Below are 224,098 nucleotides of genomic sequence, written 5' to 3'. Positions count from 1 at the left end.
CACGGCACGCTGAACGGTGAATGGGCCTGGTTCATCCGCACCAACCGCGACGGCATCAACTTTGCCCTGTACACCGCCGTGGATGCCGGTGTTGCGCCCACCGAGGCCGACTGGCAGAACCTGATCCCCCACAGCGACAGCACGATGATCGAGGGCATGAGCCTGAACGTCGGCGCGATGACTTTGAGCCTGCGGGTCGGCGGTCTGCCGGTCATTGAAGTCCACCCGCAGGACCTGCCGAGCTACCGCGTGCAACTGCCGGATGCGGCGTACAGCCTGCATGTGCAGAACAGCCTGGAATTTGTCAGCGAGCGGATCCGCCTGCGTTACGAAGCCTTGAACCGTCCGGCGCAAATCCGCCAGCTGGAGCTGGACAGCGGCGAGCAGAAAGTGCTCAAGGAAACCCCGGTGCTCGGCGCGTTCGACGCCGACGCCTACGTCAGCCAGCGCCTGTGGGCGACGGCACCCGATGGCACGCAAGTGCCGATCAGCCTGGTGGTCAAACGCGAAGCTCTCGGTCAGCCGACGCCCCTGTATCTCTACGGCTACGGCGCGTATGGCGAAAGCCTCGACCCGTGGTTCTCACACGCCCGCCTGAGTTTGCTGGATCGTGGCGTGGCGTTTGCCATCGCCCACGTGCGCGGCGGCGGAGAGCTGGGCGAGGCCTGGTATCGCGCCGGCAAGCAGGAACACAAGCACAACACTTTCAGCGACTTTATCGCCTGTGCCGAACACCTGATCGACAACGGCTTCACCACCTCAGCGCAATTGGCGATCAGCGGCGGCAGTGCCGGCGGTTTGCTGATCGGCGCGGTGCTCAATCAGCGACCAGAGCTGTTTGGCGCGGCCATTGCCGAAGTGCCGTTCGTCGACGTGCTCAACACCATGCTCGACCCGGACCTGCCTCTGACCGTTACCGAATACGACGAGTGGGGCAATCCTGAAGAGCCGGACGTCTATGATCGGATCAAGGCTTACGCCCCGTACGAAAACGTCACCGCGCAAGCCTATCCGGCGACCCTGGTGATCGCCGGCTACAACGACAGCCGCGTGCAGTACTGGGAAGCCGCGAAGTGGGTAGCGAAATTGCGTGCGACCAAAACCGACACCAATCCCCTGCTGCTCAAGACTGAACTGGGCGCCGGGCATGGCGGGATGAGCGGTCGTTATCAGGGATTGCGTGACGTAGCACTCGAATACGCATTTGTTTTCAAGGTTTTGGGGATTGCCTGAGGAACTTGGCCCGATGATCCGGTCTTAAGACCTGTACACCGGGCCTCGGTCACACCTTTCCCCTGTGGGAGCGGGCTTGCCCGCGATGAGGCCTCCACATTCAACATTTATGTTGGCTGTTACATCGTCATCGCGGGCAAGCCCGCTCCCACAGGGATATGTAGTGAAGCCAGATCCCGGAACAGACCAGACACAAAAAAAAGACCGTGCCAACATGTCAGAACCGACCTTACTGAACAACGAAATCCGCGACTGGCTGATGGACTGCGGCCTGTTCGATCAACTCCTGCCGGCAGACTTCGCCGCCGCTTCCGGCTACTTCAGCATCAGCACCATCCCCGAAGGCGAAGAGATTTTCCATGAGGGTGATGCCGGCAGCTTCATGTGCATCATCCACACCGGCCAAGTGTCGGTGCAGAAGACCAGCGGCGACGGGCAGTTGGTGACCATGGCTACCCTGCGCAGCGGTCGCTCGTTCGGCGAAATGGCTGTGCTTGATGGCGAACGCCGCTCGGCCAGTTGCGTGGCCGCCAGCAACTGCCAGCTGCTGAACCTGGGCAAGGACTCTCTGGAAAAGATGATCAACGACGCGCCGAAAATCGCCGCCAAAATCATCCGCGCCCTCGCCGTTGCCCTGTCCAAACGCTTGCGCATGGCCGACGGGCAACTGCTCTTGCAGCAGGTTTAACCGCCTGGGGATTTGGTTTTCGTGTTGTTCGGCTCAATCCCCGGCACCGGTTGATCCTTGGTCGGAGGGCTGGGCATCTCGATCGGCACCAGTGGCGGGCCGCCGCTGCCCGGCCCGGTCCTGGGCGCGGTGGAGGGGGTAATTTGCGGATAGGGCGTCGGGGTCGCGGTGCCGGGCGAACCGGGCATCGGCGCCGGGCTGATCGGAAGAGGTTGCAACTGCTGGGCCTGCACTGCAGTTATCGAGAGCGCGGCCAAGGCAATGACCGTTAGAATGGTGCGCTTCATCAATGGCTCCGTTGGCCTTGTTGTCATTGGCAGGCTACTCCCAACTGCCTCTGTTTGCCTTCCCCCAATTTGAGATTTCCATGAAACGTTTCGTTCTCCTCGACACCGCCCCTATCCCTGAAAACGGCGGCGCCTTGTGCCTGTTCGAGTATGGCGAGGATTTCGTCATCAAGATCCAGGGCGGCGACGGCGGGCAGTTGATGAACACCCGCATGCACGGTTCCGAAGATGCCCTGGCCGAGATCCCGTGCCGCAAGGTGGCCGGCCGGCCGAACTCACGGGTGCTGATCGGCGGCCTCGGCATGGGCTTCACTCTCGCCTCCGCCCTCAAGCATTTGGGCAAGACCGCTGAAGTGGTGGTCGCCGAACTGGTGCCTGGCGTGGTGGAATGGAATCGCGGGCCGTTAGGCGAGAAAGCCGGGAATCCGCTACTCGATCCGCGCACCGTGATTCGCATGGAAGACGTGGCCAAAGTCCTGCAAGCCGAGCCGCAAGGCTTCGACGCGATCATGCTCGACGTCGACAACGGCCCCGAAGGCCTGACCCAAAGGGCCAACAGCTGGCTCTACTCCGCCGGGGGCCTGAGTGCCTGCGCCAAGGCCCTGCGGCCCAAAGGCGTACTGGCGGTGTGGTCGGCCAGCGCCGACAAGCAGTTTTCCGAAAAACTGAAGAAGGCCGGTTTCAAGGCCGAAGAGGTCCAGGTCTTCGCCCATGGCAACAAAGGCACGCGCCACACCATCTGGATTGCCGAGAAGCTCAAGGGCTGAGCTAAACTCACGTCATAACCGTCATCAGTCTTTTACAAAGGTGAACCCATGAGTTCGTCAACGCCGACCAATACCTCGAAGCTGGATCGCATCCTCGCCGACAACCAGCGCGACAAGGAAATGGGTTACCGCGACAAGGCCCTGAAAATGTACCCGCACGTGTGCGGCCGCTGTGCCCGTGAGTTCTCCGGCAAGCGCCTGAGCGAACTGACCGTGCACCACCGCGACCACAACCACGACAACAACCCGCAGGATGGCTCGAACTGGGAATTGTTGTGCCTGTATTGCCACGACAACGAACACTCCCGGTATACCGACCAGCAGTATTTTCACGAAGGCTCGCTGAGCACGCCGAAGATTGCCAAGGCGACGCATAACCCGTTTGCGGCGTTGGCGGGGTTGATGAAGAAGGACGACTGAAGATTTTCATTGGCTGGACTGGCCTCTTCGCGGGCAAGCCTCGCTCCTACGGATATATGTCGTTCACCAGATTGTGATCGGCTCTGTACCTGTAGGAGCGAGTCTTGCCCGCCAAGACAATCTCCCAGGCACCACCAATCTCCAAACTGAACACCCCTCCCCCAATCCCCGTATAATCGCCGTTTTTTCCCGAAGGCACCCCGCTCGTGGCAGACAAACGGTACAGCTGCATTGGTTTGTATAACCCCAAATCACCGGAAAACGTCGGCTCGGTCATGCGCGCCGCCGGCTGCTATGGCGTGGCGTCCGTGTTCTACACCGGCAAGCGTTACGAACGTGCCGCCGACTTCGTCACCGACACCAAGCGCGTCCACTACGACATCCCGCTGATCGGCATCGACGATTTGAAGAAAATCCTGCCATTGGGCTGCGTCCCGGTCGCTGTGGAACTGGTCGAAGGCGCCCGTTCGCTGCCGGAATACACCCACCCGGACCGCGCCCTGTACATCTTCGGTCCGGAAGACGGTTCACTGGATAAAGAGATTCGCGACTGGTGCGAAGACGTGGTCTACATCCCGACCACTGGTTGCATGAACCTGGCAGCCACCGTCAACGTCGTGCTCTACGACCGCATGTCCAAGGGTCTCAACACCCGCTCCGGGGCAAAATTCCGCTGAATCACCGCACATTCGATGGAACGAGCCGACCGCCCCGGCAGTCAGCTTAACTATCTATTGTTGAAGCAGTCATTCCTGCCTGGAGACAGATCATGAGCGAACTCAAACGCGTAGAACGCATTGAATCCACCCCGTTCCAGACTCATTCCGAACAGAACGTACACGGCTGGGAGCGCGTCGGCTCCCTGGCTGGCGGCGTGGTGATGATGAGCAAGGGCCTGCGTCGCGGCGGTATTTTCGGGTTGATCCAGGTGGCCATCGGCGGAGTCGCGCTGGCTCGCGGAATTACCGGGCACAGCTCGGCGAAAAGCCTGCTGGAGAAAAGCCGTCAGGACATGAACAACGTTCGGGCGAAGATCGAGCGGGCCGGGGAAGAATTGAGCAAGTTGAAGGCGAATGCCGAGGCGGCGACCCATACCGCGACGGTGACGGGCAATGATTCGTTGAAGTCGCCGAAAACCGGGGTTTGATCTGGATGTTGCGGTGAGGTTGACGGCCTCTTCGCGGGCAATCCTCGCTCCTACAGGAATGGCGTGATAACACCAAAACCCTGTAGGAGCGAGGCTTGCCCGCGAAGGCGGTTTTACTGAAGTAACTCGGTATCAAGGACCTTGGAAGACTCGCCAATCACGCTTTGCGCGAGCTGAATAAATTCCTTGGTATCCACACTCCCCAGATGCATCGCCCCGCGCAACACATCATCGAGCGAGCGCTTGTTGCGCGTTTTCAAACGGATCTCGCGATCCAGCTCCTGTAGCAACACCACCGCTTTCGAGACCTGCGCCGGGTTCACCTGTTCGCCACGCAACGTGGTGACTTTCTGGCTGTCCTTGACCAACCTGCGGTGCAAACTCTCATACCGCTCATCACTCATACCGCCGGCGCGGCGCACCAGTTCGATGGCGTAATACTCGGCAAATCCTTCGCTGATCCAGTCGCTGCGCTGTTTGTCGTTGATCCGCCCGAACACCTGCGCCAATTCACGCACCACCGCGCTGGTGCCGCTTTCGCTGACCAGCGGCAGACGGGTATTCAGATAGATCGATTCGTGCGCGGCCAGGCTGCCGCGCCACATCGGATCGTTGGCACCGACGATCAGCAATTTGACGGGATGACGGGGGAACACGGCTTGAACCTGCGGCCAGACAAAGGTCAGCAGCGTCAGCACGTCCATGCGGCGCATGCCCTGGCCTTGGGGCGAGGCGACGGTGACTTCGGTTTCCCCCAGCCGTGTGCGACGGCTGCCGAGGTGGCCGGCGAGCATCCAGCCCGTCGGCCGGTCGAACAGTCGAGAGACGTTATCGATGCGGAATTTGTTCTTGCCGATGCGCGGCCAGGCGGTCTCGACGCTTTTCCAGCCGCTGGGCAGTTCGAATTCAAGGCGTGAAACCAGCTCGATGCCGTCCTGCTGATCGAGTCTGGCCGGTGGCACGAGATCGTCACCGCGCATCAGCGCCCAGGTGGGCGTCATGCGCGTATCGAAGCTGCCGCTCTTGCGTCCATGGCTGATGCGCACGCGGTAGGTCAGGCTCGCCTTGTCAGTGGTCGGACGCCAAACCCCACGCGCCTGCTTGCCCGGCGTGAGCTGCCATTGGCCGTCGGCCTTGAAATCGCTGTAGTGGCTGCCGTCGCCCAGATCGAAATCAAGACTGCGCACCGCCGAGCCCTGGGCCAGGGTCAGCCGCACTTCGGCCTGGTCGCTTTGCGGCAACAGGCGCACGTGATAATCCAGATCGACCTTCTTCGCCGCCCACACGGACGAACTCAGGGCCCATAGCCCAACAACCAACGCCCGCCGCAATCCCACAGCCATAGACACTCCTGTTGTGGCGAGCGAGCTTGCTCGCGCCGGGCTGCGTAGCGGCCCCGATTTTAGTAGTTATCGCCTGTTTGGTGAGTGCTGCGCACTCAGGCGGGAGCAAGCTCCCTCGCCACATTAACCCGCGCGGAAAATCAGATGATCTTCCCAATCGTCTTCGGCCACGCTGCCTTCGGCGAGCATGCGCCCGGACTGGGAAATGCGTTCGTGGTGCACCGCATCACGATCACCGCACACCAGGTGATGCCACAGGGGCAAGTCCTTGCCTTCACTGACCAGTCGATAACCGCAGGTCGGCGGCAACCAGCGGAACTCTTCGGCCTTGCCCGGCGTGAGCTGGATGCAGTCCGGCACAAAGTCACGACGGTTCGGGTAATCACTGCACTGGCAGGTTTTCAGGTCCAGCAGTTTGCAGGCGATGCGCGTGTAATAGACGGAATTGTCTTCTTCATCTTCGAGCTTTTGCAGGCAGCACAGACCGCAACCGTCGCACAGCGATTCCCACTCCTGCGGATCGAGTTGATCGAGGGTTTTGCGTATCCAGAACGGTTCGACTTTGGCGGCCATGGTTCGAGCATCAACATCAGGTGGTGAAAAGGCCGCCAGTCTAGTGCCAAGGCCCTTGCGGGCCAAGCATTGGCGACTGCCGGTAGAACGGGGCTTGTCAGTTTTTGCGCCGCCACGTAGCTTTGCCAGTCGCAAGGAGCCATGCCCAAATGCCATTAACGCTCAACCGCGTTGCATTCAGGTGAACTGCCAGGCTCTGGAAAAACCTTAGCGCTCAGCCCAACTGCGCCCGCAGGTTTTCGCCGACCCTCACTTTCAAACGAAGCAAGGAATCTCTGATGAGTGCCAATCCACGCGTTGCCGATTATGCGATCCACCCTCAGTTCACCGATCGCTGGTCGCCCCGCGCCTTCACCGGCGAAACCATTCCCGAAGAAACCTTGCTGAGCTTCTTCGAAGCCGCACGCTGGGCGCCATCGGCCTACAACTCGCAACCTTGGCGGTTTCTCTACGCGCGTCGCGATACGCCGAACTGGGAGCGTTTTCTGGGCCTGCTGAATGAATTCAACCGCGGCTGGGCGCAACACGCCTCGGCATTGGTGATCGTGGTTTCGAAAACCACCTTCGCGGTACCCGGCGCCACCGAAGAAACCCCGGCCCTGTGGCACACCTTCGACACCGGTTCTGCCTGGGGCCACTTGGCGCTGCAAGCGAGCATCAGCGGCTGGCACACCCACGGCATGGCCGGTTTCGACCAGGACCTGACCCGCAAAGAGCTGAACATTCCTGAAGGTTACGCACTGCACGCGGCGGTGGCCGTGGGCAAACTGGGCGATAAAGCGACGCTGGCCGATTACCTGCAAGCGCGCGAAGAGCCAAGCCCGCGCCGCCCGCTGAGCGAACTGGCGGCCGAAGGCAACTTCACCCTCTAAGCGACACCGCAAAAACAATGTGGGAGCGAGCCTGCTCGCGATGACGGTGTATCAGTCTCCGTAAATATTGACTGACAGACCGCTATCGCGAGCAGGCTCGCTCCCACAGGTTTTGCACACTATTCGAGTGAGCGGTGGGTTCAGTAGCCGCGGTTGAAGTCGACTTCCCCGCGCAACGCTTCACCCGCCTCGTACGCCCGCAGGTTTTCGACAAACAGGTTGACCATCATCGATGGCGAGGTCGGTGCCGAACTGTGGCCGGTCAGCAGCAAGCCCCAGGCGGTCCAGAATGGATGACGCTGCGGCAGCGGCTCCTGACGGCAAACGTCGATGACCGCGCCCGCCAGATGCCCTTCTTTCAGGGCTTCGACCAGGTCCGCGTCCACCACGGCCACACCACGCCCGACGTTGATGAACAACCCGGTCGGCTTGAACTGCTTGAACAGCGCCGCGTCGTACAAGTCGTGGGTATTGGGGGTGTTGGGCAGCAGATTGATGACGAAATCCACTTCACCGACCAGCCGTGGCAAGTCCGCCAGCGCGCCGACTTCAACAAACGGCGCCTGCTCGCGGGCTTCGCTGGCGATGCCGTACAACTCGACGCCAAACGGCACGAGGAACTGCGCCACGGTCAGACCGATGTCACCGGTGCCGACGATCAACACCTTGCGTCCCGCCAGGCTCTGGCCCTGACGACTGTCCCACTTGCGCTCGACCTGGCTGACCAACCGCGCCAGCACTTCGCGCTCGTGGCCGAGCATGTAGGTCAGGACGTATTCGGCCATGACCTGACCAAAAATCCCCACCGCTCGCGTCAGCCGATAATCGCGGCGCAAACCGTCGGCCAGCAGCGGCGTGATGCCGGCCCATGTCGATTGCAGCCATTGTGGCTGGTGGCCCTGGCGCAACAGGTTCGCCAACAGGTCCGGCTGGCCCAGCCAGATCGGGCAGTCGGCCGCCTGGCTGGCCAGTTCGGCGGAGTCGCCGCTGGTCAGCACTTCCAGATCAGGCGCAGCCTGACGCAACAGTTGGGCGTACACGGGGTGGTCGTGTTCAGCAATCAGAACGCGCATGGTTCAAACCTTTCGAAAACAGTGCAAACGGCCGCCGACGGAGTTTCGCTCCGTCGCCCTGGCCATCGCCAAAATCATTCCAGTGTTTCACACAGACTCTGAACTGAGCCTGTCTGCCGATCACATCGGGTCGTTGCGTCGCAGCAATTCTTCCGGCAAGTGTTCGATGTATTCGTCTTCGGCCGGCGGCATTTGCAGGTGGTAGCCCTGCTTCTCAAGGTTTTCCAGGACCACGGTGATGTCCTCGCGCGACAGCTTGCGCTCGGGGGTCAGCACCAGGTCGAAAGCGTGATGAGGTTTGCCGAAGGCGGCCATCAAACTTTCCGGGACACGCTCCAGTGCATCGCTTTTGAGCACATAGAGGTACATCTCGTTTTTCTTCAGGCTTCGATAGATGGAGCAAATACGTTTCAAGGCTGTTCTCCGGCGGTGGCCAAGCTGTCGAGCAGCGCCTGGCCCATCAATTCGCGGCGCCAGCCACGCAGCGAATCAGGCAATTGGTAAGGACCGTTGGGGTAACCGCTCTTCAGCAGCGCTTCCAGGGTTTTCTTGCGCAGCATCAGTTCCGGCGCAATGTTCAGGCGCTCGGCTTCGGCCTGGCCGATCGCACGCAGCTGTTTGACCAGGTTGGCGGCGTCCACCGGCAAAGGCTCTGGCACGGCGAGCGGCCATTGATCTGGCGACACACTGCCAGAGCGCTTGATCAGATCAAGCAGAAATTCGCCGTCCTGACGCACGGTACGCGGGTGCATGTCTTCGATTTTCGCCAGGGCGCCGAGGTTGTCCGGTTGCGTGCGCGCCAATGGCCACAGGGAGTGCTCACGCACAATGCGATTGCGCGGCAGGTCGCGGGCGCGTGCTTCGCGCTCACGCCAGGCGCAGAGCTCGCGCAACACGGCGAGTTGGGCGCGGGAGAGCTTCCAGGCCAGTTTGGCTTCGCGATAGACCTCGTAGGGATCGATCTCGCGGCGCAGGTTGGCTACCAGCTCGGCGCCGTCTTCCAGGACCCAGGCGTACTTGTCGTCAGACAGCTTCGGACGCAGCTGTACGAAAACTTCCGCCAGGTGCAAGGCATCTTCGGCGGCGTAGCTGATTTGGGTGTCGGACAGCGGACGTTGCAGCCAGTCGGAACGGGTTTCGCCCTTGGGCAGGTCGATGCCGAGCACTTCCTGCACCAACCGCGAATAACCCATCGAGAAACCGAGGTTCAGGTAAGCGGCGGCCAGTTGCGTATCGAACAGCGGCGCCGGCAGGCTGCCGGTCAGACGCAGCAACACTTCGAGGTCTTCGCTGCACGCATGGACGACTTTGACCACGGCCGGGTTTTCCAGCAACGCGGCCAGCGGCTGCCAGTTGTCGATGGTCAGTGGGTCAATCAGGTAAGCGCGTACGCCATCGCCGATCTGCAGCAGGCCTGCGATCGGGTAAAAGGTGTCGACCCGCATGAATTCGGTGTCGAGGGCAACGAATGGCAGCTGCTGCCACTCGGCGCAAAACTGACCGAGGCTATCGTTGTCGCGAATCCAGTGAATATCGATGGCCACACGGCTCTCCCTTGAAGAATGGCGCGCAGTATATATCGCCCCCGGCGATTTCCGCGCATCCACTGAACAAGAGCTTTAGCGAAAAGACCTGCCAGACGGCAAGAAATGTCTGACAAGCGGAGGTTAACTGGCCTTGCGCAGCACGTAGACCCGCATCCGTGCACAACCGGGCAGGAAGTCCTGGTGACTGAGCAAGCTGAAACCCGCGAGCCTGAATTCGGCTTCGACCTCGGCCTTGCCGGCCAGCTGCCGGGCATTAGCGCCCGATTGGCTGAGTTTGAAATGGGCATCGACCCGTACCGCCAAAATCACCGTATCGCGACTCACACGGTGGAACTCCGACAGCAGTGCTAGCCGATGCACCGGGCTGTCGATGTGCTGAAACAGTTGCATGCAAAAAATGCTGTCGACCGCGTTCGCCGACAAGCCAAGGGTGAAGGCTGAACTCTGGAACGTCTTGATCCGCTTGAGCAAGCTTGGCGAATGGTGAGTCTGGGCGTGGTTGAGCATGTCCTGCGAAGGGTCGGACGCGAGGATCACGCGGTTCATATGCTCGGCCAACACCGGCCAGAAACGCCCGGCACCACAGGCCACATCAAGAATCAAGCCCGGCTCACCGGCGACCTTTAACGCGTTGCGCACCAGTTGCTCGTCGCGCCAGAACGTCAAGCGCCCCACCAAGCCACGCGGCCGCGACTGAAGACAGACGCGGGCGTGTTCCTGATCGTAGCGCCGGGCGAACTCAAGCTCGATGGCGGAAGGGGGCTGCGCGGACATGTGCAATGACTCTTGTCGGAATATGTACCGGTCGCAGGCTAGCGACCGGTACGTGAAAAAAAGGTCGAAACGCTTACTCTTTGGCCAACACACCGTCGATCACGGCGCCGCGGCAACCGGCAAACATGTCCAGATCCTGGTTGTAGACCTTGCTGTTGACCTCCAGCAGACCGAGCATCGAATGGAACAGGTTGTCCTGGCTCAGGGGCTTGTCGCGGCTAAGTTGCAGGCAATGGGTGTCCACCGAGAACGACTTTTGGTAGCTGTCGGAGAACCACGCCAGCATGGCCACGTGTTTCTGTTGTTCCGGTGCCAGCATGTAAGGCGTGCCATGGAGGAACAGGTTGTATTCGCCCAGGGATTCGCCGTGGTCCGACAGGTAAACCATCGCGGTATCGACTTTGTCCTGGTTGCTGCGCAACGTATCAATCAACGTCGACAGAACGTGGTCGGTGTACACCAGCGTGTTGTCGTAGCCATTGACGATACTTTCGCGACTGCAATTGTTCAGCGCATTACTTTCACAGACTGGAGTAAAGCGTTCGTACTCTTTCGGGTAGCGCTTGAAGTATTCCGGGCCATGGCTGCCCATCTGGTGCAGGACCAGCACGGTGTCTTTATCCAGGGTGTCGATAAAGTGCTGCAGGCCTTGCAGGAGAATTTCGTCGCGGCATTCACTGTTGGCGCACAGCACCGGGTCCTTGAGGTTGCTGACGTCATCGAGGGTGACCCGGTCGCACGTGCCTTTACAGCCCGATTGATTGTCACGCCAGATCACGTCCAGACCGGCACGCTTGAGCACGTCCAGCAGGCCCTCTTCATTCTTCGCCGTGCTGGCGTTGTAATTCTTGCGGCCCATGTTCGAGAACATGCACGGCACCGACACGGCCGTTTCCGTGCCGCAGGAATGCACATCGGTGAACGCGATCAGGCCGGCTTCCTTATCCAGTTTTGGGGTGGTGTCGCGGTTGTAACCCAGAACGCCGAAGTTCTCGGCCCGGGCACTTTCGCCGACGACCAACACCGTCAGGGATTTACGCCCATGAGTCTGCCAGGCGGGATTGCGCTGGGCATCCTCACCGACTCTGACGAACGGCTGCCGGGCGGAAACGACTTGCTCGCGCATAAAACCGAGCGAAGCACCGATGTAGTTACTCGGCACCACCATCAGACGCAATTCATGGTGATTGCGAAACAACGAGGACAGCCCCTGATAGTTCACCAGAGCGACACCACCGATGACCGCGACTGAAGCGACACTCACCAGTGCCTTACTTAACAACTCACGGTGCCAGCGGCGGTAATTAACCGGAACTTTCCACAATAACCACGAAGGCAAAATACCGAGCAGAAGAATATAGACCAGCAACTTCAACGAGAGTAAATCACGCACTTCCGTCGCGTTGGTTTGCGCAAAGTTGCGCAACATGCCGGTGTCGATTAGCACACCGTATTGGCTCATGAAGTAAGCCACTCCAGCACTGATCATGAAGATCAGCATCAACACCGGTTTCATCACCCGCCGGAACGCCAGGAAGGTCAGCACAATATTGAACGCCGCGAGAATCATCACGCCGAACGCGACGCGCAGGACGATGCCCTTGCCGTCGGACGCGGTGATATCAAACAGGTGCTGCCAGAGCACTAAATTAAAGCCAGTCAAAAGAAAGGCGCTGGCAATCAGTGTCACCCACTCCGGGCGCACGGGCTTGAACTTCAACATAATGATTGGCTGTTCCTGAAAAGAAGGGCCCTCGGCAAATGTGAAAATTTCATTTACCGTGACAGCACTAACTTTAGGCAGCCAACCATCAATTTTTTGTGAAAAAGAAGCCAACGATTAGTTGGCTCCTGTTATGAGATCGACACTTTTAACTTATTTGAGAATGGTTCAGCTTTTGTTCAGGCCTGATGTAAATACCAACGCCAGTCCTGCTCCCCGACTTCGCCCATGAACTGCCGATACTCGGCGCGCTTCACCGCCAGGTACACGCCAAGGAATTCTCCGCCGAACGCTTCACGCGCCCAGCTCGAACCTTCCAGCGCCCGCAAGGTGGTCAGCCAATCGGTTGGCAACAATTCCGCGGCCTGAGCGTAACCATTGCCTTCCACGGGTGCACCCGGGTCGAGCTGTTCGCGAATACCGCGATGGATGCCGGCCAGAATCGCCGCTGCCGCCAGATATGGGTTGGCGTCGGCGCCGCAGATGCGGTGCTCGATGTGCCGGGAGAACGCCGGGCCACCGGGCACGCGCAAACTCACGGTGCGGTTGTCCACTCCCCAGGTCGCTGCCAGCGGCGCATAGCTGTTGGTCTGGAATCGACGGTAGGAGTTGGCGTTCGGGCAGAACAGCAGCAACGAATCGAGCAAGGTACTGAGCATGCCGCCGACCGCGTGTTTGAGCAGTGGCGTGCCGTCCGGGGACTCGCTGGCGAACAGGTTGTTGCCGTCCTTGTCCGCCAGGCTGACGTGCATGTGCATGCCGGTGCCCGCCAGGTCATCGAACGGTTTGGCCATAAAGCAGGCGGCCATCCCGTGTTTATGCGCGACACCTTTGACCAGCCGTTTGTAGCGCACCGCTTCGTCCATCGCCTGCAGCGCGTAGGTGCGGTGTTCGAGGGTGATTTCCACCTGCCCCGGCGCGTATTCGGAAATCGCCGTGCGTGCCGGAATACCCTGCAGTTTGCAGGCACTGTAGAGATCCGCCAGAAACGGCTCGATTTGCTCCAGCTCACGCAAACCGTAGACCTGCGTCGAGCGCGGTCGTCCGCCATCGACGTCCCGCGCCGGTTGTGGCCGACCGTTGCCGTCGCGCTGCTGATCCAGCAAATAGAACTCCAGCTCCGCCGCCATCACCGGGTAATAACCGTCGGCCTGCAAGCCTTCGATCACCTTCGCCAGCAGATGCCGAGGATCGGCAATCGTCGCCGGCATGCCTTCCTTTGGATGCATGCTGACCTGCACCGCCGCCGTCGGAATCAACCGCCACGGCATGCGCGTCAAACTGCCGCTGATCGGGTAGGCCCTGCAATCGATGTCGCCGACGTCCCAGACCAACCCGGAGTTTTCCACGTCATCGCCGTTGATGGTCAGGCCGAGAATGGTGCTGGGCAAAGGCCGCCCGCTTTCGTACACCGCCAGCAGTTCATCACGATGCAGCAACTTGCCCCGAGGCACGCCGTTGTTGTCGAGGATGAACAACTCGAACATCTCGATATCCGGGTTCTGTTCGAGAAAGGTCAAAGCTTCTTGCTTCGTGGCGAAGGAGGTCGTGGCACAACTCATGGGAATTCTCTTATTTCCGCGTCAGGCAACGCGCGGGCGCTGCCGGTTTGATCCCGGCGCACAGCGCAGGACCTGTCAGAAGAATCAACGGGAAAGGCAGGAATCCGGTGGGCGCGCGTGACGGCAGTGCCAGAGCGCCCAGAAGGCTAATTCGGAGGGAAGTGCGACGGGGCAACCGTCCATAGAAATAACCGCATAAAACAGATGAGCAGCAGCGTCACACGGGCGGTCAGGTCGTTAAATCGGGATTTGAAGAACTTTGGGTGTGGACGGACTAAACAATCCATCTCCCAAACACCAATAGCCCCTGTGGGAGCGAGCCTGCTCGCGATTGCGCAATGTCAGCCAACACATGCATCGACTGACACTCCGCAATCGCGAGCAGGCTCGCTCCCACAGGGGAACCGTGTTGAGGCGAAGGTATTTGATTTTTAAATACCGCTACGGACTATCTGATTTGCGGCCTCCCGCCCTCGCGCGCCTAATCGGCTCCTGATTATTCAAGGTCCGATTGATGGAAAACGTTCGCGCAACTTCCCGCCCTGCCCTCTGGCTGATGGTCAGCATCCTCCTCGTCGCCCTGAACCTGCGGCCGTCTATGGCGGCCGTCGGGCCCTTGCTGTCGGCGATTCGCGGGGACATCCCGTTGAGTTTCAGCCTGGCCTCGCTGCTGACCATGTTGCCGGTCATGGCCATGGGGCTGGCGATGTACTTCGGCTTGAGCGTCAGCCAACGCCTCGGCGAACAGCGCACGGTGGTGATTTCGCTGCTGATCATTGGCCTGGCCACGGTCACGCGGCTGTTCGTGGACTCGGCCACCGAACTGATCCTCAGCGCCATGTTGGCCGGCATTGGTATTGCGCTGATCCAGGCATTGATGCCGGCGCTGATCAAATCCCGATTCAGCGACAACGTTCCCGTCTGCATGGGGCTCTATGTGACGTCGATCATGGGCGGTGCGGCAATAGCGGCCTCGTTTGCGCCCCTGGTGATGGCCCATACCGGCAGTTGGCGCGTGGGGCTGGCTATCTGGGCCGCGCTGGCCCTGGTAGCATTGCTGTTCTGGACGGCCGGACGCCACGTGGCACCAAAGCCCGAGGAACAAGTCCCACGAAAGGCATCCTACTTCACCAATTCCCGCGCCTGGTTACTCGCCATCTTCTTCGGTTTGGGCACTGCGTCCTACACCTGTGTGCTGGCCTGGCTGGCGCCGTACTACGTGGAAAAGGGCTGGAGCGAACAAAATGCCGGTTTGCTGCTGGGCTTCTTGACGGCCATGGAAGTGGTGTCCGGGCTGGTGACCCCCGCCATCGCCAACCGCAGCCGTGACCGACGTCTGGTGCTGGTGGTGTTGCTGGCGCTGATCATGGCCGGTTTCTGCGGGCTGATCCTCAGCCCGCAACACTTCAGCCTGCTCTGGCCGTGCCTGTTGGGGCTGGGCATCGGCGGCCTGTTCCCGATGAGCCTTATTGTGTCGCTGGATCACCTCGACAACCCGCAACGCGCTGGCGGGCTGACGGCTTTCGTACAGGGCATTGGCTACTTGATCGCCGGCCTCTCGCCGCTGATGGCCGGGAGCGTGCGCGATCAGTCGGGCAGCTTCGAATGGGCCTGGTGGTGCCTGATCGGTGTCATGGCGCTGATGATCCTGATGGCCCTGCGTTTCAATCCACAGTATTACGCCCAACAATTTCCTGAAGAGACCTAAGCCGCCTTCATCACCTTGCCATGCAATGCCTGCCACCGTTCGGGATAGAGGCTTCTGGCCATGTTTTGTGGGATCAGATTCAGGCGTCGTGTTCGCAACATTTTCTGTCCCACAACCGACAGCGAAACTTCTTACAGGGCATTCTCCTGGCACCATCGTTCCGTTAGGATCGTTCGCACACGTTTGCGCACAGTCAGCGCAAGGAGCACAGCGAGACAGAACGGATGCTGAACAGTAACTTGCTTAGAAAGCTCGATATGCAGGACCTCATGGTGTTTGTCGCCGTGTATGAGCAAAGCAGCGTCACCGGTGTGTCGGAGGCGCTTTGCGTCAGCCAGTCCACCGTGAGTTACTGCCTGAAGAAACTGCGCACCAGTTTTGAAGACGAGTTATTCATCAATACCCGCACGGGTATGCGCCCCACCTACAAAGCCAGCACCATGTACACCCATGTGCTGAAGATCCTCGAAAGCATCAACCTCTGCCACGCCGGCGCCCAGGCGTTCGACCCGACCTTGCAACCGGTCACGTTCAATATCTGCGCACCGGAATACTTCGAGCAGTTGATCCTGCCGCGCCTGTTGAAAAGCTTTGATTTCGCCGACCTGCCGGTGATGGTCAACATGCACAAGTTCGAAACCGACATCCCCGCCGAAGACCTGCGCGATGGCAGCCTCGACCTGGTGATTTGTTTCGGCCCCCATCTTCATCGCAGCCACAGCGACTTCAAATCCCGGTTGTTGCTGGAAGATGATCTGGTCTGCGTCTTTGACAAACGCGCCACGCCACTGGAACCACGTTTAAGCCTGAAGGCGTTTGTCGAACGCCGGCATGTGTTTCCGACGCCGTGGACGTCCACCACTAACATGGTCGATGGCTGGCTGGCGCGACAGGCGCACAAACGGCAGATTATCGCGCGCTCCAACAGCTACAGCGCGGCGCTGAAAATGATCACCGGCACCGACTTCATCCTGACGTTGCCCCGCCGTATCCAGCAATTGCTGGCCAACGAGGCGGTCTTCAATCACTGCGAAGCGCCCAACGGCTTGCCGGGTTTCACCCTGGAGATGCAGTGGAATCAAAGCGTCGATCAGGACAGCGCCCACACGTGGTTGCGCGAGCAAGTGATCAAAGCCTGCGCCGAGCAGGAAATGGCCTGAAAATCAGTGGCCGATGGCGGTCTTGGTGTAGGACTCACGGTCGATATCGAGGATCTCCACGCACAACTGGACTTCAACCCCCGTCGGCCATTCACACAGTTCCTGCACCACGGCCAGCAGGCTATCGGACAACTGCTTTTTGATCTGCGGCGGGCGACCGCTCAGCAGCGCCAGCTTCACATGCACAAACGCCCTTTCCCCCATCGCCGTGCCGACCTTGAACGTCTCGACCTTCACCGCACGGCTCTTGATATCGAACTCCGCAGCAAACTGACCGGAAGCCACCAAGGCATTATTGAGCCGAATCAACGCCACGTCGGCGTTCAGGCCGGGCAGGTTGGCGGTGTATTCCATGTGCAGGTGGGGCATGGTTTGGCTCCTGGTAGTGTGCAGAAAGGACTTACATATAACACAGCGTCGCCTGACTCATTTGGGCAGCGGCAACTCCGGGCGCTCACTCATGAACGCCTCCAGCCGCGCGCGCAACCAGCGTTCGGCCGGGTCGGTATCGACATGGCTGAGCCAGACCATGGACAGGTCCAGCGTCGGGGTCTTGAACGGAAAGGGTTCCTTGAACAGTTGCCCTGAGGCGGCCATCGCCTCGGCCGTGTAATCCGGCAGGCTGGCGATCAGGTCGGTGCCGGCGAGCAAGGCCGGCAACGAACTGTATTGCGGCACCGACAGCACGACCTGGCGCGTACGGCCGATTTCTGCCAGCCATTCATCGGCGTAGCCACTGACGTTGGCCGTGTGCGACACCAACACATGTGGGCGCGCGCAATATTCGTCGAGGGTCAGCGGGGTGTCCGAAGCATCGGCGCGCAAAATGCTCGGCTGGATGTGCCGCAGTAACTTGCGTTTAGCGTTGGCCGGCAGGCCGCGGGTCTGGCTGATGCCGACCGTGATATCGCCGGAGGCCAACAAGTCGGGAATGCGCCAGTAATCGACATGCTGAACCACGAACACCACCTTCGGCGCTTCCTGGCGCAAGGCGCGTAGCAGCGGCGGCAGCAGGCCGAACTCGACATCATCCGACAGCCCGATGCGAAAGGTCATGGTGCTGCTGGTCGGGTCGAAATCGTGGGTCAGGCTCAGGGCTACCGACAACGAATCCAGCGCCGGCGACAGATGCAGGATGATTTCTTCGGCCCGCGCGGTCGGTTCCATGCGATGGCCTACCCGAATGAACAGCGGATCGTTGAACATCGTCCGCAGGCGGTTGAGCGCGGCACTGATGGTCGGTTGGCCGAGAAACAGCTTCTCTGCCACCCGCGTGACGTTGCGCTCGAGCATCAACGTTTCGAACACCACCATCAGGTTGATGTCAGCCTTGCGCAGTTCGTTGCGATTCATTCCTTGCCCCCGGGCCCCAACACAGCAGGCAGTGTAGAAAGGCACGACGGGAGCGTCTACGTGCACCCGTCCTCAATTGACCGTCAAGGTCTTCAACCCGAGCGCGAGTTTTCGCTCGTCCTGTCCTATCCCGAATTGTTTCGGGCTGACGGCGTCGGCAAACTGCAATTGCAAACTCAACACGCCCTGACGCGACACCCGTTGTTGCATCTCGGCGGTGAGGCGCACATCGATAATGTTGCCATCGGCCTGCTCAAGCCGGGCATTCATGACCGGCATGCCGTTGATGCGGATGTCGACACTCTGGCGGGCATGTCCAGGCGGCAGGAACGCCGTGGTCTCCAGACGCAAGGAATGCACGGTCGTCGGGACCCGGAACATGACTTCAGCTTCGGTGCCTTCGGACCAGGTGCCCCAGAGCTCGGAATCGGACCAGCCCTTTGCCAGCAGCGCCCTTCCCTTGCTGCCATAGTTAAACAGCGTTTTTTGTCCGGGTTCGACGGAGGGAACCAGCGTCAGCGGGTTGACTTGCGAGGTCGCCTGCAAGCAAGCGCTGCATTGTTTCCAGCCCGGAGCAAGCACCGTGAACCCGTCAATCCTGGTAAAAAGATCCGTTTGGGTGTCAACGTTCCTTACAGACTGGAGCAACGCCCGTTCATCAAGCAGGTACAAAGTGTCAGCGTCATATTTGCCCGAAGCCATTGCACGACCAGTCTCCTGATCGGCGCGTTTCCAGTTGGCAGTATCCATCCGCCCCAGATAAACGGCATTCGTTGCCATGCCATGGGCACCGGCAAAATCAGCAACCGCCATCCAGTGCAGGGAGAGGTTCTGCGGAACAATCCAGCGAATGTTTTTGTAATGGGCAGCTGCGTTTTTCCAGAACGGATCAACCATGGGCGTCGCCCACTTCGAAGCCGATTCAACCATCAATTGCTTGCGAACCCCCATCCAGCCGGCGTGAGTGTCCAGAATCTGTATCAGCAACGCCAAAGACAGCAAACTCAAAGCTGTGCGCGGCGAATTGGCGCGAATCACCAGGAAAATGATGGCGAAGATAATCGCGTAGTACACCGGCCAGAACATTCGTCCTGATGCACGGAAAACGTTGGCGACAGAAATCACCACCGGTGGCAGTGGATAGGTAAATTCGAGCGAGCCCAGAGCCACATGGTTTGAAATCGAGAAGATACACAGCCCCACCAGCGCGAACAGCAAAACTGGTCGCCGGCCCAATCGCTGACCAAAACCGGTGTTGCCCTGCAGTAGACCGACCAGAGCACAGACACTCAGCGTTATCAGCCCAAGTCCCAGAAAAAGAAACCCTTCGCCATCACCGAACCCCTGAACACCGGGTAAATCCTTCAGTACATAGGACCACTGCCCCGGATCGATCAGTGACAACAGGTTCATGGCGTACATGCCAAAACCGTCCGATATCGCGCCGTCGCCGCCCACCGAAAAATAGCCCGCCTGCCAGCAGCAAAAACTGACCAGTGAAAACAGCACGACAAATTCGATTGCCGCCGCCCGTAGCATCAGTTTTTTCCTGAAATAGCCAGCAGCGAGATCGGCGATCCAGATCAGTGCAACCATCGCCAGAAAGTACGCATGGATCAACGCGGCCGCCCCGAGCAATGCGCCCCAGGCCAGGCGTCGACGACGCAATTGCGGATGCAGGCTCAGGTACAACGAGGCCAGAACCAGAAAATGCCCGCCCAGCGACAAATGGAAGGGCATACGCATGATCATAGGGGGAACGAACAGAAACAGCGCCGTACTTACGGCACGCACGCCCACATGCGACGAAATCAGCCCAACCAGTTTCCACGCGAACCACGCCTGCAAAACGAAGCAGGCCAGGAACCACAGACCGAAATACTGGAAAGGCGCAGGCAGCAGTGATGCGAACGGTTTGAACAAGAAGGCCAGCAGTGGATTGGAGTCAGAAAAAATGATGCCATTGCTTAACTCCAACCCGTAGGAAGGATTGAGCCCTATGGGAAAAGTCCACGGCGACTGCCGGAAAAAAGCCCATCCCAGGTAATGCGTCGCCGGATCGCCATTGCCCAGCCACGCGATGTTTTGCGGGTTCAGCGCCCGTGGCCCGATGATGAGGAAAAAGGCCACAACACCGATCAACAGCGGCAAGAGGTTGAGCGGCAGGCGTTTAGCGAAATCCTTCATCGATACGTCCAGAAGTTATGCAATACAAAAGTGAAGGCCGGAATGGTCAGCGCCACCGCGCAGATGCCCAACAAATAATGCAGTCCGGCCATTTGCGCGACCCAGGCCACCAGCATCGCCAGCAGAAAACCGGCAGCGGAAACCATCATGAAGCGCAGCAGCGTTCGGCCGTGCAAACGGGCGGAAAAGCTCCAGGTGGTATTGATCAGGTAAGACACCACAGTCGCCACGGCGAATGCCGCGCCATTGGCCAAAGGCGGCAGAGGCAGCACGTAATGGATGAACAACACGGCCACCAGCGCATGCAGGGCCGTGACGAACAGCCCGGTCACGGCAAAGCGCAGGCCACGCTTGATCAAGGCGGATTTTTCGGCTGACGTCACGGCTTCTGCGCCAGGACAAACACCGTCAACCCGGCCAGACGATTCGCACCCATGAACGGCAGTTCGAGGCTGCACAGCGTCTTCAACAGCGTATTCACCAGCGGATGGTGCTGCTTGAGTTGCGAGCGTGGTGGCGACGGTTGTGCACCCTTGGGCAACAAACGCAGGGTGGCGGCAATCGGGAACACCAGGCCGAAGTAGTAAGCCCCTTGCTTCACGGTCAAGCCGGCCTCCCGCGCCACCTTCTCCAACTGCGGCAAGGTATAGCGGCGCTTGTGTTCCAGGAACTCATCGTGCCCGCTCCAGAGAAACTGGAACGCCGGCACCGTCATCAGGAAACGGCTGCCGGAGGGGACTTTATCGACGTAAGCCTTGAGCAACCCGACGTCGTCGTCGACATGCTCCAGCACGTCCATCAGCAGCACCAGATCGGCGTCCACCGAGTCGATGCCGCGACGGTAATGCACCGGTTTACCGGCGGTGGTGGCGTCCGAATCATCGTCGTAACTGATGTCGACGCACCAGGCTTCACGGGCCGCCGAATGCGTCAGCAAATGGTGGGAAAAGAACCCGGAGCCTGCGCCCACGTCGAGAATCCTTGTGAACGGCGTGTCGCCCAGCATTCGCGTGGTGGCCGCCGCTTTGGAGGCGTAATACCAATGCTGATCGATGCTTGAACCGAGGATGTCGGTTTCCTTGAGATCCATGGTTCAGTCCTTGGGGTCGTAGACACGCCGCACCAGATACACCGGGCGGCGTTTTGACTCGATGTACGTCCGGCCCAGGTATTCACCCAGTACGCCGATGCCGATCAATTGCAGGCCGCCCAGAAACGTGACGGCAACCATGAGCGAGGCATAACCCGGCAGATCGACACCGGAAACCAGGGTGCGCAAGATGATGAAAATGGCGAACGAGAAAGAGATCAGCGAAACGAGCAGCCCCAGATATGTCCAGATGCGCAGCGGTTCGGTGCTGAAACTGGTGATGCCTTCCAGCGCGAAATTCCACAAGCGCCAACCGTTGAACTTGCTCGCCCCGGCTACCCGCTCGAGACGTTCGTAGTTCACGTAGGTGGTGCGAAACCCGACCCAGGCAAACAGGCCTTTCATGAAGCGCCGGGACTCGGGCAGGGTTTGCAGGGCATCCACCACACAACGGTCCATCAGCCGAAAATCGCCGACGTTTTCCGGCAGGTGTTGCTCAGCAATTTTGTTGTGCAGGCGGTAGAACCAGTTGGCCGAGGTTTGCTTGGCCCAGGAGTCGGTCTTGCGACTCACACGATGGCCCAGCACCACTTCATAGCCTTCACGCCAAAGGGCGATCATCTCGAGGATGACTTCGGGCGGGTCCTGCAAATCGACATCGATCGGCACCACGACCTGGCCAGTGGCGGTCTGCAAGCCGGCGGTCAGGGCCGCTTCCTTGCCGAAATTGCGGCTCAGATCGACGATGCGCAGGCGCGAATCGGTCTGTTGACGCTCCAGCAGCAGGTCGAGCGTGGTGTCGGTGCTGCCGTCGTTGACGAACACCATTTCCAGACCGATCAGCGTTTCATCCTTGAAGACGTCAGTGATCCGCGCGATGAACAAATCAATGGTCGCCGCTTCATTGAACACCGGGATCACGAGTGAAAGCTGCACATGCCCGGTCAGTTGCGTTCCGTGCTGATGAGTCAATTGATTGCTCTTTTTTATAGTGATTTTTCTACAATCCGAGGTCGCCGACAGCTGCTCGACGCCATGAGCCGTTTCGTATTAAGCAGGACCGCGGGAGGTGATGCAAGGGCGAAACTGCGGGGGTTTTGGCCATTGGTGCCGGCCCGGTTGCGCTGGCTGAAATATTTTCAAATGCCTGGAAACAAATGCCTGATGGCCAAAAAACCCAGCTCCGCTAGGCTTGCCCCCGATGCGGCACACAGGTTGTCGCAATGACCCATCGCATGGAGCGAGCAGAATGTATTTCGAGATTTACAGGCAATCCAAAGGCACGCCGAGCACCGGAAAAGGACAATGGCGCTGGCGCTTGAGGGCGGGGAACCACGAGACGATCGCCAGTGGCGAGTCGTATGTGAACAAGGCGGATTGCCTGCATGCCATCGGGTTGATCAAAGGGGTTGAGGGTGAAACGCCGGTGAAGGAGATTTAAACCCGATCACCTCTGCCGAACCTGTTCAGTGACCGGGAACAGCTTCGGCATAGTTCGTTTTTTGGGTTGAACTCACTGGCCCCATCGCGAGCAAGCCCGCTCCCACAGGAGACCTGTGAACGCCACAGATCCAATGTGGGAGCGGGCTTGCTCGCGAAGAGGCCCGAAAGAACACCTCATGCCCCAGCCAAAAGCCCCTTTCAACCAGGCAACGGATACAACGCCTCATCAAACTGCGACAACCGCGGAAACTGCATCGGCCGGTCATCATTCAGATGCTCCAGACGCTGCTGATAACTCTGCAGGAAATCCTTGCGCGCTTCGTCACTGATGTACGGCACATGCCACGCCACGAACGGCTCCAGCACGTCAAACCCGACATAGGCCAGCGTGCCGCGCAGGATCGGCCGCAGCATGTCCTCCAGCGGACCGTGAATCGCGCCATCACCGAACATATGCTCACGGCCGCCCAAGGTGACGGTAACCAGCGCCTTCTTGCCGCTCAATCCACCCTGATCGTAAAAACGCTTGCCGCCGTAGCAGATACCCGACACCAGCACCCGATCAATCCAGCCCTTGAGCATGGCCGGGGCCGAGAACCAGAAAATCGGGAAGTTCAGGATCAGCAAGTCAGCCCACAACAGCTTGTCGAGTTCCTGCTGGATGTCCGGCGCCAGCGACTGGCTTTTCACCCCCAGTCGTTGCTCCAGTGCATACACCAGGTACTCGGGGTTCTCCCGCGAGGAAAAGTCATCGGCGCTGGCCACCGGGTTCCAGTTCATCGCGTACAGGTCGCTGACCCGGACCTCATGCCCCTGGGCCTCAAGGGTCGCCACCGCCTGGTCACGCAGGGCAGCGGTAAAGGATTTCGGCTCCGGGTGAGCGTGGACAATCAAAACTTTCATGGCAATTCCCTAAACGTTTACAGGTTTTATGGGTGGGCGATAACGGTGCGCAGATCGTCGGTGTCGTCAAAGCTCACACCTGGATCGCCTTCACTTCCACAAATTCGTTGAGCCCTTCTTCTCCCCATTCCCGGCCATTGCCCGACTGTTTGTAGCCCCCGAACGGCGCCTGATAATTGAACGCCGCGCCGTTGAGAAAGCACTGCCCGGCACGCAACTGCCGCCCAAGGTGCAAGGCGCGCTCAGTGCTGCCGGCCCAGACACCGCTGGACAAGCCGAACGGCGAATCGTTGGCGATCTGAATCGCTTGCGCTTCATCGGTGTAAGGAATCAGGCACAGCACCGGACCGAAGATTTCTTCCTGGGCGATACGCATGCGGTTATCGACATCGGCGAACAGCGTCGGGCTGACGTAGTAGCCGCGCTCGAACGCTTGCGTTGCATCGCCGCCATACACCAGCCGCGCGCCTTCCTGCTGACCGACCTGAAGGTAGTCCCGCACGGTGCGACGCTGCGCCGCCGAGCACATAGGCCCGAGGAAACTCTGCGGGTCCAGCGGATCGCCCATGCGCAGGCTTTGGGTTTCGGCAATCGCCAGTTCCACGGCCTCGGCGTAACGGTTGGCGGGCAGCAACATGCGGGTCAACGCGGTGCAGGTCTGCCCGGAGTTGATCATCACGTCCTGCACGCCGTAGCGCACGGCGGCGGCCAGGTCCGCGTCTTCGGCAATCAACAGCGCCGACTTGCCGCCCAGTTCCAGGCACACGCGCTTCACCGAAGGCGCCGCCGCTTGTGCTACGCGAACTCCGGCGCCGGTGGAGCCGGTGAACGAAACCATGTCCACGTCCGGGTGCTTGGCCAGTGCTTCACCGACCTTCGAACCCGGACCGCTGACCAGGTTGAACACCCCCGCCGGCAAGCCGATCGCTTCGATCATCTGCGCCAGCAAAAACGCGTGCAGCGGGGTTTCCTGGCTCGGCTTGACCACCACGGTGCAACCGGCGGCCAACGCCGGCGCGAGCTTGCCAATCAGTTGATGCAGCGGGTAGTTCCACGGGTTGATGAAGGCGCACACACCGACCGCCTCGCGGATGACCAGCGAATTGCCGACCTCGCGCACTTCATCCATCAAGCCGGCGAGTTCGACGTATTGCTCCAGGCCGATGATGGGCCCGTCGACCTGCACCGAGCGGCACCATTGCACCGGCATCCCCAACTCAGTGGTGATGACCGCTGCCATCTCGTCGGCCCGCGCACGTAACTGCTCGGCGAGCGCACGCAGGTAACCGGCGCGAACACTCGACGGCGTCCGCGACCATGGACCGAAGGCCCGGCGCGCCGCAGCCACCGCGTTGTTGACATCGCGCTCATCGCCCAGCGGCACCGAGCCTGCGACTTCTTCAGTGGCCGGGTTGATGACCTCGGCGATGTCCTGCCCCGACGGGGTTTGCCAGCGTCCATCGATAAACAGCGTCTTGTGGTTATGCATAGACGTGGGCTTCCATCAGTTCAGTGGCGCAACGAGTAATTCGCTGGCAGGCGTCACGCAACGGCGCCGCCCCCAGCACCAGTCCCAGGCGAATGTGCCCAGCAGCGCTCGGGCCGAACGCTTCGCCGGCCAACACCGAGACGCCGTAGCGATCAAGCAAGCGGTCGGCGAACGCCTGGGCGCTGAGCCCGGTGTCGCGGATATCGACCATCACGAACATCCCGCCATCGGGTTTCAAGGCGTGCACGCCGGGGCAATCGGCCAGGCAGTCGCAGACCAGATCGCGGCGTTGGCGATAGGCTTCGCGCATCGCCTCCAGCTCCGGCAAATGGCTTTCGAGTGCGACGACGGCGGCGTCCTGCACGAAATCCGGCAAACCGTAGAGCATGCACAGCGCGAGGTTTTCCAGGTGCTCGGCCAGGGCGGGCGGCGCGATCGACCAGCCGATGCGCCAGCCGGTCATGGCATGGGATTTCGACAAACTGTTAAGCGTCGCGGTGCGCTCGGCCATGCCCGGCAAACTCGCCGGGCTGATGTGTTCGCCGTCGAACAGCAACTCGCTGTAGACCTCATCGGAAATCAGCCACAGGTCGTGGGTGATGCACAGCTGCGCCAGCGCCTGCCACGTACCGCGGGACAAACTGGCACCCGACGGGTTATGCGGACTGTTGAGCGCGAGCGCCCGAGTGCGCGGGGTGATGCGTGCGGCGACGTCTTCAGGCAACACCCGAAAGCCGTTTTCAGAACGCACCGGCACCGGAATCACCACCGCGCCGCAGGCACCGAAAACGGCTTCATAGGTCACGTACATCGGTTCGGCGACGATCACTTCATCGCCCGGATTCAGTACGCACTGCGCAACGCAAAACAACGCGCATTGCGCCCCGGCGAGTACGGTGACCTGCTCCGCCGAGACCTGCTGGCCACTGCGTTTGGCGTAATGCCGGGCGATGCTTTCACGCAGTGCGCGTTTGCCACGCACGTCGGCGTAGTGGGTGTTGCCGGACAACAGGCTGTCGATGGCCGCCTGCACAATCGGCACCGGGGTGTCGAAATCCGGGTCGCCGACTGACAGCAGCAGGATGTCTTCGCCCTGCTCTTGCAGCGCCAAAGCGCGGTAATGAATGCCCCAGGCGGCAGCGCCGTCACCAGCAATGCGTTGAGTCAGATCGGAAAAGCGCATGGTCCCATCCCCTAAAAAAGCCTTTTAAAAAAATGGAGTCAGAGCGCGCACGCATGCTTGAGTTCGATCAGGGTCACGCCGTTGCGCTTGAAGCCGTGGCGCAAGTCGGTTTGCAACTCGGCCAGGCTTTGCGGCTCGGTCACTGTGCAACCGAACGCGCGGCCAAGGGAGGCAAAGTCCGGGTTGCGCGGCAGCACGCCAATCGGCTCGATATCCAGCCCGAGCATGTCGTCTCGGATCTGCCCCAGCGCATCGTTGTTCCAGAGCAACACCACCAGCGGGCTGTCCAGTTCTTCGACGGCGGTGGCCAGTTCTTGCGCGGTGTAGAGAAAACCGCCGTCGCCAACCAGCACCAGCCCCGGCCGCTGCGGCGCGCCGAACTTGGCGCCAATGCCCGCCGGCAAGCCATAACCCAGCGTGCCGTAGCCGGTCGGATGCAACCAGCTGCGTGGCGCCAGGCTGTTGAAGGCGTAGTTGCCGGTGTAGGCCAGTTGGGTCATGTCGGTGCTGATGAAGGCATCGTCCGGCAGCTCCGCAGCGATACGTTCGAGAATCGCTTGATGGATCGACTGCAATGGACCGTGGCTGTTTTGCACCGCCTCACGCAGTGCTGCGACGGACGCGATCGCTGCACTGGCATCGCGGTTGGCGGGAGACAGACGTTCCAGCAACGCGGCGAGGGTGTGTTGCGCATCGCCTTGCAGCGCCACCGCGCACGGGTAGAAATCGTTGAACTTGCGCGAGTCGATGTCCACGCGCAGCAGTTCGGCATTCAGCGGCAGACGCTCGCACCAGAAATCGGTGTCGGCCATTTCGGTGCCGACGGCCAGCACCACGTCCGCCTCGGCGATCAACTGCCAGCCGGGTTCCACACACAGGGTCGAGCCGGCGTTGAGCGGTGCATCCGGCGGCAACAGGCCTTTGCCGGCAACGCTGGTGAACAGTGGCGCGGCGAGTCGGGTGCTGATGGCTTGCAGTTCTTGCTGCGCATTCAGCGCACCGCCACCGGCAATGATCATCGGACGTTCGGCGCTTTGCAGTTTGGCGACGGCTTCATCCAACGCAGTAGTTGAAGCGGCGCCACGGCTTGGACGACGCACCACGTCATTGCTCCAGTCGCGGCTGACTTTTGCCGACAACACGTCGAGCGGCACGGAGATGTGCACCGGGCGCGGGCGTTCACTGTCAAACACCGCATAGGCACGAGCGATCAACTCGGGCAGGTCTTCGGCGCTGAGCGCCACCGCCGAGAACGCGGTGATCGGCGCGGTGATTGCGCGCTGGTCCTGGGTTTCGTGCAGGCAACCCCAACCTTTGCCGAGACTGGCGGTGTGGTTGACGCTGGAAATCACCAGCATCGGAATTGAGTCGGCGTAGGCCTGGCCGATACCGGTCGCGGCATTGGTCACGCCCGGCCCGGTGATGATGAAGCACACGCCCGGTTTGCCGCTGACCCGCGCGTAGCCGTCGGCCATGAAACTGGCGCCTTGCTCGTGGCGCGTCAGCACATGGCGAATGCCGCTGCCGGGCAGGCCACGGTACAACTCCAGCGTGTGTACGCCGGGGATTCCGAACACGGTGTCGACGCCGTAGTTGGCCAGCAGACGTACCAGGGCCTGGCCGCCGGTCAATGTTGTGCTTTGCATGTTTACTTCCTCACTCGTGGCCGAGGCGAATCAACGCATCGACCGCAGTCGTGCCATCGGCACCGACCAACAATGGGTTCACATCGAGTTCCAGCAACTGCCCGGCGTTCTCGCAGGCGTAATCCGCCACTGCACGAATCGCCGCCACCAGGGCGTCCAGATCCGCCGCTTCGCGACCGCGAAAACCTTGCAGCAACGCCGCGCTGCGCAGGCTCAACAACGCTTGGCGAATCGCGCCATTGGTGGTCGGCAGCAACAGGCTGCGACTGTCCTTGAGCAACTCCACCAGAATCCCGCCCGCGCCGATGACCAAGGCCAGGCCGAAGTCGTTTTCGCGTTTGATGCCGACGATCAATTCGGCCAACGGCGGTTTGGCCATCGGTTCCAGCAGCACCTGATCGAATGGCACCTGCGGCGCGTAATCGGCAATGCTCGCGCGCATTTTTTCCAGTGCTGCGCTCAGGGCGGCGGCATCCTTGAGGTTCAACGCCACGGCGCCGGCTTCGGTTTTGTGCGGCAGTTGGGCACTGACCGCTTTCAATACCAACGGATAACCCAGCGCGTTGGCGTCGCTCAACGCCTTGTCCGGGGTGCTCAACACGCCGTTGGGCGTCTGCAGGCCGAAGGCGCGCAACGCTTTTTTGGAATCCCATTCATTGAGCAAGCGACCTTCGCCTTCCAGCGCCTGCGGGCAGTGCGGCACCAGCGCCGACTCACCGAGCGCCAGCAACGCCTGACGGTTGCGTTGATAGCCCGCGATTCGGCCCCACGCCGCCAGCCCGTCTTCCACCCCTTGCAACGCCGCCACGCCTTGGGCGTGCAGACGTTCGCGAGCGTGGGGCGGCAGCAATTCAGGGAAGGCCGAAGTGACAAAACCGGTCTTGCCGTGGCGGATCAGGGCAGCGCAGTACAGCTCCAGCAGCAGGTCGCATTCCTTGCGTTCGCCGGTAAATTCCGCCGGGAAATCGAGCACCAGCATCGCCGCATCGGCTTCGGTGCGCAGGGCGCTGTCGAGCATGCGGTTCAAGGCTTCGCCGTCGCCCCAGATCGCCGTGGTGAAATCCAGCGGATTGACCAGGTTGGCGTAGGTTGGCAGCACCTGCGCCAGTTCTCCGATCTGGCCTTCATCGAGTTTGGGCAGATTCAAGTCGTTGCGCTCGGCGTAGTCGGCAATCAGCCCGGCGTCGCCTCCCGAACAGGCCAGCGCAATCAGGCTGTTGCCCGCCGGCAACTTGCCGCACGCCGCCGCTTTCAGGGTTTCGACAAAACTCACCGGGCCACTGACGCGGATCACGCCGAGGCGCTCAAACAGACTGTCGTACAGCGCATCGGAACCGGATAGCGAGCTGGTGTGACTCAGCGCCAGTTCGGCACCGATCTGCGACACGCCGGTTTTCAGGGCGATGATCGGAATGCCCTTCTCCAGTGCCTTGTGCGCGGCGCGGGCGAAACCCGGGACGTTTTTCAGGCCTTCGAGGTGCAAGCCGATGGCTGTGACGCGCGGCTCATCGAGCAACACGTCCATCAATTCAGCGACGCCCAGTTGCGCCTGATTGCCGACCGACGCCATGTAGGCGATGGGCAGCGAGCGGTCGCTCATGGACACGTTGTAGGCAAAGTTGCCGCTTTGGGTCAGGACGGCGACGCCCTTCTCCACCGGTTTGCCGCCATGCGCCACCGGCCACAGCGCGGAGCTGTGCAGGTAGTCGAGCAGGCCGTAGCAGTTGGGGCCGAGCAAGGCCATGTTGCCGGCGGCTTTCAGCAATTGTTGCTGCAAGGCCTGGCCCTCGGCACCGGTTTCGGCGAACCCGGAGGCGTAGCAGATCGCACCGCCTGCGCCCTTGTCGGCCAGTTCGGCAACGCAGGTCAGGGTCAGCTCACGGTTGGTCGCGATGAACACCGCGTCCGGGCCGCACGGCAGTTCGGCAATGCTGCGCACACACGGCACGCCTTCAAGGCTATCGTGCTGCGGATTGACCAGCCACATCTCGCCAAGGTAACCGCCGTCGGCGCAGCGCTTGAGCGCGCGGGCCATGCTGCGGCCACCGATAAACGCCAGGTGGCGCGGTGCGAGCAAGCGTTTGAGGTTGTCACGAATCGTTTGCGACATAGCAATTCTCCGGGCCGGTCAGCGCAACAGTGGCCGCAGCAATTCGCGGGAAATGATGTGGCGCTGGATCTCCGAGGTGCCTTCCCAGACGCGCTCGATCCGCGCGTTGCGCCAGATGCGTTCCACCGGGCATTCGTCCATCAGGCCCATGCCGCCAAAGATCTGCACCGCCTCATCGGCGACCTTGCCGAGCACTTCACTGGCGAACAGCTTGGCCATGCCGGCCTCGCCGTCGGTCATGGTGCCCTGGTCCATTTTCCAGGCGGTGTGCAAGGTCAGCAGCTCGGCGGCGCGGATCTGCGTGACCATGTCGGCGAGCTTGAACGAGATGCCCTGATAGGTGCCGATCGGCTGGCCGAATTGCTTGCGGTCCGCGGCCCATTGCAGCGACACATCGAGCGCGCGTTGCGCCTGGCCGACGCAGTTGGCGGCGACCATCACCCGCCCGGCGGTGAGCCAGGCGTTGGCCACGTCCCAACCCTTGCCGACTTCGCCCAACACTTTGTTGGCGGGGACGCGGCAGTCGTCGAAGAACATTTCAAAGGTGTGGTAACCGCGGTTGCTCACGCACTTGGGACCACGGCGAATGGTCATGCCCGGCGTGTCGCGGTCGACTAGGAACGAGGTCACGGCGTTGCGCTGTTTGCCGTTGTGTTCGTAGGTGTCGGTGACGGCGAAAACGATGGCGAAATCGGCGTGGCCGGCGTGGCTGATGAAGTGCTTGCTGCCATTGAGAATGAAGTCATCGCCATCGCGCACGGCGCGGGTCTTGATCGCGTTGGCGTCAGAACCGGCACCCGGCTCGGTCAGCGCGAAGCAATCGATCTTCTCGCCCTGGATGCACGGCAGCAGGTAGTCGTTTATCTGCTCGCCGGTGCAGGCCATGAGGATTTTCGAAGGCCGCGCGACGAACACATGCAGCGCCCATGAAACCTTGGACAGTTCACGCTCGATCAGCGCCTGGGACAAGTAATCGAGGCCGCCACCGCCCACTTCTTCCGGCATGTTGAAGGCATAGAAACCCGCCGCAATCGCCTTGCCACGGATCTGTGCCGCCAGCTCCGGGGAGACTTCGTCGGCGCGGTCGACCGCTTCCTCATGAGGCAGCAGTTCCTTGGCGACAAAGCTGCGTACCGCGTCCACCAACATGTCTTGTTCTTGGGTCAGTTGGAAATTCATGGGGCTACCTGTTGTTCATGTGCTGAGTAGGTGTACGAGGCCAGTCATCGGGCCTATTGGCCGCTGAAGTGTGCCGGGCGTTTTTCGATGGCGGCGCGCAAGGCTTCGGCGCCGTCTTTGCTGCGACCGCAAAGCAGGCCGGCGGCGAGCTCGGCTTGCAGTTGCTCCGGCAGGCTGCGCTGGGCGCCTTCGCGCATGAGTTTTTTGGTCTGGGCGAAAGCGAACGTCGGACCGTTGGCCAGGCGCGTGGCCAATTCAGTGGTCACATCGTGCAGTTGATCATCGGCGCAAACTTCACCAACGAGACCGGCGGCCAAGGCACGATCAGCCCCCCACAACTCGTCGAGGAACAGCAGGCGCTTGGCTTGTTCAGTGCCGATCAGGCGCGGCAGATGCCAGCTGGCACCGGCATCCGGCGAGTAGGCCATGCTGGTGTAGCCAGCCTTGAAGCGCGCCGATTGCGCGGCGATGCGCAGATCGCAACACAGCGTCAGGTCCATCCCGGCGCCGACGGCCGTGCCGTTGATGGCGGCGATGGTCGGTTTTTCCAGGCTGTACAAACGGCTCATCAGTGCGTGGGCGGTTTCGGTCCAGCCGTAGCTTTCGAGGGCGCCACGGGCTTCGGCTTCGGCCCACTCGGCGAGGTCCGCGCCGGAGCAGAAACTGCGGCCGCTACCGGTCAGCACCACGACTCGAACGGCGGGATCGGCGTTGTACTCGTCGAGCAAGGCGTGCAGGTTTTTCAGGGTCGGAATGTCCAGCGCATTGCGCTGAGCGGGGCGATCGAGGGTGATCCAGGCCACGCCTGCTTTTACCTGGCAGAGCAGAGAAATGTGAGTAGTCATGCGAATCCTCGAATTATTGTGTTTGGCGTGAGGTGATGCGACTTGAGGCCATACTAAACGAGTGTTCAGTAAGACGGCAATTGGCAAGAAAATAGGCTGTAACAACGCCATTCACTTAATAAGTAGTTGATTTTATTTAATTAATTAGTGGCTACCGACCTTTCGCCGACCGCGCTGTTACAACTTTGAACAAATGCGTGCCGCATCGCCGATTTACAGCCCGCCGCAAACAACTGTGGGAGTGAGCCTGCTCGCGATGACGGAATCCGGTTCAACATCTCTGTTGACCGATCCACCGTCATCGCGAGCAGGCTCGCTCCCACATGGTTTTGTCTTGGTGTGTGCGGTTACGCCGTCGGCAAGCTCGGTGCCAGCGCCGCCTGGCGCTTGCGTTGAGTCAGGAAATACGCGGCGTAGCACACCGCGATAAACCCGAAGCCCCAATACAGCGAAGGACGTTGCGTCTCATCCAATGCCAGGAACACGAACAGCGAACAGCACAACGCGATGCACGTCAGCGGCAACAGCGGAAACCACGGCGCGCGGTATTTCAGGTCGCTGAGCTTGCCGCCATCGCGCAGGTAAGCCTTGCGGAATTTGTACTGCGCCAGTGCGATCACGATCCAGGTCACCGTGCCCGACATACCGCTCACCGCCATCAGCACCATGAACAGCGTGTCGGCCGCGACGAAACTGGTCATCAACGACACCAGCGCGAAGCACAAGGTGATGCTCAGCGCCCGCAACGGCACGCCGCGCTTGCTCAACGGCGACAGGCTTTTCGGCGCCATGCCGGTCTTGGACATCGCCCACAGAGTGCGCGTCGAGGCATACAGGCCCGAGTTGCCCACCGACAAAATCGCCGTAAGAATCACAAAGTTCATCAAGTCAGCCGCATAAGGAATGCCGACCATGTCGAACACCTGCACGAACGGACTTTCCATCAACCCGGCCTGCTGCCACGGCACGATCGCCGACAGCACCACGATCGCCAGCACATAGAAAATCAACACGCGAAACACCACGTTGCGCACGGCGCGCGGGATGCTTTTTTCCGGCTGGTCGGTTTCGCCAGCGGCCACGCCCATGATCTCGCAGCCCTGGAAGGCATAGACCACAGTCATCATCACTGCGAACACCGCCGACAAACCGTTGGGGAACAGCGAGTCGCCGATCAGGTTGGTCATCATCGGTGCCGGGGCGCCGCTGGACAGCGGGATGGCGCCGAAAATCACCAGCACGCCGACCACGATAAAGCCGAGAATCGCCGCGACCTTGATCCCGGAGAACCAGTATTCCGCTTCACCAAAAGCGCGTGTCGCCAACGCATTCAGGCCGAACAGCACCACCACGAACAGCGCCGACCAGTACCAGATTGGAATGGTTGGAAACCAGCGTTCCATCAGCATGCCTGCCGCCGTGAACTCCAGGCCCACAGTGGTCGCCCAACTCATCCAGTACACCCAGCCGATCATAAACCCGGTGGCCGGCCCGATGTATTGGGTCGCGTGGGTTTGAAAAGAGCCGGAAACCGGCATGTGCACGGACAGTTCGCCCAGGCACACCATCACCAGGTACATCAGGAAACCGGCGACCAGGTAGGCCAGAATCGCCCCCACCGGCCCGCCCTGATTGATCGTCAAGCCAGAGCCCATAAACAGCCCGGTGCCAATCACGCCGCCCAGGGACAACATGAAAATGTGCCGGCTCTTCAGGGCGCGGGTCAGATGGATGCCTTTGCGTTCGGTAGCTTCGCTCATATCGGCACCTCAATAATCAGCAAGGTGCGCGTGGCGCAAGGATGGATGAGCTTTACGGCAGTTCATTATTATTATCTCCAATAAGCTTCGAATACCGCGCTGGGGCGGTTGTCTCGATTATTGGAAGACCATGTAAGCTCGCGTTGACCTTAAAGCTCGAAGTTGTGAAAAGTCGTAACAAACTTGTACGTCAGGGGTGCAGCAGGTCGGTCAGCGTCTGTTGCGACTGCTGCAATTGCGCATGAACCTGCGGCGCCAATGCGCGCAACCTTGATTCGTCGTTGACCAGCGCGGCCTCTTCCAGCGCGCGTAAAACAGTGGCCAACGCACGGAAGCCCAATGAGTCGCTGCTGCCGGCCAGGCGATGCGCCAGGTGAGCGACTTCGGTGCAGTCGTCGGCCTCGATCGCTTCGGTAAGCGCTTCGCGATGCTGACTGATCGAGTCGCGCAACACCGCCAGCAATCCCTGGAGTTTCTGTTCGCCGAGCAAGGTGCGGTGAGTGTCCAGCAGCGGCCAATCCATCGTCTCGTCAACAGGTTGCGGCGCGGGTATTGGTGAATGCCCGGCCAGGGCCTGACGCAGATTGTCGAGCTTCAGCGGTTTGGCGAGGATGCCGTCCATCCCGGCATCCAGATAACCGCGCACCAGCGCCGGTTGCACACTGGCGGTCAGGGCGAAGATGCGGTTTTGGCGGTTCGGGCCTTCGGTGCGGCGTATCAGCGTGCACAACTCGACGCCGCTGATGCCCGGCAGGTGAACGTCGAGCAGGATCAAATCGAACGCCTGCCCGGCGCATTGCATCAGCGCTTGTTCGCCGTCTTCAGCGAGCCAGACCTGATGCCCGTCCCGTTGCAGCAAGCCGCTGACCACTTCACGGTTCAGCGCCACGTCCTCGACCACCAGAATCTTCAGCGGCCTGCCGGGTTCGCTGCTGGACGCCACATCGGTGATGCCGGTCGACGGTTGCAACGTCACTTCGAACCAGAAACAGCTGCCCTGCCCGACCTGACTGTCAACACCGATCTGCCCGCCCAACTGCTCCACCAGATGTTTGCAAATGGCCAATCCGAGACCGGTTCCGCCGAAGCGCTGCGCCACCTCCTCACTGGCCTGAGTGAAGCGCTCGAAAATCTTTTCCTGCACCGCCGGCGCAATGCCAATGCCGTTGTCCGTCACGCTCACGCGCAGCCGTTGCCCGGTCTGTTGCGGGTCGGGAGCCAGCAGCACGACCTCAACTCTGACCTCTCCACCCTCGGTGAACTTGATCGCGTTGGCCAGCAAATTGCTCAACACCTGACGCAAGAATTGTTCGGCGCCGTGGTGACGATCAGCGACCTGCGGATCCATCCGGCAGTGCAGCGTCGAGTCGTTGCTCAACGCCCGCGGTTCCAGCAGCGTCAGCACCTCATCCAGCAACTGTCGGAGCGAAAAATCGACGGGTTCCGGGTGGCTGACGCCCTCCTCCAGCCGCGCGAAATACAGCACTTCGTTAAGAATCGACAACAACCCTTCGCCCGCCTTGTACAACGCATCCAGACGTTTTCCGTTGCGCTCATCCAGGTGGGCGTCACGCAGCAATTCGGCCATGCCAAGGATGCCGTTGAGCGGCGTGCGCAGTTCGTGGCTCATGGTCGCCAGGAATCGTGATTTCGCGAGGTTGGCCGCTTCGGCTTCATCCTTGGCACGCATCAGGCTGGCGGTGCGGCGCTCGACCATTCGGAACAGTTCATCGCGGTTGTCTTGCAGGGCCAGTCGATCAGTTTCCCGGCGGTCAATGTCACTTAGGATCGCCCGACGCATGTCGTCCAGCGCATAGGCCACGGTGTCGATTTCGTCCTCATCAGCGCTACGGCGCTTGTCTAACTGCAAGGGGTCGTGCCAATCACCGGCTGCAACGCGCCGGGCGAACTCGGCCATGACTTGCAAGTGCCGCGTGACCAAGCGGTAAAACAACCCCGACAGCGCCACCGCCAGCCCGCATAAAAACACGCTCATCCATAGCAGGCTGGTCAAACCGGTGGCGTACAGACGTTGATGCACGGCGCCCAGATCGGTGCTGACTTCCAACTGCCCCAGATGCCGCAACGGCCCGGACGGCGGTTGATAGTCCAATTGAAAACGCTCAATGCGCAACGGCCCGAGCGGCTCCGCGTTGCCATGCAGCAGATCGAAATCAGGGCTGATCAGATGCACCTGCGCCACGTCGGAGAAATCCACGAGGCCGCGTAACTGCACATTCAATTGTTCCTGGTTCAAATCCCAGAGACTGCGCTCCAGACTGGCCAGATAACCGGCGCGAATCAACGCCATGCGCGAATCGATCTCGCGCATCTCGCGGCGGTATTCGAAGTACAACTGCACGGTGCTCGCCAGCACGGTGAAGCACAGGCTGAACAACAGAATGAACAGCAGCAGACGCCGCAGCAGCCCGCCGGGCCGTGCGCCGATCATTTTGAATTCGCCGGCAGGTTGATCATGTCGCGGTACGTGACTTCGCTTTCGTCGAGCAATCGCTCGACCTCTCCGGCATCGACCATGCGCTTGAGTTGCGCATCGATGTCCGGCATGCGGCTGGCCAGCGGAGAATGGCGTGATACCGCAATCCGCAGGTAGTCCACGCTCAAGGAGGTCGGCAGTGCGACGATGTCTTGCGCGCCCGGCAGATTCTCGACGTAAAGCTCGCCGGTGCGTCGCTCCGAAGTGATGAAGTCGATGCGCCCGCGAATTAATTTGCCGAAATTCTGGCGGCTGTCAGAGACCCATTCGATGTTCTGGTACCGAGCAACCAAGCGGTCGAATTCCACGCCGAAACTTTCACCGAACAACAGCCCGCCACGGTAATGGGCCAAGTCCTCCAGACGCTCGAATTTCACCGGACGCTGGCGGTTGATGAACAGTGCGACCTCTTCACGCAGCACCGGCACCGTGGAAAACATCATGCTCTGCTCGCGTTGCACGGTGTTGTAGGCCAACACCACATCGACCCGGCCTTCAGCGGCGTCGAGCAGGCAGCGTTTCCAGTTGCCGAGCACGACGATGTCGACTTCATAGCCCAGTTTTTCGAAGAGGTTTTTCACCACGCTCGGCGCCAGGCCGCGCACCTGCTTGCCGTCACTCCAGGAGATTGGCGGGTAGACCGGATAGTCGCAGTAGCGAATCTTTTCCGCCGCCATCGTGCTGTGGGCGACCACCCCCAGCAGCAGCGCAAACAGCCGCCACATAAAAGTCAGGCCGCCACGCTGGCAGTGAACAGGTACCCGGCGCCGTGGATGGTGATGATCAACTGCGGCTCGGCCGGGTCGTCGTGCAACTTGCGTCGCAGACGTCCGACGAGCACGTCGATGGAACGATCATTGGGCACCCACTCGCGGTTGCGGATGTGGTCCATCAGCTGATCGCGGCTCAAGGTATGGCCGCTGTTGCGCAGGAACACGCTGAGCAACTGGTATTCGCCGTGGGTCAGCAGGGTTTCGCTGCCAGAGGGGTCGATCAGCCGTCGGCGATCGGTGTCCAGCGCCCAGCCGGCGAATTGTTTGACCGGTTTTGCGATGGCTGCAACCGCCTGGGGCACCTGCGCGTGACGAACCCGGCGTATCAGGTTTTTCGCCCGGGACACCAGCTCGCGTGGGTTGAGGGGTTTGATCACGTAGTCATCGGCACCGCATTCGAGGCCGACGATACGATCGATTTCATCGTTGCGCCCGGTGATCAGAATGATCCCGACTTCCGAGCGGACCCGCAGCTCCCGGGTCAGGGTCAGCCCGTCCTTGCCGGGCAAGCGGATATCGAGCATTACCAGATCGACCGTCTGGGTCGCCAGAAAGGTTTCGGCCAGCTCCGCGGTCGCGGCGCAATGCACCTCATAACCTTCCTGGCTCAAGTAAGCCTGCAGCAGTTCGCGAATCAACGGATCGTCGTCGACGATCAATACTCGAGGAGTCATCGCATGGTGTCCTGCGTGTGCCCGTAGGCGTGTTTCTTATTAGAGTTTTTTCCTGCACCGACGCCTGAGAGTATCCATTGCTGAACGATCGATCAACAGCCCGTCGTCTGTAAACAGAAACGCTGACGTCCACCTGCCTGTAAACCATCAACCCAGGCTTCGCAGATCTGCATGCCCTGCTCAGGGGTAAATGTTCCGGGGTTGAGTCCAGACTCCAGCCACAACCCGTCGAGCAGAGCACTGAGGCTGATGGCCGCCAGATCGGCGTCGAAGTGTTCCCAGCCCTCTTCATGCGCCAGTTCGGTCAGCACCTTGCGCAAAATGCCGCGATACTCGCCATAGGATTGTTCGTGCGCGAGGTTGATCGCCTCCGCAGTCTTGACCGCGCCCCAGAACGCCAGCCAGGCATCGAGCAGTTGCGGGTCCAGCAGTTCAGCGGAAAACGAGCCGCGGAAGAACGCTGACAGACGCTCGCGGGCATTGGGGGCTGCCTGTTCCATGGCGGCGCGCAGCAACCCCATGACCCGACCGGTCACTGCCAGGTAGGCCTCGGCGACCAGTTCGTCCTTGCCGGAATAGTGATGACTGATCAGACCGACCGAGACACCGGCCTCGGCGGAAATCTTGCGTATTGATGCGCCCTGGAAGCCGTCGCGCTTGAGGCACACGAGCGTGGCCTCGATGAGATTGGTTTTGCGCAGCTCCGGCGTCATTCTGGAAAATCGGACTTCCTGAGTCATGGGGCGGCGTTCCTGGAGGCGAAGGTTGAGCTCTGGATGAGCCGTTCGCGAGCTGAACGACTGTACAGCAACAACCCTCGCCTACTCCAGATGTTGAAGCTTTTTACATATCGGGCAGTACATCAGGTGGAACAATCGCACCGCCCTTCATCACGATCGGTGTTTTTTCAAGGATCGAGATGTCTGCGAGCGGATCACCGTCGACAGCGATCATGTCAGCGAATCGACCCGAACTGACGGCACCGACGTCCGCCTGCCAATTGAGCAGGTCAGCGGCAACGACCGTCGCGGACTGGATGGCCTGCATCGGGGTCATGCCGTACTTCACCATGTAGGCAAACTGTTTGGCATTGGTGCCGATCGGATAAACGCCCGCATCGGTGCCGTAGGCGATTTTCACCCCAGCCTTGACCGCTTTACGAAATGCCTGGCGCTGTACGTCGGTTGTTTCAGTGTTCTTGCGCAAGTAACTTTCAGGCCAGTTTTCCTTGCGCCCCACTTCATCGATGTAGTCACCGTTGTAAATATCCATCACCAGATAAGTGCCGTTGTCTTTCGCCAACTTGATGCCCTCATCATCCAGTAGCGAGGCATGTTCAACGGATCTGACACCTGCGCGGATAGCGGTCTTGATGCCTTCTGCACCATGGGCATGAACGGTGGCATAGCTTTTATGAACCTTGGCCTCCTGTACGACGGCGCGCATTTCTTCTTCGGTCATTTCCATTTGGCCCGGCTCGGTACCTTCGGCCAGTACGGAACCGGTGCCCATCATCTTGATGGTATCGACGCCGTGCTGGAACAGATAACGGGTCTTCAACTTGGCGTCATTGGCATCACGGTAAACGCCGACGCGCATATCCGCCGGAATCTCCACGCCCGGGGCAAATCCGGTCACTTCGCCACCACCTCCCGCGACGGTGATGTAAGCCCCGACGACGTTCATCCGTGGCCCCAGCACCCGATTCGCGTTGATTGCATCACGCAGTGCGACGTCGGTGAAGGCTCGATAAGTGCCCAGGTCATGCACGGTTGTAAAACCCGCACGCAACGTTTGATAGGCGTGTTTCGCGCCCATGAGCGCAACATCCTGAGGGGAATGCAGGAGCGGCTCAGCCACGTTGTTGGTCATGTCCCAGTCGGAGATATGCGTGTGCATATCGATCAGACCCGGCAGGACCGTCTTGGCGGACCAATCAATCACTTTGCTGTCAGCCGGCGGAGCACTCCAAGGTTCCACGGCAACGATGCGTTCACCGTCAATTTTGATGCGTTGATCGGTCAGCACCTTGCCACGCTCGACATCCACCAGGCGGCCGGCATGGATGTACACCGTGCCGGCTTGTGCGGACAACGCCATCGACGACAGCGTAATAGCCAATGCAACACACTTTATTGGAAAGTTTTTCATGTAGAACCTCTTGTTTTGGACGCAGGGCAAACGACTCAGAAGAGATCGAACGGGTATTCGGTAATAATCCGCAGTTGTTTCACACTGTCACCGGTAAAGGCGTGCTCTGCGTAACGCACTCGCACGGACAGATCTTTCAGGGCGCCGCTTTCGACAACGGTTTTTATATCCACATCACGTTCGATCTGTTTATCCCCATGGGCAAAGTAAGCATACAGCCCGTCCGGATCGACTTTTTCATTGTCGATATCAAACCCATAGATATACCGAAGCCCCAGCGTTGTTCGTAAATAGCCAGTCGAGCCAAAATCATATTCGTAGCCAATTCCGACTGACTGTTCACCGGGACCGTTGAAGTCTCCATACTGCGAAGAGTTCGCCAAATAGATCGAGTCCATGTAAGTGCCGTCTGACGACATCAAATAATCAAACGGTTCACTGCCATGCACTTTTTGATAACTCAGCGTAACGGTGTGTGGGCCATTCCCATAGGCCGTCGCCAAGGACCACTCGGTGACATTTATATCACCGGCATTGGCCTGCCCTTGATCCAGCGAACGATAAAGATTGAAGTCGAAGCCGAGTGTTTGTTCATGGGGCAGAGCAAAGCTGTAGTTGGCGTTGAAGTAATACTGGCGCCACAAGTCTTCCGCACGAGACACATAAAAGCCGACACCACCCTCCTCGACGGGTTGGTAGGTCAAACCGGCATAATCGACATCGCCGCTATCTACGCCAGCGTAACCGGCCTTGAAACCACCGTCATGGTTCGTGCTTGTATAACCCCTGGAGGAATAGAAGTGCCCAATATCGATGCTGACTTTGTCGATATCATCGCTTAACAACTGAATGCCTCTGGTCGTCATCGGCATGAGGCGCAAATCGGGTGTTGCAAAAACAGGGTTATAGGGACGCAAATCGCCATACTTGATAACTGTGTTTGACCATTTCATTTTTACAGAACCATTGAGTGTCGATGACTCTGTTCTTTCACCCTCACCCTCGGCAGGAAACATTCCCGTCCCCACCGTGCCACGGCCACCATCCAGTTTGTAGGCGGTATAGGCACTTGCATCGATACCGAATCCGATTTCACCTTGTGTAAAACCGGATTGATAGTCCATCAAAAAGCCCTGCCCCCAACCTCGCGCATCGGGATAATCGGACAGTGAATTTCGATTGAAGTACATATTGCGTGCCAGTACTTTGGCTGCCCCACCCTCGACAAAGCCTTCTTGAGGATCGGCAGCCTGCGCTTCCAGCGAACTTGCTGACATTGAAACTACAAACATACCCAACAGGGAACGCTTCTTCATTGATGGCCTCAGGACTTGTTTATTATTGTTTTATGCAACGCCTGTACAACCCAATGGTAGTCAGAGCCAATCCGTAAATAACAGCATTGAAATGTATAGAATTGACGATCATTTGTAAGCCGAGTAACAGCATGTAATGTTGCCGACACATAAAAAACAAAGGCCCTGCCGTGCATTCCCAGGCTCGTCCCCCGGGAGTCATGCAGAGAGGAATCGCTTGAGGACGCCAGTAAAAAAATTATTTGATTTTTTACTAGAGGTAAATTCTTATAGAAAAATAATAATGCCGAAAACCGGCCTTTCGGCTTCAGCCTGCCTGGAGTAATCGCACCATGTCGACCGTTTCCCCTGCCTTCGCGCACCTGTTCGAACCCTTGCAACTGCGTGGCAAACGCCTGAAAAACCGCATCATGTCCAGCGGTCACGACACCTCGATGCCCACCGAAAACCTGGTCAACGAGCAACTGATCGCCTACCACACCGCACGAGCCGAAGGTGGCGTCGGGCTGATTGTGTTGCAAGTGGCCGGCGTGCACGACAGCGCGCGGTACACCTCGCACGTGCTGATGGCCACCGACGACGCTTGCATCGAGGGCTATCGAACGATCGCTGAGCGTTGCCATGCGCATGGCACCGTGGTGCTGTCGCAGATCTTCCATCCGGGTCGGGAAATCATGGAATCCAGCGATGGCTTGCTCGCTGTCGCTTACTCGCCTTCGGCGGTGCCTAACGAACGGTTTCGGGTGATGCCGCGTGCGCTGGATCAAGCGATGATCGACGAGATCGTCGCCGGTTACGGCGCCGCTGCCCGACGCCTGTATCAGGCCGGAATCGACGGTGTGGAAGTGGTCGCCAGCCATGGCTACCTGCCGGCGCAATTCATCAACCCGCGTGTCAACCGTCGCACCGATGGCTACAACGGCGAGCTGGAACAGCGCCTGCGTTTCCTGCGTGAAGTGATCGCTGCGGTGCGCGCCAACACTGATGAGCACTTCATCATCGGCCTGCGCATTTCCGCCGACGAACGCGATCCCGAAGGGCTGACCGAGGACGAATCCCTGGCCGCCGTGCAATCGCTGCAGCTGATTCTGGATTACGTGCACATCGTCGCCGGCACCTCGGCGTCTTTAGGCGGCGCTGTGCACATCGTGCCGCCGATGGCGATTGAAGCCGCTTATCTGGCCAAGGAAGCCGGAACGTTCAAGGCCGGGTTGTCGATTCCGCTGTTCGTCACCGGGCGCATCAACCAGCCACAAGAAGCTGAACTGATTCTGGCCCGCGGCCAGGCTGATGTCTGCGGCATGACCCGCGCGCTGATCTGCGACCCGCAAATGCCTAACAAAACCGGTACCGGCCACGTCGACGACGTGCGCGCCTGCATCGCCTGCAACCAGGCGTGCATCGGCCACTTCCACAAAGGCCTGCCGATTTCCTGCATCCAGCACCCGGAAACCGGGCGTGAACTGATCTTCGGCCAGCAGCAACCAGCCGCCCGACGCAAACGCATCATGATCGCCGGCGGCGGACCGGCCGGGATGAAAGCCGCCGCCGTGGCCGCCCAGCGTGGACATGACGTGACCCTCTACGAAGCCAGCTCGCAACTCGGCGGCCAGGTCTTGCTGGCGCAATTGCTACCTCGACGTGCCGAGTTCGGCGGCGCCAGCACCAACCTGCAACGTGAAATGGAACTGGCCGGGGTGCGCGTCGTGCGCAACACCCGTGTCGACCGGGCGTTGGTCGAACGCGAACGGCCGGACATGGTGATCGTCGCTACCGGCGCCGAACCGTATTGGCCGGCCTTCGAGCGCGGCGGCGAATTGCAGGTCGTAGACGCTTGGCAAGTGCTGCGCGAGGAGGTGCAAATCGGTCGTTCCGTGGTGGTCGTCGACTGGCGCGCCGACTGGATCGGCCCCGGCATCGCCGAACGACTGGTACGCGCCGGGCACCAGGTGCAACTCGCCGTCAACGGCACCCATTGCGGGGAAAACCTGCCGCTGTATGTGCGCGATCAACTGGCCGGCGAACTGCACAAACTCGGCATCCCGATCACCCCCTACGCCCGCCTGTACGGCTGCGACGACAACACCGTCTACCTGCAACACACCGCCAGCGGCGAACCGATGCTCTTCGAAAACATCGACACTCTGGTGCTCTGCCAGGGCCATCAACCCGTCGATACCCTCGGCGCCGAGCTGCAAGGCCTGGTGGAATTCCGTCGCATCGGCGATTGCCTCGCGCCTCGCACCGCCGAAGAAGCCATCTACGAGGGTTTGAAAGTCGCCTGGGAGCTTTAAGGCTGTTTATACTCCGGGGCTTTTACACACCCCGGTTTGGAGCACGCCATGAGCAACAGCAGCAAGATGCCGCCTGCCAGCAGCGCGCCCACACAGGACAGCGCCACGGCAGAACCGCATTTTCTCGGCACACGAATTCGTGGGTTGCGTAAACGTCGTGGCATGACCTTGGCGGAGCTGGCGCAGATGAGCGAGCTGACGGCGGGATATATCAGCCAGCTGGAAAGGAATCTGGCCTATCCCTCTATTCCTGCGCTGTTCAATATCGCTCGTAGTTTGGGAGTGACCATTCAATGGTTCTTTGCCAGCGAGGGCAATACGGCGCCTGAAGATAATGGCGTTGTGGTGCGCAAGAACACTCGGATGAGCGTGCATTATGAGGATGGGATTGTGGATCAGTTGCTGACGCCGCAGCCGAATCGGCAGTTGGAGATGCTGCATTCACGGTTTCCGCCCGGGACTTACAGTCAGCAGAGTTACAGCCATGAAGGGGAAGAGGCCGGGTATTTGCTGTCGGGGAATTTTGAGCTTTGGGTGGGGGAGCGGCACTTCCAGCTGAGGGAGGGGGACAGTTTCAGCTTTTCGAGCCAGGAGCCGCATCGGTATGGGAACCCTGGGAAGGTGGATGCGGTGGTGATCTGGGTGATTACGCCCCCTTCGTTTTGAGGGGCTGGCGACCTCAGAGCGGAGACAAAATCAGGGTGTCGGCAAATTGCACGAAAAAACCGGCGTTTAGCCGGTTTTTCTTTTTACTCGCTCATTTACAACCAACCGAACCCTTTTCCCATCATGGCTGCCAAGCCCAGCGCCGTGGTGATCAACGCGCCGAACAGTAAACGAAAATCCGTTCGAGCTTCTTTGCGGTGCTCCCGAAAATCCGTTCGAGCCTCTTGACGGTGCTCACGAAACTCCACGCGAAGGTCACCAATGTCACGCCGGACGTATTCGATATGCGTCTCAAGTTTGGATACTCGCGGTTCCAATGGGTTTTCTCCTGGAGGACCTGGTGGTCTTCGTCCATTCTCGTCAGTGCCACTTCTTTTGTTGCTCGGGAAGCGGTCGGGGTAATGCTCATCAAGGTTTACCAGCACGAAAGGTTCACTCATCGCAGACCTCCAGCGCTACGGTTTTGCTGCTGTCTTCGACGACGATATCTGCCAGCACATTGAGCGAATGCAGGCGAATAAATCCGCAGTACTTGCAATTAAGCATCACCGCCGGCGTGCCGGAGCGTAAATACTCTTTGCCACACGCCCAAGGCAACCCTACACCCGTCGCCCCGGCCTGGAGTGGTAACTCCCACTCATCATGCTCACAGAACGGGCACCCGGTATTCTTTATTCGCGCTTTGAAAATGTTGGCCAACCGCCCGGTATCCAGATGAAGATCCCCAGGCATTGGCTTGCCTCGTGACACCCCGGTCTGATCATCACTCTGAAAACCATCTTCACTGCCGCTGTACATCGCTACCTCCTCCTTGAGGGAATAAATCATCGATTAACCGATCAACCAGAAGATGGTGCGTAACGTCCAGCCACCTGCTCGACCACGAAGTCATTACGGATGCCTTCGCTGAAAAACGAATATACCTTCGATCAATCTCGGACGTATCCGCGTGCGAAGTAGGACGATTCTCTTGTTTGTGTCAGCCCGGAATTACACCTGTGAGATCCGTCCACGGGGCTCTTGCGAAAGCTGCCAGCGCAAGGTCACAGGTTTCTCTGATGAGTGGGGTCTTCGGTTGAAAAGGTCAGTGGCCGTTCCGGCATTGCACCGGCATCGCCTTCAGGTTCTGCTTGAGGTCTGGAAATGATCGGGGCCACCAGTCGCAACACACCCCTTTCAATCAATGAGAGAAGTCCAAAAGTAATGAAGCCAAAAATCAGCCCGACAACCAGAATGCTCAATGGGTGGATTTTCACGGCGTCGGAGCTTTCCAGCATGTAGAAAAAAGCCTGAACAGCGACGGCCACGCAGGCCGCCAGGGCTGCTATCAGCTTGATAATCAACCAAAGCCGCCGCCATCTGTTCATGCGTCCCCCCGCTATCCGGTGATTTAGCGTTTTATTGCATGATAGCTAATGACTGGGATGCGCTGTGTTTTCCAGATCCATCTGCGCGGCCCTGACCGCTCGTCGAGATAAAAACGGAGACACCAGAAACAAAAAAGCCCCGTAACTTTTCAGCTACGGGGCTTTTTCTATGTAATGGCGGAGAGATAGGGATTCGAACCCCTTCTTGCGTCCCTGCATACCGCTCAAGGCCAAAAAATACGGTGGTTCCGTACTTTGTTCGTGGCGCTCTGCGGTCTATGGCGGCCCTGAATCTGCCCTAATTTTGCCCTAAACCTCTCTCCAATGCCGCTGCTATGCTTAGGCTTTCTCGAAAGGAGTCGACCCCATGTCAGGTGATTACTCACTACCCGATGTACTGGAAAGGATCTATGACAATCAGCTCGCCTTGGAAGCGGCGGTAATGGAGCTGACGTTGTGGGCGGAACAGAGTGCTTCGCCAGAGGTAGGGGACAATATCCGTGGAGCACTGGAAGCAATTGGGGAAAACGCGGGCCACATCAAACAAGGTTTGGCCAAGCTCAAGGGGTCGTATCTTGGCTAACCCAGTGAGGCCAGCATAGTTTCTGTTCGCCCTCTCTGATCCTATTGACTCACCGGACGAGAAATGATCGCATCATGCCCATCAGTACATTAGAGCGCGCGACAATGCCTGAAGCTTTTTATAAGTACATGACTTTTAGCACCGCAAACATTGTTCTTGAAAACCGAACACTCCGCTGGAGCACTCCAGCCACTTTAAATGACCCTTACGACATCCAGTTTGATCTTCGCATTAACTTTGATCGTGAAAAAGTACTCCACCATGCACTAGACAAACTATGGAAGGCATTCACTGGCGAGCTCACCGGCCATCCAGATAGCCAAATGTCAGTCCAAATGAATCTCCTGAGACCACTTCTCCGAGGAATGCCTAAAAATCACTTCACGAAAAAAATGAAAGAAGGCATAAAAAACTCATTTGCAGCACTCGACAGAGATATCCACCAGACATACCAAACCACAAGGGCGCATCTCTCCACTACAAAAATATTATGTTTAACAGACTCGCCTACCAATCAACTTATGTGGGCGTACTATGCCGACAGCAGTAAAGGCGTGGTGTTACGATTCCAAGATGAACCAGGGGCAGACAGCCCATATCAAATGGCGAAGCTAATGTCCTACACGCCTGATATTCCGATGTTATTTGAGGAAAACGAACTTTCTGACTTCTTGGCTGGATTAGTGATCTTTGATCCTTCCAAGCGAATAAACACATTAATTTATACAAAGTCGGATGCATGGAAGCATGAGAATGAATGGAGAATTTTCGCTGGGGACGGGCGCAACAAATTTGCTCCTTATGAAGATTGCAGGTTTGGCGCTAGAGAGCTCACAGGTGCAGTATTTGGCTGCCGGATGCCACCTGAACAGAAAACTGCATTATCATTAACTATCAAGCGCCTCTATCCACATGCAGAAATCTTTCAAGCAGTCCCAGCCAATCATTCCTTCCAGCTGGAACTTCTCCCCTTCACCGAAGTTTGAGGATGTACTACTATCCCTCTCAATCGTTATCAGCTTCCCAAGCTGATAACGAGGGTTCGATTCCCTTCACCCGCTCCACTGTTTTCAAGGCCTCCAGCCTTACCCGCTTCAACTAGGTGTCTGTTCAGGTGTCTGTTTCTATTTTTCTAAGATTCCGACCGAACCGAAACAGACACCAGTGCTTCGACGAGACTCACCCCTCTCTGCAACAAACCTGAACAACGGTCAGCCACATAAGAACAGCCTTCGCAACGTTGAGGCTTCCCAGGTCCTGATCACCAATCCCCCCTTGCCCGGCCCGTGATGACGATTGCAATCAGCCAGATGCCAACGTTCGTAACGATGGCAGCGAGTGCGCAAAAGGCCACCATTCAATCCTTCACACTTGTGCGGTTACTATCCGCCCTCTGCAATGACATGGAACAGGGAAATCAGCACGGCTAACAGGAGCTGTCCTACAGCCAGCGCGTGAACTTCCCAGTAACGTCATTCTGCCCCCGCCTCAGGACGGGAACCTCCAAGGACGAACAAGGACGCTGCATGAGCGGTTACGTACCCAATCCACCGAAAGGCTATAGCTATAGCGGCGGCGAGCCTGCCGATACCCACGCCCAGCGTTGGGCGGAATACAAAGACTTAGCACCGAAGCCGGAAGACAAGCCCGACACCATGGGCTGTGTGTTCGCAAAGAGCTGCAACCTTCCTGACGGTGTAATCAATCACAAGAACCCAGCCGGGTTTATCCCTGTTGAGAAACTGGCCGACTATGGACTGTGGGCCGTGCTTGGCACCGGGGCAGCGATCACAGCACAAGGTACTCCACTACAACTGGTGGGCGGGTCTGCTACTGGCAGTGCAATTGCTCAACGTCTTGGTGGGAAGCTATCACTGGGGCTGCTGGAAGGATCAGGCGTTGTTGGTGCTGGCTTCGTGATGGGCACTATCGGAATGCTGATACCGAACACCAGCATTTCGCCCGACAGCGCCTTCTACACCAACGATCAATACGCGACCCTTGAAGCTGGCCGCACACGTGTACGCGTCAACGTAAAGACATTGCCGGATGGCTCCGTTGACGCTTACGGCTTCTACACGGGCGGTAAAACGGACTGGGAAAAGGTCCCTGTCATCAAGGGCGAGAAAGACGGTGAGAAATTTGTCGCTAACCTTGGCAACGGGATTGGCCTCACCTGGACGCCAGCGGCAAGCGGTGATGGTGTACTGGGTATTCCAGCACTGGAAGGCGCCCCACCGTTACCACCGGTGTGGGTGTATCCGCCGACGGCACAATCTGACACGGTGTTGGCGAACCCTGCGCATCCCCCTGAGTTCCAAGATGCAATTATCTGGTTCCCTGACTCGGGCATTGAGCCAATCTACATTGTGCTCAGTACGCAGCTTGAGAAGAACAAGGAGAAGGGCAAGGCCTTTGAGGACTACAAGGAACGCGAGCTACGTGAATCAACACCCGAAGTGGGCAAAGAAGTGACGGCCGAGACCAAAAGCGGAGTACGCACGAGGTTTGATTTTCTAGGGCGGGATGCAGACGGCAAGATTTCCTGCGTCGAATGCAAATCGTCGGATACAGCACCACTGACTCGCAACCAAAAACTTGCGTATCCAGAGATCGAAGAAAGCGGTGCAATCGTTGTAGGCAAAGGGAAACCCGGCTTTCCCGGGGGCACCGTAATCCCACCAACTAAAGTCGAAATTGTTCGACCAACCCCCTGAGGGAGCAGACATGTCCATTACAAATCCACAGGTGATTGATATCTGGGCGATCCCAGTTTGGGAACCTGACAACGTGGTGTTGTATATCTCTGACCACCTCGAATGGGGTGGGGAAACTGAGCAAGGTGAACACCTGCAACTGCTTCAAGACAAGCTCAATACCTACGTTGCATTCATCGAGAGCGGCGAGATCTACACCAAGATCCCCAATGCACTTGGGAAGCACCCCATCATTCGCATCAACGGCTTGTATGAGCTGCCAGAGCAAGGCGAGTTTTTCTTAGACCGCGTTGCACAGACACTAAAGGAAGTGGGTATCGGGTTTGAGTTCGTGCTTGACGCGAATGAGGACATTCGCAACTTGTGATCAGCAATATAGCCAGTACGAGCCCCGTTTTCTGCATGCTGCAGAGTATGTAGCCGGACCCTGTCATCGTACAGGGTCCGCAGTTAGAGGAACGGTCTCCGTCACGACCTGGATATAGATAGGGACTCGAACCCCTTTGCCTATTCACAAGGGCCGCTTCAGGCCGCGTTTTTCGGTGCTTCCCGCAGTTCGAGCTAGCTTGCAGCGGCATACAGCGGCCTCTGTTTTGCCCTAAATCTGCCCTAAATCTGCCCTAAGATTTGAGGGGGGGGCAGCGTTTTCATCACCGCCTCGTTGCAATGCCAGATAATCCTCATACAGATCATCTAAACCCTGCTCGTGATCAAGATCCTGGTCAGTCTTGAACTCGGTTATGAGCAGTGCTTCATCCTCCACCAAGCTCCAACCATCTCGATAAATCAACTGAATCTGACCATGGATATAGAATGCTGAGCCATGCCAAACACGGTCTTCATCTTGTTCACCGTGATATTCGAAGTAGACGTCGAGTGTGGCAATGCCGGTTGAGTCATCGTAATCCGCAGACGAGACTTCCAGATTTTCGACAAGGAACCCTCCTGCATTTGTTTCCGCAATAGGTCCACTCAACGCGTCTTCTACTAAGAAATCCAAAGCACCCCATATAGGATCTTCAAACAAAACTTCATCAAAGTTTTTAAGACCCACTGCTCGAAGCATAAGACGTTCGTCGTTGGGATTCGATTTCGAGACAGCGATCATTTCATGAAAGTGTTCAAACCCGGAATCCCGAGCGATACGTTCCTGAGCCAAGGCTAAGGCTATACCGTTAGATTTACCGAATGCTTTTGCTTCGCGCTTTATGAGGTTGAGATAGCTGAACTGACTCATAGCTCTACTCCAGAACGGCGCTAGAATTACGATCGCTTGCTAACCGCGGCGCCTGGGTAGGTGCTACGTATGTGAGAGGGTGTGCGCTACAGCTAGATGGTGTTCGACTTCGCCAGTGCAAGCGGCAGGCGCCCATCAGCACCTGTGCTTATATATCCCACAAAGCTCGCCGCCGTTCAAGCGCCTTCGTCAGGATTTAAATTGCGCCGGAAACCGATTGCCAAAAGCCCACATCTGCGGAGGTGACGTGGTTTTTGGCTAATGATCAGACGCTGGCGATAGCCGCCCGCAATAAAAGATTGAGTCATGCTATCGAGCGGTCGTCACAGCCCTACTTGCACGACACCTCCCAGAGCTGATCAAGCTTGGTCGTGAAACTCTGACTCATCATCTCCCGACGCATGCCCCAATCCGGATTGCGCGGCACACTCGCAGCGCGAAGCGTCCCCCTGCCCCACCGTCCGTTGATCTCGTCCAGCACCGCCATCACCCTTGTCGCCTCAGTCGGCTGGGAAGTCGCGAACAGATCGTCCGTGTATTCACCCGGCTGACACAGATTCAGCAGCATGACTTCTGCTTTGCTGTAACTGTACCCAGGACGAAACACTCGATCCAGCGCGTCCACGGCCGCTGTGGTCAGCAGCCTAACGTCATCCGTAGGGTATGGCAGATCCACCACTACCCCATTTGCGTACTTAGCCTCATCGGGATTGAACATCCCGGTGCGTATGCTGACCCGGATCTTCTTGCACAATGACTTCTGCGCCCGGAGCTTTTCCGATGCCCGCATCATGTAGGTGGCCACGGCCTCCTTGATCGGCGGCAGCTCCTTCAGCCGTTTGCCGAACATCCGGCTGCAACAGATCTCCTGTTTTGGCGGGTTAGGCTCATCCAGCTCCAGGCACGAAGTGCCGGCAAGCTCACGGGCAGTCTTCTCGATCACTACACTAAAGTTCTTGCGCAGCGACCAGGCGTCAGCCTTGGCCAGGTCCATGGCCGTCTTGATGCCCATGGCATCCAAGTGTATTTTCATGCGGCGACCCACGCCCCATACTTCGGCCACGTCCGTGTTGCGTAGCACCCAGTCGCGCTTCACCGGGTCGCAGATATTCACGACTCCGCCGGTCTCGGCCTGCAGACGTTTTGCCGTGTGGTTTGCGAGCTTGGCCAAGGTCTTGGTCGGAGCGATACCCACGCCGACCGGGATACCGGTGCAACGCAGCACCTGGCTGCGGATCTGCCGACCGAGCAGGTCTAGCCCCTCTATACCGGTGAGATCGGCAAACGCCTCATCGATGCTGTACACCTCGACCGCTGGCACCATCGACTCGATGATGGTCATCACACGCTCACTGATATCGCCATACAGCGCATAGTTCGACGAGAACGCGACGATGCCGTGCTGTCGGAGTTTTTGCTTGATCTGGAAATATGGCTCCCCCATCTTCACAAAGGGCTTGGCGTCGTAGCTTCGAGCGATGACGCAGCCGTCATTATTCGAAAGCACCACAATCGGCACTTTGCCCAGATCCGGACGGAAGACGCGCTCGCAACTGGCGTAGAAACTGTTGCAATCGATTAGGCCGAATACCGGCGCCACTTTAGACATGGCTGCGCACACTGCCGATGATGACGCCCCAGATGGCCAGCTCATCACCTTCCAGTACATATCGAGGCGGGTATTTGGGGTTTTCTGACAAAAGGATCACGTCCTTTCCCCGAATGCACAGGCGCTTGCACAGAGGATCGTTGTTCAACAGCGCCACGACGATGTGACCATGGGCCGGCTCCAGCGAGCGATCTACCACAGCCAGGTCGCCGTCAAAGATTCCTGCCCCTTGCATGCTTTCCCCGGTGATTTTCACCAGGTAGACATGCGGGGCGCGGATGTTCAGCACCTCATCCAGGGAGATGTGTGCCTCAATGTGATCCGCCGCCGGCGAAGGAAAACCAGCCGGCACTTGGAACAGACATAGAGGCAGCTTCCGGCCGACCTCTGCAATACGGCCTAGAATTGAATAGCTCATGACGCACGACTTCCGATACTGTACGAATGTACAGTTAACTTTCAGAAGCGCTTGCGGTCAATTTTTGTAGGAGATATCTGATAGGCGGGCGAGCTATGTGCGGACGACTTTCACAATACGACGGCATCCACGACTTTGTGGCGGCGCTGAGCATGCCCAACGCGTTGGGCAATAACACCGGCGACCAACCCTTCGAGCGCTACAACGCAGCTCCCACCACCCAGCTGGCGATTTTCCATCAGGAAGGTCAGTACCTGCACGCTGACATGGTCCGTTGGGGATGGCGTCCACACTGGGCGAAGGATCGAGCCGCACCGATCAACGCCCGGGTAGAGAAAGTCGCCAGTGGCCCCTTCTTCCGCGCAATCTGGCCGCACCGGGGGATCATTGCGATCAACAACTGGTTTGAATGGGTGGATGAAGGCGGACCCAAGAAGCAGCCGTACTTGATTCGCCGGCGGGATCGATCTCCGATTCTGTGCGCTGCCATCGGCCAATACCCCAATGCGCAACACCCACCAGGCGAGCACGACGGTTTTGTAATCATCACAGCCGACAGTGCGGGCGGAATGGTGGACATTCACGACCGCCGCCCGGTGACGTTTTCGCCGGAGTTGGCCCGAGAGTGGCTATATCCGGACACGCCAAAAGAACGAGCCGAGCAGATGGTGCTGAACCAAGGTGAGCAGACAGATGCTTTTGAGTGGTTCAAGGTTGACACTGCAGTTGGCAGTACGCGAAACCAGCGAGCGGGACTGATCGACCCAATATAAAAATTTACAGGAATTCGCAGCGTTAACTGGAACTCCATTTCTATTTGAACACTAGTCATCAAAGGATGACTTTAGGGAATCAGCACCAACAAGTTTTGCTGTGTGTTTTTGTTGATAACTCCATGCAGCCACTCCGTCGAGTCAATAGAGAAGCCACCAACCACCACAGGAGCAAATGGGTCAGTTTTTATTGAAATTTCATACTGCCTCAATTGATTGCCAAACTTCCCCAAAGCGACGCCTGTCACCGAGGCCGCACCCGCTTTTAAAAGGAAGGCAGCAGCCACACCAAACGAAACACCATAAGTAGTGCAATCATCAACAACAATCACGTTCTTACCCTTCAATTTCCCGCTATAGAACGGATTGAGGTGGATGGTGAGAATTTGCCCTGAAGGATCAGTTCGATCTCCCCCGCCGCCTTTCGATCTCTTGGGCGAAGGGAGATGCCTAATAAAGAGTGGTATTCCTCTTTTGGAAAAATGGACTCGTGATACTGTTGTACGCAGTCTATGCGTGAAGTCACTCAACACCTCATCATCCAAGTTGTCACTACTCGACGATGGATAGACCCCCCACACCAGACCATTAGCCTTGTTAATACCAGCCATCAATAAGGACCGTGCTGTGATTGCTAACAAGGCATTCAAACGACTACCGCCATTCTTTACGGTAGCGGTAAGTTTCTTTCCAAACAACTGCTGGTCAAATTGTTGACCATATTCAGATAGATCCGCCAATGCTAAAATTTTATAGCCATGTGCTTGTGCGGTATACCACCAATCCCCACGCCAGGCTGCAGTTAATTCGAGAACTTCACGTAACTGATTGGCATCATCTACGCAGATACCTAAGTCTTTTACTTGATTTGCGCCCGCCCAACCAGCCGCGACTAGGACGGCTCCTCCATTCTTACCCATTTGGACGTCTTCGTCCTTTACGGCTAAAACGATAACATCGTGACTATCTAATTTAAATTTTTCAGCATTTCTTTTGACAACTTCCCCAGTTTGGCGCCCTTTGATTTGCAAGAATTGTACTTTTGTCCCAGCAAACACACCAGCGAACCATGCCGGCTCGGGACTATTGGAGATGAATCCAACTGGATTATTCGCTGCCCGGGTATCGGTGATCACTTTGACTACAGCTTGATCGATCACACCGTTGCGTAAGGCCGAATTTGGCGAAGTCATCAAAATAAGCATCCCTACTACCTTTATAAGTTATTAAATTACAACCCCTACCTCGGTTAAATCTTTAGCGAGAACTGCTTTACATCCTTGCCATCAGAATCGACTTCACCAGATTTTAAAGCTTCAACACCATCTGCTAAATCTGGCTCATCTTGCGCATTTGAATCTACGGCTTCTTCAACTGACACATGCGGAGCAACAGAGGCATTCTCAGGTGAATTTTCACTGATCAATATATCATCAGGAGTAGAGATAGTAGTCTCAACGTTTGACTCTACACTACCTTCAGCGACTTCGTAAAAGGCATAGAACTCGTCATCAATATCATCATTCTTCGAGCTTTCTTGCTCAATCAAGAGATCAGCGCCAAGAAAATCGTAAGCGTGATTCATAAACGCAGAGAACTCGGCAGGCATTTCGATTGAGATAGCGCCGAGTTGATTCTCAGAAAATGCTAATTCTGGTTTTAAGTCATAAGTTAAGGGCATATAAACATTTATTATGCCCTTCCCGTACTTCGCCGCAAACCTCACGGTATGCGCCGTCCCACTTTTAGTGCTCCACTCAACAGGAATCAACAAATCGCATAGCGCCGCCTGCAACCTATTGCGACGGATAAAATTTTCAGCACTATACGATTGCTGGGGGAGATACTCGGACACAATACTCCCGCCGGAATGAAGTATTTTCTTTCGCAACACTTCAGAACCTTTTGGATAATTCTCAAGAATCCCAGTTCCAAGTACCGCTATAGTTTTTAAACCAAACCTAAGCGACCCTATATGTGCCAACTGATCTACACCCAATGCCAAGCCACTTACAGTAACGCATTTTAATTTTTCAAGTGCGGCTAACACGAGTTTTGATAAAAAGACACCATCATCGCTTGGCTGCCTAGTTCCGACCACCGCGACAGATTTATTTGAAAGATTGGACAAATCGCCCTGAACAAAAATCCAATATGGCGCATCAGGAATGCATCGAAGTTTCTCAGGAAAAGCTGCCTCATCCTTAAACACTAATTTTACATCATCAGCAAACAAGCTACGTGCGAGCTGCAAACCCTTCTGCCACAGCGCGTCTTGCTGCTCAGTTAGAGGCGCAGCAGTAGCGTCAACATCGTACAGCTTTTCTAACAGCTTGCCCTCCGGAGAGCGTAAAACCTCTTTGAAACTAACGCCGGATTTCGCCAACTTATAAAGAGTCCAAAAGCCTATTCCTTTCAGAGAAGAAAGCGCTAGAAATGCTACTTTTTCGCTTCGCCAATATTCGCGATTTTTAACTGACAATTCGCCCGCCTTCATTGACTCTACTTTTGTTTAGCCCAGCCTTGGGATTTATAACGTAGACAATATATACCGTAAGGGCAAGTAAATGCCCATTCGTCGGGGCAAAATCATCCACCAATCTCTTCAATCAGAACAGGCTACCGAGGGAGTCAGGTGCCCAGTTCATAATCACAAGTTCTCCGCTCACCTCGGCTTTGCCTTGGCGCTGGTTGGTGGAGGTGTAACGGATGTCCAAGGTCTCGAAATGGAAGCCCCCGAAAACACGTCGGATGTCCGGGTGATCGTTGATGCTCACCATCACCTTGCCTTTGCAGCGGCGCATGAAGTCGGCCATGCGCTCATAATTCTCGAACGGAAAGTCCACGCCATAGCCGGCGGTCTGCCAGTAAGGCGGGTCCATGTAATGGAAGGTATGGACGCGGTCGTAACGTTCAGCGCATTCAAGCCAAGGGAGGTTTTCGACGTAGGTGCCAGACAGGCGCTGCCACGCGGCCGAGAGGTTTTCCTCGATGCGCAGCAGGTTGATGGCCGGTGCGGTGGTCGCTGTGCCGAACGTCTGACCGGAGACCTTGCCGGCGAAGGCATGGTGCTGCAGGTAGAAAAATCGGGCAGCGCGTTGGATGTCGGTGAGGATTTCGGGGCGGGTCATCTTCTGCCATTCGAACACCTGCCGGGAACTGAGCGCCCATTTGAACTGGCGCACGAACTCCTCAAGGTGGTTCTGCACGACGCGGTAAAGCGTGACCAGGTCGCCGTTGATGTCGTTGAGGACTTCCACGGGCGATGGCTGGGGCTTCATGAAGTAGAGCGCGGCACCGCCGGCAAAGACTTCGACATAGCATTCGTGTGGCGGAAAAAGCGGGATGAGGCGGTCGGCCAGGCGGCGTTTGCCGCCCATCCAAGGGATGATGGGTGTCGACATAAATAGCAAGACCTTTACTGTATGGATAAACAGGTGCTAGGCTCTCCGCGCTTTGTGCACGGAGCAAGAGCCTTGGCTGGACTTGCAGGGACATTCTGCAGGGAAGGTGGCTGGTCCGGATGTTGACGCATCCGGACCAGCCGCTCTTTTTTCACTTCGGTGTTGAGACTTCTTTGGCGTATGCCTGACAGGCCGCGAGGGCAATCAGCCCCCGGTCGCCGTCATCGGTGACGCTGATAATTCGTTGAGCATGCGCTGGGTCAAGTTCGGCTCTTGTGGGGCCATGTACCACGCCGCCGGTGGCGGTGGTGGCTGACACTGATCCGTTGCCGGTGCCGGTGGTGGCGTCGAGTAGGACTGACAGGCGCAGATCAGCAGTGGCAAGACGGTCGCGCAGGCGACCTTGATCACGTTGGGCATCACTCAAGGCTCGGTAATGTGTTTGTTCGCTGATTGCCAAGCGCTGCTCGAGCGCAAGGCGTTTGTCTTGTTCGGCACGCTGCTGCGCAACCGTGGCCAGGGCCAACTGATTGAGGGTTTCGGTGTGGAGTCGGGCCTGCTCTGCGAGCTGTTTGCCGAAGCGCCAATCCTGGACTTGCGAGGTAATGGCCGCAGAACCAGCAACGAGGACGATCAGCAGCACGCCTTTTGCCAGCAGCCGATACGGTGTCGGGATCAGTTCGCCGAGACGCATAGCACCGCCCTCGCCCGTCCCCACAACTCCAGCCGATCCTGCAGGCCATTGAGGCCGCCGTTGATCCTGCGGGTGATCGCGTTGAATTCGTTCTGATCGGCCAGCGCGTTCAGCCCATTCACGGACCAGAACCATGCGGCCGATTCAGCGGCCCACTGCGGCAGCTCCAGCAGCTCAGGGGTGCGCAGCAATCGCTCGTCGCCGAACAGCGCCAAGCTGCAGCGCAGATAATTGTCGTGGCCGGTGACTTGGATCAGACCGCGACCGCGATAGCGCTGGCCATCACCGTCCGCCGCCGGGGTGTTGCCCAGTCGTGCGGCCAGGTTACCGGTGTCGTATTTGCTCAGGTACTGATCGCCGCCCAGCTCCCGCACGTACTGCAGTTGACCCGACTCGTGACCAACTTGCGCCAGGAACGCGGCTTGGCGTTTCGGCGTGTTGATCTGCCGATGGGCCATGGCTGCGTTGAGGGCGGATACAAAAACGCCCGCTTGGCGGCGGGCGTTGGGCATGATGCTTTGCAGCTGTTGTTCCGTGATGGTCATACAAAACTCCAGACTTAAAAAAACCGCACTCAGGCGGCGATGGGATGCGGCTACTGCTTTTCAATGCTCACAACCTTGAGCGGCGGTTTCGCTGCTTTCTTTTGCTTGTCCTTACCCTTGGATTTTCCAGCCTTGCCGGCATTGCATTCGACGGTGGTGGACCAGCCGGATTGGGTGAACACCTGTTCAACCGAGTCCGCCAGATACTCACCGTCAAGCCCCACCTTGAAGCCCTGGGCGAGAATCGGCCGCTCGGCAAAGATGTCCGTCCGGCCGGGCATCTCAAAACGCACGTCGGCGGTCGAGCGGTTGAACGCTGCCAATCGGGCCTTGGCCGCCGCTTCAGCGGCGGTTTTGTTCGGGTAGATATGGCGGTCGGTATGCACCGCCGGCAGGCCGGCCGGGGCGTTGTCGTTGTCGATAGTCACCACCGCCAGCTTGCCGCCCTTCTTGTCCTGATGCTTGGTGGCCACGGCCTTGTGCGAGTTGCGATCACCGAGGCTGAATTGCCAACGGCTGAGGTCGCTACGAGTCAGGGTGATCGCGCCGAATGCCTTGCCGCTGGCGGTCTGGCCACCTTGGCGCGGCATCACCAACAACTTGCCGTCGGCCACCTTGGCCGTGCAGTCGTATTGCTTGGCCAGCCGGGTGATGAAATTAAAATCGGACTCGTTGAGCTGGTCGACCCGGGCGACTTTGGTCGACACCGGGCACACCGTCTCCCAGCCATTACGCGCGGCAATGTCGGCCACGATCTTCGACAGCGGCACGTCTTCCCAGCTTCCACTGCGAATGGTCTTGCCACTGCCACGCATGTCGCTGGCCTTGCCTTTGATCACGATGGAATCGGGCGGGCCGGACACCTCGACCGTGTCCACCGTGTAACGGCCCATGCGCGTCAAGGACGTTTCGGCATAACCGAGATAGACCTCGATAGAACTGCCACGGCTTGGCAGTTGCACTTGGCCGTCCCGGTCGTCGATGCGCAGTTCAAACTCGTCGGACTCCATGCCGGGCTTGTCTGAGGTGCGCAGCAACAACAGTCGATCATTGATTTTGGCCGTGACGTCGGCGCCATCGGCGACGATTCGAAACATGGGGGTCATGGATTTTTCCCAAAAGAAAACCCGCACGAGGCGGGTCAGAAAAACGATATGTCGTTACGCGTAACGCAACGGCGTACTGGCGACGGCATCGCCCGAGGTCAATCCCACAAGCTGACACCCTCGCTGGTCGGGCTGGGCAGATCCGGCAGGACGATGATCACGCCCAACCGGAACGGTTGCGGCTCATCAGCCAGCCCCTGATTGGCATCCAGCACGGCCTCGACGCTGCCGCTGAGATGGCCGTAAGCGTTGTTGCAAATGACATCGAGCATGTCGCCATCAGACGTCCTGCATATCGTCGCCATAGCGCGCAAACTCCAAAGTGAATCCTTGTTTACGAGGAACTCCGCCGTGCATCAGCGTGGCCTGTTCCTCGCTGATGCTTTTCAGGCACCACGTTCCGATCACTTCGCCATAACCGGTGGTCATGGTCAGGGGCTGCAGCCTGGCACCGATGGAGCGCAGGGTGTCGAGCTGCTTCAGGCCACCCTTGAAGCCCGGGTAGATCGTGCCTTTGAGCGTCAGTTTTTCTTCGCCGATGCCCACCGCCTGCTGCGCCGGCCGGCGCGTCAGCCGCTCTTGCGACGCCCAGCGGAATTCGGTCGAACGACTCAGTTCGTCGAAAGCCGCCGTGTCCAGGTTGAAATAGTACGGCTCAATCTTCGGGTCACGCGGCTGGATGATCATCAGGTGCGGAAACGGCTTCACCGCCTCCGGCGCCGGCGTGGCGTCCACGGCAAAGGAACTGGTGGGCACGATGTTGGCCAGCGCCGGACTGACTTTGCCGGCGATGTTGTTGATTGCCGTGCCCACCTTGGCCGCCTGTTCCTTCAACGTACCCAGCCGCTCCTGCACTTCAGCGGCCGCCCGGGTGGCACGGCCGTACACCGCCGCTACCTGGCCGACCTTAGCCTGAGCGGCGTCGACGACGCGCATCACCCGCTGCAACTTGGCACCAATAGCCGGCCCCACAAACGGGATGCTTTCTAGCTCGGACGCGGCGCCGGTCAGCTCACTGATAGCACCGTTGACCGGGGCCAGCATGCCGTCAGCGCTGCGCCGGCCCGTTTCCGCCGCTTCGACCAGATACTTCAGGCCCGATTGCATGTTCTCCATATAAGCCATGAGGCCTCCTTACACATGGGGTTCGTCGTAGAGTTTCGACGCGTTCTGTTTTGCCGCGTCCGCCATCATGCGTTGCATGTGCGGCATCATTTGCTGCGCCAAGGCCTGCGGGTCTTTGACATCACCCTGCACCGTGACCGGCATATTCAGCGAATACTGAAACTGCTGATCCACCTTGGTCGGTACCGGCTTCTCAGCTTCCTTGGGCTGAATGGCCAGCGCTGCCGACTTGAGCGGCGCCGTGACTGCCATCGAGCGCGCAACATCACCCAGCATCGGGCCTTGCTGCGCCGCTGACGTCAGCATGAGCGGCGTGGTCGGAACCGCTGCCTTGGATTGTTCCTCGGGCTTGTCATCCTCGCCACCGAACAGCGATTTACCCAGGGATCCACCCAACGCTGCGCCGCCCTGACTGCCAAGGTAAGCACCGATCAAGCCGCCGATGGCCGTGCCGATGATCGGCACCACCGAACCAATGGCCGCCCCGGCGGCTGCACCGGCCATGGTGCCGGCGAGATTGCCAGCGGCCGCGCCGTAGCCCTCGGCCTTTTCATCTTTGGTCTGGGCGTTTTCGAAGGTATCGAACGCCATGGCGCCGGCTTCCATCAGCGAGCCGCCGGGAATCATCTTGGCGACTTTGCCGACCTTGCCGACGGCCTGCACAACCCCACCCAGTTTGGCCATCGCACCGGCGGGAACCGGTGGCACTGGAGGAATGTGCGGCCGTGGTACGGGTATGGGCGGACGCGGCACCGGTGGACGCGAGGAACCGGGCCGAGGCAACGGGCGCCGCCGTGAACCATTGCGCCGGGACCCGCGACCACGCCGGCGAGATTCACCCGGGCCATCCGCACCACCTCCACCGCCCATGGCATTGGCGTTGACGACGAAAACCTTCTTGACCGCGTCGTTACCGCCGCCCGCCTCACCGTCGTCATCGCCACCCGAGGCCGCTTCCTTGGCCAGCGAAACAACTTTGAGGCCGGTCGAGACCAGGTCCAATTTACCGGGCTTTTTGTCGTCGCCTTCCCCTGCGTTATCTTCGCCGCCCACCGGCGTACCCTTGAGCGCGGCAACAGCCTTGAGGCCGGTTTCTACCAGCGACAGCGCCTTGCCGGTCTTGCCCTTGGGTTCTGAATTTTTTCCATCACCGTCGCCATCCTCGGCGTTGGTCACAAAGACCTTTTGCACTTCACCCGACTTGCCCTTGCCCAAAGATCCGCGCGCCAGATTGAACAACCCTTTGCCGATCTTGAACGAGCTGAAAATCCCCTTGAGCGCGATCAACCCACCACCGACCGCAACGACGCCCGTGACTACACCGGGCGCGCTGTCCGACAGCGACGTGATGCCCTTGGTGACCTTGGTCAGCGTCTCGGCGACGGTGTCCGTCACCGGGCGCAGCGCATCCCCCACGCTGCGCATGGCGTCATCCATCGACTGGGCCACTTCGGCCCACTTCTGCGACGACGACTCGCGCCGCTCGGCGAGGTTTTTATCGAGGATGCCGGCGGCTTCGCGCGAATCATTTTTGAGCTGGTTGTACAGTGCCTTGTTCTGCATGTAAGCCGAAAGCGCAGCCTTGACCTGCATGTCAGCGAACAAGTCGCCGGTGCGCAGGGATTCTTCCAGCGAGGCCATCATGGCCTTGGCCTTGTCCGGATCGGCTTCCTTGCTGATTTTTGACGTGGCTTCGGCCATCGCCGCCGCACGCTTCGGGTCGGTCGCCTGAATGTATTTCTGAGCCAGCGCCATGCTGGTTTCAAGCGTCGACATGCCGTTCTGCAAACCGGTCTGCATCGATCCCTTGTAGTCAATGCCGGCTTTTTCGTAGGCCTTGACCGTGTCGGTCGAGCCGATTTTGCCCATCCAGTTTTTCAGGTTGTTGGCCGCTTCGTCCGAACTGCCGGCCTGTTTCATCTGCACCTGCAGCATGGCACCCAGTTGCGTCACTGCGTCCATGCCGGTGATGCCGTTGCTGGCCATGTTCGCCAGCAGCTCCGGGAACCACTTGGCCATGTCCGCCGCTTCAAAGCTGCCCGCCTGCCCTTGGTAGGCGATCGCTTCCAGCGCCTGCTGCATCTGTTTCGGATCAGTGATCTTGGCGTTTTGCCCTAGGGCGTTGATCATCTTGGCCGTGTCGACGCCGCTGGATCCCTGCCCCACGACAAACTTGGCCGCAACCGGCGCGTACTCCAGCGCCTTGCTCAGATCCATGCCGGCGCCGACCAACTGATTGACCACGTCGGCCACGTCGTTGCGCGCCATGCCGGTATCACGCGAAGTGTCGATGATCTTGCGCGACATCTCCTGTTCTTGCGGTTTGTTGGCAATGCCGGCCTTGATCGCAATGTCGCGCACAATGGCGCCGAAATCGGCGCTGACCTTGGTCGGTACGGCGAGCGCGCCCATACCGACCACCGCCGCGCCGACCGCACCTTTCATCCCGGACTTGCCGGCCTCGATCTGCTGATGCCCCTTGGCCTTGAGTTCGGCTTTGTTGGCCGTCTGCCCCATAGAGCGATAGGCCTTTTCCAAACGGCCGACTTCAACGCCCTGTTTCTTCAAGCTGTCGAGGTTCGAGTTCAGACGACTGAGTAATTTGGATGCGCCGGCAGAACCGGTGTCGTGCGCCTTTTTCCATTCTTCACGCAGGCGAATGGTGTCGCCAATCGTACGCTGCAGCACGCGCGCTTTGTTGCCTTCCGCCTCGAGGCGCTTGATGCGCCCGGTCACGTCCTTGAACGCGGCGCCGACCGTCGAACTGACGGCCCCGCCGATCACCAGCCCGAGGGCGATTTTGTTTGCCATGTCATTGGCCCCCATTTGCCCAGCACTACTGGTGGCGGCTCAATCCGTAAGCCACCACACCATTTCCGCAAACGGCATCGACTGGATCTCGGCGGCGGAAAATCCCGTCTCCGCCGCCAGACGTTTCGCGGCCCCTTTGATAACGTTGGGGTTAAAGCCCGTCGTCGTTGTCCAGGCGAAAATAGCCAGCCTGCAAGCGGTTGTAATCCACGAGCTTCAGCCCCTCCAGATCCGGGATGGACGCACCGGACAATGCGGAAAACAGCACCAGTTCGCGTTGCTCATCATCGCCAGTCACTTCACGATTGGCCTCGCGTACGTCGCGAACAGTCGGCGAGCGCAGGGCCAGCTTATCGACTGTCACGCCGTTGATTTCGCTGGGGCAAGACAGCGTCACCAGCACCTGATCGGTGGTGAGCGATAGCCACGCGGGCATAGACTTCGAATAATCGGTTTCCGGTACCAGGTGCGAATACGCCGTCTGCACACGGCGATAGTCGGTCAGCTTGAGGCCTTCCAGATCCTTCAACCCGACCTCTGCCAAGCCGGCGAACAGCATCAGCTCGCGCTGCTCGGCGTCACCATTGGAAGCGCGGTCAGCCGACCGCACCTCACGCAAGGTCGGGGCACGCAGGGTCAATGTCTCGACGTCGACGCTGTTCGCTTGGCTTGGACGGGAGAGTGTTACAACGGCGGTGAGCGCATTGAGCGAGAGCCAGACCGGCACGTTTTTAGCGGTAGCTTGAGTCATCTGAATCTATTCCTTACAGGCCGAGTGCGTTGCGCACTTCGAGCAGTTGGTCTTTGCCGTCGATCACCTGAATGCCGGCGACCATGTCGATTTCGTACATCAGGCGCCCGTCGATTTCGAGCTTGTAATAGGTGACCGCAACGGCGTGTTTGATCTCGGCGGCATCCCCTGCTTTCCAGTCACCGAGATCGACCTCTTTGAGTCGACCGCGCAGGGTGGCGACCACCGCCGTCACCGCACCCTTGTGCCCCTTGAAAGCGCCACGGAATGTTGCGTTGAACGCCGTGCCGTCGGACAAGCCGAAGTACTTCAGCGACTCGCGGCGCACGCCCTTGGTGACAAAGGACGCTTCCATTTTTTCAAGCCCTTGATCCATCTCGATGGGACCGGCCATGCCGCCCCCGCGATACTCGTCGGTCTTGGTGGTCAGCTTGGGCAGCGTCAGGCTCGGCACGTCGCCGGAGAAGTTCACGCCGTCGACGAACAGGTTGGTGTTGAACAATGTTTGAGGAATCATTTGCTACGCCCCCTTAGGCTGCTTCAAGCACTTCGGTCATCCATTGATCGGTGACTTCGAAAAGGAAATTCGGGTTTTCTGCCGGCGGCACATCGGTGAAACGAATGCGCCAATACACCTTGCCCTGGGCGATCTGGCTGGCCGTGTTCAGTTCGGTGTCGGGGAACACTTCAAAGTTGATGATCGCGCCCTGGGCTTTCAGGTCGGCCATGAACGCGTTGAGACCGTTGGTGACATCGGTCACGTAGGTCTTGGTGATTGAGCGGTCGACCGCCCACTTGTGCCCCGCCTGCACCGCGTCCATGAGGATGAACAGCGTGCGAACGCGGGTCACGAACGCCCACTTCGGATCGCTCGACAGCGTGCGGTTGCCCCACAGGCGGTAACCGTCGTCGCGAATGATCGTGGTGATATTGGCGTTGTTGAGCAGGTTTGCCCGGCAGGTTTCGTCGCCGTCCAGGTACTCGACCGCGCGGCCGGTGCCGGTGATGCCGGTCAATTCCTTGTTGGATGGCGAGGCCCAGAAACCGTATTCAGCATCCGTCCACGCAAACAGGCCCGCCGCCCAGGCCGAGCCGGGCGCATCGACCGTCTTGCTGGTGACGGTGTCCCAATACTTGACGCCTGGGTCGACCATGAACAGGTTGCGACTGCCGAAGTTATCGGCGTAGGCCATGGCGGCTTCGTCGGTCGTACCAGGGCCGTCGATGATGCCGATGGCGCGCAGCTTCTGCGCCAGGCTATCAAGCGCAGTGGCCACCGCCTGAGTAGCCGTGTGGCCCGGCGCAATCAACAGCCGAGGTTGCGCATTGAACATGCTCTTGCCATCGAGCAGCGCCTGCAGACCGGTACGCTGACCCGAGGCAAGGACGCCACCGATGATCGACGAGGTTTGCAGCGCCGCGTCCTCAAGCTTGGGCACGCCGATGGCAACGATCACCGCCTTGGCCTTGACGTAAATGGCCTGACAGGCCTTGGTGATTGCCGAGTCGGAGCCAAAGGCGGCAATGGCTTCGCGCTCGGTAGTGATCAACTTCAGTTCACCGGCCTTGGCAGCGCCGCCGCCGAGAACGCCCGGGGTGAAGGTGTCGCACAGGCCGATGATCGACGACGACGGCAGCGACATGGTGCGCGCGCCGGTGTCGATCAGCGAGGTGGTGACGCCGTGAAAAAAACTCATAAGGCTTACTCTCCAGAAACGAAAAAGCCCCGCATAAGCGAGGCTGTCAGGGATGGTCGTGTTACGCGTAACGGAAAAGAAAACGCCCCGTCAGTGCGGGGCGTTAGTTCGGCTCGGGCTCCAGCTCGGGGGCCGGCCCTGGATCAGGAAGTGGCAACGAATCGGGCCAACCTTCAGCCAGCATTTCGGCGCGATACTCGCCTGCCTCGACCGCGCTTAACAGCGTCATTTCCCGGTCAAAACAGGCTTGCACATGCGCACGAACGGCTGTCGCCGTTTCGATCAGTTGCGGCGCTGTCAACTCGACAAATCCGCCGCTGGTCTTCCAGTTGCATTTGTAGGCCGGATCGAGGATCGCCGACACTGCCGCGCTGGCAATCAAGCCCAGGCCATCACGAGTGGTCTCAATCTCAAGCCCGTTGACGGTAATGCCAACGCCTTCGCGCTTGTAGCGCTCGGCGGCGATCAAGGCGGGATAATCCACTAAGGGAGAAGACCCCGCCGCGAGCGCGAGCGCCTCAGCCTCGTTTGTTGGCAGTAGGTCCGCTGGGGCCTCCGTCTTGCTGGCAAACGCATAAACGTTTTGCCCGGCATCAATGAAGTAATGCATTCAACGAATCTCCGACCAAGTAAGCAGGGTGAAGTTGTTCGGCGGCACCTTATAGGTCGCCCCAGCGGGAACAATGGCGGTTACCGAGACACTGGAATTGGCAGTTGGAAAAGAAGATCCGTAAATAGACACCCCACCGACAATTAGCAGCGCTGTCTCGTTAGTGATGGTCGTAAGCAACCCCACGTTAACGAGAATGGGGCGGTCCAGGGTGTTGGTGTAGGTGACGTTAATCGCCCGCGACGCCCGCAGGTCAGTGACCGTCTTGAAGAGCTGGGCAAACCGGCTGTTGAACGTCTGGACCTGCGTTTCTAGCGCCGCAATGTCGATGTTTCCCTGATTGATCGGCGCGTTCCAGGCCTTGATGCACCACATCACCGCCAAGTTGCGCGGGCGCGCCTCGGCGCCACCCGATGACTGGGTTACGACGTTATTCGTTGCGTTGTATTGCTGGACAAAGAATCTTGACGTTGCTCCCGGCGCGAAGGTGTCATTCACCGTCTCGTAATCGGTGGCATGGGCATGCGCCTTGTTTTCATCGGCCTGCCAGCTACCTATCACCCGGCCAGCGTCAACGCCGCGCCCATGGTCCCAGCCCCGCAAGAACTCCCCTCGCGACTCCGGCAGTCGGAAGTTGCCGGCACCTTCATTGCCCAGGTTGAACACGCCACCCAGGAATGCCGCCAGATCGGGATAAGCCGCAATGCTTTTCACACTGCCGTCGATCTCCAGAAACCCGGGCGCGACCTTGTTCACCGGAAACGCCACCATCGCCCCCACCGGCAGCGCCGAAGCCTGGGCGATCATCGACTCGATTTGCGGCTTGGTGTAGGTGTCCGTGATGCCCATCGCAGCCAGCGTGCAGGGATTGTCACCCGACACCACCACACCACGATTATTGACCTTAACCCGGGTGAACTCACCGGCCGTTTTATTCGCCGGCAACACCTCCAGAATGGCAACATCGACGTAGGATCGTGAAGCCAGCACTACCGCCGGATCGATCTTGAGCGTGATGTTGCCGGAGTTGTTGACGATGAAATTCATCCGCACGACTTGGGTACGGCCGGAGCCTTGCGACAACAGCGGCTTGTAACTCGGTGCGCAGTTGGCCACCGCCACCAGTTCGCCGTCGGCATCGTACAGACCGATTTCGCGAATCCAGCGCCCGCCCTCATCGGCGGGAATAATCTGCTCGGCGATGATGATCGCCGGATCTGCCGCGTCGACCTTGAGCTGATTCAGCGGCCGGCGACGCCATTCGTTGATCAGACTGGTTTGCGTGGCGTTCGGAATCGGGTTGGTCAGGTTGGCATCACCCACGCCCATTTCGGTGATCTTCCAGGGAATGCCGAGCGCGTCGGCGTTCGCCTGCTTGGCCAGCCCTACGTTGGTAAGGATGGCGAAAAACTGGGAATTCGCATCAATCATGGTAAACGTCCAGAGTGTCTATGGAGTGTTCGCGACCGACCACGGCAAAGCTGCCCGTGACTTCAATGTCACGCATGACGGGCGGGTACACGTCGATTTCGTCGCCTTCGTAGAGGGACACGGCGATATTCAAATCGCCTTGGGTTTCGAGGCTGATCGCCAGACCGGTCAGGTGCCGCGTGACAGGCTTGGCGTCATCAATCAGGCGTTCCAGCTCCTGATACATTTCCTCGGTGATGCCGGTATCGAGCACGCCGACCTTCAGCGCAAAGGTGCCCGGCACGCCCTCGGGCACGGTTTGGAACCACTCGACAATCTCGATCAGATAGCCCAGCGGCTCGACCACCCGGCGCAGCGCGCCGATGGTGCCCTTGTGCTTGTGGATGTAATACGACGCCTTGATAGCGGCGCGCTTGGTGGCTTCAGTCCAGCGGTAATCCCAGCGATCCACCGACCACGCCCACGCCAGATGCGGCAGCAGATGTACCGGGCAGGTATCGGCGTTGTAGAGGTCACGCAGCGGGACAATTGTTTTATCGAAGAACGCGGCTTCCATCGCCCGTTCCAATTGCGTGCTATTGAGCGGCAGCAGGCTTTTCATATCAGCCCGCCATCGTCACGGTGTAACCCACGCAGTAAGCCGCCTGCGCCTTGGTCGGAGCCAAGTCCACCCAACCGGGCAGCTCAACCCGAGAAACACCGGCAACGTGCAACTGAGCATCAACAGCGGAACGGGCCACCTCAACGCCCAACCGTTTACGCGGGTTGATCCACGCCGCCAAACGACTTTTCGCTTCGGCCAAACTGGCATCGTTTTCCGGCCCGGCACCGCTCATGTGCAGGATGGCGTCAATTCGGTAATCAATGATCTCGGCACTCTGTACCGTGACGCGATCACCGACCGGCCGCACATCGTCGTCATTCAGCTCAGTGCGAACAGCCGCCAACAGCTCAGGGCTGGCCTCGCCGCGCCCATCCCCTTCGGAACTCAGCACCGTTACCGTAACGTAACAAGGCGCCGGGCTTTCGGCCGACGCGTCCGCGACCAGTCCCGAGGCACTGCGCGCATGCAGGATGTAACTGTTACGTGGCCCGGCCGTGGTCAGCCCTTCATAGGCCAACTGGATGCGCTCGCGAAACGGGTCGTCTTCTTCCTTGACCTCGGGCACCGGTGGCACCGCTTGCAGATCCGCCGCCTGAATCACCAGGCGCTTCAGATTGACGTTAGCCCCTAGGTGATCGAGGTCGCCGCGAATGGCGTACGCCAGCAAGAGAGCCTTGCCGGCATCGTTGACCCGGGCGCGATTGCCGACCTTGTTGTAAGCCCCGACCTCCAGCACCTTGACCACCGGATCGCTTTCCAGCGCCGCCGTCCAGTTGCCGCCCATGTAGCCGCGAAACACACTCAGCCCGTCCTGATAAACCTCTTCGAAGTCCAGAGACTCCAGCACGGTCGGCGCCGGCAACGACGACAAATCCACGATATTCATGCGGCCACCTCCAACGTGACGCTGTCGCCCAGGTACTTCCCGACGATTTGCAGATTGATTTGCCCACCAATGACGGAAAGGACGCGCACCTGATCGAGCTTCAAACGCGGTTCCCAGCGTCCAAGAGCGCGAGCGACCTCAGCCTGAACGGCGCTTTTCCAGCCTTCGTTAACGGGCAAATCGACAAACCTGCGCAGCTTGCTGCCGTACTCCATGCGGTACCGGCGACTGCCCAGCGGCGTGCCCAAGATGTCGCCAATGGATTGCCGCAAATGCTCGATGCCCGAAATGGGTTGGCCGGTGTGGCGATCCATTCCGATCATCTAAATCACTCCAGGGCTTGAAGTTCGGGATGGGATTTCAGGAAACTGACCGCTTCTTCATCGGACGCCGACACCTCGACGGTGGCCTTGACCACCGACAGCGTGCGATCCGTCCCAGGGATGCACAGGGTGCGCGAGGTGTAGAGCTTGTCGCGAAACTTCAGCAGCAGATCAGGCGTTCGCGGTTGGGCAGTAATGGGCTGGCGAGTCGGCGACGGCAATTGCTCGTCGACAGGTTGGTCATTGATCTTGGCCATTGGTTTTCTCCGGACACAAAAAAGCCCGCGCGCGGCGAGCTGGATGAATGATGGGTTAGTGCTTGTGGTGGTTGTCGCTGTTGCCGGCAGCCATGATGTTTTGGGCGCCGTCGATGTTGCCGGTTACGGATAACGCGCCGTCGATATTGACCGGCCCTTTGATATTCACGGTCGCTTCAAGATCGATCGTTCCCGACTTCACCGTGACCGCGCTATCGGTCACGACCACGTCGGTACCGCCGACCTTGATGGCCACCGTTCCGCTCGGCACGGTGATGGTGTAGGACTTGGCCTGCCAGTCGTAGACCAGCGACCCGCCATCATCAAAACGCCAGACCTCGACGTGGTCGCGGTTGTCCGGTGGTGGACCGGCATTCCCGTACAGGCCCGGCACGAACGTGCCTTGCGACACGTCACCGCTGGGACTGATCAAGCTGCCCTGCTCGCCCATGGACGGCGCACGCCAGTGTCGAGCCTTGCCGGCGGCAATGCTGTGCCAGCGCACCCAGGCGCTGACCCAGTCACTACCATCCGAGACCCGACACACTGGCGGCGATGCAGACAGATCCACGGCGACCACGTAGCAAGCCTTGACTGCCCCCGCAATCATGCGGTCATGTTGGGCGCTCGCGTAACTCATGAAACAGGCTCAGGATCGACAACCACCTCAACGGCGTAGTCATCCAATTGCAGCTGACCCGGTGGATCATCTGGCCACGGCCATTCTTCAAGACCGAGATAAACTTGCTGAGTCCACTCCACCAGCCAGACCGTGTAGCCGTCCAGGTGGGGTTGGGTCCAGTCCTGCAGTGCTTGCACGAACTCGGCCGGATCGACTGCCAAACCCCACGTCTGCGCACGCAGCAGCACCGCCAGCTGAGTCGCTAATTGCACGGCCTGTTGGTGATGGTGCGGCTTGATGGGGTCGACGATGATGCGAGCCTCAAACTTGAAGATCAGCGAAGTTTCGCCGGTGCCGATATCGGTACCCGGCTCGATCTCAGCCACTTCAAGAAACACCGCTGGCAGCAGCACGCGATCCGCGATGTTTGGCCAGGTTGTGACTGCATGCACGCCGGGAAGGTGTGCGCGCAGATGCTGTTCGACCGCCCGATAAAGTTGGTCCAGGCTGAAGGTTTCATCAGACATTACCGATCCTCTTGAGGTATTTCTGCAGCTCAAAGTTGAGTTCCTGCTTGAGGATCTCCAGCAGGCGCTGATCTGCCTTTTTGACCCAACTTTCGAACTGCGGTCGGGCTTGCTCCAGCGACACTTTGGCTTTGGCCAGCGGGAAGCGACTGCCGTTTTCGGCGACCCAACCCGAACTCGCCCCGCGACCAGGTGACACGGTGCTGTCGGGGTAGGCGCCCGCGTTGAAGTGCTTGCTGGCCGTGCGTATCCAGATGTCGGGCTTGTTGCCATAGACTTTCTTGAGGAAAGCCCCTTGGTAACGCCGCCCCGCAACAGATACGCCGCTACCTGTTTGTCGTGCCCGGCCGATCCGGCTGGACTCGATGGCGTTCAAACCAAACCACAGTTTGCCGCTCGCGGCACCGCCGGAAACCGGATAGCTGCGCAAGCGTTGACGCACCGCCGCAACAGCAATGCGCTCTGACCGGCTGACCGCTCGGGCGATGTGCGTGCGCAACCAGCCCAATGTCTTGTTGATCGCACGCCGATGCGCCGCTGCTGCAGCCTTGGGCACCACCTTGGCGAAGTCTTGGAACGCCTGAAAATCTGCGGCCGAGGACTGGATGGAGATCATCCCGCCGCCGGCCGAGGGTTTGAAATAGCTGCCGACGCTCATGGGCGTAACCTCAGAATCAAGGCGACCAGACCGTCACCGCTCGGCTCGAGCTGAATCAGGTCGTAGTCACCGCCGCCGTCCAAGGCAGGCAAGTCGACGCTGACCAGCATGCCCTGCTCAAGACCTTGCGAATCGCTGACGCGGATCTCGAACCGAGGCTCGCGCAACCCGGTGTTGAGTTTGCCGAATTTGGGTTGCAGCCAGGGCGCGGCGAACATGCCGAACACTGGTTCTTCGCGACCCTCGATCCGTGCGGTATCGCCCAGCGTTTCGAACACCACCGCGTCCACCTCGGCGATCAGATCGCGAAAGCTCACGGTCAGAGTTCCAGCGTGATCTGGGCGCGCGGTCGAGTGCACAGGTGCAGTGGGTTGGACTGGGCTTCACCGGCCATGCCTTTCCCGAACTGCATCGGCTCGATCTTGCTGTAGTAGGGAATGCCCTGGGTGTTCACCGTCTCCATGTAGTCAGCCGGTGCGAACACGGATATGTACAGATCGGGCACGCCTTCCGGAACCAGCAACGCCTGATCGTCGTGGACGAAAGATACGCCCGCCACCTTGCCACGGTAGCGCTCCCAAGTGATGCCGCCGAATTCGAAACTTTCCCGAGCATCACCTCGAAGTGCAGCAGCTTGGAGCGTACCTTCATAGGTCTTAACGACCGATTTATGGGTGATCAGCTTGCTCCAAAAGTGCTTGCCGCAAAAGGCGCGAGAACCGGTACTGGTCACACTGCCAAGCGCATCTTCTTGCATATCCAGCGCGTCGAGGCACTTGATCCGAAGTTCCGTGCTCGGATCAGCCATGCCCATGGAAAGCCTCTGACGCTCTACGCCGAAGCGCTCGTACAAGTTCAGCAGCACCGTCGAACCGTCAGCGTCGAGGATCAGTCCATTGAGGGCGCCCATGCGCTGGAACTCATGCGTGGCATCCAACTGGCGACGGGCCTTGGCCAGCCGCGCGTTGACCACGTCCTGTACCGCTTGCAGTTCGGTTCGGGTTCCAAAGGCACGAATGCCCTGGATCTCATCCGCCTTGATGGTGAAGCGCTCAGGCAGGTGCACGGTGTTGAACGGGATCAGGTTGCGTTTGCTCGCAGCAACCACCAGACCAGAACCACCGCGCTCACCTGCAGGCACCAGCGCCAGGGTGTCACCGTCCTTTTCGATCTGCACGGTCAGGGTGGTGATGCCTTCCTCGCGGAACAGGCCCAAAGCACTGATGCGCCCTGGCAGGTACGGTTGATCATTGAGTGCTGCGGTCAGCGAGGTGACGGTGAATGCTTCGTCGTCAAAAATGGCGATATCGGCCATGGGTACTCTCCAGAAACGAAAAATCCCGCACGCGGCGGGATGCATATAAAGGAAGGAAACGTCTTAGCGGACGATCAGCGAATGTGCGGCCAAGGCTTTCTCGGCAGCCAGATCAAGGCCGGTCAAATGCGCTTCACTGACCTCAGCCAAACGCACGACGGCGCGACCTCGACGCACCACGTCGGATTCGCCAAGCGGGCCGTAGAGAATGGCGACAGCGCTTTCAGTGCCGTCCTCAGCAGTTGGGTTGTACGGCGCGAATTCGCCGGTGGCGGTCACCAGCCCGAGAATTTGTCCGGGCCACAATGCTGGACCCGCTGCGACATTGATCGCTTCGCGCGAGATCGTGCCGGCGCCCTCGGACAGCAGGAATTCACCTGCGTGCATCGGTTCCCGTTTGATGGTCATGCTCGTGCTCCTTTCGCGCCGTGCGCGGTTCCAGTTTGGGCCGCTTGGCGAGCAGCCCAAATCGAGTTGGGGTCAGGTTGTTTGGCCAGCACTTTGGGCGCTGGGTCGTCCGCCAGCGGCAGACTGTTGTCGATTTCGAAGCCCTTGCCGCTGGTGACAATCTTGTCGAACAAACGTGCGCGCACCGCAGCAGCATCCAGACCTGCCGCGACATACTCGACGCTGAATTCCGGCAGTCGCGCGGCCACGCAGAGATCGTTCACTGCCTTGGCGCGTGCTAGTCCGGCGAGAACAATCTCCTCGCTTTCGAGCTGGGTCGAACTGAGCAGCGGCTCGACCAAGTTGCTGATGCCCGCCGCCGTGCAGCGCTGGGTGATCATCAGTGCCAACTTGGCCGAGTCGACTACGGGCGGCACCAGCGGCGGATCCACAGGCTCAGGCTCCGGATCTGGCTCAGGAGGTTCGTCCAACTGGGCCAGCAATTCAGCCGGTGCGTTCTGGAATCGTTGCAGCACCGCGCCTTGGCCGAGGCATGCCTTGACCTTGACGCCGTCGCCGACTTCATCGGCCAGCCCCAATGCCACCGCTTCGTTGGCGGTCAGCCAGGTTTCAGCCGCTACCAGGCGCCGCAGCTCAACCTCGTCGATGTCCGGTGCCTTGGCCTTGTACGCCGCGATGATCGCTTCCATGGTCTGGTCGAGAACATCGGCTATCTTGCGGAAGCCTTCCGCATCACCGGCGGCGTAGGTCCACGGGTTGTGGATCATCAACATCGCGTTGGAAGCGATCACCACGCGGTGGGCACCGCACACCGCCACGCTGGCCGCACTCGCGGCCAGTGCATCGATCCGTCCGGTGCAACGCTCCCCCAGCCGCGCCAGCGCGTTGTGCATGGCCAGACCATCGAACAGATCGCCGCCAATGCTGTTGAACGCGGCGACCACCGGTGACACACCATCATCCATGGCTCGCAGATCCTGCACGAACTGATTGGCAGTGATACCCCATGCGCCGATCTCACCGTAGACGAAGACTTCGATCACTCGCTCGGTCGCCTCGCCGCTGGCATGCAATGCGTACCAGGTCTTGTCCTGAACCTCGACGCGTTTGCCTGCGCGGTTGTAAATGCGCGGTCGCGCTTGATTGCTCATGCTTGCTCCTTGTCGTCGTTGTCTTCGACGGCATCAAGGGTGTTGTAGTTGAGGCCCAGTTTTGTGGCCCGTGCCAGATCGGCGGCGTTTTCCAGATCGACCGTTTCGGCGTCGTAGCCGGTGCGCAAGACCATCTCGCTGCGAGAAGAGAACCCGGCCTGTACTTCCATCCGGCGTGCCTGCACGTCCTGAACCGGCTGGATATAGGCCCAGCCTTGTGGCACCCAACGGGTACGCAGGTACTGGCGGCGCTTCTGTGCGTAATCGTCCAGCACCAGGACACCCGACAGCACCGCCATGTCCATCCACGCAGCACGTACCGGACGGCAAAGCTGATGCACGTACACGCTGAATTGCAGTTGTTCCAAGCGGCGCCGAAACTCGTTGAGCACCACCCGCAGCGCCCGGTCGTTGATCCCGCGCATGTCGCCGGTGAGGATCTCGTACGGCGTGCCCGACCCCGCTGCTGCAGCCATCAGTTGCTGCCGCATGAAGTCCGGGTAGTTGTTGCCCGCGTCCGGCGGCTTGGAGAACTCAACCTCCTCACCAGCCCCCAGCTCCTGCATGGTGCCGGGTTCGAGCGCGACCATCGGGGTGAAGCCGTCGCGGTCCAGATCCAGCAAGGCGCCGGTGACGGGATCGCGTGGCGTCTGCCCCGACTCCGGCGCCGGCCGCTTGATGAAACCGGCGAACAGGTTGGCCACCTCTTGACGGAACAACACCGCGTCGTCGTAGTTGTCGAGACTGCGCAGGCGTTTGAGCACCGGCGACAATCGCGGCACACCACGCAACTGGCCAGGCTCGACCGGTTCAAAGATGTGCAGCACCTGCGCGGCGGGCACACGCACCAGTTGGTTGTAGCCCGCATTCAGGGAGGCCGCATCGCGCGGATGCGACAAATACATCCAGTACGCCACCCGCTTGCCGCCGGGGGTGAACTCGATGCCGGCGCGGATCACGTTGCCGGTTTTGGTGCTCTCGAATTTGTCGTGCGGCACGAACTCCGGTGCGAGGATCTGCAGTTGCAGGGGAACCGCCAAACCGTCATCCAGACTGCGAGGACGCAACCGGACGAAGCATTCGCCCGAGGTTTCCACCGTGCGCGCCACCAACGCCTGCTGGCCGTAAAAGTCCGTACGGTCATCCGCATCCGACTCGTCGACCCAATCTCCCCACAGCTCCTGCAGCAGTTTGCGCAGAGCATCATCGTCAGTCGTTGGCCGAGGGGTGATGCCCGTGCCGATCAGGTTGCTGACGCGCTTGTCGATGACGTTGAAGGCGTAAGGGTCGTTGCGAACCGCTGCCCGTGAGCGCGACCGCAGATTTCGCAGGGCCGGAGTGTTGATGCTGTTGATCCCGTTGTCGGGAGCGTCCCAGCCAGTAGAGCGGCGCCCTTCCCCTGCGCCTTCGTAACTGGCCTTGATGTTCGACGGCAGCACAAATCCGTTACGGGTCAGCGTGGGAAACTGTCGGGCCATCAGATCCCCTTCCCTGCGTGGTACAGCCGGACCACGCGCGAACGCGGTCCGGCAGCGTTGACCAGCGACGAACGAATCTCTTCGCGCGCCTTAAGCAGCTCATCGACCGTGCGGTATTCCACGGTGCGGTCGGTGTAGCGCACAGTTTTTTCACCGCGAGCAATGGCCGCCTCAACCGCGTCGAGGTGCTTTTTTGTAAAGGACATATCAGCGTCTCTTCAGGTAGCCGCTGGCAGAGCTGCGGCGTTGAGGGGATGCAGCAACCGGGCGCGGAGTCGCGGCCGGTGCGGCAGGTTGCGGTGCGGGTTGCGCGGTGACGGCGACAGATGTCGGTTGTAATGCAATGGCGACACGTTCGCCTTGAACGGGTTTGATGCTTGTGGCGTCGTCAAACAAGCCTGCCTGAGCCAACGACTGCCGAACCCGCTCCCAATCGTGTTCCTGATATCGATTGATGCCCAAGTAGTGAGCCATGGCCAGGCAGTACACCATCAGGTCGAGCGCTTCGTTACGCTCTGCTTTACCCTTGATCCACTCGATGCGTTTGTGACCGCGCACGTAACGAGCAACCTTGCGCTCGGCAACACACTGAGCGAAAAACTCGTCGGGTAAGTCGTTGGCAAAGTGCAACGATCCTGGCCCATCGGGGAACGGATAGCGGTTGTAGATCCAATCTTTGGCTGTATCGGTACCCACAAACCAAAGCTCTGCGCCGTTGCGTTCGGTTTGACCCTTCCAGGTCACATCAACCATGGACGGTCGCTGAGCGATCACCGGTCTGCCCGGCTTGCTCGCGCCCTTGATAGCGAAGATATTGCGCCAGCGACGGACGCGGCAGAACTGGTAAACCTCGTCGGTGTGGTGACCGCCGGAGTCAACGCCAGTGGCGAGAATCGCTAAACCGACACCGCAGGGATGCCGATATCGGGCCTTGAGTTTCTCGTCCAACACGGCCCAGGTGCGCTCGTCGGCCGGGTCGCCCCAGATGATCTGGTGATCCACAACCCAGCGTTCCATGCCGACGCCGAAGCCCATCACCATCAGTTCCAAACGGTTGGCCTGAACGTCGACAGCGCCGGTCAGCATCAGTACACCGACCGGCATCGTACCGAGAGTGTAGGTTTCGAGACGCGCCCGAGCGATCAGTACTTCGGCCTTGGTTTGCTCTTGCGCACTGTCCCAAACCTTGGCCAATCGAGTGTTGTAGAACACTTGCATCAGGCCCATATCGCCCTTGGACTGGGCCTTTTTCGCTTCCTCAAATTCCTCAGCGAGCGTGCCCCAGGTCATCCAACCGGTCGGTGAATACAAGGCATTGAGGTGAAAGCCGACCGTCTTGCCATCGCCTTTGCCGTGGGCACGCCACTCACCCCGGGCGAGCATATCGCCCTTGTGGTGCTCCTCGATCAGCACGTCGCATTCAGACGCCGCGCACTCGTAATGCGCGGTGCTGAAATCTTTGCTGTAGTGCAGCCGCTCCCATTCCAGCACCTGCATATGACCGCAGGTGGGGCATGGCACGTAGTAGTGTCGCTGGTCGCTGGATTCGAACAGATCGGCGATCCGCGAAGCGCCCTTGATCGTCGGCGAACTGGAGAAATAGATCTTGGCGTTGCGACCGAAGTTGGTCGCACGCGTCTCCGCCAGCGCGATAGGATCACCCTCCTGACCGACATCGTTCTCCCAACGATCAACCTCATCGCCGTAGATGTAGCGAGCCGACAGCTCCGACAGGTTAGCTGCAGAGCCGGCGGTGGTGACGTACAGCGAACCGCCTTCGAATTCCTTGGTGTCCATCGTGTTGCGCGCATCCCGCGAACGGGTCGCCGCGACACGTTCACGCAGAACGGGCGTGGCCTTGATGGTCTTGCTGATCCGACCGGAGACCCGCTTCGACAATCCGAGGCTCGGCAGCAGCGCCAGAATGTTGGAAGGCGCCATGTGGATCAGGCCGCCCATCCAGTTCAGGGCGATTTGGGTTTTCATCAACTGCGAGGCCACCATCGTGACCACGCGCCTGCAGGGGTGAGCCGGCGACAGGCAGCGCATTGGCTCTCGTGCATAAGGTGTCCGCGAGGTGCGGTACTGGCCTGGCTCAGGGGCGCCGGTGTCTCGCGGGATCCGCATGTACTCATCGGCCCACTCATCAATCCAGAGGTCTGGATCCGGGCGCAGTCCACGGAAATAATTCTCACGGTACACCTTTGCACCGTCAGAAAATTCCGTGTGCATGGGTTCAATCCGGTGTCAGGGCATGTTCAAGGTCTGCTGAAGAAAGGCGCTCGGCCTCTTCCAGCGTTTTACGAAACGTGGCCGCTAGATGTTTTTCGATCAGCCAAGGATCGGTCATGGTGGCAAGGTCGTGGGACAGCTGAGGCAGCGGCCCGAACAATTGATCGCGCAGCAGTCGGCCCGCGTCGTAAGCACCAGTCTCGACTGTTTTCTTGGATACCAAAGAACCCTGAGCCTTCAGCCGCTCAATCTCGGCAAGCATGGCCATGTTGTGCTCGCGCAGTGCGCGAGCCTTTTGGAAGTCAGGGAGCTTACCGTCGCCGTTAAGCACCTGCGGCGGCGCAGCCGTGGAAGTCGGCTCAGTCTGGGTCGACAGTTGGCTGTAAACGTCGCGCTGGATCCGATCCTGTTGGTGTCGTTCGGCGACGGCGGCCTTGCTCGGGTCTGCGGTGTCGCGAATCAGCGCTTCGGTGGCATGTACATCAACCTGTTTGCCGTTGGGCGAAAGCACCAGCCGGTTGTTGTCTTTCAGCCAGGTGATGTAACTCGGCGACCTGCCGAGCCGGGCCGCGAAGGCGCTCTTCGACAGGTAGGTTGGTTCTGTCATGAGCCCTCCTTTTTCAACGTATTTCAATGAATCCTTTCAAGATTTCAATGATTGAAATTTCAGTAAGCTGGGGAGCATGCGGCTAACAGGTTCCCGCGGGTTTCCGACCCCGTACCCGCCGAATACCCCCAGGGTCCCCGGCAGTTTTCGGCGCCCCGCCGCGATTCCTCACCCCTGTTCGCCGTTGGCAGGTGGCACTTCGGAAACGCCCAGCCGCTTGGCGGCCCAGCGCTCGTAAAGACCAATGGCGACATCAGCGCCGGCCATCGCAGTCAGGCAACCCAAGCTGCCGGCCGTCCAGATCGTCATGCCCGCGCCGATCATCAGCATCATCGCCGACACCCCGCAGACAATGCAGGCACCGGACCGAAGCGCAAGACGCCGCAACAATGCCCAGCCCCTCGCCCCGTCTTTATCTGCTCGCCACATTTCACCGGATACGCCACCGACTAATGCCAGGACGATCACTAACCAAATTGGCATCTCTGCCAGCGCTTGCTGCTCATTTGTCATGTTGTGCCTCAAGTGAAAGAGCGCGCTAAACACAAAAAGAAAACCCCGCCGGAGGGCAGGGTTTTCAGTGTCGCGGCGCTTGCCAGGACGGAGTGCACAGCACGTGCTCGGGGGAAGCGCCGAGGCGCAGAACTCATATCGTGGTGACTTTTTACCCCCTGAGTACGGAACCGAAAAGAGGGCATTTTCGGTTAACCGGCTCGACGCAACTTTGACGCAACTTTGAGGAGACTTTGAGGTAAAACGCCCCGACCAGCGGTTAGCCACTTACGTGCATCTTTGCGTTCGGCCAACACCTCAAAGAGTCGCACATGAAGACTGTGCACAAGGTCGTAGTAGGTTTGCTTTGCCTTGGACACATATCCCAGTTCATGCATTTGCGAAGGCCAGGTCGGTGCAGGGTCGTAGCCGTAGCGCAAGACCGCCAACTGTTGCAGCCTTTCTCCCCGCCCATCTTGTCGAGCGATCTCGGAAAGAGCCGCACCGATTTCCTGAGCAACTGCATCAGGCCCCGCACCTGCCCCCATGATGATCCGCGACCCGGGCGTGCCGCGCGGTGCACATCCGCCCCACTCCATGATCGTTGCCATCGGGCTACCCATCCCCCCCACCTCGCCATTACTCCGAAGTTGCTCGCCCCAGTGCTTCAGCAGCACTTCCATTGCCTCGATCATTGCCCGCCCCCCCGAAAAACCGAACCCAACACAGAAAACCCGTTACCCAACACAAACCCAACACAAATAAATCCCTTTAAAATCAATACTCTTATTAACTTTGAGTTGAGTGTGTTGGGTTTGTTGGGTTTTTCTGTCCTCGCATAAGAAAAAATGCTTACCGTTGTCTTCAGTGCAAATAACGTCACGCATGCGCGCCCGCGACGCCAAACCCAACACACCCAACACAACAGCCGGAAGCCCACGCAAACAAAGGACTGAAACTGTGTTGGGTAGCCAAAACCAACCCGACACACACCCGACACACCCAACACACTTTTAGGCGTAGTCATGCGGCAGCTGCCTTAATGTGATCCCAGCTGTCCACATTCCACCCTGCTAGCTTCGCGTTTGCTCGCCAGCTGACAACCACCGCGCCAAGCACGGCCGACTTCAGTGATGGGGGCGGGGAAGCATCCTGATCAACCGGAAAGAAGAACGCACCAAACTTGCGATTATTCCCATCGGTCCAAGGTATCGATCGCGTTTTCTCCACTTCGGAATTGATGAACAGCGAGAACTTCGTCTGACTCATCACGTGTTCCTTGTTGCGCTGACACCACTCCAGGAACAACGAGTAAAGGTCCGTGGAAAGACACGGCCCCCAGAGTCCCTGACCCAGCTCGCTGTATTTCCACAGGTGTAGGAACGTCTGCCAACCAGCCCGACTCAAGGCCACCAGCCGTTCACGGGCGTCAGTGGATGGCGGACGAGTTCGCTGATTGAAGTCGCCCAAATCAACCGACAACAGCCAGCCATAAAGAGCTGCGACACCGCCTTGCTCCAGCTCGCGGCCAATGGCTTTTTGGCGCTCCACCGGCAAAGTATCCAAAGGCCAGACAACCAACATCCGACGGTCGCTGTCACTGATCGGCCACGGCATGATCTCGTTACTCAAGAACACCGCGTTCATATGGTTGGATTCCTCCCAGCCGTTGATGAACTTGGATTCCATCCGCACCGTTTTGCCCGTCACCAGGTGTTTGATTTTGCCCACCTGGTTGTATCGCTGATCGCGGCTGACCACCTCTTCGAAAACAGCCCAAAGCTTCCGGCTTTGCCAGGCGTTGAAATTGCTTTCCAACTGAGTCTGTCCGACTGTCGCGGCGTACTGGCCGTACAACTTGCCCATGGTATCGGCGAAAAACAGACTCTTACCCGAGCCCTCCATGCTGGAGTGCATCAGCACAGCGGTATCCATCTTCGCGCCCAAATGCTGCAGCGGAAACGCCAGCCAGCGAGTCAACCAGAGCGCCGCATTTTCATCGTGGTTACATAGAAATGAGATCAACCACCGCAAGTTGGCACATGCGGCATCGTCCCTTAGCGGCTCCAGCGGCAAGCCATCAAAGGTATTGATGTAGATGCTCGGGTCCTTCGTCATCGTCGGGTCAAAAACAATGTGGTCAACGTCTACCACCCGCCGCTCGCTGCTGTTCAGCCACAATGGGTACGTGTCACCGAGGGCCATTTTCACGGCACCCTCGGCAACGCGGCGTTTCTTCTCACGATCCCAAACGTCCTTGGTGCCATCGATGTACACGTAACGCTCGGTTGGCGGCATCCCGAAGGCACCGCCCTTCTTGCCCGCCATCCGCCGCGACTGCTCGATGTCGCGCACATGGTCATCGGATATCAGCTTGCGGTGCTCGGTATCTTCCGCCCATTGTTTCGCCAGCGGCTTGCCGACACGCGCTTCGAACGCAGACTTCTTCATCACCCGTGACTGGTCGAAGTCCCACACGTGAGTGGTGCCTTCCACCAGCGCATACCGCCGCAGAATCTGTTCAAGCGTGAGTGCCTCCCCCGCCCCCCCGTCAGAAGCCGGAGCGGCCTCGCCGCCTTCGTCCGGCGTACAGCTCGGCTCGCTCGGGTCACCTGATGGGGTCGGGGGAAGATCACGCGGGTCCGGTCGCGAAGAATGCTGCATACCCAGCAATCGTGCGGCGTCCTTGACGGCCCGAGACTGGTCGCCACCATGCTGCAACAAACAGAACACCTCAAACGCGTCGTTCTGGTGCCCGTTCGCGAGTGGATCAGCGCCGTGGTGCGAATAGACCTTGCCATCATCACTGACCGTCACACCCGGCAGCCCGGTGCTGCTGTGTGGATACAGCCACTTACTGCCGCGCTTAATGTAGTCGTGGGCACGCAGCAGCTCTTCAACGTCGTGACTGCGATTGAACTCGTCGATCACCGAGGGTTTACCGGCTGCCGGTGGCGCACGCTTGATGACCTTGACCGGCGGTTTTTTCGGCTTTGGCGCCCATGGACACGCCGCCTCGGCATCGCGCTTGAATATGTCCCAGTTGTTCCAGATGGACAGCAACTCCGGAGTCAGCATCGGCAAGCCATCACTCACACTCGGCGGCGTGCGCCAGGTGTAAGGTTTACCCGTGTCTGGGTGGATCGATGGTGGCAATACATCCTGCACCAACCCACCGCGCAGCTCGAACACCGTAATGCGCTGGTATTCGTCCGCCTCAGCCCGCGCCTCGGCTTCACCCGCCGCATCACCGGCTTCCTTCGCAGCTTTTGCCTTGGCGATCAGCGCCTTGTGTATCGATCCGTCAGGATCTTTCTCGTTGGGCCACGCCAGCGAATGACGGCTTAGTTCAAGACCGTCAGGGACGCGGAACATAATACGAAAGCGTGCTGGGTTGCCCACCACCGTCGGAAACACCAACGCCATCGCATCAAGATCAATTTCCAGCTGGTCATAGAGAACATGGCGCGTCCACTGCACGTCATCGACGTCCAGGGAACAGATACGGCTGGGACCAAGCACAACACCAAGGTTGTGCTCAGGTTTCTTTGTCCAGAACGCCGCAGCCTTCGCCGAATCGGTGAAGTACCCACCCGGCTTGTTCCAACCCATCCCCTTCGGGCCTTTCTGACCTGGCTCAATCGGAACCAGCGCCAAACCAAACGTATCAACGTAAAACTGAGCCCAATCAGCAGTAGGCAATCGGTTGTCGTGATCAGTCATCTGCGCCGCTCCCGCAACCCCTGGCAACTGACACAGGTCTGGCAACCCTGAATCGTCTGCTGTCGAAGCAACGGGATTGGCTCATCGCAGTCTTCGCAGAATTGAGCGCTGACGCGATTTGAAGGGATACGGCGACTACGGTGAAGAGCAATGTCGAGCAGATATTGAGCTTGGTCGTTAGCGCGATCGATATCGTCAGCCATCTTTGCGATCCTCCATCGCCTGACGGGCACCCGCCATGATGCCGAGAATTCCACGGATCACATCAGCTCCGTGCTTCTCCAACGCGAGGACCTCATGAAGCTCCCAGACGTTGTCCCGGGCAGCTTCATGCATGCTCGATACGAACTCTGCAGTCTCACCCAAAACATTTCCAACCGCCTTCAGCGCTTCCGAGGTTGCTGGCACCGGCACTGGTTTGTACCAAACCACTCCGGCAGGGCGCATCAGCGCATCCAGCAGCAATGGATTGGCCGTCAGCCGGACAACTTCTTCCAGCTCGTCCGGCGTCAGCCAGCGGCGCTCTTCGTCGAGCTTCAGTTTCTTCTGAAGCGCGTCGTTATCCATGACCATGTCGAAAGCCAGGGCTGTGATGCCACCCCGATAATCACGCCCGGCGCGGTAAAGCGCATGACGCAGAGAAAGGACCGGACCAGCGTCCGGCAAAAGATCTGTGCGACTCATAACCGTAAATCCCCTGTTTACGGTGTGGCCGTAGAGTCCAACACGCTCTATTCTACGACCACGACCGATGTGCTGTGCGAATCGTGCTGTGCAGCACGGTTCATCGTTCCAGTCGGCCCAGGTGATTCTTATGGTGAGAGGTCCTGGGCCGACGCGCTATGTAGCGACTTGCATGTACCATGTGTAGCTCGTTGCTTCCGGCCTGGAGTTTCTTTGGTGAGAGGTTTCAGGCCGGTGTTTCAAGTGGCGGTACGGTATGTGCTGCGTACCACCACCGCTGGGCTGGAGGATTCTTATGGTGAGAGGCTCCAGACCAGCACCCTTTAAAGCTGCCTAACTCAGATCAGTTGCTTCTTTTTCACGAAGGTAAAGGCGCTCAATTGCCTTCCCCGTTTCGTAAGAAATCCCCGCCCCTTTACTTGCTCGATGAATAGTTGGCTGCGTTGATCCGACCTCATCTGCTATCGCTTTTTGAGAAAATCCTCGACCCGCTAGATAGGCAAGCATCTCCTGAATTGTCATGACTCTGCCCCAATGAACATTCGCATAACAAATCATACAAAAACGTATAACTGGGCGCAATACAATTCGCATAATTCGAATACGTATGGTACGCCGGTGAATATTTCAGAGCGTCTTCGCAACAAGATGCGTGAGCTTGGATTGAACGAGAGCCAGCTAAGTCGTAGGTCGTCGGTCCCACAGCCCACGATCAACAGAATTTTATCAGGCGAAAGCTCAAGCCCTAGAAAGCCAACTGTAGAAGCACTAGCCAGACCTCTGGGTGTCACCCCTGACTGGCTTCTTTTCGGCTCCGGAACCGAGGCGGCTAATACAGGCTCGCCAAGCGCAACGGACTACGCGTTGATTCCACAATTTACGGCGAAAGGATCCTGTGGATACGGTTACCTTAATGAACACGTCGAAACCACCGAGGGACTAGCGTTTAAGCGTGACTGGCTACATCGAATGAAAGCAAAACCCGAAAATCTATTCGTGATCTATGCCCACGGCGACAGCATGGAGCCGTACATTTTTGAGGGGGATGTTGTACTTTTCGACACGTCGCAGACTGAGCCGAGAGACAAACAAGTCTATGTAATCCGCCGACCAGATGGTGGCAACAGCATAAAAAGACTGACTCAGCAGCTCTCTGGTACCTGGGTCATAAGAAGTGACAACCAGGACAAAATAGCGAATCCAGACGAACCGGTCTCCGAGGAGGCCATTCATGAAATGCCAATTTTAGGTCGAGTCATCTGGAGAGGTGGCGGCGTAGGGGGCTAGCCTATTGCTTAGCCGTGCAGCTGTGATGACCAGAGCTGCACACTCCAAATAAACCCGCCAGAGAGCGGGTTTTTCTACGCCTACAATACTGATTATGCAAATACGCATTGACTCAAATTATGAGCATTCGTATAGTTTGCGTCGTACACCTCTCACCAAGAGTACGAACCATGCAAACCACACAGCACAGCAACACCCGCTGCCCTGTCTACCTGCACCCAGCAGCATGCAGCAGCCGCGCAGCAGTAGAAGCCATCCAGCGCCGCACCGGCCTACTGGTGATCACCGCCCCCAAAGGTTGCACCGAGGCCATCCAGGCTCTCAACAATGCCGCAGCCGATGACAGCCACTCGCCGATCGGGGGTGACGCGGCATGACGACACTTCTAATCGGCCTTGCTGGGCGTGCTCGCTCGGGCAAAGACACTGCGGCACAACACCTGGTGAACAATCACGGATTCCAGTCCTACGCGTTCGCTGATCCGTTGCGTGACGGCCTGATGCACATCCTCAACCTGAGTCCGTGTGACTTCGAAGGCGAGCAAAAGGAACAAGCGTTGCTATGGTTGGGACGCTCACCCCGCGAACTAATGCAGTCCCTAGGCACAGAGTGGGGCCGCGACAACGTGCACCCTGAACTGTGGCTGCTACTGGCCGCGCAGAACCTAGACCTACTGGCACGCACCCACGACACCGCACGTGGCTTCGTAGTCAGCGACGTTCGGTTCAACAACGAAGCGGACTTCATCCGTAAGCGCGGCGGTGTAGTACTTCACATGGATCGCGTGGTGGCATCACCCGTAAAAACGCACAGCAGCGAAAACGGAATCCAGATTGCTCCAGGCGACTTGCGGCTGAAAAACGATGGCTCCTTCGATGAATTGTTCACGAACGTCAACGACATCGTGGACACGCTGCACGCCCGTGCAGCAGTCGCCTGAGGACAGCGCCATGAACCGCACCCTTGACGAAACCGCCGCAGTGCTCGGACTCAAACCCCGGAAATTCCGCGAGCAACTGCGTGCGCTCCACGTGCTGACGCAAAGCGGCGACCTTGCCAGCCACCACCGTGGTGGCGGCAATCTGTTTTCAGATCCGCGCAGCGTCCAAATCGGGACCACCAACCTTTACAAGCATTACGCCGTGGTGATGGTCACCGAGGCTGGCGTGCAATGGCTGGTCAAGAAGCTGGGTATCACCATCACGCACAAGGACGCCGCCGCATGAAAACCAACTACTTCAATGCCTACACCCAAGCTCTCGGCGCCCTGAGACTGATCCCCATCTACCTGGACAGCCCGGGCGTAGTCAGCCGCGCAACACTGATCGGCGCCGCGAGCGAAGCGATTGACCTGCTGGACAGCATGCCTTGCAGCACAGTGGAACTGGCCGAGGTCTTTCGCTGTGTCAACAACGTGATTCAAGAAGGCCAAGTTGCCTATGTCACTCCGACCAACTCGCCCGAGTATCCATTCGGCGCCGTTGTCGCTGATGCAAAAGGCAACGTCTGCGCCGCCGGAATTGGCAAAAGCAAAGAAAGCCTCGCCGAACTGATCCGCCTCAAGTTGGTGCCCCCTGCGGAGGGGTTCGGGGAGGTCGCTGCATGAGCAATACCCTCGACCAGCTTCGCAAGCAGTTCGCCACACCTTGCCCGTCTCTGACGGCAGTGCGGGAACAGTACTTCTCGCACATCCGCACGGACCGTTACCTGCTGAGTGAGATCAAGGCTGGGCGCATTGCTTTGGTCGTGACACACCTGCACAGGTCAGTCCGGACTAAACCGGTGGTGTACCTGCACAACCTGGCCGCCTTCCTCGACGCCCAAGCGGAGGAGGAAGCAGCCTGATTCAACGGTGCCCCTGCCGTCCAGGGGCAGACAACATCCACTCAATGAGGCACAGCACATGAGCAAAGCTCGCCCCTTCATCGACACGTTACGGGACATCGAGGCCGGAGGCTTACTTGATGAACTAAGCGAAACCCAACATAGCCTGGTCGATGCCATCCGCCAAACCGGCAAGAGCGGTGAACTGACCATCAAGCTCACCTACAAACCTGATGGCAGCGGCCAGATGACTATCAAGGCCGACGTCAAAGCGAAGGAACCGATTCTGTCTCGCGGCACATCGCTGTTCTTCCTGACTCCCGAGGGCAACTTGACCCGCCGCGACCCACGACAACAGGACCTCCCGTTACGAACAGTCAGCGAAGACCCGGTACCGGAAAAATTGCGCCACGTAAGCCCGTAACGCCAGATTCGAAAACCTCTCACCACAGCAGCACCCAGCGGAGCACATCCAATGCAACAAGCCATTCAACAACTGGTCACCCTCGCACAGGCGATCGGCAAACCGATTGATCATCAAGGGCTGGCAGCACCCGTTTCCCTGCTTCCTGACGGCGTGGGCGTCCACTCCCTTGAGCACTTGCTACCGAACCCTACCCGCACGCGCCAGAAACTCACCGTGCTTGATGCCGAGTCCTTCATTGCATACGTGAACCGCTTCGCCGATGCCGCGACTGCAGTGTTCTGCAACGGCCCCGAAGGCCGAACCTTCTTGGCGGTCATCGACTACCACCAGCCCTCCGCCCCCGCCTGGCGCGACCACGTGGCCACGTACCGTTGCCCTACCAGCATCGAGTGGGGTCGCTGGAAAGAGAACGACCGCAAGCGCATGGATCAAGCAACGTTCGCCGAGTTCATCGAAGAGAACGTCAGGGACATCACCCAGCGCGCAAACGAAGCGAACGACCCAAGCCCTGCCGACATGCTGGAAATCAGCCGCACCCTGGAAGCCAAGAAAAACATCACCTTCCGCCAAGGCACCCGCCTCGACAACGGCCAGGTTCAACTGACCTACAACGAAGAAATCGACGGGCGTGCCGGCGAAGCAGGCCAACTGCGGATCCCGGAACAATTCTTCATCGCCGTGAAACCGTTCCTCGGCGGTGACGCTTTCTGCGTCCCTGCCCGCTTCCGCTATCGCATTCTGGAAGGTCGCCTGCAAATGTGGTTCGAGCTGGTGCGCCCCGACAAAGTGCTCGAAGAAGCCTACAACGCGGTCCGCCAGAAGATCCAGAGCGCAATCGGCGAAGTACCGCTGTACGAAGCCACCTTGTAACTAATCCCCCAAGTAACAGCCCGCCGCCAGCCTCTCACCAAAAATCCTGACGGCGGGCCCTACCGAGGTACACAGCACATGACATCAATTCAGATTTGCGCACTGATCGTTCTGATCGTACTTGTTGGCCTTACCTATTGGGCAGGCTATCGCGGCGGCCTGAACGATGGCCGCATCGAAGGTATCGACGAAGGCAAGGCCATTCAGCAATCAGATAGCTCAGGGACGATCAAGGACCTTAATCGATCGCTTGATCAGGCGCAGGACCACCACAAGCAACTCTACTCCCACTATGAGCGCGCATTGGCTGCCTCAAAACTAGGGGAACCAGAACGCCAGACTCTGCTGGCCATCGCAGAAAAACTGCGGATCGCGGCCGAGACATTCAGCGCATTCCGCACAGGCAAGAAACTCGAACGAGACGCTATTGCGCTCCGCGAACAGGCTCTCGCCATGGCAAGCATTCTGGAACCGGTAGCGCAGGAAAGTGCCGCATGACCGCACTTCGCCGAACAGTCCGGATACGCCGAGGACAGATGCCGCCCCTCGACCTGAACACCATCTGCGACAAGTGCAACAAGTCACGAGCGCATGGCAACCACCAAAAATGCAGCAAGCAGCGCCAGGCCGAAGGCATCTCCCGGCGCGCAGGGGAGAAATCACAATGAGCGCAGCAGAGAAACTCGACTTCCACATCACACCGGGCGCCTGGTTCCGCCAGGATCTGCTGTACCCAGTCTTCGGCCTAAGCACCGAAGCGGTTCGCAAATACCGCACTCGTGGCCTGTGGCTCGAGGGCAAGCACTGGCGTTACGACCCAGCCAACGTGATCGTCTACAACCGCGCGGCCATTGAGCGTTGGATGGAAGGAAAACCATGATCGACAAGATGCCGACCGGCGTTGAGATGAATGGCAAGCAGCTACGCATCTGGTTCATCTTTAACGGACAAAGGTGCCGGGAACCCTTGGAAGGGGTCTCGAAAGTCAACAAGGCCGCAATCGCCTATGCCGACAACAAGCGCCGTACCATCCTCGCGGAAATTAAAGAGGGCCGCTTCGACTACGCGGCCCACTTTCCGAACTCGCCCAGGGCTGCCATGTTCACGGGGACCGGCGGTCCTTCACTAAAGCGTACTGTGAAGGAAGGCATTGATCGTTGGCTGGAGGTTCAGCGCGCGCTCAAAGCTTCGAGCACCGTCGTCAACTACGTCAGTAAGGCTGTGCACGTCGAGAAGAAATTCGGCAAGCGTCGGATCGTCGACATCAGCAAGAGCGACATCGAGTTGTTTCAAGCGCAACTGCTCAAGCAAGGCCTGGCCCCGAAGACAGTGAACGACATTTTCACCGTCGTCCGTGGGGTCTGGGCTGATGCCTTCGGCGACGGCATCCTGAAAGCCAACCCGCTCGACCGCATCAGTAACGTCGGATCGGACGTCGACCTGGAACATGCCGACCCCTTCAGTCGCACCGAGATCGAGTTGATCGGCAAAGCGGATCTAGACCGGCGAGCTGACACCCGGATGATTGAATTCAACTGCTGGGCCGGACTGTCCCTGTCCGAGCTCATCGGGCTCGCCGTTGAAGACGTAGATCTCGAGGCCGGCCTGGTGCACGTTCGCCGGGCATTGGTCGTCGGCGAATTCAAAGTCCCCAAAGAACGCTCCAGGGTCCGAGTGGTCGAGCTGATAGACCCCGCCCTCGAACTAATGCGCGAGATAGTTGCCTCCACCAAGGAAGCAGTAGCCGAAGAGATCACCGTTATCCAGCGCGACAACATCACGTCCAAGAAGATGAAAGTCAGGTTTCTTTTCCGCAGCTCGACCAGCGATTTGCTCTGGAGCGGCAAGACATTAAGCAACTGGTTTACCGCCCATCTGAAAAAGGCAGAGGTCCGCCACCGCGGTGCGAACCAGTGTCGCCACACCTTTGCCAGCCAGATGCTGTCGAGTTACGTTCCGGTCGAATGGGTGGCCCGGCAACTCGGGCACGCCGACACAACGATGGTGCGAAAGCATTACGGGAGATGGATACCGAAGGACACCAAAAGCATGGCGGGTATCGTGTCGAAAATGCTGGGGTTCAGGGAATGACATGAAAACATGGCCCGGCTAGCGTCCGCCGGGCTGTGTCGTCAAGAAAGAACTTCAAACTCAGTAGAACTCATCATTGCTTGCCCTGCTGGCAAGCGCCCTTTCAGCTCAACGAGAAATCGTTGATTCAATGGCGCCGGGGCTGCGTTAACCTTTTTCACAACCGCACTTAAATGTTCCTGATCGTCACTTTTCCTAATCGAATGTAAATCAGGCAGCAAATAACGTGGGACATAACCAATAATTTGTGGCTTATCAATGGTTTGCAACTGAATAGCCCAACCGGTAGCTGGATTGTTAGCCTCAAAGCAAATTCTCAGCTTCTCGCCTCCGACAAGATTATTCATGGCCAAGCTCGAGGACTCATGCATGAATCTACTGCCATGGATAAAGAACCGACAAACAAAATCACCTTCTGGAGACGTAGTCAGAAGCGGAAAGATCTCAAGGCTATCAGTCTGCCTCGCCCCACCTGAAATAGACAAGATTCGAAACGGATCTGCCTTGTCCTCCAGGTCCATACGTTCAACAATTTCCGAAAAGTCCGAGCGCCGTGGATTTGGGATCCGATTCGAAAACACTGAAAAAAGCTCCGGCGAGGTATATACCTCACTCATCTCCGGAAATGCCTCCAGCGGACTGAATCCGGCGACTGACTTTGCAACTTTTGCCCCTTTCAAATAGCGAAAGGTATAAAGCTCATGACCATCATCAGCTCGGTCGAGGCGGCCAACTGGAAACCAACTGGCTTTCGGTGGCGTAGCGGCGTCCACCGTGTACCCGGATCTCCATGCAAGAAATAAAGTGTTCATCGTCTGATTCCTGTCAGCTCACGGTAGGTATACCTAAGTAGGTCTGCGGTAAATTCCCGACATGGCTGTTCAATGTAGCCATCAGGAATCTCGTCTAACAACCTACAGAGCTCTTCAATATCAATCCTCGAAAGCCGCTCAAGCCATGGCTCGATCATTTCTGGCCATTCGCCATATGCCAACCTGAGCAGTTCTAGAGGATTAGTCCCTTTTGACCCAGAGGAATTCCAATAAATCGCTCCCCTAGCCTTATTTACGTACCATTCGCCTCGGTTAGCAAGACCGGATCGCAGCCAAGAATCAATCTTGTCCGAATTCAACTCACGTCCAAGCGAGGAAGCATGATCGAAGGATGGACCAATACAGTGCTTTACGCCATTCTGCTCCCGCGATCGAAACACGCACCAATTCTCATGATGCCTATCTACGTTCACGATCAGCGCATCCAAAATAATCATGCCGCCTATTGCGATTGCTGCCTCGACCTTTGCGTCGTGGTTCGGCATCAGCGAATCGACTGTACTCAGAATATTCTTAAGCGTGTGTGTGCTGAGCCCATAATTTTTGGCTTGGTCGTATCCCTGAATGGCACCAGCAAGCAATTCGTTACCGTGTACCAGTTCAACCCCGTCGACAAGCTCACTGAATTTCCGACTCAAGCAACCAGGCTGACCGTTAAAGCACGCTAGCTCGACATCAGCACATGGTATGCCAATAACTTTAGCTATCTCGCTTGCCAGCTTTTCAGACCAGTGCTCTCCAGCAAACACATGACCGGAAACCCTGGAGTGCTTGAACAGCCAAATGTCACCGTCTGGAGGGATGGATACCCAAAATTTGGTTTTTGTACCCATCCATTCTTCATCGACAACCCAATCTTCCTGGACCTCGATAACCTTGTACATGTATCCGCAGATTCCTTTGCGTGGGTGGTCGACAGCCACGCAATTTACATGATTGAACGCAATATAAAAGAGCTTCCCCTAATAAGCGATCAATGGCTAGACAAAGGTCTCACCTACCCGGAGTACGGCGGTCTAGGACGGTATGGGGGGCGACATTTTTGCCCTAAAAATGCCCTAAACGATATGACAGAAACGAAAAAGCCCCTGTAATCTTCAACGATTACAGGGGCTTAGTCTTGTTCAATAATGGCGGAGAGATAGGGATTCGAACCCTAGGTACCGGTGAAGGTACAACGGATTTCGAATCCGTCCCATTCGGCCACTCTGGCATCTCTCCAACGGCGCGCATCATAACAACACTTTCGCCGGAAGCGAACCCCCTAAGCGAAATTTTTCCGTGCTATCAGATGCTTGCGTCGATTAAAGCGGTACGCCCAGACGATTGGCGACTTCTTCGTAGGCTTCGATGACGTCACCGAGGCCCTGACGGAAGCGGTCTTTGTCCATTTTCTTGCCGGTGGCCTTGTCCCACAGGCGGCAGCCGTCCGGGCTGAATTCGTCGCCCAGGACGATGGAACCGTCGGAGAACACGCCGAATTCGAGTTTGAAGTCGACCAGCAGCAGGCCGGCGTCGTCAAACAGTTTGCTCAGGACCTCGTTGACCTTGAGCGACAGTTCTTTCATGCGAACCAGTTGCTCGGCGGTGCCCCAACCGAACGCCACGACGTGGGATTCGTTGATGAACGGGTCGCCCTTGGCGTCGTCCTTCAGGAACAGTTCGAAGGTGTAAGGATTGAGCTTCATGCCTTCTTCGACGCCCAGGCGCTTGACCAGGCTGCCGGCGGCGTAGTTACGCACGACGCACTCGACCGGGATCATGTCGAGTTTTTTTACCAGGCATTCGTTGTCGCCCAGCAGTTTGTCGAACTGGGTCGGCACGCCGGCGGCTTCGAGTTTCTGCATGATGAAGGCGTTGAACTTGTTGTTCACCATGCCTTTGCGGTCGAGCTGCTCGATGCGCTTGCCGTCGAACGCCGAGGTGTCGTTGCGAAACAGCAGGATCAAGCGGTCAGCGTCGTCGGTCTTGAAAACCGATTTGGCTTTGCCGCGGTAGAGTTCTTCACGTTTTTCCATGATGGGCTCCGCTTGCTAAGTAGGTGGGCTAGGCGATGTGTCGCCAGTCGAGCCCTGAATCTTGATCGGCCAGTTGCAGCCAGTCCGGGTCGCACCCGAGGGTGTCGACAAAACATTGCCGGGCCAGCTGCGGCAGGTTGTTCTTGCTGCTCAGATGGGCCAGGACCAGGTGTTGCAGGCCTTGCCAGCCCAACTCAGACACCAGGAATGCCGCCTGGTGGTTGTTCAAATGTCCCAATTCACCACCCACCCGCTGCTTCAGGAAGTACGGGTAGTGACCGCGAGCCAGCATGTCACGGCAATGGTTGGACTCGATCATCAACGCATCGAGGTCCCGATAGCCGTCCAGCACCTTGTTGCAATACGAGCCCAGGTCGGTCAGCAGGCCGAAGCGCCGCTCACCGTCGCTGAAGACGTACTGCGTCGGTTCCTGTGCATCGTGGGCCACAGCAATGACGCCGATGCTCAGTGCGCCGATCTGCAGTTGCTCGCCGCCAGCCAGAAGGCCAGCCGGTTCAATCGGTTTGCGCATCCCGCGCAGGGTCCCGCGACTGAGGTAGACAGGCAGATTGTAGCGCCGAGACAGCAAACCCACGCCATGCACGTGGTCGGCATGTTCGTGGGTCACGAGTATCGCGCTCAGCTGCGCAGGGTTCACACCCAGGCGCAGCAGGCGTTTTTCGGTTTCCCGCAGGGAAAAACCACAATCCACCAGCACATACGTGTCAGCGCTGGCTATCAGCGTGCCGTTCCCTTGGCTACCGCTGCCGAGAACGGCAAAACGCATGTGATCAGCCCAGGTTGTCCTGAATCACGCTCAACACTTTGCGCGCCACTTCTGCCGGCGCCACGGTGTTGATGTTTTTCTCGACGGTGACCTGGACGTTGTCGCCTACCTTGCTCAGGCGAACCTGATAACGCTCGGCACGGGCTTCAACTTCTTCCTTGCTCGGCGCGCTGCCGAACAGGCTGCTGAGGAAGCCAGGCTTCTCGTCTTTCTTCTCGGCTTTTTCGGAGAGGTTGATGTAGTACAGGCCCAGGCTGCGGTTGATGTCTTCAACGCGCCATTCGCCCTGTTCCAGCGCACGACCGACGCTCGACCAGGCACGATCCAGGTCATTGCCGACGTTCAGAACCGGGTTGCCGCTACCGTCTTCGCTGAGGCTGACACGACTCGGCGTATCGAAATCACGCGAAGCCAGCATGGAAACCGAACCGCCCTTCTCCGAGATGCGGCTCATGCTCGCGAGCATGTCGTCGACCAGTGCTGCGTCCAGGCCAGTGTTGACCGAACGGTTGGTGAAGGCCACGTCGGCCGTGCTGCCGGCAGGACGCTCGGCGCTGACCACGTAGATTTCGCTGGTGTTGCGCTGAACGCCTGGCTCGATACGCACTCGAACGCGGGTTTCGCTGTCGGTGCTGACGCCGGCGGCGCTCAGGCGCTTGGCCATCGCTGCCGACAGTTCGTCGGAACGCTGCCAGGTGGTGGTGAATTCACCGGTTTGCGGCTTCTGTTCGTCCAGACGGAAACCGTTGTCCTGGAAGAACTGTACAGCCACTGGCCAGGCTTCGGCGGGTGGATTCTGGGCCAGGATCGAACGCGAATCACCGCTCTTCTGCAGCGAGTAGGCGCTGGCGTCAGCCGATGCCGACAGTGGCTGCGGACGCGGCACGATGTATTCGCCTTTGGCGGTGTCATCAGCCACGTTGCGCGGGATCGGCAGCAGCGGATCCAGACGTTTGGCGGTGCTGACATCCGTTGGCAATTGCATAGGTGCAGTCTGTTGCGCTTCCAGGTAATCGCTACCACGGTCACGGAAATAACCTTCCGGGCCCCAGACCCATCCACAGCCACTGGTGCTGGAGATAATCAAGGCAAGTGCGGAAAGTCCGGCCAATCGCTTCATGCGTAGTGCTTCCTCAATTAAACCAGTACGCCGGACTGGCGCATGGCCTGCCGCAGCGGTTCGTGACAGGCAGCGCTGAGCCAGGTGAGCGGCAGACGGATACCGTCCGGCATCAAGCCCATTTCATGCAGCGCCCATTTCACGGGGATAGGGTTGGATTCGATAAACAGGGTTTTATTGAGCGGCATCAGCTTTTCGTGAATCGCGCGGGCCGTGACGGCGTCGCCTTTCAGGGCAGCGTTGCACAGGTCGCTCATGTCGCGCGGGGCGACATTGGCGGTGACCGAGATGTTGCCTTTGCCGCCGAGCAGGATCAGCTCGACTGCGGTGGCGTCGTCACCGGAAAGCACCAGAAAGTCTTTGCTGACGCCATCGATGATGGCTTTGGCACGGGCCAGGTCGCCGGTGGCTTCCTTGATGCCGATGATGTTTTTCACGGTCGACAGGCGGATCACTGTCTCGGTCAGCATGTCGCAGGCGGTACGGCCCGGCACGTTGTACAGGATCTGCGGGATGTCGACGGCTTCGGCGATGGCCTTGAAGTGCTGGTACAAGCCTTCCTGGGTCGGCTTGTTGTAGTAAGGCGTAACCAGCAGGCAAGCATCGGCGCCGGCGGTCTTCGCATTGGTGGTCAGCTCGATCGCTTCGCGTGTCGAGTTGGCGCCGGTACCGGCGATCACCGGAATGCGCCCTGCCACCTGCTTCACCACGTAACGAATCACTTCGATGTGCTCGTTCACGTCAAGGGTGGCCGATTCACCTGTAGTGCCGACGGCCACGATCGCGTGGGTGCCGTTCTGCAGGTGAAAGTCCACCAGTTTGCTCAGGCTGTCCCAGTCGAGACGACCTTGTGCATCCATGGGTGTGACCAGTGCCACCATACTGCCCGCAATCATGCAACCGCTCCTGCCGGAAAAAGAGAGCCGTAATGGTACTGGCGCCAAGATGCTTGTACAAGCGAAGTACTGCGCTGCTGCCATTCCCCTTGGCGCTGCTTTTCGCTACCCTTCAGACTTTGATCGGTACTGATAAGCTCGCACGTCGGGTTTCAGCCTCCATTTTCGGCATCACAAGCCCCGATCCAGCGTTGCCACCCCTCGCTTCTGCCTTGATGGAGCACGGTGCAACCTTCGGCCCGGGTTTTCTGAATTCGCATCCGCAGGCTCGCCCCCGGTAGTAAAAGCCCGTAAAAGTATCGACCGCTCATCGCTTTAGGAATGCTGCATGTCCACCCCCACAGTTCGCGAACAATTCCTTGTCATCAGTGCCCTCGGCGCCAACCCCATGGAGCTGACTAACGTCCTGTGCCGCGCCAGCCATGAAAACCGCTGCGCCGTGGTCACCTCTCGCCTGACCCGTCATGGCGAGTGCAGCGCGTTGGTCCTCGAGATCTCCGGCAGCTGGGACGCCCTGGCTCGCCTGGAAGGCAGCCTGTCGGGCCTCGCCAAGAAGCACGCATTCACCGTGAATGTGGTGCGCAGCGCGGCGTTGGAGAATCGTCCCCAGGCCTTGCCTTACGTCGCTTATGTCAGTTCGGCCTATCGTTCGGACATCATCAACGAGCTGTGCCAGTTCTTCATGGACCACAACGTCGAGCTGGAAAACCTGACCTGCGACACGTATCAGGCGCCGCAAACCGGCGGCACCATGCTCAACGCCACGTTTACCGTGACTTTGCCGGCCGGCGTGCAGATCAGCTGGTTGCGTGATCAGTTCCTGGATTTCGCCGACGCGCTGAACCTGGACGCACTGATCGAACCGTGGCGCCCACAAAACCCAATGTAAGGAAGCTTTCATGGCCGTTGCAATCGACCAACCGGTTGCCGACTTCGAAGCACCCGCCACCAATGGACAGACCGTCAGCCTCGCGGGCCTTAAAGGCAAGCAAGTGGTGATCTACTTCTATCCGAAGGACAGCACGCCGGGCTGCACCACTCAGGGCCAGGGTTTTCGCGATCAGCTTGATGCCTTTAAAGCGGCCAACACTGAAGTGTTTGGCGTTTCACGCGACAGCCTGAAATCCCACGAGAACTTCAAGGCCAAGCAAGCGTTCACCTTCGAGCTGATCAGCGACAAGGAAGAAGCGCTGTGCCAGTTGTTTGATGTGATCAAGCTGAAGAAGCTGTATGGCAAGGAATACATGGGCGTTGATCGCAGCACGTTCCTGATTGATAAGGATGGCGTGCTGCGTCAGGAATGGCGCGGTGTGAAGGTGCCGGGGCATGTGGATACAGTGTTGGCGGCTGCACAGGCGTTGAACAAGGCCTGAATTTATCGGCGTCCGCTCTGATGCCTTCGCGAGCAAGCCCGCTCCCACAGGATTTAGGTGATCCTGTGGGAGCGGGCTTGCTCGCGAAGAGGCCCTCAGCCTCACTGAAAAAATCAGGGTTATCCGTTAAAGCAACGGCGCCACCACCGCCTCCTTCCTCGGCCAGGCATCCAGCACAGCTTTAAATAGCGTCGCCAGCGGAATCGCAAAGAACACCCCCCAGAACCCCCACAACCCGCCAAACAACAGCACCGCACAGATAATCGCCACCGGATGCAAATTCACCGCCTCCGAAAACAGCAGCGGCACCAGCACATTCCCGTCCAGCGTCTGGATAATCCCGTAGACCGCCATCAGGTAAATGAACTGATCGCTCCAGCCCCATTGGAACAGCGCAATCAGCATGACCGGCACCGTCACCACCACTGCGCCGACGTAAGGCACCACCACCGACACCCCCACCAGCAACGCCAGCAGCGCTGCGTAGTTGAGCCCCAGCACGACAAAACCGATGTAGGTCACACCGCCACAAATGAAAATCTCAATGACCTTGCCGCGAATGTAGTTGGCAATCTGCCGGTTCATTTCATGGGCTACACGGGTGATCAATGCCCGTTCACGCGGCAGGTAGCCGCGCACCCACTGGCCGATCATTTCCCGGTCCTTGAGGAAGAAGAACACCAGGATCGGTACCAGTACGAGGTAGATCATGATGTTCACCAGCAACGGCAGGCTCGACAGCGAGAACGTCAGCGCCCACTGGCCAAACTTGCCGATCTCGCCCCGCGCCACCTCGATGGCCTGCAGCACCTGCTCGTCCGATACCAGATGCGGATAGCGTTCGGGCAGCAGCAACAGCAGCGACTGCCACTTGGCGAGCATGCCGGGTAGTTCATTGAACAGCGTGATCAACTGATGCCAGAGCAACGGCACCACGACAATAATGAACACCAGCAAAACGCCCATGAACAAGGCGAAGACCAGCCCTACCGCCACCCCACCGGGCATGCGCAGGCGTTCGAGGGTGACAACCAGGCCTTGCATCAGATACGCCAGCACCATCCCGGCCAGCACCGGCGCAAGCATGCCGCCCAACGTGAGCACGGCGGTAAAGGCCAGAAACAGCAGCACGGCCAGCACCACGGCTTCTTCATCGGAAAAGTAGCGCTGAATCCAGTCGCGTAACACCTTGAACATCAAAAATCCTTAGAAATGAACGCAGCAGGTTTCAGGCTTTTTTCAACCAGTAGCGGTAAACACCCGCCTCATCTTCTTCGCGAAGCAGCACATGACCGGCCAATCGGGCAAAGGTGCGGAAGTCGCGCTGGGAACCCGCATCGGTGGCGATGACCTTGAGCACCGCGCCACTGGCCAGTCGATTCAGCTCCAGCTTGGCCTTGAGCAACGGCAAGGGGCAATTCAGGCCACTGGCGTCCAGTTCGGCGTCATGGGCTACAGCGTCGGTCATTACATCGCTCCGGGTCAGGTGGTAGTGCTGCCTAGAATATCTGGTCCCAAGCCAAGTGTCCGGCTACAGTAAGGTCTTTGTCGACTAAGGCTTTGTGCATGACTTTTTTGCGCCCTACCCTGCTGACGCTCGCTTGCCTGCTCGCCTCACCGGGCTTCGCCGACGACCTGCCGTCACTCGGCGACGCCAGTTCTGCCATTGTCTCGCCGCAACAGGAATACCAACTGGGCCGTGCGTGGCTGGCACTGTTGCGCAGCCAGGTCTCGCAGCTCAACGATCCGCAGCTCAAGGATTACGTCGAATCCAGCGTTTACCGCCTGGTGGAAACCAGCCAGGTCAATGACCGGCGCCTGGAGTTCATCCTGATCAACAGCCCGCAGCTCAACGCCTTTGCGGCGCCGGGTGGGATTGTCGGGGTCAACGGCGGTCTGTTCCTCAATGCGCAGACTGAGGGCGAATACGCTTCAGTACTGGCGCACGAATTGGCTCACTTGTCGCAACGCCACTTTGCCCGAGGCGTTGAAGCCCAACAGCGCATGCAAGTGCCGATGATGGCAGCTCTGCTGGCCGGTATCGTCATTGCAGCTGCCGGTGCCGGTGACGCCGGGATTGCGGCGATTGCGGGCACTCAGGCGGCGGCGATTCAGGAACAACGACGTTTCTCGCGCCAGAACGAACAGGAAGCCGACCGCATCGGTATCCTCAATCTGGAAAAGGCCGGTTACGACCCGCGGTCAATGCCGACCATGTTCGAGCGGTTGATGCGTCAATACCGCTTCGACGCCAAGCCGCCAGAATTCCTGCTGACTCACCCAGTGACCGAATCGCGGATCGCCGACACACGCAACCGCGCCGAACAGGCCAAAGCGGGCGGCGTCGAAGACACCATGCGGTATCAGCTGATTCGTGCACGCGTTCAGCTGGTCTATGAAGAAACCCCAGGCTTGGGCGCCAAGCGCTTCCGCGCGCAGCTCGACGAGAACCCGAAAAACGACGTCGCCCGTTATGGCCTGGCAATCGCCCAGATCAAGGGTGGCCAGTTGAATGAAGCTCGCGAGAACCTCAAGCTGCTGCTGGCCAAATCACCGAACGAGATCATCTACAACCTGGCGCAGGTCGATCTCGATATCACCAACAATCGTCTGCCCGATGCTCAAACACGGGTTGACCGGATGCTGACTCAGTACCCTGGCAACTATCCGTTGAACCAGGTGCGTGTCGATCTGTTGCTGAAACAAAACCGCGCCGCCGATGCTGAAAAGGCGCTCGAAGGCCTGCTCAAGTCGCGCCCGGACGATCCGGACGTGTGGTATCAGGTGGCCGAGACTCGCGGCCTGTCGGGCAACATCATCGGCCTGCATCAGGCTCGCGCGGAGTACTTCGCCCTGGTTGGCGACTATCGCCAGGCCATTCAGCAACTGGACTTTGCCAAGCGCAAGGCCGGCGCCAACTTCCCGTTGTCGTCGCGTATCGACGCCCGGCAACGTGAGTTGATGGAGCAGGAACGTATGGTCAAGGACATGATGGGCTGACCTGCTTCAGGAACATAAAACGCAGACACAAAAAAACCGCCTCTTTCGAGGCGGTTTTTCATTCAACCGACAACCGGTTTATTCAGCCAGTTTGAAGGTGATGAAGCTGGCACGACCTTGACGCAGAACCCGCATGGACACCGAACGATTCTTCGGCAGTGCCTTGGCGATTTCAGCGAACTCCTTGCTATCGTTGATTGCCTGGTTGTTCAGGTGAGTGATCACATCATTTGGCTGCAAGCCGATGAGCGATGCAGGACCGTCCTGAACCTCCTTGATCACCACACCACCTTTGAGGTCGTAGGTTTTCTTCTGCTCAGCGGTCAGATCAGCGACAGCAACACCCAGTCGATTGCTGTTGGTTTCAACGCCTGACTTGAGTTTCGAGCCCAGCTCTTTACCTTCGTCAGGGATCGCACCAACCGTCAGCTCGACATTCTTGCGCTTGCCGTCGCGAATCACTTCAAGATTGGCCTTCGCGCCTTCTTTCAGAGCGCCCACCAGGTGCGGCAGATCGGCTGACATGACGATCGGTTGACCGTTCATGCTCAAGATCACGTCGCCGACTTGCAGATCACCCTTGGCAGCCGGGCCATCTTCCTGGATCTGGGCTACCAGCGCACCGGCCGGCTTCTCAAGACCGAACGACTCGGCCAGATCCTTGTTCACTTCCTGGATCACGACACCCAACCAGCCACGGCTGACTTTGCCGCCACTTTTCAGCTGATTGGATACGTCCATTGCCACATCGATAGGGATCGCGAACGACACGCCCATGAAGCCGCCAGAACGGGTGTAGATCTGTGAATTGATCCCGACCACTTCACCGGCCAGGTTGAACAGTGGACCACCTGAGTTACCCGGGTTGATGGGTACGTCGGTCTGGATGAACGGCACATAGTTTTCGTTCGGCAGGCTACGACCGACAGCGCTGACGATGCCCTGGGTCACGGTGTGGTCGAAGCCGAACGGCGAGCCGATCGCTACGACCCATTGGCCGGCCTTCAGGTTCTGGGATTTACCGAGTTTCAGGACTGGCAGATCCTTGCCTTCGATTTTCAGCAGCGCCACGTCGGAACGTGGGTCGGTGCCTATCAGCTTGGCTTTCAACTCACTGCGGTCGGAGAGACGAACGAGAATTTCGTCGGCATCGGCGATCACGTGGTTGTTGGTCAGGATGTAGCCGTCAGGCGAGATGATAAAGCCCGAGCCCAGGGACTGCGCTTCACGCTGGCGATCACCGCGAGGCGAGCGCGGTTGCGGCATGCCCCGCTCGAAAAACTCGCGCAGCGCTGGCGGCAAGCCTTCAAGGTCGGGCATCTGGTCGGACACCCTGCGGTCCGGCAACTTTTGCGTGGTGCTGATGTTCACCACCGCGGGCGAGGCCTGCTCGACCAGCTGGGTGAAGTCAGGCAATTCGACTGCTTGAGCAGTGACCGCCTGACCGAGCACCAGCACGGTGGCAAAAATGGAAAGATAAGACTTCAAGCGTGGTATCGACATACGGCTCCCGTTACAACGAGCATGGTTAAGCGATATGGAGCAAGGAACACCGGGAAAGATACGCCGGTATTTTTGTTCCGGGAACAACAAAACAAGGCCAGAGCCGTGAGGTTCTGACCTATAGAAAAATTCAGGTTTTTTTGCAAATTGAAATGCTCACCAAACATTTCGATATCAGCTCACTACTTGGTTGCAGTGGCATCGGAGCGCATGGACAGCGCAATCCGTTCAGCAGTACCTATCGGAATCTCACCGACCACGGTCACCATCATCTCGCCTTGAGGGGTCGTCAAGCGTCGAGAAACAGCAACGGTTGGGCCTAACTGGGTGCGGGTATCGGTAACGGTGGCACCGTTCAACGGTTCAAGGAATACCGAAAACCGCGCCAGACCATCGTCGTACATCAGACTGTTGACCTGGGTTTTGGTCTCTGGATCTTTGCGGGCGCTGCTGCTGGTCAACTCGAAACCGGGCGGGAGCCAGTCCGAATGCCAGACCTGGGCGGCCTTGACGGCGGAAGCCTTGTCACTGTCTAGGGTGACAACCTTGCAATCCTCGCCTGCCTGCAAGTCGCGGTCAGACGGCACATTGTCGGTATCCAGTTGGGTAAACTGGAAGCGTTCCAGCAACTGCCCTTTGTCATTCAGTAGCAATGACTTCAACGGCAAGCCGGTTTCCTTATCAAGGTGAAGCTCAAAACCGTAGCGATGCTGATCACGTGGTTTCAAAGAAACAATCACTGCCGCACGCCCAGCCACACGCGACTTGCCAATGACGGCAAGCTCGTACCAATTCTTCAGCTTTTGTGGATCGAGTGCACGAGCAGCGGAGCTGGGAGAGTCCCCAAGCCCTGCTATCAGGGTGCCGCTGACGCATTGAGTATGCCCATCAATGCGCACGACTTCCTGTGCTGAGCCGTCGAGCTGGAGTAAACGCTCACGGACCTTGCCATCCTGGACACGATGCCAGATGTTATGGGTAGAAAAACTACCGTTACGCTCGTAAACGAAAGTACCGTTAAAGCTTTGCTGTTGCTCTGCCTGACCAAGACGGGTCAACCAGTCCTGGGCTTCATCGGCGTGGGCTGGAACAATGAACCAGCCACTGAGCAGAAGCGAAAGTAGAGGTATGGCGCGCATGATCCTCCTTAACGGTTTTCCAGGCTTGCTGCACGAGCGTAAGGCAGAGCGCTCTCAGTACCTTTCAGTGCAGCCTGTTGAGCATGTTGGCGCAAGTAGCCTGGCAGACGCTGATCGTGCCAGCCTGGTTGACCTTGCAATACGCCGTTGGCCATAGGACCAGTGGCTTCCGAACTCTCATTGTAGCCTGCTAATACAGCTGGACCCTTGACCTGAGGAACGGCCAGACCCGGTTGACTGGATTGCTGAGCCAATTCGACACCCGCGATCTCGTCTTGGTTGTACAGACGCACACCGGCCAGCACGGCTACGGTCACCGAAGCAGCAACAGCCAATCGACCCAGGCTGCGCCATGGACCACGGGAGGCTTTTGCCGGTACGGCTTCGTCGGCCAAAGCAGCAGAAACTGCCGCGGCGATGTCCAGACGTGGAAGCAGAAGATCCTTGTGCATAACTGCCCGAGCGATTTGATAACGAGCCCAGGTTTCACGGGTTTCAACATCGTCAAAGGCATTTAATACCCGACGCAATTCCAGTTCGTCCGCTTCGTTATCCATCACTGCGGACAGCGATTCCTGCAGGGCTTCACGACTCATGGCGTTCCTCTCTTGGCTATCGCCGCTGTCTCAGTTTTCCTGCAACAACGGCTGCAGGGCTTTATCGATGGCCTCCCGAGCGCGGAAAATCCGGGAGCGCACGGTACCCACCGGACATTGCATGACCGCCGCAATGTCCTCGTAACTCAGACCATCGAATTCACGTAAAGTTAAAGCTGTACGCAAATCTTCTGGCAGTTGCTGAATGGTTCGATGGACGGTGCCTTCGATCTCATCCCGCAGCAATGCACGCTCTGGCGACTCGAGATCCTTGAGGCCATGATCGCCATCGTAGAACTCTGCATCTTCAGAACTGACATCGCTATCCGGCGGCCGACGGCCGCGTGAAACCAGATAATTCTTCGCCGTGTTGATGGCGATGCGGTAAAGCCACGTATAAAACGCGCTATCTCCGCGAAAGTTTCCAAGTGCGCGGTAGGCCTTGATAAAGGCTTCCTGTGCCACATCCTGGGCTTCATGGGTGTCGTGCACGAAACGCACGATCAACCCGAGAATTTTGTGCTGGTATTTCAGCACTAGCAGATCGAAAGCTCGCTTGTCGCCGCGTTGAACGCGCTCGACGAGCTGCTGATCCTCTTCCTGGGTTAGCATGAACACTCCTCGATAAGCTCGGAGGAGGCTTGCATAACTAAACGACCAGACTTGCAAACATAGACTCGGGCTTTTCGCAAAAGTTCTCCCCCTCCAAGCAAGTTTCCTGCGGGCTCTGATTTGGCACGCACGAAAAGCGCAGCTCGGCATGACCCGGCTGCGCGAATAATCTTGTCATCGGACTCACTGACCAGGACCAAACCACAAGCCCCGCCCTGAAACCGACACTGTCCTTCTTTTCAGGCACCGTCTATTGATCTTGGGCCTTTGGCAAAAGTTCCAAATATTTATAGCCGGGCGAAAGCGACATCATGCAACCCTGAACAGAAAAAGACTGTTAAATCGTTGATACAGTCGCCTTGCCGCAGAACCGCCCGAAAAACCATCCGACGAAGCGTCAGGTATTTTCTGTCACGGTAGTTTCACAATGCCATATGCGCTCGGGTATTGTGCCGCTCCCCCCCTCTATATACTAGTGGGCTGTGTGGCTGCCTTGACTCGCCGTTCCAGGAGTCTTGCGCCAACCCCGACCCGGGTCGCTTTGAGCGGAATCCTGAAATGAGCCAACAGTTTCAACACGATGTTCTGGTCATTGGCAGCGGCGCTGCCGGTTTGAGCCTTGCGCTGACCTTGCCCGGTCATTTGCGCATCGCCGTACTGAGCAAAGGCGACCTCGCCAACGGCTCGACTTTCTGGGCCCAGGGCGGCGTCGCAGCCGTTCTGGATGACACCGATACTGTCGAATCCCACGTCGATGACACCCTCAATGCCGGCGGTGGCCTTTGCCACGAAGACGCCGTGCGCTTTACCGTCGAGCACAGTAAAGAAGCCATCCAGTGGCTGATCGACCAAGGTGTACCGTTTACCCGCGATGAACAATCCGGCACTGAAGACGGTGGATTCGAGTTTCACCTGACCCGCGAAGGCGGTCACAGCCATCGGCGCATCATTCATGCGGCCGATGCCACAGGCGCGGCGATTTTCAGAACCCTGCTCGCCCAAGCCAAACTCAGACCGAATATCGAACTGCTGGAGCAGCGAGTCGCCATTGACCTGATCACCGAAAAACGCCTGGGCCTGGAAGGTGATCGCTGCCTCGGCGCCTACGTCCTCAATCGTGGCACTGGTGAAGTCGACACCTACGGCGCACGATTCGTAATCCTGGCATCCGGCGGCGCAGCCAAGGTCTACCTCTATACCAGCAACCCCGACGGAGCCTGCGGAGATGGCATCGCCATGGCGTGGCGTTCGGGCTGCCGAGTGGCAAACCTGGAGTTCAACCAGTTCCACCCGACCTGCCTTTACCACCCGCAAGCCAAGAGTTTCCTGATCACTGAAGCCCTGCGCGGCGAAGGGGCACACCTGAAGCTGCCCAACGGCGAACGTTTCATGCAGCGTTTCGACCCGCGTGCCGAACTCGCGCCCCGGGACATCGTCGCCCGCGCCATCGACCATGAGATGAAGCGCCTGGGTGTCGACTGCGTCTATCTGGACATCAGCCACAAGCCCGAAGCGTTCATCAAGACTCACTTCCCGACGGTGTATGAACGCTGCCTCGAGTTTTCCATCGACATCACCAAGCAACCGATTCCCGTGGTTCCCGCGGCGCACTACACCTGCGGCGGCGTAATGGTCGATCAGAATGGTCGCACTGACGTGCCGGGGCTGTATGCCATTGGCGAAACCAGTTTCACCGGCCTGCACGGCGCCAACCGCATGGCCAGCAACTCGCTGCTGGAGTGTTTCGTCTACGCCCGTTCGGCGGCGGCGGACATTCTGAAACAGCTGCCGCAGGTTTCGATTCCGATCACCCTGCCCGTCTGGGATGCCAGCCAGGTCACTGACTCCGACGAAGACGTGATCATTGCGCACAACTGGGATGAACTGCGGCGATTCATGTGGGACTACGTGGGCATCGTGCGCACCAACAAGCGCTTGCAACGCGCGCAGCATCGCGTGCGGCTGTTGCTGGACGAGATTGACGAGTTCTACAGCAACTATAAGGTCAGTCGGGATTTGATCGAGTTGCGCAACCTGGCCCAAGTGGCGGAGCTGATGATCCGGTCAGCCATGGAGCGCAAGGAGAGTCGTGGCCTGCATTACACCCTCGACTACCCGGACATGCTGCCGGTCGCGCTGGACACTATTCTGGTGCCGCCCACCTACGCCGACTGAATGTGAGCCTGACCCGCAGGCGTCGGTGCACATCCGCCGCCTGCGAGTCCCGGGGAACGCAGATCGATCTGACCCGCCGCTCCTCTCGCAGTCGAAAACGCAGGACCACCATCATCGGCAACGCCAGACTGTCCGGTCGTAGTTGCACGGGCTGCCAGCCTGAGCCCTGATTCCACAACTGCCAGCCATCGGCATCGCGACGCAAGCCGCGAAATGCCTGTGGATGTGTCAGCAAAATCTGACGCGGCAGCAGCCAGACGCCATGAACCACACACAGCGTCATGCCGAGCAAACTGGCCCAGAGCGGTATGGAAAGAAGAAACAACGAACCCAGCGCGAACAGCTGGGCCACAAGATACGCCGCCAGCAACTGCCGCGAGGCATGCCAGCGGCATTCGAACGCATTACTTGGGCTGGACACGATCCAGGATCATGCGGACCATGCGCTGAAGCTCCGGATCTTCTGATTCGGCGCGTTCCATGAACCAGCCGAACATGTCCTGATCTTCGCATTCGAGCAGCTTGCGGTAGCAATCGCGGTCGACGTCGTTGAGATGCGGGTAGACCTCCTTAACGAACGGCACCAGCAATACGTCAAGCTCGAGCATGCCGCGGCGGCTGTGCCAGTAGAGGCGATTCAGTTCAACATCTTCGACCATGGAGCGCTCCTCAAATAGGCGGCAAGTATACAGGCCCAAGCCCGGTCGAACACTCGGCTTTGGTCGGGCGCCATCGATCCTTTGCGAACTACCCATTTCGAGAGCGCCCCCTTATGATGTCCCCCAGATTCTTTACCCTGCGATGACCCATGGCCGATTCTGCTTTTTTCTGCACCCTGTCCCATGAAAGCGTTCTTGCAGTCCGCGGCGCGGACGCCAGCAAATTCCTGCAAGGCCAATTGACCTGCAACCTCAATTACCTGAGCGATACCCAGGCCAGTCTTGGCGCCCGCTGCACGCAGAAAGGCCGGATGCAATCGAGCTTTCGCATTGTGCTGGAAGGTGACGGCGTGCTGATGGCGATGGCCACCGAACTGCTCGAGCCACAATTGGCGGACCTGAAAAAGTACGCCGTGTTCTCCAAGTCCAAACTGACCGATGAAAGCGCCGCCTGGGTCCGCTTCGGCCTCGATCATGGCGATGCCGCACTGAGCAGCCTGGGTCTTGAGCTGCCGGCAGACACCGACAGCGTCGTGCGTCTTGAAGGTCTGATCGCCATTCGCGTCTCGCCGGACCGCGCGGAACTGTGGGTCGCTGCCAATCAGGCCGACGTCACCAAGGGCAAGCTCTCCGCCCTGTTGACCGAAGGCACTCTGAATCAATGGCTGCTGGGCCAGATCCGCGCAGGGATCGGCCAGGTCATGCCGAGCACCCGCGAGCTGTTCATCCCGCAGATGCTCAATCTGCAAGCCGTCGGTGGAGTGAGCTTCAAAAAGGGTTGCTACACCGGCCAGGAAATCGTCGCGCGCATGCAGTACCTGGGCAAACTCAAGCGTCGCTTGTATCGCCTGACACTGGATGCCAGCGAATTGCCCGAACCCGGCACGCAACTGTTTTCCCCGTCCCATGGCAGTTCTATCGGCGAAGTGGTGCTGGCCGCCAGCGCCGGGCAAAACATTGAACTCCTGGCCGTGCTGCAAGCCGAAGCAGCAGAAGGTGGCGATATTCACCTGGGGGCCCTCGAAGGGCCGGCCCTGCACCTGCTCGACCTGCCTTATCAACTGGATCGCGATCGCGAAATCCAGCGTTAACCGCAGCACTTGTTGCAACACCCTAGAGAAAAGAAATGAGCGATCTGGCGGATAAGGTCCAACAGGATTTGGTTGAGGCCATCGATAACGATGACCTGGTTCTGCCAACGTTACCGGAAGTGGCCCTGCAGATTCGCAAGGCCGCTGAAGACCCGGAAGTCAGTGTCAGCGCCCTGAGTAAAGTGATCGGCCGTGATACGGCGTTGTCGGCGCGCCTGATCAAAGTGGTCAATAGCCCGCTGCTGCGCGCGACTCAGGAAGTGACTGACCTGCACACGGCGATCACCCGGCTGGGCGTCAACTACAGCAGTAATCTGGCGATCGGCCTGGTGATGGAGCAGATTTTCCACGCCCGCTCTGAAGTGGTGGCGCAGAAAATGCGCGATGTCTGGCGTAAAAGCCTGGAAATCGCCGGGGTCAGCTATGCGCTGTGCCGCAGTTACACGCAACTCAAGCCTGATCAGGCAGCCCTTGGCGGACTGGTGCATCAGATTGGCGTACTGCCGATCCTGACCTACGCCGAAGACCATTATGAGTTGCTGTCTGACCCGGTCAGCCTCAACCATGTCATCGATCGCATTCATCCCTTGATCGGCGACAAGCTGCTCAGGGTCTGGGAATTTCCGGAAATGCTGGTGCAGTTGCCGGGGTTGTACCTGGATTTCACACGCCAGTCCGAGCGGGTCGATTATGTCGATTTGGTTCAGGTGGCCAGCCTGTATTGCCACAAGGACACCGATCACCCGCTGGCCCGTATCGATGCGTTCAGCGTGCCGGCGTTCAAGAAACTGGGGATCGACCCGGAGAATGAGGCGATGTGCCGGGATCTGGAAGAATCGCGGTCGATGTTTTATTGATCATTGTGGCGAGGGGGCTTGTCGGATTGCCACAGGTAATGTGTTTCACTCCCCCGCAATAAAACTCACCCGCACTTTCAACCCCGCCGACTCGCCATCGTGCAGGCTGATCTGCGCCAGGTGCGCGCGACAAATCTCACCGACAATCGCCAACCCCAGCCCGGACCCTGCCACTTGCTGGTTGCGCCGATAAAAGCGCTCGAACACCCGATCCCGCTCATCAAAGGGAATCCCCGGCCCGTCGTCCTCGACCTCCAGGACCGCCGGCGCCGTGACCCGCAGAATCACATTGCCCCCCGACGGCGTGTGAGCGAGGGCGTTATCCACCAGATTACTCAGCAGCTCATTCAACAGCGTCGGCTCGCCACGCAGCCACACCGGTTCGTCCGCTTCCAGCGCCAAGGCGACGCCGCGGGCATGGGCCAACGGCGCCATGGCCATGCCCAGCTCGCGCGCCAACTGACTCAAGTCCAACAACTGCGCACCGCCCTCGGCAATCGCCCGGGCCCCGTTCTCTACCCGCGCCAGCGAAAGCAATTGATTGGCCAGGTGGGTCAGGCGATCCGTGCCTTGAGCAGCGGTTTCCAGGGTGCTGCGCCAGGTTTGCGGTTCGTTTGAACGCAGGCCCAGCTCAAGTCGCGCTTTGAGCGCCGCCAACGGCGTGCGCAGTTCATGGGCGGCATCGGCGATAAACTGCGCCTGCCGCTCGAACTGCCCGCGCAGTCGCTCGGTAAAGTGATTGAGCGCGCGCACCAGCGGCCACAATTCATGCTGCACTTCCACCAGTGGCAATGGCCGCAAATCATCCGGCTGACGCTCTTCCACCGCCGTGCGCAAGCGCTCCAGCGGACGCAGCGCCGCGCTGACCGTAAACCACACCATCAGCAACGCTCCGATGGCCAACATGCCCAAACGCAGCAACGTGTCCGCCGCCAGACTGCGAGCCATCGCGACCCGAGCCTCGTCGGTTTCTGCCACACGGATTTCCGCCATGCCATTCATGTTCGGCTCGCTCACCGGCTTGAGCAGGCTCACCACGCGCACATTCTGCCCACGGTATTGGGCGTTATAGAAGCGTGCCAGTGCCGGATAGTCATCGGTACGTGGCGTTCCCGGGGGCGGCGGCGGGAGGTTTTCGTAACCGGAAATCAGCTTCTGATTGATGTCGTTGACCAGGTAAAAAATCCGCCCGGCGCTGTCGTAGGCGAACGTATCGAGGGCCACGTAAGGCACGTCGGCGCTGAGGCTGCCATCGCGCTGGGACACGCCGGCGGCGATGGTCCGCGCCGACGCCAGCAGGGTCCGGTCATAAGCCGTATCAGCGGCTTCGCGACCATTCCAGTACGCGCTCAAACCGCTGGCCAGCATCAACACCACCAACAACAGCGCGAGGTTCCACAACAACCGCCAGCGCAGGCTGCTGGGCTTATGCATCGCGGCTTTCCAGCAAATAGCCGAGGCCGCGGAAGGTCACGATGGCGACCGGTTGGCCGTCGAGCTTCTTGCGCAAGCGGTGGACATAGATTTCGATGGCATCCGGGCTGGCTTCTTCATCGAGGCCAAACACCTGAGCGGCCAGTTGCTCTTTGCTCATCACCCGACCGGGTCGGGCGATCAATGCTTCGAGGACCGCCTGCTCGCGAGAGGTCAGGGTCAGCAATTCCTCACCGAGGGTGAAGCGCCGAGTATCCAGGTCATAGGCCAACACGCCGCAGCGCTGCTGACGTTCACCGCCCAACACGCTGCGCCGCAACAAGGCTTTGACCCGCGCTTCGAGTTCGGTCAGTTCGAAAGGTTTGGCCAGGTAATCGTCGGCGCCAAGGTTGAGCCCGTGCACCCGATCCTTGACGTCGCTGCGCGCGGTCAGCATCAGCACCGGCAGGTTTTTGCCCCGGGCCCGCAGGCGCGCCAGCACTTCGAAACCATCCATGCGCGGCAGGCCGACATCGAGGATCGCCATGGCGTACTCCTCGCTGCTCAAGGCCAGGTCGGCCGCCACGCCGTCGTGCAGCACGTCCACGGTCAGCCCGGTGCTCTTGAGCGCCTGGGCGACGCTTTCGGCGAGCTGCAGATGGTCTTCGACGAGCAGAACACGCATGGATTTTTACCTCATTCAGGGATGGTCGACGCCATTCTTTGGCGCGGAGTTTACAGTCGCATTCGCCGCTGTGAAGCCTGAAAACTGTGAAAGCCAACTGAAAGGTTAGTGAAAGGTTGGCCCGTTAGAGTCGACCCACGGATGGTTTCGACTGCGGACCACCCGATCGTGCTTTGAAATGTAGCTCCCGAAAAATGCCTTGATGCATTTTCGCCAATAAGAACAATAACGAGGTACTGCACCATGCTGGCCAGACAGCTTCAGGTTTGCCCGTCCCACCCGTTTTTTCAATCCCCTTCGTTCACGCTTGTCAGCGCCCCTACCGGCTGCACGACGCGAAATCGCCGCACCTGAAACATCCCCAAAAACAAAAACTCCCGTGGAGACAAAAATGAATCAATCACTGCGCCGTTTCGCCCTCGCCGCCAGCTGCATGCTGTTCGCCGGCCAATTGATGGCCGAACCAAAACGCCCGGAATGCATTGCCCCAGCCTCGCCAGGCGGCGGTTTCGACCTGACCTGCAAACTGGCGCAAAGCGCGCTGGTGAACGAAAAACTGCTGACCAAGCCAATGCGCGTGACCTACATGCCCGGCGGTGTCGGCGCGGTGGCGTACAACGCGGTGGTTGCTCAACGTCCGGCCGATGCCGGCACCTTGGTGGCGTGGTCCAGCGGTTCGCTGCTGAACCTGGCCCAGGGCAAGTTCGGTCGCTTCGATGAAACCAATGTTCGCTGGCTCGCGGCCGTAGGCACCAGCTATGGCGCCATCGCGGTAAAAAGCGATTCGCCTTACAAGACCCTCGACGATCTCGTTCAAGCACTGAAGAAAGATCCAAGCAAAGTGGTGATCGGTTCCGGCGGCACCGTTGGCAGCCAGGACTGGATGCAAACGGCACTGATCGCCAAGGCCGCCGGGATCAACCCGCGCGACCTGCGTTACGTCGCCCTTGAAGGCGGCGGTGAAATCGCCACCGCCCTGCTCGGCGGCCATATCCAGGTCGGCAGCACCGACATCTCCGACTCCATGCCGCACATCCAGAGCGGTGACATGCGCTTGCTCGCCGTGTTCTCCGAGAAGCGTCTGGACGAGCCGGAAATGAAAGACATCCCGACCGCCAAAGAGCAAGGCTACGACATCGTCTGGCCAGTGGTTCGCGGTTTCTACCTCGGGCCAAAGGTCAGCGACGAAGACTACGCCTGGTGGAAAGAGGCCTTCGACAAACTGCTGGCGTCCGAAGACTTCGCCAAGCTGCGCGATCAGCGTGAGCTCTTCCCGTTCGCCATGACCGGCCCGGAGCTGGACACCTACGTGAAGAAGCAGGTTGCCGACTACAAAGTGCTGGCCAAAGAGTTCGGCCTGATCCAGTGATCGCCTCTGTCTAGCGGCTGCGGCCCTCGATTTGCGGGGCCGTGGCACAGGAGTTTCCCATGCTCTTACAACGCATTTTTGCTTCGGTGCTGTTGCTGGCCTGTATTGGCCTGGCGCTGATGGCCTGGCCGTACCAGGCGGCTTTTTCCTACGAACCGGTGGGGCCACGCGCCTTTCCATTGTTGATGCTCGGCCTGATGGGTCTTGGCTTGCTGTACATGGTGTTTCGCCCGACTCCGATCATCCACAGCGAAGACGACCCAAAACTGGACCGTGAAACGCTGATCAAGATCGGTATCTGTGTGGTGCTGTTGCTGGTGTTCGCCGGCACCTTCGAACCCCTTGGTTTCATCGTCGCCAGCATCCTGATCGGCGTCCCCATGGCTCGCCTGTATGGCGGCCGCTGGCTACCGAGCGCGGTGATCATCAGCCTGATGGCCATTGGTCTTTACCTGCTGTTCGACAAGTTGATGGACGTGCCACTGCCCTTGGGCGTACTCGACGTTCTGGAGAACTGATATGGATACTCTTGGCTATTTGGGTCAGGGCTTCGGCGTCGCGCTGACCCCGTACAACCTGGTGACCGCGCTCTGCGGCACACTGATCGGTACCGTTGTCGGCCTGTTACCCGGCCTGGGCCCGATCAATGGCGTGGCGTTGTTGATCCCGATCGCGTTCGCCCTCGGCCTGCCACCGGAGTCGGCCCTGATCCTGTTGGCGGCGGTCTATCTGGGCTGCGAATACGGCGGCCGGATCAGCTCGATCCTGCTGAACATCCCGGGCGAAGCTTCCACCGTCATGACCACGCTTGACGGCTACCCGATGGCCCGCAAAGGCCTGGCCGGTGTAGCGCTGTCGCTGTCGGCGTGGAGCTCGTTCATCGGTGCGTTCATCGCGACTTGCGGCATGGTGCTGTTCGCCCCGCTGCTGGCGAAATGGGCGATTGCCTTCGGACCCGCGGAATACTTCGTGCTGATGGTGTTTGCGGTTGTCTGTCTCGGCGGCATGGCCGGCGACCGACCACTTAAGACGTTTATCGCCGCGCTGATCGGTTTGTTTCTATCGACCGTCGGGATCGATGCCAACAGCGGCGTGTATCGTTTCACCGGGGATAACATCCATTTGACGGACGGCATTCAGTTCGTTGTGCTGGTACTGGGCTTGTTCTCCATCAGTGAAATCCTTCTGCTGCTGGAAAAAACTCATCGTGGCCAGGAAGCGGTAAAAGCCACCGGGCGCATGATGTTCAACTTCAAGGAAGCCTCGGCGGTGTTCGCGGTGAACATCCGTTGCGGCCTTCTGGGCTTCATCATGGGCGTGTTGCCGGGTGCGGGCGCGACCCTCGCCAGCGCCGTGGCCTACATGACCGAAAAACGCATCGCCGGCGCCAAAGGCACGTTCGGCCAGGGTGACATGCGCGGCCTCGCTGCGCCGGAAACCGCCATCGGTGGCGCGGCCTGCGGCGCGCTGGTGCCCATGCTGACTCTCGGCGTTCCAGGTTCGGGGACCACAGCGGTGATGATCGGCGCGCTGTCGCTGTATAACATCACCCCCGGCCCGCTGTTGTTCCAGCAACAACCTGACATCGTCTGGGGCCTGATCGCCTCGTTGTTCGTCGCCAACGTCATGCTGGTGATCCTCAACATCCCAATGATCCGAATCTTCACCCGCATCCTCGCCGTGCCGAACTGGGCGCTGGTGCCGGTGATCGCGATCATTACCGGGATCGGCGTCTACGCGGTACACGCCACCACCTTCGACCTGTTTCTGATGATCGGCATCGGTATCTTCGGTTACATCCTGCGCAAGCTGGACTTCCCGTTGTCGCCGGTATTGCTGGGCTTCATCCTAGGCGGTTTGATGGAGCAGAACCTGCGTCGCGCCCTGTCGATCTCCAACGGTGCGCTGGAGATCCTCTGGTCCAGTCCGATCACCTTCGGCTGCTGGGTGCTGACCGCGATCATGCTGCTGATGCCGATCCTGCGGATCTGGCGCAAACGTTCGGTCGCCCGGCGCGCAATCGCCGATGTCTGATCGAACACCCTTCAAAGCCTGGTGGGGTACGCCGCTGGTCGGTGCGCTGGGCGGTTACCTCGCCAGTTTGGTCGGCTGGCCGCTGCCGTGGATGGTCGGCTCGTTGCTGGCGATCATCCTGGTGCGCTGCCTGACACCCTGGCAGTTGGCGGAAATCCCTGGCGGGCGCAAGTGCGGCCAGTGGGTCGTCGGTATCGGTATCGGCCTGCACTTCACCCCAGTGGTGATGGAGCAGGTGTTGAGTCACTTCGGTCTGATCTTCTTCGGTGCGTTGATCACCAGCCTGTCCGCCGTCGTCGGGGTCTGGCTGATGCGGCGCACCGGGGAGGATCGCGCCACCGCGTTCTTTTCCAGCATGCCGGGCGGCTCCGGGGAGATGGTCAACCTCGGCGCGCGCAACGGTGCGGTACTCAGTCGCGTGGCGGCGGGGCAAAGTTTGCGGGTGTTGGTGGTGGTGCTGTGTGTGCCGGCGGCCTTCAAGTATTTGTTGGGTTACGGTGCACCGGTCCTGCATCCAACCGTCGTCAATTGGTGGCTGTTGGCCCTGCTGTTCCCTGCGGGCGCTTTGGCGGCCTGGATTTGGGAACATCTTCGTCAACCCAATCCATGGCTGTTCGGGCCGTTGCTGGTGAGTGCAGCGGTGAGCATTGGTTGGGATTTGCACATCGGTTTGCCCAATGGCGGCAGTCAGATCGGCCAATGGCTGATCGGCAGCGGGTTGGGCTGTCACTTCAATCGGCAGTTTTTCCGTCGGGCACCTTCATTCATGGGCCGGACTTTGATCGGGACGGTGCTGACCATGTTGATCGCCACGGCGGCGGCACTGGGATTGAGTGCGCTGACCCATCTGGACCTGCGTTCGCTGACGTTGGGCATGATGCCCGGCGGCATTGCAGAGATGAGCCTGACGGCAGAGACACTGCAATTGTCCGTGCCGCTGGTGACGGCGATGCAGGTGATGCGGTTGTTGTTTGTGCTGTTTCTGGCGGAGCCGTTGTTCAGGTATTGGAATCGGGTGCCTGAGTCAGACTGAGGACCGAGTCGCCTTCTTCGCGGGCAAGCCTCGCTCCTACAAATTCGCGCAGGACCTGTAGGAGCGAGGCTTGCCCGCGAAGCTTTTAGACTGGCGGCAACCGCCACTCGATCGGCGTTTCGCCATTCTGCTCAAGAAACTTGTTGGTCCGGCTGAAATGCCCGCATCCCAGAAAACCGCGATAGGCGGACAGCGGTGATGGGTGCACCGACGTCAGCACCAGGTGCTTGGTGGCATCGATGAGTTTCTGCTTGCTCTGTGCATGCGCGCCCCACAGCATGAACACCAGATGCGGTTGCTGCTGGCTGACCACTTCAATGATCCGATCCGTGAAAAACTGCCAGCCCTTGTCCTTGTGCGCATTGGCGTTGGCGCGCTCGACCGTCATGGTGGTATTGAGCATCAACACGCCCTGCTCGGCCCAGCTCTGCAGGTAGCCGTGATTGGGGATGTCGATGTTCAGGTCGCGTTTCAACTCTTTATAGATGTTCACCAGCGACGGCGGCGCCGGTACGCCCGGTTGCACCGAGAAGCACAACCCGTGGGCCTGTCCCGGCCCGTGATACGGGTCCTGGCCAAGGATGACGACCTTGACCTTGTCCAGCGGCGTGGAGTTAAGTGCGTTGAAAATCATCGGCCCCGGAGGATAGATTTCCTTGCCCGCCGCGCGCTCCTGTTGCAGGAAGTTGCGCAACTCTTCCATGTAGGGCTGGTCGAATTCGGCACGTAGCGCCTCCTTCCAGCTTGGTTCGAGTTTGATACGGTCGTCAGCAGTCATGGTTACATCCGGCAAAAACAATGGGGCGAACCCTAGGAAAGCCCACCACGCTTGTCAATTGATCTGACGCAGATCCGGCACTTTCCTGTACAGCGATCATACTGAACGCTCAATTTCCCGATCGAGGTCACGATGAATCTGCACTTCGAAGAACTCACCGGCACCGACGGCGCGCGCATCGGCATTGCCAGCCTGGATGCCGAAAAATCGCTCAACGCCCTCTCCCTGCCCATGATCAACGCCCTGCGCGATCAGATGGACGCCTGGGCCAAAGATCCGCAAATCGTCTGCGTTTTGCTGCGCGGTAACGGCGCCAAGGCCTTCTGCGCCGGCGGCGAAGTGCGCAGCCTGGTCGAAGCCTGTCGCGCTCATCCGGGGGAAGTACCGCCCTTGGCCGCACATTTCTTTGCAGCGGAATATCGCCTGGACTTCAATCTGCACACGTACCCCAAACCGCTGATCTGCTGGGGCCATGGTTATGTGCTGGGCGGTGGCATGGGGCTGCTGCAAGGGGCAAGCATCCGGATTGTCACGCCGAGCAGCCGCCTGGCAATGCCGGAAATCAGTATCGGTCTGTACCCGGACGTTGGCGCCAGTTGGTTCCTGTCACGCCTGCCTGGCAAGCTCGGGTTGTTCCTGGGGCTGACCGGTGCACACATGAACGGTCGTGATGCGATCGACCTGGACCTGGCCGACCGTTTCCTGCTCGATGAGCAGCAAGAAGAGCTGATCGAAGGCTTGCTGCAATTGAATTGGCAGGAACAGACGCCAATGCAGCTCAACAGTCTGCTCAAGGCCTTGCAGCAGGAAGCCGTCGCGCAAATGCCCGAAGCGCAATGGCTGCCTCGACGCCAGCAGATCGATGAGCTACTGGATGTCAGCGATGTGCGCTGCGCCTGGAAAGCCATCAGCCCTCTGCGTGACCATACGGACCTGCTGTTAAGTCGAGCGGCGAAGACCATGACCGAAGGTTCGCCCCTGACCGCTCATCTGGTGTGGGAACAGATCGCCCGCGCCCGGCACATGTCGCTGGCCGAGGTCTTTCAGATGGAATACACGATGAGCCTCAACTGCTGCCGTCATCCGGAGTTCAGCGAGGGGGTTCGGGCGCGGTTGATCGACAAGGATCAGAAACCTCATTGGCATTGGCCTGACATCAATAATGTGCCGGATGCGGTGGTGGAAGCACACTTCCACAAGGTCTGGGAAGGCCGGCATCCGTTGGCCGATCTGTCGGAATACTAAAAAAATGTGGGAGCGGGCTTGCTCGCTCCCACACTGGTATTGCATTAGCTCATATTAACGATGGCCACCTCGGCCATCGTGATCACCGCGACCGTTATGGTCCCCTCGCCCACCGTGATTGTTGCGTCCGCCATGACCACGGTAGTCGTTGTTCCAGCCGCCACGGTTACGGCCGTCCCAACCATGCGCCCGGTAGTCGCCCCGCTGCGACTGGTAATAACGAGGTGCCGGTTGATAAACCCGCGGCTGGTGGTAATACCGCGGCGTTGGCTGGTAATACCGCGCTGGTGGCGCGTAGTACCGGCGTGGCTGCGTGTAATAACCGCCGCCACCTGAATAGTAAGGTCCGCCACCGGCATAATAGGTGGGCGCTGGCGAGGTATAGACCTCGGAACTGTAGTAGCTGCCTCCTCCATCGGAATAGGGCACGCACGCACCAAGAGACAATCCCAATACTGCAATCAGAAGAATTCGGTGGGGCTGTTTTCGACAGAGCATGGCGGCCTCCTGGACCGCGAGTGAGCCATACCAGCGACGCTGGCAGGCGACAGTCAATTATTCGGTGACTGTCGAAAGATCAGACATCGTTTTCCAAATCTGGTGCGTCTCTGAAACAGATTGAAACAAGTCGCCGATGAAAGGTTTTTCATCTATTCACCCGCTGATTAATGGTGGCCATGGCGATATCCACCGCCGTAATGACGTGGCCCGTGCCCGCCCCAATAGTAGTAGCGATAGCCACCATAGAAGCGCGGGCCGTAGCAGTAACGCGGGCCGTAATAGTAGGAATAGGGTGAATAGCCGGGGTAGTAATAAGGCGCGGAATACACATCGTAACCACCGGCGTAGTAATAGCAGCCGGACAGCCCAAGACCGAGAACCATACCGAACAACAGTCGACGAAACATGGCGGCCTCCTGAAAGACCCACAGCCGGAACAGGCCGGCTGACACCCATTTGACTGGCAATGCCGGGGTGAGTGCCGAGAGGGGCGGACCTTCAGATCAGCGGCCACGACGTCCCATAGCGGTGCACCTGCGCACCATCACAAGGCAACACAGCCTCGCCTGCCCCAAGCGCTCATCGCGCAATCCCCCACCCTAGAGCCCTCAAGCTAACTTGGCACGGCTCTCGCTTTAGCAAACCCGTGCAGGAGTCATCACAAGGTTCGCGGCACCACAATTTGCAATGGCTGACTAGGGTTCCGGCTCGCTAAGGCGAGTGGCTGGTCCGAGAGTTGGCGACCTCCAGTTGAGGTTACACGGCGGGACAAAAGCCCGGGAGACAAGCCACCGTTCGCGGTGCCGCGTTGACTCCTGCCCGCCCTTGATCAACTGGAGAACCACCCATGCTCAAGCTTCGTTTACCCGCCCTGCTCGCCGCTGCTTTCGCAGCCCTCGTGAGCGTCTCATCCCAGGCTGCACAAAAAGACCACTTCAGCGTTTGCTGGACCATCTACGCCGGTTGGATGCCGTGGGAATACGCCGGCAGCCAAGGCATCGTCGACAAATGGGCGAAGAAGTACGGCATCAAGATTGATGTGGTGCAGCTCAACGACTACGTCGAATCCATCAACCAGTACACCGCCGGCCAGTTTGACGGCTGCACCATGACCAACATGGACGCACTGACCATTCCGGCAGCCGGCGGCGTCGACAGCACCGCGCTGATCGTCAGCGACTTCTCCAATGGCAACGACGGCATCGTGCTCAAGGGCGAAGGCAAGAAGGTCACCGACCTCAAGGGCATGGACGTCAATCTGGTCGAACTCTCGGTGTCCCACTACCTACTGGCCCGCGCACTGGATTCGGTCGACCTCACCGAGAAAGACCTCAAAGTGGTCAACACTTCCGATGCCGACATCTCGGCCGCCTTCAACACCGATCAGGTCAACGCAGTCACCACCTGGAACCCGATGCTTTCAGACATCAAGGCCAAGCCTGCGGTGACCGAAGTCTTCAACTCCAGCCAGATCCCCGGCGAAATCATGGACATGATGGTGGTCAACAGCGCCACCCTCAAAGACAACCCGGCCCTGGGTAAAGCGCTGACCGGTGCCTGGTTCGAAGTGGTCGAGTTGATGAACGCGAAAAATGCCGCCAGCAAGGTCGCACTCGAACACATGGCCAAAGCTTCGGGCACCGACCTGGCCGGCTTCCAGTCGCAACTCGACACCACCAAATTGTTCGCCACGCCCAAGGAAGCCCTGGACTTCTCCACCAGCAAGCAATTGCCGGAAACCATGCGCAAGGTCGCCGAGTTTTCGTTCCAGCACGGCTTGCTGGGTGAAGGCGCCAAAGACACCAGCGCCGTCGGCATGGCCTTCGCCAATGGCGTGACCAGCGGCGACAAGACCAACCTCAAGCTGCGCTTCGACCCGACCTACGTGCAGATGGCCGCTGACGCCAAGCTGTAAACCGGAGGACCTGGCCATGCGCCTGATCAATCGCCACCCGGATCGCCCGAGTCGCCTGCTGTTGGTGATCCTGCCGTTCGCCCTGGTGCTGTTCGCCTACTTCATGGGCTCAGCCGAACGGCTGACGGACAACCCCAACGACAAGCTGCTGCCGAGCGCCGTGCAGATGGCCGACGCAGTCAAACGCCTGGCTTTCACTGCCGACACCCGCACCGGTGAATACCTGTTGTGGCAAGACACCGCATCAAGCCTGCGCCGCCTGGCCATCGGCCTCGGCATCAGTGCGCTGGCCGGGCTGTGCCTGGGCATCGCCGCCGGGACGTTGCCGCTGTTCGGCGCACCGTTGTCACCGTTGCTGACGGTGCTGTCGATGGTGCCGCCACTGGCAATCCTGCCGATTCTGTTCATCGTCTTCGGGCTGGGGGAATTGTCGAAAGTGATGTTGATCGTGATCGGCATCACCCCGTGTCTGGCTCGCGATCTGGAACAGCGCGCCCGGGAAATTCCGGTCGAGCTGCTGATCAAGGCCCAGACCCTCGGCGCTTCAACCTGGACGTTGATGCTGCGCGTGGTGCTGCCGCAATTGCTGCCGCGCCTGCTGATCTCGTTGCGGTTGATGCTCGGTTCGGCGTGGTTGTTCCTGATCGCCGCCGAAGCCATCGCGTCGACCGACGGCCTCGGCTACCGGATTTTCCTGGTGCGGCGCTACCTGGCGATGGACGTGATCCTGCCCTACGTGGTGTGGATCACCCTGCTCGCCTGGCTGATGGATTGGGGCCTCAAGCGCCTGACCCAACGCGCGTTCCCCTGGTATGAAGGAGCGCGGGCATGAGTTTCATCACGGTAAAAAACGTCTGGCAGCAATATGCTGATCAGGTGGTGCTCGAAGGGCTGAACCTGACTGTCAACGAAGGTGAGTTCTGCACCTTGGTCGGTGCGTCGGGTTGCGGAAAATCGACCTTCCTTCGGCTACTGCTAGGCCAGGAACGCACCAGTCGCGGCGAGATTCTGCTCGACGGTCAGGCGCTGGCCGGCGAACCGGATGCCAGCCGTGGCGTGGTGTTCCAGCGCTACTCGGTATTCCCGCATTTAACCGTGCTGGACAACGTGGCGCTAGGCCTGGAACTGCCACGCTCGCCCTTGCTCGGGCGCCTGTTCGGCAGCGCCAAAAAAGACGCCCGCGAACAGGCCTCGGTGCTGCTACACAAAGTCGGCCTCGGCCACTCGCTGGACAAGTACCCGGCGCAGCTGTCCGGCGGCATGCAACAACGGCTGGCCATCGCCCAGGCGCTGATCATGAAACCTCGCGTGTTGCTGCTCGACGAACCGTTCGGCGCCCTCGATCCAGGCATCCGCAAGGACATGCACGCCTTGCTGCTGGAGCTGTGGCGCGAGACGCAACTGACGGTGTTCATGGTCACCCACGACTTGTCCGAAGGCTTCAGCCTCGGCACCCGCCTGCTGGTGTTCGACAAGGTCCGCGTCGACCCGCACGCCCCCGGCGCCTATGGCGCGCGCATCACTTACGACATCCCTTTGAACAGCGACCGCCGCGTCAACCGCGCCGCCGTCGATGCCTTGCCGGCTGCGCTGGCGGGCACGCTTCGTATCGCTTAGAGGAATTTTGAAATGACTGATTCGACTCAACTGTTCCCACCCTTCGCCGAAGAAATGCTCCCCGGCGGCGGGCACCGTTCGTTCGTGTTGAAACGCGGCCAATTGCTGCGCCTGACTGACCTGCGCGGGGGCGCCAACGTCAGCCTGACGCTGCTCAACGCCAATGAAAAAACCGAACGCCTGAACCTGCCCGACAGCCTCAAATGCCAACACACCGCCAAACTCACCAGCGGCCATTGCCTGTACTCGGACATGGGCCGCGTGCTGGCGGCGATCACCGCCGACACTTGCGGCTGGAGCGACAGCCTCGGCGGTGTGCTCTGCGCTGAAGAAGTCGCGGAAAAATACGGCGCCGGCCGCTATCAGGAACTGCGCAACGGCTTCTTCCGCAACGGCACCGACAACCTGTTAGTGGAACTGGGCAAGTGGGGGTTGGGCCTGTCGGATCTGCTGATGACCCTCAACCTGTTCAGCCGCGTGAACGTCGATGAGACCGGGCGTTTCCACTTTGTCGAAGGCAACTCGAAAGCCGGCGACTATATCGAGTTGTACGCGCCGATGGACACGCTGGTGGTGCTCACCGCCTTGCAACATCCGATGGACCCGTCGCCGGACTACGCACCGAAACCATTGAAGTTGAGCTGGATGAACGCCGACGCCCGCGTCGCCGAACACTGCCGCACCTCGCGCCCGGAAAACGAGCGCGGCTTCATCAACACCGACCGTTTGTTCGCCTGAGGATCGCTGCCATGTCACTCGCCGTCGCAACCACACACCAGCAGCCTGAAAACGCGGTGTATCGCGCCACCATCGCCGCCGGCGAACCCTGGTTAATGGAGGTCAAGGCCGGCCAGACCCTGCGCATCCTCGACCTGGAAGGCAATCAGGCCGTCGATACCTTGTTCTACAGCGTCGCCAACCCGAAGGAGCGCTATGACGTGCAACGCACGTTGCGTCGGCAGAACAGCGTCTACCTGAGCACCGGCAGCGTGCTCTATTCCAACCTCGGTAAACCGATGCTGACCATCGTCGCCGACACCTGCGGTCGCCACGACACCCTTGGCGGCGCCTGCGCGCAAGAGAGCAACACCGTGCGCTACGCCTTGGAAAAACGCTACATGCACAGCTGCCGCGACAACTACCTGCGGGCCTGCGTCCACGACGGGCGACTGGGCAAGGGCGACATCGGGCCGAACATCAACTTCTTCATGAACGTGCCGGTCACCGCCGACGGCGGGCTGACGTTTGAAGACGGCATTTCGGCACCGGGCAAATACGTCGACCTGCGGGCGGAGATGGACGTGATCGTGCTGATCTCCAACTGCCCACAACTGAACAACCCATGCAACGCCTACAACCCGACCCCTGCGGAGCTTTTGGTATGGAACTGAAATTCGTGCGGTTGCGTAAATGGTTGTTCGCCTTGTGCCAGGCGCGTTCAGGCCAGTGCCTCAAACCTCCGGAACACCACTAATCCCCCTGTGGGAGCGGGCTTGCTCGCGAAGAGGCCGTCACATTCAAAATTGATGTCGACTGACACGCCGCCTTCGCGAGCAAGCCCGCTCCCACAGGGGTTGTGTGGTGGGTTTGAGTGAAGTGTTTTTGCTGTCGGGGACGACCCCGGCGCCTATCGAAAAACTGCGGGACGGCCCGCATCCCAGGTCGAGGCTGATGCGCTATCGCCTCCGGGGGTTATGCCATGTTCGAAAAAGTCCTGATTGCCAACCGTGGCGCCATTGCCTGCCGCATCCTGCGCACTCTGCGTGACGTGCAGGTCAAGGGCGTTGCCGTTTACTCCGAAGCGGATGCTGCCAGTTTGCACATCTTGCAGGCCGATGAAGCCCACAGCCTCGGTGACGGCGCAGCCGCCGGTACTTATCTGGCCGTCGATAAAATCCTTGCCATCGCCAAAGCCACTGGCGCCACGGCGATCCATCCCGGCTACGGTTTTCTCTCGGAAAACGCCGCATTCGCTGAAGCCTGCGAAGCCGCCGACATCGCCTTCATCGGCCCGACGCCGGAGCAACTGCGCGTGTTCGGCCTCAAGCACACCGCGCGCGCCCTGGCCAAGCAACACGGCGTACCGATGCTCGAAGGCACCGAACTGCTCGACAGCCTCGACGCGGCTCTGATTGCCGGTGAACAGGTCGGCTACCCGGTGATGCTCAAAAGCACTGCGGGCGGCGGTGGCATTGGCATGCGCGTGTGCCGCAGCGCAGCCGAGTTGAGCGAATCCTTCGAAGCGGTTAAACGCCTCGGCCAGAACAACTTCAGCGACGCTGGGGTGTTCATCGAGAAGTACATCCAGCGCGCCCGTCATCTGGAAGTCCAGGTGTTCGGCGACGGTCGCGGCGAAGTCATCGCCCTCGGCGTGCGCGACTGCTCGGTGCAGCGCCGCAACCAGAAAGTCCTAGAAGAAACCCCGGCGCCGAACCTGCCCGACGGCATGGCCGAAGCGCTCTGCGCGGCGGCGATCAAACTGGCGAAAGCAGTCAACTACCGCAGCGCCGGTACCGTGGAATTCGTCTTCGACAGCGAAGATCAGCGCTTCTACTTCTTGGAAGTGAACACCCGATTGCAGGTGGAGCACGGTGTCACCGAACAAGTGTGGGGCGTGGACCTGGTGCGCTGGATGGTAGAACTGGCGGCCGGTGACTTGCCGCCCTTGGGTGCGTTGAGCAAGGGCTTGAACGCCAGAGGTCATGCCATTCAGGCACGGCTCTACGCCGAAGATCCGGGCCGCGATTTTCAGCCGAGCCCAGGCTTGCTGACCGCCGTGAACTTCCCTGTCGCCGATGGCAAACACCTGCGCATCGACACCTGGGTCGAGGCCGGTTGCGAGATCCCGCCGTACTTCGACCCGATGATCGCCAAGGTCATCAGGTGGGCTCCGACCCGTGAAGAAGCGCGTGCCGATTTGCATCAAGCGTTGAGTGAAAGTCTGCTCTATGGCGTGGAAACCAACCGCGATTACCTGCGGCAAATTCTGCTCGATGCGCCGTTCGCCAGCGGCCAGCCGTGGACCCGTTGCCTGGAAGGTCTGGCCTATCAGGCCAACACCTTTGAAGTGCTCAGCGCCGGGACTCAGACCAGCGTTCAGGACTATCCCGGCCGTCTCGGTTACTGGGCAGTGGGCGTGCCGCCATCAGGGCCGATGGACAGTCGCGCGTTGCGGCTGGGCAATCTTTTGCTGGGGAATGACGAAGGCGCCGCGGCGCTGGAAATCACCATGAGCGGGCCGTTGCTGCGCTTCAACTGCGATGCCGTGGTGGCGGTGACCGGCGCGGTGATTCCATTGATGCTCAACGGCGAAACAGTGCCGATGAACACGGCGCTGATGATTCCGGCTGGAGCCACGTTAAGCCTCGGCACAATTGCCGGTGCCGGCGCTCGCAGCTATCTGTGCCTGCGCGGCGGCTTGCTGGTGCCGGATTATCTGGGCAGCAAAAGTACGTTCACCCTTGGACAGTTTGGTGGGCATGGCGGTCGTGCGTTGCGGGCGGGTGATGTGTTGCACGTCCCTGCTTTGATTGATCGTAGCGTCGGTCAGCAAGTGGACCACGTCACCGAGTTACCTGTCGTGCGGCAAATTCGGGTGATCTATGGCCCGCATGGCGCTCCGGAGTATTTCACCGAAAACTACATCGGCACCTTCTTCGCGACCCAGTGGGAAGTGCATTTCAACTCCAGCCGCACCGGCGTGCGATTGATCGGGCCGAAGCCGGAATGGGTGCGTGCCGACGGGGGTGAAGCCGGGCTGCATCCGTCGAACATTCATGACAATCCGTATGCCATCGGCGCGGTGGATTTCACCGGGGACATGCCGGTGATCCTGGGGCCTGATGGTCCGAGCCTGGGCGGGTTTGTCTGCCCGGTGACGGTGATTGAAGCGGACCTTTGGCAGCTTGGGCAACTGAAGGCCGGAGACAAAGTCCAGTTTCTCCCCGTCGATCTAAAAACCGCCCGCACACTCGCCTTGAAATGGAATTCCCCCTGTAGGAGTGAGCCTGCTCGCGATGGCGACAGTACAGCCAACATTGATGTGAATGACACACCGCTATCGCGAGCAGGCTCACTCCTACAAGGGGTTGTGTCGCCTGTGGTGTTGGATTTGGGTCAGGACGATACGCGTCTGGTTGCGAGGTTATCGGGGGATACTCACCTGCTGCTGGAAATCGGAGCACCCGAGCTGGACCTGGTCCTGCGCTTCCGCGCTCACGCCCTGATGCAAGCCTTGGAAAGCAAAACCCTGCACGGTGTCATCGACCTCACCCCGGGCATCCGCTCGCTGCAAATCCACTATCAACCCGAGCAACTGCCGCTGGCCGATCTGCTCGGCATTGTCGCCGGTGAATGGGACGCCGTGTGCGCCGCCAAAGACTTGCAAGTGCCGTCGCGCATCGTGCATTTGCCGCTGTCCTGGGACGACCCGGCCTGTCAGTTGGCGATCGAGAAATACATGACCACCGTGCGCAAGGACGCACCGTGGTGCCCGAGTAATCTGGAGTTCATCCGCCGCATCAATGACCTGCCGAACCTCGACGAAGTGCAACGCACGGTGTTCGACGCCAGCTACCTGGTGATGGGCCTGGGCGACGTTTACCTCGGCGCACCCGTCGCCACCCCGCTCGATCCGCGCCATCGCCTGGTCACCACCAAGTACAACCCGGCCCGCACCTGGACTGCGGAAAACTCGGTGGGCATCGGTGGCGCCTACATGTGCGTGTACGGCATGGAAGGCCCTGGCGGTTATCAGTTTGTCGGTCGCACGTTGCAGATGTGGAACCGTTATCGCGAAGTCGCTGCGTTCGACGGCAAACCGTGGCTGCTACGCTTTTTCGACCAGATCCGCTTCTACCCGGTGAGCGCCGAGGAACTGCTGCGCATCCGCCGGGACTTCCCGCTCGGGCGCTTCGAATTGAACATCGAACACAGCCAGTTGAACCTCGCGGATTACCAGGCCTTCCTGACGAAAGAGGCCGAGACCATCGACGCGTTTCGCGATCAGCAAAAAGGCGCATTCAACGCCGAGCGCGAGCGCTGGATCGCCAGCGGCCAGGCGCATTTCGACAGCGAGGAACCGGCCCCCGAAACCACCGAAGACGCACCGCTCGCCAGCAATGAAATGAGCGTCGACAGCCACATCGCCGGCAACCTCTGGCAGGTTCAGGTGGAGACCGGCAGTCGGGTCGCCGCTGGTGATGTGCTGGTGATTCTGGAGTCGATGAAGATGGAAATTCCGCTGCTCGCGCCCATGGCCGGCGTGGTGCGCGAGGTCCGCGTGCAACCGGGTTCTGCGGTGCGCGCTGGACAGCGGGTCGTGGTGCTGGAACTCGACTGAACCCATTTGAAAAAGGATTAACGCCATGAACATCAATCTGCAACTCGATGCCCTGCGCAACGCTTATCGCATCGGCAACATCACGCCCCGTCAATTGCTGCTGGGCCTGCGTGACAAAGGCGCAGCGCTCAACCCGGATTATCACCTGTTCATCCATTTGCTCAGTGTTGAAGAACTGGAACCGTACCTCGCCGCACTCGACGGTCGCGACCTCGAGAGCCTGCCGCTGTACGGCGTGCCCTTCGCGATCAAGGACAATATCGACCTGGCCGGTATTCCGACCACGGCAGCGTGCCCGGCGTTTGCCTATGTGCCGCAGCGTTCGGCGACCATCGTCGAGCAGTTGCTGGCGCTGGGCGCGATACCGCTGGGCAAGACCAATCTTGATCAGTTCGCGACCGGGCTGAACGGTAGCCGCTCGCCCGATGGCGCGTGCCCGAACAGCGTATTGCCGGAGTATCCGTCGGGCGGTTCCAGCGCTGGATCTTCGCTGGCGGTGGCGCTGGGCGTGGCGAGTTTTTCATTGGGTACGGACACGGCGGGTTCCGGGCGCGTGCCAGCGGCACTGAACAATCTGGTCGGATTGAAAGCCACCAAAGGGCTGATCTCGACGGCGGGTGTGGTGCCGGCCTGTCGCACGCTCGATTGCGTGACGACGTTCACCGCAACGGCTCGGGAGGCCAGCCAGTTGCTGGCGCTGACGGCGCACCTCGATCCGCGAGATGAATACAGCCGCAGCAACCCGTTGTGGAATGACGGCTCGGCGTTCGGCACGCCGCGTCCTTTCCGTTTCGGCGTACCGCGTGCGCAGGACCTGGAATTCTTCGGCTGCCCTGAAGGCCCGTTGTTGTTCGGTGATGCCATCGATCGGCTCAAGGCATTGGGGGGTGAAGAGGTGGAACTGGATCTGACGCCGTTCCTCGAAGCGGCGCGTTTGCTCTATGAAGGGCCGTGGGTGGCCGAGCGATACAGCGTGGCCGGCGAGTTGATGGAGCAACATCCCGAAGCCGTGTTGCCGGTGATTCGCGCGGTACTGGCCAAGGCACCGGCGGTGACGGGCGTGCAGACATTCCGCGCCCAGTATCGGCTGCAAGCCTTGAAAGCGCTGTGCGATCAAGCGCTGGAAAATCTTGATTGTGTCGTTACCCCCACCATTGGCCGCCCCGTTACGTTGGCGGAACTGGACGCCGAACCGGTCCTGCGTAATTCGGAACTGGGTTACTACACCAACTTCATGAACCTGCTCGATTACGCGGCTGTCGCCGTGCCCAGCGGTTTCATGGGCAACGGTTTGCCGTGGGGTGTGACCGTGTTTGGCCGGGCGTTTACCGATCAGTATTTGTTGGGGGTGGCGGATGCTTTGCAGCGCTGCTCGGCTGAGCCTGCACCGACGACGGTCGCTCGCCATGATCGCGCACGACTGGTGGTGTGCGGCGCGCATCTGGACGGGTTGGCGTTGAACTGGCAATTGAGGAAGCGCGGGGCTCGGCTGGTCGAGACAACTTGCAGTTCGCCTGACTATCAGCTGTATGCGTTGGCCGGTGGCCCGCCGTTTCGTCCGGGGATGGTGCGGGTGAAGGATGGTGGCGTGGCGATCGCGGTGGAGGTTTGGGAGTTGCCGAGCACTGAGTTGGGCTCGTTTCTGACCGGGATTCCGGCGCCGCTGGGGTTGGGCAAGGTGCAACTGGCGGACGGGCGTTGGGAGAGTGGGTTTATTTGTGAGGGGTACGGGTTGGAGGGGGCCGCCAATATCAGTCATCTAGGCGGATGGCGTGCGTATTTGCAATCCCTGGTTTAACGGCAAGAACCTGTGAGAGCGAGCCTGCTCGCGATGGCGGTGCATCAGTCGACATCAATTTTGAATGTGCTGCAGCCATCGCGAGCAGGCTCACTCCCACAAGGTCTGGGTACAATCTTCGAGGGACGTGGGAGCCATCATTCGCGCTGCACATAGAGCAGTCATTTTCCCGCAGTGCCATTAGAATGCCTGCCATCGGGTCACTGCCAACGGGATCGTCATGCCGCTTCGCTCGCCGCTGTATTCGCAACGTTCGTTGGTCCTTACGCTTATTGCGTTGCTGGGCGCAGGCTTTCTCGCGACCTCCTTCCTGAGTTACTACGCCTCGCGAGCCTCCATCCGCGACAGCATCGTCAACACCGAGCTGCCGCTGACCTCGGACACGGTCTACTCGGAAATCCAGAAAGACCTCGTCAGACCGATCCTGATTTCCTCGATGATGTCCCGCGACACCTTCATGCGGGACTGGGTGGTAAACGGCGAGCAAGACCCCGAGAAAATGACCCGTTACCTCAACGAGGTCATGACCCACTACGGCGCCTACACGGCATTTTTTGTCTCCAACACCAGCCTCACCTACTACCACGCCAAGGGCGTCCTCAAACAGGTCAAGTCCACGGAACCCCGCGATGCCTGGTATTTCCGCGTCCGCGACATGGCCGATCCCTACGAGATCAATGTCGACCCCGACCTTGCCAACAAGGACAACCAGACCTTCTTCATCAACTACAAGGTCTACGACTACAACAACCGTTTCATCGGCGCCGCCGGCGTTGGGCTGACGGTCGATGCGGTGATCAAGCTGATCGACAAATACCAGCAGCGTTACCAGCGCAGCGTGTACTTCGTCGACAACTTCGGCCGCCTGGTGTTGACCGGCGCCGAGGGCGGCCCGCAAGGCGCGCGCATAGGCCAGAAACTCGGCGAACTCGACAACATGAAAGGCCTGGTCAGCCAACTGCCAAAACCCCACAGCGGCAGCTACGAATATTCCGTCCACGGCCAGGGACATTTCCTCAACGTGCGGTTCATTCCCGAGCTGAACTGGTACCTGTTTGTCGACAAGCGCGAAGACGGCGCCCTCAGCGAAATCCGCCAGTCGCTGTACCTCAACCTGCTGATCTGCCTGCTCGTCACGCTGATCGTGCTGGCCTTGCTCAACCGCGTGATCAAGCGCTACCAGGGCAAGATTCAGGCGCAAGCGACGCTCGACAGCCTGACCGAACTGCCGAATCGTCGTGGTTTCGACCTTTTGGCGGCGCAAGCCATGCTCGAAGCCGAGCGCGAGCCCAAGCCGCTGACCGCGTTATTGCTGGATCTGGACCACTTCAAGGTCTTGAACGACACCTACGGTCACCTGGCCGGCGATCAGGTGCTGATCGGCTTCGCGCGGGATCTGGAGAGTTGCCTGCGGCACTCCGACATCGTCTGCCGCTGGGGGGGTGAAGAGTTCATCGTGTTGCTCAAGGACACCGACGGTGAGACCGGTCTGATGATCGCCGAGAAAATTCGTCAACATGTCGAGCAACAGCGTTATGCCTACGACGGCAAGGAACTGCAGCTGACAGTCAGCATCGGCCTCACCACCTTGCAGGTCGATGAAACCTTGCACACCCTGCTGTCTCGGGCCGATCATGCGATGTACCGGGCCAAACAGGCCGGCCGTAACCGAACCTGCGTGGAAATGCCTCACTCCCCTTATGAATAATCCTGCATGAACAAGCCTGAACAATGCCCCGCCTGCGGCGCCTCCAACGCCTGCACCCTGGCCGACCCGCGCACCGTGGATCAGGCGTGCTGGTGCTTTGGCGTCAGTATCGACCCGGCGGTGCTCGAAGCGCTGCCGGCAGAACTGCGCGACAAATCCTGCCTGTGCCCGCGTTGCGCCGAGGTCGAGGCGCAGTTGTAAGCAACCGCCCGGCCGATCACGTAAGATACGCGGCCCTTTTCCGACTGATCCCCAGCCATGCGCGTTGACCGTTTCCTCAGCAACCTGCCGCGCTTCAACCGTAAGCAGGTGCGCCTGTTGCTGGTGGAAAAGCGCGTTCGTGTCGACGGAAAAATCGTCAGCGACCCGCATGCCGAAGTACTCGAGTTCAGCCGCGTCGAGGTCGATGACGAAGTCCTGCAGGTCGGTAAACCTGCACGCTACTTCATGCTGCACAAACCGCCCGGCTGCGTCAGCGCCACCCGCGACCCGGAGCACCCGACCGTGCTCGACCTGATCCATGAGCCGGACCGCGATGACCTGCACATCGCCGGTCGCCTGGATTTCAACACCACCGGCTTGATGCTGATCACCAACGACGGCAGCTGGTCGCGGCGCCTGACCCAACCGCAGACCAAACTGCCCAAGGTCTATTACGTCGAGACCGAGCAGGAGATTGGCCCGCAATACGCATTGAAATTTGCCGAAGGTCTGTACTTCGCGTTCGAAGACCTCACCACACAACCGGCCGAACTGATCGTGCTCGGGCCGAAAGCGGCGCGTCTGAGCATCATCGAAGGCCGGTATCACCAAGTGAAGCGGATGTTCGGCCACTTCGACAACAAAGTATTGAGCCTGCACCGCGAAAGCATGGGCCCGCTGGTGCTCGATAACGCGCTAAAACCGGGCGAGTACCGCGCATTGCGCACCGAAGAGATCCATTTGATCTAAGCAGCCTACCGCTCAGCAGAAGTTGTCGAACAATTTACGAATGACACTTGCGCGAAGACGTGACCCCTGCTTGAATCAGGACGTCGGCCGAAATGTGACCGACGAGTCACAACATTCTTCTAAGAAACTTTTTGCCGGTTAGAGAACCCTCAGGTTCCGCCTCAGACCGGCAGACTGCCCGCCAATAACAATACCCGTCGACCGGACTGCACTGGATCGACATGGGCCTCCAAATTTCAGGCGTATGCCTACCTGTCACAAAGCTCGTGCAATCTCATTTGCGCGCATACCCGCTTGCTTGGAGTCTGATGACATGAGGCCAGAAATCGCTGTGCTGGATATACAGGGTCAGTATCGGGTTTACACGGAGTTCTATCGCGCAGACGCCGCAGAGAAGACCATCATCCTGGTCAACGGCTCGATGGCCACGACTGCGTCGTTTGCACAAACCGTGAAAAATCTTCATCCGCAGTTCAATGTGGTCTGCTACGACCAGCCCTACGCGGGCAAGTCAAAAGCGCACAACCTGCATGAGAAATTGCTGACCAAGGAAGTCGAAGGGCAGATCCTCCTGGAGTTGATCGACCACTTCTCCGCCGAACACGTGCTGTCGTTTTCCTGGGGCGGCGCCGCGACCCTGGTCGCCCTGGCCCACCAGCCACGGCGCATCGAAAAAGCCGTGATCAGCTCGTTCTCCCCGGAGATCAACGCGCACATGCTCGATTACCTAGAGCGCGGCATTGATTACCTCGGCAGTCGGGATGGGGATCGGGTCGGCAACTTGGTAAACAGCACCATCGGCAAACACTTGCCAACGCTGTTCAAGCGCTTCAACTATCGCCACGTAAGCTCCTTGGCCGAGCATGAATACGGGCAGATGCACTTCCACATCAGCGACCTGCTGCACAGTGATCGCCAGTGCTTCCTCAAAGCCGCAGAAAAAATCAACGTGCCGGTGCTATTCATGAACGGCGAATGGGACGAATACACCGCCGCCGATGGCGCCCGGTTGTTCGCCAACCATGTGCAAAACGCCACGTTCAGCACCCTTCAGGCCACCGGCCACTTTCTCGACATGGAGCACAAAGCTGCCTGCCGAGACAGCCGCAACGCACTGCTGGGCTTCCTGAAACCGGCGCAACACGCCAGCCGACCGCGTTACCACTACGTCCAGGACCAACATGCATTGGCCATCTGAAACAGCGTCATCGCGAGCACGCTTCGCCCTACAGTGTTGAATGCATTCCTGTAGGCGCGAGGCTTGCCCGTGATAGACCGTTTCACCTGCGCCAAACGCATCGCACACAAAGAAAAACTTCATTTCCACGCGCACATCTGGTACAAAGTCAGCCGCTCTGAGCGGGTGTCGTATAATGGCATTACTCCAGCTTCCCAAGCTGATAACGAGGGTTCGATTCCCTTCACCCGCTCCAATCGAATTTTTTCTCACGTTGTTTTTTGACGGGGGATGCAGGTAATGACAAAACCGGCCTTGATGGCCGGTTTTTTTGTGTCTGGGGTTTTGTGTTTCAAGGCGGAATTTAGCGTTTTCGCGCAAAAGTGATGTTTTGTTAGCGTTTCTTGCCTCATTAACAGATTTCATCATTGCAAGTTGGTTTCAAACCCCTTGCGAACCATTGCGGCATGGCACAGTGACGTTGCATCTCTCTTGAGCGAAGACTACTATCTCCCAAAACGGGAGGATGTGCGGTGCGTGTGATTGCAAAAGGGACCTTGCGGGAATTCTGGGAAAGCAGTCCGGCTTACACTGACGCCGAAACACCGCTTGTTGAATGGTATCGACATATGGAAAAAGCCATTTATCGCACGCCACAAGAGGTCAAGGCGGAGCTGAGAACGGCGAGCATCCTCAAGGGCGGCAGGGTTGTATTCAACATCGGCGGCAACAAATATCGAGCGATTCTGGCAATCGACTATCTGCGACAGCTTGGTTTCATACGATTCGTCGGCACCCACGCCCAATATGATCAGATCAACGCGGAGACCGTGTAATGGACATTAAACCGATTCGCAGCCAGGAAGATCTGACCGCTGCATTTGCTCGTATAGAGCAACTGTGGGGGGCAGACATTGGTTCGCCTGAAGGTGATGAGCTGGAAATTCTGGCGCTGCTCATCGAAAAGTACGAAGACGAGCATTACCCAATGCCGCCCTCCGATCCGATTGAGGCCATTAAATTTCGTATGGAACAGCAAGGGCTGACCCCTCGCGACCTGGAACCCTTCATTGGGACGAGCGGGCGCGTATCCGAAGTGCTGAACCGCAAGCGCAAACTGAGCTTGTCGATGATCAAACGTCTACACGACGGGTTGCGGATACCTTACGAAAGTTTGCTTGCGGGTGTTGCCTGACGTGCAGCCCTGACAAAAAACCGGTCCTTGATGGCCGGTTTTTTTCTGGGTGGGATTCAGGTGATTTTTTCCTGCTGAGGATGTGGCAGAAATCTGCGTACAGGCGTAAATCATTGCCAGGACGGGACAGACTGCGCCAGCGCTCCTAGTCTTTCCGCTCTACCATCTGCTTTATTTTTACGGCCTTTTCAAAATGGTCGAGCTTGTGCTCAGCGATCCACCATTGGGCGGCTTCCATTAAAAGCACGGGATCATCATTTTTGTTTGCAAAGAAAGCGTAGAACGAGAGTCCGACAGTCGGCCCCTTCTGCTCCATTTTCTTGTTGCAAACCTCGATCATCTTTTGCCTCAAGCTTTCTCGCATCATTTCTCTCAATCCATTAATGGTCTCGGTCGCGGCCAAATTCAGTACCAATTGCCCATCTTTCGGGGCTTCTAGCGAAGCCGACTTTCAGAAAGGCAAGGTCCTACACGACGGTGGGAATTGTCCGTAGACTTGCGCATTGCTGTCCATTTGCATCGAGGCCTATAGTCGAGCCGGCGCCAAAATGGCGCTTCGGGTTTGGCGACTCGATCCAATGAACAAAAGCTTCCGAGCAGTTTTCGGATCGCTTTAAAGCACTTAGCTGCCTGCTTTTTGGTGGCTGTGCGCGGGAGACCTTCGGGTCTGCCGGGTTGTCCATTGTCCGGTTCGCCAACCTGCGTACAGCTGCCACCCTTTTCGTTTGGCGACGATTGAGTGGTAGACCTCTTAACCCAATGGAGCTCTACTCATGAACGAATACATGGCTTTAACCAGCAACGCCGACGATCTTCCCTCGCTCTACGTCAACACCACCCAACCCCTGCATTCACTGCTCAGCACCGCCAGTTACAGAATCAGGGCCGTGACGCAGATCCTCGAAAATCTCGCAATGCGAGGCGACATTACCACCGATACGGTAATCCTCAGCGACTTTGCACTGCTGTGCTGCGTGCCTTTGCGCGACGGTTGCGATGTGCTTGATGTCATTGCTCGACGCATGGATGCGGAATAGTTCTGACGTAAAATGGGGGCGCCGTTCTTGGCGCCCTTTGCGGGTCATGACCGGCTAACATTGGTCAGTAAAAGATCGCACGAGCGATGTATTACTGTGGCGAGGGAGCTTGCTCCCGCTGGGTCGCGAAGCGGCCCCAAAAAAAGGACTGCTGCGCAGCCCGACGGGAGCAAGCTCCCTCGCCACAGGTTCGGTGTCACGCTTAACTACCTGGCATTGTTATGGATCGCCGGTTTGTCATGAAATCGAGCTTACAAATCCCCAACGCTCAACCCGTTCCCCCTCCCCGCCCAACCCGCTAGCATCTCCCTATCTTCAACCACCCTCTTCCCTGCGCGGCCATCGACGAACACGCGCCATCACTCTCCGAGGGAACCCAATCGGCCGCACATCAGGTGCCGCCCGTGAACGATCTCAACCGAGCAACCCAAACATGAATCAAAACATCTACGACGACCCAGCATTTTTCCAGGGCTACAGCCAAATGCCCCGCTCCATTGGCGGCCTCGACGCAGCCCCTGAATGGCCTGCCCTAAAAGCAATGTTGCCACCCATGCAGGGCCTGAAGGTCGTAGACCTCGGCTGCGGTTACGGCTGGTTCTGCCGCTGGGCCAGTGAATCCGGCGCCGACAACGTGCTCGGTCTGGACGTCTCGGAAAAAATGCTGGAGCAGGCACGCAAGACGACGTCGACAACCAATATCCAGTACGCCCGCGCCGATCTGGAACAACTGGACCTTCCCGCAGCCAGTTTCGACCTCGTCTATAGCTCCCTGGCGCTGCACTACATCAAGGATCTCCCGGGCCTGTTCGCCAAAATCCAAACAGCCCTTAAACCCGGCTCACGCTTCGTATTTTCCATCGAACACCCGATCTTCATGGCTCCACGCAATCCTGGCTGGCTGATTGATGGCGAAGGAAACAAGCGCTGGCCGCTGGACAGTTATCAACGGGAAGGTGAGCGGGTGACGAACTGGCTGGCCGAAGGCGTGATCAAACAGCACCGCACCATCGGCACTTTGCTCAATACGCTGATTGGCGCAGGTTTCAGCATCCGGCATGTCAACGAATGGGGACCGACTGATGCTGAGGTGGCAGCACAACCGGCCCTGGCCGAAGAGCGGGAGCGACCGATGATGATGCTGGTCAGTGCCCAACGCTGAGTGTCGTGCCGGGTACTCGTATAGTTTGCGTATAGATGCCTGCAAGCCGGTAAAGAAGCCGTAGCGCTGCGGTGGGCCTGTCCGCTGATACTTTATGCTCCAGGCTCACCTACCACCTAGAGATCGACATGGACAATTCAGAGTTGGGGATCATGATCATTTCGATGATTGGGTTGTTCGGCTTTGCTTCGTTTATTTTTGAATACTTGAGTGCCAGACAAAGGGACAGATAGCGTTCGGCGTTATCCGTCCCTTTTTGCCCTAGCGTGTCGCGACGATGAACAAGCGCGGAAATGGCAACAGCACCGAACCATCGCTCAGTGCCGGATACGCTTGCTCAACTGCAGCTTGATACTGCTTGAGGTATTGCGCTTTTTCCGCCTCATCCAGCGGATCGAGAAACGGCCGCAAGCCGCTGCCCTTGAACCACTCGACCACACCCGAAGCGCCGCCCGCGAGCGGGTGATGGTAGGTGGTGCGCCACACGTCGACTCGCGCACAGTGCGGTCGCAGCATCGAGTAGTAATCGCTGGCACTCGCCATTTCCGTGCGTTGCCCGGCTGCGTCCGCCAATTTGCTGGCCCACGGCCCATCGGCAGCGACTTCACGCATCAGGCGATGGGACGGTTCGTTGAGGTTATCGGGCATCTGAATGGCCAGGCTGCCGCCATCGGTCAGTCGGGCGGCCAGCGAAGGCAGTAACGTCGCGTGGTCAGGCACCCACTGCAACACCGCGTTGGCGAAAATCACATCGAACGGCCCCGTTTCGTTCCAGGTATCGATGTCAGCCGTGTCGAATTGCACCTGAGGCAAGCGCTTGCGGGCGGCCTCGATCATATCGGTCGAACTGTCCAGGCCACGCACCGTGGCATCGGCGAAGCGCTCCACCAGCAACTCGGTCGAATTGCCGGGGCCGCAACCGATGTCGATGGCCGTGCGCGCATCCACCGGCGGAATCGCCGCGAGCAAATCACGGGCCGGGCGGGTGCGTTCATCTTCAAAAGCGACGTATTGTCTGGCGGACCAACTCATTGCGTTCTCCTGTCGGTGCGTTGTTGTGGCCAGCGGCGCACAACCGGTTCGCTACGATACCTCGACCGGCGCGCCCTGCCCTATCCGACCTATGGCGAAAGATGTCAGTTGACCCAGCCACCTCGTTGCCAACACCAGCCATTATTTCGCTGCTCCCAGTGCGGATGCACATAACGATAGCCCGGTCGTTCCGCCACCCAGTGGCCATGAACCGCGACATACCGTCCACCTTCCCAGCCCAGCGCCTGCGTGGCCCTCTGATCCTGTAACAGCTCATATCTGTCTATTGCCTGAACTCGCCGCACTTGAAGTTGGCGCAGCGAACAGGTTTTGAGTGAGCGTTTTTTTATGAGCACAGAAATGTAAGTAGAATTTTCAACCCGCCGTCGCTGTCTGAAAATCAGGCGCATCCCTATAAGGAACACGGCAATGAAATTCGCAAAAATCTCGCAGAAACTCGCCCTGTGGGCCGGCAGTCCCAAGACGTTCATGGGGGCCTTGATTCTGATTGCGCTGTGGGGGATGAGCGGGCCGATTTTTGATTTCAACGACACCTGGCAACTGATCATCAACACCTCAACCACCATCATTACATTCCTGATGGTGTTCCTGATCCAGAACACGCAGAACCGCGACACCGACATCCTGCATTTGAAAATCGATGAGTTGCTGCGGGTAAACAAGGAAGCGCAGAACGCGATGCTGGGGCTTGAGGCACTGGACCTCAAGCAACTGGAGGCGCTGCGTAAACACTATCGCGCCATGGGCGAAAAAGACGTGCATGGGCTGGCAGGGCTGGCGGCTTCGAGCAAGCGCAAACAGGATTTGAATGAGTGCTGAGCACAAACAAAACGGCGCGTGATGTGAATCACGCGCCGTTTGCGTTCAGCACCGTTAACCGCCTGGTCTAGCGACTGGCTTGCAACGCTCTGGCCATTTCCAGGTGGTTCTGCAGTTTGGGCAAGGTTTCCTCAGCAAAGGCTTTGATTTCCGGCACGTCGGTTGTCTGAGCGACCTGTTGAAGCTGCTCGATGGCTTCCTGGGTCGTCTTCACCTGACTGGCGGTATACGCCTGGTCAAAGGATGTGCCGTCTTTCACTTCCGGCATCAAGGCTTTGGCCTTGTCGACCACTTCTTCGCGAGGGGCAACCGGCAAATCCAGTTGCTTGGCGATTTTCGCCAGGTGCTGGTTGGCGGTCGTGCGGTCATTAATGACCACGATGGTGTAGTCCTTGACCTCTTTGGATTCGGTTTTCTGGTGCGCCACGCGACTGGCTTCGATGTCGGCCATGCCTTTGGCCGACGCATCGTTGATGAATTCGGCGGGCGACTGGGCGAAGGCACTGTTGGCAAACAGGCCCAGTAACGTGACAAAACTAGCGGTGCGTAATCGGGTGGCCATCCGGCTCATGGTCGCGCCCTCCTTCTATAAAAATTCAAGCGGGAGCTTTCGCCCCCGCCTCTCAATCAAAACCACCTTGCGACTACTTCGACTTCTGACCACCTTTGCGGCCCATATCGGGTTTCGCAGGGTCTTTATCGACGGTCGTAGTGGTAGTTTTCCCACCTTTGCGACCGGCTTCAGACGCCTTCGTTCGATCGTTGGCGAAGTTTCCCGAGTTCGAGTTTCTTGAGTTAGGCATGATTCTCTACCTCTTGGTGATGATCGCGGCGAGCAGGAGCCCGCATAGAATCTGAATTTCGATCACCGCAAAGGTTTAGAAAAAATGAAATCGCCGCGACGAACGGTGGCCGATTTTTCAGGCGCCGAGCCGCTGGTGATGTTGGCGCTTGGCCGCGTACATGGCCTCATCGGCATGCCGGAACAGCTGCTTTTCCTCGGTGCCGTGCTCGGGGTAATGCGCAACGCCAATACTCGGCTGGATGTTAACGCTGTTCCCGTCCAGGCGCAGGGGTTGCGCCAGTACTTGACGGATTTTTCCCGCGACGTTGTCAGCATCTTCCGACGCGTGGATGCTGTGCAACAACACTACAAACTCATCCCCACCGATGCGCGCCACCGTGTCGGTCTCGCGCACGCAGCCCTTGAGCCGATTGGCGACCGCTTGCAACAGCATGTCGCCGACCGCATGGCCGTGGGTGTCGTTGACTTCCTTAAAACGGTCGAGGTCGACGTACAGCAATGCCATCCGCCCGGAATCCGCGCGAGCCAACGTCAATGACTCGTTGAGCCGGTCACGCAGCAACTCCCGGTTGGGCAGTTGGGTCAGTTGATCGTACTGCGCCATGCGCTGCAGTCGGGCATGTAATTGTTTACGCTCGATCGCGGTCGCGACCTGGGCGCAGACGAATTGCAGCAATTCCTTGTCTTGCTCGGTGTAGCGCTCGCCACCCGGTACACTTTTGACGATGAGCGCGCCGATGGTGCCATTTTGCGAACTCAGCGGAACACCCAGCCAGCAAGGCGACTCCTGCCCGGTGACCGGCAACTCAAACCCTTCTGGTAGAGGGTCCTGGTCCAGGCTCAGCAAAATCGGCTGGCCGCTGCGAATCACTTCGGCGCAGAGGCGCCCGGTCATGGTGCCGGGCTGCTCGGGTTGCAGTTCATGGTCGTCGACGTGGTACGGGAAATTCAGCTGCGCGCAATGTTCGTCATACAGTGCCACGGAGAAATTCAGCGCCGGCAGCCATTCGCCGATGATCAAATGGATGCGCTTGAACAACGCCAGCAAATCTTCCGCCGCGTGGGCCGCCTCGGAGATCGCGTACAACGCCGCTTGCCGGGACTCGGCCTGCTTGCGCTCGGTGATGTCCCGGGCCACGGCAATGCGCAACTGATCGACTTCAGACCAGCGCGCCGACCACAGGATATGCACCACCGCGCCGTCCTTGCGCAGGTAGCGGTTTTCGAAGTTGAGCTTGGGCTCGCCGCCTATGATCTCGCGCGCGGCGTCCAGGGTGCGCTGGCGATCTGCGGGATGCACCAGGTCGATCATCGGCTGGCCGATCAACTCGTTCGGGGTATAGCCGAAAATACGCTCGCAGGCCGCGCTGACAAATACGAAGCGACCTTGTTTATCGACCGCACAGACGGCGTCCAGCAAGAGATCGATGTAGCTCGCCAACGGCGCGGAATTTCTGGTTGCCATAGTGCGATGAGCGTATCCGGACAATGCAGCAATAAAGAACCCTCCCTGACCGATCAGTACAACTGACGCATCCGTGCGCTCAACCTCAAGCCTTGTTCGTCACCAGCCCCGGCAGCGCATGAGCGAGGGCGTTGATGGCGAAACCGATAAACATCACCCCGCATAACCGGGTGATCGCCAGTTCATGGCGCTGATACAAGGTGCGAACTTGCCGCGCACCGACGATGCCAATGAGGATAGCGTAGGCCATGAGGCCACCGACAAAGCTCAAGACAATCAACCACGGCAGCATTGACCAGTGCAGCAATTCCGCACGGCTGGACAGCAGCGCAGTGAACGTCGCCACCGCCACGGGGTAGGCCTTGGGATTGGTGAGGCCAAACAGAATGCCGTGCCAAAAGGGCTGGCGAGCCGGGCCTTGAGGGGCATCGGCGCTGCTGCGCTTCGCCCGTATGGCGCGCAAACCGAGCCAAAACAGGTACAGCCCGCTGAGCACGCCCAGCACATCAAACGCCGTGCTGCCGATTTCCCGTGCACCGACGATCGCAATCAGCGCCGTGCTGCACCAGACCACGTCCCCCAGCAAATGCCCACAGAGAAACCCCGCCCCGGCCCGTCGTCCCCGCGCCGCGCCAATCCCGAACACCGCCAATACGCCCGGCCCCGGTGTGATGCCATAAATAAAACCCGAGGCGAGAACAGCCATTAGCAGCGATGGGGTCATTGAAAGTCCGTTTAACTATTTGGTGAATGGGCGCAAGTCTATATCAGGTCCTGAGAATATCGACTGACTGATCGTCGAAGAACTTCATTCCCGCGTACGGGCGTTCACGGCAGGCTGCCAGCCGAGACGCCAGGTCTCCGACGTGGGCTTCAAGCTTGTGGCCATCCGGGTCGAGGAAATAGAAGGACGCGCCTTCGCTGCGGTTGTCGCGCCATTCTTGTACGTTGGCGGATCGCAGGCGTTCGACGAATAACGGGAAATTCGATGCGCTGATGGTAAAGGCGTAATGAGTGTAATCGGCAGCGGGTTCCGAGCTGCGCAGCGGATCAACAGACAGGCACAGCCACAAACCCGGCAGCGAAAGATAGGCGCCGGTGTCCCACGAGGCTTCAAGGCGCAGTTGCAGCAGCTCTTGATAGAACGCCACGCTGCGGTTCAGTTCGGTGACGGCCAGGGTCAGGTGGTTGAGGCCGGTGAGCATGGGTCATAAACCTTTGAGAGCTTCGGGGACTACATATTGTTTACCGTCGTAACGCAAAGTGGTTATCACGGGTTTTGCTGTCGTTGATCTGGATTCACATGCCTCGCCCTCACCGTTCCCAACCATAGTGGTAGATACCGATTTGACGATTAGGTCTGTGAAACCATGTGAGCCGGTTCTGCCGATTTCGACGGTTCGAACGACTTCCGAACGCTCACCGGCACAGTTGCCATCCCATTCGCCGCTGTATTGATAGGTGATCAACCGATCCATGACCGGACGCACCATTTCACCGTCTTTCACGTAGAGCGATAGCAACGTTTGATCGAATGGATTGATGCGTGATGAGCCTTTGAACAAAACTCGCACACCAAACGCGCGCAAATCGGAAGTGAGTTTGTATCGCGCGGTGTCGAGTTGCAGGTCTTCCAACGCAATCGCATCCGACTCAAAAACGGATGCGCGATGATACGTCGCCACGGGCTTCAACCCGTCAGTAGAAACCAAGGCAAGGTTGAGATCGTAAATCCCATCGCGGCCAGAGCTATCAGACGAAGGCCGGGACTCAAGTTGCGACAACGCGGTAATCGACAATCCCGGATAGGCTGGCCAGTCCTTGCACACTGAATATCCGAACTCGCTCGAAAGCGGCGGCTTTTCACATCTCGCCAGTGCTTCGCTGGTCACCAGGAAACTGCACACGACAGCACAACCGATCAATCCAGACCTCAATGTCATTTCCTTGCTCCTTATGCACTTATAGCGAGTGATTTCAGCCACGCACTATCCCCGGCTCGATGAATTCGCTCAATCAGTTGTTATGCCAGACGAAATTGAGGCTCATGGTGCTTTCTCCTGGCGGACTTCCTTTGGGTGTCCGATTGTTTTTGTTGTCTGGTTGAGAGGGTCGATGTCGCCCTGCTGAAAAAGTCGCGCCACTTGATGTAGCTTTACGCACCCACGACGGGGACGTCGGTTTCTGAAACACAAGGAAGACTCAATGAAGAGCAGCACCACGCTCCTCGTCACCTGCAGTACGGTGTTTCTCGCCCAACTGGGCATGAGCATTTACCTGCCGGCGCTGCCAGACATCGCCCGGGATCTGTCCGCCGACGCCTCACAGGTGTCCTGGGGGTTGGCGGTGTACCTGATCGGAATGGCGCTGCCGATGTTGTTCTGGGGCAGCCTGGGTCAGCGCATTGGCCGAAAACCGGTGTTGCTCGCCGCACTCGGTATCTACGGGCTGGGTAACCTTGCCCTGCCCTTGGGCCAGACGCTTGAAACGTTCCTGTTCTGGCGACTGGTCCAGGGGATTGGCGCCAGCGGGATTTCGGTCATGGCGCGGGTACTGATCCGCGACAGTTTCCGCGGAGACCTGCTGGCCAAGGCACTGTCCTGGCTATCGATTTCTTTTGTAGTGGCGCTGGGGATCGGCCAGTACCTGGGGTCGATCATTCAGGTGGCGCTGGGCTGGCCGGCGATTTTTTATCTGTTGGGCGGCGTGAGCCTGTTGATGGCGATGGTGGTGGCGCGGGTCACGTTCACGGTGCTGAACGAGGAGCCTGTTCAGTCGTCCGCCTGGCCGAGCTACAGGCGCATTCTGCGTGATCGAGCCTTCCTGTTGCCGGCACTTGCCGGCGGCCTCGGTTATGGGGTGATCATTGCGTTCAACACCGCGGCGCCGCTGATTCTGCAAGGTCCCTTCAACTGGTCGGCCGTGGAATACGGGCTGTTGGGCTGGCCGATCAGCGCGGCGTATTTTCTGGGGGCGTTGGGGGTCAATGCTTTCGTGCTTCGCACCGGTCAACGCTGGCTGATGACCGTGGGCGTGGGCCTGGTATTGGGCGGCAGCGCGGTGATGTTGCTGGGGAGCATCGCGGGCACCTCCGTTGCGCTGCTGTTCTGGTTGCCGTACTGCTTTGCGGTGTTCGGGCAGTCTTTGAACTACCCGATCAGTCTATCCCTGGCCAACGACGGCTCACCGGTCGGTGGGGCTTATGCGATGGCGTTGAGCGGTTTCATTCACCAACTGATGGCCGCCATCATCGGCGCGATTGCCAGCCTGATCGCGAGCCAGCAAGCATGGCCACTGTCCCTGTTTTGCACCTTGCTGGCCTTGGGCGCGATGCTCTGCGTGATGCTCGCGCGCGGTCGTCAAACCGATTAAAACGCGTTGCGGAAAATCTCCTCGATCTGGCGCTGATCCGCCACCCGTGGATTGGTCAGGCCGCAGGCGTCTTTCAGCGCATTGGTGGCGAGCGTCGGGATGTCGTTGAGCTTGGCCCCAAGTTCACGTAAACCGGCGGGAATCTCCACGTCGCGGGACAGACTGCGGATCGCCATGATCGCCGCTTGAGCGCCTTCTTCCGAGCTTAAGCCGCGGATATCGGCGCCCATTGCGTGGGCGACATCGGTCAGGCGCGGGGCGCACACCAGCGCATTGAAACTCTGCACATGGGGCAGCAGCACCGCGTTGCACACGCCGTGCGGCAAGTCGTAGAAGCCGCCCAACTGGTGAGCCATCGCGTGGACATAACCCAGGGATGCGTTATTGAACGCCATGCCGGCGAGGAACTGCGCGTAGGCCATATTTTCCCGTGCGGCCATGTCGCTACCGTCGCGCACGGCCAGGCGCAGGTTGCTGCTGATCAAGGTGATGGCTTTCAGTGCGCAGGCATCGGTGATCGGATTGGCTGCGGTGGACACATAGGCTTCGATGGCGTGGGTCAGTGCGTCCATGCCGGTGGCGGCGGTCAGGCCCTTGGGCATGGCGACCATCAGCGCCGGGTCATTGACCGACAGCAGCGGCGTGACGTTGCGGTCGACGATGGCCATTTTCACGTGGCGCGATTCGTCGGTGATGATGCAAAAACGGGTCATTTCGCTGGCCGTGCCGGCGGTGGTATTGATCGCGATCAGCGGCAGTTGCGGCTGGGTCGATCGGTCGACGCCTTCGTAGTCGCGGATCTGCCCACCGTTGGTCGCACATAACGCGATGCCCTTGGCACAGTCATGGGGCGAACCGCCTCCGAGCGACACCACGAAATCACAGCGACTTTCCTTGAGCAGGCCCAGGCCGCGCTCGACGTTGGCCATGCTCGGATTCGGTTTGGCGCCGTCGAAGATCACCGAGTCAATGTCCTGCATCGCCAGTTTTTCAGCAATCATCTTCGCCACACCGGCCTTGGCCAGCCCGACGTCGGTGACGATCAGCGCCTTGCGAAAGCCGTACTTGCGAATGGCGTCCATGGCTTCGTCGAGGCATCCGTTGCCCATAATGTTTACGGAAGGGATGAAAAACGTGCTGCTCATGGGCGACTCTCCTGGCTGGGGCCGAATCGGCAGCGCCGATCCAGCGGGTACCCACAGGATCGACCTTTCGGTTACGCCGTAACTTGATCTGGCTCAAGTCCCCGTCGTGATAAAGTCGCCGCCCATCAGACCACTTGCTTTGAGACTTTGAATCGCAATGACCGATTTCCAGGATGTTGATGCCCAACTTGAAGACTGGAACGCCTTGCGCGCCACCGCCTCGTTCAGCGGCTTGCTGGTGGGCAACGGCGCCAGCCGTGCAGTGTGGGACGACTTCGGCTACGACTCGCTGTTCGAAAACGCCCGCACCGTCGAAGAAAAACCCCTGAGCCAGTCTGAGCTGAGCGTGTTTGACGCGATGCAGACGCGCAGTTTCGAACAGGTGCTGAGTGCGCTGAAAACCACCAGCCGGGTCAACAAGGCCCTGGCCGTCAGCTCCGCCGCGCCGCGCAATCGTTACTACGCGATCAAGGAAGCGCTGATCAACACGGTTCACGCGGTGCACATCCCATGGCGACTGGTGGTGCCGTCGACCCTGGCCGCCATCAGTCAGGAGCTCGGCCGCTATCGAACGGTGTTCACCACCAATTACGACTTGCTCAACTACTGGGCAATCCAGCATCAGCCTGATGCCATCACCGATCTGTTCCAGGGTGCAGAACCGGGTTTTGATCTGAGCGTCACGGCGACCGATAAAACCCGTTTGCTGTACCTGCACGGTGGCCTGCATCTGGTGCGCAATCAGGACGGCACGGCGCGCAAGCTGATGTCGACCGAAGGCACGTTGCTGGGCAGTTTCGCCATCAACAATACAATCAAGACCCTGGATGATGTGCCGCTGTTCATCAATGAGGGGCCGGCGCAGGACAAGCTCAAGACCATTCGCAGCTCGGATTATCTGTCGTTTTGCTACGACCAGTTACTGAGCCATGGCGAGGGGTTGTGCCTGTTCGGGCATGCCCTGGGCGAGCAGGACAGCCACATCATCCATGCGTTGCGCCAAGCGAAACCGAAGGTGGTGGCGATCTCGATTTACCCGCGCAGCAAGGCGTTTATTCAGCATCAGAAGCGGCATTACGCGAAGGTGTTTGAGGGGACGGGGTCAGAATTGCGGTTTTTTGATTCGAAGACCCATGCGCTCGGCAACCCGAAGCTCACAGTTCCCGTCGAGGTCTGAAGCGAACACCGAACCTGTGGCGAGGGAGCTTGCTCCCGCTGGGCTGCGAAGCGGCCCCTGCATTCTTTCAGAGAAAACGCATTGTCAGGTTTTACGACTGCTTCGCAGCCGAGCGGGAGCAAGCTCCCTCGCCACAACAGCCTGGCGACTTTATTCCTCAGCGCTATGCACCACCACCAGCAACTGCGCCTGAACCTCGCCCACTGAGCGAATCCGGTGCGGTTTCTGCGCATTGAAGTGCAGCGCATCGCCGCGATTGAGCAGCACGCGCTCGTTCATGAAGTCCACTTCTACCTGCCCTTCGTGGACAAACAGAAACTCTTCCCCCAAGTGTTCCTTGAAGGTTTTATCCGCGAATTCGCGCGGAGGATAAATCATGAACGGCAGCAGGCTGCGCTCGCTGACCTGGTGGGCCAGCACCGCGTAGCCGGGGCTTTCATCGTTGGCCGCCAGGGACTGGCGTTCGTCGCTGCGCACCAGGCTGTAACTGTCGAGGCTGATGTTGTCTTCGGAGAACAACTCCTCGACCTTCACGTTCAGCGCCTTGGCCAGTTTCAGGGCCGCCGCGATCGACGGGGTATTCAGCCCACGCTCGACTTTCGACAGATAGCTCTTGGTCATGCCGGATTTTTCGGCCAGGGCCTCCAACGTCACGCCAAGTTTTTTTCTCAGTAATTTCAAACGGATAGACATGAAGAACGATTAATCCATCAAGGAGGCGACGATTCGCCCTTGCCAATGACACAATGTGTCATATAGCCTCTTTAGTGTCATTTGCATGAACCACCCAAGGACACCGATATGGCCAAGACCTTAGCACTACCCAAAGCGCAACTGGTCAAGCAAGCGCTGACCCAGATGCAAAACACCCTGGCGGATAATACGTGGACCGACCGGCAAAAGCTGGCCCTGACCTGCCGGATTCTGTTCGAGAATGGTCACGACTCCGGCCTGGCCGGGCAAATCACCGCCCGAGGCCCTCAGCCGGGCACCTATTACACTCAACAATTGGGACTGGGTTTCGACGAGATCACCGCGAGCAATCTGCTGCTGGTCAACGAAGACCTGGAAGTGCTCGAAGGCCACGGCATGCCCAACCCGGCCAATCGGTTCCACAGTTGGGTATACCGCGCCCGGCCCGACGTGAACTGCATCATTCACACCCACCCGACTCACGTCGCGGCACTGTCGATGCTCGAGGTGCCGCTGCAGATTTCCCACATGGACCTCTGCCCGCTCTACGACGATTGCGCGTTTCTCGAAGGCTGGCCGGGTGTACCGGTGGGCAACGAAGAAGGTGATTTGATCGCCGGCGCCCTGGGCGACAAACGGGCCATCCTGCTGTCGCACCACGGCCAGTTGTCCACCGGCACGACCATCGAAGAAGCCTGTGTCATCGCTCAGTTGATCGAGCGCGCCGCAAAGCTGCAACTGCTGGCGATGAGTGCCGGGACCATCAAGCCGATCCTGCCGGAGCTGGGCCGCGAAGCCCATGACTGGATCTCGAAACCCAAGCGCCACGGCGCTGCCTTCAACTACTACGCCCGGCAGAACCTGCGTCAACACGCCGATTGCCTGAACTGAACCCGATCATTTTCTGAAGGAGACACAACATGTCGACCCCAACCATTCACGGCATCATCGGCTACACCATCACCCCGCTCACCGCCAATGGCGAAGGCGTTGACCTCGACGCGCTCGGGCGCTCCATCGACCGTTTGATCGACGGCGGCGTCCACGCCATCGCACCGTTGGGCAGCACCGGCGAAGGCGCTTACCTGAGCGACGCAGAATGGGATCAGGTCAGCGAATTCAGCATCAAGCATGTGGCCAAGCGCGTGCCGACCATCGTCAGCGTGTCCGACCTGACCACCGCCAAAGCCGTGCGCCGCGCGCGTTTCGCCGAAGCTCACGGGGCTGATGTGGTGATGGTGCTGCCGACGTCCTACTGGAAACTCAGCGAAGCGGAAATCCTCGCCCACTACCGCGCCATCGGCGAAAGCATCGGCGTCCCGATCATGCTCTATAACAACCCGGCCACCAGCGGCACCGACATGTCGGTGGACCTGATCCTGCGGATCGTCAACGCCGTGGAGAACGTGACCATGGTCAAGGAGAGCACCGGCGACATCCAGCGCATGCACAAACTGCAACTGCTCGGCGAAGGTCGGGTGCCGTTCTACAACGGCTGCAACCCGCTGGCGCTGGAAGCGTTCGCGGCGGGTGCGAAAGGTTGGTGCACAGCGGCGCCGAACCTGATCCCGCAGCTCAATCTTGATTTGTATGAGGCGGTTCTGGCTAACGATCTGGGCAAGGCGCGTGAACTGTTCTATCGCCAATTGCCGCTGCTGGACTTCATCCTCAAGGGTGGCTTGCCGGCGACGATCAAGGCGGGATTGCGTGCGACCGGGTTGGAAGTAGGCGATCCGCGGTTACCGGTGTTTCCACTCGGTGAGGCCGGGATCAGCCAGTTGCAAGACTTGTTGAAAGCCTTGCGCTGATCTCAAAGTTCACAAAAAACCAATGTGGGAGCTAGCCTGCTAGCGATAGCGGCCTGACATTCAACATCTTCGTCGAATGTTAAGCAGCCATCGCTAGCAGGCTAGCTCCCACAATGGATTTGTATTGGGTTTAAAGGTGTGTTCACAGCACCGGCAAGGTCTTGTCCTTGATCACGGTAGTCGGCCCATTGGCCTTGACGCTGGCGATGCCTTTATCCATCGCGCCAGTGGAAGAGTAGGTCTCGCTACTCCCGATGATCTCGTGGTTGCCGGCCTTGAGGTTGAAGTAAGGATGGCCATCCTTGGTGGTTTTCTTTTCGTAGCGCTCATCCAGCGGGCTGTTCTTCTGCACCGAAGCAATGCCGTTGTCGGCAGCGCCACGAGTGGTGTACAGCTCGCTGGTCAGAATGGTTTCGGCGTTGGCGGCCTTCAGTACAAACTTGAACTGACCATTGCTGCTTTTGCTCACTTCGTACCATCCGGACATGCTCTTTCTCCTTGGCAATTGAAAGGTTTCGCGCTTCAGAGTAAAGACCAGCCAGGGATATCTGTCGCCTGTACCGGCCTCTTCGCGGGCAAGCCTCGCTCCTACAATGGAAATGCGATCCACTGTGGGAGCGAGCCTGCTCGCGATTGGGTCGACGCAGTATTCGCTACTTAGCTCCCGCCCGCACCACCGACAACTCCGGCACCTGCACCCGCCGCTGAGTCAAATACCGCGTACAACTCACCCGCAAAAACGAGGCGAAATTCACTACCTCGCCGCGATAGTCCATCACCTCTTCATACAGCTTGGCGATCAACTGGTTGGTAGTCATGCCATCGACCGCGGCGATTTCGCTGAGGATGTCCCAGAACTGATTTTCCAGGCGCAGGGTGGTGACCACCCCGCAGATGCGCAGCGAGCGGGAGCGCGATTCGTAGAGAATCGGATCGGCTTTGACGTACAGCTCGCACATGAAAAAGTCCCTCGTTACAGCGTGATTTTGGTGCCCAGCAACCCGAGGAAACCGGCGAGCCAGCTCGGGTGCGCCGGCCAGGCAGGCGCAGTGGCCAGATTGCCTTGAACGTGACCTTCCGTCACTGGGATATCGATGAACGTACCGCCCGCCAGACGCACTTCCGGCGCGCAGGCAGGATAAGCGCTGCACTCGCGACCTTCGAGAATCCCAGCTGCCGCCAGCAATTGCGCTCCGTGACACACGGCGGCGATCGGCTTGCCGGCCTTGTCGAACGCGCGCACCAGTTCCAGGACTTTTTCATTCAGACGCAGATATTCCGGCGCACGACCGCCCGGGATCAGCAGCGCGTCGTAGTCGGCTTCGGCGACCTTGGCGAAATCGAAGTTCAGGGCGAACAAGTGGCCGGGTTTTTCGCTGTAGGTCTGGTCGCCTTCGAAGTCGTGAATCGCCGTGCGCACGGTCTGTCCGGCGGATTTGTCCGGGCAAACGGCATGCACTGTGTGGCCGACCATCAGCAGCGCCTGGAAAGGCACCATCACTTCATAATCTTCGACGTAATCGCCGACCAGCATCAGAATTTTCTTGGCAGCCATGGGGAGGACTCCTCTGGGAAATACGCAGGAGTATTCAAGGTAGTCCTTATCCGCGAGGTCGGGTAATAACCACCTACTACTGACAATGTAGGTTTGAGTTCGGCCTTTGTGGCGAGGGAGCTTGCTCCCGCTGGGCTGCGAAGCGGCCCCCCTGCATTCTTCCCGGAGAATCAGGTCTCCAGGTTTTACGACTGCTGCGCAGCCGAACGGGAGCAAGCTCCCTCGCCACAAGAATCGCGCTCAACTGTACGGATATTTCTGTTCCCAGCTGTAAGCGCCAAAACCATTGATTTTATGGCTAGATGAATACACCTCCAATCACTCTAGATTCTGGTCCCCCATCATGTCCTCGCGCGAAAACACCGGCATGGCCCTCGGCCTGCTCGGCGTTGTGATCTTCAGCCTCACCCTGCCCTTCACGCGGATCGTCGTGCAGGAACTTCATCCGCTGCTCAACGGCCTGGGCCGGGCGCTGTTTGCGGCGGTGCCGGCGGCGATGTTGTTGCTGTGGCGCCGGGAAAAATGGCCGACCTGGAAACAGGTCAAAGGCCTGACACTGGTGATCGCAGGCGTGATCCTTGGCTTCCCGGTGTTGTCGGCCTGGGCCATGCAAACCTTGCCGGCGTCTCACGGCGCGCTGGTCAACGGTTTGCAACCGCTGTGCGTCGCGCTGTACGCCGCGTGGTTGTCCCACGAACGACCGTCGAAAGCCTTCTGGGCCTGCGCCGCGCTGGGCAGTGCGCTGGTGCTCGGTTATGCGCTGATCAGCGGGGCCGGCAGTATTCAGGCCGGTGATTTGCTGATGCTCGGGGCGATTGCCGTGGGGGGATTGGGTTATGCCGAGGGCGGCCGGTTGGCCAAGGAGATGGGCGGCTGGCAGGTGATCTGCTGGGCGCTGGTGTTGTCGACGCCGCTGCTGATCGGACCGGTGGTGTATTTGGCGCTGCAACACCAGGGTGAGATTTCGGCCAAGACCTGGTGGGCGTTTGGTTATGTTTCGCTGTTCTCGCAGTTCATCGGGTTCTTTGCCTGGTACGCCGGGTTGGCGATGGGCGGCATTGCCCGGGTCAGTCAGATCCAGCTGTTGCAGATCTTCTTCACCATTGCGTTTTCCGCGTTGTTCTTCGGTGAACACATCGAGCCGATCACCTGGCTGTTTGCGGCCGGGGTGATCGTGACGGTGATGCTTGGACGCAAGACGGCGGTGAAACCCGCACGCATTGCCACCGCGTGACCTGTAGGAGCCAGGCTTGCCGGCGAAGGCGTCGGCACTATCGCCTTCGCCGGCAAGCCTGGCTCCTACAGGGTCATGCGATGTTTTAGAGGTAGCCGTCGGCTCGGAGCAGGGTTTCAAGGCAATGTTCGGTGATCTGGTAGAAGTCCTTCAGTTCCTGGATCTTCACCAACAGCTGGGCCGGGTCCACCGGCTCGGCGCGTTTGACCGCCAGAATCATCTTGTTCTTGTTGGTGTGGTCCAGTGAGATGAACTCGAACACCTTGGTTTCATAACCACAGGCTTCCAGGAACAACGCACGCAAACTGTCGGTGACCATTTCCGCTTGCTGACCCAGGTGCAGACCGTATTGCAGCATCGGCTTGAGCAGCGCCGGGCTCTGGATTTGCAGGCGGATCTGTTTGTGGCAGCACGGCGAGCACATGATGATCGAGGCGCCGGAGCGGATGCCGGTGTGAATCGCATAGTCGGTGGCGATGTCGCAGGCGTGCAGCGCGATCATCACGTCCAGCTCGCTCGGCGCCACGCTGCGCACGTCACCGCACTTGAAGACCAGCCCCGGATGCTCGAGCTTGGCGGCGGCGTCATTGCACAGGTTGACCATTTCTTCGCGCAACTCGACGCCGGTCACCACGCCTTCGGCCTTCAGGGTGTTGCGCAGGTAGTCGTGGATCGCGAAGGTCAGGTAACCCTTGCCCGAGCCGAAATCCGCAACCTGCACCGGTTTGTCCAGCGCCAAGGGCGAGGTGGTCAGTGCATGGCTGAAGACTTCGATGAACTTGTTGATCTGCTTCCACTTGCGCGACATCGCCGGGATCAGCTCGTGCTTGCTGTTTGTAACGCCCAGGTCGGCGAGGAACGGACGGCTCAGGTCGAGGAAGCGGTTTTTCTCGCGGTTGTGCTCGGCGGAAGGCACTTCGCGCAATTGCTGAGGTTTGCTCTTGAACAGCGAAGACTTGCCCTTTTTGCTGTATTCCAGCTGCGCTTCATCAGTGAGCGACAGTAAATGCGCATTTTTGAACGAGGCTGGCAACAGCGCGGCGAGGGTCGCCACGCCCTCGGCAAGCGGCAGGTTCTTGGTGATGTCGCGGGTCTTGTAGCGGTAGACGAAGGACAGGCAGGGCTGATCCTTGACCGTGAGCTGCTTGATGATCAGCCGCTGCAAATCGGCTTCGGTGCCGACGTACTTGGCCAGGACCAGTTTGATGAAGGCATTCTGGTCGAGGCTGGTTTGCAGCAAGTCGATGAACTGGGCATGGTGATCCGGCGCGAGGCTGGCGGGAGTGGCGGTGACAGACATGGAAAAAACGGCCTCGGGCGGAGCGAATCGGGGAATGGCGGGTATTTTAGGGGGGATGGCCGGCCGGGACACGCAGTTATTTACCGAACGGTGCGATCTGTAGCAGCTGGCGAAGCCTGCGTTCGGCTGCGAAGCAGTCGTAAAACCGGTATGCATGGTTTGCCTGAATGACCGCAGCGCCTGAATTCACGACTGCTTCGCAGCCGAACGCAGGCTGCGCCAGCTGCTACAGGGAATGAGTTGCAGCAAAGCTTTAGCCCAAAACCACCAACCGATTCGGCAACTCATTCCTCACATGCGTCACCGGCACATGCACCTTGAGCAACTCGCCGCACGCCTCGACGCACGTCACAAACCCCTGCAACGTCTGGCCCTGCTTCACTTGCTGCGTAAACGCCGCAACAATCGCGTCCCAGTTCTTGTTGTCCAGCCGTTTCGAAATCCCTTCGTCCACCAGAATCTCCACATATCGCTCGGCTTCGCAGACGAAAATCAGCATCCCGGTGCTGCCCACGGTGTGGTGCAGGTTCTGCTCCAGAAACTGCCGTCGTGCCAGGTTTGACGCTCGCCAATGGCGTACCGAGCGCGGGATCAGGTGGGTGGTGATTTTCGGAATCCGAAACACCAGGCACAACACGATGAACGTGATCCATTGCACCAGCAGCAGACTGTGCATGGTCAGCCAGCCTGTCAGGTAATGCACGACACCCGGCACCACCAGCGCCAGCAGGCTGGCCCAGAGCAGCGGGATGTACGCGTAGTCGTCGGCGCGGGCCGCAAGCACGGTCACCAGTTCGGCGTCGGTGTCGCGCTCGACCCGGGCAATCGCCTCGGCGACTTTGCGTTGTTCGTGTTCAGTCAGTAAAGCCATGTTCACCAATGCCCATTCATTATTGTTATCACCAGCCGCCCGACGAACCGCCGCCCCCGAAACTGCCGCCACCGCCGCTGAAGCCCCCGCCGCCTCCACCGCCGCCAAAACCGCCACCGCCGAAACCGCCCCCCGAACTGCCTCTGCCACCTCCACCGCTGGGCAGGATCCCGAACATCTGGCAGACGAAAATCGTCAGGATGAACAGCAACACCAGAAACACGAAGACACCCGGGTGGCGGGACACGAAATCGTCACCTTCATCGCCGCGCGGCTCATAGACCGTCGACGGTTCATCCAGCGGATTGCCGCCCAACACCACCAGCATCGCAGCGACCCCGTCGCTGATGCCCTTGCTGAAGTTGCCGGTCTTGAACGCTGGTGTGATCACTTGATTGATGATCACCGAACTCTGCGCGTCGGTCAGGCGATCTTCCAGGCCGTAACCGACTTCGATGCGCAATTTACGATCATCGCGCGCAACGATCAGCAACGCGCCGGTGTTTTTGTCCTTCTGGCCGATGCCCCAGTAGCGTCCCAGCTGATAACCGAAATCGGCAATGTCGGTGCCCTGCAAGTTCGGCAACGTCACCACGACCAACTGCTCGCCAGTGGCTTTTTCATGGGCCTGGAGTTGCTGCGTCAGTTGCTCGCGCACCGACGGCTCGATCATCTGGGCGTTATCGACCACCCGCCCGGTCAGCTGCGGAAACTTCAACTCGGCCTGGGCCGCCAGGGCAAACACCCACAGCACCAGCACCAGGCCCACTTTCAACACGCGCATTGGCAACCTCATCCGTGGTGATGCGTCAAGCCGATCAGAACTTCACTTCAGGCGCTTTTTCAGCATTGGGGCTGGTGGCCTCGAAGGTTTCGCGAATCGGCAAATCGCTGTACATCACCGTGTGCCACAGCCGACCCGGGAAGGTGCGGATTTCAGTGTTGTACTTCTGCACCGCGAGGATGAAGTCGCGACGCGCCACGGCGATGCGGTTCTCGGTGCCTTCGAGCTGCGATTGCAACGCGAGGAAATTCTGGTTGGCCTTGAGGTCCGGGTAACGCTCGGACACCACCATCAAACGGCTCAAGGCACCCGTCAGCTGATCCTGCGCCTGCTGGAACTGCTTGAGTTTTTCCGGGTTGTCCAGGGTGCTGGCATCCACCTGGATCGAGGTCGCCTTGGCCCGGGCTTCGATCACCGCGGTCAGGGTTTCTTCTTCGTGTTTGGCGTAGCCCTTGACGGTTTCCACCAGATTGGGGATCAGGTCGGCGCGGCGCTGGTACTGGTTCTGCACCTGCCCCCAGGCGGCCTTGGCCTGTTCGTCGAGGGTCGGAATGTTGTTGATGCCGCAGCCGGCCAGCAGCGTGGTGAGCAACATCAAGGCCGCAGCCTGCAGGCTCGATCGATAGTGGTGTCGTACATTCATCTGGTTGACGCTCCCTTGCACATTCCGTTTGAAAAACAACCCGCGACCTTCTGTCCGGTCTCTTGGGGCATAATCTGCCACCACCACTGGATTGCATCGAGCCAATGGGCTAAAAGATGCCCCTGCGCTAAAACACTGCGCAAGTGTGCATGCATTTACTTGAACAACAATAGTCGCTCCCTAAATTTTGGCTGACCGGCGCGTATTCACTGCCGTTTAGGCTTTTGAGAAAACTATTCATGAAGAAGCTGTGTTTGCTGGGACTGTTCGTCAGCCTGGCCAGTCATACCGTATTGGCCGCCACGACCCCTGCACCTCTGGAAAACAAGGACGCGTTCATCAGCAACCTGATGAAGCAGATGACCCTCGATGAAAAGATCGGCCAGTTGCGCCTGATCAGCATCGGCCCGGAAATGCCTCGCGAGCTGATCCGCAAGGAAATCGCGGCCGGCAACATCGGCGGCACGTTCAACTCGATCACCCGTCCGGAAAACCGTCCGATGCAGGACGCGGCCATGCGCAGCCGGTTGAAGATCCCGATGTTCTTCGCCTATGACGTGATCCACGGCCACCGTACGATTTTCCCGATCCCGCTGGCCCTGGCCTCGAGCTGGGACATGGACGCCATCGGCCTGTCCGGGCGAATCGCCGCCAAGGAAGCCGCGTCGGACAGCCTCGACATCACCTTCGCGCCAATGGTCGACATTTCCCGTGACCCACGTTGGGGCCGCACGTCCGAAGGCTTCGGCGAAGACACTTACCTGGTGTCGCGCATTGCCGGCGTCATGGTCCGGGCCTTCCAGGGCACTGGCGCAAACGCGGCCGACAGCATCATGGCCAGCGTCAAGCACTTTGCCCTGTACGGCGCGGTCGAGGGCGGTCGCGACTACAACGTCGTCGACATGAGCCCGGTCAAAATGTACCAGGACTACCTGCCACCGTACCGCGCGGCCATCGACGCCGGCGCGGGGGGTGTGATGGTTGCGCTGAACTCGATAAACGGCGTGCCGGCCACAGCCAGCACTTGGCTGATGAACGACCTGCTGCGCAAGGAATGGGGTTTCAAAGGCCTGGCGGTCAGCGACCACGGGGCGATTTTCGAGCTGATCAAGCACGGCGTTGCCGCTGACGGTCGCGAAGCCGCGAAGCTGGCGATCAAGGCCGGCATCCACATGAGCATGAACGACACGCTCTACGGCAAGGAACTGCCAGGTCTGCTGAAGGCCGGTGAGATCCAGCAGAGCGACATCGACAACGCCGTGCGTGCGGTGCTCGACGCCAAGTACGACATGGGCCTGTTCAAGGACCCTTACCTGCGCATCGGCAAGGCTGAAGATGATCCGGCCGACACTAACGCCGACAGCCGTCTGCACCGCACCGAGGCCCGTGATGTTGCGCGCCGCAGCATGGTGTTGCTGAAAAACCAGGGCGAAACCCTGCCGTTGAAGAAAACTGCAAAAATCGCCTTGGTCGGCCCGCTGGCCAAGGCACCGATCGACATGATGGGCAGTTGGGCCGCCAACGGTCGTCCGGCTCAATCGGTCACCTTGTTCGACGGCATGACCCAAGCGCTGGGGGATAAATCGACGCTGATCTACGCCCGTGGCGCCAACATCACCAGCGACAAGAAAGTGCTCGATTACCTGAACTTCCTCAACTTCGATGCCCCGGAAGTGGTCGACGATCCGCGTTCGGCCCAAGTGCTGATCGACGAAGCGGTGAAGGCGGCCAAGGACGCTGATGTCGTGGTCGCAGCCGTCGGCGAGTCCCGTGGCATGTCCCACGAGTCATCGAGCCGCACCGACATCAATATCCCGGCCAACCAGCGCGAGCTGATCAAGGCACTGAAAGCCACTGGCAAACCGCTGGTGCTGGTATTGATGAACGGCCGCCCGCTGTCGATTCTCGAAGAGAAGGAACAGGCTGACGCGATTCTGGAAACCTGGTTCAGCGGCACCGAAGGCGGCAACGCCATCGCCGATGTACTGTTCGGCGACTACAATCCGTCGGGCAAACTGCCGATCACCTTCCCGCGTTCCGTAGGCCAGATTCCGACCTACTACAACCACCTGAGCATCGGCCGGCCGTTCACGCCGGGCAAACCGGGCAACTACACCTCGCAGTATTTTGATGACACCACCGGGCCGCTGTTCCCGTTCGGCTTCGGCCTGAGCTACACCGATTTCAGCCTGACCGACATGGCGCTGTCGTCGACCACGCTGAACAAAACCGGCAAGCTCGACGCCAGCGTCATGCTGAAAAACACCGGCAAGCGCGACGGCGAAACCGTGGTGCAACTGTACATCCAGGACGTGACCGGCTCGATGATCCGCCCCGTCAAGGAACTGAAGAACTTCCAGAAAATCACGTTGAAGGCCGGCGAACAGAAAGTCGTGCACTTCACCATCACCGAAGATGACTTGAAGTTCTACAACGCCCAGCTCAAGTACGCGGCGGAGCCCGGCAAGTTCAACGTGCAGATCGGCCTGGATTCCCAGGACGTGACGCAGCAGAGCTTTGAATTGCTGTAACCCCTGACACACCGCAATAAACCTGTGGGAGTGAGCTTGCTCCGGGCGGCGTTCCGACGATGAGGCCATCACATTCAACATCTCTGTTGACTGTCACGCCGCCATCGCGAGCAGGCTCACTCCCACAAGGGATTAGCGTCGTACACACAATTTGATCGCAACTTGAAACCACTGTCGGAGTGAGCCTGCTCCTACAGTGGTTTTTTGGTGTGACGACTATCCGCGTCGATCCAGCAGATTCACCACCAATCGATCCACCCATCCCCACACCCTTTGCTTGACTCGCCGCCACAGCGGTCGGCGTTGCCATGCCTCCAGGCTCACTTCCTGGCTCAACGCAAAGTCCTTCTCGAAACTCACCACTACCGCCCGCGTCAGTCCAGGGTCCAGCGCTTCAAGGTTGGCTTCCAGGTTGAAGCGCAGGTTCCAGTGATCGAAATTGCACGAGCCGATGCTCACCCAGTCATCGATCAGCACCATTTTCAGGTGCAGGAAACACGGCTGGTATTCGAAGATCTTCACCCCGGCCTTGAGCAGTCGCGGGTAATAGCGGTGCCCGGCGTAGCGCACCGACGGGTGATCGGTGCGCGGCCCGGTCAGCAGCAGACGCACGTCGACGCCCCGGCCGGCGGCCCTGCGCAATGAGCGGCGGACTTTCCAGGTCGGCAGGAAATAAGGCGTAGCCAGCCAGATCCGCCGCTGGCCGCTGTTCAGCGCACGAATCAGCGATTGCAGGATGTCGCGGTGCTGGCGGGCGTCGGCATAGGCCACCCGGCCCATGCCCTCGCCCATGGGCGGCACCCGGGGCAAACGCGGCAAGCCGAAGTGCGATGAGGGTTTCCAGGCGCGGCGGTGGCGGTTGGCGATCCATTGCCGATCGAACAGCAACTGCCAGTCGATGACCAAGGGACCGGTGATTTCCACCATCACTTCATGCCATTCGCTGGTGTCTTCGCCCGGCGTCCAGAACTCATCGGTGACGCCCGTGCCACCGACCACCGCCATGCTCTGATCGACCAGCAACAGCTTGCGGTGATCGCGGTAGAAGTTACCGAGCCAGCGCCGCCAGCTCAGGCGATTGTAGAAACGCAGCTCCACGCCCGCGGCCGTCAGACGCTGACGCAAGGTCAGGGTGAACGCGAGGCTGCCGTAGTCATCGAACAGGCAGCGCACGCGCACGCCGCGCTCGGCCGCCTGAACCAACGCCTGGACCATGGCCTCGGCGCAGGCCCCCGCCTCCACCAGGTACAGCTCCAGTTCGACCTGTTCTTCAGCGCGGGCAATCGCGACCAACATGCGCGGGAAGAACTGCGGGCCGTCGATCAGCAGTTCGAAGTGGTTGCCTGCACGCCAGGGGAAGATTGCACCGGCCATGTCAGCGCGCCGTGAATATCAGTACCGCACCCACCGGCACCGACAGACTGATGGCCGACAATCCGGCGACCTTGCGCAAACTTTCCAGGCCCGGTGCCAGATCAAAGTCTTCGGCATTGATGATAATCGGTTCAAGGGTCACCACCTGGAAGCGCCGGTCATCGAGACGAGTTGCCAGCAGTTCGGCGTTGTATTCGTGGGTTTTACCGTGAAGGTTGACGGTCAGCGGCAAGCGCAGCTCCAGTTGGGCACCGGGTGCGAGGTCGTTGATCGGGCGCAGATCGATCTGCGCGGTGATCAGCGCTTCGGGAAAGGTCTGGATCTCGAACAACTCCTTGCGCATGCGTTCGTCACGCAACGGGATGCCGCTGTTCACCGACTCCATCTCGACTTCCACCTCGGCCAGGCCTTTGGGACTGACCTTTCCGTGCAGCACCAGAAAGCGCTGCACTTCGGAGATGTTGGCGTTTTTGGTGCTGATGAACGACAGCCGCGAGGACTCGCCGTCGAGGTACCAATTGGCTTGGGCCGACAGGGTGGTGCCGGCCAGCAGCAGGAAGGCGAGGGTTTTGGAAAGGGACCGCTTGAACATAGAGACTCGTGGGGCAAATAAACCTGCACGAACCTTAACCGCCCTGAGGCAGGTTGCAAACTCTAATGCCACCGAACTTGAACCAATGACATATCCCTGTGGTGAAGGGCTGTTGTGGCGAGGGGGTTTACCCCCGTTCGGCTGCGCAGCAGTCGTAAATTCAGCAACCTCGGTGTGTCAGATAAAACACTGTTGCAGGTTTTGGCACTGCTTCGCAGCGCAACGGGGGTAAACCCCCTCGCCACAATAGCCCTACACCACAAGAAATTTCAGCGCATTCAGGGTTGCAGGCGGCAACCCTGGCGTTCGCCGATCCATTGCGCGCTGTTGCTGCGGCCCATGCCGCTGACGGTCACGCGCTTGCTGGCGGGGTCATCGGTAAAGCCGCTGGTGGGCAGCCACTGTTTTACATAGGTGTGGCAGTACCCGGCCTGGTTGTTCATCACGTACCGGCACGAGCAATATTCCTTGGCGGTGTAGGCGCTGATGATGTCGGGGAATGCCCACAACGCCACCCGCTCCTGCCAGATCCAGCCGAGCAAGGCGACCAGCAGTACCAGCCACATCGTGCTGAACGGTCGGCGACGAATAAAGTTGTTCATGGCTGCACCTTCCCGGCAAAGGCCTTGAGCGCGAGCTTGAGCAATTCGTTGTGCAGGTAGAGGTCGTCGCGGTCATCGCCGTAGCGCACGATCACCAGGTTTTCACTGGGAATCACGTACATCGCCTGCCCCCAATGGCCTAGTGCGGCAAAGGTGTCAGCAGGGGCATCCGGCCAGGGACTGGCAGCACCCTCCCCCGCGCGATTGAGCCACCAATGGCCGCCAGGAACCGCATCGTCCTGATTGGCTTGATAGCGGGCGAAGGGTTCACGGTTAAAGGCGACCCAGTCTTTGGGCAGCAGCTGTCGATCACCCCAACGACCGTCACGCGCCATCAGCAGACCGACTCGCGCCAGGTCACGAACGGTGAGGTAGGCATAGGACGAAGCGACGAAGGTTCCCGTGGCATCGCTTTCCCAGACGGCGTGGCGAACCCCCAGAGGCTCGAACAGCGCCGTCCATGGATAGTCGGGATAACGTACCGGGCCGACGATGTTTTTCAGCGCCGCAGACAACAGATTGCTGTCACCGCTGGAGTAACGGAATGCCTCGCCGGGTTTGGCGTATTCACCGTGATCGGCGGTGAACGCGGCCATGTCCGGGGGACCCCGGGTGTAGAGCATCGCGACCACCGAGGATTTCAACGGCGCGTATTCATAGTCTTCCTGCCAGTCCAGACCCGAGGCCCAATGCAGCAGGTCGGCCATGGTCAGGGTCGGGTGTTTTTCCAGCAGTGGATAAAACTTCAGCACCGGGTCCTGGAGTTTGAACAGACCTTCGCCATAGGCGACGCCAAGGACCGTGGCCATCAGGCTTTTGCTGATCGACCAGGTCAGGTGGGGAGTTTCAGCAGTGGTTTGGCCGGCGTAGCGTTCGTAGATCAATTGGCCGTCACGGATCACCAGCAAGGCGTCGGTGCGGATGCCTTTCCGAGTTGAATCATCGCGAGGTGGGAAGGCGTAGGTTTCCAAGGCTTTAACTGCTGGCCCGGTGACCGTCGGAGCGGTCGACCATTGCTCGGCGGGCCAGGTTTCGGCGTGGGCGGTGAGGCTGATCAGCAGCGTGAAAATCAGGGGCAAGCCTTTGAACATGGCGGGGGCTCGGAGGGATGAACCTGCAGAGCCTAGTCGAGGTTGATGACAATTTAGGAATTTGTGTCGCCTATGCGGCCGCCTTCGCGGGCAAGCCTCGCTCCTACAGGAGTTCGCGATCCCATGTAGGAGCGAGCGGTGCGGCGATCCGACTTGCCCGCGAAGAGGCCAGTCAGATCGCCGCCAACGCCTTGGCCAATCGCTTAACTCTGGCTCCCGCCGCCAGATCCATCACGCTCTGATCACGCTGCCACATCGCCGCCCAGTGCTGCGGGCCATCGACCAGTGCCTGATTGACCTCAGCCTTGAGCCCCTCGAATTGCGCAAACAATCCCCCCAGCACCACATGCCCGGCCAAATTATTCGGCGCTTGCCGGCTGACTTCCGCACACCCGGCCAGCAGCGCCAGCAACCGCAATTGCAGGGCCTGAGACCAATCACTGTCCTGCCCCACCCCATACAGCCACGCGGTCATCGCGCTCAGTACATAAATGTCTTCCAGCGTGCGGAACGGTTTGACGTAGGCATCCCAGCCATCCCCCGCGAGCAATTCGCACTGGGCGTTGTCCAGAAACAACCGACCGTGGCTGATGTCCGGCATCAGCGCGATGGCCGGGAGTTTTTCCAGGCGCACGCCCGGTTCATCGGGATAGACCACCGCCAGACTCAAGCGCGCAGTTTCGCCGGGCGCTTCGCTGCGCGCGGCTATCAGCAGCCAGTCGGCCGCATCGCCAGCGGTGACAAAATCCTTGCGCCCACTCACGCGTAAATCGCTCAGGCGAGTCTGCATGTCGGCCACCCGCAGGCTGCGCTGTTCGGTGGCACACAACGCGCCAAGGCTCAGCGGTGCACTCGGCCAAAGCATGCGCAGCGCCGCCTGATAGCCCACCAGAAACGCGAGCCCCGGCGTCGCCATCAGCCGACCGCCGACCACCGCCAGCTCGAAAGGCGTGACCGTCCCCAACGTGTGCAACAAGGTCGCGAAACCCTCCGCCAGGTCCGGGTTAACGGGCAGGCGATCGCGGCGATTCAACAGGTTTTGCCAGGGCATAAGAGGCTCCTTGAGGGCTGTCATATAAGCATCACCAAAGCTTCATGGCGATGACACCGGGGCTACATAGCCTGACTTTGCACAACACGGCTGCATAAAGAAAGTCGATCGGCTCTAACCCAAGACGGGTTGACCAGCCCGCACGGAGATTCCCAATGACTCAGATCGCCCGCATCAGCGACACCGGCAATGAACGCCGCCTGCAAGCCGAACGCCTGGTGGGCGCCGAGGCATTGCAGGAAGCCCAGGCCTTGCGTTTCAACGTCTTCAGCGGCGAGTTCAACGCCAAGCTCAAGGGCGCGGAGCTGGGTCTGGACATGGACGACTATGATGTTCACTGCGCCCACATTGGCGTGCGTGACTTGAACACCGGTCGCTTGGTAGCGACCACCCGTTTGCTCGATCACACGGCCGCCAGCAGTCTGGGCAAGTTCTACAGTGAAGAAGAGTTCAGCCTGCACGGCCTGGTCCACCTGAAGGGTCCGATCCTGGAAATCGGTCGCACCTGCGTCGACCCGGCTTATCGCAACGGCGGCACCATCGCGGTGCTCTGGGGTGAATTGGCTGAAGTGCTGAATCAGGGCGGCTACAGCTATTTAATGGGTTGCGCGAGCATTCCGATGCAGGACGGCGGGATTCAGGCCCACGCGATCATGCAGCGACTGCGCGAACGTTACCTGTGCACCGAACATTTGCGGGCCGAGCCGAAAAAGCCGCTGCCGGTTTTGGACCTCCCATCCAACGTGATCGCCGAAATGCCGCCGCTGCTCAAGGCCTACATGCGCCTGGGCGCGAAGATCTGCGGCGAGCCGTGCTGGGACGAAGACTTCCAGGTCGCCGACGTGTTTATCCTGCTCAAGCGCGACGAACTCTGCCCGCGTTATGCCAAGCACTTCAAGGCGGCGGTCTGATGAGCCGGTTACGGGTGTACGCGCGGATTGCGCGAGTGCTGGTGGTGGTCGCGTTGGGGTTGAGCATGGCCAGTGTGTTCGGGCTGTTCGAGCGCTTGGGGATTGCCCATTCGATGGTACGCCGCCAACGCTGGTCGCGATTTTTCATGGCGCGGTTGAGCAACGCCCTGCCCTTTCGCGTGACGGTTCACGGTGAACTGCCGAAAGAGCCGATGCTGTGGGTCAGCAATCACGTGTCCTGGACCGACATTCCGTTGCTGGGCATGCTCACGCCGATGTCATTTCTGTCCAAAGCCGAAGTGCGCACCTGGCCGGTGGCCGGTTGGTTGGCGGCCAAGGCTGGCAGCCTGTTTATCCGTCGCGGCTCGGGTGACAGCCAACTGATTCGCAAACAGATGACGCGCCACCTGGCGCAGGCACATCCGCTGCTGATGTTCCCGGAAGGTACCACCACCAATGGACGTTCATTGCGTACCTTTCATGGCCGCTTGCTGTCAGCGGCGATTGATTCTGAAGTGAAGCTGCAGCCGGTGGCGATTCGTTATCTGCGTGACGGTGAACTTGATTCGCTGGCGCCGTTCATTGGCGATGATGATTTGCTGTCGCACCTGATGCGGTTGTTTGCCAATGATCGCGGGGAAGTGGAAATCAAAGTGCTCAAGCCGATCGCTTGCGAAGGCCGGGAGCGTGCGGCGCTGGCGTTCGAGGCACAGCAGGCGGTGCAGAAGGCGTTGTTTGGGGCGATCCCTCAGGCGCAACCGGAACCGCTGCGCCCCGCAATCGCGGCGTGATGCAGATCCCCTGAACAAACACTAATCCATGTGGGAGTGAGCCTGCTCGCGATAGCGGTTTTACATTCAACAATGATGCTGAATGACACACCGCTATCGCGAGCAGGCTCACTCCTACTAGGGGTTTAGGGTGCTGGATAGTTCTGGGCGAAATCCTGAAGCTGCGGATAGAACAACCGGAAATCCTCACTGAGCGGCTCATACAGAACGCGCAATTCCTGCATCGCCCCCGCCAGTTCCTCTGGTCGGGTCAACCGCCGGGAAATCCCCCGTAGCACCTGCTCCAGCACGTCGAATTCCTGATAAGACCCCAACCAGTCATTCGCCACCATGTGCGGCGCAATCCTCGCCAACCGTTCCGGCAATTGTGGCTCCGCCGACAGCACCCGATACACATCCGAGGTGAACCGCTCCAGCGGCTGAGCCGAATAAAGTGTCCAGTCCCGCGCCAGGCAGTGGTCGAAAAACACGTCGAGCACGATCCCGGCGTAACGCCGGCGCGTGATGGAAAACCGCGACAGCGAGGCATCCACCAACGGATGGCGGTCGGTAAACACGTCGATGCTGCGATGCAGCTGGATGGCCGCTTCAATCTCCGGGTCGAACTGCCCTTGCAGCCGTCCCTTGACGAAATCGCCATACAGACTGCCGAGCAATTGACCGGGACGCTGGCCACCGAGGTGAAGATGGGCGAGATAGTTCATGGGCGCAGCTTAGCATTGCGCCCTCGAATGTTTACACTCAGCGCATCGTTATAACCCGATATAGCGATTTATGCGGTCGCCAGACCAAAATCATATTTGTATATCGCGATCTACCGATTTAAAGTTCGCCTCATCGCGATATAGCGTTTTACTCATCACGAGCCCAAACCCATGACCATCGACCTCGACGAAATAATAAAAGCCCTGGCACACCCAGTCCGCCGAGACATCCTCATCTGGCTGAAAGACCCCAAGACCCAGTTCCCGGAACAGATCCACAACCACGAGTACGGCATTTGCGCCGGACAGATCGATCAACGCTGCGGCCTGTCGCAGTCGACCGTGTCCGCCCATTTGGCGACCTTGCAACGTGCGGGACTGATCAGCAGCCAGAAAGCCGGTCAATGGCACTTCTTCAAGCGCAACGAGGACGTGATCCAGGCGTTCCTCGCGGCCATCGTCAAGGAGCTCAGCGCTCCGACAAGGAATTAACCAATGCCCCTCTCGCTTATCATTCTGGCCTTGAGCGCCTTCGCCATCGGCACCACCGAGTTCGTCATCATGGGCCTGCTGCCCGACGTGGCGGCTGATCTCGGCGTATCGATCCCGGGCGCTGGCTGGCTGGTGACCGGTTACGCCCTGGGCGTGGCCATCGGTGCGCCGTTCATGGCACTGGCCACCTCCAGATTACCGCGCAAGGCTGCACTGGTAGCGTTGATGGGCATCTTCATCATCGGCAACCTGCTCTGTGCCATGGCGACCGATTACAACGTGCTGATGTTTGCCCGTGTGGTCACCGCCCTCTGCCACGGCGCGTTCTTCGGTATCGGTTCGGTGGTGGCGGCAGGTCTCGTTCCGGCGAACAAACGCGCGTCCGCCGTGGCCTTGATGTTCACCGGCCTGACCCTGGCCAACGTACTCGGCGTTCCGCTGGGTACCGCGCTCGGTCAGGAAGCCGGCTGGCGTTCGACCTTCTGGGCAGTGACCGTGATTGGTGTGATCGCGTTGATTGGCCTGATCCGCTTCCTGCCGGCCAAGCGCGATGAAGAGAAACTCGACATGCGCGCCGAATTGCGCGCCCTCAAAGGCGCCGGGATCTGGCTGTCGCTGAGCATGACGGCGCTGTTCGCGGCGTCGGTATTCACCCTGTTCACCTATGTCGCCCCGCTGCTCGGTGATGTCACCGGCGTCTCGCCCAAAGGCGTGACCTGGACCCTGATGCTCATCGGCCTGGGCCTGACGGTCGGCAACATCATCGGCGGCAAGCTGGCTGACAAAGGCATGGCCGCGACGCTGATCGGCGTCTTCATCTCGATGGCCGTGATCTCGACCGTACTGACCTGGACCAGCGTCGCACTGATCCCTGCCGAAATCACCCTGTTCCTCTGGGCCACCGCGTGCTTTGCCGCCGTGCCCGCCCTGCAAGTGAACGTGGTGACCTACGGCAAGGCCGCGCCGAACCTGGTGTCGACCCTCAACATCGGCGCTTTCAACATCGGCAACGCCTTGGGCGCCTGGGTCGGCGGCAGCGTCATCGCCCACGGTTTCGGCCTGACCAGTGTTCCACTCGCGGCAGCCGCACTGGCGGTACTCGCCCTGCTGGTGACCCTGATTACTTTCCGTCAGCGCGGTAATCCCGAACTGGCCCCTGCTACCAACTGATACCTCACGAGGGTTGTACTTAAATGACGACTATTTTCGATCCGATCAAACTGGGCGACATCGAGCTGGCCAACCGCATCATCATGGCGCCGCTGACCCGCTGCCGCGCCGACGAAGGCCGTGTTCCGAACGCCCTGATGGCCGAATACTACGTACAACGCGCCTCGGCCGGCCTGATCCTCAGCGAGGCCACGTCGGTCACGCCAATGGGCGTCGGCTACCCGGACACCCCGGGTATCTGGTCCAACGATCAGGTGCGCGGCTGGGCTAACGTGACCAAAGCGATCCACGGCGCCGGTGGCAAGATTTTCCTGCAACTGTGGCACGTCGGCCGGGTTTCCCACGAGTTGTACCTGAACGGTGAAGCGCCAGTCGCACCGAGCGCCATCCAGCAAAAAGGTCACGTCAGCCTGGTTCGCCCTCTGGCTGATTACCCAACTCCGCGCGCCCTGGAAACCGCTGAAATCGCCGACATCGTCGACGCTTACCGCGTGGGTGCCGAGAACGCCAAGGCCGCCGGTTTCGACGGCGTGGAAATCCACGGCGCCAACGGTTACCTGCTCGACCAGTTCCTGCAAACCAGCACCAACCAGCGCACCGACCACTACGGTGGCTCCCTGGAAAACCGTGCGCGCCTGCTGTTGGAAGTGACCGACGCTGCGATCGAAGTCTGGGGGGCAGGCCGCGTGGGTGTGCACCTGTCACCACGTGCCGACTTGCATGACATGGGCGACGACAATCTGTCCGAGACCTTCACCTATGTCGCTCAGGAGTTGGGCAAACGTGGCATCGCGTTCATCTGCTCCCGTGAGCAAGACGCAGGCGACAGCCTCGGCCCACAACTTAAAGAAGCGTTCGGCGGCCCGTACATCGTCAACGAACGCTTCACCAAGGACACCGCCAACGCCTGGCTGGCTTCCGGTAAAGCCGATGCAGTCGCCTTCGGTGTGCCGTTCATTGCCAACCCGGACCTGCCTGCACGTTTGAAGGCCGATACGCCGCTGAATGAGGCGCGTCCTGAATTGTTCTACTCCAAGGGCCCGGTCGGCTACATCGACTATCCAGTGATGTAAGCGTCCCCCTTGAAATGCAAAAGCCCCGACTCGAAAGAGTCGGGGCTTTTTGTTGCGCCATGGTTATTCACAGGGCTTCACACTGATTCACACGCTCGACACAAAATCCCTACAAAATACGTAGTTCGCTACCTTTCAACCTGACGAGCGTGCGTATATAAAAGCATCCCATTGCAATAAGGCGTGCATTGAAGGGATCAATACTCGCCTTAATGGTTGACATAACCGGATCCAATTACGCATTTTGTTTCATTTGCGCAGGCTGGGGCTCAAGCGCAGCATGTCCAACCCTGTATTGACCCAACGCTCGGCTTCAGTGTGCAGTTGAAAACTGTCGGGGGCCAATAGCCACTGGTACAGCATGCCATCAATGTAGGCGTGCAGGCTGATGGCCGCGCGGGCCGTGTCGAGGTCCTCGGGCATTTGCCCCCGATTCACCGCATTACTCAGGGCCAGGGCGATTCGCACATTGCATTCGAGACTGACCTCTCGGCGCTGCTGACGCAGGTCGCACATTTCATCGGTGAATTCGCACTTATGAAACAAAATCTCATTGATGCGTCGGGTTTTCGGGTCCAGGGCAACTTGATGAAACAAATGAATCAGCAGTTTGCGCATGCAGCCCAGCGGGTCGAGTTCATCTTCGCTCTCACTGGCCCTGGCCATTTCATCGAGCGGCTCTTTCAAGCTATCGAGCATGGCCTGCACCAGGTCCGCCTTGTTGCTGAAATGCCAGTAGATGGCTCCGCGAGTCACACCGGCCAGGGTCGCGATGTCCGCCAGCGTCGTGCGCGCCACGCCCCTTTCATAAAAGGCCTTCTCTGCCGCTTCGAGTATCTGGCTGCGGGTTTCTTGAGCTTCCTCTTTGGTACGACGGACCATGGCAGTAAAACCTCAATCAGGATGCTTCAGCGATGTCTGAACAGCCGCTGAACAAAAGTGGGGCGAGCGCTCTTGGGTCTCGTCCCCGGCTTACAATTCGAACCTTTGACGGGCGTTGGTAACAGGGTGGATACGCAGTCAAGGTGTTTACAAACAACCATGAACGTAAGTATATTCCTTAGCAAGCTACTTATCCACCCGGCACCTATTTTTACCCTTCCACATTTCTTGTGCGCTTCATGCGCGCCTGACCCGAGGATTTTCATGCAATTCAAGCCAGCTGTTACCGCTCTGGTCACTGCCGTCGCCTTGGCATCACTGCTCAGCGGATGCAAAAAGGAAGAAGCGGCACCCGCCGCGCCACCTCCTCAGGTCGGCGTTGTAACCCTGCAACCTCAAGCCTTCACCCTGACTTCCGAACTTCCGGGTCGTACCAGCGCGTTCCGCATTGCCGAAGTGCGCCCACAGGTCAACGGCATCATTCTCAAACGTCTGTTCAAGGAAGGCGGCGACGTCAAGGCCGGCCAGCAGCTGTATCAGATCGATCCGTCGGTCTATGACGCTACGCTGAAAAGCGCCGAAGCCAACCTGCAACAGACGAAGTCAATCTCGGATCGCTACAAGCAACTGGTCAACGAACAGGCTGTCAGTCGTCAGGAATACGACACGGCCGTGGCCAACCGCATGCAATCGGAAGCTGCTCTGCAAACCGCGCAGATCAATGTGCGCTACACCAAGGTCTACGCGCCGATCTCCGGCCGCATCGGTCGCTCGAACGTGACCGAAGGCGCGCTGGTGACCAGCGGCCAGGTCGATGCCATGGCTGTCATCCAACAACTGGACCCGATCTATGTCGACGTCACCCAGTCCTCCGTAGAGTTGCTTGAGCTGCGCCGCGAACTGGAAAGCGGTCGTCTGCAAAAGGCCGGTGACACCGCGGCAGCGGTCAAGCTGACCCTGGAAGACGGCAGCCAGTACAAGCAGGAAGGAAAGCTCGAGTTTTCCGAGGTCTCGGTTGACCAGACCACCGGTTCCGTGACCCTGCGTGCCGTGTTCCCGAACCCTGATCACACACTTCTGCCGGGCATGTTCGTTCACGCCCAGCTGCAGGCCGGTGTGAACAGCGCAGCGATCCTGGCGCCACAGCAAGGCGTGACCCGTGACCTCAAAGGCTCCCCGACCGCACTGGTCGTCGGTGCGGATAACAAGGTCGAACTGCGTCAGCTCAAGGCCAGCCGCACCGTCGGCAGCCAATGGCTCATCGAAGACGGCCTGAAGGCCGGCGATCGACTGATCACCGAAGGGCTGCAATACGTCAAACCTGGCATCGAAGTCAAAGCCAGTGAAGCGACTAACGTTGGCGCAAAGAACCCGGCCCCCGCACAGGCAGCTGACAAGGCTTCCAGCGGCAAAGGGGAGTAAACCATGTCGAAATTTTTTATCGACCGTCCGATTTTCGCCTGGGTAATTGCCCTGGTGATCATGCTGGTCGGGGCTCTATCGATCCTCAAGCTACCGATTAACCAGTACCCAAGTATTGCGCCACCGGCCATTGCCATCTCCGTGACCTACCCAGGCGCGTCTGCACAAACCGTGCAGGACACCGTGGTGCAAGTGATCGAGCAACAGCTCAACGGTATCGATAACCTGCGTTATGTCTCCTCGGAAAGTAACTCCGACGGCAGCATGACCATTACCGCGACCTTCGAGCAGGGCACCAACTCCGATACCGCGCAGGTCCAGGTCCAGAACAAACTGAACCTGGCCACCCCGCTGCTGCCGCAAGAAGTGCAGCAACAGGGTATCCGCGTGACCAAGGCAGTGAAAAACTTCCTGTTAGTGATCGGCGTGGTCTCGCGCGACGGCAGCATGACCAAGGACGACCTGTCCAACTACATCGTGTCGAACATGCAGGACCCGATCTCGCGGACCGCCGGTGTTGGTGACTTCCAGGTCTTCGGCTCCCAGTACGCGATGCGTGTCTGGCTCGATCCGGCCAAGCTGAACAACTTCAACCTGACGCCAGTGGACGTGAAAGCGGCCATCGCAGCGCAGAACATCCAGGTGTCCTCCGGTCAACTGGGCGGCCTGCCTGCTGCCCCCGGCCAGCAGTTGAACGCCACCATCATCGGCAAGACCCGCCTGCAGACTGCCGAGCAGTTCAACAAGATCCTGCTCAAGGTCAACAAAGACGGCTCGCAAGTGCGCCTGTCCGATGTCGCCGATGTGGGCCTGGGTGGTGAAAACTACAGCATCAACGCTCAGTTCAACGGCGCACCGGCTTCCGGTCTGGCGGTGAAACTGGCCAACGGTGCCAACGCTCTCGACACCGCGAAAGCGCTGCGCAACACCATCAACACGCTCAAGCCGTTCTTCCCGCAAGGCATGGAAGTGGTCTTCCCATACGACACCACCCCAGTGGTGACCGAGTCGATCAAGGGTGTGGTTGAAACCCTGGTCGAAGCGATCGTGTTGGTGTTCCTGGTGATGTTCCTGTTCCTGCAAAACTTCCGCGCCACCGTCATCACCACGATGACCGTGCCGGTGGTATTGCTGGGTACATTCGGGATCCTCGCGGCGTTCGGTTTCAGCATCAACACCCTGACCATGTTCGGTATGGTGTTGGCCATCGGTTTGCTGGTGGACGATGCCATTGTCGTGGTGGAAAACGTCGAACGGGTCATGAGTGAAGAAGGCCTGTCACCCAAGGAGGCCACCAAGAAATCCATGGGGCAGATCCAGGGTGCACTGGTCGGTATCGCCCTGGTGCTGTCAGCGGTACTGCTGCCGATGGCGTTCTTCAGCGGCTCCACGGGCGTGATCTACAAGCAGTTTTCTATCACCATCGTCTCGGCCATGGCCCTGTCTGTGCTGGTTGCCCTGATCTTCACCCCGGCACTGTGCGCCACCATGCTCAAGGCGATTCCGAAAGGCGAGCACGGCACACCCAAACGCGGCTTCTTCGGCTGGTTCAACCGCAGTTTCGACCGCGGCGTCAAAAGCTATGAGCGCGGCGTAGGCAACATGCTCACGCACAAGGCGCCGTACCTGCTGGCCTACTTGATCATTGTCGTCGGCATGATCTGGCTGTTCACCCGCATCCCAACGGCGTTCCTGCCGGAAGAAGACCAGGGCGTGCTGTTTGCCCAGGTCCAGACCCCGGCCGGCTCCAGCGCCGAGCGCACGCAGGTGGTGATCGATGAGATGCGCTCTTACCTGCTGGATAAGGAATCGAGCGCCGTCGCCTCGGTCTTTACCGTCAACGGCTTCAACTTCGCCGGTCGCGGCCAAAGCTCGGGCATGGCGTTCATCATGCTCAAGCCGTGGGATCAGCGGGATGCGGAAAACAGCGTGTTCAAACTCGCCGCCCGCGCCCAGCAGCACTTCTTCACCTTCCGCGATGCGATGGTGTTCGCCTTCGCGCCACCCGCGGTACTGGAGTTGGGTAACGCCACCGGTTTCGACGTGTTCCTGCAAGACCGCGCCGGTATCGGTCACGACAAGTTGATGGCGGCTCGCAACCAGTTCCTCGGCATGGCGGCACAGAGCAAGGTGCTTTATCAGGTGCGTCCGAACGGCCTGAACGACGAGCCGCAATACCAGTTGGAAATCGATGACGAGAAGGCCAGCGCGCTGGGCCTGACCCTCACCGACATCAACAGCACCCTGTCGATTGCCTTGGGCAGTAGCTACGTCAACGACTTCATCGACCGTGGTCGGGTGAAGAAGGTCTACGTGCAAGGTCAACCCGGTTCGCGGATGAGCCCGGAAGACATCAAGAAATGGTATGTGCGTAACGCCGCAGGCACCATGGTGCCCTTCTCAGCCTTCGCCAAGGGCGAGTGGATTTACGGTGCGCCGAAGCTTTCGCGTTACAACGGTGTAGAAGCGATGGAAATCCTCGGTGCCCCGGCTCCGGGCTACTCCACCGGTGACGCCATGGCGGAAGTCGAAGCCCTGGCCAAGAAACTGCCGGCCGGTGTCGGTATTTCCTGGACCGGTCTGTCATACGAAGAACGACTATCGGGCTCACAGGCGCCCGCGCTGTATGCGTTGTCGCTGCTGATGGTGTTCCTGTGCCTGGCGGCGCTGTACGAAAGCTGGTCGATTCCGATTGCAGTAATGCTGGTGGTGCCTCTGGGGATCATCGGGGCGCTGTTGGCCACCAGTCTTCGGGGACTCTCCAACGACGTGTACTTCCAGGTAGGTCTGTTGACAACCATCGGTCTGGCAGCGAAAAACGCCATTCTGATCGTCGAATTCGCCAAGGAACTGCATGAGCAAGGGCGTAGCCTGCGCGATGCGGCAATCGAAGCGTGCCGGATGCGTTTGCGACCGATCATCATGACCTCGCTGGCCTTCGTGCTCGGTGTGGTACCGCTGGCGATTTCTACGGGCGCCGGTTCAGGTAGCCAACATGCAATCGGCACGGGCGTTATCGGCGGTATGATCACCGCCACCGTATTGGCGATCTTCTGGGTCCCACTGTTCTTCGTCACCGTGTCGTCCATTGGCCAACGCAAAAAAGCCGACCAGGACGACGCTATTGAACCTTCTAAAGAGGCTGGCCAATGAGCAAGTCGCTACTCTCCATCGCAGTTGCCGCCTTCGTGCTGAGCGGCTGCTCGCTGATCCCCGATTATCAGCAGCCTGAGGCGCCAGTGGCGGGCCAATACCCGCAAGGTCCGGCGTATTCGCCGGCCCAGGCGCCAAGCCAGGCGGCTGCGGAACAGGGCTGGAAGCAGTTTTTCCATGACCCGGCCCTGCAACAGCTGATCCAGGTTTCGCTGGAAAACAACCGTGACCTGCGTGTCGCAGCCCTGAACATCGACGCGTTCGCCGCTCAGTACCGCATCCAGCGTGCCGATCTGTTCCCGGCTGTTTCGGCCAATGGCACCGGCAGCCGTCAGCGCGTTCCGGCTAACGCTTCGCAGACCGGTCAAGCAGGGATTACCAGTTCCTACTCGGCCACCGTCGGCATCAGCGCTTATGAACTCGACCTGTTCGGTCGGGTTCGCAGCCTCAGCGAAGAAGCCCTGCAGAAATACTTCGCCACTGAAGAAGGCCGCCGCAGCACGCAGATCAGTCTGGTGGCCAGCGTGGCCAATGCCTACCTGACCTGGCAGGCCGACAAGGAACTGCTGAAACTGACCCAGGACACCCTCGGCGCGTTCGAGGAGAGCTACAAGCTCACCGCGCGCAGCAACGAAGTCGGTGTGGCCTCGGCCCTGGACCTGGCCCAGTCGCGCACCTCGGTGGAAAACGCCCGGGCACAATTGGCCAAGTACACCCGTCAGGTCGCGCAGGATGAAAACAGCCTGGCGCTGCTGCTCGGAACCGGCATCCCGGCCAATTTGCAAGCCGCCAAACCACTGTCTGACAACCTGCTGAGCGACGTACCGCCCGGTCTGCCATCGGACTTGCTGCAACGTCGTCCGGACATTCTCCAGGCCGAGTACAACCTGAAAGCGGCCAACGCCAACATCGGCGCGGCACGGGCGGCGTTCTTCCCGAGCATCAGCCTGACGGCCAACGCCGGGACCCTGAGCCCGGACCTGTCCGGTCTGTTCAAGGGCGGTTCGGGCACCTGGTTGTTCTCGCCGCAGATCAACCTGCCGATCTTCAACGCCGGCAGCCTGCGCGCCAGCCTGGATTACTCGAAAATCCAGAAAGACATCGGCGTGGCGAACTACGAGAAGTCCATTCAAACGGCCTTCCAGGAAGTCGCCGACGGCCTGGCCGCCCGCCAGACCTACACCGATCAGTTGCAGGCGCAGCGTGATTTCGTCACCGCCAACCAGGACTACTACCGTCTGGCCGAGCGTCGCTACCGTATCGGTGTCGACAGCAACCTGACCTTCCTCGATGCCCAGCGTCAGCTGTTCAGTGCCCAACAAGTGCTGATCACCGATCGTCTGGCGCAGCTGGTCAGCGCGGTCAATCTGTACAAGGCGTTGGGTGGTGGCTGGAACGAACAGACGGCGAAAGTCGAACCGCTGAAAGAAGAAGCGCCGAAGATGAAGTTGTTCTGATAGCGCTGTGAAAACATCAAGCCCACCTTTTTGGTGGGCTTTTTGTTGGCTGCGGGAAAAGGTGTGTTGTCAGGACTGCCCCCTTCGCGGGCAAGCCTCGCTCCTAAATCATATTCCATGAACCCGGCACAACCCGTAGGAGCGAGGCTTGCCCGCGAAGAGGCCAGCCCAAACAACACAAAAGCCTCAGACCAACATGCGTTCGATAACCGCCCAAAACCCGCTTTTGCCGATTGAACCCTCAAGTCCATCCCCCGCACCATTCGTCGCACAAGACCAATAACATCAGGTTCGACACCATGCCCCCGCGCCCTGCCCTGTCCGGCTGATCCCGCCCCGTTTTTCACGAAATCTAATCCCTTGTCTGCAACCCCGACGTTGCGGCAGCGCCCCGTTTCATCCCTAACAATTAGAGAGACCCGAACCCATGACGCCTACCAACGCGCAGTATTACGTCCCAAGCCTGATCGCCATCGCCCTGGCCAGCGCGGCACTGCCCGCCATGGCCGAGGAGTCGGGTTTTGTCGAGGGCGCCAAGGTCAACCTGAACCTGCGCAATTTCTACATCAACCGCAACTTCACCAACCCGACCAAGGCCCAGGGCAAGGCGGAAGAGTGGACACAAAGTTTCATTCTCGACGCCAAGTCTGGCTTCACCCGGGGCACCGTCGGGTTCGGCTTGGACGTGCTGGGGTTGTACTCGGTGAAGCTCGATGGCGGTAAAGGCACGGGCGGGACGCAGTTGCTGCCGCTGGATCACGACGGCCGCCCGGCGGACAACTTCGGTCGCACCAACGTAGCGTTCAAGGCCAGGTTGTCGCAAACCGAAGTCAAGGTAGGCGAATGGATGCCGGTGCTGCCGATCCTGCGCTCGGACGACGGTCGCTCCCTGCCGCAAACCTTTCGTGGTGGCCAGATCACCTCGAAAGAAATCGCCGGCCTGACGCTCTATGGCGGCCAGTTCCGCGCCAATAGCCCGCGCGACGACAGCAGCATGAGCGACCTGTCGATGACCGGAAAACCGACCTTTACCTCCGACCGCTTCAACTTCCAGGGCGGCGAATACGCCTTCAACGACAAGCGTACCCAGATCGGCCTGTGGAACGCCGAACTCAAGGACATCTACAGCCAGCAGTACGTGAATCTGATTCACAGTCAGCCCATTGGCGACTGGACCCTCGGCGCCAACCTGGGTTTCTTCTACGGCAAGGAGGACGGCAGCGCCCGAGCCGGCGACCTGGACAACAAGACCTGGTCAGGTCTGTTCTCGGCCAAATACGGCGGCCACACCTTTTACGTCGGCCTGCAAAAACTCACCGGCGACAACGCCTGGATGCGGGTCAACGGCACCAGCGGTGGCACCCTGGCCAACGACAGCTACAACGCCAGTTATGACAACGCCCGGGAAAAATCCTGGCAGCTGCGCCACGACTACAACTTCGTCGCCCTCGGCATCCCCGGCCTGACCCTGATGAACCGCTACATCAGCGGCGACAACGTGCACACCGGCGCCATCACCAACGGCAAGGAATGGGGCCGCGAAAGTGAACTGGGCTACACCGTGCAAAGCGGCGCGCTCAAGGACCTCAACGTCAAATGGCGCAACTCGACCATCCGCCGGGACTTCAGCAATAACGAGTTCGATGAGAATCGGTTGATCGTCAGCTATCCGATCAGCCTGCTGTAAACACCCGATCAAATGTGGGAGCGACGGTACGGCGATCAGGCTCCCTCCCACACTGGATTTGCGCCACCTGTCCGATTGGCTGGCGCTTTGCCGACCTTCAATTACAGTGAAAAAACCTGACAGGACTCAGGCGAAATCCCACCCCTTCCCACTTCCGTTATCTGTTGATGTTGGTCCGCAAGACTTGAGCCAGGCTGTCATCGGAAGACAACCACTTGATCACCAGAGGACCACCTCATGATCACTCCACTCAAATCGGCTCCCGTCAAACGCGACTGGGACGCCAAGGCCTACCAGCAATTCTCACGTCTTCGACAACGACCGGTGAACGAGCTAATCGACCGTGTCGACATTAAAAACCCCAAGCGCATCTACGACCTGGGGTGTGGCACCGGCATCGCGACGCAAGTTTTGGCCAAACGCTGGCCCCGCGCACACCTGATGGGCATCGACAGTTCGGAACAGATGCTTCAGGAAGCCCGATGCTTGCCGATCAACGCGCAGTGGAAGCAGTGCGATCTACAGAACTGGCAACCGGAGCGACCCGCCGACCTGCTCTTTGCTGCCGCCGTGCTGCACTTCATCGACGGTCACGAACAGTTGCTGCCGCGTTTGCTAGGTTATCTCAATCCGGGCGGTTGCCTGGCGGCGCACATGCCTGACTGGCGGGATTCGGTCTGGTATGGACTGATGCTCGATACACTCAACGTTGGCGGCTCCGACGGCAAACCGCTCGGCTCCCCACAACTGCGCGAGACGATGGCGGCGCGGCCGTTATTGTCGCTGGAAAATTACCACCGGTTGCTTTCACCGATCACACGGACGCTGGATATCTGGGAGACCGAGCAGTTGCAGGTCGTGGACGGCAAGTCGCCGATTTATGACTGGATCAAGGTCTCGGCCTTGCGGGCGGTGATGCAAGGCTTAAAGGATGAGGAACAGGCGCGGTTCATTTATCACTTCATGATGCGGGTGCATGCGCATTACCCGCGAGAATGCGATGGACGCACGCTGTTTCCGTTCAAGCGGATCTTCATTGTCGCCACCGCTTGACCCTGTGGTCGCGGGGCTTGCCCGCGATGGCGGTGTGTCATTCACCATCGATGCAAGCTGACCTACCGCTATCGCGAGCAGGCTCGCTCCCACAATGGTCCTGTGCGAATACAAATCATGTATTCACCGGACATCCCCTGTGGGAGCGACCCTGCTCGCGATGGCGTCAGCTCAGACACCGCAAATCGCCAGGATCACTCCCGCGATTCAACCCCCAATTCATCCCAAACCGACTCCGCCAAATGAAACGTCGCATTCGCCGCCGGGATACCGCAGTAGATCGCGCTCTGCATGATCACTTCCTTGATCTCGCCGCGGGTCACGCCATTGTTGGCGGCGGCGCGCAGGTGCAGTTTGAGTTCCTCGTTGCGGTTCATGCCGATCAGCATGGCGATGGTGATCAGACTGCGGGTATGGCGTGGCAGGCCCGGACGGGTCCAGATGTCGCCCCACGCGTGGCGGGTGATCATTTCCTGGAACTCCGAGTTGAACTCGGTCAGGGCATTCAGGCTGCGGTCGACATGGGCGTCACCGAGCACCGCGCGACGGACTTCCAGGCCTTCGTCGTATCGTTGTTTTTCGTCCACGAAAATCTCCTCAATGACCCAGTAGAAACGCAAGCACCCGCTCGCTGAACGCGCTGCCAGCCTGAACGCTGGACAAATGCGCAGCGTAGAACTCCGCGTACTCGGCGCCCTGCACATGTTCCTGAATAAAGTGCCCACCGGACGGCGGCGTGACCGCGTCTTCGGTGCCGGCGATGACCAGCAGCGGCACCTTGATCGCGGATAGCTGATCACGGAAGTCGGCATCACGCACGGCGGCGCAGTTGGCGGCATAACCTTCAGGCGAAGTGGCCGCGAGCATGTCGGTAATCCGCTTCGCGGCAGCCGGGTTGGCCTCGGCAAAGTCAGGGGTAAACCAACGAGCAATCGACGCATCGCGCAAGGCGACCATCGCGGCCGAACCGTCACGCAGCACGGTTTCGATCCGTGGGTTCCACACCGACGGATCACCAATCTTCGCGGCGGTGTTGCACACCACCAGTTTGTTCAATCGATCACCGGCATTGATGCCCAGCCACTGGCCGATCAGGCCACCCATGGACAGCCCGCAAAAATGCGCGCGCTCGATGTGCAACGCATCCATCAGCGCCAGCACGTCGTGGCCCAGTTGCTCGATGCTGTACGGACCCGGCGTGACCAGCGATTTGCCGTGACCACGGGTGTCAAAACGCAGCACCCGGAAATGCTCGGAGAACGCTGCGATTTGCGCGTCCCACATGTGCAGATCAGTGCCCAGCGAATTGGAGAGCACCAGCACCGGCGCGTCGTCCCGCCCGTCTATTTGCGGCCCTTCAATTTGATAGTTCAGTTCGCCCTCGGCGAGTTGTACGAAAGCCACAGCAATCTCCTTCAGGCAGTCAACGCAGAATGTTCAGCCACCGCCCGCTCGACCCAGGTACGGGCCTGGCCGAGGTAATGGGCGGGGTCCAGCAGACGATCGAGTTCAGGGGCAGAAAGCTCGGCGGTTACTTGCGGCTCTTCGCCGAGTACCGCTCGCAGATGCCGTTGCTCGGCCACAGCACGTTTGCAGCATTGCTCCAGCAGATGGTGCGCGGTGTCGCGGCCAACCCGTTGCGCGAGGACGATGCTCACCGCTTCGGCCAGCACCAAACCCTGGGTCAGGTCGAGGTTGCGGGCCATGCGCTCGGCGTCCACTTCCAGTGCGTCCGCCACCAGCAACGCTTGCTTGAGGCTGCCGGACACCAGGCAGCAAATCTCTGGCAGGGTTTCCCATTCGGCATGCCACAAGCCCAGGCTACGCTCGTGTTCCTGCGGCATGGCGCTGAACAGGGTCGAGAGCAAACCGGGAACCCGAGTCGCCGCACCGATCAGCACCGCGGCGCCCACCGGGTTGCGTTTGTGCGGCATGGTCGAAGAACCGCCCTTGCCCGGAGCCGACGGCTCGAACACTTCGCCGGCTTCGGTCTGCATCAACAGGCTGATGTCGCGACCGGTTTTGCCGAGGCTGCCGGCGATCAAACCGAGTACCGCGCCAAATTCCACCAAGCGATCACGCTGGGTGTGCCAGGGTTGATCCGGCAACGTCAATTGCAGCTCACCGGCCAAGGCTTGGGCAATCGGCATCGCCTGGTCGCCGAGGGCTGCCAGGGTTCCCGAGGCGCCGCCGAATTGCAGCACCAGCAGGCGCGGCTTGAGTTCTTGCAGACGTTGTCGGCTGCGGGTGATGGCGCCCAGCCAACCGGCGATTTTCATGCCGAGGGTGACCGGCGTTGCGTGCTGCAACCACGTGCGTCCAGCCAGCGGTGTGGCGACGTAACGCTGAGCCTGGATGGAGAGCGTTTCGCCCAGTTGCGCCAAATCGCTTTCGATCAGTTCCAGCGCGCGGCGCAGTTGCAACACCAAACCCGTGTCCATCACGTCCTGACTGGTGGCGCCCAGATGCACGTAGCGTTCGGCTTCGGCATCGTGAGTGGCGATCTGTTTGCCCAGCGCCTTGACCAACGGAATCGCCGAATTACCCGCCGAGGCAATCGCCTCGCCGAGTGCGGCAAAGTCGTAATGCCCCGCCTGACAAGCCGCTTCGATCGACGCGACAGCCGATGGCGGAATCAAGCCCACCCGCGCCTCGGCCCGGGCCAATGCCGCTTCGAAATCGAGCATGGCCTGCACCCGGCCCTGATCGCAGAACACTTCCCGCATGTCGCGGGCCGTGAAATAGGCATCGAACAATTGATTGCCCGGTCGCTGGTTCATAAACAGTCCCTGAAGGCATGGGCCGGTGAGGCCCACGCGTATGGATCAAAGGTCGTGATGCGTCCCCAATACACCGAACCACAGCATCGAGTTACGTCGGCCGATCTTGTCCGCGAGCATGCCGAACAGCGGCTGCATGCACATATAAACCACGAAGTTACCGGACGAGGCGCCGACAATCGCGAAGATCCTTTTGCTGCGCTCTTCGCCGGTGTAATGCGCTGGAATAGCGGTGGGGGTTGTCATTGTTCTTCACTCTTTGGGGACCATGGCAGTCTAGACACACTCTGCAACAGTCCCATTCCACAGATAGATCAGCGACACATGTCCCTGTGGGAGCTGTGTTCATTTAATAGTCGAAGAACACCGTCTCGGCATCGGTGCCCTGCAGGACGACATTCCACTGGTACACACCGGACGCATCCTTCTTCGCCAACAAGGTGTTGCGGCGTTCAGCCGGCACACACTCCAGCAGCGGATCCGCCACATTGGCCTGTTCGCCCTCAAAATAAATCCGCGTCAGCAAGTGCTTCACCAACCCGCGAGCGAACACCAGCACCACCAGGTGCGGCGCCTGGGTCGAGCCCTTCAGGCCTTGCACCGTTCCGGGTTTGATCGTGGTGAAGCGGAAACGCCCTTCAGCATCCACCGGCACCCTGCCGAAGCCTTCGAAGTTCGGGTCCAGGGGCTTGGCCTGGTCGTCTTCGGGGTGGTCGTATTTGCCGGCCGCGTTGGCCTGCCAGACTTCCAGCATCGCATCGTTGACGAAGTCGCCATTGCCATCGACGACTTGCCCGGTGATCGCCACGCGCTCGCCGAGGGTGTGTTCGACGGTCAAGTCTTCGCGGTTCAGCCAGGTCAGGCCGATGTGGTAATACGGCCCGACGGTGTGGGACGTGGTCGCGTTCAGCGTCATCTTATTTCTCCATCGGCGTGGCTTCACGGCCGCGCAAGACGATGTCCCAGCGATAACCGAGGGCATAGGAAGGGATGGTTTTTTCCAGATCAAACGTGGCGATCAAACGCTCTTTGGCGCGGGTATCCGGTACGCAGTTGTAGATCGGGTCGTAGGCCAGCAGCGGGTCGCCCGGGAAATACATCTGCGTGACCAACCGCGTCAGAATGCTCGGCCCGAACAGCGAGAAATGGATGTGCGCCGGGCGCCACGCGTTGTGGTGGTTGCCCCACGGATAGGCGCCGGGTTTGATGGTCTGAAACTGGTACCAACCATCGGCGTCGGTCACGGTGCGGCCGGTGCCGGTGAAGTTCGGGTCCAGCGGCGCGTCGTGCAGGTCGCGGGCATGGTTATAGCGACCGGCGGCGTTGGCCTGCCAGATCTCCACCAGAATCCCCGGCACCGGCAAGCCGTCCTCATCCAGCACGCGGCCGTGGATGATGATGCGCTCGCCCAACGGTTCGCCCGCATGCTGCACCGTCAGGTCGTTGTCCTTTTCGTTGATACGCTCGGCACCGATGGTCGGGCCGGTAATTTCCGACAACGAATGCGGCAAAAACACCAACGGCTTGGACGGCGCGCGACGGTTGGTGGATTGATACGTCGGGTGCAGGTAGTCCGGCTGGGTGCCTTCCTGCGGGCGACGGTAACCAGGCTTGTCAGTCATTTCGCTTTCCTCTGTTCTTATTAGTCTGCCGGGCGTCAGACGCGCTCGATGGCCAAGGCCAGACCCTGGCCGACGCCGACGCACATGGTCGCCAGCCCCTTCTTGCCACCCGTTTTTTCAAGCTGATGCAACGCTGTAAGGACCAGACGCGCACCGCTCATGCCCAACGGATGGCCCAAGGCGATGGCGCCACCGTTCGGGTTGACCTGAGCCGCGTCGTCCGCCAAGCCCAGCTCGCGCAGTACCGCCAACCCTTGGCTGGCGAAGGCTTCGTTGAGTTCGATCACGTCGAAATCGCTGACAGCAAGCCCGAGGCGCTCGGTCAATTTGCGCACTGCCGGCACCGGGCCGATGCCCATCACCCGAGGTGCGACGCCGGCGCTCGCCATGCCCAGCACTTTGGCGCGGGCGGTCAGGCCATGTTTCTTTACAGCTTCAGCGGAGGCCAGGATCATCGCCGCCGCGCCGTCGTTCACACCGGAAGCATTGCCGGCGGTCACGGTTTTGTCTGGACCGTTGACCGGCTTCAGCTTGGCCAGGGTTTCCAGCGTGGTGTCGGCACGTGGATGCTCATCCTGGCTGACGACGGTTTCGCCTTTCTTGTGGGCAATCCGCACTTCGACGATTTCTTCAGCGAAAAATCCTGCAGCTTGCGCGGCGGCTGTCCGCTGCTGACTGCGCAGTGCGAAAGCGTCCTGATCCTCGCGGGAAATTTCGTAATCTTCAGCCACGTTGTCGGCGGTCTGCGGCATTGCATCGACGCCGTATAGCGCTTTCATCAACGGGTTGATGAAGCGCCAGCCAATGGTGGTGTCTTCCAGTTTCATGTTGCGCGAGAACGCCGCATCGGCCTTGCCCATCACGAACGGCGCGCGGGACATCGACTCGACGCCGCCGGCAATCGCCAGCTCCATTTCGCCACTGGCGATGGCGCGGAACGCGGTGCCGATGGCGTCCATGCCCGACGCGCAGAGGCGATTGAGGGTAACGCCGGGAATGCTTTCCGGCAGGCCCGCCAGCAGCAGCGCCATGCGGGCGACGTTGCGGTTGTCTTCGCCGGCCTGGTTGGCGCAGCCGAGGAACACCTCGTCCACAGCCGTCCAGTCCACCGACGGGTTGCGCGCCATCAGCGCCTTGATCGGCACGGTAGCGAGGTCATCAGCACGCACCGCGGACAGGCCACCGCCGAAACGGCCGATGGGGGTGCGAATCGCGTCGCAGATATAAACGTCACGCATCACGCTTCTCCAGGGGCTTGGCCGTGGGCGGCGGCGGTGCGGGCTTCCAGGTCTCTGAGCGCCTTCAGCTCAACATCCGATGGCTCAGCCGTATTTTCGACATTTTCTGCAAAGCGAATTGCCCAACCAGTGGCGGCAATCACTTGCTCGCGAGTCACGCCCGGGTGCAGCGCGGTGACCACGAATTCATGGGTGTCCGCTTCCGGCTCCATGATGCACAGGTCGGTAATGATGCCGACTGGCCCTGCGCCCGGCAGGCCGAGACGCTTGCGAGAATCACCTCCCTCGCCATGTCCGACCGAGGTAATGAAATCGAGTTTGTCGACAAAGGAACGCGCGGACTGTTTAAGGATGATCAAAACGCTTTTGGCCGAACCGGCAATCTCCGGCGCGCCGCCAGCACCTGGCAGGCGGACTTTCGGCGCGTGGTAATCGCCCACCACCGTGGTGTTGATGTTGCCGAAGCGGTCGACCTGCGCGGCGCCGAGGAAACCGACATCGATACGCCCGCCCTGCAGCCAGTAGCGAAAAATCTCACCGGTGGGGATGACGGTGTCGGCGGTTTCCGCCAGTTCGCCGTCACCGATCGACAGCGGCAACACGCTTGGCTTGGCACCGATCGGACCCGACTCGTAGATCAGGACGACATCCGGTGAGGACGTCAGCCGCGCCAGGTTGGCGGCTTTCGACGGCAGACCGATGCCGACGAAGCACACCGAACCGTTCTTCAAGCGGCGGGCGGCGGCGACGGTCATCATTTCATTGGTTGTGTAAGTCATTACTTGGCCTCCGAAGCAGCGGCCAGCTTGGCCTGAAACTCGCTGAAGTCAGCGCAGCCGTGGATGTATTCGTTGATCCACGCAGTGAAGGTTTCACGGTCGCGGGCAATCGGGTCCCAAGCCTGGTAGAAGCGGTTGTCGCGCTCGTTGTAACCGTGGGCGTAGGACGGATGCGCGCCACCAGGGACGTGGCAGACCGCGCTCAGGGCCCAGGTCGGCAGCACGCAGGCGTTCATCGGTGCATTGAGGTCGTCGACGATTTCTTCAACGGTAACGATGCAGCGCTTGGCAGCCAGCGCTGCTTCTTTTTGTACACCGAGAATGCCCCAGAGCAGCACGTTGCCTTTGCGGTCGGCTTTCTGTGCGTGAATCACGGTGATGTCCGGGCGGACCGAAGGCACGGCCGCCAATACTTCGCCGGTGAACGGGCAGGTGACGGTTTTGATCAGCGGGTTGACCTTCGGCAAGTCGGAACCGGCGTAGGCACGCAGCACCGCGAACGGTAGGCCGGAGGCGCCAGCGACGTAGGCATTGGCCAGGTCGGCGTGGCTGTGCTCTTCGATTTCCAGCGCGTGCGGCCACTGCTTCTCGACCGCGTCACGCAGACGGTGCAGCGAACCGACACCCGGGTTGCCGCCCCAGGAGAAAATCAGCTTGCGAGCACAACCGGCGCCGATCAACTGGTCGTAGATCAGGTCAGGCGTCATCCGGACCAGCGTCAGATCTTTCTTGCCCTGGCGAATGATTTCGTGACCTGCCGCCGTAGGGATCAGGTGAGTGAAGCCTTCGAGCGCGACGGTATCGCCGTCGTTGACGAATTGCTTCACCGCGTCGTGCAGCGAAAGGATTTCAGCCATGGGGCAGGCTCCCGTTTTGTTTTGAACCGACAGTGGATGAAAAAGGCGCGAGGTTAAGCGCCGGAATGCCTGAAGGTTAAGCCTGTGCAAAACGCCAAACAATCCGATAATCGACTGAGTGTTCGTTTATCGAACAGATTGTTGTCTCGCTACCGATCCTTAAAGGCTTCGCGGGCAAGCCTCGCTCCTACGGTTTGGTGGTGTTCGCGAAATCACGGACATCATCATTCCTGTAGGAGCGAGGCTTGCCCGCGAAGAGGCCATCAAACGCGCCAAAGAATCCGGATCAGACTGTCAGGTCGCATCCGCATGACTGACCATGCCCTTGATCACCACCGCCGTGGCCGCCACGGCCGCCGGAATCACAAGCGCCGTCAGCACTTGCTCAAAATTCCAGCCCAATCCAAGCAGCGTCGCGCCCATCCACGCCCCGAGAATCGCGCCGAACCGGCCAATCCCGAGCATCCACGACACCCCGGTCGCCCGCCCCTGAGTCGGATAAAACCGCGCCGCCAGCGACGGCATCGCCGATTGCGCACCGTTGACACACATCCCGGCCACTAGGACCAACGTCGCCAAAATCGTGATGTTGCCCAGACTCTGTCCTACCGCGTAGGCAAACACCCCGGCCAGCAGGTAGAAAATGCCGATGACCTTGTGCGGATTGAACCGGTCCATCGCCCAGCCCACGCCTACTGCGCTCAGCACCCCGCCAAACTGGAATAGCGCCCCAATGAACGCCGCTTGTTCCATGCTCGCGCCACTGTCACGCATCAGCGTCGGCAGCCAACTGGTCAGCAGGTAAACAATCACCAGCCCCATGAAGTAGGTCAGCCACAGCAGCAAGGTGCCGGTGCTATAGGTGCCAGAGAAGATCACCGCGAACACGTTGCGCGCCTTCACGGTTTTCTGTTCCGGCACGCTGAAGCTCGACGCCTGGGCGACGACGGTCGGATCGATCGGTGCGAGGGCCTTGCGCACTTTGTCGGTGCCGCGGTTACGCACGACCAGGTAACGCGCCGACTCCGGCAGCCAGAACAGCAACACGACGGTGAGGATCAACGGCAGAATCCCACCGATCAGCAGCAAACTGTGCCAGCCGAAGGCCGGAATCAGCTTGGCCGAGATAAACCCGCCACCGGCCATGCCGAGGTTGAAGCCGCAGAACATGCTGGTCACCAGCAGGGATTTTTTGCGCTCCGGGGTGTACTCCGACAACAGGGTGGTGGCGTTCGGCATGCCGGCGCCAAGGCCCAGACCGGTGAGGAAGCGCAGCACCAGCAGTTGATCGACGTTGGTGCTGTACGCCGAGGCCAGGCTGAAAGCGCCGAATAACAATACCGCGCCGACCAGTACGACTTTTCGCCCAAAGCGGTCAGCCAAGGGACCGGAGCCCAGTGCGCCGAAGACCATGCCGATCAACGCGGCACTCATTACCGGGCCGAGACTCGCCCGATCGATGCCCCAGTCCTGAGACAGGGCCGGCGCGATGAAGCCCATGGCCGCGGTATCGAGGCCATCGAGGAAAACAATCAGGAAACACAGGATCACCACTCGCCATTGGTAGCGCGAAATGGGTTGAGCATTGATGAAGGACTGCACATCGAGGCAGTTCCCTACAGCAGACTGAGGCTGGTTCATTATTTTTATTCCACGCAAGAACGCAGTCGGACAGGTGCCAGCCTGGGGCTGGCGTTGCCGCGACAGTAATGATCCAGGGGAAACAGCGTCAATTCGATAAACGCGACTCTGTGCGTTTATCGAACAGCTTAGGCAAACAACTGGGCGCTGAGGTCACGACTGGCGCTCAACAAACCAGGCAGGAAACGCTGCTCCAGCTCGTTGCGGCTGACCCGTCCGGCGTGGGTACTGACGTTGAGCGCGGCCACCACCTGGCCCGAAGCGTCGTACACCGGAACGGCAATCGAACGCAGGCCCTGCTCCAGTTCCTGATCGACGATGCACCAGCCTTGTTGCCGCACTTCCTGCAGGCATTCGAGCAACGCCTCGGGGGTGTGCAAGGTTCGGCTGGTCTTGGCCTGGAACTCTGCATGGTCGAGGTATTCACGAAGCGACGTGTCGTCCAGTGCCGCGAGAAGAATCCGGCCCATCGACGTGCAATAGGCCGGCAACCGCCCGCCCACCGACAGGTCGACGGAAATCAGGCGCTGGGTGGTTGCCGAGCGAGCGATGTACAAAATGTCGTCGCCCTCCAGCGTGGCCATGTTGCAGGCCTCGTGAAGTTGCTCGCTCATGCGGTCCAGATACGGCTGGGCGGACACCGCCAAAGGCGTCGAGGACAAGTAGGCATGGCCGAGCGTCAGCACTTTGGGCAGCAGCGAATAGGTGCGACCATCGGTAGTGGCGTAGCCGAGTTTGATCAGAGTGTGCAGGCAACGTCGTACAGCGGCGCGGGGGATTTCCGTGCGGTGGCTGATCTGGGCAATGGTCAGGTGCCGTTTGCGCTCCTGGAACGCTTGAACCACCGCCAATCCCCGTGCCAGTGACGTCATGAAATCCGGGTCGCCGGTCAGGGCCTGGATTCGCTTGGCGGGCGAGGCCACGATCGGCGGCGCCACTGAAGCGAAGGAATTGCGCATTTGATCGTTCATATCAGGTCCTTTTCCTACACGGATCAGCGGCTATTACATTCGGCTTCGGGTCTTGCACACAAGCCACAGGCCGCAAGATTGGGCGATTATCGAACCATCGACCGATAATCGCAATCGGCGTCACCGGAAATACCAACCTGCGCGTCCTGATTTTCGCGGCGCCCACTACATGCTTTTATTCTTGTTGGGTCGCTGATTTAAAGGGCGATGTAATCGGGGTAACTTGTTCGACTTTATGGCGTCAGAAAGACATCGTCGCAAGGTGACATCATCCACACCGTAGTTACCGCTGAAAGTTGCGAGTAACAAAACAATCACACAGGTAGAACTACTTTTAACTCTCAAGAGATAGTGTTATTCGGATCGACCGCTATAATGCACCTCAGTGGCGAAGCGGTTTTTACGTGCCGATTACGCTACTCCGCAGCCCGGTATTCTATCGTCGCTGCGCGCAGCAAGCGCTTGACGCTCATTTCATATGCTCCGCCAACACGCTCGCTGAAACAGGTAACTGATGCTACGTCAGCTGTTTTTCTCTGGTGCCGTGGCCGCCTGCAACATGGAAGTATTGTTCGCACGCCGTAAAAAACGATGCTTTTTCAGGCATTGTCCTTTCGACGAGTGTGGTCAATAGATTCCTGCAGTGCGTTTCACCAGAATTTATCTCAACTCATACAGGTAGCACTGTGACGAAAGACGAACTGCGCGCGGAACTTGAGCGCCAGGAACAACGTTACAAGGAAGTTTACGGCGGGGAAGTCACCACCTACGCCGCTCAGCCCGAACCCGAACGCAAACCCTGGCGTAAACGCGCCACCGTTCAGGATCAGGCATTCACCCAGGAATTGCAGAAGATGGAAAAGGAACTCAAAGCCGAAGAGCCATAATCACCTCGGCCTGAATCCTTTCAAGGGTCTGCATCGGCACCCGTTAAAAGCGGGGTGTTCTGATGATGCCTTTCGCGCCCGCTACAAGCGGGCAGCGGCCACCTCACCCTACCGATGAGGCAAATGGCACTTGCCTGACCCTCTTCTCAGATATTTCACACAAGTGTTCAAGCCTCTCGGCCTCACGAGAGAAACCCTTGCGGCTGCGGCCTTTTCATCTGAATTCAATGACTTGCAAAACCCGGTAAAAACCTCGGGGACAGGCTATCGTCACAAACTAATTCGTTGAAGAATGTTACCGATGAGCACCTAGTGCATCGATTAGCAGTCTTTTCTGGCATAATCGCGCCCCCTTATGACCGGGTCAGAAAACCTTCATGATCGATTTATTCAGCGGACTGGATGCTTGGGTGCTTGTGAGCCTCTTGCTCGCCCTGGCCTTTGTCCTCGCCTTCGAGTTCATCAACGGCTTTCATGACACTGCTAACGCGGTGGCCACCGTTATCTACACCAAAGCCATGCCGCCTCATCTGGCGGTGTTCTTTTCCGGTGTGTTCAACTTTCTCGGCGTGCTGCTGGGCGGTGTCGGCGTGGCGTATGCCATCGTCCACCTGCTGCCGGTAGAGCTGCTGATCAATGTGAACACCGGTCACGGGCTGGCCATGGTGTTCTCGCTGCTCGCCGCCGCCATCACCTGGAACCTGGGCACCTGGTACTTCGGTATTCCGGCCTCCAGTTCCCACACGCTGATCGGTTCGATCCTCGGTGTCGGCCTGGCCAACGCGTTGATCAACGACATTCCGTTGGCCGATGGCGTGAACTGGCAGAAAGCGATCGACATCGGTGCGTCCCTGGTGTTCTCGCCAATGGCGGGCTTCCTGGTCGCAGCTCTGATACTTATCGGCCTTAAATGGTGGCGTCCCCTGTCGAAGATGCACAAGACACCGGAACAGCGCCGCAAGATCGACGACAAGAAACACCCGCCGTTCTGGAACCGCCTGGTGCTGGTCATTTCGGCCATGGCCGTGAGCTTCGTGCACGGTTCCAACGACGGCCAGAAAGGTATCGGCCTGATCATGCTGGTACTGATCGGTATCGTGCCGGCGCAGTTCGTACTCGACCTGGGCAGCACGACCTACCAGATCGAACGGACCCGCGATGCGACCCTGCACTTGAGCCAGTTCTACAAGCGCAACGCCGACACCCTGGGCGAATACCTGGCCCTGGGCAAAAGCGTGGAAGGCGATCTGCCGGAGAAATTCCGTTGCAACCCGCAACAGACCGAACCGACCATCACCGCCCTGCTCGACACCCTTAAAGGTGTGGCGGATTACCACTCCCTGTCGCCGGAAAGCCGCATCGAAGTGCGTCGCTACCTGCTCTGCCTGGATGACACGGCGAAGAAAGTCGGCAAGCTGCCTGGCCTCGCTGCCCGTGAAAAGGCTGACCTGGACAAACTGCGCAAAGACCTGACCACCACCACCGAATACGCCCCGTTCTGGGTGATTCTGGCGGTCGCCCTGGCCCTGGGCCTGGGGACCATGGTCGGCTGGAAACGCGTGGTGCTGACCATCGGCGAGAAGATCGGCAAGCAGGGCATGACTTACTCCCAAGGGATGTCGGCACAGATCACCACCGCGAGCCTGATCGGCATGGCCAACATCTTCAGCCTGCCGGTCTCCACCACCCACGTCCTGTCCTCAGGCGTTGCCGGCACCATGGTCGCCAACAAAAGCGGCCTGCAAGGCGGCACCGTGAGAACCATCCTGCTGGCCTGGGTCCTGACCCTGCCCGCGACGGTGGGCCTGTCGGCTGGCCTGTTCTGGCTGGCGTCGAAGGCACTGGGCAGCTGATACATCGCTGCGACAAAAGAGGCGCGTTCCGTGAGGTTCGCGCCTTTTTTATGGCCTGAAATTCGGCCTTCGTAGTTGTCAAAAGAGTTGGTTGCCCATGAGGAAGCCTTCGCGGGCAAGCCCGCTCCCACAGGGGAACTGGGCACATCTGCAAGAAACTGGTCGGCTGTCAGGCCGCCATCGCGAGCAGGCTCGCTCCCACAGGGGATCGGCGTGTGCCGTTCGCTTCTCACCACTCAACAGGCCGAGCGTTAGCTCGCCTGCAGCTCTTGATCTTGATCTGCCCGCCCTTTCGGGAGGCTGAGTGGAGGCATTCATCTGGGGGGTGGGCGCGTAGCGCCGTGCGGCGAAGCCGCACACATCGAGAGGAGGTCGAAGCGAAGCCGACCGGAGGCGATGCCCCCAGATGAATGCCGGAGCGAAGGAACGCCGAGCCCAGGCGAGGGGCCGGACGTTCGGGGCGAGCCTTTTTTTGCTTACTTTTTTTTGGCGTTTCCGGTTTGAAAAAAAGTGAGTCGCCGTAAGGGCGAAACCATAAGCGGCCGTTACCGCGGGAATGGATATGTACACCTGAGAAAGATAGGTCGGCTATCAGGCCAACCTATATCGCGAGCAAGCCCACTCCCACAGGGTTCCTTATCGTCAGTTAGATTCTCGCAAGCAAAAAAAAGGGCAACCGAAGTTGCCCAAAATGCCTTGCGTGCTCATTACATCCAGAAAGATCTACGGTTTACGCTTATGCGAATCCTTCCAGATAAAAAATCCGAACCCTGCGAAAAACAGAACCATGAGGCCGACTGTCAGCACCCCGGCGATCACCACGTTGTCGAAAAACATGACGGCTCTCCTGCACTTGCCCTGTTGCGATAGGGCTAAGTTAACCAATCAGGCAGAAGAGAAAATTGACCGGGATCAATGTCGCCCAAGACAGGGCGTAAAGGAGGGGAAATAACTGACCTGCATCAACCGATGCAGGGTGTTTCAACGCTTTTTCGGTTTGTTCTTCGGCTTTTTCTTGGCTTTACCCAACGGCATCGCCTGCTCAAACGCCTGCCGCACTTCATTCAGACGCTTTTCATTAAGGTCATGAACCCGCTTGGCGCGTTCGGAATTGAGATCAATCAGCTTGTCGTCTTGGCTCATGGTGCTCAGTACATCGTATGGCAGGGTTGTCACAATAATGCGGTCTCACGGCAGCGCTGACCAGCCACAACCTCAAATCTGGATATCGACCCACAACCCCTGGCGCGGCTGATCTTCCATCAACGGCGCCACCGGCACGGTATTGTCGGCATTGAGCTCGACACCCGGTACCGCGAGATGCTCCTCCGGGTCCTCATCGGCTTCACGACGCCGCCGTTCCCGCTCCTGCTTGCGCCGCTGTTCTTCGCGCAGCTGAAAAGCCGCTTCCTCGGGGTCGCGTTGTTGCAAGTCGATGGTGCTTTCGTTGGAGCTTTCCTGCACCGGCACGACAGGCGGAATATCCGGGCGCTGACGGATCGGGTCCTGCTGTGACGTGATCGGCACGGCACTCAAGGGGAGCATCGGTGGCAGCATAATTATTTAGTCTCCTGTCAGCATGCTGTCGGCTGCGGGGATGGCGACTTGAGCCATCGGTCGCAAACTGTGACCGGTTTGGCACCGATTGGTGCCCCGACCTGCAAGCATCGCGTCGCTGGGCTAACGTAAGAGTGCGAGTTTTTATGAGAGTCCTTTGGCCCTGAAGCCCTCATTCCGTTAAGATAGCCCGCTTTTTCAAGGTGGGAGTCAGGCAGCATGGCGCAGCAGTATCAACCGGGGCAACGCTGGATCAGTGACAGCGAAGCCGAGCTGGGTTTAGGCACCGTTCTGGCACAGGACGGCCGCTTGTTGACCGTGCTCTATCCGGCCACTGGCGAGACTCGCCAGTACGCGCTACGGAATGCGCCCCTCACCCGCGTGCGATTTTCGCCGGGCGACTCCATCACTCACTTCGAAGGCTGGAAACTGACCGTCCAGGAAGTCGACGACGTCGATGGCCTGCTGGTTTACCACGGCCTCAACGCGCAGAACGAAGTGGTCACCCTGCCGGAAACCCAACTGTCGAACTTCATTCAGTTCCGGTTGGCCAGCGACCGTTTGTTCGCCGGGCAGATCGACCCGCTGGCCTGGTTCTCCCTGCGCTACAACACCCTGGAACACACCAGCCGCCAGTTGCAGTCCGCGCTTTGGGGCCTCGGTGGCGTGCGTGCGCAACCGATCGCGCACCAATTGCACATCGCCCGTGAAGTCGCCGACCGCATTGCGCCGCGGGTTCTGCTGGCCGACGAAGTGGGCCTGGGCAAAACCATTGAAGCCGGCCTGGTGATCCATCGCCAACTGCTCTCGGGCCGCGCCAACCGCGTGCTGATCCTGGTGCCGGAGAACCTGCAGCACCAGTGGCTGGTCGAGATGCGCCGCCGCTTCAACCTGCAAGTCGCGCTGTTCGACGAAGAACGCTTCATCGAAAGCGATGCCGCCAACCCGTTCGAAGACACCCAGCTCGCGCTGGTTGCACTCGAGTGGCTGGTGGAAGACGAGAAGGCCCAGGACGCGCTGTTCGCCGCCGGTTGGGACCTGATGGTCGTCGACGAAGCGCACCACCTGGTGTGGCACGAAGACAAGGCCAGCCCTGAATACACGCTGGTCGAGCAACTGGCCGAAGTCATTCCCGGCGTTTTGCTGCTGACTGCGACCCCGGAACAACTCGGTCAGGACAGCCACTTTGCGCGTCTGCGCCTGCTCGACCCGAACCGTTTCCATGACCTGCACGCCTTCCGCGCCGAGAGCGAAAACTATCGCCCGGTGGCCGAAGCCGTCCAGGAGTTGCTGGACAAGGGGCGTCTGTCGCCTGAAGCGCACAAGACCATTCACGGTTTCCTCGGCAACGAAGGCGAAGCGCTGCTGGCCGCCGTCAACGATGGCGACATCGAGGCCAGCGCCCGTCTGGTCCGCGAACTGCTCGACCGCCACGGCACCGGCCGCGTGCTGTTCCGTAACACCCGCGCCGCCGTGCAGGGTTTCCCGGAGCGTAAACTGCATCCGTACCCGCTGCCGTGCCCGGACGAATACCTCGAACTGCCGCTGGGCGATCACGCCGAGCTGTACCCGGAAGTCAGCTTCCAGGCCCAGCCGGACGCCAATGAAGAAGAACGCTGGTGGAAATTCGACCCGCGCGTCGAGTGGCTGATCGATCAACTGAAGATGCTCAAGCGCACCAAAGTGCTGGTGATCTGCGCCCACGCCGAAACCGCCATGGACCTGGAAGACGCCCTGCGCGTGCGCTCCGGTATCCCGGCCACGGTGTTCCATGAAGGCATGAACATTCTTGAGCGTGACCGTGCCGCTGCCTATTTCGCCGATGAAGAGTTTGGCGCGCAAGTGCTGATCTGCTCGGAAATCGGCAGTGAAGGTCGTAACTTCCAGTTCTCGCACCACCTGGTGCTGTTCGATCTGCCGTCGCACCCGGACCTGCTGGAGCAGCGTATCGGTCGTCTGGACCGGATCGGCCAGAAGCACATCATCGAGCTGCACGTGCCGTACCTGGAAACCAGTCCGCAAGAACGGCTATTCCAGTGGTACCACGAGGCGCTGAACGCGTTCCTTAACACCTGCCCGACCGGCAACGCCTTGCAGCATCAGTTCGGCCCGCGCCTGCTGCCGCTGCTGGAAAATGCCGACGATGGCGAGTGGCAAGCGCTGATCGACGAAGCCCGTGCCGAGCGTGACCGTCTGGAAGCCGAGCTGCACACCGGCCGTGACCGCTTGCTGGAACTCAACTCCGGCGGCGCGGGCGAAGGTGATGCGCTGGTCGAGGACATTCTCGAACAAGACGATCAGTTCGCCCTGCCGATCTACATGGAAACCCTGTTCGACGCCTTCGGTATCGACAGCGAAGACCATTCGGAAAACGCCCTGATCCTCAAGCCGAGCGAAAAAATGCTCGACGCCAGCTTCCCGCTGGGCGACGAAGAAGGCGTGACTATCACTTACGACCGCAACCAGGCGCTGTCTCGCGAAGACATGCAGTTCATCACCTGGGAGCACCCGATGGTGCAGGGCGGCATGGATTTGGTGCTGTCCGGCTCGATGGGCAACACCGCCGTGGCATTGATCAAGAACAAGGCGCTGAAACCGGGCACCGTGTTGCTGGAACTGCTCTACGTCAGCGAAGTGGTTGCGCCGCGCTCGCTGCAACTGGGCCGTTACCTGCCGCCGGCCGCCCTGCGCTGCCTGCTCGATGCCAATGGCAACGACCTGTCGGGCCGAGTGTCGTTCGAAACCCTGAACGACCAGCTGGAAAGCGTGCCACGCGCCAGCGCCAACAAGTTCATCCAGGCCCAGCGCGATCAGCTGACGCCACGGATCAACGCCGGCGAAGAGAAAATCTTCCCGCGTCACGCCGAGCGGGTTGCCGAAGCGCAACGTCGTCTGGCGGCCGATACGGACGAAGAACTGGCGCGCCTGACCGCACTGCAAGCGGTCAACCCAACCGTGCGCGACAGTGAACTGGTTGCCCTGCGCAAACAGCGCGAGCAAGGTTTGGCGATGCTGGATAAAGCCGCGTTGCGACTGGAAGCGATTCGGGTGTTGGTGGCGGGTTAAACCGCCCTGCTCCACCGCTGAAACAAGAAGGCCCGCAGTGATGCGGGCCTTTTTTATTGCCAGTTATCTATCCGGTGATGCTGATGACCCCTTCGCGAGCAAGCCCGCTCCCACATTGGAATGCATTTCAAAATGTGGGAGCGGGCTTGCTCGCGAAGGCGTTTATGCAGTCGCCGCTGCAACCTCAGGCTCAACCACCCCGACCAACCCTTCCTTCATCCGCTTCGCATCCCGAACAAAACACCGCGACGCCAAAAACAGAAACACCATGGTGAAAAACAGCGCCACCGGAATCAGGTACATCGCGTCATGCAATCCGACCGCCTTGAACGCCTCGGTCATCTGCTCGGCGCCTGCCGCAGCCATCGCCGTATGCGCGAAGTGGTCGGACAAACCGCCCACCACTACCGGCCCCAAACCACCGCCCAGCAAGTACAAGCCGGCGAAGAACAGCGCCATCGCCGTGGCCCGCAAGCGCGGTTCGACCACATCCTGAATCGCCGTGTAAACGCAGGTATAGAAGTTGTAAGCGAACAGCCAACCCACACTGAACACCGCCACGAACACCCCAATCTCGATCCGCCCGGCATGCAGCGCCCACGCCGTGCACACAGTCGAGACGATCAGGCTGAACGCCGCAAACAGCAGTCGCCCACTGGCCACTCGCTGGTGAATCTTGTCGGCGACCCAGCCGCCGAGCGTCAACCCGAACAAACCGGTCACGCCGACGATCACCCCGGTCGCCACCGCCGCTTCCTGCAACGGCATCAGGAAGTAACGCTGCAGCATAGGCACCAGAAACGAGTTGCAGGCATAAGTAGCAAAGTTGAAGCACAACCCGGCCATGACCAGCCAAAGAAAGGTCGGCACCGCCAGAATTCGCCGGATCGGCTTGTCGACTTTCTCTTGCGAGACCTGCACGGTTTCCGCCGCGCCGCGCTTCGGCTCTTTAATGAAGAACATGAAGATCGCCAAAATCAGCCCCGGCACCGCTGCGATGAAGAACGGCGCACGCCAGCTGTCGAATGCTTTGACCATTGCGCCAATGGTGAAGAACGCCAGCAGCAGGCCCAGTGGCAGGCCGAGCATGAAAATGCCCATGGCCCGCGCGCGACGGTGAGCCGGGAACAGGTCGCCGATCAGCGAGTTGGCAGCCGGTGCGTAACTGGCTTCGCCGATGCCGACGCCCATGCGCACGATCAGGAACGCCCAGAAATTGCCCACCAGCCCATTGACCGCCGTCAGGCCACTCCACGCCGCCAGGCCCCAGCCCATCAGTTTGCTGCGCGAACCGGTATCAGCCATGCGCCCCAGCGGCAGGCCGGCAATGGCGTAAACGATGGTGAATGCAGTACCGATGATCCCCAACTGAAAGTCGCTGAGGTGCCATTCCATGCGGATCGGTTCGATGATGATGGCCGGGATGGTGCGATCGAAGAAGTTGAACAGGTTGGCCAGGAACAGCAGGAACAGAATGCGCCAGGCATTCGCCGCTTGGGTCGAGTTCTGCATGGGGTCCGTCTCTTTTATTGTTATTGGGGCCTCGCTGTCCCCGGAACCTCCAATCTAGTCAGGCCCGCTGGAGCTGTCTGTAATTATTCGTAATGCTGATACCAGCCCATGGCGCAACACCCTACCTGTGGGAGCTAGCCTGCTAGCGATAGCTTTTTATCAGTCACCAGATTCTTTGAATGTCAGACCGCAATCGTCGGAACACCGCCCGGAGCAGGCTAACTCCGACAAGGGATTTGTGGTGTGACTAAGGTCGGTGTTTTCACCGCCGCTGGTCGCCTTGAAAAATACCTTTGCGCCCCCCTTCCCAAGTCCACGGCGAAGCCTAGAATAGCGGCCTTGTCCACCCCACCGTGTCCCCCATCCCTCCTTTGATTATCGCCCATGTCCGAAGCCAGTCCGTGTCTGAACTGCGGTGCCTGCTGTTCTCATTTTCGCGTGTCTTTTTTCTGGGGTGAATGCACCTCGGCCGGGGGAACGGTGCCTGACGAGCTTGTCGCACCCATCAGCCCCAGCCGGGTGGCCATGCTGGGCACGGACTGCAAACCCACTCGCTGCGTCGGGCTGGTCGGCGAGGTCGGCAACACCGTGCAGTGCTCGATTTACGATCAGCGCTCCAGTACCTGCCGGGAGTTCGACGCCTCTTGGGCCAATGGCGAGGCAAATGTGGATTGCGACGCGGCGCGGGCAGCCTTTGGGCTGCCGGCTCTGCAACCGGAGTTCGAACTCCCTTATGAGCAAATTGCCTAAAACCTGGGCCCACTAATTTCAAAATCATCGAGAGCAATATGCCACCACGGCTTGCACTCTTTGTATGACTTCTATACTCCACCACATTCGCCAGGGTTCATGGTGTCGGCAGGGACAAATACGAGGCGTCCGATGGATTGGCCTGCTTTATATTTCACGACTCAACTGCCTGAGACCGGCCAGGTCATCCTCAATTGCTCCCATAACCCCTTTCTGGTGTTGCTGGCTTATGTGGTCGCCTGTGCGACCGGCTTCGCCACACTGGACATCACCGAACGGGTCGGCCATGCCGAAAAATCCACGTCCCAACGACTCTGGCGCTGGATCGGCGCCGGGTGCCTGGCGGGCGGTATCTGGGCCATGCACTTTGTCAGCATGCTGGCCTTCCAGGTCCCGATCGAAATCCATTACCAGTTACCCATCACCCTGATCTCGTTGTTGTTTGCACTGACGGCCTCGTGGCTGGCGATGCATACCCTCAGCCATCCTCATCTGACTTTCTGGCAAACCCTGCGGGCCGCGGTATGGATCGGCCTGGGTATCGCGACCATGCACTACGTGGGCATGGCCGCCATGCGCTCGAATGCGACGGCTTATTACAACCCCGCCCTGTTCGCCCTCTCTATCGTGATCGCGATTGGCGCCAGCCTGGCGGCCCTGTTGATTTCCCGTCATCTGCGCGAAGGCAGCGGCGTGGTTCATCAACTGCTCAAATACACCGCTAGCCTGGTGCTCGGAGCCGGCATCGTCAGCATGCATTTCACCGGCATGGCGGCGCTCAACCTGGTGCTTCCCATCGATAGTCCCCAGCCGCTGCCCAGCGACAACAACCACCTGCAACTGGGGCTGACGGTGGCGGTGATGACCTTGCTGATCATCGGCAGCAGCATCAGCGCGGCATTGGCCGACAAGAAGCTGCAACACAAGGATTCGGACCTCAAGCGGGTCAACACCCTGCTCAGTCAACTGGATCAGGCGCGCTTGTCGCTGCAACAGGTGGCGCACTACGACGCGCTGACCAACCTGATCAACCGCCGTGGCTTCAACCAGATTTTCGCCGAAAAACTGCTCGAAAAGTCCAATGAAGGCGGCATGCTGGCGGTGATGTTCCTCGACATCGATCACTTCAAACGCATCAACGACAGCCTCGGCCATGACGCCGGCGATGAATTGCTCAAGGTCCTGGCCAGCCACATCAAGGGCACGGTGCGCAGCCACGACGATGTGGTGGCGCGCTTCGGTGGAGACGAGTTCTGCATCCTCATCGGCCTGCATGACCTTGAAGAAGCCCGGAACATGGCCCAGCGCATCATGCTGAAAATGAAAGACCCGATCGAGCTGGCCGGGCGCAGCATGGTCATGACCACCAGCATCGGCATCAGCGTTTTTCCGCAAGATGGTACGACCTGCGAGGAGTTGCTGAAAAACGCCGACCTGGCGCTGTACCAGTCCAAGGGCAGCGGGCGCAACGGGCTGCATTTTTTCAGTCCACACATGAGGGCCCGCGCCACACTGGAACTGCAAGTCGAAGAAGAATTGCGCGACGCCCTGCGTAAAGACGACGGGTTGATACTGTATTACCAACCGATCTATGACCTGAAAACCGGCCTGGTCACCAAACTCGAAGCGTTGATTCGCTGGCAACACCCGGTTCACGGGCTGCTGACACCGGATCGATTCATTGCGATTGCCGAGGCTAACGGCCTGATCGCCGAACTGGACAACTGGGTCTTGCGCAAGGCCTGCGAAGACCTTGGCGAACTGTCCCGCCAGGGGTGCGAAGACCTCAAGATCGCCGTGAACTGCTCGACCCTGAACCTTGCGCGCGAAGAGTTGGCCGATGAAATCGAGCACGCCCTGCGCGTCACCGGGGTGGCGCCACAACGGCTGGAAGTGGAAGTGACTGAAAACGCCTTGATGGGCAACCTTGCCAAGACCCTGGTGCTGTTGCGGCAGATCCGCGCCCTCGGAGTCTCGTTGTCGATCGACGACTTCGGCACCGGCTATTCATCCCTGGCCTACCTCCGGCGCCTGCCCCTGAACACTCTGAAAATCGACCGCTCTTTCATCCAGGACATTCCCAAGGCCACCCAGGACATGGAAATCGTCCAGGCCATAATCATGATGGCCCACACCCTGCATCTGCAGGTGGTCACCGAAGGCGTCGAAACCATCGAGCAATATGACTTCCTCAAACGCCAGGGTTGCGACTTTGTTCAAGGCTATCTGCTCAGCCGTCCAGTGCCTCTGACCGAATTGCCTGGGGTGCTGAACGAAATCAACCAGCGCAAACACCTGCGCATCGTCAGTCCCTTGAATCTGGCTTACGGTACATCCGCACTAACGTCGACGGATCCTTTTCCAAAAAGCCCTGCCCCCCATGCAGGCGCATCAGTTGTGCGGCCAATCCACTGATCGGCGTGGCCGAACCCTGTTCGCGGGAGAATTTCACCGCGGTGTCTAGGTCTTTAAGCAGCGTGCGCACGTGCCACTTCACTGGTTCGAAGCGACTCTCGGCCATTTGCGGGGCGAGGATCTGCAGCGGTTTTGAATCGGCGAACCCTCCCGCCAGCGCCTCGGCGATCAGGCTGGCGTCGACTCCGGAGCGCTCGGCCAGTGCCACCACTTCAGCAATCACCAGCGCATTGCAGGCAACAATCATCTGATTGCAGGCCTTGGTCACCTGCCCGGCGCCGACACCGCCCATGTGAGTCACCCGTTGACCGAGGTTCAGCAGCACCGGCCTGACTCGCTCAAGGTCTGGTGCTTCGCCGCCGACCATAATCGCCAGGCTGCCGGCCTCGGCGCCGACGACCCCACCGGACACCGGCGCGTCCAGCCAGCGCATGCCGCATTGGCTGGCCAGCGTCGATGCCATTTCCCGCGTCGCCGTCGGTTCCAGACTGGAAAAGTCCACCAGCAGCTGACCACTTTTCGCCCCCTCGGCAATCCCTGCCGGGCCGAAAACCACCTCGTGCACCACCGCCGTGTCCGCCAGACACAGCATCAGCACATCGGCGTGCTGAGCCAGTTCAGCCGCCGTTGCCACTTGCCGGGCACCGGCCTCGACCAACGCTGCGCATTTGGCCGGATTGCGATTCCACACCGTCAGCGGATACCCCGCCGCCAACAGACGCAGGCACATGGGCAAGCCCATCAGGCCGATTCCGGCAAAACTCAACGAAGGTAGGGTTGACATCATTTAGCCTCCTTTTGATTAAAGATCGCCGAATATTGGCCGATTCTTCATGACTAAGGAAAGGATTCCCCCGAGCGACGCTCAGGCTTTGTCCCTGACGCTTGGGCAAAATACGCGCTAAAAAAGTCGCGAGTTCCTATTCCGTGAAGGTTCGACGACACCGTGTCGCCGAGCTAACCAGCCCAGGTACATGGCGCCCAATGACTTCTAAAAATAATCCGGCCACTACGGTTTCCGACCTGACACTGAGCCCCGCGGCGAACAGCCCCTCATCGTCGAAGCCATTGATCCCGTCACGTCCGCTGGCCAGTCAGCAATACCTGTATTTCACCGAAACCAACACCGACCGCATCCTCGATAACCTCGATGGCCTGCGCGACATGGTGTTCCCGCGCCCACCGCACCTGGAAGGCGACAACGAACAGCACAGCGATCAGGAATTTCCCTCGGTGTGCCTGATCGGCCTCGGACGTTGCGGTTCCAACATCGCGCTCGACGTCGCGGAACTGGTGTACAACGCGCGCAAGTTCTACCTCAACGAATTCAACAACGAAGATCGCCTGTCGCCGGACAAACGCTACGCCGAAAAGGGCTACAGCCCGGCCCAGTGGATCCGCAACAACCTGCGCCTGGGGCCGAACAAGGCCACCAAACCGGTGTTCCTGGTCGAGCCGCTGGTGATGCTTGGCGACCTGGACAAAGACATCGCCGGTCGCATCCGCTTCTCGCGCAAGGGCGAAAAGAGCGGCTTCCTGCGCGACTACAGCAAAATGAAGATCATGGACTTGTCGGAAGTCCACGCCGGTGGCGCCGGTAACGCGCCAATCCTCGGTCAGTACCTGGCCAAGATCATCCTGAACAAGGACACCCAGCGTTTCTCCAGCCCTGACTGGAAGATGATTCACTCGTACCTGATCGACAGCTGCGGGATCAAGGCCAACCAGTCGCGCCTGTATTTCTCGATCTTCAGTGCCGGCGGCGGTACCGGTTCGGGCATGGCCTCGGAATTCGGCCTGGCCCAGCAGCACTCGTACATGAACAAGACGTTCGACACCAAGCCGATGGATGAACACGACGGCAAGAGCGGTCATTCCTTCGTCTTCGAGCCGATCTTCACCAGCGGCATCTGCGTGCTGCCGAACATTTCCGACCACCGCAGCGAAATGTCCGAGGCGTTGCACATCAACGCCGGTCGCCTGTTGTGCAAATACCTGTCGGAAGAGTGGGACTTCTCCTACAACTTCGCCAACGAAGACAGCAGCGAAGCCAGTGTCATGGGTCGGATCCGCCCATGGAACGCCATGATGCTGATCTCCAACGACATCATGCGGTATGCCGAAGAAAGCGATGACGGCAACATTCAGAACATCGACGTCAACGCGATGGAAAAGCACGCCAACCAATACATCTCGCAGCAGATCTTCAACATTCTGACGGCGCAAGCGGTCACGACTGACTACGACCAGAACTATTTCCGTCGCGCCGGCATCGACATCGGCGAAACCATTCGCCTCGACGCCAATGACTTGTTCATGAGCCTGGCTGGCCCGGTGGCGATCGCCTACGCCGAGTCCGTGGTGCCGGAAACCCCGCCGCCGAGCAGCGACAAGTTCAAGGTATTCGAGAAAGAACCGCAGCGCCTGAACATCGACGACTTGTTCTTCCGCTCCATCGACCTGCCGCACTTCAACAAAGTGACCCAGGCGATCGAAGGCATCAGCCTGTTGCCGATCGAGTCCAAGCGCTATCGGGCTTCGCTGGAGCAGTACAAGAATTCCGGTTACGACGCGGCCGCGTTGCACGACCTGCACTTCTTCAAGAACTGCTCGTCGGTGGTGTCGATTGTCTCGCTGCCGAAAGACTACAAGCTGTCCTACATGGACCTGAACCGGTTGAAGACCCACCTCAACAGCCTGTTCCCAAACACCACGCTCAAGCGTTATGCGCTGGTGATCGGTGCTTCGGCCAACTTGTCGTTGACCACGCTGATCGCCAAGAGCCCGTGCCTGTCGGACGATTTTCTGACGCTGATCGTGGCCTTCATCAAGCGCTGCTTCGCGAAGAACCCGTACCGCTTCGACGACACCCTGGATAACTCGATTCTCGACTTCATCATCAACGAAGACTTCGACGAAGACCTGATCGACGACCTGCTGAACGAGTTCGAGAACCCGGCGAAGATCCTCGACACCAACTGGTACGCGATCAAACCGATGTACGAGAAGAAGTACCGCGAGCTGATCAACGACAAGGACAAGTTCGTGTCGATCAACGACATTCGCCTGTCGCGCGATTGCGTGAAGAAGGCGATCAAGTACCTGCGCGAGATTTACCGTCACCGGATTGGCAAGACCAAGGTTATTTCGCTGAATAACCATACCGGTAGATCTGCTTAGTCAGTGACGGCCTCTTCGCGAGCAAGCTCGCTCCCACAGGGATCGCGTTCCTTCAGAAAGAATGCGAACCACTGTGGGAGCGAGCTTGCTCGCGATGGCGGCATCGGATTCACCACAAAACCCAACATCCAGAAACAATTAAGCAGCCCGAAGGCTGCTCAATAAACTGTTCCCGTTACGTTTACGTCACCCTCGCCAAGACCCTTCTGTGGCCTTTCTCTACGGCAACATGCCATCACGCTACTCACCTACACACTTTGAGTCGCCCGCCAGGCGCACCAACAAAGCGCAGGCAGTCAGCTCGTCGCCCTTTCCTGGATCAGAATCCAAGGCGAAACCACCACAGCCCACAGCTGCGGATCGCGTTCAAAAAGATCCAGCGCCCGCGTTTCAGAGAGCTTGGCGACCTTGTCGGCAGCCAGCCAGGCAGCCACTTTCTCGCCTTCATCCGTTGCAACAGCTTCGGCTGCGGCGATCAAATCCAGGCCGGGGTCGACCCACAATAGGGCACCCTTGGCAAAGAAGGGCTCCAACTCTTTCCACGTAATAGATGCGGTCTCACCAAGCAGCTTGGCATAGAGGGTGCTAGGTTCTTGATTCATGGGCGCTGTCCGGAAAAGAAATCGACGCGAATGATAACGTCGGTGGTCCGGCAGAAAAACCCGGATGCAATTGAGTCACCGAACGAAAAGCGCAGAAAAGCCAAGGAATGCTGATGAATCAAGCAATTAGCCAGCTAACATCCCGCCGCTATTCTGTCTTTTTCTTTCAATAAAGCGACACCCTCAGGTTTTGCCCCCCGGCGCCAGCTTCCCAGGCTGACAATTGGCGCTCTACACTGTACCGGTACAGTTGTCGGGGGCATTTTCCGGAGGATATCGAAGATATCTGACCCGGTTCTGCTGCTACGGCGCCAGGACTATAAAAACTACAACAGTAAGAGTGGAGCACTATGACTAAGGCTACTAAGCAGATTTCCAAACTGTTTGCCGCTATGGTTCTGGCCGGGGTTGCCAGCCATTCGTTCGCAGCTGACACCATCAAGATCGGCATCGCCGGCCCTAAGACCGGCCCTGTAGCCCAATACGGCGACATGCAGTTCAGTGGCGCCAAAATGGCCATCGAACAGATCAACGCCAAAGGCGGCGTAGACGGCAAGCAACTGGTCGCCGTTGAATACGATGACGCCTGTGATCCAAAACAAGCGGTAGCGGTCGCGAACAAAGTCGTCAACGACGGCGTCAAGTTCGTGGTCGGTCACCTGTGCTCCAGCTCCACCCAACCGGCTTCGGACATTTACGAAGACGAAGGCGTGATCATGATCACCCCGGCTGCCACCAGCCCGGACATCACCGCTCGTGGTTACAAAATGGTGTTCCGCACCATCGGTCTGGACAGCGCCCAAGGCCCTGCCGCCGGTAACTACATCGCCGACTTCGTAAAACCGAAAATCGTTGCTGTTCTGCACGACAAACAGCAATACGGTGAAGGCATCGCCACCGCCGTGAAGAAAACCCTGGAAGGCAAAAACGTCAAGGTTGCCGTGTTCGAAGGCATCAACGCCGGCGACAAAGACTTCTCTTCGATGATCTCCAAGCTCAAGCAAGCCAACGTCGACTTCGTCTACTACGGCGGCTACCACCCAGAGCTGGGTCTGATCCTGCGTCAAGCCCAGGAAAAAGGCCTGAAAGCCAAGTTCATGGGCCCGGAAGGCGTGGGTAACGACTCCATTTCGCAGATCGCCAAAGACGCTTCCGAAGGCCTGCTGGTAACCCTGCCGAAATCCTTCGACCAGGATCCGGCCAACGTCGCCCTGGCTGACGCGTTCAAAGCGAAGAAAGAAGACCCGAGCGGTCCGTTCGTGTTCCCGGCCTACTCGGCGGTAACCGTGATTGCCGACGGCATCAAGGCTGCCAAGTCCGAAGACACTACCAAAGTGGCTGAAGCCATCCACAAAGGCACCTTCAAGACCCCGACTGGCGACCTGAGCTTCGACGACAAGGGCGACCTGAAAGACTTCAAATTTGTGGTTTACGAGTGGCACTTCGGCAAACCAAAAACTGAAGCCAAGCCTCAGTAAGGCGTTGCCTGACTGACTGCCAATAAAGCCCACGGCGTGCCGTGGGCTTTGTTTTACGAATGTATTGGGCCGCGCTGGCGTGATCCGCCAGTCTCCCCACCTGAAAATCTCAAAACCGTCATCAGCGGTTCGCTGGCAAACCTCGCGTTCGAAGTGGATGCAGATCCACGGGGCTCGAGCGGGAAAATGACTCCACCAGTGAAATGCGTATCAGGTTTTTAGGAGCGCTGTAATGCCTGACATCTATCACTTCTTCCAACAGCTGGTTAATGGTCTGACCATTGGCAGTACGTATGCCCTGATCGCCATCGGCTATACGATGGTTTACGGCATCATTGGAATGATCAACTTCGCCCACGGCGAGGTGTACATGATCGGCTCCTACGTGGCGTTCATCGCCATCGCCGGGCTGACCATGATGGGACTCGACAGTGTTCCGCTGTTGATGACCGCCGCTTTCCTCGCGACCATCGTCGTGACCAGTGCCTACGGTTACAGCATCGAACGGATCGCCTACCGCCCCCTGCGCGGCAGCAACCGTCTGATCCCGCTGATCTCCGCCATCGGCATGTCGATCTTCCTGCAGAACACGGTTCTGCTGGCGCAAGACTCCAAGGACAAATCCATCCCCAACCTGATTCCGGGCAACATTGCTTTCGGGCCAGGTGGCGCACATGAAGTGCTGATTTCCTACATGCAAATCGTGGTGTTCGTGGTGACGTTGCTCGCCATGCTCGGCCTGACGCTGTTCATCTCCCGCTCTCGCCTGGGTCGTGCCTGCCGCGCCTGCGCCGAAGACATCAAGATGGCCAACCTGCTGGGTATCAACACCAACAACATCATCGCCCTGACCTTCGTCATCGGTGCCGCCCTGGCGGCCATCGCGGCCGTGCTGTTGAGCATGCAATACGGCGTGATCAACCCGAACGCCGGTTTCCTCGTCGGCCTCAAGGCCTTCACCGCTGCGGTACTGGGCGGAATCGGCAGCATCCCCGGCGCCATGCTCGGCGGGCTGGTGCTCGGTGTCGCGGAAGCCTTCGGTGCCGATATCTTCGGCGACCAGTACAAGGACGTTGTGGCGTTTGGCTTATTGGTTCTGGTGTTGTTGTTCCGGCCAACCGGCCTGCTGGGCCGTCCGGAGGTTGAAAAAGTATGACTAGGAATCTTAAACAGGCGTTGTTCAGCGCCTTGCTGGTGTGGGCGGTTGCCTACCCGGTACTGGGTCTGAAGCTGACCATCGTCGGCATCAACCTCGAAGTACATGGCACCAGCAACGCAACGCTGATCACCATCGCCGTGTGCTCGGTCCTGATGTTCCTGCGTGTGTTGTTCGATCAACAGATCAGCTCGGCTTGGCGCTCTTCGCCCAACATGCCGCTGATTCCGGCCAAGGCCAGTAACTTCCTGACCCTGCCGACCACCCAGCGCTGGATCATCATTGCGTTGATCGCCGGTGCCATGGTCTGGCCGTTCTTCGGCTCCCGTGGTGCGGTGGACATCGCCACCCTGGTGCTGATCTACGTGATGCTCGGCCTTGGCCTGAACATCGTGGTCGGTCTGGCCGGTCTGCTCGACCTGGGTTACGTCGGCTTCTACGCCGTCGGTGCCTACAGTTATGCGCTGCTGTCGCACTACTACGGTCTGAGCTTCTGGATCTGCCTGCCGATTGCCGGCCTGATGGCGGCCACGTTCGGCTTCCTGCTCGGCTTCCCGGTGCTGCGTCTGCGCGGTGACTACCTGGCAATCGTGACCCTGGGCTTCGGTGAAATCATCCGTCTGTTCCTGCGTAACCTGACCGATCTCACCGGTGGCCCGAACGGCATCAGCAACATCGAGAAACCAACGTTCTTCGGCCTGACCTTCGAACGCAAGGCTGCCGAAGGCATGCAGACGTTCCACGAGTACTTCGGCCTGGAATACAACTCGATCAACAAGGTGATTTTCCTGTACCTGGTTGCCCTGTTGCTGGCCCTCGGCGCGTTGTTCGTGATCAACCGTTTGCTGCGCATGCCGATCGGCCGTGCCTGGGAAGCGTTGCGTGAAGACGAAATCGCTTGCCGTGCGCTGGGTCTCAACCCGACGGTCATCAAGCTGTCAGCCTTCACCCTCGGCGCCAGCTTTGCCGGTTTCGCCGGCAGCTTCTTCGCTGCCCGTCAGGGCCTGGTGACACCGGAGTCGTTCACCTTCATCGAGTCGGCGATCATTCTCGCCATCGTCGTATTGGGTGGCATGGGCTCGCAGCTGGGCGTAATCCTTGCGGCCGTGGTGATGATCCTGTTGCCGGAAATGATGCGTGAGTTCAGTGAGTACCGCATGTTGATGTTCGGCGCCTTGATGGTGCTGATGATGATCTGGCGTCCTCAAGGCCTGCTGCCCATGCAACGTCCTCACATGGAGCTGCGCAAATGAGCCGCGAGATCCTTAAAGTAGAAAACCTGAGCATGCGCTTCGGCGGCTTGCTGGCGGTCAACGGCGTGGCCCTGACCGTAAAAGAAAAACAGGTGGTTGCGTTGATCGGCCCTAACGGCGCTGGCAAAACCACGGTATTCAACTGCCTCACCGGTTTCTACAAGCCGAGTGGCGGCAGCATCCTGCTGGACGGCGAGCCGATCCAAGGCCTGCCGGGCCACAAGATCGCCCTCAAAGGCGTGGTGCGCACCTTCCAGAACGTGCGGTTGTTCAAGGACATGACCGCGGTCGAGAACCTCTTGATCGCGCAGCACCGTCACCTGAACACCAACTTCCTGTCCGGCCTGTTCAAGACCCCGGGGTTCCGCAAAAGCGAACGCGAGGCCATGGAATTCGCCGAGTTCTGGCTGGACAAGGTCAACCTCACCCAGTTCGCCAACCGTCCGGCCGGCACCCTGGCCTACGGTCAGCAACGTCGTCTGGAAATCGCCCGCTGCATGATGACCCGCCCGCGGATCCTCATGCTCGACGAACCGGCCGCCGGCCTGAACCCGAAGGAAACCGAGGACCTCAAGGCGCTGATCAGCATGCTGCGTGAAGAGCACAACGTCACCGTGCTGCTGATCGAACACGACATGAAACTGGTCATGAGCATTTCCGACCACATCGTCGTGATCAACCAGGGCACACCTCTGGCCGACGGCACGCCGGAACAGATCCGCGACAATCCTGAAGTGATCAAAGCCTACCTGGGGGAAGCGTAAATGCTGCAATTCGAAAACGTTTCCACCTTCTACGGCAAGATCCAGGCGCTGCACAGCGTCAACGTCGAAGTCCGCCAGGGCGAGATCGTGACCCTGATCGGCGCCAACGGTGCCGGCAAGTCGACCCTGCTGATGACGCTCTGCGGTTCGCCGCAAGCCCACAGCGGCAGCATCCGCTACATGGGTGAAGAGCTCGTCGGCCAGGACTCGTCGCAGATCATGCGTAAAAGTATCGCGGTCGTGCCGGAAGGTCGTCGGGTGTTCGCCCGCCTGACCGTGGAAGAGAACCTGTCCATGGGCGGATTCTTTACCAACAAGGGCGATTATCAGGAACAGATGGACAAGGTTCTCGGACTTTTCCCACGCCTGAAAGAACGCTTCGCCCAGCGCGGCGGCACCATGTCCGGCGGCGAACAGCAAATGCTCGCCATCGGCCGTGCGCTGATGAGCAAACCCAAACTGCTGCTGCTCGACGAACCATCGTTGGGCCTGGCACCGATCATCATCCAGCAGATCTTCGACATCATCGAACAGCTGCGCAAGGATGGCGTGACCGTGTTTCTGGTAGAGCAGAACGCCAACCAGGCGCTGAAAATTGCCGACCGTGCCTACGTTCTGGAGAACGGCCGGGTGGTGATGACCGGCACTGGGGAAGCACTGCTGACTGATCCGAAAGTGCGCGAGGCGTATCTGGGGGGTTGAGTCTTTGCGCTAAACAAAAAACGGCCTTCGGGCCGTTTTTTTGTGGCTGACATAAGCGGTTATAACGATGAAGATCCCCTGTGGGAGCGGGCTTGCTCGCGAAGGCGGAGTGTCAGTCGACAAAAATGCTGAATGACACACCGCCTTCGCGAGCAAGCCCGCTCCCACAGGGATTGTGGTGTTTTGAGTTTTTTAAAAAAGTTTTGCACTGGGCTGTAACGCATCGCGATGACCTCTCTCTAGAGGGGTAAGCCAGCACAAACACGGCTTACCAAAACTCAAACAACGGAGAAACATCATGACTGCTACCACCCGCACCCTGTCCGCCACCGCCCTCGTTCTGGCCCTTGGTTCTGCGCTGAGCATGGCCGCTGTCTCCACTGTCCAGGCCGCCGACAACAGCAACATGGAAAAATGCTTCGGCGTGGCCATGAAAGGTCATAACGATTGCGCGGCTGGCGCTGGCACCACGTGCGCAGGCACCGCGAAAACCGACTACCAGTCCAACGCCTGGAAACTGGTTCCTAAAGGCACCTGCGCCACCACCGAAAGCAAGACTTCGCCGACCGGTTTCGGTCAGATGGAAGCCTTCAAAGCCAAAGCCTGATCCCCCTGCCAGCCTGAGTGTCGACCATGAACAATTCACCGTTCGGGCTCCCGCCCCGCGCCGGGCTGGGGCTCAAGACCGGGCACTTGCGTGAAGTGCTCGGTTCACAACCGGACATCGGTTTCTTCGAAGTCCACGCCGAAAACTACATGGTGGCCGGCGGCCCTTTTCATCACTATCTGGGGTTGATCCGCGAGCAGTATCCGCTGTCGCTGCATGGCGTTGGCCTGTCCATCGGTGCCGATGGTCCGCTGGATATTCAACACCTGCAACGCCTTGCCGAGCTGATCGAGCGCTATCAACCCCACTCCTTTTCCGAACACCTGGCCTGGTCCAGCCATGGCCCGGTGTTCCTCAATGACCTGCTGCCGCTGGCCTACGACAACGCCACGCTGAACCGCGTCTGCGAACACATTGATCAGGTGCAAACCGCGCTCAAACGCCCAATGCTGCTGGAGAACCCGGCGACGTATCTGGCGTTCAAGCGGTCGACGATCGATGAAGCCGACTTCATCAGTGAAGTCATTCGCCGCACAGGCTGCGGGCTGTTGCTGGACGTGAACAACGTCTATGTGTCGAGCATCAATCATCAACGCGATCCTATGGCCTACATCAATGCCTTGCCCCTTGACGCGATCGGTGAGATTCATCTGGCCGGATTTGCCGAAGACACCGACAGCCTCGGTGACCGTCTTCTGATCGACGATCACGGCGCCCCCATCGATAACGCCGTGTGGGCTCTGTACGTGCAAGTGCTGGAACGCGTCGGCCCGATAGCGACGCTGATCGAGCGCGACAATCAGCTGCCGGCCTTCAGCGTGCTGCACGCCGAAGCGCGTCAGGCCGATGAATTGTTGCTGTGCGCCGAGGTCCGGTCATGAGCAATCACGCCGATTTCGCTGCTGCATTACTCAATCCGCAACTGCCCTGCCCCGACGGATTAATCAGTGCCAATGGCGCCGATCCGGCCAGCCGTTTTGCGGTGTATCGCAACAATGTGCAGGGCTCGTTGATCAACGCGCTGGCGGACAGTTACCCGGTGGTTTTGCAATTGGTCGGCGATGAATTCTTCCGGGCCATGGCTGGTATTTATGTGCAAGGCACCCCGCCCCGCAGCCCGTTGATGAATGACTACGGGCATGATTTCGCAAACTTCATCGAAGGCTTTGCGCCCGCCGCCAACGTGCCTTATCTGGCCGATGTCGCCCGATTGGAGCGCCTGCGCGTCATCGCCTATCACGCGGCTGATGCGCGGCCCCTGGGGCATGAGCAGATCGCCCCGGCGCTTGCCGACCCGCAAGCCCTCAGCGAGTTGACCGTTGAACTCCATCCCTCCCTCAACCTGCTGGATTCTGCCTTCGCCGTGGTCGCGATCTGGGCCGCGCATCAAAAGGAAGCGACGCTGGCGGGGATTGATCTGAACCTTGGTCAACACGCGCTGGTGCTGCGCAATGGCCTGGACGTTGAAGTATTCGCCATCGATCAAGGTGCCAGTGCGTTCATCCAGAACCTGCAGAACGGCCTGTCATTGATGCAGGCGCTGGAAGCCGCCCCCGCTTTCGACCTCAGCCAAACCCTGGCGCTGCTGATCAGCCGCAACGCCATCACTCACTTGCATAACAACAAGGCATCGACATGAATATCCGCACCGAATCACAGAACCCCATCGTTCGCGCCATCGCGCTAATGGAGATGATCCCCCACAGCCTGATCGCCTTTATTGCGCGCTTCTCGATTGCGGCGGTGTTCTGGAAGTCCGGGCAAACCAAGGTCGAAGGCCTGGCCATCGACCTGTTTGACGGCTCCTTCCAGCTTGGCGTGCCGCATCTGGCGGACTCGACCATCCCGCTGTTCCAGAGCGAGTACCACGTGCCATTGCTGTCCCCGGAACTGGCGGCGCACCTGGCCGCCTTCGCCGAGCATTTCTTTCCGATGCTGATCCTGATCGGCTTCGCCACGCGGTTTTCGGCGTTGGCCTTGCTGGGCATGACCCTGACCATTCAACTGTTCGTGTACCCCGACGCCTACCCGACCCATGGCACTTGGGCGGCGGTGCTGCTGTACCTGATGGCGACCGGACCGGGCAAATTGTCGATCGATCACCTGATCGCCCGACATTTCGCCCGCTAAACACTATCCCCTGTAGGAGTGAGCCTGCTCGCGATAGCGGTGTGACATCCAGCATTGATGTTGACTGATACTCCGCTTTCGCGAGCAGGCTCACTCCTACAAGAGGTTGGGGGGGGCGGCTATTGTTGGAGACGCGCCAAGGCCTCGCCGCTGCGTTTGAACCAGTCGATGAGATAGTCCGCCAACACCTGCGTGCGTTTCGGCAGGCCGCCCTGATACGGATGCACCAGGTACATCGGCATGCTCCGCGTCTGATAATCGCGCAGGAGCCAGCGCAATCGCCCGTCAGCCAATTCCGTTTGCAGCAGGTAAGAAGGCAACCGCGCAATGCCAGCACCCGCCAGCGCTGCTTTTTTCAGCAGGCTGTAGTGATTACTGGCAAACGGCCCCGACACCCGCACCCGCAGCAACTCGTGCTGTTGGTGATACAGCCATTCTTCACGACCGCTGTAATGGCTGTTCAGCAGACAACGATGGTCGGCCAATGCCTGGGGCATCTGCGGCTCACCGTACTGTTCGAGATAGGCCGGGCTGGCGCAGGTCATTTCGTGCCAGGCCAACAACGGACGTGCGACCAGTCGTTGGTCATTGGCCACTTCGGAGCGGATGGCCAAGTCAAAACCGTCTCGGGACAAATCGTGAAAGCTGTTATTGAGGTCCAACTCAATCTGCACCTCGGGATATTTGCGGGAAAACTCCAGTAGCAAGCCATCGAAGAAGGTCTCCCCCAGCGAGACCGGAACCGTCATGCGCACCGGCCCTGCCATGTCGTCCTTCAATCGCGCCAATGCCTGACGCGCCTTCTCGACTTGTACCACCAGCGCCTGAGCTTGAGGCAACAGCGCCGCGCCCGCCGCCGTCAAACTCAAACGGCGGGTGGTGCGTTGCAACAGGACCACCGAGAACCGTGTTTCCAGCAAGCTGATGCGCTTGGACAACTGCCCCTTGCTGCAGCCCAATTGCTGCGCCGCCAGGGTAAAACTGCCCGCTTCGATCAACACCGCGAACGCTGCCAAATCATCCATCTCGCTCATGGATTGTTTCCATTTGAAAACCAAAGGTTGCCTATTAGCGCGCTTATCAACGGAAAAAACCACTCTAGACTGCAACCTCGTTCAACCACTTCGAGGAACAGCACGATGAAAATTCTTTTGATAGGCGCAGGCGGCACCATCGGTTCAGCGGTCGACAAGGAACTGTCCCAGCGCCACGACATCATCCGCATCGGCCGTAACAGCGGTGATTTCAATGTGGATATCAGCGACAGCGCCTCGATCCGCAAGCTGTTCGAGCAAACCGGAAAATTCGATGCGCTGGTCTGCGCAGCCGGCAACGTCACCTTCGCGCCACTGGATGAAATGAGCGAAGACAGCTTTGCCCTGGGTTTGAAAGACAAGCTGATGGGCCAGGTCAACCTGCTGCTGATCGGCCGTGAATTCGCCAATGACGGCGCCTCGTTCACCTTCACCACCGGCGTGCTCAGCCACGACCCGATTCGCAGCGGCGCCTCGGCGGCATTGGTCAACGGCGCGCTGGACAGTTTCGTGCGTGCGGCGGCCATCGAACTGCCTCGCGGCTTGCGGGTGAACTCGATCAGCCCGACCGTTCTGCTCGAAGCCATGGGCAGTTACGCGCCGTACTTCCGGGGCTACAAGCCGGTTCCCGCAGCGGATGTGGCGTTGGCCTACGCCAAAAGTGTGGAAGGCTTGCAAACAGGTCAGACCTTTCACGTGAGCTGACACACCAGTCTCACTGTAGGAGCGAAGCTTGCTCGCGAAAGCGATGTGTCATTCACGACGATGCTGGATGTACTGGCCCCTTCGCGAGCAAGCTTCGCTCCTACGGGAGATCGAACATCGCCGGGGTTGTGATGAACGGTCAGGCTGCGTAACGTGGCGGCACTTGTCTGGAGAGCCAAAGATGCGTGTTGCCCGTTCCTTAGTCCTTGTTGCCCTGCTTCCGCTGTTTGCCGCCTGCCAATTGTTTGATGGCCCGCGTGAAAATGCCTCCCATGTCAGCCAGACCCGCCTGCAGGGCCAGTTGACGGCGGCGGACGGCAAACTGCTGTTCCAGCCGTGCAATGAGCAGCGCAGTTATGTGGTCAACGACACCGGCGGCACCAGCGTCCTGCAAGAGGCCGCGACCCTTGCCGATGCCCAGGGCAAGCTGTTCGCCGACGTGCGCGGGCGCATTGTTGACAGCCGTCTCGATCTTGAGCAGCTGTACCGTGTCGAACGCTCAGGCACCGCGTGCGACGATCCCAATTTCAAACTGCTGATCCTGCGCGCCGCCGGCCACTCGCCGGACTGGAACGTCAAGGTCAGCGGCAAAGGCATGGTCATCGACCGCGCCGGCCAGCCGCCCTTGGCCGTGCCTTACGTTGAAGAACAGCTGGGCGATGGCCGTTTCAATCTCAGCACCGAAGCCAATAACCAGCACATCGAACTGTGGGTCGCGCCGCAACGTTGCGTCGACAGCACCACCGGCAGCGTCCAGCACATGAGCGCCGAACTGCGCGTCGACGGCCAGGTTCAGCGTGGTTGCGGGTATTTCGGCGGATCGCGTAACGACTGATCGTTTTTGCCTCACGGGACCGGCGTTTGGGGCTTATAATCGCCGCCTTCAAACGCCTTGGCGCAGTTGTGCGCCCCGCGAACCGGATCCCGTCATGTTACGAATCACCGAACTCAAGTTGCCGATCGACCATCCCGATGAAGACCTGCGCCCTGCCATCGTGCAGCGCCTGGGCATCGCCAGCGATGACCTGCTCGATTTCACCTTGTTCAAGCGCAGCTACGATGCGCGCAAAAAGTCCTCTGAACTGTGCTTCATCTACACCATCGACCTCAACGTTCGCGATGAGGCCGCGGTGCTGCACACGTTCGCCGATGACCGTAACGTCAACGTGGCGCCGGATGTCAGCTACAAAGTGGTCGGCCAGGCGCCGGCTGATCTTGAGCAACGTCCTGTCGTCGTGGGTTTTGGTCCGTGCGGGATTTTCGCCGGGCTGCTGCTCGCGCAAATGGGCTTCAAGCCGATCATTCTCGAGCGTGGCACCGAAGTGCGCCAGCGCACTAAAGACACCTGGGGCCTGTGGCGTAAAAACGTGCTCAACCCGGAATCCAACGTGCAGTTTGGTGAAGGCGGCGCGGGGACGTTCTCCGACGGCAAGCTCTACAGCCAGATCAAGGACCCGAAATTCATCGGTCGCAAAGTCCTGCACGAGTTCGTCAAGGCCGGCGCACCGGAAGAAATCCTCTATGTCAGCAAACCGCACATCGGCACGTTCCGCCTGACCGGCGTGGTGGAAAACATGCGCGAGCAGATTCGCGCGCTGGGCGGCGAAGTGCGCTTCCAGCAGCGGGTCACCGACGTGTTGATCGAAGACGGCCAACTGGTTGGCGTCGAGCTCAATGGCGGCGAACAGATTCATTCGAAGCACGTGATTCTTGCCTTGGGCCACAGCGCCCGCGACACCTTCCGCATGCTTCACGGCCGTGGTGTGTTCATGGAAGCCAAGCCGTTCTCGGTGGGTTTCCGTATTGAACACCCGCAGTCGCTGATCGACCGCGCACGCCTGGGCAAATACGCCGGCCACCCGAAACTCGGGGCTGCCGACTACAAACTGGTGCACCACGCCAAGAACGGTCGCTCGGTGTACAGCTTCTGCATGTGCCCGGGCGGCACCGTGGTGGCGGCGACGTCCGAGCCGGGCCGCGTGGTCACCAACGGCATGAGCCAGTACTCGCGTAACGAGCGCAATGCCAACTCCGGGATCGTTGTCGGGATCACCCCGGAAGTCGATTACCCGGGTGGCCCGCTGGCGGGTATCGAGTTGCAGGAACGCCTGGAATCCCACGCTTTTGTGCTGGGCGGCAGCAACTACGAAGCGCCGGCGCAACTGGTGGGCGACTTTATTGCGGGCAAGCCGTCCACCGAATTGGGCAGCGTTGAGCCGTCCTACAAGCCTGGCGTTGCCTTGGGTGATCTGGCGTTGGCCCTGCCCGCGTTTGCCATCGAAGCCATTCGTGAAGCCTTGCCGGCGTTCGAAAAGCAGATTCGCGGTTACTCGCTGCATGACGCGGTGTTGACTGGGATCGAGACGCGCACCTCGTCGCCGCTGCGGATTACCCGTAACGAGTCGATGCAGAGCCTGAACGTCAAGGGGTTGTTCCCGGCGGGCGAAGGCGCAGGTTATGCGGGCGGGATTCTGTCGGCGGGTGTCGACGGGATTCGGATTGCCGAAGCGGTTGCCCGCGACATCCTCGGCCTCGAAGCCTGAAGCAACACCACCCTTGTAGGAGCGAGGCTTGCCCGCGAAGAACGATAATGCGGTCTTTCAGGAAGACCGCGTCAACTTCTTCGCGGGCAAGCCTCGCTCCTGCAGGGGTGGTGCTTGGTATCAGATATTGGCGCGCAGCACGGTGGCGGGAAGCGGCTCGCCGCGCTCGACACTCGCCGCGACAACATCCATCAATCCACTCAACTCATACCCCTGGGCCTTGAGCCAATCCTGGTCGTAATAGCTTGTCTCATACCGCTCGCCGCCGTCGCACAGAATCGCCACGATCGACCCCGACTCCCCCGCCGCCGCCATCTGCCCGGCCGCCATCAAGGCGCCGATCAGGTTGGTCCCGCTCGACCCACCGACACGCCGTCCCAAATGCTGCGCCAGGTAATGCATGGCCGCCAGCGACAAGGCGTCCGGCACCTTGACCATCGCATCGATCACCTTGGGCAGGAACGACGCTTCCACCCGTGGCCGGCCAATCCCTTCAATCCGCGAACCGCAGTCCAGACGCAGGCTCGCATCACCGGTCTTGTAGTAATCGAAGAACACCGAACGCTCGGCATCGGCGCACAACACGCGGGTGCAATGCTGGCGATAACGCACGTATCGGCCCAGCGTCGCGGTGGTGCCGCCGGTGCCAGGGCTGGAAATCAGCCAGCTCGGTTCCGGGTGCTGCTCGAATCGCATTTGCTGGAATATCGACTCGGCGATGTTGTTGTTCGCCCGCCAGTCGGTGGCGCGTTCGGCGTAGGTGAACTGGTCGATGAAATGCCCGTCGTGTTCGCGAGCCAGACGCTCGGACTCAGCGTAGATCTGGGTCGGATCGTCGACCAGATGGCTCTTGCCGCCGTAGAAAGCGATCTGCGCGATCTTCTCTTTGGACGTGGTCGCCGGCATCACTGCAATGAACGGCAAGCCCAGCAACCTGGCGAAGTAAGCCTCGGAAATCGCCGTCGAACCGCTGGACGCTTCAATCACCGGCGCGCCGGGTTTGAGCCAGCCGTTGCACAAGGCATAGAGGAACAACGAGCGCGCCAGCCGGTGCTTGAGGCTGCCGGTGGGATGGCTGGACTCATCCTTGAAATACAACTCGATACCCGGAAAACCCGGGAGCGGCAAAGGGATCAGGTGGGTGTCGGCGCTGCGCTGGAAGTCGGCTTCGATGATCCGGATGGCTTCGCGGGCCCACTGTCGGTTGTCGCTCATGATGGTTTTCTCGTTGAATCGGACAAGAGTCGGCCTTGTCGCAAGGCTCAGCCAACAAGCTTAGGAAAAATCCCACGCTACGCACAGATACAGCTGAGGCCCAATACGTCTTGCAACTGCTAGGCTCAGGTCGGTGCCGGCCTTTCGTGCTGTAACGGCATATAACAAAAAAGAATATAACTTTTGTTTTAACAACTAACGGTACAGGTTAGGGTGTGCCACCTTTTTGATTATTCGATGGAGAGCGACCTTGCCTCTGCGTAGCACTTTCACGCGTTTCTTTCAGTTGGAAGCTGCCAGCGGTCTGTTATTGATCGCCGCGGCAGCCCTGGCTTTGATCATCAACAACTCCCCGTTGTCGTGGATGTACAGCAGTTTCCTGGACACGCCGGTGGTGGCGCAGATCGGTGCGCTGCAAATCGCAAAACCGGCGCTGCTGTGGATCAACGATGGCTTGATGGCTCTGTTTTTCCTGCTGATCGGCCTGGAAGTGAAGCGCGAAGTCCTCGACGGCCAGCTGTCGAAACCTTCGCAGATCGTCCTGCCCGGCGCGGCAGCGATTGGCGGCATGGTGGTTCCGGCGCTGTTCTACTGGTTTCTCAACCGTGACAACCCGGCCGCCCTGAGTGGCTGGGCCATCCCGATGGCCACCGACATCGCCTTCGCCCTCGGCGTCCTCGCCCTCCTGGGCAAGCGCGTGCCGGTGTCGCTGAAACTGTTCCTGATGACCCTCGCGATCATCGACGACCTCGGCGCCATTATCGTCATTGCAATCTTCTACTCCGGCACGCTGTCGACGCTTTCGCTGGCATTGGCCGCGTCGTGCATCGTCGCCTTGATCGCGATGAACCGGCTTGGCGTGGTCAAGCTCGGGCCGTACATGATCATCGGTTTGATCCTCTGGGTGTGCGTGCTCAAGAGCGGGGTCCACGCGACACTGGCCGGTGTGACCCTGGCGTTCTGCATTCCTTTGCGCACAAAAAACGCCGAACCCTCGCCGCTGCTGACCCTCGAACACGCCCTGCATCCCTGGGTGGCCTATGGCATCCTGCCGCTGTTCGCCTTCGCCAACGCCGGCTTGTCGCTCAGCGGCGTGACCATGGAAAGCTTCACTCACCACGTGCCGATGGGCATTGCGGTGGGCCTGCTGCTGGGCAAAACCCTCGGTGTGTTCGGCCTGACCTGGCTCGCCGTGAAAATCGGCATCGCTGCCCTGCCCCAAGGCGCCAACTGGGGCCAGGTGCTGGGTGTGGCGATCCTCTGTGGTATCGGCTTTACCATGAGCCTTTTTGTTGGTTCCCTGGCCTTCGAGCCGGGCGTCAGTGAATACGCCGGGATGGACCGGATGGGCATTTTGACCGGTTCGATTCTGGCGGCATTGATCGGTTATGCGGTGACGGCGGCAGCGAGCCGCAAGCGCACCGCGCTGCCATCCTGAGCGAAAGAGAACCCTCTGAGCGACAATCAGGATTCGTCCTACAGCCACGTTTAACCTCGTTCGTTAACGTCGCACAGCCCCTTGTTCGGGGCTGTCGATGTACGAACGCAAGGAAGATCAGTGGCTGGAAACAAGGATATCCCCAGGGTTAAAAACCCACCGTCCGGCGACGGACATCACGTCACTCACCGCTTCATGACGGCCACCGAACTGGCCAAGCGGGAGGCCCGGCAAAACGCCTACGACGCCATGCTTGCGCGGCAAGACGCTTTCGAGCGCAGTCGTGAGATCGTCGCCAAAAAGGACGAATCCGTTCGTGCCGGATGCGTCTTCGCCAAGTCCTGCAAACTGCCGGACGCCATCATCGATTACTCGAATCCTTCGGGCATGGTGCCCACTGACAGCCTCAAGGATTATGGGGAAGTCGTCTGGCTCGGCGCTCGCGAAGCAGACGACGCCGGGCTGCTGAATCTCGAAACCATCAGTGCAGTACCGTCTCGCTTGGCATTGGCCGACTTGCGCTGAGTGCGCCGGCGCTCGCGGCTCCGGTTGCAGCAATCGGCGCTGCTGGAGCCACCGCATTGGCAACGGTGGTCGCGCTGTTCTGGACACCAAGTCTGGGCGACAGCGCGCTTTACACCGAAGATCAGTTGCGCGCCCTGAAACAGGCCAGGACCCGAGTTCGCCTTCGGGTTGAGCAACAGGCTGATGGCCGTCTCAAGGGGTATGGCTTTTACACTGGCAAGAACCGCGATTGGGAAATGGTTGATGTTGCGCAGTTCACGTTGCGCGGCAGTCAGCAGGTGGCTGACCTTGGCAACGGCGTAGAGCTGATTTGGACACCGGCTGTGGATGGGTCGGACATCCTTGGGATACCAGCGCTAGAGGCTGCTCCGCAAGCGCCGCATATTTGGGTGTATCCGCCGACGGAAGCGGCTGACGGGATTATTGTGAATCCGGTTTATCCGCCTGATTACAAGGATTTCATTCTTGTGTTTCCGGCGGGTTCGGGGGTGAAGCCGGTTTACATTGTGGTTAGTGTTTCAGGACGAAAACTTCCTAACCCCGATCACGACTATCACTCCGCGCCCGAAACAGAAGAAATCACCGGTTTTTCAGGCTTGCGCGAGGCGAAGAAGAAGACACCACGACAAGGAGGCGGCGGCCTTCGAGAACGTTGGATTGATGCCAAAGGCCGAACCATTTATGAATGGGACTCTTTGCATGGGGAGTTAGAAGCCTATCGTGCAAGCGATGGAAGTCATCTCGGCTCGTTCGATCACAAAACTGGTGAGCAAATAGATCCACCCAAGAAAAACCGCAGCATTAAAAAGTATTTGTGAGGACTACATGGGACTGAAAGTCAGATTGGACTGGTATGACAAGGAAACGGAAATAGCGGACGGAAAGGAATACTCCGCCGACCTTGGCGATAACGGCTCAATAATCGCCGCGTTGGGTTTGATGGCGGAAAACGAGATATACGACGGAGGATTCGATGTTTTGGTGGCTTGGATTCCTGAAATTCAGCCTCTGTTCAAACATCAAATTGATGTTTCCGCTTTTGACTACCAGATTGCGTTTCGATATCGGAAAGAATGGTGAGAGAAGCCAGGTCGTTTTTTACCCGGCAAATAACTATCCATCACAAAAGAAACCATGAAACATCTAATTATGGGATGGGCTCATGACGAAGACTCGTTACATGATTACCGATTAACCGACCAACAGATTCTCGGCATAGAAAAAGCGTGCGCAATGGAGCTACCTGAAAATCTTGATTTGTTTCTGACTTCACGCGACTAACAAAATATCGAAAACCAGTTCTCATAGGACGTCTTTCAGCACCCGAGTCATCCTGAGCAATCCCCAAAAACACAAAACCCCAACCAGTCACCCGGTCGGGGTTTTCTTTTACCGCTCGTTCCCGCTTAGTGCGAAACGCGGCTCGTACCGTCAACAGTAGCAATCCGCACCCGCTCACCCACACGGAACACTTCGTTCTCCTGAACCTGCTGCACATAGGCGCGCATGCTGCCGTCGTCTTCGCGAACGGTGATTTCGACGCCCTGGGTGCGGGTCAGGCCTTCTTCGGTGGCTGAACCGAGCAGGCCGCCAGCCACAGCGCCGATGACCGCAGCGACGATGCTGCCTTTACCGCCACCGATGGCGCTACCGCCGACACCGCCGACGACTGCGCCAGCTGCGCCGCCGATCGGGGTCTTGGTGCCTTCGATTTTCACCGGGCGCAAGGATTCGATGGTGCCCATGCGAACGGTCTGCACACGACGCGCTTCATCACGGGAATAGGAGTCACCGGTCAGGCTCGATTGGCAGCCGGTGAGCAACATCGCCATCGTGGAAAAGGAAGCAACCAGCAGAACAGACTTACGCATAGCATCAACTCCAAAGGACAGGTATTCATTAAACTCCGCAGCTTGACGCCTGTCACGGCATCGCACGGATAAAATTGGTTTCATTCAGGCCCGGTACAGGCGCCTCGGAACTCACCACACAGTAGCGGCAAACTGAAAAATCTGCGCCACTGACCCAAGGATTTTCATGGATTACTTCATCATTGTCGTCACCACGGTCGCCGGTTTGTACTTCCACTGGTGGTTGTACGTGCGGATCAAGCGCTGGATGGACCGCGATCTGGCGTTGGCACTGGCGGGTAAAGACGAGCAGAAAAAAGCGTTCATGCTCGAGCAACTGGCAAGCGCTCAGGCGCAGAAGATCAAGCGCCGGGACCTGCCGCAGTGGCTTGAAGCCGCTGCAGCGGGCTATCCCGATCGGTAGACTGCCTAAGGTGCCAGACGTTCAAGAATCCAGTCGGCGCCTTGCAGGCGGTAGTTGAGGCGATCGTGCAGGCGGCTCGGACGGCCTTGCCAGAACTCGATGCGCTCGGGTAGCAAGCGATAACCGCCCCAGTGTTCCGGGCAGTGCGGTTGTGTGTCGCTGAAACGTTGCTCGGTGTTCTTGAGCAGCGCTTCCAGTTCAGCGCGATCGGCGATCACCCGACTCTGGGGCGAAGCCCAGGCACCAAGACGACTGCCCAACGGGCGGACCTGAAAATAGGCGTCAGACTCTTCAGCAGTCACCTTCACCACCCGCCCTTCGATGCGCACCTGGCGCTCCAGGGTCGGCCAGAAGAACGTCATGGCGGCGAGCGGGTTCGCCGCCAGATGCTGGCCTTTGGCGCTGTCGTAATTGGTGAAGAAGGTGAAGCCCTCTTCGTCCAGGCCCTTGAGCAGCAGAATGCGGCAATGCGGCCGACCGTCGTGATCGACGGTGGCCAGGGTCATGGCATTGGCCTCCACCGGCGGTTGCTCGGTTTTCACCGCGTCGGCAAACCACTGGTGGAACAGCCCGAACGGCTCGGCCGGGGCTTGCGCCTCGGTCAGGCCATCACGGGTGTAGTCGCGACGCATATCAGCCAGGCCCTGGGTCATGGCGCATTCCTTTTGGTTAACGAGTTACTTTTTGACCGCATCGGCGGCAACGACTTTCTTGTCAGCTGCAGCGGCTTTCGCTGGCGCAGTCTTCTTCGCCGGGGTCGCGGTTTTAGCCGGTGTTTTCTTGGCTGGAGCCTTGGCGGCTTTCTTGGCCGGGGCTTTTTTCGCGGCTGGTACATCCGCTTTCTTCGCGGCTGGCGCAGGGGTAGCCGGCTTTGCCACTGGCTTGACGTCCTGGGCAGCGACCAGACGCACTGGCGCCGGGGCCGGCATGTTGTACTTGCTCAGCAGCGCGACCATGGTGTTCTGCGGAGTGACCAGTAATTCCACGCGACGGTTCAAGGCACGACCTTCGTTGCTGTCGTTGGCAGCACGCGGAGCTTCACCACCCATGCCGCGCAGCATCAGACGATCACGCTGCAAACCACTGAGGCGGAAGATCGCGGCCACGGATTGTGCACGCTCCTGGCTCAGTTTCACGTTGGCCGGTGCGGCGCCCGAGGTATCGCTGTGACCGAGCACCAATACGGCGGTCTTTGGATCGACCTCCAGGATTTTCGCGACGCGAGTGAACGGGCCGAGGGTCACCGGCAGCAACATGGCCGGACGGTCCGGGTTGAACGAGCCTTCTACCGGCGCTGTCACCACCAATACGTTTTCACGGCGCTCGAGCTGCAGGTTGCTGCCCTTGATGGCCTCGCGCAGGCGCGGCTCGTAATCGTCGAGCCAGGCTTGAGTGACTTTAGGATCCGGCATCGGCACGGCTTTGGCAGTGGGTTGATCTTTACCACCGAACGGCCACCACCATTTGCCACCGGCATCGGCTTCAGCCTTGGCGACTTCGACAGGCTTGGCTTCGGGTTTTACTTCCGGCTTTTTGTCGAGCACTTCATCGGAGCCGAACGGCCAGTACCAAGGGTTGGAGCTTTCAGCTTTGGCCGCTGGAGCAGCGGCGGCAGTTTTCAAAGGGGCTGGGGCTGGAGTTGGGGCCGGAGCCGGCTCTTTCGCCGCGACTTTGTCGGAGGAGCCGAACGGCCACCAGCTGCTGCCATCCGAGTCATTTTGTGGGGTCTGTGCACAACCGGTGATCGCGACACACAGGGCCAAGGCAAGGGTGGTTTTATTGAATGACATTGGATATCCACAAAAATGAAATCATAAAAAATCAGGCCGGCGTGACCGGATAAACAGACGCTTGGAAAACATAAAGGCATTCGGGTTCCGGCCCTGGAGCCCGAGAGTGCGTTTTACAGACAAGTGGCCAGTACCCGCGCAAGCTTCTGCGCACGCGGATCCATCAAGACGTAAGGCCCCAGTGTATTTGTCACAAAACCGAAAGCCACATCATGTTCCGGGTCAGCAAAACCGATGGAGCCGCCAGCGCCAGGATGGCCGAATGCCCGTGGGCCGAGGCCATAGGTCGCATTGGGAACATCCGGTTGATCGAGCATGCAACCCAGGCCAAAACGGGTCCGGGTCAATAAAGTCTTGTCTTCGCCAACGCTGTGTTCGCGGGTCAGCTCCTCGAGCATTTCGCTTTCCAGCAGGCTGCCATCAAGCAGGCCGGCGTAGAAACCAGCGAGGCTACGGGCGTTGCCGTGGCCGTTGGCGGCCGGCTGTTGCATCCGGCGCCATTCGGGCTTGTTAGTGCTGGTCATGATCGACGGCGGGTTGGTGAAGGCCCGGGTGGTCATGGCGGTCGGCTCGCGCAGGGTCACTTGCAGCAAACGCTGGGCCGCGGCATCGCCAACATTGCCCTTGCCACGGGCGATGTGCGCCACGCGGTGGAACTCTTCGTCCGCCAGGCCGACATGGAAATCCAGTCCCAAAGGCTTCGCTACCCGCGCCACAATCGATGCGCCGGGCCCACGACCGTCGGCACGGCGCAGCAACTCGCCCACCAGCCAGCCATAGGTGATTGCCGCGTAACCGTGGCCTTCGCCCGGCGTCCACCACGGCGTTTCGGCGGCCAAGGCATCGACCATGGTGTGCCAGTCGTAAAGCGCTTCGGGCACCAGCAACTCGCGCAGCGCCGGCAGGCCGGCCTGATGGCAGAGCAACTGGCGCAAGGTGACGGATTCTTTGCCGGCGGCGGCGAATTCGGGCCAGTAGCGAGCCACCGGGGCATCCAGTTGCAGCTTGCCTTCGGCCACCAATTGCAGGGCGGTGACGGCAGTGAAGGTCTTGGTGCAGGAGAACAGGTTGGCGATGGTGTCGCTGTGCCAGGCTTCAAGGCCATCCTTGTCGGCGGTACCGGCCCAGAGGTCGAGGACGGTTTCGCCACCGACCCGGATGCACAACGCCGCGCCACGTTCCTGAGGATCGTCGAACAGCGCCGCGAACGCTTCGCGTACTGCTTCGAACTTAAGCTCGTAATGACCCTGAATCTGCACCCGCAACTCCCCGAAATCTACAAAGTGGTCCGCATTGTTCCAGCCCTTGCGGGATTTGGGAACAGGTGCGGGCTGGGCGGTCCGTTGCCCATGGATTGGATCAGAAATTTGTTGTGCCTTTGAGGGCGCTTTCGCGGGCAAGCCTCGCTCCTACAGGGGATGCGTAATCCCGTAGGAGCGAGCGGGCGGCGATCCGACTTGCCCGCGAAGAACGATAACGCGGTCCGGCAGGACTCAGTGGCCGTTGGCGGAATGCCCGCCAGCATGACCGGCACCCTGCCCTGCGCCTTTGCCAGCATCACCTTTTTTGCCGCCCTCGCCCTCATGGCTGGCTTTGTCCGCTTCAGCCTTGGCCTTCTCAGCCTCCTTGCCCAACTGATCGACAGTCGCCAGGTTGCTCTTGCGCACGCTGTCGACGAAGCCCTGGAACGGCAGATCGGTAATGCCTACCAGGCCAAAGTGACCGTTCTCGCCATCCAGCAGACGTCCGGTCACCGGTTGATCGAGGTACTGGAACCAGTGCACGCCGACAATCGACGGTTCACTCAACGCCTGTTTGAGAAAGTTGGCATAAGCCGGGCCACGGTCTTCTTCCTTGGCCAATTGCGTCACGCCGCCCCAGAACGGACCGCGATCGGCGGAGCCGAAGTTGAATTCGGTGATCAGCACCGGTTTGTCCAGGCTGCGCAACTTGGCAAAGTCATAGCCGTCTTGCGGTTTCAAGGTGTACAGGTTGAAGCTCAGCACGTCGCAATACTGCGCGCAGGACTCAACGGCTTCCGGGGTGCTGATGGCAAAACGACCGCCCAGCAGCAATTGGTTCGGCGCGTGCCACTTGAGCGAATCGGAGAGGGTCTTGAAGTAGGTATCGGCGAAGACCTTCTGGAAGTATTTGAAATCAGCCTCGATTTCCGGGTGTTCGGCGCTCGGCAGCGGCGGCACGAAGCCCGGGTCTTCCATCAATTCCCAGGCCGGCAAGTCGATGCCCCAGGCCTTGGAAAGGCCGGCCTGATTGCGGTACTTGTCGCGCAATTGCTTGAGGAACGCACGTTTGGCCGGCACGTCGGTGGTCATCTTCAAAGTGCCGTAGGCCAGTGCGTAACGGGCTTTCGGATCGTCGCCGGGGCCGGCCCAGGCCAGTTCGTTGTCGGCGAAGTAACCGATCAGCCACGGATCGTCGCGATGGTCACGGGCGGCGATGGCCACGGCGCGTTCGGTGGCCATGGCGAAGCGTGGGTCAAACGGGTCGGGCATGCCGCCCCACCAGTCGGTGCCGGTACTGATGCTGGCGTAATCGCCGACGATCGACAGCGGCAAGGTGTACGGCACACGGTCAGCATTGGCCAGCGCCGGGGCG

Annotated in this window: 226 protein-coding genes, 2 tRNA genes, 6 pseudogenes and 1 riboswitch (2 of these 235 cut by a window edge); of the genes and pseudogenes, 94 read left to right on the top strand and 140 right to left on the bottom strand. The window is 59.3% G+C overall.

The features are described from left to right. Positions 1-1,233: the 3' portion of a S9 family peptidase gene (locus ACA051_RS07985; protein WP_497309001.1), read on the top strand. It extends 822 nt beyond the left edge of the window; the window shows 1,233 of its 2,055 coding nt (coding positions 823-2,055); its start codon lies beyond the left edge, outside the window; the stop codon is at positions 1,231-1,233. 214 nt (positions 1,234-1,447) lie between these two features. Further along, positions 1,448-1,921 carry a cyclic nucleotide-binding domain-containing protein gene (locus ACA051_RS07980; protein WP_497308999.1) on the top strand — a complete coding sequence of 158 codons (474 nt, stop codon included), beginning with the start codon at positions 1,448-1,450 and terminating at the stop codon, positions 1,919-1,921. Here ACA051_RS07980 and ACA051_RS07975 read toward each other — a convergent pair. Next, a complete protein-coding gene (locus tag ACA051_RS07975) occupies positions 1,918-2,208 on the bottom strand; it encodes a hypothetical protein (RefSeq protein WP_497308997.1) in 291 nt (96 codons plus the stop codon). The two genes, ACA051_RS07980 and ACA051_RS07975, sit on opposite strands and share 4 nt — an antisense overlap. Positions 2,209-2,288: 80 nt before the next feature. Between ACA051_RS07975 and ACA051_RS07970 the strand changes: the two genes are divergently transcribed. The 4 genes from ACA051_RS07970 (at position 2,289) to ACA051_RS07955 (ending at position 4,542) form a co-directional block, all read left to right on the top strand. Next, entirely contained in the window at positions 2,289-2,975 is a 687-nt protein-coding gene (locus ACA051_RS07970) for a spermidine synthase (protein ID WP_140665871.1), read from the top strand. 48 nt (positions 2,976-3,023) lie between these two features. After that, positions 3,024-3,395, top strand: coding sequence for a YajD family HNH nuclease (locus tag ACA051_RS07965; RefSeq protein WP_010462132.1), 372 nt, complete (start codon positions 3,024-3,026; stop codon positions 3,393-3,395). A 206-nt stretch (positions 3,396-3,601) separates the two neighbouring features. Continuing rightward, the gene (locus ACA051_RS07960; protein WP_008153126.1) at positions 3,602-4,072 is read left to right on the top strand and encodes an RNA methyltransferase; all 471 of its coding nucleotides are present in this window, start codon (positions 3,602-3,604) and stop codon (positions 4,070-4,072) included. Between the two features lie 92 nt (positions 4,073-4,164). Next, positions 4,165-4,542: a YgaP family membrane protein gene (locus ACA051_RS07955; protein ID WP_094468629.1), complete on the top strand. Its 378-nt coding sequence runs from the start codon at positions 4,165-4,167 to the stop codon at positions 4,540-4,542. Between the two features lie 113 nt (positions 4,543-4,655). Here ACA051_RS07955 and ACA051_RS07950 read toward each other — a convergent pair whose 3' ends face one another. Continuing rightward, on the bottom strand, positions 4,656-5,885 hold the full coding sequence (locus ACA051_RS07950) for a hypothetical protein (RefSeq protein ID WP_497374299.1): 1,230 nt from the start codon (positions 5,883-5,885) through the stop codon (positions 4,656-4,658). A gap of 123 nt (positions 5,886-6,008) precedes the next feature. Then, positions 6,009-6,458 (bottom strand): YcgN family cysteine cluster protein, encoded by a 450-nt coding sequence (locus tag ACA051_RS07945; RefSeq protein WP_497297889.1) that lies wholly within the window; start codon positions 6,456-6,458, stop codon positions 6,009-6,011. Between the two features lie 278 nt (positions 6,459-6,736). On the opposite strand from ACA051_RS07945, the gene ACA051_RS07940 reads away from it, so the two are divergent. Beyond that, positions 6,737-7,330, top strand: coding sequence for a nitroreductase family protein (locus ACA051_RS07940; protein ID WP_497308993.1), 594 nt, complete (start codon positions 6,737-6,739; stop codon positions 7,328-7,330). A 140-nt stretch (positions 7,331-7,470) separates the two neighbouring features. Here the strand turns inward: ACA051_RS07940 and ACA051_RS07935 are convergent, their stop codons facing one another. From ACA051_RS07935 to ACA051_RS07910, 6 genes are all read right to left on the bottom strand, one after another. After that, complete coding sequence (locus tag ACA051_RS07935) at positions 7,471-8,403, bottom strand: D-2-hydroxyacid dehydrogenase (protein WP_497374297.1); 933 nt, start codon at positions 8,401-8,403, stop codon at positions 7,471-7,473. Between the two features lie 120 nt (positions 8,404-8,523). Further along, on the bottom strand, positions 8,524-8,817 hold the full coding sequence (locus ACA051_RS07930; protein WP_007898694.1) for a YcgL domain-containing protein: 294 nt from the start codon (positions 8,815-8,817) through the stop codon (positions 8,524-8,526). Beyond that, positions 8,814-9,947, bottom strand: coding sequence for a ribonuclease D (gene rnd / locus ACA051_RS07925; RefSeq protein ID WP_497308989.1), 1,134 nt, complete (start codon positions 9,945-9,947; stop codon positions 8,814-8,816). The genes ACA051_RS07930 and rnd overlap by 4 nt, the downstream gene beginning before the upstream one ends. Before the next feature lie 123 nt (positions 9,948-10,070). Beyond that, entirely contained in the window at positions 10,071-10,724 is a 654-nt protein-coding gene (locus ACA051_RS07920; protein ID WP_497308987.1) for a class I SAM-dependent methyltransferase, read from the bottom strand. A 73-nt stretch (positions 10,725-10,797) separates the two neighbouring features. Then, a complete protein-coding gene (locus ACA051_RS07915; RefSeq protein ID WP_497374295.1) occupies positions 10,798-12,447 on the bottom strand; it encodes a phosphoethanolamine transferase in 1,650 nt (549 codons plus the stop codon). Positions 12,448-12,626: 179 nt separating this feature from the next. Then, on the bottom strand, positions 12,627-14,009 hold the full coding sequence (locus ACA051_RS07910) for a glutamine synthetase family protein (protein WP_497374293.1): 1,383 nt from the start codon (positions 14,007-14,009) through the stop codon (positions 12,627-12,629). A gap of 514 nt (positions 14,010-14,523) precedes the next feature. On the opposite strand from ACA051_RS07910, the gene ACA051_RS07905 reads away from it, so the two are divergent. Beyond that, positions 14,524-15,717, top strand: coding sequence for a cyanate transporter (locus ACA051_RS07905; RefSeq protein WP_497374291.1), 1,194 nt, complete (start codon positions 14,524-14,526; stop codon positions 15,715-15,717). A 224-nt stretch (positions 15,718-15,941) separates the two neighbouring features. After that, a complete protein-coding gene (locus ACA051_RS07900; protein ID WP_497308979.1) occupies positions 15,942-16,877 on the top strand; it encodes a LysR family transcriptional regulator in 936 nt (311 codons plus the stop codon). A gap of 3 nt (positions 16,878-16,880) precedes the next feature. Here ACA051_RS07900 and ACA051_RS07895 read toward each other — a convergent pair whose 3' ends face one another. The 6 genes from ACA051_RS07895 to ACA051_RS07870 all read right to left on the bottom strand — a co-directional run bounded on the left by ACA051_RS07895 (position 16,881) and on the right by ACA051_RS07870 (position 22,479). Beyond that, on the bottom strand, positions 16,881-17,246 hold the full coding sequence (locus ACA051_RS07895) for a 5-carboxymethyl-2-hydroxymuconate Delta-isomerase (protein ID WP_497308977.1): 366 nt from the start codon (positions 17,244-17,246) through the stop codon (positions 16,881-16,883). A gap of 57 nt (positions 17,247-17,303) precedes the next feature. Then, entirely contained in the window at positions 17,304-18,230 is a 927-nt protein-coding gene (locus ACA051_RS07890; protein WP_497374289.1) for a LysR family transcriptional regulator, read from the bottom strand. Positions 18,231-18,302: 72 nt separating this feature from the next. Beyond that, positions 18,303-20,417: a DUF6311 domain-containing protein gene (locus tag ACA051_RS07885; protein ID WP_497374288.1), complete on the bottom strand. Its 2,115-nt coding sequence runs from the start codon at positions 20,415-20,417 to the stop codon at positions 18,303-18,305. Further along, the gene (locus ACA051_RS07880) at positions 20,414-20,800 is read right to left on the bottom strand and encodes a GtrA family protein (protein WP_497308971.1); all 387 of its coding nucleotides are present in this window, start codon (positions 20,798-20,800) and stop codon (positions 20,414-20,416) included. Before ACA051_RS07880 ends, ACA051_RS07885 begins: the two co-directional genes overlap by 4 nt. Beyond that, positions 20,797-21,507: a class I SAM-dependent methyltransferase gene (locus ACA051_RS07875; RefSeq protein WP_497308969.1), complete on the bottom strand. Its 711-nt coding sequence runs from the start codon at positions 21,505-21,507 to the stop codon at positions 20,797-20,799. Before ACA051_RS07875 ends, ACA051_RS07880 begins: the two co-directional genes overlap by 4 nt. 3 nt (positions 21,508-21,510) lie before the next feature. Then, positions 21,511-22,479 (bottom strand): glycosyltransferase family 2 protein, encoded by a 969-nt coding sequence (locus ACA051_RS07870; protein ID WP_497308967.1) that lies wholly within the window; start codon positions 22,477-22,479, stop codon positions 21,511-21,513. Between the two features lie 277 nt (positions 22,480-22,756). On the opposite strand from ACA051_RS07870, the gene ACA051_RS07865 reads away from it, so the two are divergent. Beyond that, positions 22,757-22,948: a YegP family protein gene (locus tag ACA051_RS07865; RefSeq protein ID WP_010462174.1), complete on the top strand. Its 192-nt coding sequence runs from the start codon at positions 22,757-22,759 to the stop codon at positions 22,946-22,948. 200 nt (positions 22,949-23,148) lie between these two features. Here the strand turns inward: ACA051_RS07865 and ACA051_RS07860 are convergent, their stop codons facing one another. From ACA051_RS07860 to ACA051_RS07795, 14 genes are all read right to left on the bottom strand, one after another. Further along, on the bottom strand, positions 23,149-23,853 hold the full coding sequence (locus tag ACA051_RS07860; RefSeq protein WP_497308965.1) for an NAD(P)H-dependent oxidoreductase: 705 nt from the start codon (positions 23,851-23,853) through the stop codon (positions 23,149-23,151). Between the two features lie 73 nt (positions 23,854-23,926). Further along, positions 23,927-25,342, bottom strand: a complete 1,416-nt coding sequence (locus ACA051_RS07855; protein ID WP_497374286.1) for an aldehyde dehydrogenase family protein — start codon at positions 25,340-25,342, stop codon at positions 23,927-23,929. Next, on the bottom strand, positions 25,335-26,525 hold the full coding sequence (locus ACA051_RS07850) for a pyridoxal phosphate-dependent aminotransferase (protein WP_497374284.1): 1,191 nt from the start codon (positions 26,523-26,525) through the stop codon (positions 25,335-25,337). Before ACA051_RS07850 ends, ACA051_RS07855 begins: the two co-directional genes overlap by 8 nt. A 38-nt stretch (positions 26,526-26,563) precedes the next feature. Continuing rightward, a complete protein-coding gene (locus ACA051_RS07845) occupies positions 26,564-28,171 on the bottom strand; it encodes a 5-guanidino-2-oxopentanoate decarboxylase (protein WP_497374282.1) in 1,608 nt (535 codons plus the stop codon). A 10-nt stretch (positions 28,172-28,181) separates the two neighbouring features. Further along, entirely contained in the window at positions 28,182-30,281 is a 2,100-nt protein-coding gene (locus ACA051_RS07840) for an acetate--CoA ligase family protein (RefSeq protein ID WP_497374281.1), read from the bottom strand. Positions 30,282-30,299: 18 nt separating this feature from the next. Further along, the gene (locus ACA051_RS07835) at positions 30,300-31,460 is read right to left on the bottom strand and encodes an acyl-CoA dehydrogenase family protein (protein ID WP_010462188.1); all 1,161 of its coding nucleotides are present in this window, start codon (positions 31,458-31,460) and stop codon (positions 30,300-30,302) included. Between the two features lie 53 nt (positions 31,461-31,513). Next, the gene (locus ACA051_RS07830; protein ID WP_497308955.1) at positions 31,514-32,305 is read right to left on the bottom strand and encodes an enoyl-CoA hydratase/isomerase family protein; all 792 of its coding nucleotides are present in this window, start codon (positions 32,303-32,305) and stop codon (positions 31,514-31,516) included. A 347-nt stretch (positions 32,306-32,652) separates the two neighbouring features. Then, positions 32,653-34,065: an amino acid permease gene (locus ACA051_RS07825; RefSeq protein ID WP_497374279.1), complete on the bottom strand. Its 1,413-nt coding sequence runs from the start codon at positions 34,063-34,065 to the stop codon at positions 32,653-32,655. Between the two features lie 190 nt (positions 34,066-34,255). After that, positions 34,256-36,517, bottom strand: coding sequence for an ATP-binding protein (locus ACA051_RS07820; RefSeq protein WP_497374277.1), 2,262 nt, complete (start codon positions 36,515-36,517; stop codon positions 34,256-34,258). Further along, positions 36,514-37,287: a substrate-binding periplasmic protein gene (locus tag ACA051_RS07815; RefSeq protein ID WP_497374275.1), complete on the bottom strand. Its 774-nt coding sequence runs from the start codon at positions 37,285-37,287 to the stop codon at positions 36,514-36,516. The genes ACA051_RS07820 and ACA051_RS07815 overlap by 4 nt, the downstream gene beginning before the upstream one ends. Positions 37,288-37,292: 5 nt before the next feature. Further along, positions 37,293-38,009: a response regulator gene (locus tag ACA051_RS07810; RefSeq protein ID WP_497374273.1), complete on the bottom strand. Its 717-nt coding sequence runs from the start codon at positions 38,007-38,009 to the stop codon at positions 37,293-37,295. Positions 38,010-38,101: 92 nt separating this feature from the next. Further along, positions 38,102-38,749 carry a TetR family transcriptional regulator C-terminal domain-containing protein gene (locus ACA051_RS07805; protein ID WP_497308947.1) on the bottom strand — a complete coding sequence of 216 codons (648 nt, stop codon included), beginning with the start codon at positions 38,747-38,749 and terminating at the stop codon, positions 38,102-38,104. Between the two features lie 103 nt (positions 38,750-38,852). Further along, entirely contained in the window at positions 38,853-40,130 is a 1,278-nt protein-coding gene (locus ACA051_RS07800) for a Xaa-Pro dipeptidase (protein ID WP_497374271.1), read from the bottom strand. Between the two features lie 65 nt (positions 40,131-40,195). Continuing rightward, a complete protein-coding gene (locus tag ACA051_RS07795; protein WP_497374269.1) occupies positions 40,196-41,476 on the bottom strand; it encodes an OprD family outer membrane porin in 1,281 nt (426 codons plus the stop codon). Positions 41,477-41,808: 332 nt separating this feature from the next. Here ACA051_RS07795 and ACA051_RS07790 point away from each other — a divergent pair, with 332 nt between their 5' ends. Next, the gene (locus tag ACA051_RS07790; protein WP_497374267.1) at positions 41,809-43,770 is read left to right on the top strand and encodes an oxidoreductase; all 1,962 of its coding nucleotides are present in this window, start codon (positions 41,809-41,811) and stop codon (positions 43,768-43,770) included. 66 nt (positions 43,771-43,836) lie between these two features. Further along, complete coding sequence (locus ACA051_RS07785; protein WP_497310554.1) at positions 43,837-44,436, top strand: cupin domain-containing protein; 600 nt, start codon at positions 43,837-43,839, stop codon at positions 44,434-44,436. 95 nt (positions 44,437-44,531) lie between these two features. On the opposite strand, the gene ACA051_RS07780 is transcribed toward ACA051_RS07785, so the two are convergent. The 3 genes from ACA051_RS07780 to ACA051_RS07770 all read right to left on the bottom strand — a co-directional run bounded on the left by ACA051_RS07780 (position 44,532) and on the right by ACA051_RS07770 (position 45,803). Beyond that, positions 44,532-44,876 (bottom strand): hypothetical protein, encoded by a 345-nt coding sequence (locus ACA051_RS07780; RefSeq protein WP_497308939.1) that lies wholly within the window; start codon positions 44,874-44,876, stop codon positions 44,532-44,534. Further along, positions 44,869-45,234 (bottom strand): hypothetical protein, encoded by a 366-nt coding sequence (locus tag ACA051_RS07775; RefSeq protein WP_497374265.1) that lies wholly within the window; start codon positions 45,232-45,234, stop codon positions 44,869-44,871. Before ACA051_RS07775 ends, ACA051_RS07780 begins: the two co-directional genes overlap by 8 nt. Before the next feature lie 245 nt (positions 45,235-45,479). Beyond that, positions 45,480-45,803: a hypothetical protein gene (locus ACA051_RS07770; protein ID WP_497308935.1), complete on the bottom strand. Its 324-nt coding sequence runs from the start codon at positions 45,801-45,803 to the stop codon at positions 45,480-45,482. A gap of 367 nt (positions 45,804-46,170) precedes the next feature. Between ACA051_RS07770 and ACA051_RS07765 the strand changes: the two genes are divergently transcribed. The 4 genes from ACA051_RS07765 (at position 46,171) to ACA051_RS07750 (ending at position 49,470) form a co-directional block, all read left to right on the top strand. After that, positions 46,171-46,386 (top strand): hypothetical protein, encoded by a 216-nt coding sequence (locus tag ACA051_RS07765; protein WP_497374263.1) that lies wholly within the window; start codon positions 46,171-46,173, stop codon positions 46,384-46,386. A gap of 74 nt (positions 46,387-46,460) precedes the next feature. Beyond that, positions 46,461-47,372, top strand: coding sequence for a DUF2971 domain-containing protein (locus ACA051_RS07760; RefSeq protein ID WP_497374261.1), 912 nt, complete (start codon positions 46,461-46,463; stop codon positions 47,370-47,372). A 540-nt stretch (positions 47,373-47,912) separates the two neighbouring features. Continuing rightward, positions 47,913-49,103, top strand: a complete 1,191-nt coding sequence (locus ACA051_RS07755; protein WP_497374259.1) for an S-type pyocin domain-containing protein — start codon at positions 47,913-47,915, stop codon at positions 49,101-49,103. Between the two features lie 10 nt (positions 49,104-49,113). Further along, positions 49,114-49,470: a DUF6572 domain-containing protein gene (locus ACA051_RS07750; protein ID WP_497374257.1), complete on the top strand. Its 357-nt coding sequence runs from the start codon at positions 49,114-49,116 to the stop codon at positions 49,468-49,470. Between the two features lie 231 nt (positions 49,471-49,701). On the opposite strand, the gene ACA051_RS07745 is transcribed toward ACA051_RS07750, so the two are convergent. The 3 genes from ACA051_RS07745 to ACA051_RS07735 all read right to left on the bottom strand — a co-directional run bounded on the left by ACA051_RS07745 (position 49,702) and on the right by ACA051_RS07735 (position 52,367). Further along, positions 49,702-50,340, bottom strand: a complete 639-nt coding sequence (locus ACA051_RS07745) for a hypothetical protein (protein ID WP_497374255.1) — start codon at positions 50,338-50,340, stop codon at positions 49,702-49,704. Positions 50,341-50,671: 331 nt separating this feature from the next. Continuing rightward, positions 50,672-51,949: a translesion error-prone DNA polymerase V subunit UmuC gene (gene umuC, locus ACA051_RS07740; protein WP_497374252.1), complete on the bottom strand. Its 1,278-nt coding sequence runs from the start codon at positions 51,947-51,949 to the stop codon at positions 50,672-50,674. Further along, complete coding sequence (locus ACA051_RS07735) at positions 51,942-52,367, bottom strand: LexA family protein (protein WP_034154886.1); 426 nt, start codon at positions 52,365-52,367, stop codon at positions 51,942-51,944. Before ACA051_RS07735 ends, umuC begins: the two co-directional genes overlap by 8 nt. Before the next feature lie 95 nt (positions 52,368-52,462). On the opposite strand from ACA051_RS07735, the gene ACA051_RS07730 reads away from it, so the two are divergent. After that, positions 52,463-53,140 carry an SOS response-associated peptidase family protein gene (locus tag ACA051_RS07730; protein ID WP_497374250.1) on the top strand — a complete coding sequence of 226 codons (678 nt, stop codon included), beginning with the start codon at positions 52,463-52,465 and terminating at the stop codon, positions 53,138-53,140. Between the two features lie 71 nt (positions 53,141-53,211). On the opposite strand, the gene ACA051_RS07725 is transcribed toward ACA051_RS07730, so the two are convergent. The 36 genes and pseudogenes from ACA051_RS07725 to ACA051_RS07550 form a co-directional block, all read right to left on the bottom strand. Continuing rightward, positions 53,212-54,345: a phosphoribosyltransferase gene (locus tag ACA051_RS07725; RefSeq protein WP_497374248.1), complete on the bottom strand. Its 1,134-nt coding sequence runs from the start codon at positions 54,343-54,345 to the stop codon at positions 53,212-53,214. 44 nt (positions 54,346-54,389) lie between these two features. Then, positions 54,390-55,637 carry a DNA-processing protein DprA gene (locus ACA051_RS07720; RefSeq protein ID WP_497374246.1) on the bottom strand — a complete coding sequence of 416 codons (1,248 nt, stop codon included), beginning with the start codon at positions 55,635-55,637 and terminating at the stop codon, positions 54,390-54,392. Positions 55,638-55,749: 112 nt separating this feature from the next. Next, on the bottom strand, positions 55,750-56,544 hold the full coding sequence (locus ACA051_RS07715; protein ID WP_497374244.1) for a DNA adenine methylase: 795 nt from the start codon (positions 56,542-56,544) through the stop codon (positions 55,750-55,752). Between the two features lie 151 nt (positions 56,545-56,695). Continuing rightward, positions 56,696-57,238 carry a lysis system spanin subunit gene (locus tag ACA051_RS07710; RefSeq protein WP_497374242.1) on the bottom strand — a complete coding sequence of 181 codons (543 nt, stop codon included), beginning with the start codon at positions 57,236-57,238 and terminating at the stop codon, positions 56,696-56,698. Then, a complete protein-coding gene (locus ACA051_RS07705) occupies positions 57,220-57,783 on the bottom strand; it encodes a glycoside hydrolase family 19 protein (RefSeq protein WP_497374240.1) in 564 nt (187 codons plus the stop codon). The genes ACA051_RS07710 and ACA051_RS07705 overlap by 19 nt, the downstream gene beginning before the upstream one ends. A gap of 50 nt (positions 57,784-57,833) precedes the next feature. Further along, complete coding sequence (locus ACA051_RS07700) at positions 57,834-58,889, bottom strand: phage late control D family protein (RefSeq protein ID WP_497374238.1); 1,056 nt, start codon at positions 58,887-58,889, stop codon at positions 57,834-57,836. A 98-nt stretch (positions 58,890-58,987) separates the two neighbouring features. Further along, positions 58,988-59,194 (bottom strand): tail protein X, encoded by a 207-nt coding sequence (locus tag ACA051_RS07695; RefSeq protein ID WP_497374236.1) that lies wholly within the window; start codon positions 59,192-59,194, stop codon positions 58,988-58,990. Then, the gene (locus ACA051_RS07690) at positions 59,169-60,014 is read right to left on the bottom strand and encodes a phage tail protein (protein ID WP_497374234.1); all 846 of its coding nucleotides are present in this window, start codon (positions 60,012-60,014) and stop codon (positions 59,169-59,171) included. The genes ACA051_RS07695 and ACA051_RS07690 overlap by 26 nt, the downstream gene beginning before the upstream one ends. A 9-nt stretch (positions 60,015-60,023) precedes the next feature. Further along, on the bottom strand, positions 60,024-62,825 hold the full coding sequence (locus ACA051_RS07685) for a phage tail tape measure protein (RefSeq protein WP_497374232.1): 2,802 nt from the start codon (positions 62,823-62,825) through the stop codon (positions 60,024-60,026). A gap of 151 nt (positions 62,826-62,976) precedes the next feature. Continuing rightward, positions 62,977-63,162: pseudogene (locus ACA051_RS07680) on the bottom strand (phage tail assembly protein); the annotation flags it as partial. Positions 63,163-63,279: 117 nt separating this feature from the next. Beyond that, positions 63,280-63,576, bottom strand: a pseudogene (locus ACA051_RS07675) (phage tail assembly protein); the annotation flags it as partial. 13 nt (positions 63,577-63,589) lie between these two features. After that, positions 63,590-64,093: a phage major tail tube protein gene (locus ACA051_RS07670; RefSeq protein WP_497374230.1), complete on the bottom strand. Its 504-nt coding sequence runs from the start codon at positions 64,091-64,093 to the stop codon at positions 63,590-63,592. Between the two features lie 13 nt (positions 64,094-64,106). Further along, positions 64,107-65,273 carry a phage tail sheath subtilisin-like domain-containing protein gene (locus ACA051_RS07665; protein WP_497374228.1) on the bottom strand — a complete coding sequence of 389 codons (1,167 nt, stop codon included), beginning with the start codon at positions 65,271-65,273 and terminating at the stop codon, positions 64,107-64,109. 103 nt (positions 65,274-65,376) lie between these two features. Further along, positions 65,377-65,883 (bottom strand): DUF4376 domain-containing protein, encoded by a 507-nt coding sequence (locus ACA051_RS07660; RefSeq protein WP_497374226.1) that lies wholly within the window; start codon positions 65,881-65,883, stop codon positions 65,377-65,379. A 542-nt stretch (positions 65,884-66,425) separates the two neighbouring features. Next, positions 66,426-67,314 (bottom strand): annotated as a pseudogene (locus ACA051_RS07655) (phage tail-collar fiber domain-containing protein); the annotation flags it as partial. After that, a complete protein-coding gene (locus ACA051_RS07650) occupies positions 67,307-67,915 on the bottom strand; it encodes a phage tail protein I (protein WP_497374224.1) in 609 nt (202 codons plus the stop codon). The gene ACA051_RS07650 and the pseudogene ACA051_RS07655, both read right to left, overlap by 8 nt. Position 67,916: 1 nt before the next feature. Further along, entirely contained in the window at positions 67,917-68,804 is an 888-nt protein-coding gene (locus ACA051_RS07645; protein ID WP_497374222.1) for a baseplate assembly protein, read from the bottom strand. Next, on the bottom strand, positions 68,801-69,127 hold the full coding sequence (locus tag ACA051_RS07640; RefSeq protein ID WP_497374220.1) for a GPW/gp25 family protein: 327 nt from the start codon (positions 69,125-69,127) through the stop codon (positions 68,801-68,803). The genes ACA051_RS07645 and ACA051_RS07640 overlap by 4 nt, the downstream gene beginning before the upstream one ends. Before the next feature lie 5 nt (positions 69,128-69,132). Next, entirely contained in the window at positions 69,133-69,384 is a 252-nt protein-coding gene (locus tag ACA051_RS07635; RefSeq protein ID WP_497374218.1) for a hypothetical protein, read from the bottom strand. A gap of 55 nt (positions 69,385-69,439) precedes the next feature. Beyond that, complete coding sequence (locus ACA051_RS07630; RefSeq protein ID WP_497374216.1) at positions 69,440-70,024, bottom strand: phage baseplate assembly protein V; 585 nt, start codon at positions 70,022-70,024, stop codon at positions 69,440-69,442. Continuing rightward, positions 70,021-70,533 (bottom strand): hypothetical protein, encoded by a 513-nt coding sequence (locus ACA051_RS07625; RefSeq protein ID WP_497374214.1) that lies wholly within the window; start codon positions 70,531-70,533, stop codon positions 70,021-70,023. The genes ACA051_RS07630 and ACA051_RS07625 overlap by 4 nt, the downstream gene beginning before the upstream one ends. Beyond that, complete coding sequence (locus ACA051_RS07620) at positions 70,526-71,191, bottom strand: hypothetical protein (RefSeq protein ID WP_497374212.1); 666 nt, start codon at positions 71,189-71,191, stop codon at positions 70,526-70,528. Before ACA051_RS07620 ends, ACA051_RS07625 begins: the two co-directional genes overlap by 8 nt. Next, a complete protein-coding gene (locus tag ACA051_RS07615) occupies positions 71,188-71,508 on the bottom strand; it encodes a head-tail joining protein (protein ID WP_497374210.1) in 321 nt (106 codons plus the stop codon). Before ACA051_RS07615 ends, ACA051_RS07620 begins: the two co-directional genes overlap by 4 nt. Positions 71,509-71,510: 2 nt before the next feature. Next, the gene (locus ACA051_RS07610) at positions 71,511-72,506 is read right to left on the bottom strand and encodes a major capsid protein (protein ID WP_497374208.1); all 996 of its coding nucleotides are present in this window, start codon (positions 72,504-72,506) and stop codon (positions 71,511-71,513) included. Positions 72,507-72,569: 63 nt separating this feature from the next. Continuing rightward, entirely contained in the window at positions 72,570-72,914 is a 345-nt protein-coding gene (locus ACA051_RS07605) for a head decoration protein (protein ID WP_497374206.1), read from the bottom strand. Next, entirely contained in the window at positions 72,911-74,065 is a 1,155-nt protein-coding gene (locus ACA051_RS07600; protein WP_497374204.1) for a head maturation protease, ClpP-related, read from the bottom strand. The genes ACA051_RS07605 and ACA051_RS07600 overlap by 4 nt, the downstream gene beginning before the upstream one ends. Continuing rightward, positions 74,062-75,543, bottom strand: coding sequence for a phage portal protein (locus tag ACA051_RS07595; RefSeq protein WP_497374202.1), 1,482 nt, complete (start codon positions 75,541-75,543; stop codon positions 74,062-74,064). Before ACA051_RS07595 ends, ACA051_RS07600 begins: the two co-directional genes overlap by 4 nt. Then, on the bottom strand, positions 75,543-75,749 hold the full coding sequence (locus ACA051_RS07590) for a phage head-tail joining protein (protein ID WP_083352349.1): 207 nt from the start codon (positions 75,747-75,749) through the stop codon (positions 75,543-75,545). Before ACA051_RS07590 ends, ACA051_RS07595 begins: the two co-directional genes overlap by 1 nt. A gap of 1 nt (position 75,750) precedes the next feature. Beyond that, entirely contained in the window at positions 75,751-77,775 is a 2,025-nt protein-coding gene (locus ACA051_RS07585; protein ID WP_497374200.1) for a phage terminase large subunit family protein, read from the bottom strand. Between the two features lie 4 nt (positions 77,776-77,779). Further along, the gene (locus ACA051_RS07580; RefSeq protein ID WP_497375523.1) at positions 77,780-78,382 is read right to left on the bottom strand and encodes a terminase small subunit; all 603 of its coding nucleotides are present in this window, start codon (positions 78,380-78,382) and stop codon (positions 77,780-77,782) included. A gap of 168 nt (positions 78,383-78,550) precedes the next feature. Then, on the bottom strand, positions 78,551-78,895 hold the full coding sequence (locus ACA051_RS07575; protein ID WP_475266051.1) for a phage holin family protein: 345 nt from the start codon (positions 78,893-78,895) through the stop codon (positions 78,551-78,553). 191 nt (positions 78,896-79,086) lie between these two features. Further along, a complete protein-coding gene (locus tag ACA051_RS07570; protein WP_497374198.1) occupies positions 79,087-79,569 on the bottom strand; it encodes a hypothetical protein in 483 nt (160 codons plus the stop codon). Positions 79,570-79,897: 328 nt separating this feature from the next. Then, positions 79,898-82,597, bottom strand: coding sequence for a bifunctional DNA primase/polymerase (locus tag ACA051_RS07565; RefSeq protein ID WP_497374196.1), 2,700 nt, complete (start codon positions 82,595-82,597; stop codon positions 79,898-79,900). Continuing rightward, entirely contained in the window at positions 82,594-82,800 is a 207-nt protein-coding gene (locus tag ACA051_RS07560) for a TraR/DksA C4-type zinc finger protein (RefSeq protein ID WP_290023711.1), read from the bottom strand. The genes ACA051_RS07565 and ACA051_RS07560 overlap by 4 nt, the downstream gene beginning before the upstream one ends. Next, positions 82,793-83,281, bottom strand: coding sequence for a phage regulatory CII family protein (locus ACA051_RS07555; protein WP_497374193.1), 489 nt, complete (start codon positions 83,279-83,281; stop codon positions 82,793-82,795). The genes ACA051_RS07560 and ACA051_RS07555 overlap by 8 nt, the downstream gene beginning before the upstream one ends. A gap of 333 nt (positions 83,282-83,614) precedes the next feature. Continuing rightward, positions 83,615-83,803 (bottom strand): hypothetical protein, encoded by a 189-nt coding sequence (locus ACA051_RS07550; protein ID WP_497374191.1) that lies wholly within the window; start codon positions 83,801-83,803, stop codon positions 83,615-83,617. Between the two features lie 12 nt (positions 83,804-83,815). Between ACA051_RS07550 and ACA051_RS07545 the strand changes: the two genes are divergently transcribed. The 11 genes from ACA051_RS07545 to ACA051_RS07495 all read left to right on the top strand — a co-directional run bounded on the left by ACA051_RS07545 (position 83,816) and on the right by ACA051_RS07495 (position 89,780). Further along, positions 83,816-84,568 (top strand): XRE family transcriptional regulator, encoded by a 753-nt coding sequence (locus ACA051_RS07545; protein ID WP_497374189.1) that lies wholly within the window; start codon positions 83,816-83,818, stop codon positions 84,566-84,568. A gap of 170 nt (positions 84,569-84,738) precedes the next feature. Beyond that, positions 84,739-84,945 carry a hypothetical protein gene (locus ACA051_RS07540; RefSeq protein WP_497374187.1) on the top strand — a complete coding sequence of 69 codons (207 nt, stop codon included), beginning with the start codon at positions 84,739-84,741 and terminating at the stop codon, positions 84,943-84,945. Next, on the top strand, positions 84,942-85,508 hold the full coding sequence (locus ACA051_RS07535; RefSeq protein WP_497374185.1) for a deoxynucleotide monophosphate kinase family protein: 567 nt from the start codon (positions 84,942-84,944) through the stop codon (positions 85,506-85,508). Before ACA051_RS07540 ends, ACA051_RS07535 begins: the two co-directional genes overlap by 4 nt. 10 nt (positions 85,509-85,518) lie before the next feature. Next, the gene (locus ACA051_RS07530) at positions 85,519-85,794 is read left to right on the top strand and encodes a hypothetical protein (RefSeq protein ID WP_497374183.1); all 276 of its coding nucleotides are present in this window, start codon (positions 85,519-85,521) and stop codon (positions 85,792-85,794) included. Beyond that, complete coding sequence (locus tag ACA051_RS07525; protein WP_497374181.1) at positions 85,791-86,174, top strand: hypothetical protein; 384 nt, start codon at positions 85,791-85,793, stop codon at positions 86,172-86,174. The genes ACA051_RS07530 and ACA051_RS07525 overlap by 4 nt, the downstream gene beginning before the upstream one ends. Continuing rightward, complete coding sequence (locus ACA051_RS07520) at positions 86,171-86,413, top strand: pyocin activator PrtN family protein (protein WP_221106803.1); 243 nt, start codon at positions 86,171-86,173, stop codon at positions 86,411-86,413. Before ACA051_RS07525 ends, ACA051_RS07520 begins: the two co-directional genes overlap by 4 nt. Positions 86,414-86,471: 58 nt before the next feature. Then, positions 86,472-86,816 carry a YfdP family phage-associated protein gene (locus ACA051_RS07515; RefSeq protein ID WP_497374179.1) on the top strand — a complete coding sequence of 115 codons (345 nt, stop codon included), beginning with the start codon at positions 86,472-86,474 and terminating at the stop codon, positions 86,814-86,816. Between the two features lie 51 nt (positions 86,817-86,867). Further along, positions 86,868-87,689: a YfdQ family protein gene (locus ACA051_RS07510; RefSeq protein WP_497374177.1), complete on the top strand. Its 822-nt coding sequence runs from the start codon at positions 86,868-86,870 to the stop codon at positions 87,687-87,689. A 78-nt stretch (positions 87,690-87,767) separates the two neighbouring features. After that, positions 87,768-88,187, top strand: a complete 420-nt coding sequence (locus ACA051_RS07505) for a hypothetical protein (protein WP_497374175.1) — start codon at positions 87,768-87,770, stop codon at positions 88,185-88,187. 166 nt (positions 88,188-88,353) lie between these two features. Then, positions 88,354-88,569: an excisionase family protein gene (gene xisR / locus ACA051_RS07500; protein WP_008036021.1), complete on the top strand. Its 216-nt coding sequence runs from the start codon at positions 88,354-88,356 to the stop codon at positions 88,567-88,569. Next, entirely contained in the window at positions 88,566-89,780 is a 1,215-nt protein-coding gene (locus ACA051_RS07495; RefSeq protein ID WP_497374172.1) for an Arm DNA-binding domain-containing protein, read from the top strand. The genes xisR and ACA051_RS07495 overlap by 4 nt, the downstream gene beginning before the upstream one ends. A 41-nt stretch (positions 89,781-89,821) precedes the next feature. On the opposite strand, the gene ACA051_RS07490 is transcribed toward ACA051_RS07495, so the two are convergent. The 7 genes from ACA051_RS07490 to dapA form a co-directional block, all read right to left on the bottom strand. Beyond that, a complete protein-coding gene (locus ACA051_RS07490; RefSeq protein ID WP_497374170.1) occupies positions 89,822-90,592 on the bottom strand; it encodes an HIRAN domain-containing protein in 771 nt (256 codons plus the stop codon). Next, positions 90,589-91,497: a HipA domain-containing protein gene (locus tag ACA051_RS07485; protein WP_497374168.1), complete on the bottom strand. Its 909-nt coding sequence runs from the start codon at positions 91,495-91,497 to the stop codon at positions 90,589-90,591. Before ACA051_RS07485 ends, ACA051_RS07490 begins: the two co-directional genes overlap by 4 nt. Positions 91,498-91,744: 247 nt before the next feature. Then, a tRNA-Ser gene (locus ACA051_RS07480) sits at positions 91,745-91,834 on the bottom strand. Between the two features lie 83 nt (positions 91,835-91,917). Beyond that, the gene (purC, locus tag ACA051_RS07475; protein ID WP_008034929.1) at positions 91,918-92,631 is read right to left on the bottom strand and encodes a phosphoribosylaminoimidazolesuccinocarboxamide synthase; all 714 of its coding nucleotides are present in this window, start codon (positions 92,629-92,631) and stop codon (positions 91,918-91,920) included. Positions 92,632-92,659: 28 nt separating this feature from the next. Next, a complete protein-coding gene (locus ACA051_RS07470; RefSeq protein WP_008153089.1) occupies positions 92,660-93,418 on the bottom strand; it encodes an MBL fold metallo-hydrolase in 759 nt (252 codons plus the stop codon). 4 nt (positions 93,419-93,422) lie between these two features. Beyond that, complete coding sequence (bamC, locus tag ACA051_RS07465; RefSeq protein WP_497308933.1) at positions 93,423-94,538, bottom strand: NlpB/DapX family lipoprotein; 1,116 nt, start codon at positions 94,536-94,538, stop codon at positions 93,423-93,425. Between the two features lie 17 nt (positions 94,539-94,555). Then, the gene (gene dapA, locus ACA051_RS07460) at positions 94,556-95,434 is read right to left on the bottom strand and encodes a 4-hydroxy-tetrahydrodipicolinate synthase (RefSeq protein WP_010462253.1); all 879 of its coding nucleotides are present in this window, start codon (positions 95,432-95,434) and stop codon (positions 94,556-94,558) included. A 328-nt stretch (positions 95,435-95,762) separates the two neighbouring features. On the opposite strand from dapA, the gene ACA051_RS07455 reads away from it, so the two are divergent. Then, on the top strand, positions 95,763-96,323 hold the full coding sequence (locus ACA051_RS07455; protein WP_045058768.1) for a glycine cleavage system transcriptional repressor: 561 nt from the start codon (positions 95,763-95,765) through the stop codon (positions 96,321-96,323). Between the two features lie 10 nt (positions 96,324-96,333). After that, a complete protein-coding gene (locus tag ACA051_RS07450; protein ID WP_497308932.1) occupies positions 96,334-96,807 on the top strand; it encodes a peroxiredoxin in 474 nt (157 codons plus the stop codon). Positions 96,808-96,933: 126 nt separating this feature from the next. Here ACA051_RS07450 and ACA051_RS07445 read toward each other — a convergent pair whose 3' ends face one another. Both ACA051_RS07445 and ACA051_RS07440 read right to left on the bottom strand, forming a co-directional pair. Further along, positions 96,934-98,004: an AI-2E family transporter gene (locus ACA051_RS07445; protein WP_497308930.1), complete on the bottom strand. Its 1,071-nt coding sequence runs from the start codon at positions 98,002-98,004 to the stop codon at positions 96,934-96,936. 31 nt (positions 98,005-98,035) lie between these two features. Beyond that, complete coding sequence (locus ACA051_RS07440) at positions 98,036-98,275, bottom strand: sulfurtransferase TusA family protein (RefSeq protein ID WP_497308928.1); 240 nt, start codon at positions 98,273-98,275, stop codon at positions 98,036-98,038. 98 nt (positions 98,276-98,373) lie between these two features. On the opposite strand from ACA051_RS07440, the gene ACA051_RS07435 reads away from it, so the two are divergent. Further along, positions 98,374-99,807, top strand: a complete 1,434-nt coding sequence (locus ACA051_RS07435; RefSeq protein WP_497374165.1) for a M48 family metalloprotease — start codon at positions 98,374-98,376, stop codon at positions 99,805-99,807. 78 nt (positions 99,808-99,885) lie between these two features. On the opposite strand, the gene ACA051_RS07430 is transcribed toward ACA051_RS07435, so the two are convergent. The 4 genes from ACA051_RS07430 to rpoE form a co-directional block, all read right to left on the bottom strand. Continuing rightward, complete coding sequence (locus ACA051_RS07430) at positions 99,886-101,304, bottom strand: DegQ family serine endoprotease (RefSeq protein ID WP_497310553.1); 1,419 nt, start codon at positions 101,302-101,304, stop codon at positions 99,886-99,888. 188 nt (positions 101,305-101,492) lie between these two features. After that, entirely contained in the window at positions 101,493-102,449 is a 957-nt protein-coding gene (locus ACA051_RS07425) for a MucB/RseB C-terminal domain-containing protein (RefSeq protein WP_497374163.1), read from the bottom strand. Between the two features lie 8 nt (positions 102,450-102,457). Further along, positions 102,458-103,045: a sigma-E factor negative regulatory protein gene (locus ACA051_RS07420; RefSeq protein ID WP_077749615.1), complete on the bottom strand. Its 588-nt coding sequence runs from the start codon at positions 103,043-103,045 to the stop codon at positions 102,458-102,460. 30 nt (positions 103,046-103,075) lie between these two features. Continuing rightward, positions 103,076-103,657 carry an RNA polymerase sigma factor RpoE/AlgU gene (rpoE, locus tag ACA051_RS07415; protein ID WP_007944079.1) on the bottom strand — a complete coding sequence of 194 codons (582 nt, stop codon included), beginning with the start codon at positions 103,655-103,657 and terminating at the stop codon, positions 103,076-103,078. Between the two features lie 558 nt (positions 103,658-104,215). Between rpoE and nadB the strand changes: the two genes are divergently transcribed. Next, positions 104,216-105,832 carry an L-aspartate oxidase gene (gene nadB, locus ACA051_RS07410; protein ID WP_497308924.1) on the top strand — a complete coding sequence of 539 codons (1,617 nt, stop codon included), beginning with the start codon at positions 104,216-104,218 and terminating at the stop codon, positions 105,830-105,832. Here nadB and ACA051_RS07405 read toward each other — a convergent pair. Both ACA051_RS07405 and ACA051_RS07400 read right to left on the bottom strand, forming a co-directional pair. After that, positions 105,801-106,253 carry a protein YgfX gene (locus ACA051_RS07405; RefSeq protein WP_497308922.1) on the bottom strand — a complete coding sequence of 151 codons (453 nt, stop codon included), beginning with the start codon at positions 106,251-106,253 and terminating at the stop codon, positions 105,801-105,803. The genes nadB and ACA051_RS07405 overlap by 32 nt on opposite strands. Next, positions 106,237-106,491, bottom strand: coding sequence for an FAD assembly factor SdhE (locus ACA051_RS07400; RefSeq protein ID WP_007944081.1), 255 nt, complete (start codon positions 106,489-106,491; stop codon positions 106,237-106,239). Before ACA051_RS07400 ends, ACA051_RS07405 begins: the two co-directional genes overlap by 17 nt. Positions 106,492-106,640: 149 nt before the next feature. Between ACA051_RS07400 and ygfZ the strand changes: the two genes are divergently transcribed. After that, a complete protein-coding gene (gene ygfZ, locus ACA051_RS07395; RefSeq protein ID WP_497374161.1) occupies positions 106,641-107,582 on the top strand; it encodes a CAF17-like 4Fe-4S cluster assembly/insertion protein YgfZ in 942 nt (313 codons plus the stop codon). 35 nt (positions 107,583-107,617) lie between these two features. After that, entirely contained in the window at positions 107,618-108,439 is an 822-nt protein-coding gene (locus ACA051_RS07390; protein ID WP_497308918.1) for an HDOD domain-containing protein, read from the top strand. Between the two features lie 45 nt (positions 108,440-108,484). Here ACA051_RS07390 and ACA051_RS07385 read toward each other — a convergent pair whose 3' ends face one another. Both ACA051_RS07385 and ACA051_RS07380 read right to left on the bottom strand, forming a co-directional pair. Beyond that, a complete protein-coding gene (locus ACA051_RS07385) occupies positions 108,485-109,873 on the bottom strand; it encodes a sensor histidine kinase (protein ID WP_497308916.1) in 1,389 nt (462 codons plus the stop codon). Beyond that, the gene (locus ACA051_RS07380; protein WP_007941432.1) at positions 109,866-110,537 is read right to left on the bottom strand and encodes a response regulator; all 672 of its coding nucleotides are present in this window, start codon (positions 110,535-110,537) and stop codon (positions 109,866-109,868) included. The genes ACA051_RS07385 and ACA051_RS07380 overlap by 8 nt, the downstream gene beginning before the upstream one ends. Before the next feature lie 391 nt (positions 110,538-110,928). Between ACA051_RS07380 and ACA051_RS07375 the strand changes: the two genes are divergently transcribed. Genes ACA051_RS07375 through ACA051_RS07360 form a run of 4 tightly spaced genes read left to right on the top strand, consistent with a single transcriptional unit; the run spans position 110,929 to position 114,973 of the window. Next, positions 110,929-111,906: a Bug family tripartite tricarboxylate transporter substrate binding protein gene (locus tag ACA051_RS07375; protein WP_497308914.1), complete on the top strand. Its 978-nt coding sequence runs from the start codon at positions 110,929-110,931 to the stop codon at positions 111,904-111,906. A 59-nt stretch (positions 111,907-111,965) separates the two neighbouring features. Then, positions 111,966-112,424, top strand: a complete 459-nt coding sequence (locus ACA051_RS07370) for a tripartite tricarboxylate transporter TctB family protein (RefSeq protein ID WP_497374159.1) — start codon at positions 111,966-111,968, stop codon at positions 112,422-112,424. Position 112,425: 1 nt separating this feature from the next. Further along, positions 112,426-113,940: a tripartite tricarboxylate transporter permease gene (locus tag ACA051_RS07365; protein ID WP_497374157.1), complete on the top strand. Its 1,515-nt coding sequence runs from the start codon at positions 112,426-112,428 to the stop codon at positions 113,938-113,940. Next, positions 113,933-114,973: an AbrB family transcriptional regulator gene (locus tag ACA051_RS07360; protein WP_497308908.1), complete on the top strand. Its 1,041-nt coding sequence runs from the start codon at positions 113,933-113,935 to the stop codon at positions 114,971-114,973. The genes ACA051_RS07365 and ACA051_RS07360 overlap by 8 nt, the downstream gene beginning before the upstream one ends. Positions 114,974-115,058: 85 nt before the next feature. On the opposite strand, the gene ung is transcribed toward ACA051_RS07360, so the two are convergent. Beyond that, entirely contained in the window at positions 115,059-115,751 is a 693-nt protein-coding gene (gene ung, locus ACA051_RS07355) for a uracil-DNA glycosylase (protein ID WP_497308906.1), read from the bottom strand. A 132-nt stretch (positions 115,752-115,883) separates the two neighbouring features. Here ung and dspII point away from each other — a divergent pair, with 132 nt between their 5' ends. Then, complete coding sequence (gene dspII, locus ACA051_RS07350) at positions 115,884-116,996, top strand: enoyl-CoA hydratase/isomerase DspII (RefSeq protein ID WP_497308904.1); 1,113 nt, start codon at positions 115,884-115,886, stop codon at positions 116,994-116,996. 54 nt (positions 116,997-117,050) lie between these two features. On the opposite strand, the gene ACA051_RS07345 is transcribed toward dspII, so the two are convergent. Continuing rightward, positions 117,051-117,494: a hypothetical protein gene (locus tag ACA051_RS07345; protein WP_497374155.1), complete on the bottom strand. Its 444-nt coding sequence runs from the start codon at positions 117,492-117,494 to the stop codon at positions 117,051-117,053. 167 nt (positions 117,495-117,661) lie between these two features. Continuing rightward, on the bottom strand, positions 117,662-117,904 hold the full coding sequence (locus ACA051_RS07340) for a hypothetical protein (protein WP_497374153.1): 243 nt from the start codon (positions 117,902-117,904) through the stop codon (positions 117,662-117,664). Positions 117,905-118,181: 277 nt separating this feature from the next. Next, positions 118,182-118,282: riboswitch (guanidine-I (ykkC/yxkD leader) on the top strand. Positions 118,283-118,344: 62 nt separating this feature from the next. On the opposite strand from ACA051_RS07340, the gene ACA051_RS07335 reads away from it, so the two are divergent. From ACA051_RS07335 to ACA051_RS07270, 14 genes are all read left to right on the top strand, one after another. Then, the gene (locus ACA051_RS07335) at positions 118,345-119,412 is read left to right on the top strand and encodes a putative urea ABC transporter substrate-binding protein (protein WP_497308898.1); all 1,068 of its coding nucleotides are present in this window, start codon (positions 118,345-118,347) and stop codon (positions 119,410-119,412) included. Positions 119,413-119,428: 16 nt separating this feature from the next. Next, positions 119,429-120,244, top strand: a complete 816-nt coding sequence (locus tag ACA051_RS07330) for an ABC transporter permease (protein ID WP_497308896.1) — start codon at positions 119,429-119,431, stop codon at positions 120,242-120,244. Continuing rightward, positions 120,241-121,029, top strand: a complete 789-nt coding sequence (locus tag ACA051_RS07325) for an ABC transporter ATP-binding protein (RefSeq protein ID WP_497308894.1) — start codon at positions 120,241-120,243, stop codon at positions 121,027-121,029. Before ACA051_RS07330 ends, ACA051_RS07325 begins: the two co-directional genes overlap by 4 nt. Positions 121,030-121,041: 12 nt before the next feature. After that, positions 121,042-121,767 (top strand): urea amidolyase associated protein UAAP1, encoded by a 726-nt coding sequence (locus tag ACA051_RS07320; protein WP_497374151.1) that lies wholly within the window; start codon positions 121,042-121,044, stop codon positions 121,765-121,767. 11 nt (positions 121,768-121,778) lie between these two features. Beyond that, on the top strand, positions 121,779-122,420 hold the full coding sequence (locus ACA051_RS07315; protein WP_497308890.1) for an urea amidolyase associated protein UAAP2: 642 nt from the start codon (positions 121,779-121,781) through the stop codon (positions 122,418-122,420). A gap of 308 nt (positions 122,421-122,728) precedes the next feature. Next, positions 122,729-126,370, top strand: coding sequence for an urea carboxylase (uca, locus tag ACA051_RS07310; protein WP_497374149.1), 3,642 nt, complete (start codon positions 122,729-122,731; stop codon positions 126,368-126,370). 25 nt (positions 126,371-126,395) lie between these two features. After that, entirely contained in the window at positions 126,396-128,168 is a 1,773-nt protein-coding gene (gene atzF, locus ACA051_RS07305) for an allophanate hydrolase (protein WP_497374147.1), read from the top strand. 220 nt (positions 128,169-128,388) lie between these two features. Further along, the gene (locus tag ACA051_RS07300; protein ID WP_497374145.1) at positions 128,389-129,876 is read left to right on the top strand and encodes a sensor domain-containing diguanylate cyclase; all 1,488 of its coding nucleotides are present in this window, start codon (positions 128,389-128,391) and stop codon (positions 129,874-129,876) included. Between the two features lie 6 nt (positions 129,877-129,882). Further along, positions 129,883-130,077 (top strand): cysteine-rich CWC family protein, encoded by a 195-nt coding sequence (locus ACA051_RS07295; protein WP_497374143.1) that lies wholly within the window; start codon positions 129,883-129,885, stop codon positions 130,075-130,077. 57 nt (positions 130,078-130,134) lie between these two features. Further along, on the top strand, positions 130,135-130,827 hold the full coding sequence (locus ACA051_RS07290; protein WP_497308880.1) for a pseudouridine synthase: 693 nt from the start codon (positions 130,135-130,137) through the stop codon (positions 130,825-130,827). A 313-nt stretch (positions 130,828-131,140) separates the two neighbouring features. Beyond that, positions 131,141-132,025, top strand: a complete 885-nt coding sequence (locus ACA051_RS07285) for an alpha/beta fold hydrolase (RefSeq protein ID WP_497374141.1) — start codon at positions 131,141-131,143, stop codon at positions 132,023-132,025. A gap of 161 nt (positions 132,026-132,186) precedes the next feature. Beyond that, positions 132,187-132,260, top strand: a tRNA-Gly gene (locus tag ACA051_RS07280). A gap of 277 nt (positions 132,261-132,537) precedes the next feature. Further along, positions 132,538-132,840 (top strand): type II toxin-antitoxin system HigB family toxin, encoded by a 303-nt coding sequence (locus tag ACA051_RS07275; RefSeq protein ID WP_497374139.1) that lies wholly within the window; start codon positions 132,538-132,540, stop codon positions 132,838-132,840. Beyond that, on the top strand, positions 132,840-133,199 hold the full coding sequence (locus ACA051_RS07270) for a helix-turn-helix domain-containing protein (RefSeq protein WP_010462431.1): 360 nt from the start codon (positions 132,840-132,842) through the stop codon (positions 133,197-133,199). Before ACA051_RS07275 ends, ACA051_RS07270 begins: the two co-directional genes overlap by 1 nt. A 145-nt stretch (positions 133,200-133,344) precedes the next feature. On the opposite strand, the gene ACA051_RS07265 is transcribed toward ACA051_RS07270, so the two are convergent. Continuing rightward, positions 133,345-133,566 (bottom strand): DUF6500 family protein, encoded by a 222-nt coding sequence (locus ACA051_RS07265; protein WP_497308874.1) that lies wholly within the window; start codon positions 133,564-133,566, stop codon positions 133,345-133,347. Between the two features lie 406 nt (positions 133,567-133,972). Here ACA051_RS07265 and ACA051_RS07260 point away from each other — a divergent pair, with 406 nt between their 5' ends. Both ACA051_RS07260 and ACA051_RS07255 read left to right on the top strand, forming a co-directional pair. Then, positions 133,973-134,236, top strand: coding sequence for a short-chain dehydrogenase (locus tag ACA051_RS07260; protein WP_497308872.1), 264 nt, complete (start codon positions 133,973-133,975; stop codon positions 134,234-134,236). A gap of 433 nt (positions 134,237-134,669) precedes the next feature. Next, positions 134,670-135,398 carry a class I SAM-dependent methyltransferase gene (locus tag ACA051_RS07255; RefSeq protein WP_497308870.1) on the top strand — a complete coding sequence of 243 codons (729 nt, stop codon included), beginning with the start codon at positions 134,670-134,672 and terminating at the stop codon, positions 135,396-135,398. 261 nt (positions 135,399-135,659) lie between these two features. Here the strand turns inward: ACA051_RS07255 and tam are convergent, their stop codons facing one another. Beyond that, positions 135,660-136,430: a trans-aconitate 2-methyltransferase gene (tam, locus tag ACA051_RS07250; RefSeq protein WP_497308868.1), complete on the bottom strand. Its 771-nt coding sequence runs from the start codon at positions 136,428-136,430 to the stop codon at positions 135,660-135,662. A 104-nt stretch (positions 136,431-136,534) separates the two neighbouring features. Then, positions 136,535-136,666: pseudogene (locus ACA051_RS07245) on the bottom strand (YXWGXW repeat-containing protein); the annotation flags it as partial. 193 nt (positions 136,667-136,859) lie between these two features. On the opposite strand from ACA051_RS07245, the gene ACA051_RS07240 reads away from it, so the two are divergent. Continuing rightward, positions 136,860-137,270 carry a low affinity iron permease family protein gene (locus ACA051_RS07240; protein ID WP_497374137.1) on the top strand — a complete coding sequence of 137 codons (411 nt, stop codon included), beginning with the start codon at positions 136,860-136,862 and terminating at the stop codon, positions 137,268-137,270. A 67-nt stretch (positions 137,271-137,337) separates the two neighbouring features. Here the strand turns inward: ACA051_RS07240 and ACA051_RS07235 are convergent, their stop codons facing one another. The 6 genes from ACA051_RS07235 to ACA051_RS07210 all read right to left on the bottom strand — a co-directional run bounded on the left by ACA051_RS07235 (position 137,338) and on the right by ACA051_RS07210 (position 141,483). Further along, positions 137,338-137,841, bottom strand: a complete 504-nt coding sequence (locus tag ACA051_RS07235; RefSeq protein ID WP_497374135.1) for a DUF4142 domain-containing protein — start codon at positions 137,839-137,841, stop codon at positions 137,338-137,340. A gap of 73 nt (positions 137,842-137,914) precedes the next feature. Continuing rightward, entirely contained in the window at positions 137,915-138,073 is a 159-nt protein-coding gene (locus tag ACA051_RS07230) for a KGG domain-containing protein (protein WP_010462447.1), read from the bottom strand. Positions 138,074-138,190: 117 nt separating this feature from the next. Next, on the bottom strand, positions 138,191-139,540 hold the full coding sequence (locus tag ACA051_RS07225; protein WP_497374133.1) for a sensor domain-containing protein: 1,350 nt from the start codon (positions 139,538-139,540) through the stop codon (positions 138,191-138,193). Positions 139,541-139,625: 85 nt separating this feature from the next. Beyond that, positions 139,626-140,264: a LysE family translocator gene (locus ACA051_RS07220; RefSeq protein WP_010462451.1), complete on the bottom strand. Its 639-nt coding sequence runs from the start codon at positions 140,262-140,264 to the stop codon at positions 139,626-139,628. A 43-nt stretch (positions 140,265-140,307) separates the two neighbouring features. Continuing rightward, positions 140,308-140,745, bottom strand: coding sequence for a fosfomycin resistance glutathione transferase (fos, locus tag ACA051_RS07215; protein WP_497374131.1), 438 nt, complete (start codon positions 140,743-140,745; stop codon positions 140,308-140,310). Between the two features lie 3 nt (positions 140,746-140,748). Next, entirely contained in the window at positions 140,749-141,483 is a 735-nt protein-coding gene (locus ACA051_RS07210) for a PA3715 family protein (protein WP_497374129.1), read from the bottom strand. 262 nt (positions 141,484-141,745) lie between these two features. Between ACA051_RS07210 and ACA051_RS07205 the strand changes: the two genes are divergently transcribed. Further along, positions 141,746-142,912, top strand: a complete 1,167-nt coding sequence (locus ACA051_RS07205) for a multidrug effflux MFS transporter (protein ID WP_497374127.1) — start codon at positions 141,746-141,748, stop codon at positions 142,910-142,912. Here ACA051_RS07205 and yiaY read toward each other — a convergent pair. After that, positions 142,909-144,057 (bottom strand): L-threonine dehydrogenase, encoded by a 1,149-nt coding sequence (gene yiaY, locus ACA051_RS07200; protein WP_497374125.1) that lies wholly within the window; start codon positions 144,055-144,057, stop codon positions 142,909-142,911. The two genes, ACA051_RS07205 and yiaY, sit on opposite strands and share 4 nt — an antisense overlap. Positions 144,058-144,214: 157 nt before the next feature. Between yiaY and ACA051_RS07195 the strand changes: the two genes are divergently transcribed. Beyond that, entirely contained in the window at positions 144,215-145,234 is a 1,020-nt protein-coding gene (locus tag ACA051_RS07195; protein ID WP_497374123.1) for a DUF4917 family protein, read from the top strand. 150 nt (positions 145,235-145,384) lie between these two features. On the opposite strand, the gene ACA051_RS07190 is transcribed toward ACA051_RS07195, so the two are convergent. After that, the gene (locus ACA051_RS07190) at positions 145,385-145,927 is read right to left on the bottom strand and encodes a helix-turn-helix domain-containing protein (RefSeq protein WP_497374121.1); all 543 of its coding nucleotides are present in this window, start codon (positions 145,925-145,927) and stop codon (positions 145,385-145,387) included. 108 nt (positions 145,928-146,035) lie between these two features. Here ACA051_RS07190 and ACA051_RS07185 point away from each other — a divergent pair, with 108 nt between their 5' ends. Both ACA051_RS07185 and ACA051_RS07180 read left to right on the top strand, forming a co-directional pair. Continuing rightward, entirely contained in the window at positions 146,036-146,818 is a 783-nt protein-coding gene (locus ACA051_RS07185; RefSeq protein ID WP_497374119.1) for an aldolase, read from the top strand. A gap of 29 nt (positions 146,819-146,847) precedes the next feature. After that, positions 146,848-147,735 carry a dihydrodipicolinate synthase family protein gene (locus ACA051_RS07180; RefSeq protein WP_497374117.1) on the top strand — a complete coding sequence of 296 codons (888 nt, stop codon included), beginning with the start codon at positions 146,848-146,850 and terminating at the stop codon, positions 147,733-147,735. A gap of 142 nt (positions 147,736-147,877) precedes the next feature. On the opposite strand, the gene ACA051_RS07175 is transcribed toward ACA051_RS07180, so the two are convergent. From ACA051_RS07175 to ACA051_RS07165, 3 genes are all read right to left on the bottom strand, one after another. Then, complete coding sequence (locus ACA051_RS07175) at positions 147,878-148,222, bottom strand: YegP family protein (RefSeq protein ID WP_403098842.1); 345 nt, start codon at positions 148,220-148,222, stop codon at positions 147,878-147,880. Between the two features lie 166 nt (positions 148,223-148,388). Next, positions 148,389-148,694: a ribbon-helix-helix domain-containing protein gene (locus ACA051_RS07170; protein WP_497308842.1), complete on the bottom strand. Its 306-nt coding sequence runs from the start codon at positions 148,692-148,694 to the stop codon at positions 148,389-148,391. Between the two features lie 14 nt (positions 148,695-148,708). Further along, a complete protein-coding gene (locus ACA051_RS07165; RefSeq protein ID WP_192420596.1) occupies positions 148,709-149,290 on the bottom strand; it encodes a DJ-1/PfpI family protein in 582 nt (193 codons plus the stop codon). A 343-nt stretch (positions 149,291-149,633) separates the two neighbouring features. Between ACA051_RS07165 and ACA051_RS07160 the strand changes: the two genes are divergently transcribed. Continuing rightward, complete coding sequence (locus tag ACA051_RS07160) at positions 149,634-150,524, top strand: DMT family transporter (RefSeq protein WP_497374115.1); 891 nt, start codon at positions 149,634-149,636, stop codon at positions 150,522-150,524. 85 nt (positions 150,525-150,609) lie between these two features. On the opposite strand, the gene ACA051_RS07155 is transcribed toward ACA051_RS07160, so the two are convergent. The 4 genes from ACA051_RS07155 to ACA051_RS07140 form a co-directional block, all read right to left on the bottom strand. Continuing rightward, positions 150,610-151,824, bottom strand: coding sequence for a class I SAM-dependent methyltransferase (locus ACA051_RS07155; protein ID WP_497308838.1), 1,215 nt, complete (start codon positions 151,822-151,824; stop codon positions 150,610-150,612). 253 nt (positions 151,825-152,077) lie between these two features. Then, positions 152,078-152,695, bottom strand: coding sequence for a TPM domain-containing protein (locus ACA051_RS07150; protein WP_497308836.1), 618 nt, complete (start codon positions 152,693-152,695; stop codon positions 152,078-152,080). A gap of 28 nt (positions 152,696-152,723) precedes the next feature. Then, positions 152,724-153,479: a TPM domain-containing protein gene (locus ACA051_RS07145; RefSeq protein ID WP_497374113.1), complete on the bottom strand. Its 756-nt coding sequence runs from the start codon at positions 153,477-153,479 to the stop codon at positions 152,724-152,726. A gap of 34 nt (positions 153,480-153,513) precedes the next feature. Next, entirely contained in the window at positions 153,514-154,122 is a 609-nt protein-coding gene (locus ACA051_RS07140) for a LemA family protein (RefSeq protein ID WP_497374111.1), read from the bottom strand. A gap of 239 nt (positions 154,123-154,361) precedes the next feature. Between ACA051_RS07140 and bglX the strand changes: the two genes are divergently transcribed. Beyond that, positions 154,362-156,653, top strand: a complete 2,292-nt coding sequence (gene bglX, locus ACA051_RS07135) for a beta-glucosidase BglX (RefSeq protein WP_497374109.1) — start codon at positions 154,362-154,364, stop codon at positions 156,651-156,653. Positions 156,654-156,869: 216 nt separating this feature from the next. On the opposite strand, the gene ACA051_RS07130 is transcribed toward bglX, so the two are convergent. From ACA051_RS07130 to ACA051_RS07110, 5 genes are all read right to left on the bottom strand, one after another. Beyond that, the gene (locus tag ACA051_RS07130) at positions 156,870-158,027 is read right to left on the bottom strand and encodes a phospholipase D-like domain-containing protein (protein ID WP_497374107.1); all 1,158 of its coding nucleotides are present in this window, start codon (positions 158,025-158,027) and stop codon (positions 156,870-156,872) included. 1 nt (position 158,028) lies between these two features. After that, on the bottom strand, positions 158,029-158,619 hold the full coding sequence (locus ACA051_RS07125) for a YceI family protein (protein ID WP_497308826.1): 591 nt from the start codon (positions 158,617-158,619) through the stop codon (positions 158,029-158,031). Between the two features lie 278 nt (positions 158,620-158,897). Next, positions 158,898-159,221 carry an amidase gene (locus ACA051_RS07120; RefSeq protein ID WP_497374105.1) on the bottom strand — a complete coding sequence of 108 codons (324 nt, stop codon included), beginning with the start codon at positions 159,219-159,221 and terminating at the stop codon, positions 158,898-158,900. Continuing rightward, positions 159,218-160,312 carry a serine hydrolase domain-containing protein gene (locus ACA051_RS07115; protein ID WP_497374103.1) on the bottom strand — a complete coding sequence of 365 codons (1,095 nt, stop codon included), beginning with the start codon at positions 160,310-160,312 and terminating at the stop codon, positions 159,218-159,220. Before ACA051_RS07115 ends, ACA051_RS07120 begins: the two co-directional genes overlap by 4 nt. Before the next feature lie 172 nt (positions 160,313-160,484). After that, on the bottom strand, positions 160,485-161,363 hold the full coding sequence (locus ACA051_RS07110) for an acyl-CoA dehydrogenase middle domain-containing protein (protein ID WP_497308820.1): 879 nt from the start codon (positions 161,361-161,363) through the stop codon (positions 160,485-160,487). Between the two features lie 155 nt (positions 161,364-161,518). Between ACA051_RS07110 and olsB the strand changes: the two genes are divergently transcribed. Together olsB and ACA051_RS07100 are read left to right on the top strand one after the other, a co-directional pair. Further along, a complete protein-coding gene (gene olsB / locus ACA051_RS07105; protein WP_010462503.1) occupies positions 161,519-162,274 on the top strand; it encodes an L-ornithine N(alpha)-acyltransferase in 756 nt (251 codons plus the stop codon). After that, complete coding sequence (locus tag ACA051_RS07100) at positions 162,274-163,065, top strand: lysophospholipid acyltransferase family protein (protein WP_219095247.1); 792 nt, start codon at positions 162,274-162,276, stop codon at positions 163,063-163,065. The genes olsB and ACA051_RS07100 overlap by 1 nt, the downstream gene beginning before the upstream one ends. A 125-nt stretch (positions 163,066-163,190) precedes the next feature. On the opposite strand, the gene ACA051_RS07095 is transcribed toward ACA051_RS07100, so the two are convergent. Continuing rightward, positions 163,191-163,769 carry an acyl carrier protein phosphodiesterase gene (locus tag ACA051_RS07095; protein ID WP_497374102.1) on the bottom strand — a complete coding sequence of 193 codons (579 nt, stop codon included), beginning with the start codon at positions 163,767-163,769 and terminating at the stop codon, positions 163,191-163,193. A gap of 171 nt (positions 163,770-163,940) precedes the next feature. Between ACA051_RS07095 and ACA051_RS07090 the strand changes: the two genes are divergently transcribed. From ACA051_RS07090 to ACA051_RS07080, 3 genes are read left to right on the top strand one after another with little or no spacing between them, the layout of a single operon-like run. Next, the gene (locus tag ACA051_RS07090; protein ID WP_010462509.1) at positions 163,941-164,261 is read left to right on the top strand and encodes an ArsR/SmtB family transcription factor; all 321 of its coding nucleotides are present in this window, start codon (positions 163,941-163,943) and stop codon (positions 164,259-164,261) included. Between the two features lie 3 nt (positions 164,262-164,264). Next, entirely contained in the window at positions 164,265-165,431 is a 1,167-nt protein-coding gene (locus ACA051_RS07085) for an MFS transporter (protein ID WP_497308815.1), read from the top strand. Between the two features lie 23 nt (positions 165,432-165,454). Further along, positions 165,455-166,504 carry an alkene reductase gene (locus tag ACA051_RS07080; RefSeq protein WP_497374101.1) on the top strand — a complete coding sequence of 350 codons (1,050 nt, stop codon included), beginning with the start codon at positions 165,455-165,457 and terminating at the stop codon, positions 166,502-166,504. A gap of 249 nt (positions 166,505-166,753) precedes the next feature. On the opposite strand, the gene emhR is transcribed toward ACA051_RS07080, so the two are convergent. Then, positions 166,754-167,386: an efflux system transcriptional repressor EmhR gene (emhR, locus tag ACA051_RS07075; protein WP_497308811.1), complete on the bottom strand. Its 633-nt coding sequence runs from the start codon at positions 167,384-167,386 to the stop codon at positions 166,754-166,756. 264 nt (positions 167,387-167,650) lie between these two features. On the opposite strand from emhR, the gene emhA reads away from it, so the two are divergent. The 5 genes from emhA to ACA051_RS07050 all read left to right on the top strand — a co-directional run bounded on the left by emhA (position 167,651) and on the right by ACA051_RS07050 (position 176,158). Next, entirely contained in the window at positions 167,651-168,808 is a 1,158-nt protein-coding gene (gene emhA, locus ACA051_RS07070; RefSeq protein ID WP_497374100.1) for an efflux RND transporter periplasmic adaptor subunit EmhA, read from the top strand. 3 nt (positions 168,809-168,811) lie between these two features. Further along, positions 168,812-171,961, top strand: a complete 3,150-nt coding sequence (emhB, locus tag ACA051_RS07065) for an efflux RND transporter permease subunit EmhB (protein WP_497308807.1) — start codon at positions 168,812-168,814, stop codon at positions 171,959-171,961. Then, positions 171,958-173,418 (top strand): efflux RND transporter outer membrane subunit EmhC, encoded by a 1,461-nt coding sequence (gene emhC, locus ACA051_RS07060; RefSeq protein WP_497308805.1) that lies wholly within the window; start codon positions 171,958-171,960, stop codon positions 173,416-173,418. Before emhB ends, emhC begins: the two co-directional genes overlap by 4 nt. 427 nt (positions 173,419-173,845) lie before the next feature. Continuing rightward, positions 173,846-175,105 carry an OprD family porin gene (locus ACA051_RS07055; protein WP_497374099.1) on the top strand — a complete coding sequence of 420 codons (1,260 nt, stop codon included), beginning with the start codon at positions 173,846-173,848 and terminating at the stop codon, positions 175,103-175,105. A gap of 237 nt (positions 175,106-175,342) precedes the next feature. Further along, positions 175,343-176,158, top strand: a complete 816-nt coding sequence (locus ACA051_RS07050; protein WP_497374097.1) for a methyltransferase domain-containing protein — start codon at positions 175,343-175,345, stop codon at positions 176,156-176,158. A 194-nt stretch (positions 176,159-176,352) separates the two neighbouring features. On the opposite strand, the gene pcaC is transcribed toward ACA051_RS07050, so the two are convergent. The 11 genes and pseudogenes from pcaC to pcaR form a co-directional block, all read right to left on the bottom strand. Beyond that, entirely contained in the window at positions 176,353-176,745 is a 393-nt protein-coding gene (gene pcaC, locus ACA051_RS07045) for a 4-carboxymuconolactone decarboxylase (RefSeq protein ID WP_010462533.1), read from the bottom strand. A gap of 10 nt (positions 176,746-176,755) precedes the next feature. Beyond that, positions 176,756-177,562, bottom strand: a complete 807-nt coding sequence (gene pcaD, locus ACA051_RS07040) for a 3-oxoadipate enol-lactonase (protein ID WP_497308799.1) — start codon at positions 177,560-177,562, stop codon at positions 176,756-176,758. Positions 177,563-177,573: 11 nt separating this feature from the next. After that, positions 177,574-178,938, bottom strand: coding sequence for a 3-carboxy-cis,cis-muconate cycloisomerase (locus ACA051_RS07035; RefSeq protein WP_497374096.1), 1,365 nt, complete (start codon positions 178,936-178,938; stop codon positions 177,574-177,576). A gap of 60 nt (positions 178,939-178,998) precedes the next feature. Next, positions 178,999-179,091: pseudogene (locus ACA051_RS07030) on the bottom strand (hypothetical protein); the annotation flags it as partial. 196 nt (positions 179,092-179,287) lie between these two features. Beyond that, positions 179,288-179,854: a protocatechuate 3,4-dioxygenase subunit alpha gene (gene pcaG, locus ACA051_RS07025; RefSeq protein WP_497308795.1), complete on the bottom strand. Its 567-nt coding sequence runs from the start codon at positions 179,852-179,854 to the stop codon at positions 179,288-179,290. A 1-nt stretch (position 179,855) separates the two neighbouring features. Continuing rightward, positions 179,856-180,560, bottom strand: coding sequence for a protocatechuate 3,4-dioxygenase subunit beta (pcaH, locus tag ACA051_RS07020; protein WP_219095259.1), 705 nt, complete (start codon positions 180,558-180,560; stop codon positions 179,856-179,858). Between the two features lie 35 nt (positions 180,561-180,595). Continuing rightward, complete coding sequence (pcaF, locus tag ACA051_RS07015; protein WP_497374095.1) at positions 180,596-181,801, bottom strand: 3-oxoadipyl-CoA thiolase; 1,206 nt, start codon at positions 181,799-181,801, stop codon at positions 180,596-180,598. Then, positions 181,798-182,577, bottom strand: a complete 780-nt coding sequence (locus ACA051_RS07010) for a CoA-transferase subunit beta (RefSeq protein WP_497374093.1) — start codon at positions 182,575-182,577, stop codon at positions 181,798-181,800. The genes pcaF and ACA051_RS07010 overlap by 4 nt, the downstream gene beginning before the upstream one ends. After that, complete coding sequence (locus tag ACA051_RS07005) at positions 182,577-183,434, bottom strand: CoA transferase subunit A (RefSeq protein WP_074874180.1); 858 nt, start codon at positions 183,432-183,434, stop codon at positions 182,577-182,579. The genes ACA051_RS07010 and ACA051_RS07005 overlap by 1 nt, the downstream gene beginning before the upstream one ends. Before the next feature lie 294 nt (positions 183,435-183,728). Next, complete coding sequence (gene pcaK, locus ACA051_RS07000; protein ID WP_497308787.1) at positions 183,729-185,075, bottom strand: 4-hydroxybenzoate transporter PcaK; 1,347 nt, start codon at positions 185,073-185,075, stop codon at positions 183,729-183,731. Between the two features lie 128 nt (positions 185,076-185,203). After that, positions 185,204-186,046 (bottom strand): pca regulon transcriptional regulator PcaR, encoded by an 843-nt coding sequence (gene pcaR, locus ACA051_RS06995; RefSeq protein WP_010462552.1) that lies wholly within the window; start codon positions 186,044-186,046, stop codon positions 185,204-185,206. A 686-nt stretch (positions 186,047-186,732) separates the two neighbouring features. Here pcaR and ACA051_RS06990 point away from each other — a divergent pair. Together ACA051_RS06990 and ACA051_RS06985 are read left to right on the top strand one after the other, a co-directional pair. Beyond that, on the top strand, positions 186,733-186,933 hold the full coding sequence (locus ACA051_RS06990) for a hypothetical protein (protein WP_007935837.1): 201 nt from the start codon (positions 186,733-186,735) through the stop codon (positions 186,931-186,933). A 377-nt stretch (positions 186,934-187,310) separates the two neighbouring features. Then, complete coding sequence (locus ACA051_RS06985) at positions 187,311-188,786, top strand: inorganic phosphate transporter (RefSeq protein WP_497374091.1); 1,476 nt, start codon at positions 187,311-187,313, stop codon at positions 188,784-188,786. Between the two features lie 723 nt (positions 188,787-189,509). Here the strand turns inward: ACA051_RS06985 and ccoM are convergent. The 3 genes from ccoM to ACA051_RS06970 all read right to left on the bottom strand — a co-directional run bounded on the left by ccoM (position 189,510) and on the right by ACA051_RS06970 (position 190,343). Next, positions 189,510-189,623, bottom strand: coding sequence for a cytochrome c oxidase subunit CcoM (gene ccoM, locus ACA051_RS06980; RefSeq protein ID WP_010462558.1), 114 nt, complete (start codon positions 189,621-189,623; stop codon positions 189,510-189,512). A gap of 144 nt (positions 189,624-189,767) precedes the next feature. Beyond that, positions 189,768-189,929, bottom strand: coding sequence for a hypothetical protein (locus ACA051_RS06975; RefSeq protein ID WP_007935839.1), 162 nt, complete (start codon positions 189,927-189,929; stop codon positions 189,768-189,770). 72 nt (positions 189,930-190,001) lie between these two features. Beyond that, positions 190,002-190,343 (bottom strand): aspartate-semialdehyde dehydrogenase, encoded by a 342-nt coding sequence (locus ACA051_RS06970; RefSeq protein WP_403098763.1) that lies wholly within the window; start codon positions 190,341-190,343, stop codon positions 190,002-190,004. A gap of 219 nt (positions 190,344-190,562) precedes the next feature. Here ACA051_RS06970 and rapA point away from each other — a divergent pair, with 219 nt between their 5' ends. Beyond that, on the top strand, positions 190,563-193,409 hold the full coding sequence (gene rapA / locus ACA051_RS06965; RefSeq protein ID WP_497308782.1) for an RNA polymerase-associated protein RapA: 2,847 nt from the start codon (positions 190,563-190,565) through the stop codon (positions 193,407-193,409). Between the two features lie 162 nt (positions 193,410-193,571). Here the strand turns inward: rapA and ACA051_RS06960 are convergent, their stop codons facing one another. Then, positions 193,572-194,921: a spinster family MFS transporter gene (locus ACA051_RS06960; protein ID WP_497374089.1), complete on the bottom strand. Its 1,350-nt coding sequence runs from the start codon at positions 194,919-194,921 to the stop codon at positions 193,572-193,574. Between the two features lie 384 nt (positions 194,922-195,305). Here ACA051_RS06960 and ACA051_RS06955 point away from each other — a divergent pair, with 384 nt between their 5' ends. Next, a complete protein-coding gene (locus tag ACA051_RS06955) occupies positions 195,306-195,671 on the top strand; it encodes a YkgJ family cysteine cluster protein (protein WP_497308778.1) in 366 nt (121 codons plus the stop codon). Positions 195,672-195,803: 132 nt separating this feature from the next. Then, positions 195,804-198,086, top strand: coding sequence for a putative bifunctional diguanylate cyclase/phosphodiesterase (locus ACA051_RS06950; RefSeq protein WP_497374087.1), 2,283 nt, complete (start codon positions 195,804-195,806; stop codon positions 198,084-198,086). Here ACA051_RS06950 and ACA051_RS06945 read toward each other — a convergent pair. After that, the gene (locus ACA051_RS06945; protein WP_497374085.1) at positions 197,977-198,873 is read right to left on the bottom strand and encodes an NAD(P)-dependent oxidoreductase; all 897 of its coding nucleotides are present in this window, start codon (positions 198,871-198,873) and stop codon (positions 197,977-197,979) included. The two genes, ACA051_RS06950 and ACA051_RS06945, sit on opposite strands and share 110 nt — an antisense overlap. 197 nt (positions 198,874-199,070) lie before the next feature. On the opposite strand from ACA051_RS06945, the gene ACA051_RS06940 reads away from it, so the two are divergent. Next, complete coding sequence (locus ACA051_RS06940) at positions 199,071-201,266, top strand: hypothetical protein (protein WP_497374083.1); 2,196 nt, start codon at positions 199,071-199,073, stop codon at positions 201,264-201,266. Between the two features lie 296 nt (positions 201,267-201,562). Here the strand turns inward: ACA051_RS06940 and ACA051_RS06935 are convergent, their stop codons facing one another. Then, positions 201,563-201,868 (bottom strand): DUF2288 domain-containing protein, encoded by a 306-nt coding sequence (locus tag ACA051_RS06935; RefSeq protein ID WP_403098749.1) that lies wholly within the window; start codon positions 201,866-201,868, stop codon positions 201,563-201,565. A 350-nt stretch (positions 201,869-202,218) separates the two neighbouring features. Here ACA051_RS06935 and ACA051_RS06930 point away from each other — a divergent pair, with 350 nt between their 5' ends. The 9 genes from ACA051_RS06930 (at position 202,219) to ACA051_RS06890 (ending at position 209,958) form a co-directional block, all read left to right on the top strand. Beyond that, a complete protein-coding gene (locus tag ACA051_RS06930; protein WP_497308769.1) occupies positions 202,219-203,346 on the top strand; it encodes a branched-chain amino acid ABC transporter substrate-binding protein in 1,128 nt (375 codons plus the stop codon). A 232-nt stretch (positions 203,347-203,578) separates the two neighbouring features. Continuing rightward, a complete protein-coding gene (gene livH, locus ACA051_RS06925) occupies positions 203,579-204,502 on the top strand; it encodes a high-affinity branched-chain amino acid ABC transporter permease LivH (RefSeq protein ID WP_219096865.1) in 924 nt (307 codons plus the stop codon). Further along, on the top strand, positions 204,499-205,755 hold the full coding sequence (locus tag ACA051_RS06920) for a high-affinity branched-chain amino acid ABC transporter permease LivM (protein ID WP_497308767.1): 1,257 nt from the start codon (positions 204,499-204,501) through the stop codon (positions 205,753-205,755). The genes livH and ACA051_RS06920 overlap by 4 nt, the downstream gene beginning before the upstream one ends. Continuing rightward, positions 205,752-206,519 carry a high-affinity branched-chain amino acid ABC transporter ATP-binding protein LivG gene (livG, locus tag ACA051_RS06915; RefSeq protein WP_497308765.1) on the top strand — a complete coding sequence of 256 codons (768 nt, stop codon included), beginning with the start codon at positions 205,752-205,754 and terminating at the stop codon, positions 206,517-206,519. The genes ACA051_RS06920 and livG overlap by 4 nt, the downstream gene beginning before the upstream one ends. Further along, positions 206,520-207,221 (top strand): ABC transporter ATP-binding protein, encoded by a 702-nt coding sequence (locus ACA051_RS06910; RefSeq protein WP_083374874.1) that lies wholly within the window; start codon positions 206,520-206,522, stop codon positions 207,219-207,221. It abuts the gene before it with no gap. Between the two features lie 298 nt (positions 207,222-207,519). Next, complete coding sequence (locus ACA051_RS06905) at positions 207,520-207,828, top strand: BufA1 family periplasmic bufferin-type metallophore (protein WP_403098740.1); 309 nt, start codon at positions 207,520-207,522, stop codon at positions 207,826-207,828. A gap of 26 nt (positions 207,829-207,854) precedes the next feature. Then, positions 207,855-208,709, top strand: coding sequence for an MNIO family bufferin maturase (bufB, locus tag ACA051_RS06900; RefSeq protein ID WP_497308761.1), 855 nt, complete (start codon positions 207,855-207,857; stop codon positions 208,707-208,709). After that, complete coding sequence (locus ACA051_RS06895) at positions 208,706-209,467, top strand: HvfC/BufC N-terminal domain-containing protein (RefSeq protein ID WP_497374081.1); 762 nt, start codon at positions 208,706-208,708, stop codon at positions 209,465-209,467. Before bufB ends, ACA051_RS06895 begins: the two co-directional genes overlap by 4 nt. Next, positions 209,464-209,958, top strand: a complete 495-nt coding sequence (locus ACA051_RS06890) for a DoxX family protein (protein ID WP_497374079.1) — start codon at positions 209,464-209,466, stop codon at positions 209,956-209,958. The genes ACA051_RS06895 and ACA051_RS06890 overlap by 4 nt, the downstream gene beginning before the upstream one ends. Positions 209,959-210,077: 119 nt before the next feature. Here the strand turns inward: ACA051_RS06890 and ACA051_RS06885 are convergent, their stop codons facing one another. After that, the gene (locus ACA051_RS06885; RefSeq protein WP_497374077.1) at positions 210,078-210,992 is read right to left on the bottom strand and encodes a LysR family transcriptional regulator; all 915 of its coding nucleotides are present in this window, start codon (positions 210,990-210,992) and stop codon (positions 210,078-210,080) included. Positions 210,993-211,097: 105 nt separating this feature from the next. Here ACA051_RS06885 and ACA051_RS06880 point away from each other — a divergent pair, with 105 nt between their 5' ends. The 3 genes from ACA051_RS06880 to ACA051_RS06870 all read left to right on the top strand — a co-directional run bounded on the left by ACA051_RS06880 (position 211,098) and on the right by ACA051_RS06870 (position 214,240). Further along, on the top strand, positions 211,098-211,697 hold the full coding sequence (locus tag ACA051_RS06880; protein ID WP_497374075.1) for a short chain dehydrogenase: 600 nt from the start codon (positions 211,098-211,100) through the stop codon (positions 211,695-211,697). 181 nt (positions 211,698-211,878) lie between these two features. Further along, positions 211,879-212,532, top strand: a complete 654-nt coding sequence (locus ACA051_RS06875; protein WP_497308751.1) for a COG3650 family protein — start codon at positions 211,879-211,881, stop codon at positions 212,530-212,532. A 94-nt stretch (positions 212,533-212,626) separates the two neighbouring features. Further along, positions 212,627-214,240, top strand: coding sequence for an NAD(P)/FAD-dependent oxidoreductase (locus tag ACA051_RS06870; RefSeq protein WP_497308749.1), 1,614 nt, complete (start codon positions 212,627-212,629; stop codon positions 214,238-214,240). 120 nt (positions 214,241-214,360) lie between these two features. Here the strand turns inward: ACA051_RS06870 and ACA051_RS06865 are convergent, their stop codons facing one another. Further along, positions 214,361-215,458, bottom strand: a complete 1,098-nt coding sequence (locus ACA051_RS06865; RefSeq protein WP_497310552.1) for a PLP-dependent cysteine synthase family protein — start codon at positions 215,456-215,458, stop codon at positions 214,361-214,363. A gap of 247 nt (positions 215,459-215,705) precedes the next feature. On the opposite strand from ACA051_RS06865, the gene nhaA reads away from it, so the two are divergent. The 3 genes and pseudogenes from nhaA to ACA051_RS06850 all read left to right on the top strand — a co-directional run bounded on the left by nhaA (position 215,706) and on the right by ACA051_RS06850 (position 218,498). Beyond that, a complete protein-coding gene (gene nhaA / locus ACA051_RS06860; protein ID WP_497308747.1) occupies positions 215,706-216,893 on the top strand; it encodes a Na+/H+ antiporter NhaA in 1,188 nt (395 codons plus the stop codon). Positions 216,894-217,013: 120 nt separating this feature from the next. After that, a pseudogene (locus tag ACA051_RS06855) lies at positions 217,014-218,236 on the top strand (colicin E3/pyocin S6 family cytotoxin). Between the two features lie 7 nt (positions 218,237-218,243). After that, positions 218,244-218,498, top strand: coding sequence for a colicin E3-like toxin immunity protein (locus ACA051_RS06850; protein ID WP_497308743.1), 255 nt, complete (start codon positions 218,244-218,246; stop codon positions 218,496-218,498). Between the two features lie 326 nt (positions 218,499-218,824). Here ACA051_RS06850 and ACA051_RS06845 read toward each other — a convergent pair whose 3' ends face one another. Then, positions 218,825-219,289: an outer membrane lipoprotein gene (locus ACA051_RS06845; RefSeq protein WP_084321772.1), complete on the bottom strand. Its 465-nt coding sequence runs from the start codon at positions 219,287-219,289 to the stop codon at positions 218,825-218,827. 166 nt (positions 219,290-219,455) lie between these two features. On the opposite strand from ACA051_RS06845, the gene ACA051_RS06840 reads away from it, so the two are divergent. Further along, entirely contained in the window at positions 219,456-219,692 is a 237-nt protein-coding gene (locus tag ACA051_RS06840) for a hypothetical protein (protein ID WP_077749569.1), read from the top strand. 5 nt (positions 219,693-219,697) lie between these two features. Here the strand turns inward: ACA051_RS06840 and pdxH are convergent, their stop codons facing one another. The 4 genes from pdxH to ACA051_RS06820 form a co-directional block, all read right to left on the bottom strand. Beyond that, positions 219,698-220,345 carry a pyridoxamine 5'-phosphate oxidase gene (pdxH, locus tag ACA051_RS06835; RefSeq protein WP_497308741.1) on the bottom strand — a complete coding sequence of 216 codons (648 nt, stop codon included), beginning with the start codon at positions 220,343-220,345 and terminating at the stop codon, positions 219,698-219,700. Between the two features lie 24 nt (positions 220,346-220,369). Next, positions 220,370-221,482: an OmpA family protein gene (locus tag ACA051_RS06830; RefSeq protein ID WP_497308739.1), complete on the bottom strand. Its 1,113-nt coding sequence runs from the start codon at positions 221,480-221,482 to the stop codon at positions 220,370-220,372. A 113-nt stretch (positions 221,483-221,595) separates the two neighbouring features. Next, the gene (locus ACA051_RS06825; protein WP_497374073.1) at positions 221,596-222,741 is read right to left on the bottom strand and encodes a serine hydrolase domain-containing protein; all 1,146 of its coding nucleotides are present in this window, start codon (positions 222,739-222,741) and stop codon (positions 221,596-221,598) included. Between the two features lie 234 nt (positions 222,742-222,975). Continuing rightward, positions 222,976-224,098: the end of a beta-galactosidase gene (locus ACA051_RS06820; protein WP_497374071.1), read on the bottom strand. It continues 1,388 nt past the right edge of the window; the window shows 1,123 of its 2,511 coding nt (coding positions 1,389-2,511); its start codon lies off the right edge, out of view — the gene reads right to left on this strand; the stop codon is at positions 222,976-222,978.

This window comes from Pseudomonas sp. LBUM1669 (assembly GCF_059695705.1).
Note: the sequence above shows the minus strand (reverse complement) of the source record. Positions and strands in the feature narration are given on the sequence as shown.

What these genes read in the sequence shown, in the direction of transcription:
- ACA051_RS07980 (WP_497308999.1), top strand. Translation starts at nt 1,448, where the DNA reads ATGTCAGAACCGACCTTACTGAACAACGAAATCCGCGACTGGCTGATG.
- ACA051_RS07975 (WP_497308997.1), bottom strand. Translation starts at nt 2,208, where the DNA reads ATGAAGCGCACCATTCTAACGGTCATTGCCTTGGCCGCGCTCTCGATA.
- ACA051_RS07970 (WP_140665871.1), top strand. Translation starts at nt 2,289, where the DNA reads ATGAAACGTTTCGTTCTCCTCGACACCGCCCCTATCCCTGAAAACGGC.
- ACA051_RS07965 (WP_010462132.1), top strand. Translation starts at nt 3,024, where the DNA reads ATGAGTTCGTCAACGCCGACCAATACCTCGAAGCTGGATCGCATCCTC.
- ACA051_RS07955 (WP_094468629.1), top strand. Translation starts at nt 4,165, where the DNA reads ATGAGCGAACTCAAACGCGTAGAACGCATTGAATCCACCCCGTTCCAG.
- ACA051_RS07950 (WP_497374299.1), bottom strand. Translation starts at nt 5,885, where the DNA reads ATGGCTGTGGGATTGCGGCGGGCGTTGGTTGTTGGGCTATGGGCCCTG.
- ACA051_RS07945 (WP_497297889.1), bottom strand. Translation starts at nt 6,458, where the DNA reads ATGGCCGCCAAAGTCGAACCGTTCTGGATACGCAAAACCCTCGATCAA.
- ACA051_RS07940 (WP_497308993.1), top strand. Translation starts at nt 6,737, where the DNA reads ATGAGTGCCAATCCACGCGTTGCCGATTATGCGATCCACCCTCAGTTC.
- ACA051_RS07935 (WP_497374297.1), bottom strand. Translation starts at nt 8,403, where the DNA reads ATGCGCGTTCTGATTGCTGAACACGACCACCCCGTGTACGCCCAACTG.
- ACA051_RS07920 (WP_497308987.1), bottom strand. Translation starts at nt 10,724, where the DNA reads ATGTCCGCGCAGCCCCCTTCCGCCATCGAGCTTGAGTTCGCCCGGCGC.
- ACA051_RS07915 (WP_497374295.1), bottom strand. Translation starts at nt 12,447, where the DNA reads ATGTTGAAGTTCAAGCCCGTGCGCCCGGAGTGGGTGACACTGATTGCC.
- ACA051_RS07910 (WP_497374293.1), bottom strand. Translation starts at nt 14,009, where the DNA reads ATGAGTTGTGCCACGACCTCCTTCGCCACGAAGCAAGAAGCTTTGACC.
- ACA051_RS07905 (WP_497374291.1), top strand. Translation starts at nt 14,524, where the DNA reads ATGGAAAACGTTCGCGCAACTTCCCGCCCTGCCCTCTGGCTGATGGTC.
- ACA051_RS07900 (WP_497308979.1), top strand. Translation starts at nt 15,942, where the DNA reads ATGCTGAACAGTAACTTGCTTAGAAAGCTCGATATGCAGGACCTCATG.
- ACA051_RS07895 (WP_497308977.1), bottom strand. Translation starts at nt 17,246, where the DNA reads ATGCCCCACCTGCACATGGAATACACCGCCAACCTGCCCGGCCTGAAC.
- ACA051_RS07890 (WP_497374289.1), bottom strand. Translation starts at nt 18,230, where the DNA reads ATGAATCGCAACGAACTGCGCAAGGCTGACATCAACCTGATGGTGGTG.
- ACA051_RS07885 (WP_497374288.1), bottom strand. Translation starts at nt 20,417, where the DNA reads ATGAAGGATTTCGCTAAACGCCTGCCGCTCAACCTCTTGCCGCTGTTG.
- ACA051_RS07875 (WP_497308969.1), bottom strand. Translation starts at nt 21,507, where the DNA reads ATGGATCTCAAGGAAACCGACATCCTCGGTTCAAGCATCGATCAGCAT.
- ACA051_RS07865 (WP_010462174.1), top strand. Translation starts at nt 22,757, where the DNA reads ATGTATTTCGAGATTTACAGGCAATCCAAAGGCACGCCGAGCACCGGA.
- ACA051_RS07860 (WP_497308965.1), bottom strand. Translation starts at nt 23,853, where the DNA reads ATGAAAGTTTTGATTGTCCACGCTCACCCGGAGCCGAAATCCTTTACC.
- ACA051_RS07855 (WP_497374286.1), bottom strand. Translation starts at nt 25,342, where the DNA reads ATGCATAACCACAAGACGCTGTTTATCGATGGACGCTGGCAAACCCCG.
- ACA051_RS07850 (WP_497374284.1), bottom strand. Translation starts at nt 26,525, where the DNA reads ATGCGCTTTTCCGATCTGACTCAACGCATTGCTGGTGACGGCGCTGCC.
- ACA051_RS07845 (WP_497374282.1), bottom strand. Translation starts at nt 28,171, where the DNA reads ATGCAAAGCACAACATTGACCGGCGGCCAGGCCCTGGTACGTCTGCTG.
- ACA051_RS07840 (WP_497374281.1), bottom strand. Translation starts at nt 30,281, where the DNA reads ATGTCGCAAACGATTCGTGACAACCTCAAACGCTTGCTCGCACCGCGC.
- ACA051_RS07835 (WP_010462188.1), bottom strand. Translation starts at nt 31,460, where the DNA reads ATGAATTTCCAACTGACCCAAGAACAAGACATGTTGGTGGACGCGGTA.
- ACA051_RS07830 (WP_497308955.1), bottom strand. Translation starts at nt 32,305, where the DNA reads ATGACTACTCACATTTCTCTGCTCTGCCAGGTAAAAGCAGGCGTGGCC.
- ACA051_RS07825 (WP_497374279.1), bottom strand. Translation starts at nt 34,065, where the DNA reads ATGAGCGAAGCTACCGAACGCAAAGGCATCCATCTGACCCGCGCCCTG.
- ACA051_RS07820 (WP_497374277.1), bottom strand. Translation starts at nt 36,517, where the DNA reads ATGATCGGCGCACGGCCCGGCGGGCTGCTGCGGCGTCTGCTGCTGTTC.
- ACA051_RS07815 (WP_497374275.1), bottom strand. Translation starts at nt 37,287, where the DNA reads ATGTGGCGGCTGTTTGCGCTGCTGCTGGGGGTGGTCGCCCACAGCACG.
- ACA051_RS07810 (WP_497374273.1), bottom strand. Translation starts at nt 38,009, where the DNA reads ATGACTCCTCGAGTATTGATCGTCGACGACGATCCGTTGATTCGCGAA.
- ACA051_RS07805 (WP_497308947.1), bottom strand. Translation starts at nt 38,749, where the DNA reads ATGACTCAGGAAGTCCGATTTTCCAGAATGACGCCGGAGCTGCGCAAA.
- ACA051_RS07795 (WP_497374269.1), bottom strand. Translation starts at nt 41,476, where the DNA reads ATGAAGAAGCGTTCCCTGTTGGGTATGTTTGTAGTTTCAATGTCAGCA.
- ACA051_RS07790 (WP_497374267.1), top strand. Translation starts at nt 41,809, where the DNA reads ATGTCGACCGTTTCCCCTGCCTTCGCGCACCTGTTCGAACCCTTGCAA.
- ACA051_RS07785 (WP_497310554.1), top strand. Translation starts at nt 43,837, where the DNA reads ATGCCGCCTGCCAGCAGCGCGCCCACACAGGACAGCGCCACGGCAGAA.
- ACA051_RS07780 (WP_497308939.1), bottom strand. Translation starts at nt 44,876, where the DNA reads ATGAGTGAACCTTTCGTGCTGGTAAACCTTGATGAGCATTACCCCGAC.
- ACA051_RS07775 (WP_497374265.1), bottom strand. Translation starts at nt 45,234, where the DNA reads ATGTACAGCGGCAGTGAAGATGGTTTTCAGAGTGATGATCAGACCGGG.
- ACA051_RS07770 (WP_497308935.1), bottom strand. Translation starts at nt 45,803, where the DNA reads ATGAACAGATGGCGGCGGCTTTGGTTGATTATCAAGCTGATAGCAGCC.
- ACA051_RS07765 (WP_497374263.1), top strand. Translation starts at nt 46,171, where the DNA reads ATGTCAGGTGATTACTCACTACCCGATGTACTGGAAAGGATCTATGAC.
- ACA051_RS07760 (WP_497374261.1), top strand. Translation starts at nt 46,461, where the DNA reads ATGCCCATCAGTACATTAGAGCGCGCGACAATGCCTGAAGCTTTTTAT.
- ACA051_RS07755 (WP_497374259.1), top strand. Translation starts at nt 47,913, where the DNA reads ATGAGCGGTTACGTACCCAATCCACCGAAAGGCTATAGCTATAGCGGC.
- ACA051_RS07750 (WP_497374257.1), top strand. Translation starts at nt 49,114, where the DNA reads ATGTCCATTACAAATCCACAGGTGATTGATATCTGGGCGATCCCAGTT.
- ACA051_RS07745 (WP_497374255.1), bottom strand. Translation starts at nt 50,340, where the DNA reads ATGAGTCAGTTCAGCTATCTCAACCTCATAAAGCGCGAAGCAAAAGCA.
- umuC (WP_497374252.1), bottom strand. Translation starts at nt 51,949, where the DNA reads ATGTCTAAAGTGGCGCCGGTATTCGGCCTAATCGATTGCAACAGTTTC.
- ACA051_RS07735 (WP_034154886.1), bottom strand. Translation starts at nt 52,367, where the DNA reads ATGAGCTATTCAATTCTAGGCCGTATTGCAGAGGTCGGCCGGAAGCTG.
- ACA051_RS07730 (WP_497374250.1), top strand. Translation starts at nt 52,463, where the DNA reads ATGTGCGGACGACTTTCACAATACGACGGCATCCACGACTTTGTGGCG.
- ACA051_RS07725 (WP_497374248.1), bottom strand. Translation starts at nt 54,345, where the DNA reads ATGCTTATTTTGATGACTTCGCCAAATTCGGCCTTACGCAACGGTGTG.
- ACA051_RS07720 (WP_497374246.1), bottom strand. Translation starts at nt 55,637, where the DNA reads ATGAAGGCGGGCGAATTGTCAGTTAAAAATCGCGAATATTGGCGAAGC.
- ACA051_RS07715 (WP_497374244.1), bottom strand. Translation starts at nt 56,544, where the DNA reads ATGTCGACACCCATCATCCCTTGGATGGGCGGCAAACGCCGCCTGGCC.
- ACA051_RS07710 (WP_497374242.1), bottom strand. Translation starts at nt 57,238, where the DNA reads ATGCGTCTCGGCGAACTGATCCCGACACCGTATCGGCTGCTGGCAAAA.
- ACA051_RS07705 (WP_497374240.1), bottom strand. Translation starts at nt 57,783, where the DNA reads ATGACCATCACGGAACAACAGCTGCAAAGCATCATGCCCAACGCCCGC.
- ACA051_RS07700 (WP_497374238.1), bottom strand. Translation starts at nt 58,889, where the DNA reads ATGACCCCCATGTTTCGAATCGTCGCCGATGGCGCCGACGTCACGGCC.
- ACA051_RS07695 (WP_497374236.1), bottom strand. Translation starts at nt 59,194, where the DNA reads ATGGCGACGATATGCAGGACGTCTGATGGCGACATGCTCGATGTCATT.
- ACA051_RS07690 (WP_497374234.1), bottom strand. Translation starts at nt 60,014, where the DNA reads ATGGCTTATATGGAGAACATGCAATCGGGCCTGAAGTATCTGGTCGAA.
- ACA051_RS07685 (WP_497374232.1), bottom strand. Translation starts at nt 62,825, where the DNA reads ATGGCAAACAAAATCGCCCTCGGGCTGGTGATCGGCGGGGCCGTCAGT.
- ACA051_RS07670 (WP_497374230.1), bottom strand. Translation starts at nt 64,093, where the DNA reads ATGATTCCTCAAACATTGTTCAACACCAACCTGTTCGTCGACGGCGTG.
- ACA051_RS07665 (WP_497374228.1), bottom strand. Translation starts at nt 65,273, where the DNA reads ATGAGTTTTTTTCACGGCGTCACCACCTCGCTGATCGACACCGGCGCG.
- ACA051_RS07660 (WP_497374226.1), bottom strand. Translation starts at nt 65,883, where the DNA reads ATGCATTACTTCATTGATGCCGGGCAAAACGTTTATGCGTTTGCCAGC.
- ACA051_RS07650 (WP_497374224.1), bottom strand. Translation starts at nt 67,915, where the DNA reads ATGAAAAGCCTGCTGCCGCTCAATAGCACGCAATTGGAACGGGCGATG.
- ACA051_RS07645 (WP_497374222.1), bottom strand. Translation starts at nt 68,804, where the DNA reads ATGAATATCGTGGATTTGTCGTCGTTGCCGGCGCCGACCGTGCTGGAG.
- ACA051_RS07640 (WP_497374220.1), bottom strand. Translation starts at nt 69,127, where the DNA reads ATGATCGGAATGGATCGCCACACCGGCCAACCCATTTCGGGCATCGAG.
- ACA051_RS07635 (WP_497374218.1), bottom strand. Translation starts at nt 69,384, where the DNA reads ATGGCCAAGATCAATGACCAACCTGTCGACGAGCAATTGCCGTCGCCG.
- ACA051_RS07630 (WP_497374216.1), bottom strand. Translation starts at nt 70,024, where the DNA reads ATGAGTTACGCGAGCGCCCAACATGACCGCATGATTGCGGGGGCAGTC.
- ACA051_RS07625 (WP_497374214.1), bottom strand. Translation starts at nt 70,533, where the DNA reads ATGTCTGATGAAACCTTCAGCCTGGACCAACTTTATCGGGCGGTCGAA.
- ACA051_RS07620 (WP_497374212.1), bottom strand. Translation starts at nt 71,191, where the DNA reads ATGAGCGTCGGCAGCTATTTCAAACCCTCGGCCGGCGGCGGGATGATC.
- ACA051_RS07610 (WP_497374208.1), bottom strand. Translation starts at nt 72,506, where the DNA reads ATGGCCGATATCGCCATTTTTGACGACGAAGCATTCACCGTCACCTCG.
- ACA051_RS07605 (WP_497374206.1), bottom strand. Translation starts at nt 72,914, where the DNA reads ATGACCATCAAACGGGAACCGATGCACGCAGGTGAATTCCTGCTGTCC.
- ACA051_RS07600 (WP_497374204.1), bottom strand. Translation starts at nt 74,065, where the DNA reads ATGAGCAATCAAGCGCGACCGCGCATTTACAACCGCGCAGGCAAACGC.
- ACA051_RS07595 (WP_497374202.1), bottom strand. Translation starts at nt 75,543, where the DNA reads ATGGCCCGACAGTTTCCCACGCTGACCCGTAACGGATTTGTGCTGCCG.
- ACA051_RS07590 (WP_083352349.1), bottom strand. Translation starts at nt 75,749, where the DNA reads ATGTCCTTTACAAAAAAGCACCTCGACGCGGTTGAGGCGGCCATTGCT.
- ACA051_RS07585 (WP_497374200.1), bottom strand. Translation starts at nt 77,775, where the DNA reads ATGCACACGGAATTTTCTGACGGTGCAAAGGTGTACCGTGAGAATTAT.
- ACA051_RS07580 (WP_497375523.1), bottom strand. Translation starts at nt 78,382, where the DNA reads ATGACAGAACCAACCTACCTGTCGAAGAGCGCCTTCGCGGCCCGGCTC.
- ACA051_RS07575 (WP_475266051.1), bottom strand. Translation starts at nt 78,895, where the DNA reads ATGACAAATGAGCAGCAAGCGCTGGCAGAGATGCCAATTTGGTTAGTG.
- ACA051_RS07570 (WP_497374198.1), bottom strand. Translation starts at nt 79,569, where the DNA reads ATGATCGAGGCAATGGAAGTGCTGCTGAAGCACTGGGGCGAGCAACTT.
- ACA051_RS07565 (WP_497374196.1), bottom strand. Translation starts at nt 82,597, where the DNA reads ATGACTGATCACGACAACCGATTGCCTACTGCTGATTGGGCTCAGTTT.
- ACA051_RS07560 (WP_290023711.1), bottom strand. Translation starts at nt 82,800, where the DNA reads ATGGCTGACGATATCGATCGCGCTAACGACCAAGCTCAATATCTGCTC.
- ACA051_RS07555 (WP_497374193.1), bottom strand. Translation starts at nt 83,281, where the DNA reads ATGAGTCGCACAGATCTTTTGCCGGACGCTGGTCCGGTCCTTTCTCTG.
- ACA051_RS07550 (WP_497374191.1), bottom strand. Translation starts at nt 83,803, where the DNA reads ATGACAATTCAGGAGATGCTTGCCTATCTAGCGGGTCGAGGATTTTCT.
- ACA051_RS07545 (WP_497374189.1), top strand. Translation starts at nt 83,816, where the DNA reads ATGAACATTCGCATAACAAATCATACAAAAACGTATAACTGGGCGCAA.
- ACA051_RS07540 (WP_497374187.1), top strand. Translation starts at nt 84,739, where the DNA reads ATGCAAACCACACAGCACAGCAACACCCGCTGCCCTGTCTACCTGCAC.
- ACA051_RS07535 (WP_497374185.1), top strand. Translation starts at nt 84,942, where the DNA reads ATGACGACACTTCTAATCGGCCTTGCTGGGCGTGCTCGCTCGGGCAAA.
- ACA051_RS07530 (WP_497374183.1), top strand. Translation starts at nt 85,519, where the DNA reads ATGAACCGCACCCTTGACGAAACCGCCGCAGTGCTCGGACTCAAACCC.
- ACA051_RS07525 (WP_497374181.1), top strand. Translation starts at nt 85,791, where the DNA reads ATGAAAACCAACTACTTCAATGCCTACACCCAAGCTCTCGGCGCCCTG.
- ACA051_RS07520 (WP_221106803.1), top strand. Translation starts at nt 86,171, where the DNA reads ATGAGCAATACCCTCGACCAGCTTCGCAAGCAGTTCGCCACACCTTGC.
- ACA051_RS07515 (WP_497374179.1), top strand. Translation starts at nt 86,472, where the DNA reads ATGAGCAAAGCTCGCCCCTTCATCGACACGTTACGGGACATCGAGGCC.
- ACA051_RS07510 (WP_497374177.1), top strand. Translation starts at nt 86,868, where the DNA reads ATGCAACAAGCCATTCAACAACTGGTCACCCTCGCACAGGCGATCGGC.
- ACA051_RS07505 (WP_497374175.1), top strand. Translation starts at nt 87,768, where the DNA reads ATGACATCAATTCAGATTTGCGCACTGATCGTTCTGATCGTACTTGTT.
- xisR (WP_008036021.1), top strand. Translation starts at nt 88,354, where the DNA reads ATGAGCGCAGCAGAGAAACTCGACTTCCACATCACACCGGGCGCCTGG.
- ACA051_RS07495 (WP_497374172.1), top strand. Translation starts at nt 88,566, where the DNA reads ATGATCGACAAGATGCCGACCGGCGTTGAGATGAATGGCAAGCAGCTA.
- ACA051_RS07490 (WP_497374170.1), bottom strand. Translation starts at nt 90,592, where the DNA reads ATGAACACTTTATTTCTTGCATGGAGATCCGGGTACACGGTGGACGCC.
- ACA051_RS07485 (WP_497374168.1), bottom strand. Translation starts at nt 91,497, where the DNA reads ATGTACAAGGTTATCGAGGTCCAGGAAGATTGGGTTGTCGATGAAGAA.
- purC (WP_008034929.1), bottom strand. Translation starts at nt 92,631, where the DNA reads ATGGAAAAACGTGAAGAACTCTACCGCGGCAAAGCCAAATCGGTTTTC.
- ACA051_RS07470 (WP_008153089.1), bottom strand. Translation starts at nt 93,418, where the DNA reads ATGCGTTTTGCCGTTCTCGGCAGCGGTAGCCAAGGGAACGGCACGCTG.
- bamC (WP_497308933.1), bottom strand. Translation starts at nt 94,538, where the DNA reads ATGAAGCGATTGGCCGGACTTTCCGCACTTGCCTTGATTATCTCCAGC.
- dapA (WP_010462253.1), bottom strand. Translation starts at nt 95,434, where the DNA reads ATGATTGCGGGCAGTATGGTGGCACTGGTCACACCCATGGATGCACAA.
- ACA051_RS07455 (WP_045058768.1), top strand. Translation starts at nt 95,763, where the DNA reads ATGTCCACCCCCACAGTTCGCGAACAATTCCTTGTCATCAGTGCCCTC.
- ACA051_RS07450 (WP_497308932.1), top strand. Translation starts at nt 96,334, where the DNA reads ATGGCCGTTGCAATCGACCAACCGGTTGCCGACTTCGAAGCACCCGCC.
- ACA051_RS07445 (WP_497308930.1), bottom strand. Translation starts at nt 98,004, where the DNA reads ATGTTCAAGGTGTTACGCGACTGGATTCAGCGCTACTTTTCCGATGAA.
- ACA051_RS07440 (WP_497308928.1), bottom strand. Translation starts at nt 98,275, where the DNA reads ATGACCGACGCTGTAGCCCATGACGCCGAACTGGACGCCAGTGGCCTG.
- ACA051_RS07435 (WP_497374165.1), top strand. Translation starts at nt 98,374, where the DNA reads ATGACTTTTTTGCGCCCTACCCTGCTGACGCTCGCTTGCCTGCTCGCC.
- ACA051_RS07425 (WP_497374163.1), bottom strand. Translation starts at nt 102,449, where the DNA reads ATGCGCGCCATACCTCTACTTTCGCTTCTGCTCAGTGGCTGGTTCATT.
- ACA051_RS07420 (WP_077749615.1), bottom strand. Translation starts at nt 103,045, where the DNA reads ATGAGTCGTGAAGCCCTGCAGGAATCGCTGTCCGCAGTGATGGATAAC.
- rpoE (WP_007944079.1), bottom strand. Translation starts at nt 103,657, where the DNA reads ATGCTAACCCAGGAAGAGGATCAGCAGCTCGTCGAGCGCGTTCAACGC.
- nadB (WP_497308924.1), top strand. Translation starts at nt 104,216, where the DNA reads ATGAGCCAACAGTTTCAACACGATGTTCTGGTCATTGGCAGCGGCGCT.
- ACA051_RS07400 (WP_007944081.1), bottom strand. Translation starts at nt 106,491, where the DNA reads ATGGTCGAAGATGTTGAACTGAATCGCCTCTACTGGCACAGCCGCCGC.
- ygfZ (WP_497374161.1), top strand. Translation starts at nt 106,641, where the DNA reads ATGGCCGATTCTGCTTTTTTCTGCACCCTGTCCCATGAAAGCGTTCTT.
- ACA051_RS07390 (WP_497308918.1), top strand. Translation starts at nt 107,618, where the DNA reads ATGAGCGATCTGGCGGATAAGGTCCAACAGGATTTGGTTGAGGCCATC.
- ACA051_RS07385 (WP_497308916.1), bottom strand. Translation starts at nt 109,873, where the DNA reads ATGCATAAGCCCAGCAGCCTGCGCTGGCGGTTGTTGTGGAACCTCGCG.
- ACA051_RS07380 (WP_007941432.1), bottom strand. Translation starts at nt 110,537, where the DNA reads ATGCGTGTTCTGCTCGTCGAAGACCATCTGCAGCTCGCCGAAAGCGTC.
- ACA051_RS07375 (WP_497308914.1), top strand. Translation starts at nt 110,929, where the DNA reads ATGAATCAATCACTGCGCCGTTTCGCCCTCGCCGCCAGCTGCATGCTG.
- ACA051_RS07370 (WP_497374159.1), top strand. Translation starts at nt 111,966, where the DNA reads ATGCTCTTACAACGCATTTTTGCTTCGGTGCTGTTGCTGGCCTGTATT.
- ACA051_RS07365 (WP_497374157.1), top strand. Translation starts at nt 112,426, where the DNA reads ATGGATACTCTTGGCTATTTGGGTCAGGGCTTCGGCGTCGCGCTGACC.
- ACA051_RS07360 (WP_497308908.1), top strand. Translation starts at nt 113,933, where the DNA reads ATGTCTGATCGAACACCCTTCAAAGCCTGGTGGGGTACGCCGCTGGTC.
- ung (WP_497308906.1), bottom strand. Translation starts at nt 115,751, where the DNA reads ATGACTGCTGACGACCGTATCAAACTCGAACCAAGCTGGAAGGAGGCG.
- dspII (WP_497308904.1), top strand. Translation starts at nt 115,884, where the DNA reads ATGAATCTGCACTTCGAAGAACTCACCGGCACCGACGGCGCGCGCATC.
- ACA051_RS07345 (WP_497374155.1), bottom strand. Translation starts at nt 117,494, where the DNA reads ATGCTCTGTCGAAAACAGCCCCACCGAATTCTTCTGATTGCAGTATTG.
- ACA051_RS07340 (WP_497374153.1), bottom strand. Translation starts at nt 117,904, where the DNA reads ATGTTTCGTCGACTGTTGTTCGGTATGGTTCTCGGTCTTGGGCTGTCC.
- ACA051_RS07335 (WP_497308898.1), top strand. Translation starts at nt 118,345, where the DNA reads ATGCTCAAGCTTCGTTTACCCGCCCTGCTCGCCGCTGCTTTCGCAGCC.
- ACA051_RS07330 (WP_497308896.1), top strand. Translation starts at nt 119,429, where the DNA reads ATGCGCCTGATCAATCGCCACCCGGATCGCCCGAGTCGCCTGCTGTTG.
- ACA051_RS07325 (WP_497308894.1), top strand. Translation starts at nt 120,241, where the DNA reads ATGAGTTTCATCACGGTAAAAAACGTCTGGCAGCAATATGCTGATCAG.
- ACA051_RS07320 (WP_497374151.1), top strand. Translation starts at nt 121,042, where the DNA reads ATGACTGATTCGACTCAACTGTTCCCACCCTTCGCCGAAGAAATGCTC.
- ACA051_RS07315 (WP_497308890.1), top strand. Translation starts at nt 121,779, where the DNA reads ATGTCACTCGCCGTCGCAACCACACACCAGCAGCCTGAAAACGCGGTG.
- uca (WP_497374149.1), top strand. Translation starts at nt 122,729, where the DNA reads ATGTTCGAAAAAGTCCTGATTGCCAACCGTGGCGCCATTGCCTGCCGC.
- atzF (WP_497374147.1), top strand. Translation starts at nt 126,396, where the DNA reads ATGAACATCAATCTGCAACTCGATGCCCTGCGCAACGCTTATCGCATC.
- ACA051_RS07300 (WP_497374145.1), top strand. Translation starts at nt 128,389, where the DNA reads ATGCCGCTTCGCTCGCCGCTGTATTCGCAACGTTCGTTGGTCCTTACG.
- ACA051_RS07295 (WP_497374143.1), top strand. Translation starts at nt 129,883, where the DNA reads ATGAACAAGCCTGAACAATGCCCCGCCTGCGGCGCCTCCAACGCCTGC.
- ACA051_RS07290 (WP_497308880.1), top strand. Translation starts at nt 130,135, where the DNA reads ATGCGCGTTGACCGTTTCCTCAGCAACCTGCCGCGCTTCAACCGTAAG.
- ACA051_RS07285 (WP_497374141.1), top strand. Translation starts at nt 131,141, where the DNA reads ATGAGGCCAGAAATCGCTGTGCTGGATATACAGGGTCAGTATCGGGTT.
- ACA051_RS07270 (WP_010462431.1), top strand. Translation starts at nt 132,840, where the DNA reads ATGGACATTAAACCGATTCGCAGCCAGGAAGATCTGACCGCTGCATTT.
- ACA051_RS07265 (WP_497308874.1), bottom strand. Translation starts at nt 133,566, where the DNA reads ATGATGCGAGAAAGCTTGAGGCAAAAGATGATCGAGGTTTGCAACAAG.
- ACA051_RS07260 (WP_497308872.1), top strand. Translation starts at nt 133,973, where the DNA reads ATGAACGAATACATGGCTTTAACCAGCAACGCCGACGATCTTCCCTCG.
- ACA051_RS07255 (WP_497308870.1), top strand. Translation starts at nt 134,670, where the DNA reads ATGAATCAAAACATCTACGACGACCCAGCATTTTTCCAGGGCTACAGC.
- tam (WP_497308868.1), bottom strand. Translation starts at nt 136,430, where the DNA reads ATGAGTTGGTCCGCCAGACAATACGTCGCTTTTGAAGATGAACGCACC.
- ACA051_RS07240 (WP_497374137.1), top strand. Translation starts at nt 136,860, where the DNA reads ATGAAATTCGCAAAAATCTCGCAGAAACTCGCCCTGTGGGCCGGCAGT.
- ACA051_RS07235 (WP_497374135.1), bottom strand. Translation starts at nt 137,841, where the DNA reads ATGAGCCGGATGGCCACCCGATTACGCACCGCTAGTTTTGTCACGTTA.
- ACA051_RS07230 (WP_010462447.1), bottom strand. Translation starts at nt 138,073, where the DNA reads ATGCCTAACTCAAGAAACTCGAACTCGGGAAACTTCGCCAACGATCGA.
- ACA051_RS07225 (WP_497374133.1), bottom strand. Translation starts at nt 139,540, where the DNA reads ATGGCAACCAGAAATTCCGCGCCGTTGGCGAGCTACATCGATCTCTTG.
- ACA051_RS07220 (WP_010462451.1), bottom strand. Translation starts at nt 140,264, where the DNA reads ATGACCCCATCGCTGCTAATGGCTGTTCTCGCCTCGGGTTTTATTTAT.
- fos (WP_497374131.1), bottom strand. Translation starts at nt 140,745, where the DNA reads ATGCTCACCGGCCTCAACCACCTGACCCTGGCCGTCACCGAACTGAAC.
- ACA051_RS07210 (WP_497374129.1), bottom strand. Translation starts at nt 141,483, where the DNA reads ATGACATTGAGGTCTGGATTGATCGGTTGTGCTGTCGTGTGCAGTTTC.
- ACA051_RS07205 (WP_497374127.1), top strand. Translation starts at nt 141,746, where the DNA reads ATGAAGAGCAGCACCACGCTCCTCGTCACCTGCAGTACGGTGTTTCTC.
- yiaY (WP_497374125.1), bottom strand. Translation starts at nt 144,057, where the DNA reads ATGAGCAGCACGTTTTTCATCCCTTCCGTAAACATTATGGGCAACGGA.
- ACA051_RS07195 (WP_497374123.1), top strand. Translation starts at nt 144,215, where the DNA reads ATGACCGATTTCCAGGATGTTGATGCCCAACTTGAAGACTGGAACGCC.
- ACA051_RS07190 (WP_497374121.1), bottom strand. Translation starts at nt 145,927, where the DNA reads ATGTCTATCCGTTTGAAATTACTGAGAAAAAAACTTGGCGTGACGTTG.
- ACA051_RS07185 (WP_497374119.1), top strand. Translation starts at nt 146,036, where the DNA reads ATGGCCAAGACCTTAGCACTACCCAAAGCGCAACTGGTCAAGCAAGCG.
- ACA051_RS07180 (WP_497374117.1), top strand. Translation starts at nt 146,848, where the DNA reads ATGTCGACCCCAACCATTCACGGCATCATCGGCTACACCATCACCCCG.
- ACA051_RS07175 (WP_403098842.1), bottom strand. Translation starts at nt 148,222, where the DNA reads ATGTCCGGATGGTACGAAGTGAGCAAAAGCAGCAATGGTCAGTTCAAG.
- ACA051_RS07170 (WP_497308842.1), bottom strand. Translation starts at nt 148,694, where the DNA reads ATGTGCGAGCTGTACGTCAAAGCCGATCCGATTCTCTACGAATCGCGC.
- ACA051_RS07165 (WP_192420596.1), bottom strand. Translation starts at nt 149,290, where the DNA reads ATGGCTGCCAAGAAAATTCTGATGCTGGTCGGCGATTACGTCGAAGAT.
- ACA051_RS07160 (WP_497374115.1), top strand. Translation starts at nt 149,634, where the DNA reads ATGTCCTCGCGCGAAAACACCGGCATGGCCCTCGGCCTGCTCGGCGTT.
- ACA051_RS07155 (WP_497308838.1), bottom strand. Translation starts at nt 151,824, where the DNA reads ATGTCTGTCACCGCCACTCCCGCCAGCCTCGCGCCGGATCACCATGCC.
- ACA051_RS07150 (WP_497308836.1), bottom strand. Translation starts at nt 152,695, where the DNA reads ATGGCTTTACTGACTGAACACGAACAACGCAAAGTCGCCGAGGCGATT.
- ACA051_RS07145 (WP_497374113.1), bottom strand. Translation starts at nt 153,479, where the DNA reads ATGCGCGTGTTGAAAGTGGGCCTGGTGCTGGTGCTGTGGGTGTTTGCC.
- ACA051_RS07140 (WP_497374111.1), bottom strand. Translation starts at nt 154,122, where the DNA reads ATGAATGTACGACACCACTATCGATCGAGCCTGCAGGCTGCGGCCTTG.
- bglX (WP_497374109.1), top strand. Translation starts at nt 154,362, where the DNA reads ATGAAGAAGCTGTGTTTGCTGGGACTGTTCGTCAGCCTGGCCAGTCAT.
- ACA051_RS07130 (WP_497374107.1), bottom strand. Translation starts at nt 158,027, where the DNA reads ATGGCCGGTGCAATCTTCCCCTGGCGTGCAGGCAACCACTTCGAACTG.
- ACA051_RS07125 (WP_497308826.1), bottom strand. Translation starts at nt 158,619, where the DNA reads ATGTTCAAGCGGTCCCTTTCCAAAACCCTCGCCTTCCTGCTGCTGGCC.
- ACA051_RS07120 (WP_497374105.1), bottom strand. Translation starts at nt 159,221, where the DNA reads ATGAACAACTTTATTCGTCGCCGACCGTTCAGCACGATGTGGCTGGTA.
- ACA051_RS07115 (WP_497374103.1), bottom strand. Translation starts at nt 160,312, where the DNA reads ATGTTCAAAGGCTTGCCCCTGATTTTCACGCTGCTGATCAGCCTCACC.
- ACA051_RS07110 (WP_497308820.1), bottom strand. Translation starts at nt 161,363, where the DNA reads ATGCCCTGGCAAAACCTGTTGAATCGCCGCGATCGCCTGCCCGTTAAC.
- olsB (WP_010462503.1), top strand. Translation starts at nt 161,519, where the DNA reads ATGACTCAGATCGCCCGCATCAGCGACACCGGCAATGAACGCCGCCTG.
- ACA051_RS07100 (WP_219095247.1), top strand. Translation starts at nt 162,274, where the DNA reads ATGAGCCGGTTACGGGTGTACGCGCGGATTGCGCGAGTGCTGGTGGTG.
- ACA051_RS07095 (WP_497374102.1), bottom strand. Translation starts at nt 163,769, where the DNA reads ATGAACTATCTCGCCCATCTTCACCTCGGTGGCCAGCGTCCCGGTCAA.
- ACA051_RS07090 (WP_010462509.1), top strand. Translation starts at nt 163,941, where the DNA reads ATGACCATCGACCTCGACGAAATAATAAAAGCCCTGGCACACCCAGTC.
- ACA051_RS07085 (WP_497308815.1), top strand. Translation starts at nt 164,265, where the DNA reads ATGCCCCTCTCGCTTATCATTCTGGCCTTGAGCGCCTTCGCCATCGGC.
- ACA051_RS07080 (WP_497374101.1), top strand. Translation starts at nt 165,455, where the DNA reads ATGACGACTATTTTCGATCCGATCAAACTGGGCGACATCGAGCTGGCC.
- emhR (WP_497308811.1), bottom strand. Translation starts at nt 167,386, where the DNA reads ATGGTCCGTCGTACCAAAGAGGAAGCTCAAGAAACCCGCAGCCAGATA.
- emhA (WP_497374100.1), top strand. Translation starts at nt 167,651, where the DNA reads ATGCAATTCAAGCCAGCTGTTACCGCTCTGGTCACTGCCGTCGCCTTG.
- emhB (WP_497308807.1), top strand. Translation starts at nt 168,812, where the DNA reads ATGTCGAAATTTTTTATCGACCGTCCGATTTTCGCCTGGGTAATTGCC.
- emhC (WP_497308805.1), top strand. Translation starts at nt 171,958, where the DNA reads ATGAGCAAGTCGCTACTCTCCATCGCAGTTGCCGCCTTCGTGCTGAGC.
- ACA051_RS07055 (WP_497374099.1), top strand. Translation starts at nt 173,846, where the DNA reads ATGACGCCTACCAACGCGCAGTATTACGTCCCAAGCCTGATCGCCATC.
- ACA051_RS07050 (WP_497374097.1), top strand. Translation starts at nt 175,343, where the DNA reads ATGATCACTCCACTCAAATCGGCTCCCGTCAAACGCGACTGGGACGCC.
- ACA051_RS07035 (WP_497374096.1), bottom strand. Translation starts at nt 178,938, where the DNA reads ATGAACCAGCGACCGGGCAATCAATTGTTCGATGCCTATTTCACGGCC.
- pcaG (WP_497308795.1), bottom strand. Translation starts at nt 179,854, where the DNA reads ATGACGCTGAACGCGACCACGTCCCACACCGTCGGGCCGTATTACCAC.
- pcaH (WP_219095259.1), bottom strand. Translation starts at nt 180,560, where the DNA reads ATGACTGACAAGCCTGGTTACCGTCGCCCGCAGGAAGGCACCCAGCCG.
- ACA051_RS07010 (WP_497374093.1), bottom strand. Translation starts at nt 182,577, where the DNA reads ATGACTTACACAACCAATGAAATGATGACCGTCGCCGCCGCCCGCCGC.
- ACA051_RS07005 (WP_074874180.1), bottom strand. Translation starts at nt 183,434, where the DNA reads ATGGCTGAAATCCTTTCGCTGCACGACGCGGTGAAGCAATTCGTCAAC.
- pcaK (WP_497308787.1), bottom strand. Translation starts at nt 185,075, where the DNA reads ATGAACCAGCCTCAGTCTGCTGTAGGGAACTGCCTCGATGTGCAGTCC.
- pcaR (WP_010462552.1), bottom strand. Translation starts at nt 186,046, where the DNA reads ATGAACGATCAAATGCGCAATTCCTTCGCTTCAGTGGCGCCGCCGATC.
- ACA051_RS06985 (WP_497374091.1), top strand. Translation starts at nt 187,311, where the DNA reads ATGATCGATTTATTCAGCGGACTGGATGCTTGGGTGCTTGTGAGCCTC.
- ccoM (WP_010462558.1), bottom strand. Translation starts at nt 189,623, where the DNA reads ATGTTTTTCGACAACGTGGTGATCGCCGGGGTGCTGACAGTCGGCCTC.
- ACA051_RS06975 (WP_007935839.1), bottom strand. Translation starts at nt 189,929, where the DNA reads ATGAGCCAAGACGACAAGCTGATTGATCTCAATTCCGAACGCGCCAAG.
- ACA051_RS06970 (WP_403098763.1), bottom strand. Translation starts at nt 190,343, where the DNA reads ATGCTGCCACCGATGCTCCCCTTGAGTGCCGTGCCGATCACGTCACAG.
- rapA (WP_497308782.1), top strand. Translation starts at nt 190,563, where the DNA reads ATGGCGCAGCAGTATCAACCGGGGCAACGCTGGATCAGTGACAGCGAA.
- ACA051_RS06960 (WP_497374089.1), bottom strand. Translation starts at nt 194,921, where the DNA reads ATGCAGAACTCGACCCAAGCGGCGAATGCCTGGCGCATTCTGTTCCTG.
- ACA051_RS06955 (WP_497308778.1), top strand. Translation starts at nt 195,306, where the DNA reads ATGTCCGAAGCCAGTCCGTGTCTGAACTGCGGTGCCTGCTGTTCTCAT.
- ACA051_RS06950 (WP_497374087.1), top strand. Translation starts at nt 195,804, where the DNA reads ATGGATTGGCCTGCTTTATATTTCACGACTCAACTGCCTGAGACCGGC.
- ACA051_RS06945 (WP_497374085.1), bottom strand. Translation starts at nt 198,873, where the DNA reads ATGATGTCAACCCTACCTTCGTTGAGTTTTGCCGGAATCGGCCTGATG.
- ACA051_RS06940 (WP_497374083.1), top strand. Translation starts at nt 199,071, where the DNA reads ATGACTTCTAAAAATAATCCGGCCACTACGGTTTCCGACCTGACACTG.
- ACA051_RS06935 (WP_403098749.1), bottom strand. Translation starts at nt 201,868, where the DNA reads ATGAATCAAGAACCTAGCACCCTCTATGCCAAGCTGCTTGGTGAGACC.
- ACA051_RS06930 (WP_497308769.1), top strand. Translation starts at nt 202,219, where the DNA reads ATGACTAAGGCTACTAAGCAGATTTCCAAACTGTTTGCCGCTATGGTT.
- livH (WP_219096865.1), top strand. Translation starts at nt 203,579, where the DNA reads ATGCCTGACATCTATCACTTCTTCCAACAGCTGGTTAATGGTCTGACC.
- ACA051_RS06920 (WP_497308767.1), top strand. Translation starts at nt 204,499, where the DNA reads ATGACTAGGAATCTTAAACAGGCGTTGTTCAGCGCCTTGCTGGTGTGG.
- livG (WP_497308765.1), top strand. Translation starts at nt 205,752, where the DNA reads ATGAGCCGCGAGATCCTTAAAGTAGAAAACCTGAGCATGCGCTTCGGC.
- ACA051_RS06910 (WP_083374874.1), top strand. Translation starts at nt 206,520, where the DNA reads ATGCTGCAATTCGAAAACGTTTCCACCTTCTACGGCAAGATCCAGGCG.
- ACA051_RS06905 (WP_403098740.1), top strand. Translation starts at nt 207,520, where the DNA reads ATGACTGCTACCACCCGCACCCTGTCCGCCACCGCCCTCGTTCTGGCC.
- bufB (WP_497308761.1), top strand. Translation starts at nt 207,855, where the DNA reads ATGAACAATTCACCGTTCGGGCTCCCGCCCCGCGCCGGGCTGGGGCTC.
- ACA051_RS06895 (WP_497374081.1), top strand. Translation starts at nt 208,706, where the DNA reads ATGAGCAATCACGCCGATTTCGCTGCTGCATTACTCAATCCGCAACTG.
- ACA051_RS06890 (WP_497374079.1), top strand. Translation starts at nt 209,464, where the DNA reads ATGAATATCCGCACCGAATCACAGAACCCCATCGTTCGCGCCATCGCG.
- ACA051_RS06885 (WP_497374077.1), bottom strand. Translation starts at nt 210,992, where the DNA reads ATGAGCGAGATGGATGATTTGGCAGCGTTCGCGGTGTTGATCGAAGCG.
- ACA051_RS06880 (WP_497374075.1), top strand. Translation starts at nt 211,098, where the DNA reads ATGAAAATTCTTTTGATAGGCGCAGGCGGCACCATCGGTTCAGCGGTC.
- ACA051_RS06875 (WP_497308751.1), top strand. Translation starts at nt 211,879, where the DNA reads ATGCGTGTTGCCCGTTCCTTAGTCCTTGTTGCCCTGCTTCCGCTGTTT.
- ACA051_RS06870 (WP_497308749.1), top strand. Translation starts at nt 212,627, where the DNA reads ATGTTACGAATCACCGAACTCAAGTTGCCGATCGACCATCCCGATGAA.
- ACA051_RS06850 (WP_497308743.1), top strand. Translation starts at nt 218,244, where the DNA reads ATGGGACTGAAAGTCAGATTGGACTGGTATGACAAGGAAACGGAAATA.
- ACA051_RS06845 (WP_084321772.1), bottom strand. Translation starts at nt 219,289, where the DNA reads ATGCGTAAGTCTGTTCTGCTGGTTGCTTCCTTTTCCACGATGGCGATG.
- ACA051_RS06840 (WP_077749569.1), top strand. Translation starts at nt 219,456, where the DNA reads ATGGATTACTTCATCATTGTCGTCACCACGGTCGCCGGTTTGTACTTC.
- pdxH (WP_497308741.1), bottom strand. Translation starts at nt 220,345, where the DNA reads ATGACCCAGGGCCTGGCTGATATGCGTCGCGACTACACCCGTGATGGC.
- ACA051_RS06830 (WP_497308739.1), bottom strand. Translation starts at nt 221,482, where the DNA reads ATGTCATTCAATAAAACCACCCTTGCCTTGGCCCTGTGTGTCGCGATC.